General features: G+C 68.8%; 225 protein-coding genes and 1 pseudogene. 138 read left to right on the top strand and 88 right to left on the bottom strand.

Going from position 1 to position 214023, the window contains the following annotated elements:
• Nucleotides 1-36: 36 nt before the first annotated feature.
• Genes aztD through aztB form a run of 4 tightly spaced genes read right to left on the bottom strand, consistent with a single transcriptional unit; the run spans nt 37 to nt 4311 of the window.
• Nucleotides 37-1233 carry a zinc metallochaperone AztD gene (gene aztD / locus ACLF6J_RS14805; protein WP_134352206.1) on the bottom strand — a complete coding sequence of 399 codons (1197 nt, stop codon included), beginning with the start codon at nt 1231-1233 and terminating at the stop codon, nt 37-39.
• Between the two features lie 50 nt (nt 1234-1283).
• Nucleotides 1284-2204 (bottom strand): zinc ABC transporter substrate-binding protein AztC, encoded by a 921-nt coding sequence (aztC, locus tag ACLF6J_RS14800; RefSeq protein WP_134352205.1) that lies wholly within the window; start codon nt 2202-2204, stop codon nt 1284-1286.
• On the bottom strand, nt 2201-3400 hold the full coding sequence (locus ACLF6J_RS14795; RefSeq protein ID WP_134352204.1) for an ABC transporter: 1200 nt from the start codon (nt 3398-3400) through the stop codon (nt 2201-2203). Before ACLF6J_RS14795 ends, aztC begins: the two co-directional genes overlap by 4 nt.
• On the bottom strand, nt 3397-4311 hold the full coding sequence (aztB, locus tag ACLF6J_RS14790) for a zinc ABC transporter permease AztB (RefSeq protein ID WP_134352203.1): 915 nt from the start codon (nt 4309-4311) through the stop codon (nt 3397-3399). Before aztB ends, ACLF6J_RS14795 begins: the two co-directional genes overlap by 4 nt.
• Before the next feature lie 54 nt (nt 4312-4365).
• On the opposite strand from aztB, the gene ACLF6J_RS14785 reads away from it, so the two are divergent.
• Nucleotides 4366-4989, top strand: a complete 624-nt coding sequence (locus ACLF6J_RS14785) for a metal ABC transporter ATP-binding protein (protein WP_134352202.1) — start codon at nt 4366-4368, stop codon at nt 4987-4989.
• 5 nt (nt 4990-4994) lie between these two features.
• Here ACLF6J_RS14785 and ACLF6J_RS14780 read toward each other — a convergent pair whose 3' ends face one another.
• Nucleotides 4995-5702 (bottom strand): HAD-IA family hydrolase, encoded by a 708-nt coding sequence (locus tag ACLF6J_RS14780; RefSeq protein ID WP_134352201.1) that lies wholly within the window; start codon nt 5700-5702, stop codon nt 4995-4997.
• 97 nt (nt 5703-5799) lie between these two features.
• Here ACLF6J_RS14780 and ACLF6J_RS14775 point away from each other — a divergent pair, with 97 nt between their 5' ends.
• On the top strand, nt 5800-6036 hold the full coding sequence (locus ACLF6J_RS14775) for a type II toxin-antitoxin system VapB family antitoxin (RefSeq protein ID WP_052193466.1): 237 nt from the start codon (nt 5800-5802) through the stop codon (nt 6034-6036).
• Nucleotides 6033-6437 (top strand): PIN domain-containing protein, encoded by a 405-nt coding sequence (locus ACLF6J_RS14770; protein ID WP_134352200.1) that lies wholly within the window; start codon nt 6033-6035, stop codon nt 6435-6437. Before ACLF6J_RS14775 ends, ACLF6J_RS14770 begins: the two co-directional genes overlap by 4 nt.
• Nucleotides 6438-6520: 83 nt before the next feature.
• Here the strand turns inward: ACLF6J_RS14770 and ACLF6J_RS14765 are convergent, their stop codons facing one another.
• From ACLF6J_RS14765 to ACLF6J_RS14755, 3 genes are all read right to left on the bottom strand, one after another.
• On the bottom strand, nt 6521-8626 hold the full coding sequence (locus ACLF6J_RS14765) for a heavy metal translocating P-type ATPase (RefSeq protein WP_134352199.1): 2106 nt from the start codon (nt 8624-8626) through the stop codon (nt 6521-6523).
• Complete coding sequence (locus tag ACLF6J_RS14760) at nt 8623-10941, bottom strand: heavy metal translocating P-type ATPase (protein WP_421076910.1); 2319 nt, start codon at nt 10939-10941, stop codon at nt 8623-8625. The genes ACLF6J_RS14765 and ACLF6J_RS14760 overlap by 4 nt, the downstream gene beginning before the upstream one ends.
• A gap of 66 nt (nt 10942-11007) precedes the next feature.
• On the bottom strand, nt 11008-11220 hold the full coding sequence (locus ACLF6J_RS14755) for a heavy-metal-associated domain-containing protein (RefSeq protein ID WP_134352197.1): 213 nt from the start codon (nt 11218-11220) through the stop codon (nt 11008-11010).
• A gap of 221 nt (nt 11221-11441) precedes the next feature.
• Here ACLF6J_RS14755 and ACLF6J_RS14750 point away from each other — a divergent pair, with 221 nt between their 5' ends.
• From ACLF6J_RS14750 to ACLF6J_RS14740, 3 genes are read left to right on the top strand one after another with little or no spacing between them, the layout of a single operon-like run.
• Nucleotides 11442-12269, top strand: coding sequence for a pyruvate, water dikinase regulatory protein (locus tag ACLF6J_RS14750; RefSeq protein WP_134353890.1), 828 nt, complete (start codon nt 11442-11444; stop codon nt 12267-12269).
• Nucleotides 12270-12317: 48 nt separating this feature from the next.
• The gene (gene ppsA / locus ACLF6J_RS14745; RefSeq protein ID WP_134352196.1) at nt 12318-14702 is read left to right on the top strand and encodes a phosphoenolpyruvate synthase; all 2385 of its coding nucleotides are present in this window, start codon (nt 12318-12320) and stop codon (nt 14700-14702) included.
• 45 nt (nt 14703-14747) lie between these two features.
• Complete coding sequence (locus ACLF6J_RS14740; RefSeq protein WP_134352195.1) at nt 14748-15044, top strand: hypothetical protein; 297 nt, start codon at nt 14748-14750, stop codon at nt 15042-15044.
• Here the strand turns inward: ACLF6J_RS14740 and ACLF6J_RS14735 are convergent.
• Nucleotides 15041-15742 (bottom strand): ArsR/SmtB family transcription factor, encoded by a 702-nt coding sequence (locus ACLF6J_RS14735; RefSeq protein WP_134352194.1) that lies wholly within the window; start codon nt 15740-15742, stop codon nt 15041-15043. The genes ACLF6J_RS14740 and ACLF6J_RS14735 overlap by 4 nt on opposite strands.
• 66 nt (nt 15743-15808) lie before the next feature.
• Here ACLF6J_RS14735 and ACLF6J_RS14730 point away from each other — a divergent pair, with 66 nt between their 5' ends.
• The gene (locus ACLF6J_RS14730) at nt 15809-16414 is read left to right on the top strand and encodes a flavin reductase family protein (RefSeq protein WP_134352193.1); all 606 of its coding nucleotides are present in this window, start codon (nt 15809-15811) and stop codon (nt 16412-16414) included.
• 33 nt (nt 16415-16447) lie between these two features.
• Here the strand turns inward: ACLF6J_RS14730 and ACLF6J_RS14725 are convergent, their stop codons facing one another.
• The 5 genes from ACLF6J_RS14725 to ACLF6J_RS14705 all read right to left on the bottom strand — a co-directional run bounded on the left by ACLF6J_RS14725 (nt 16448) and on the right by ACLF6J_RS14705 (nt 23347).
• Nucleotides 16448-17848: a threonine/serine ThrE exporter family protein gene (locus tag ACLF6J_RS14725; RefSeq protein ID WP_047524275.1), complete on the bottom strand. Its 1401-nt coding sequence runs from the start codon at nt 17846-17848 to the stop codon at nt 16448-16450.
• A 64-nt stretch (nt 17849-17912) separates the two neighbouring features.
• Nucleotides 17913-20240 carry a beta-glucosidase family protein gene (locus tag ACLF6J_RS14720; RefSeq protein ID WP_134353889.1) on the bottom strand — a complete coding sequence of 776 codons (2328 nt, stop codon included), beginning with the start codon at nt 20238-20240 and terminating at the stop codon, nt 17913-17915.
• Between the two features lie 29 nt (nt 20241-20269).
• A complete protein-coding gene (locus tag ACLF6J_RS14715; protein WP_047524276.1) occupies nt 20270-21142 on the bottom strand; it encodes a carbohydrate ABC transporter permease in 873 nt (290 codons plus the stop codon).
• Complete coding sequence (locus ACLF6J_RS14710; RefSeq protein ID WP_052193815.1) at nt 21139-22077, bottom strand: carbohydrate ABC transporter permease; 939 nt, start codon at nt 22075-22077, stop codon at nt 21139-21141. The genes ACLF6J_RS14715 and ACLF6J_RS14710 overlap by 4 nt, the downstream gene beginning before the upstream one ends.
• Nucleotides 22058-23347 carry an extracellular solute-binding protein gene (locus ACLF6J_RS14705; protein WP_134352192.1) on the bottom strand — a complete coding sequence of 430 codons (1290 nt, stop codon included), beginning with the start codon at nt 23345-23347 and terminating at the stop codon, nt 22058-22060. The genes ACLF6J_RS14710 and ACLF6J_RS14705 overlap by 20 nt, the downstream gene beginning before the upstream one ends.
• Before the next feature lie 166 nt (nt 23348-23513).
• On the opposite strand from ACLF6J_RS14705, the gene ACLF6J_RS14700 reads away from it, so the two are divergent.
• Complete coding sequence (locus ACLF6J_RS14700; RefSeq protein ID WP_047524277.1) at nt 23514-24518, top strand: LacI family DNA-binding transcriptional regulator; 1005 nt, start codon at nt 23514-23516, stop codon at nt 24516-24518.
• A 7-nt stretch (nt 24519-24525) separates the two neighbouring features.
• On the opposite strand, the gene ACLF6J_RS14695 is transcribed toward ACLF6J_RS14700, so the two are convergent.
• From ACLF6J_RS14695 to ACLF6J_RS14675, 5 genes are all read right to left on the bottom strand, one after another.
• A complete protein-coding gene (locus ACLF6J_RS14695; RefSeq protein WP_131492286.1) occupies nt 24526-26061 on the bottom strand; it encodes an alpha-N-arabinofuranosidase in 1536 nt (511 codons plus the stop codon).
• Nucleotides 26062-26112: 51 nt separating this feature from the next.
• On the bottom strand, nt 26113-27039 hold the full coding sequence (locus ACLF6J_RS14690; protein ID WP_134352191.1) for a carbohydrate ABC transporter permease: 927 nt from the start codon (nt 27037-27039) through the stop codon (nt 26113-26115).
• Nucleotides 27039-27986, bottom strand: coding sequence for a carbohydrate ABC transporter permease (locus ACLF6J_RS14685; protein ID WP_047524280.1), 948 nt, complete (start codon nt 27984-27986; stop codon nt 27039-27041). Before ACLF6J_RS14685 ends, ACLF6J_RS14690 begins: the two co-directional genes overlap by 1 nt.
• Nucleotides 27983-29320: an extracellular solute-binding protein gene (locus tag ACLF6J_RS14680; RefSeq protein ID WP_134352190.1), complete on the bottom strand. Its 1338-nt coding sequence runs from the start codon at nt 29318-29320 to the stop codon at nt 27983-27985. Before ACLF6J_RS14680 ends, ACLF6J_RS14685 begins: the two co-directional genes overlap by 4 nt.
• Before the next feature lie 95 nt (nt 29321-29415).
• Nucleotides 29416-30462: a LacI family DNA-binding transcriptional regulator gene (locus tag ACLF6J_RS14675; RefSeq protein ID WP_047524282.1), complete on the bottom strand. Its 1047-nt coding sequence runs from the start codon at nt 30460-30462 to the stop codon at nt 29416-29418.
• Between the two features lie 77 nt (nt 30463-30539).
• Between ACLF6J_RS14675 and ACLF6J_RS14670 the strand changes: the two genes are divergently transcribed.
• Nucleotides 30540-31799, top strand: a complete 1260-nt coding sequence (locus tag ACLF6J_RS14670; RefSeq protein WP_134352189.1) for an FAD-binding protein — start codon at nt 30540-30542, stop codon at nt 31797-31799.
• 153 nt (nt 31800-31952) lie between these two features.
• On the opposite strand, the gene ACLF6J_RS14665 is transcribed toward ACLF6J_RS14670, so the two are convergent.
• Nucleotides 31953-32798: an NAD-dependent epimerase/dehydratase family protein gene (locus ACLF6J_RS14665; protein ID WP_134352188.1), complete on the bottom strand. Its 846-nt coding sequence runs from the start codon at nt 32796-32798 to the stop codon at nt 31953-31955.
• Nucleotides 32799-32855: 57 nt separating this feature from the next.
• Between ACLF6J_RS14665 and ACLF6J_RS14660 the strand changes: the two genes are divergently transcribed.
• From ACLF6J_RS14660 to ACLF6J_RS14640, 5 genes are all read left to right on the top strand, one after another.
• A complete protein-coding gene (locus ACLF6J_RS14660; protein WP_131492291.1) occupies nt 32856-33866 on the top strand; it encodes a LacI family DNA-binding transcriptional regulator in 1011 nt (336 codons plus the stop codon).
• A gap of 100 nt (nt 33867-33966) precedes the next feature.
• A complete protein-coding gene (locus ACLF6J_RS14655) occupies nt 33967-34686 on the top strand; it encodes an L-ribulose-5-phosphate 4-epimerase (protein WP_047524423.1) in 720 nt (239 codons plus the stop codon).
• Nucleotides 34683-36266 (top strand): xylulokinase, encoded by a 1584-nt coding sequence (locus ACLF6J_RS14650; RefSeq protein ID WP_134352187.1) that lies wholly within the window; start codon nt 34683-34685, stop codon nt 36264-36266. Before ACLF6J_RS14655 ends, ACLF6J_RS14650 begins: the two co-directional genes overlap by 4 nt.
• A 32-nt stretch (nt 36267-36298) precedes the next feature.
• Nucleotides 36299-37813, top strand: coding sequence for an L-arabinose isomerase (gene araA, locus ACLF6J_RS14645; protein ID WP_134352186.1), 1515 nt, complete (start codon nt 36299-36301; stop codon nt 37811-37813).
• Nucleotides 37813-38730, top strand: coding sequence for an aldose 1-epimerase family protein (locus ACLF6J_RS14640; RefSeq protein WP_134352185.1), 918 nt, complete (start codon nt 37813-37815; stop codon nt 38728-38730). The genes araA and ACLF6J_RS14640 overlap by 1 nt, the downstream gene beginning before the upstream one ends.
• Nucleotides 38731-38771: 41 nt before the next feature.
• On the opposite strand, the gene ACLF6J_RS14635 is transcribed toward ACLF6J_RS14640, so the two are convergent.
• The 3 genes from ACLF6J_RS14635 to xylA form a co-directional block, all read right to left on the bottom strand.
• Nucleotides 38772-39764 carry a hypothetical protein gene (locus tag ACLF6J_RS14635; protein WP_134352184.1) on the bottom strand — a complete coding sequence of 331 codons (993 nt, stop codon included), beginning with the start codon at nt 39762-39764 and terminating at the stop codon, nt 38772-38774.
• 231 nt (nt 39765-39995) lie between these two features.
• The gene (gene xylB / locus ACLF6J_RS14630) at nt 39996-41300 is read right to left on the bottom strand and encodes a xylulokinase (RefSeq protein WP_134352183.1); all 1305 of its coding nucleotides are present in this window, start codon (nt 41298-41300) and stop codon (nt 39996-39998) included.
• Nucleotides 41301-41307: 7 nt separating this feature from the next.
• Entirely contained in the window at nt 41308-42498 is a 1191-nt protein-coding gene (gene xylA / locus ACLF6J_RS14625; protein ID WP_134352182.1) for a xylose isomerase, read from the bottom strand.
• 123 nt (nt 42499-42621) lie between these two features.
• On the opposite strand from xylA, the gene ACLF6J_RS14620 reads away from it, so the two are divergent.
• From ACLF6J_RS14620 to ACLF6J_RS14610, 3 genes are all read left to right on the top strand, one after another.
• Nucleotides 42622-43776, top strand: a complete 1155-nt coding sequence (locus ACLF6J_RS14620; RefSeq protein ID WP_134352181.1) for an ROK family transcriptional regulator — start codon at nt 42622-42624, stop codon at nt 43774-43776.
• A gap of 74 nt (nt 43777-43850) precedes the next feature.
• Nucleotides 43851-44744, top strand: coding sequence for a formylglycine-generating enzyme family protein (locus ACLF6J_RS14615; RefSeq protein WP_134353888.1), 894 nt, complete (start codon nt 43851-43853; stop codon nt 44742-44744).
• An 86-nt stretch (nt 44745-44830) separates the two neighbouring features.
• Nucleotides 44831-46333: an arylsulfatase gene (locus ACLF6J_RS14610; protein ID WP_047524431.1), complete on the top strand. Its 1503-nt coding sequence runs from the start codon at nt 44831-44833 to the stop codon at nt 46331-46333.
• 99 nt (nt 46334-46432) lie between these two features.
• Here ACLF6J_RS14610 and ACLF6J_RS14605 read toward each other — a convergent pair whose 3' ends face one another.
• Nucleotides 46433-47446: a LacI family DNA-binding transcriptional regulator gene (locus tag ACLF6J_RS14605; protein ID WP_134352180.1), complete on the bottom strand. Its 1014-nt coding sequence runs from the start codon at nt 47444-47446 to the stop codon at nt 46433-46435.
• Nucleotides 47447-47573: 127 nt separating this feature from the next.
• Between ACLF6J_RS14605 and ACLF6J_RS14600 the strand changes: the two genes are divergently transcribed.
• From ACLF6J_RS14600 to ACLF6J_RS14570, 7 genes are all read left to right on the top strand, one after another.
• Entirely contained in the window at nt 47574-48809 is a 1236-nt protein-coding gene (locus ACLF6J_RS14600) for an amino acid ABC transporter substrate-binding protein (protein ID WP_197055682.1), read from the top strand.
• 10 nt (nt 48810-48819) lie between these two features.
• A complete protein-coding gene (locus ACLF6J_RS14595) occupies nt 48820-49704 on the top strand; it encodes a branched-chain amino acid ABC transporter permease (RefSeq protein WP_047524433.1) in 885 nt (294 codons plus the stop codon).
• The gene (locus tag ACLF6J_RS14590; protein ID WP_244093512.1) at nt 49688-50803 is read left to right on the top strand and encodes a branched-chain amino acid ABC transporter permease; all 1116 of its coding nucleotides are present in this window, start codon (nt 49688-49690) and stop codon (nt 50801-50803) included. Before ACLF6J_RS14595 ends, ACLF6J_RS14590 begins: the two co-directional genes overlap by 17 nt.
• Complete coding sequence (locus ACLF6J_RS14585; RefSeq protein WP_208526477.1) at nt 50800-51564, top strand: ABC transporter ATP-binding protein; 765 nt, start codon at nt 50800-50802, stop codon at nt 51562-51564. The genes ACLF6J_RS14590 and ACLF6J_RS14585 overlap by 4 nt, the downstream gene beginning before the upstream one ends.
• Entirely contained in the window at nt 51554-52306 is a 753-nt protein-coding gene (locus ACLF6J_RS14580) for an ABC transporter ATP-binding protein (RefSeq protein ID WP_131492300.1), read from the top strand. Before ACLF6J_RS14585 ends, ACLF6J_RS14580 begins: the two co-directional genes overlap by 11 nt.
• A gap of 100 nt (nt 52307-52406) precedes the next feature.
• Complete coding sequence (locus ACLF6J_RS14575; protein WP_244093510.1) at nt 52407-56588, top strand: PQQ-dependent sugar dehydrogenase; 4182 nt, start codon at nt 52407-52409, stop codon at nt 56586-56588.
• Nucleotides 56589-56787: 199 nt separating this feature from the next.
• Nucleotides 56788-57159: a hypothetical protein gene (locus tag ACLF6J_RS14570; RefSeq protein ID WP_134352179.1), complete on the top strand. Its 372-nt coding sequence runs from the start codon at nt 56788-56790 to the stop codon at nt 57157-57159.
• Here the strand turns inward: ACLF6J_RS14570 and ACLF6J_RS14565 are convergent.
• Nucleotides 57128-57862, bottom strand: coding sequence for a GDSL-type esterase/lipase family protein (locus ACLF6J_RS14565; RefSeq protein WP_134352178.1), 735 nt, complete (start codon nt 57860-57862; stop codon nt 57128-57130). The genes ACLF6J_RS14570 and ACLF6J_RS14565 overlap by 32 nt on opposite strands.
• A gap of 86 nt (nt 57863-57948) precedes the next feature.
• Between ACLF6J_RS14565 and ACLF6J_RS14560 the strand changes: the two genes are divergently transcribed.
• The gene (locus ACLF6J_RS14560) at nt 57949-58710 is read left to right on the top strand and encodes a glycosyltransferase family 2 protein (RefSeq protein ID WP_134352177.1); all 762 of its coding nucleotides are present in this window, start codon (nt 57949-57951) and stop codon (nt 58708-58710) included.
• A gap of 1 nt (nt 58711) precedes the next feature.
• Here ACLF6J_RS14560 and ACLF6J_RS14555 read toward each other — a convergent pair whose 3' ends face one another.
• Both ACLF6J_RS14555 and ACLF6J_RS14550 read right to left on the bottom strand, forming a co-directional pair.
• Nucleotides 58712-59602, bottom strand: coding sequence for an alpha/beta fold hydrolase (locus tag ACLF6J_RS14555; protein WP_244093506.1), 891 nt, complete (start codon nt 59600-59602; stop codon nt 58712-58714).
• A 65-nt stretch (nt 59603-59667) separates the two neighbouring features.
• Complete coding sequence (locus tag ACLF6J_RS14550) at nt 59668-60267, bottom strand: TetR/AcrR family transcriptional regulator (protein ID WP_134352175.1); 600 nt, start codon at nt 60265-60267, stop codon at nt 59668-59670.
• A 34-nt stretch (nt 60268-60301) separates the two neighbouring features.
• On the opposite strand from ACLF6J_RS14550, the gene ACLF6J_RS14545 reads away from it, so the two are divergent.
• Complete coding sequence (locus tag ACLF6J_RS14545; RefSeq protein WP_134352174.1) at nt 60302-61270, top strand: DMT family transporter; 969 nt, start codon at nt 60302-60304, stop codon at nt 61268-61270.
• Between the two features lie 140 nt (nt 61271-61410).
• A complete protein-coding gene (gene trpS / locus ACLF6J_RS14540; protein ID WP_134352173.1) occupies nt 61411-62454 on the top strand; it encodes a tryptophan--tRNA ligase in 1044 nt (347 codons plus the stop codon).
• Between the two features lie 29 nt (nt 62455-62483).
• Here trpS and ACLF6J_RS14535 read toward each other — a convergent pair whose 3' ends face one another.
• Nucleotides 62484-63239, bottom strand: a complete 756-nt coding sequence (locus ACLF6J_RS14535) for a methyltransferase domain-containing protein (RefSeq protein ID WP_047524441.1) — start codon at nt 63237-63239, stop codon at nt 62484-62486.
• Between the two features lie 106 nt (nt 63240-63345).
• On the opposite strand from ACLF6J_RS14535, the gene ACLF6J_RS14530 reads away from it, so the two are divergent.
• The 5 genes from ACLF6J_RS14530 (at nt 63346) to ACLF6J_RS14510 (ending at nt 67544) form a co-directional block, all read left to right on the top strand.
• A complete protein-coding gene (locus ACLF6J_RS14530; RefSeq protein WP_134352172.1) occupies nt 63346-65058 on the top strand; it encodes an MDR family MFS transporter in 1713 nt (570 codons plus the stop codon).
• A 1-nt stretch (nt 65059) separates the two neighbouring features.
• Nucleotides 65060-65515 (top strand): MarR family winged helix-turn-helix transcriptional regulator, encoded by a 456-nt coding sequence (locus ACLF6J_RS14525; RefSeq protein WP_047524442.1) that lies wholly within the window; start codon nt 65060-65062, stop codon nt 65513-65515.
• 54 nt (nt 65516-65569) lie between these two features.
• Nucleotides 65570-66067 carry a MarR family winged helix-turn-helix transcriptional regulator gene (locus ACLF6J_RS14520; RefSeq protein WP_131492306.1) on the top strand — a complete coding sequence of 166 codons (498 nt, stop codon included), beginning with the start codon at nt 65570-65572 and terminating at the stop codon, nt 66065-66067.
• A gap of 37 nt (nt 66068-66104) precedes the next feature.
• Nucleotides 66105-67193, top strand: a complete 1089-nt coding sequence (locus ACLF6J_RS14515) for an alkene reductase (RefSeq protein WP_134352171.1) — start codon at nt 66105-66107, stop codon at nt 67191-67193.
• 90 nt (nt 67194-67283) lie between these two features.
• Nucleotides 67284-67544 carry a type II toxin-antitoxin system prevent-host-death family antitoxin gene (locus tag ACLF6J_RS14510; RefSeq protein WP_134352170.1) on the top strand — a complete coding sequence of 87 codons (261 nt, stop codon included), beginning with the start codon at nt 67284-67286 and terminating at the stop codon, nt 67542-67544.
• A gap of 128 nt (nt 67545-67672) precedes the next feature.
• Here ACLF6J_RS14510 and ACLF6J_RS14505 read toward each other — a convergent pair whose 3' ends face one another.
• From ACLF6J_RS14505 to ACLF6J_RS14495, 3 genes are read right to left on the bottom strand one after another with little or no spacing between them, the layout of a single operon-like run.
• Nucleotides 67673-68458 (bottom strand): DNA/RNA non-specific endonuclease, encoded by a 786-nt coding sequence (locus ACLF6J_RS14505; RefSeq protein ID WP_134352169.1) that lies wholly within the window; start codon nt 68456-68458, stop codon nt 67673-67675.
• A 32-nt stretch (nt 68459-68490) separates the two neighbouring features.
• Nucleotides 68491-69231: a cache domain-containing protein gene (locus tag ACLF6J_RS14500; RefSeq protein WP_244093504.1), complete on the bottom strand. Its 741-nt coding sequence runs from the start codon at nt 69229-69231 to the stop codon at nt 68491-68493.
• Between the two features lie 35 nt (nt 69232-69266).
• Nucleotides 69267-70070 (bottom strand): FadR/GntR family transcriptional regulator, encoded by an 804-nt coding sequence (locus ACLF6J_RS14495; RefSeq protein WP_134352168.1) that lies wholly within the window; start codon nt 70068-70070, stop codon nt 69267-69269.
• A gap of 117 nt (nt 70071-70187) precedes the next feature.
• On the opposite strand from ACLF6J_RS14495, the gene ACLF6J_RS14490 reads away from it, so the two are divergent.
• From ACLF6J_RS14490 to ACLF6J_RS14475, 4 genes are all read left to right on the top strand, one after another.
• On the top strand, nt 70188-71255 hold the full coding sequence (locus ACLF6J_RS14490; protein WP_134352167.1) for an ABC transporter ATP-binding protein: 1068 nt from the start codon (nt 70188-70190) through the stop codon (nt 71253-71255).
• Between the two features lie 60 nt (nt 71256-71315).
• Entirely contained in the window at nt 71316-72497 is a 1182-nt protein-coding gene (locus ACLF6J_RS14485; RefSeq protein WP_421076909.1) for an extracellular solute-binding protein, read from the top strand.
• A gap of 76 nt (nt 72498-72573) precedes the next feature.
• Nucleotides 72574-73401, top strand: coding sequence for an ABC transporter permease (locus tag ACLF6J_RS14480; protein ID WP_131492313.1), 828 nt, complete (start codon nt 72574-72576; stop codon nt 73399-73401).
• 5 nt (nt 73402-73406) lie between these two features.
• Nucleotides 73407-74219 (top strand): ABC transporter permease, encoded by an 813-nt coding sequence (locus ACLF6J_RS14475; protein WP_047523422.1) that lies wholly within the window; start codon nt 73407-73409, stop codon nt 74217-74219.
• 4 nt (nt 74220-74223) lie between these two features.
• Here the strand turns inward: ACLF6J_RS14475 and ACLF6J_RS14470 are convergent, their stop codons facing one another.
• The 6 genes from ACLF6J_RS14470 to ACLF6J_RS14445 form a co-directional block, all read right to left on the bottom strand.
• Complete coding sequence (locus ACLF6J_RS14470; RefSeq protein WP_047523425.1) at nt 74224-74430, bottom strand: CDGSH iron-sulfur domain-containing protein; 207 nt, start codon at nt 74428-74430, stop codon at nt 74224-74226.
• Nucleotides 74427-75467: an iron-containing redox enzyme family protein gene (locus tag ACLF6J_RS14465; RefSeq protein ID WP_134352165.1), complete on the bottom strand. Its 1041-nt coding sequence runs from the start codon at nt 75465-75467 to the stop codon at nt 74427-74429. The genes ACLF6J_RS14470 and ACLF6J_RS14465 overlap by 4 nt, the downstream gene beginning before the upstream one ends.
• Before the next feature lie 90 nt (nt 75468-75557).
• Nucleotides 75558-76415, bottom strand: a complete 858-nt coding sequence (locus ACLF6J_RS14460; protein WP_166804658.1) for an endo alpha-1,4 polygalactosaminidase — start codon at nt 76413-76415, stop codon at nt 75558-75560.
• On the bottom strand, nt 76412-77809 hold the full coding sequence (locus tag ACLF6J_RS14455) for an MFS transporter (RefSeq protein WP_134352164.1): 1398 nt from the start codon (nt 77807-77809) through the stop codon (nt 76412-76414). Before ACLF6J_RS14455 ends, ACLF6J_RS14460 begins: the two co-directional genes overlap by 4 nt.
• A gap of 43 nt (nt 77810-77852) precedes the next feature.
• The gene (locus tag ACLF6J_RS14450) at nt 77853-78929 is read right to left on the bottom strand and encodes a carboxylate-amine ligase (protein ID WP_134352163.1); all 1077 of its coding nucleotides are present in this window, start codon (nt 78927-78929) and stop codon (nt 77853-77855) included.
• A gap of 8 nt (nt 78930-78937) precedes the next feature.
• Nucleotides 78938-79204 carry a DUF7218 family protein gene (locus ACLF6J_RS14445; protein ID WP_134352162.1) on the bottom strand — a complete coding sequence of 89 codons (267 nt, stop codon included), beginning with the start codon at nt 79202-79204 and terminating at the stop codon, nt 78938-78940.
• Nucleotides 79205-79327: 123 nt separating this feature from the next.
• On the opposite strand from ACLF6J_RS14445, the gene ACLF6J_RS14440 reads away from it, so the two are divergent.
• Nucleotides 79328-79492: a hypothetical protein gene (locus ACLF6J_RS14440; RefSeq protein WP_017201713.1), complete on the top strand. Its 165-nt coding sequence runs from the start codon at nt 79328-79330 to the stop codon at nt 79490-79492.
• 81 nt (nt 79493-79573) lie between these two features.
• Here the strand turns inward: ACLF6J_RS14440 and ACLF6J_RS14435 are convergent, their stop codons facing one another.
• Entirely contained in the window at nt 79574-79783 is a 210-nt protein-coding gene (locus ACLF6J_RS14435) for a CsbD family protein (protein WP_134352161.1), read from the bottom strand.
• Nucleotides 79784-79999: 216 nt separating this feature from the next.
• Here ACLF6J_RS14435 and ACLF6J_RS14430 point away from each other — a divergent pair, with 216 nt between their 5' ends.
• Nucleotides 80000-80377 carry a hypothetical protein gene (locus ACLF6J_RS14430; protein ID WP_244093503.1) on the top strand — a complete coding sequence of 126 codons (378 nt, stop codon included), beginning with the start codon at nt 80000-80002 and terminating at the stop codon, nt 80375-80377.
• A 12-nt stretch (nt 80378-80389) separates the two neighbouring features.
• Here the strand turns inward: ACLF6J_RS14430 and ACLF6J_RS14425 are convergent, their stop codons facing one another.
• Nucleotides 80390-80737 carry a DUF1380 family protein gene (locus ACLF6J_RS14425; protein WP_134352159.1) on the bottom strand — a complete coding sequence of 116 codons (348 nt, stop codon included), beginning with the start codon at nt 80735-80737 and terminating at the stop codon, nt 80390-80392.
• Nucleotides 80738-81032: 295 nt separating this feature from the next.
• Here ACLF6J_RS14425 and ACLF6J_RS14420 point away from each other — a divergent pair, with 295 nt between their 5' ends.
• Nucleotides 81033-81527 carry an FBP domain-containing protein gene (locus ACLF6J_RS14420; protein WP_131492322.1) on the top strand — a complete coding sequence of 165 codons (495 nt, stop codon included), beginning with the start codon at nt 81033-81035 and terminating at the stop codon, nt 81525-81527.
• On the opposite strand, the gene ACLF6J_RS14415 is transcribed toward ACLF6J_RS14420, so the two are convergent.
• The 6 genes from ACLF6J_RS14415 to ACLF6J_RS14390 are packed head-to-tail and all read right to left on the bottom strand — an operon-like array spanning nt 81524 to nt 88308.
• On the bottom strand, nt 81524-82363 hold the full coding sequence (locus ACLF6J_RS14415; RefSeq protein WP_134352158.1) for a PaaX family transcriptional regulator: 840 nt from the start codon (nt 82361-82363) through the stop codon (nt 81524-81526). The two genes, ACLF6J_RS14420 and ACLF6J_RS14415, sit on opposite strands and share 4 nt — an antisense overlap.
• On the bottom strand, nt 82353-83591 hold the full coding sequence (locus ACLF6J_RS14410; RefSeq protein WP_134352157.1) for a kynureninase: 1239 nt from the start codon (nt 83589-83591) through the stop codon (nt 82353-82355). The genes ACLF6J_RS14415 and ACLF6J_RS14410 overlap by 11 nt, the downstream gene beginning before the upstream one ends.
• A 1-nt stretch (nt 83592) precedes the next feature.
• Entirely contained in the window at nt 83593-84630 is a 1038-nt protein-coding gene (locus ACLF6J_RS14405; protein WP_134352156.1) for a hydrolase, read from the bottom strand.
• Nucleotides 84630-85481 (bottom strand): tryptophan 2,3-dioxygenase, encoded by an 852-nt coding sequence (locus ACLF6J_RS14400; RefSeq protein WP_047524638.1) that lies wholly within the window; start codon nt 85479-85481, stop codon nt 84630-84632. The genes ACLF6J_RS14405 and ACLF6J_RS14400 overlap by 1 nt, the downstream gene beginning before the upstream one ends.
• A gap of 59 nt (nt 85482-85540) precedes the next feature.
• Entirely contained in the window at nt 85541-87268 is a 1728-nt protein-coding gene (locus ACLF6J_RS14395) for an amidase (protein WP_134352155.1), read from the bottom strand.
• Entirely contained in the window at nt 87268-88308 is a 1041-nt protein-coding gene (locus tag ACLF6J_RS14390; protein WP_134352154.1) for an agmatine deiminase family protein, read from the bottom strand. The genes ACLF6J_RS14395 and ACLF6J_RS14390 overlap by 1 nt, the downstream gene beginning before the upstream one ends.
• Before the next feature lie 80 nt (nt 88309-88388).
• Between ACLF6J_RS14390 and ACLF6J_RS14385 the strand changes: the two genes are divergently transcribed.
• Nucleotides 88389-89048, top strand: a complete 660-nt coding sequence (locus tag ACLF6J_RS14385; protein ID WP_131494231.1) for a TetR/AcrR family transcriptional regulator — start codon at nt 88389-88391, stop codon at nt 89046-89048.
• 10 nt (nt 89049-89058) lie between these two features.
• Complete coding sequence (locus ACLF6J_RS14380; RefSeq protein WP_134352153.1) at nt 89059-90432, top strand: pyridoxal phosphate-dependent decarboxylase family protein; 1374 nt, start codon at nt 89059-89061, stop codon at nt 90430-90432.
• Between the two features lie 126 nt (nt 90433-90558).
• Here the strand turns inward: ACLF6J_RS14380 and ACLF6J_RS14375 are convergent, their stop codons facing one another.
• Complete coding sequence (locus tag ACLF6J_RS14375) at nt 90559-91083, bottom strand: TetR/AcrR family transcriptional regulator (RefSeq protein ID WP_134352152.1); 525 nt, start codon at nt 91081-91083, stop codon at nt 90559-90561.
• Nucleotides 91084-91163: 80 nt separating this feature from the next.
• On the opposite strand from ACLF6J_RS14375, the gene ACLF6J_RS14370 reads away from it, so the two are divergent.
• Nucleotides 91164-91871, top strand: a complete 708-nt coding sequence (locus ACLF6J_RS14370; RefSeq protein WP_134352151.1) for an MBL fold metallo-hydrolase — start codon at nt 91164-91166, stop codon at nt 91869-91871.
• Nucleotides 91872-91888: 17 nt separating this feature from the next.
• Here ACLF6J_RS14370 and ACLF6J_RS14365 read toward each other — a convergent pair whose 3' ends face one another.
• From ACLF6J_RS14365 to ACLF6J_RS14355, 3 genes are all read right to left on the bottom strand, one after another.
• Complete coding sequence (locus tag ACLF6J_RS14365) at nt 91889-92446, bottom strand: cysteine hydrolase family protein (RefSeq protein WP_244093501.1); 558 nt, start codon at nt 92444-92446, stop codon at nt 91889-91891.
• Nucleotides 92443-93885, bottom strand: coding sequence for a purine-cytosine permease family protein (locus ACLF6J_RS14360; RefSeq protein ID WP_134352150.1), 1443 nt, complete (start codon nt 93883-93885; stop codon nt 92443-92445). Before ACLF6J_RS14360 ends, ACLF6J_RS14365 begins: the two co-directional genes overlap by 4 nt.
• 66 nt (nt 93886-93951) lie before the next feature.
• On the bottom strand, nt 93952-95235 hold the full coding sequence (locus tag ACLF6J_RS14355; RefSeq protein ID WP_131494243.1) for a M18 family aminopeptidase: 1284 nt from the start codon (nt 95233-95235) through the stop codon (nt 93952-93954).
• Nucleotides 95236-95501: 266 nt separating this feature from the next.
• On the opposite strand from ACLF6J_RS14355, the gene ACLF6J_RS14350 reads away from it, so the two are divergent.
• From ACLF6J_RS14350 to ACLF6J_RS14340, 3 genes are all read left to right on the top strand, one after another.
• Entirely contained in the window at nt 95502-96365 is an 864-nt protein-coding gene (locus ACLF6J_RS14350) for an EamA family transporter (RefSeq protein ID WP_134352149.1), read from the top strand.
• A 108-nt stretch (nt 96366-96473) separates the two neighbouring features.
• Complete coding sequence (locus ACLF6J_RS14345; RefSeq protein WP_134352148.1) at nt 96474-97901, top strand: HNH endonuclease signature motif containing protein; 1428 nt, start codon at nt 96474-96476, stop codon at nt 97899-97901.
• A 96-nt stretch (nt 97902-97997) separates the two neighbouring features.
• Nucleotides 97998-98747, top strand: a complete 750-nt coding sequence (locus ACLF6J_RS14340; protein WP_134352147.1) for a TIGR00266 family protein — start codon at nt 97998-98000, stop codon at nt 98745-98747.
• 68 nt (nt 98748-98815) lie between these two features.
• Here the strand turns inward: ACLF6J_RS14340 and ACLF6J_RS14335 are convergent, their stop codons facing one another.
• Nucleotides 98816-99472 carry a response regulator gene (locus ACLF6J_RS14335; protein ID WP_227991794.1) on the bottom strand — a complete coding sequence of 219 codons (657 nt, stop codon included), beginning with the start codon at nt 99470-99472 and terminating at the stop codon, nt 98816-98818.
• 227 nt (nt 99473-99699) lie between these two features.
• Between ACLF6J_RS14335 and ACLF6J_RS14330 the strand changes: the two genes are divergently transcribed.
• Nucleotides 99700-100842, top strand: coding sequence for a sensor histidine kinase (locus ACLF6J_RS14330; RefSeq protein WP_134352146.1), 1143 nt, complete (start codon nt 99700-99702; stop codon nt 100840-100842).
• A gap of 243 nt (nt 100843-101085) precedes the next feature.
• On the opposite strand, the gene ACLF6J_RS14325 is transcribed toward ACLF6J_RS14330, so the two are convergent.
• The gene (locus tag ACLF6J_RS14325) at nt 101086-101829 is read right to left on the bottom strand and encodes a GntR family transcriptional regulator (protein ID WP_227991793.1); all 744 of its coding nucleotides are present in this window, start codon (nt 101827-101829) and stop codon (nt 101086-101088) included.
• A 169-nt stretch (nt 101830-101998) separates the two neighbouring features.
• Here ACLF6J_RS14325 and ACLF6J_RS14320 point away from each other — a divergent pair, with 169 nt between their 5' ends.
• From ACLF6J_RS14320 to ACLF6J_RS14295, 6 genes are all read left to right on the top strand, one after another.
• A complete protein-coding gene (locus tag ACLF6J_RS14320) occupies nt 101999-102928 on the top strand; it encodes a phosphate/phosphite/phosphonate ABC transporter substrate-binding protein (protein WP_047524604.1) in 930 nt (309 codons plus the stop codon).
• Between the two features lie 107 nt (nt 102929-103035).
• The gene (gene phnC, locus ACLF6J_RS14315; RefSeq protein WP_134352145.1) at nt 103036-103866 is read left to right on the top strand and encodes a phosphonate ABC transporter ATP-binding protein; all 831 of its coding nucleotides are present in this window, start codon (nt 103036-103038) and stop codon (nt 103864-103866) included.
• Nucleotides 103863-105617: a phosphonate ABC transporter, permease protein PhnE gene (gene phnE, locus ACLF6J_RS14310; protein ID WP_134352144.1), complete on the top strand. Its 1755-nt coding sequence runs from the start codon at nt 103863-103865 to the stop codon at nt 105615-105617. Before phnC ends, phnE begins: the two co-directional genes overlap by 4 nt.
• A gap of 14 nt (nt 105618-105631) precedes the next feature.
• The gene (locus ACLF6J_RS14305) at nt 105632-106759 is read left to right on the top strand and encodes a TIGR03364 family FAD-dependent oxidoreductase (protein WP_244093499.1); all 1128 of its coding nucleotides are present in this window, start codon (nt 105632-105634) and stop codon (nt 106757-106759) included.
• Entirely contained in the window at nt 106756-107463 is a 708-nt protein-coding gene (locus tag ACLF6J_RS14300; RefSeq protein WP_134352142.1) for a phosphonatase-like hydrolase, read from the top strand. Before ACLF6J_RS14305 ends, ACLF6J_RS14300 begins: the two co-directional genes overlap by 4 nt.
• An 11-nt stretch (nt 107464-107474) precedes the next feature.
• Nucleotides 107475-108563, top strand: coding sequence for an alcohol dehydrogenase catalytic domain-containing protein (locus ACLF6J_RS14295; RefSeq protein WP_134352141.1), 1089 nt, complete (start codon nt 107475-107477; stop codon nt 108561-108563).
• A gap of 45 nt (nt 108564-108608) precedes the next feature.
• Here ACLF6J_RS14295 and ACLF6J_RS14290 read toward each other — a convergent pair whose 3' ends face one another.
• Entirely contained in the window at nt 108609-109022 is a 414-nt protein-coding gene (locus ACLF6J_RS14290) for a CBS domain-containing protein (RefSeq protein ID WP_131494260.1), read from the bottom strand.
• A complete protein-coding gene (locus ACLF6J_RS14285; RefSeq protein WP_134352140.1) occupies nt 109019-109498 on the bottom strand; it encodes an FHA domain-containing protein in 480 nt (159 codons plus the stop codon). Before ACLF6J_RS14285 ends, ACLF6J_RS14290 begins: the two co-directional genes overlap by 4 nt.
• 189 nt (nt 109499-109687) lie before the next feature.
• On the opposite strand from ACLF6J_RS14285, the gene ACLF6J_RS14280 reads away from it, so the two are divergent.
• From ACLF6J_RS14280 to ACLF6J_RS14270, 3 genes are all read left to right on the top strand, one after another.
• The gene (locus tag ACLF6J_RS14280) at nt 109688-110035 is read left to right on the top strand and encodes a hypothetical protein (protein ID WP_021201203.1); all 348 of its coding nucleotides are present in this window, start codon (nt 109688-109690) and stop codon (nt 110033-110035) included.
• A 100-nt stretch (nt 110036-110135) separates the two neighbouring features.
• Entirely contained in the window at nt 110136-111020 is an 885-nt protein-coding gene (locus ACLF6J_RS14275; protein ID WP_134352139.1) for an SDR family oxidoreductase, read from the top strand.
• A gap of 51 nt (nt 111021-111071) precedes the next feature.
• Nucleotides 111072-111989 (top strand): EamA family transporter, encoded by a 918-nt coding sequence (locus ACLF6J_RS14270; protein ID WP_134352138.1) that lies wholly within the window; start codon nt 111072-111074, stop codon nt 111987-111989.
• Here the strand turns inward: ACLF6J_RS14270 and ACLF6J_RS14265 are convergent.
• Together ACLF6J_RS14265 and ACLF6J_RS14260 are read right to left on the bottom strand one after the other, a co-directional pair.
• Entirely contained in the window at nt 111961-112740 is a 780-nt protein-coding gene (locus ACLF6J_RS14265) for a YidC/Oxa1 family membrane protein insertase (protein WP_134352137.1), read from the bottom strand. The two genes, ACLF6J_RS14270 and ACLF6J_RS14265, sit on opposite strands and share 29 nt — an antisense overlap.
• Nucleotides 112741-112806: 66 nt before the next feature.
• The gene (locus ACLF6J_RS14260) at nt 112807-113079 is read right to left on the bottom strand and encodes a DUF6412 domain-containing protein (RefSeq protein ID WP_047524590.1); all 273 of its coding nucleotides are present in this window, start codon (nt 113077-113079) and stop codon (nt 112807-112809) included.
• Between the two features lie 133 nt (nt 113080-113212).
• On the opposite strand from ACLF6J_RS14260, the gene ACLF6J_RS14255 reads away from it, so the two are divergent.
• The gene (locus ACLF6J_RS14255) at nt 113213-114259 is read left to right on the top strand and encodes an NAD(P)H-dependent flavin oxidoreductase (RefSeq protein WP_134352136.1); all 1047 of its coding nucleotides are present in this window, start codon (nt 113213-113215) and stop codon (nt 114257-114259) included.
• A 53-nt stretch (nt 114260-114312) separates the two neighbouring features.
• Here ACLF6J_RS14255 and purU read toward each other — a convergent pair whose 3' ends face one another.
• On the bottom strand, nt 114313-115164 hold the full coding sequence (purU, locus tag ACLF6J_RS14250) for a formyltetrahydrofolate deformylase (protein ID WP_047524587.1): 852 nt from the start codon (nt 115162-115164) through the stop codon (nt 114313-114315).
• Between the two features lie 86 nt (nt 115165-115250).
• Between purU and ACLF6J_RS14245 the strand changes: the two genes are divergently transcribed.
• Nucleotides 115251-116465: a cation:proton antiporter gene (locus ACLF6J_RS14245; RefSeq protein WP_134352135.1), complete on the top strand. Its 1215-nt coding sequence runs from the start codon at nt 115251-115253 to the stop codon at nt 116463-116465.
• Nucleotides 116462-116932, top strand: coding sequence for a glutaminase (locus ACLF6J_RS14240; RefSeq protein WP_131494269.1), 471 nt, complete (start codon nt 116462-116464; stop codon nt 116930-116932). Before ACLF6J_RS14245 ends, ACLF6J_RS14240 begins: the two co-directional genes overlap by 4 nt.
• Nucleotide 116933: 1 nt before the next feature.
• Here the strand turns inward: ACLF6J_RS14240 and ACLF6J_RS14235 are convergent, their stop codons facing one another.
• From ACLF6J_RS14235 to ACLF6J_RS14220, 4 genes are all read right to left on the bottom strand, one after another.
• Nucleotides 116934-117650, bottom strand: a complete 717-nt coding sequence (locus tag ACLF6J_RS14235) for a glutamine amidotransferase-related protein (RefSeq protein ID WP_134352134.1) — start codon at nt 117648-117650, stop codon at nt 116934-116936.
• Between the two features lie 40 nt (nt 117651-117690).
• Nucleotides 117691-118380, bottom strand: coding sequence for a substrate-binding domain-containing protein (locus ACLF6J_RS14230; RefSeq protein ID WP_134352133.1), 690 nt, complete (start codon nt 118378-118380; stop codon nt 117691-117693).
• A gap of 61 nt (nt 118381-118441) precedes the next feature.
• Nucleotides 118442-118756 (bottom strand): hypothetical protein, encoded by a 315-nt coding sequence (locus ACLF6J_RS14225; protein WP_134352132.1) that lies wholly within the window; start codon nt 118754-118756, stop codon nt 118442-118444.
• Complete coding sequence (locus tag ACLF6J_RS14220; protein ID WP_134352131.1) at nt 118756-120294, bottom strand: PspC domain-containing protein; 1539 nt, start codon at nt 120292-120294, stop codon at nt 118756-118758. The genes ACLF6J_RS14225 and ACLF6J_RS14220 overlap by 1 nt, the downstream gene beginning before the upstream one ends.
• A 106-nt stretch (nt 120295-120400) precedes the next feature.
• Here ACLF6J_RS14220 and ACLF6J_RS14215 point away from each other — a divergent pair, with 106 nt between their 5' ends.
• Nucleotides 120401-121654, top strand: coding sequence for an ATP-binding protein (locus tag ACLF6J_RS14215; RefSeq protein ID WP_244093498.1), 1254 nt, complete (start codon nt 120401-120403; stop codon nt 121652-121654).
• Nucleotides 121647-122303 (top strand): LuxR C-terminal-related transcriptional regulator, encoded by a 657-nt coding sequence (locus tag ACLF6J_RS14210; protein WP_047524580.1) that lies wholly within the window; start codon nt 121647-121649, stop codon nt 122301-122303. Before ACLF6J_RS14215 ends, ACLF6J_RS14210 begins: the two co-directional genes overlap by 8 nt.
• A gap of 25 nt (nt 122304-122328) precedes the next feature.
• Here the strand turns inward: ACLF6J_RS14210 and ACLF6J_RS14205 are convergent, their stop codons facing one another.
• The gene (locus ACLF6J_RS14205) at nt 122329-122736 is read right to left on the bottom strand and encodes a DapH/DapD/GlmU-related protein (protein WP_047524579.1); all 408 of its coding nucleotides are present in this window, start codon (nt 122734-122736) and stop codon (nt 122329-122331) included.
• Between the two features lie 98 nt (nt 122737-122834).
• Nucleotides 122835-123575 (bottom strand): alpha/beta fold hydrolase, encoded by a 741-nt coding sequence (locus ACLF6J_RS14200; protein ID WP_134352130.1) that lies wholly within the window; start codon nt 123573-123575, stop codon nt 122835-122837.
• A 73-nt stretch (nt 123576-123648) separates the two neighbouring features.
• Here ACLF6J_RS14200 and ACLF6J_RS14195 point away from each other — a divergent pair, with 73 nt between their 5' ends.
• Complete coding sequence (locus ACLF6J_RS14195; protein WP_134352129.1) at nt 123649-124350, top strand: helix-turn-helix transcriptional regulator; 702 nt, start codon at nt 123649-123651, stop codon at nt 124348-124350.
• Here the strand turns inward: ACLF6J_RS14195 and ACLF6J_RS14190 are convergent, their stop codons facing one another.
• From ACLF6J_RS14190 to ACLF6J_RS14175, 4 genes are read right to left on the bottom strand one after another with little or no spacing between them, the layout of a single operon-like run.
• A complete protein-coding gene (locus ACLF6J_RS14190) occupies nt 124351-125124 on the bottom strand; it encodes a DNA-formamidopyrimidine glycosylase family protein (protein ID WP_131492427.1) in 774 nt (257 codons plus the stop codon). It abuts the gene before it with no gap.
• The gene (locus tag ACLF6J_RS14185) at nt 125124-125918 is read right to left on the bottom strand and encodes an EI24 domain-containing protein (RefSeq protein ID WP_131492426.1); all 795 of its coding nucleotides are present in this window, start codon (nt 125916-125918) and stop codon (nt 125124-125126) included. Before ACLF6J_RS14185 ends, ACLF6J_RS14190 begins: the two co-directional genes overlap by 1 nt.
• 23 nt (nt 125919-125941) lie before the next feature.
• The gene (locus tag ACLF6J_RS14180) at nt 125942-130546 is read right to left on the bottom strand and encodes an ATP-dependent helicase (RefSeq protein WP_134352128.1); all 4605 of its coding nucleotides are present in this window, start codon (nt 130544-130546) and stop codon (nt 125942-125944) included.
• A 49-nt stretch (nt 130547-130595) separates the two neighbouring features.
• Nucleotides 130596-132287: an ABC-F family ATP-binding cassette domain-containing protein gene (locus tag ACLF6J_RS14175; RefSeq protein WP_134352127.1), complete on the bottom strand. Its 1692-nt coding sequence runs from the start codon at nt 132285-132287 to the stop codon at nt 130596-130598.
• Nucleotides 132288-132570: 283 nt separating this feature from the next.
• On the opposite strand from ACLF6J_RS14175, the gene ACLF6J_RS14170 reads away from it, so the two are divergent.
• Entirely contained in the window at nt 132571-132855 is a 285-nt protein-coding gene (locus tag ACLF6J_RS14170; RefSeq protein WP_208526476.1) for a hypothetical protein, read from the top strand.
• On the opposite strand, the gene ACLF6J_RS14165 is transcribed toward ACLF6J_RS14170, so the two are convergent.
• Nucleotides 132856-133512 (bottom strand): alpha/beta hydrolase, encoded by a 657-nt coding sequence (locus ACLF6J_RS14165; RefSeq protein WP_244093496.1) that lies wholly within the window; start codon nt 133510-133512, stop codon nt 132856-132858. It lies immediately after the preceding gene.
• A 218-nt stretch (nt 133513-133730) separates the two neighbouring features.
• Here ACLF6J_RS14165 and ACLF6J_RS14160 point away from each other — a divergent pair, with 218 nt between their 5' ends.
• Entirely contained in the window at nt 133731-134336 is a 606-nt protein-coding gene (locus ACLF6J_RS14160; RefSeq protein ID WP_047524563.1) for an NUDIX hydrolase family protein, read from the top strand.
• 189 nt (nt 134337-134525) lie between these two features.
• Here ACLF6J_RS14160 and ACLF6J_RS14155 read toward each other — a convergent pair whose 3' ends face one another.
• Entirely contained in the window at nt 134526-135593 is a 1068-nt protein-coding gene (locus ACLF6J_RS14155) for a threonine aldolase family protein (protein ID WP_134352125.1), read from the bottom strand.
• Nucleotides 135594-135648: 55 nt separating this feature from the next.
• On the opposite strand from ACLF6J_RS14155, the gene ACLF6J_RS14150 reads away from it, so the two are divergent.
• On the top strand, nt 135649-137112 hold the full coding sequence (locus tag ACLF6J_RS14150; protein ID WP_134352124.1) for an MFS transporter: 1464 nt from the start codon (nt 135649-135651) through the stop codon (nt 137110-137112).
• Between the two features lie 24 nt (nt 137113-137136).
• On the opposite strand, the gene ACLF6J_RS14145 is transcribed toward ACLF6J_RS14150, so the two are convergent.
• Together ACLF6J_RS14145 and ACLF6J_RS14140 are read right to left on the bottom strand one after the other, a co-directional pair.
• Nucleotides 137137-137796 carry an SDR family NAD(P)-dependent oxidoreductase gene (locus ACLF6J_RS14145; RefSeq protein ID WP_134352123.1) on the bottom strand — a complete coding sequence of 220 codons (660 nt, stop codon included), beginning with the start codon at nt 137794-137796 and terminating at the stop codon, nt 137137-137139.
• Nucleotides 137797-137927: 131 nt separating this feature from the next.
• Nucleotides 137928-139367 carry a DUF6421 family protein gene (locus ACLF6J_RS14140; RefSeq protein WP_047520922.1) on the bottom strand — a complete coding sequence of 480 codons (1440 nt, stop codon included), beginning with the start codon at nt 139365-139367 and terminating at the stop codon, nt 137928-137930.
• A gap of 72 nt (nt 139368-139439) precedes the next feature.
• Here ACLF6J_RS14140 and ACLF6J_RS14135 point away from each other — a divergent pair, with 72 nt between their 5' ends.
• On the top strand, nt 139440-139898 hold the full coding sequence (locus ACLF6J_RS14135) for an Lrp/AsnC family transcriptional regulator (protein ID WP_047520924.1): 459 nt from the start codon (nt 139440-139442) through the stop codon (nt 139896-139898).
• Nucleotides 139899-139907: 9 nt separating this feature from the next.
• Here ACLF6J_RS14135 and ACLF6J_RS14130 read toward each other — a convergent pair whose 3' ends face one another.
• On the bottom strand, nt 139908-140933 hold the full coding sequence (locus tag ACLF6J_RS14130) for an ArsR/SmtB family transcription factor (protein WP_134352122.1): 1026 nt from the start codon (nt 140931-140933) through the stop codon (nt 139908-139910).
• Between the two features lie 45 nt (nt 140934-140978).
• On the opposite strand from ACLF6J_RS14130, the gene ACLF6J_RS14125 reads away from it, so the two are divergent.
• The 3 genes from ACLF6J_RS14125 to ACLF6J_RS14115 are packed head-to-tail and all read left to right on the top strand — an operon-like array spanning nt 140979 to nt 142676.
• Nucleotides 140979-141341 (top strand): cupin domain-containing protein, encoded by a 363-nt coding sequence (locus tag ACLF6J_RS14125; protein WP_134352121.1) that lies wholly within the window; start codon nt 140979-140981, stop codon nt 141339-141341.
• Between the two features lie 18 nt (nt 141342-141359).
• Nucleotides 141360-141650, top strand: a complete 291-nt coding sequence (locus ACLF6J_RS14120) for a DUF4287 domain-containing protein (RefSeq protein ID WP_047520928.1) — start codon at nt 141360-141362, stop codon at nt 141648-141650.
• A 51-nt stretch (nt 141651-141701) separates the two neighbouring features.
• The gene (locus ACLF6J_RS14115) at nt 141702-142676 is read left to right on the top strand and encodes a 1,4-dihydroxy-2-naphthoate polyprenyltransferase (protein ID WP_134352120.1); all 975 of its coding nucleotides are present in this window, start codon (nt 141702-141704) and stop codon (nt 142674-142676) included.
• Between the two features lie 15 nt (nt 142677-142691).
• Here ACLF6J_RS14115 and ACLF6J_RS14110 read toward each other — a convergent pair whose 3' ends face one another.
• Both ACLF6J_RS14110 and ACLF6J_RS14105 read right to left on the bottom strand, forming a co-directional pair.
• Nucleotides 142692-142997 carry a DUF4229 domain-containing protein gene (locus tag ACLF6J_RS14110; RefSeq protein WP_047520932.1) on the bottom strand — a complete coding sequence of 102 codons (306 nt, stop codon included), beginning with the start codon at nt 142995-142997 and terminating at the stop codon, nt 142692-142694.
• 9 nt (nt 142998-143006) lie between these two features.
• Complete coding sequence (locus tag ACLF6J_RS14105; RefSeq protein ID WP_134352119.1) at nt 143007-143924, bottom strand: hypothetical protein; 918 nt, start codon at nt 143922-143924, stop codon at nt 143007-143009.
• Between the two features lie 222 nt (nt 143925-144146).
• Here ACLF6J_RS14105 and ACLF6J_RS14100 point away from each other — a divergent pair.
• Nucleotides 144147-144222, top strand: a pseudogene (locus ACLF6J_RS14100).
• Nucleotides 144223-144344: 122 nt separating this feature from the next.
• Nucleotides 144345-145346 carry a TIGR00341 family protein gene (locus tag ACLF6J_RS14095; protein WP_134352118.1) on the top strand — a complete coding sequence of 334 codons (1002 nt, stop codon included), beginning with the start codon at nt 144345-144347 and terminating at the stop codon, nt 145344-145346.
• Nucleotides 145347-145379: 33 nt separating this feature from the next.
• Here the strand turns inward: ACLF6J_RS14095 and dacB are convergent, their stop codons facing one another.
• From dacB to ACLF6J_RS14075, 4 genes are all read right to left on the bottom strand, one after another.
• Nucleotides 145380-146960: a D-alanyl-D-alanine carboxypeptidase/D-alanyl-D-alanine endopeptidase gene (gene dacB, locus ACLF6J_RS14090; RefSeq protein ID WP_134352117.1), complete on the bottom strand. Its 1581-nt coding sequence runs from the start codon at nt 146958-146960 to the stop codon at nt 145380-145382.
• A complete protein-coding gene (locus ACLF6J_RS14085; RefSeq protein ID WP_134352116.1) occupies nt 146957-148222 on the bottom strand; it encodes a serine hydrolase domain-containing protein in 1266 nt (421 codons plus the stop codon). Before ACLF6J_RS14085 ends, dacB begins: the two co-directional genes overlap by 4 nt.
• Before the next feature lie 190 nt (nt 148223-148412).
• Complete coding sequence (locus tag ACLF6J_RS14080; protein WP_131492402.1) at nt 148413-149075, bottom strand: response regulator transcription factor; 663 nt, start codon at nt 149073-149075, stop codon at nt 148413-148415.
• Nucleotides 149063-150811 carry a sensor histidine kinase gene (locus tag ACLF6J_RS14075; RefSeq protein ID WP_134352115.1) on the bottom strand — a complete coding sequence of 583 codons (1749 nt, stop codon included), beginning with the start codon at nt 150809-150811 and terminating at the stop codon, nt 149063-149065. Before ACLF6J_RS14075 ends, ACLF6J_RS14080 begins: the two co-directional genes overlap by 13 nt.
• A 122-nt stretch (nt 150812-150933) precedes the next feature.
• Between ACLF6J_RS14075 and arfB the strand changes: the two genes are divergently transcribed.
• Nucleotides 150934-151374, top strand: a complete 441-nt coding sequence (arfB, locus tag ACLF6J_RS14070) for an alternative ribosome rescue aminoacyl-tRNA hydrolase ArfB (RefSeq protein ID WP_134352114.1) — start codon at nt 150934-150936, stop codon at nt 151372-151374.
• 98 nt (nt 151375-151472) lie between these two features.
• Here the strand turns inward: arfB and ACLF6J_RS14065 are convergent, their stop codons facing one another.
• Nucleotides 151473-151949, bottom strand: coding sequence for a hypothetical protein (locus ACLF6J_RS14065; protein WP_166804657.1), 477 nt, complete (start codon nt 151947-151949; stop codon nt 151473-151475).
• A 178-nt stretch (nt 151950-152127) separates the two neighbouring features.
• On the opposite strand from ACLF6J_RS14065, the gene ACLF6J_RS14060 reads away from it, so the two are divergent.
• From ACLF6J_RS14060 to ACLF6J_RS14050, 3 genes are all read left to right on the top strand, one after another.
• A complete protein-coding gene (locus ACLF6J_RS14060) occupies nt 152128-152781 on the top strand; it encodes a DUF998 domain-containing protein (protein ID WP_131492399.1) in 654 nt (217 codons plus the stop codon).
• Nucleotides 152782-152843: 62 nt separating this feature from the next.
• The gene (locus tag ACLF6J_RS14055) at nt 152844-153212 is read left to right on the top strand and encodes a YciI family protein (protein ID WP_131492398.1); all 369 of its coding nucleotides are present in this window, start codon (nt 152844-152846) and stop codon (nt 153210-153212) included.
• Nucleotides 153209-154456, top strand: a complete 1248-nt coding sequence (locus ACLF6J_RS14050) for an RNA polymerase sigma factor (RefSeq protein ID WP_421076908.1) — start codon at nt 153209-153211, stop codon at nt 154454-154456. The genes ACLF6J_RS14055 and ACLF6J_RS14050 overlap by 4 nt, the downstream gene beginning before the upstream one ends.
• A 15-nt stretch (nt 154457-154471) precedes the next feature.
• Here ACLF6J_RS14050 and ACLF6J_RS14045 read toward each other — a convergent pair whose 3' ends face one another.
• From ACLF6J_RS14045 to ACLF6J_RS14025, 5 genes are all read right to left on the bottom strand, one after another.
• On the bottom strand, nt 154472-155290 hold the full coding sequence (locus ACLF6J_RS14045; RefSeq protein WP_244093495.1) for a nucleotidyltransferase domain-containing protein: 819 nt from the start codon (nt 155288-155290) through the stop codon (nt 154472-154474).
• Nucleotides 155291-155294: 4 nt separating this feature from the next.
• Nucleotides 155295-157373 carry a bifunctional lysylphosphatidylglycerol flippase/synthetase MprF gene (locus ACLF6J_RS14040; RefSeq protein WP_134352111.1) on the bottom strand — a complete coding sequence of 693 codons (2079 nt, stop codon included), beginning with the start codon at nt 157371-157373 and terminating at the stop codon, nt 155295-155297.
• A 51-nt stretch (nt 157374-157424) separates the two neighbouring features.
• Nucleotides 157425-158231, bottom strand: coding sequence for a tyrosine-protein phosphatase (locus tag ACLF6J_RS14035; protein ID WP_134352110.1), 807 nt, complete (start codon nt 158229-158231; stop codon nt 157425-157427).
• A 96-nt stretch (nt 158232-158327) separates the two neighbouring features.
• Nucleotides 158328-158978, bottom strand: a complete 651-nt coding sequence (locus ACLF6J_RS14030) for a DsbA family protein (protein ID WP_134352109.1) — start codon at nt 158976-158978, stop codon at nt 158328-158330.
• A 73-nt stretch (nt 158979-159051) separates the two neighbouring features.
• Nucleotides 159052-159480, bottom strand: a complete 429-nt coding sequence (locus ACLF6J_RS14025; protein WP_244093494.1) for a hypothetical protein — start codon at nt 159478-159480, stop codon at nt 159052-159054.
• Between the two features lie 75 nt (nt 159481-159555).
• On the opposite strand from ACLF6J_RS14025, the gene ACLF6J_RS14020 reads away from it, so the two are divergent.
• The 3 genes from ACLF6J_RS14020 to ACLF6J_RS14010 are packed head-to-tail and all read left to right on the top strand — an operon-like array spanning nt 159556 to nt 162426.
• Nucleotides 159556-159906: a PLD nuclease N-terminal domain-containing protein gene (locus ACLF6J_RS14020; protein WP_047524129.1), complete on the top strand. Its 351-nt coding sequence runs from the start codon at nt 159556-159558 to the stop codon at nt 159904-159906.
• A gap of 14 nt (nt 159907-159920) precedes the next feature.
• On the top strand, nt 159921-161567 hold the full coding sequence (gene menD / locus ACLF6J_RS14015) for a 2-succinyl-5-enolpyruvyl-6-hydroxy-3-cyclohexene-1-carboxylic-acid synthase (protein ID WP_134353877.1): 1647 nt from the start codon (nt 159921-159923) through the stop codon (nt 161565-161567).
• Between the two features lie 16 nt (nt 161568-161583).
• Nucleotides 161584-162426: a polyphosphate kinase 2 family protein gene (locus tag ACLF6J_RS14010; RefSeq protein ID WP_134352108.1), complete on the top strand. Its 843-nt coding sequence runs from the start codon at nt 161584-161586 to the stop codon at nt 162424-162426.
• 116 nt (nt 162427-162542) lie between these two features.
• Here ACLF6J_RS14010 and ACLF6J_RS14005 read toward each other — a convergent pair whose 3' ends face one another.
• Nucleotides 162543-163796, bottom strand: coding sequence for an isochorismate synthase (locus ACLF6J_RS14005; RefSeq protein WP_134352107.1), 1254 nt, complete (start codon nt 163794-163796; stop codon nt 162543-162545).
• Nucleotides 163797-163852: 56 nt separating this feature from the next.
• Here ACLF6J_RS14005 and ACLF6J_RS14000 point away from each other — a divergent pair, with 56 nt between their 5' ends.
• Genes ACLF6J_RS14000 through ACLF6J_RS13980 form a run of 5 tightly spaced genes read left to right on the top strand, consistent with a single transcriptional unit; the run spans nt 163853 to nt 168741 of the window.
• Nucleotides 163853-164416 carry a DUF402 domain-containing protein gene (locus ACLF6J_RS14000; protein WP_134352106.1) on the top strand — a complete coding sequence of 188 codons (564 nt, stop codon included), beginning with the start codon at nt 163853-163855 and terminating at the stop codon, nt 164414-164416.
• Nucleotides 164413-165132 (top strand): class I SAM-dependent methyltransferase, encoded by a 720-nt coding sequence (locus ACLF6J_RS13995; protein WP_047524124.1) that lies wholly within the window; start codon nt 164413-164415, stop codon nt 165130-165132. Before ACLF6J_RS14000 ends, ACLF6J_RS13995 begins: the two co-directional genes overlap by 4 nt.
• A 46-nt stretch (nt 165133-165178) precedes the next feature.
• Nucleotides 165179-166240 (top strand): polyprenyl synthetase family protein, encoded by a 1062-nt coding sequence (locus tag ACLF6J_RS13990; protein ID WP_047524123.1) that lies wholly within the window; start codon nt 165179-165181, stop codon nt 166238-166240.
• 59 nt (nt 166241-166299) lie between these two features.
• Complete coding sequence (locus tag ACLF6J_RS13985) at nt 166300-167673, top strand: FAD-dependent oxidoreductase (RefSeq protein WP_047524122.1); 1374 nt, start codon at nt 166300-166302, stop codon at nt 167671-167673.
• A gap of 60 nt (nt 167674-167733) precedes the next feature.
• Nucleotides 167734-168741 (top strand): alpha/beta hydrolase, encoded by a 1008-nt coding sequence (locus ACLF6J_RS13980; protein ID WP_134352105.1) that lies wholly within the window; start codon nt 167734-167736, stop codon nt 168739-168741.
• 25 nt (nt 168742-168766) lie between these two features.
• On the opposite strand, the gene ACLF6J_RS13975 is transcribed toward ACLF6J_RS13980, so the two are convergent.
• From ACLF6J_RS13975 to ACLF6J_RS13965, 3 genes are all read right to left on the bottom strand, one after another.
• Complete coding sequence (locus ACLF6J_RS13975) at nt 168767-169405, bottom strand: GntR family transcriptional regulator (protein WP_047524138.1); 639 nt, start codon at nt 169403-169405, stop codon at nt 168767-168769.
• 202 nt (nt 169406-169607) lie between these two features.
• Nucleotides 169608-170099: a YajQ family cyclic di-GMP-binding protein gene (locus ACLF6J_RS13970; protein WP_047524120.1), complete on the bottom strand. Its 492-nt coding sequence runs from the start codon at nt 170097-170099 to the stop codon at nt 169608-169610.
• 9 nt (nt 170100-170108) lie between these two features.
• The gene (locus ACLF6J_RS13965) at nt 170109-170753 is read right to left on the bottom strand and encodes a hypothetical protein (protein ID WP_134352104.1); all 645 of its coding nucleotides are present in this window, start codon (nt 170751-170753) and stop codon (nt 170109-170111) included.
• Nucleotides 170754-170953: 200 nt separating this feature from the next.
• Here ACLF6J_RS13965 and ACLF6J_RS13960 point away from each other — a divergent pair, with 200 nt between their 5' ends.
• From ACLF6J_RS13960 to rplQ, 44 genes are all read left to right on the top strand, one after another.
• On the top strand, nt 170954-172162 hold the full coding sequence (locus ACLF6J_RS13960; protein ID WP_134352103.1) for a sugar ABC transporter substrate-binding protein: 1209 nt from the start codon (nt 170954-170956) through the stop codon (nt 172160-172162).
• Between the two features lie 73 nt (nt 172163-172235).
• Entirely contained in the window at nt 172236-173840 is a 1605-nt protein-coding gene (locus ACLF6J_RS13955) for an ABC transporter permease subunit (RefSeq protein ID WP_134352102.1), read from the top strand.
• A gap of 1 nt (nt 173841) precedes the next feature.
• Entirely contained in the window at nt 173842-174750 is a 909-nt protein-coding gene (locus ACLF6J_RS13950; RefSeq protein WP_131492372.1) for a sugar ABC transporter permease, read from the top strand.
• A 67-nt stretch (nt 174751-174817) separates the two neighbouring features.
• Nucleotides 174818-175150, top strand: a complete 333-nt coding sequence (locus ACLF6J_RS13945; RefSeq protein WP_134352101.1) for a PadR family transcriptional regulator — start codon at nt 174818-174820, stop codon at nt 175148-175150.
• Nucleotides 175147-175800, top strand: a complete 654-nt coding sequence (locus tag ACLF6J_RS13940; RefSeq protein WP_134352100.1) for an HAAS signaling domain-containing protein — start codon at nt 175147-175149, stop codon at nt 175798-175800. The genes ACLF6J_RS13945 and ACLF6J_RS13940 overlap by 4 nt, the downstream gene beginning before the upstream one ends.
• A 73-nt stretch (nt 175801-175873) precedes the next feature.
• Nucleotides 175874-176026: a hypothetical protein gene (locus ACLF6J_RS13935; protein ID WP_153242816.1), complete on the top strand. Its 153-nt coding sequence runs from the start codon at nt 175874-175876 to the stop codon at nt 176024-176026.
• A 115-nt stretch (nt 176027-176141) separates the two neighbouring features.
• The gene (locus ACLF6J_RS13930) at nt 176142-177182 is read left to right on the top strand and encodes an ABC transporter (protein WP_134352099.1); all 1041 of its coding nucleotides are present in this window, start codon (nt 176142-176144) and stop codon (nt 177180-177182) included.
• A gap of 65 nt (nt 177183-177247) precedes the next feature.
• On the top strand, nt 177248-177682 hold the full coding sequence (locus tag ACLF6J_RS13925) for a hypothetical protein (protein ID WP_244093492.1): 435 nt from the start codon (nt 177248-177250) through the stop codon (nt 177680-177682).
• A 67-nt stretch (nt 177683-177749) separates the two neighbouring features.
• Nucleotides 177750-178397 carry a spermidine/putrescine ABC transporter substrate-binding protein gene (locus ACLF6J_RS13920; protein ID WP_194239285.1) on the top strand — a complete coding sequence of 216 codons (648 nt, stop codon included), beginning with the start codon at nt 177750-177752 and terminating at the stop codon, nt 178395-178397.
• A 226-nt stretch (nt 178398-178623) separates the two neighbouring features.
• On the top strand, nt 178624-178992 hold the full coding sequence (gene rpsL, locus ACLF6J_RS13915) for a 30S ribosomal protein S12 (RefSeq protein ID WP_017201609.1): 369 nt from the start codon (nt 178624-178626) through the stop codon (nt 178990-178992).
• A gap of 5 nt (nt 178993-178997) precedes the next feature.
• Nucleotides 178998-179468 (top strand): 30S ribosomal protein S7, encoded by a 471-nt coding sequence (gene rpsG / locus ACLF6J_RS13910; RefSeq protein WP_017201608.1) that lies wholly within the window; start codon nt 178998-179000, stop codon nt 179466-179468.
• A gap of 87 nt (nt 179469-179555) precedes the next feature.
• Nucleotides 179556-181670 carry an elongation factor G gene (gene fusA / locus ACLF6J_RS13905; protein ID WP_047524111.1) on the top strand — a complete coding sequence of 705 codons (2115 nt, stop codon included), beginning with the start codon at nt 179556-179558 and terminating at the stop codon, nt 181668-181670.
• A 169-nt stretch (nt 181671-181839) separates the two neighbouring features.
• The gene (gene tuf / locus ACLF6J_RS13900) at nt 181840-183030 is read left to right on the top strand and encodes an elongation factor Tu (protein WP_047524110.1); all 1191 of its coding nucleotides are present in this window, start codon (nt 181840-181842) and stop codon (nt 183028-183030) included.
• Nucleotides 183031-183180: 150 nt separating this feature from the next.
• Nucleotides 183181-183393, top strand: a complete 213-nt coding sequence (locus tag ACLF6J_RS13895; protein ID WP_045264638.1) for a hypothetical protein — start codon at nt 183181-183183, stop codon at nt 183391-183393.
• Between the two features lie 948 nt (nt 183394-184341).
• A complete protein-coding gene (rpsJ, locus tag ACLF6J_RS13890) occupies nt 184342-184650 on the top strand; it encodes a 30S ribosomal protein S10 (RefSeq protein ID WP_017201594.1) in 309 nt (102 codons plus the stop codon).
• An 8-nt stretch (nt 184651-184658) separates the two neighbouring features.
• On the top strand, nt 184659-185318 hold the full coding sequence (gene rplC, locus ACLF6J_RS13885; RefSeq protein WP_047524109.1) for a 50S ribosomal protein L3: 660 nt from the start codon (nt 184659-184661) through the stop codon (nt 185316-185318).
• Between the two features lie 2 nt (nt 185319-185320).
• Nucleotides 185321-185983 carry a 50S ribosomal protein L4 gene (rplD, locus tag ACLF6J_RS13880; protein ID WP_047524108.1) on the top strand — a complete coding sequence of 221 codons (663 nt, stop codon included), beginning with the start codon at nt 185321-185323 and terminating at the stop codon, nt 185981-185983.
• Entirely contained in the window at nt 185980-186303 is a 324-nt protein-coding gene (rplW, locus tag ACLF6J_RS13875; protein WP_017829206.1) for a 50S ribosomal protein L23, read from the top strand. The genes rplD and rplW overlap by 4 nt, the downstream gene beginning before the upstream one ends.
• 20 nt (nt 186304-186323) lie before the next feature.
• Nucleotides 186324-187163, top strand: a complete 840-nt coding sequence (rplB, locus tag ACLF6J_RS13870; protein ID WP_017201590.1) for a 50S ribosomal protein L2 — start codon at nt 186324-186326, stop codon at nt 187161-187163.
• A 12-nt stretch (nt 187164-187175) separates the two neighbouring features.
• Nucleotides 187176-187457, top strand: a complete 282-nt coding sequence (rpsS, locus tag ACLF6J_RS13865; protein ID WP_017829205.1) for a 30S ribosomal protein S19 — start codon at nt 187176-187178, stop codon at nt 187455-187457.
• Nucleotides 187457-187855, top strand: a complete 399-nt coding sequence (rplV, locus tag ACLF6J_RS13860) for a 50S ribosomal protein L22 (protein ID WP_021201121.1) — start codon at nt 187457-187459, stop codon at nt 187853-187855. Before rpsS ends, rplV begins: the two co-directional genes overlap by 1 nt.
• Nucleotides 187855-188610: a 30S ribosomal protein S3 gene (rpsC, locus tag ACLF6J_RS13855; RefSeq protein WP_017201587.1), complete on the top strand. Its 756-nt coding sequence runs from the start codon at nt 187855-187857 to the stop codon at nt 188608-188610. The genes rplV and rpsC overlap by 1 nt, the downstream gene beginning before the upstream one ends.
• Nucleotides 188610-189029, top strand: coding sequence for a 50S ribosomal protein L16 (gene rplP, locus ACLF6J_RS13850; RefSeq protein WP_047524107.1), 420 nt, complete (start codon nt 188610-188612; stop codon nt 189027-189029). The genes rpsC and rplP overlap by 1 nt, the downstream gene beginning before the upstream one ends.
• The gene (gene rpmC, locus ACLF6J_RS13845; RefSeq protein ID WP_017829202.1) at nt 189029-189346 is read left to right on the top strand and encodes a 50S ribosomal protein L29; all 318 of its coding nucleotides are present in this window, start codon (nt 189029-189031) and stop codon (nt 189344-189346) included. The genes rplP and rpmC overlap by 1 nt, the downstream gene beginning before the upstream one ends.
• Nucleotides 189346-189678: a 30S ribosomal protein S17 gene (gene rpsQ, locus ACLF6J_RS13840; RefSeq protein ID WP_047524106.1), complete on the top strand. Its 333-nt coding sequence runs from the start codon at nt 189346-189348 to the stop codon at nt 189676-189678. The genes rpmC and rpsQ overlap by 1 nt, the downstream gene beginning before the upstream one ends.
• The gene (rplN, locus tag ACLF6J_RS13835; protein WP_017201583.1) at nt 189675-190043 is read left to right on the top strand and encodes a 50S ribosomal protein L14; all 369 of its coding nucleotides are present in this window, start codon (nt 189675-189677) and stop codon (nt 190041-190043) included. The genes rpsQ and rplN overlap by 4 nt, the downstream gene beginning before the upstream one ends.
• A 2-nt stretch (nt 190044-190045) precedes the next feature.
• Nucleotides 190046-190405, top strand: coding sequence for a 50S ribosomal protein L24 (gene rplX / locus ACLF6J_RS13830; protein ID WP_047524105.1), 360 nt, complete (start codon nt 190046-190048; stop codon nt 190403-190405).
• Nucleotides 190405-190995: a 50S ribosomal protein L5 gene (gene rplE / locus ACLF6J_RS13825; protein WP_047524104.1), complete on the top strand. Its 591-nt coding sequence runs from the start codon at nt 190405-190407 to the stop codon at nt 190993-190995. The genes rplX and rplE overlap by 1 nt, the downstream gene beginning before the upstream one ends.
• Before the next feature lie 132 nt (nt 190996-191127).
• A complete protein-coding gene (gene rpsH / locus ACLF6J_RS13820) occupies nt 191128-191526 on the top strand; it encodes a 30S ribosomal protein S8 (RefSeq protein WP_047524103.1) in 399 nt (132 codons plus the stop codon).
• 6 nt (nt 191527-191532) lie between these two features.
• On the top strand, nt 191533-192069 hold the full coding sequence (rplF, locus tag ACLF6J_RS13815) for a 50S ribosomal protein L6 (RefSeq protein ID WP_047524102.1): 537 nt from the start codon (nt 191533-191535) through the stop codon (nt 192067-192069).
• Nucleotides 192070-192071: 2 nt separating this feature from the next.
• Nucleotides 192072-192431, top strand: a complete 360-nt coding sequence (rplR, locus tag ACLF6J_RS13810) for a 50S ribosomal protein L18 (protein ID WP_017201578.1) — start codon at nt 192072-192074, stop codon at nt 192429-192431.
• Between the two features lie 20 nt (nt 192432-192451).
• On the top strand, nt 192452-193129 hold the full coding sequence (gene rpsE / locus ACLF6J_RS13805) for a 30S ribosomal protein S5 (protein WP_269406194.1): 678 nt from the start codon (nt 192452-192454) through the stop codon (nt 193127-193129).
• Nucleotides 193129-193314 (top strand): 50S ribosomal protein L30, encoded by a 186-nt coding sequence (gene rpmD, locus ACLF6J_RS13800; RefSeq protein ID WP_017201575.1) that lies wholly within the window; start codon nt 193129-193131, stop codon nt 193312-193314. The genes rpsE and rpmD overlap by 1 nt, the downstream gene beginning before the upstream one ends.
• Nucleotides 193314-193949 carry a 50S ribosomal protein L15 gene (gene rplO / locus ACLF6J_RS13795; protein WP_052193795.1) on the top strand — a complete coding sequence of 212 codons (636 nt, stop codon included), beginning with the start codon at nt 193314-193316 and terminating at the stop codon, nt 193947-193949. The genes rpmD and rplO overlap by 1 nt, the downstream gene beginning before the upstream one ends.
• Nucleotides 193950-194132: 183 nt before the next feature.
• Nucleotides 194133-195455 (top strand): preprotein translocase subunit SecY, encoded by a 1323-nt coding sequence (gene secY, locus ACLF6J_RS13790; RefSeq protein WP_047524101.1) that lies wholly within the window; start codon nt 194133-194135, stop codon nt 195453-195455.
• Nucleotides 195452-196057, top strand: coding sequence for an adenylate kinase (locus ACLF6J_RS13785; protein WP_047524100.1), 606 nt, complete (start codon nt 195452-195454; stop codon nt 196055-196057). Before secY ends, ACLF6J_RS13785 begins: the two co-directional genes overlap by 4 nt.
• Nucleotide 196058: 1 nt before the next feature.
• The gene (map, locus tag ACLF6J_RS13780) at nt 196059-196910 is read left to right on the top strand and encodes a type I methionyl aminopeptidase (RefSeq protein ID WP_134352097.1); all 852 of its coding nucleotides are present in this window, start codon (nt 196059-196061) and stop codon (nt 196908-196910) included.
• Complete coding sequence (locus ACLF6J_RS13775) at nt 196910-197575, top strand: DsbA family protein (protein ID WP_131492366.1); 666 nt, start codon at nt 196910-196912, stop codon at nt 197573-197575. The genes map and ACLF6J_RS13775 overlap by 1 nt, the downstream gene beginning before the upstream one ends.
• A gap of 164 nt (nt 197576-197739) precedes the next feature.
• The gene (gene infA / locus ACLF6J_RS13770; protein WP_017201569.1) at nt 197740-197961 is read left to right on the top strand and encodes a translation initiation factor IF-1; all 222 of its coding nucleotides are present in this window, start codon (nt 197740-197742) and stop codon (nt 197959-197961) included.
• Between the two features lie 64 nt (nt 197962-198025).
• On the top strand, nt 198026-198142 hold the full coding sequence (gene rpmJ, locus ACLF6J_RS13765; RefSeq protein ID WP_005050492.1) for a 50S ribosomal protein L36: 117 nt from the start codon (nt 198026-198028) through the stop codon (nt 198140-198142).
• 148 nt (nt 198143-198290) lie between these two features.
• Complete coding sequence (gene rpsM, locus ACLF6J_RS13760) at nt 198291-198665, top strand: 30S ribosomal protein S13 (RefSeq protein WP_047524098.1); 375 nt, start codon at nt 198291-198293, stop codon at nt 198663-198665.
• A gap of 31 nt (nt 198666-198696) precedes the next feature.
• On the top strand, nt 198697-199095 hold the full coding sequence (gene rpsK / locus ACLF6J_RS13755) for a 30S ribosomal protein S11 (RefSeq protein WP_017829189.1): 399 nt from the start codon (nt 198697-198699) through the stop codon (nt 199093-199095).
• A gap of 133 nt (nt 199096-199228) precedes the next feature.
• Complete coding sequence (locus ACLF6J_RS13750; protein WP_134352096.1) at nt 199229-200218, top strand: DNA-directed RNA polymerase subunit alpha; 990 nt, start codon at nt 199229-199231, stop codon at nt 200216-200218.
• A gap of 33 nt (nt 200219-200251) precedes the next feature.
• Nucleotides 200252-200794, top strand: a complete 543-nt coding sequence (gene rplQ, locus ACLF6J_RS13745; RefSeq protein WP_134352095.1) for a 50S ribosomal protein L17 — start codon at nt 200252-200254, stop codon at nt 200792-200794.
• Between the two features lie 85 nt (nt 200795-200879).
• Here rplQ and ACLF6J_RS13740 read toward each other — a convergent pair whose 3' ends face one another.
• Nucleotides 200880-201425 (bottom strand): helix-turn-helix domain-containing protein, encoded by a 546-nt coding sequence (locus tag ACLF6J_RS13740; protein ID WP_036302868.1) that lies wholly within the window; start codon nt 201423-201425, stop codon nt 200880-200882.
• Between the two features lie 176 nt (nt 201426-201601).
• Between ACLF6J_RS13740 and ACLF6J_RS13735 the strand changes: the two genes are divergently transcribed.
• From ACLF6J_RS13735 to ACLF6J_RS13680, 12 genes are all read left to right on the top strand, one after another.
• Nucleotides 201602-203200: an ABC transporter substrate-binding protein gene (locus ACLF6J_RS13735; RefSeq protein ID WP_131492364.1), complete on the top strand. Its 1599-nt coding sequence runs from the start codon at nt 201602-201604 to the stop codon at nt 203198-203200.
• Between the two features lie 80 nt (nt 203201-203280).
• Complete coding sequence (locus tag ACLF6J_RS13730) at nt 203281-204303, top strand: ABC transporter permease (RefSeq protein ID WP_134352094.1); 1023 nt, start codon at nt 203281-203283, stop codon at nt 204301-204303.
• A complete protein-coding gene (locus tag ACLF6J_RS13725; RefSeq protein WP_134352093.1) occupies nt 204300-205205 on the top strand; it encodes an ABC transporter permease in 906 nt (301 codons plus the stop codon). Before ACLF6J_RS13730 ends, ACLF6J_RS13725 begins: the two co-directional genes overlap by 4 nt.
• Nucleotides 205202-206026, top strand: coding sequence for an ABC transporter ATP-binding protein (locus ACLF6J_RS13720; RefSeq protein ID WP_134352092.1), 825 nt, complete (start codon nt 205202-205204; stop codon nt 206024-206026). The genes ACLF6J_RS13725 and ACLF6J_RS13720 overlap by 4 nt, the downstream gene beginning before the upstream one ends.
• A complete protein-coding gene (locus ACLF6J_RS13715) occupies nt 206023-206859 on the top strand; it encodes an ABC transporter ATP-binding protein (protein WP_134352091.1) in 837 nt (278 codons plus the stop codon). The genes ACLF6J_RS13720 and ACLF6J_RS13715 overlap by 4 nt, the downstream gene beginning before the upstream one ends.
• A complete protein-coding gene (locus ACLF6J_RS13710; protein WP_134352090.1) occupies nt 206856-208082 on the top strand; it encodes an amidohydrolase family protein in 1227 nt (408 codons plus the stop codon). Before ACLF6J_RS13715 ends, ACLF6J_RS13710 begins: the two co-directional genes overlap by 4 nt.
• Nucleotides 208079-209773 (top strand): DUF885 domain-containing protein, encoded by a 1695-nt coding sequence (locus tag ACLF6J_RS13705; RefSeq protein ID WP_134352089.1) that lies wholly within the window; start codon nt 208079-208081, stop codon nt 209771-209773. Before ACLF6J_RS13710 ends, ACLF6J_RS13705 begins: the two co-directional genes overlap by 4 nt.
• On the top strand, nt 209770-210159 hold the full coding sequence (locus tag ACLF6J_RS13700; RefSeq protein WP_131492357.1) for a nuclear transport factor 2 family protein: 390 nt from the start codon (nt 209770-209772) through the stop codon (nt 210157-210159). The genes ACLF6J_RS13705 and ACLF6J_RS13700 overlap by 4 nt, the downstream gene beginning before the upstream one ends.
• Before the next feature lie 29 nt (nt 210160-210188).
• Entirely contained in the window at nt 210189-211118 is a 930-nt protein-coding gene (locus ACLF6J_RS13695; protein ID WP_421076907.1) for a dihydrodipicolinate synthase family protein, read from the top strand.
• Nucleotides 211119-211120: 2 nt separating this feature from the next.
• Nucleotides 211121-212293, top strand: coding sequence for an NAD(P)/FAD-dependent oxidoreductase (locus tag ACLF6J_RS13690; protein WP_244093667.1), 1173 nt, complete (start codon nt 211121-211123; stop codon nt 212291-212293).
• Nucleotides 212290-212571, top strand: a complete 282-nt coding sequence (locus ACLF6J_RS13685) for a 2Fe-2S iron-sulfur cluster-binding protein (RefSeq protein ID WP_134352086.1) — start codon at nt 212290-212292, stop codon at nt 212569-212571. Before ACLF6J_RS13690 ends, ACLF6J_RS13685 begins: the two co-directional genes overlap by 4 nt.
• On the top strand, nt 212568-214001 hold the full coding sequence (locus ACLF6J_RS13680) for an FAD-dependent oxidoreductase (protein ID WP_134352085.1): 1434 nt from the start codon (nt 212568-212570) through the stop codon (nt 213999-214001). Before ACLF6J_RS13685 ends, ACLF6J_RS13680 begins: the two co-directional genes overlap by 4 nt.
• Nucleotides 214002-214023 lie beyond the last annotated feature (22 nt).

Raw genomic sequence — 214023 nt, 5'->3', positions numbered from 1 at the left:
GCCCCCCCCCCCCGCCGGTGCGCGCGAACGCGGGGGTCAGCCGATGGCCACCGCGATCTCGTTCGGGGTGTGGTCGAGCTCGACCGAGGCGACGATCTCCCCGGTGGTGAGGTCCACGGCGTGCACACTGTTCGCGGCGGGCTCGGTGATGTACGCGATGTCGCCGTCGACCTTGATCGCCGGGTGCGCGTCCTGCCACTGGGCCGGACCCTCCCACGCCTCGATCACGGGGTAGGACTCGGTGAGCTCGCCCGTCTCGGGGTCGAGGACGTGGATCTGCCCGTCGGTCGACAGGATGTAAGCGAGGTCGCCGGGGCCGCGTGCGATGTCGCGGAAGGTGTACTGCACCTCGGCAGGCAGCTCGACGACATCGAGGGTCTCGGCGGCGGTGTCGATCAGCGTGACGGCATTCAGCAGGTAGCCCTCCGCGTCCGGGTCGTTCTTGTAGTCGCCGACGACGATCGGGCTGGTCTCCGAGACGAAGGCGTTGCCCATGCGGCCGTACGCGTCCGGTGCCGCGAGCTTCGTGAAGGCCTCGTCCTTGAACAGCAGCGCACCGTTCTCGCAACCGAAGATCACGGCTTCCTCGGCCGCGGTGCCTTCCCCGTGGATGCCGGGGCACTCGGCGTTGACGGCGGCCTCGTCCCAGTGGTCGTCGTGTGCGTGCAAGGCCTTGGCCCCGGTGCGCGACGTCTCGTCGCCGACCGTGGTGAGCAGCGCACCGTCCTCGAGCACGATCGAGACACCGTGGTGCGGGGCATCGGCGGTGTACGTCGTGGTCTCGGGAAGAGCGTCGTAGCCGTCGGCGAAGCCGTCGGTCGGCACGATCGTGGTCGTTCCGGTGCCGTCGTCGAAGAGCACGGTGTCCTCGCCGTGGATGACGACGTGCCCGGCCGCGGTCGCCTCGAACAGTGCGTCGGTCAGGGCGGGCTCGGCGGTGTCGAGCATCTGGAACCCTGCGGAGGTGGTGACGGCGATGGTGCGGCCGTCGCCGAACGGGTTCAGGCGCGTGAACTCCTCGGTCTCGAACTCGTCGACGACCTCGAGCGTCTCGGGGTCGAGCACCGCGATCCCTCCGGGGTACGAGATCGCGACGCGTCCCATCTCGCTCGCGGTGGTGCCTGACTTCTCGTCCGTGGGCGCGGTGTCGCCTGCTCCGCCCGCACCGCCGGCGCAGGCGGTGGCGAGCAGCGAGACGCCTGCCAGCGCCGCGACAGCGGCACTCATCCTCATGTGTCGCTTCATTGTGTTTCCTCTCGTATCGGGCCCCGGTCGGGGTCCATTCATGGGGTCAGCCCGTCGGCGATGCGGTCCGTGTTGGCGCGCATCATCGTCAGGTAGGTGTCGGCGCCCTCGCCGGGCTCGGTGAGGGACTCGGTGAACAGCTCGATGACCTCGACCTGGACGTCGGCCTCGGCGGCCAGCACCTGGATGAGTCGGTCCGGCTGCGAGGATTCGGCGAAGATCGTGCGCACTCCTGCCTCGTCGATCGCATCGGTGAGATCGCGCAGGTCGGCAGCGCTCGGCGCGGCGAGGGTCGTGCCCCCGGGGATCACGGCGCCGATGAGGCGGAAGTCGAAGCGGTCCGCGAGGTAGCCGAAGACGTGGTGGTTCGTCACGAGTGCTCTTCGTTCCACGGGGATCGCGGCGAAGGCGGCCGACATCTCCTCGTCGAGCTCGGCGAGTTCGCCGCGATACGTCTCGGCATTGCTGCGGACCTGCGCGACGTCGATCCCGTCCACTTCGGCCAGCGCTTCCTCCACCGCGTCCACGACATCGACCATGCGCGCCGGATCGGTCCAGAAATGCGGATCGTCCGCCCCGTTCGCGTCTTCGGAGCTGTAGGGCAGGACGTCGATCACGTCGCCGGCCACGACCGTCGGGACTCCCGCGGCAGCGGTGCGATCGATGTGCTGCTGGAGCCCCTCCTCGAGGCCCAGTCCGTTCGTCACGAGCAGGTCGGCGCCATCCATCCGTGCGGCCTCCTGGGCGGAGATCTCGAACGAGTGCGGGTCCGCGTTCGGTTTCATCAGGATGGTGACCTGGGCTGCATCGCCGGTGAGGTTCTCGACGACGTCGCCGAGGATGTTCGTGGTGACCACGATCTGCGGTCGATCCGATGCCGCCGTGCCGGTGCACCCCGCGAGGCCGGCAAGGACCACGGTCGTCGCGATCAGCAGGGAGGACGCACGCAGCGGCCTCATCGCCCGACCTCCGCGACGAATGCGGGAGCCGTGGGCGTCTCGAGGGAACGAGCGACGCGGGCGGCATCGGCGTAGTCGACCTCGTATACGACGCCGGCGGCCGGGTCGCTGACGTAGGCCCGCTGCTCGTCGACGGTGAGCGAGGAAGCGGCGCCGCCGTCGGCGAGCAGAGGATCAGTGGCGCCGACGAGTGCGCCGTCGTCGGCGAGATGCACGACGATCCGCCCGTCGATGTCGATGGCGACCACATGCCCCTCGGCGTCGTCCACGGCGACCACGTGCGTCAGCGGACGTTCGGTGGGCACCAGGGCCCAGGTGCGCGCCCGGGAGTCGAGCAGCCAGAGGCCGGTCGTCCCCGCGACGGCGGCGACCGTCGGACGACCCTTCCGGCCGTCGAACGACAGGGCGCGCTCGACGGCGCCTGACGGGTAGGGGATGCGCTCGACGGTGAGGCCCGCGTCCTGCCAGGCCGTCAGGACCGCACCGTCTGCGCAGCCGACGACGAGTCCGACGCGGGTGGTGATCGCTCCCGAGGGGTCGGCGCAGTCGACCGGGGACTCCGCGGGCTCGCCGTCGCTGTCGTGATAGATGAGCGTGTCGTCGACGGCCACGAGTGCGCCCTCTCCGATCGGGGCGACCAGGCCGGTGTCCGCGTTCACCTCGATGCGGAACAGCTCATCGAGCCGTCCTTCGGAGAGTGCCTTGTTGTCGAGCAGCACCGCCTCGCGGCTGCCGCCGAAGAACACGCCGGTGGCCCCGGCCGTCGACAGCGGGCCCGTCACGACGGTGGCGACGCCCTCGCCGGCGACCGTGCCCAGAAGTGCGGGCTCGGCGAGGTAGTAGTGGAAGTGGTCGCCGTGATCCCAGCTCCATCGGCCCGAGTCGATCACCTCCACGCCCTCTTCCGTGGTCACGAACCCGTAGCGTCCATCGCTCGCGAGCGCCGACGGGGCTGCCGTGCGGTCGAGGGTGGTCGCTTCCTCGGTCCGCAGGTCGAGCACGGCCGCGTTCCCCGCGGCATCGATGGACAGCAGACCCAGAGGCGGCTCGGCGACCTCCTCGGCGCCGGCGATCGCGCCGTGGCCGTCTCCGGACGCCGGGGTCGCGGGCGGTGAGCTCTCCGGAGCAGAGGCGCACGCACTGAGCGCGACGATCGTCAGGGCGGCGGGGAGGAGCCGGAGGGGGCGGGGAATCATCGGGTCCTTTCGGGGAGCGCGACGGCAGGAGCATCGGGCGATGCGGGTCGCGAGGATGCGGATTCGGGGTGCTCGACGGGATGGTGCCGACGAACGGCGCGGGTCAGAAGCGAACGTGCGGCTGCGGAGAGAGCGGCCAGCAGCACGGCCGCGGCGGCGATCGAGGCCCCCGCGGCCACCGCGAAGTGCCAGGAGGCGAAGAGCCCGATCAGGACGGCTGCGGCGCCCACGAGGGAGGCCCCGAGCATGGTCGTGGGGATCCGCGTCGTCCACGCCCGGGCGGCGACGGCGGGGGCGAGGAGCAGACCGACGACGAGGAGCGTGCCCACGGCCTGGAAAGACGCGACGACGGCGAGCGTCACGAGGGCGACGAGCACCACGTGCGCGAGCTGGGGGCGCAACCCGAGCGTGCGGGCGATGCGCGGATCGAAGGCCGTCGCCACGAAGGAGCGATGGAATGCGGACGCGACACCGACCGTGACGACGGCGGCGACGAGGAGCATCGCGATGTCGTCGGGGCGGATGGCGAGGATGTCGCCGAACAGCAGAGCGGTCGCGTCCGTGGCGAAGCTGCGGGAGTGGGAGACGATGATCACGCCGAGCGAGAGCATGGCGACGAACAGCAGACCGATGCTCGTGTCGTACGAGAGCCGCCCCCGTCGCTGAAGGAGGCCGATCGCGGCGCTCATGGCGGCAGCGCTCAGAGCCGCGCCGAGCAGGACCGGGGCGCCGACCACGGTGGCGAGCGCGACGCCGGGCAGCATTCCGTGGCCGATCGCCTCGCCGAGGAAAGCCATGCCGCGGATCACGACCCACGTGCCCACGACCCCGCAGATCACGGCCACGAGCATTCCGCCGCACAGGGCACGGACGAAGAACTCCACGGCGAACGGTTCGAGCAGGAAGGGCACGAGAGGAGACTCTATATGAGAATGAGAATGATTATCAATTGCTAGGCTGAGGCTGTGAATGAGAGCTCTGCGCTGTCCGCGCGTGACGTGTGCTTCGGGTACTTCGACGATGACGTGCTGCACTCCGTCACGGTCGATGTCCATTCCGGGGAGGTCGTCGCGCTGGCCGGGCACAACGGGTCGGGCAAGTCGACACTGATCGAGATCCTCGCCGGTGTGAAGGTCCCCCGGCGGGGTGCGGTGCGCCGCCGGGGGACCCTCGCCCTCGTCGTGCAGCGTCCTGCCGTGCCGGATGCATTGCCCGTGTCGGCGGCGGATGTGGTGCGCATCGGGACGTGGAAGCGCGGGCGACGCCCGTCCCGTGTCGCCGCGCGTCGAGCGGTGGAGCGGGCTCTCGATCGTGTCGGCATGTCGGAGCTCGCGGGCCGCCCGTTGGCGGAGTTGTCCGGCGGGCAGCGGCAGCGGGTGTTCCTCGCGCAGGGGATCGTGTGTCAGCCCGACGTCCTGCTGCTGGACGAAGCGGCTGCCGGTCTCGATCGCGAGAGTGCTGCCCGGATGCAGGAGATCCTTCGGGAGGAAGCCGCTCGCGGCGTCGCGGTGTGCACCATCACCCACGACGACGCTGCCGTGCTCGCCGCCGACCGTGTCATCCGGCTGGAGCGCGGGCGAGTGGTCTGAGCGGACTACTCCGTCTTCGCGCGCAGGCGCCTCTCGAGGTCCGCGAGGCTGGTGGCGTGGATGTCGAACCGCTCGCCCGGGGAAGGGGGTTCGGCGTCGGGCCGAGGCACGTAGGCCGTGCGCATGCCTGCATCCCGCGCCGCTCTGAGGTCCCACGCGTGGGCCGCGACCATGAACGGGGGACGACCGCTCGCCGGGACGCTCGCCATCGCCAGCTCGTACATCTCCGCGGCCGGCTTGTAGGTGCCGGCGTCCTCCGCCGAGAGCAGCTGATGCCAGCGGAAACCTGCATGGACGCTCAAGCCGGTCAGTACCCGACGACTCGCGTTCGACAATCCCACGACGGTGGCGACCTCGGCGAGGGAGCGCAGACCCGCGGCGGAGTCCTCCCAGGGCGGGCTGAAAGCGGAGGCGCCGACGAGCGCGGGGACGGCTGTGACGGGAAGGACGCTTCGGGAGGCGAGCCGCTCCAGCACTTCGGCGTCGAGCTGGTCGCTGGTCGCGAACACGCGTTCACCGCGGACGATGGCCCGTTCCTGTTCGGCCACCCCGCTCAGCCATTCGTCGACGATCGCGGTCGTCTCCTCGCGGTCGAGGCCGGTCGTCGCCTCCACTCGGCCTCGGAGACCTTCCGCCTGATTCACCAGAGTGCCCAATACGTCGAACACGGCCACGACGCGCTCCGGCGCCACTTCACGGGATCCGTCGGTCATGCAGAAGTGAACACGTCCGGAGCGCGGACTGTTCCGCCGCGCTCCAGCGAGACACTATATAGTGATCTATATAAGAGTCGAGAACAGAGGAGGCACCATGGCCGTCACATCCATCGACATCGACCCCGACGAGCTGATGCAGGCCAAGCAGCTCGCCGGCACGACCTCCAACCGGGAGACCGTGGATCTCGCGTTGCGCACGCTGATCGCCGTGCGCCGTCAGCCCGCCGCCGTGGAGCGCATCATCGGGCGCCACTTCGATGACGATCAGATCGATGCACCCACCATCACGCCGACCGCTGCCGTGTCGCGAGACAAGCGCTCGGCGCGGTGACCACCTATCTCGTCGACAACAGCATTTGGCAGAAGGCGGGCAAGAGCACGACGATCGCGGACCGACTACGGTCTCTCTCACCGAACAACCTCATCATCACCTGCCCGCCACAGGTTCTCGAGTACTGCCACTCAGCGCGCAGCGCCGAAGAGTATGCGGAGCTGCGCCGCGACATGGAGGGGTTGCTTCCCGCATGGGAGCATCCCCCCGAGCAGGATGTCCTCGATATCCAGCAGGCACTGTGGAAGAGGGGGCTCGTGCGCGCCGCAGCAGTGTTCGACTGTCTCATCGCCGCGTACGCCGTCGCCAACGACGCCGTCATCCTCAACTCCGACCATGACTTCGGATACATCGAGCTGGCGACCGAAGGCAAAGTCCGCCAGGTGTACGTGGAGGGCTGACCCCGCGGCGGACGCCGGGGCGGGGTGCATGATCCGCCCGCGGGTTGCCTTCGTCAGACGCTTCGTGGCGTCCCCCGGACGGATCAGCGGTCGCCGACGGACCGGGTGTGCGCGTCGGGGGCGAGGTCGATCCGACGCAGCAGCTGGGCGTTCAGCGCGACGACGACCGTCGACAACGACATCAGGATCGCTCCGACCGACATCGGCAGGACGAATCCGATCGGCGCCAGGACTCCGGCGGCGAGGGGCACCGACACGAGGTTGTAGCCCGCCGCCCACCACAGGTTCTGCTTCATCTTGCGGTACGTGGCGCGCGACAGTTCGATCACGGAGATCACCGAGCGGGGGTCGGAGCTCGCGAGGATCACGCCGGCCGAGGCGATGGCGACGTCGGTCCCCGCCCCGATCGCGATGCCCACGTCGGCCTGCGAAAGTGCGGGCGCATCGTTCACGCCGTCGCCGACCATCGCCACCTTCTTGCCCTCGCGTTGCAGCTCCGCGACTTTGGCGGACTTGTCCTCGGGGCGCACCCCGGCGAAGACCCGGTCGATGCCGAGCTCGGCAGCCACCGATTCGGCCACAGCCTGCGCATCCCCGGTGATCATGACGACCTCGACGCCCCGACGGTGGAGGGCGTCCACGGCCTCGCGGGATTCGGGGCGGATCTCGTCGGCGAGTCGCAGTCCGCCGACCACGCGGCCGTCGAGCACGACATGGAGGATGATGGCTCCCTCTTCGCGCCACACGTCCGCGGCGGCGATCTCCTGCGCGCCGATCTCATCGAGGAGCTTCGGGCCGCCGACACGCACCTCTGCACCGTCGACGGACGCCGTGACACCCACCGCCGGGGACGAGGTGAATCCGGATGCAGGAGCGAGCGTGAGGCTCTTCTCCTCGGCTGCCCGTACGATCGCCCGGGCCAGGGGGTGCTCGCTGTCCGCTTCGGCGGAGGCGGCGAGGACGAGCAGCCGATCGGCGTCCACCTCACCGGTCGGCTCGATCGCCGTGACCGTCGGAGCGCCCTTGGTCAGAGTGCCCGTCTTGTCGAACAGGACGGCGTCGACCGTGCGCATGCTCTCCAACGCGAGTCGGTCCTTGATCAGCACGCCGCCACGTGCGGCCCGCTCGGTGGCGATCGACACCACCAGCGGGATCGCGAGCCCGAGGGCGTGGGGGCAGGCGATGACCAGCACGGTGATGCTGCGGACCACGGCGGCGTCTGGATTCCCCACCACCGTCCACACCACGGCGGTGAGCGCGGCGGACAGCAGCGCGAACCAGAACAGCAGCGCGGCGGCGCGGTCGGCGATGCGCTGCGCACGGGACGAGGAGTTCTGTGCCTCCGTCACCAGCCGTTGGATGCCGGCGAGGGCGGTGTCGTCGCCCGTGGCGGTGATCTCCACCCGAAGGCCCGAGTCGGTGGCGACGGTGCCCGCGGTGACGGTGTCGCCGGTGGACCGCGTGACGGGACGTGATTCGCCGGTCACCATCGACTCGTCCATCGCGGCGGTCCCGTCGATGATGCGGCCGTCGGCCGGGACGCTCCCACCGGGACGGACGACGACGACATCGCCGACGGCGAGCTCCGCGGGGGAGACCGTGACGGTCGTGTCCCCTTCGACCCGCTCGGCCTCGTCGGGCAGCAGGGCGGCGAGCGAGTCGAGGGCCGACGTCGTCTGCGCGAGCGACCGCATCTCGATCCAGTGTCCGAGGAGCATGATGACGATCAGGAGCGCCAGCTCCCACCAGAACTCGAGCTCGTGGTGGAGCAGTCCAAGCGTCGCGCCCCAGGATGCGAAGAAGGCCACGGTGATGGCGAGTCCGATGAGCAGCATCATGCCCGGCGTGCGGGTCCGGAGCTCGCTGACGGCGCCGGTCAGGAACGGCCAGCCGCCCCAGACGTACATGACGGTGCCCAGCACCGGAGCGACGAACTGCGCCCAGCCCGGGACGTCGTACCCGAAGAGCATCGCGAACATCGGAGAGAACGCCACCACGGGCACCGCGATGACGAGGTTGATCCAGAACAGGCGCCGGAACTGCCCGACGTGATCACCGTGCCCCGCGTGACCGCCGTGCCCTCCGTGTCCGCCGTGCCCTCCGTGTCCCTCGGGGGCCTCGTGCCCCGTGTGCCCGGAGTCGACGGCGGTGGGGGCCTGTGCATGCTGGTGCGCGTGCGGCTCGTTCATGCGTGATCCTTCCTCAGAGCGGGGCGGGTGGCTCGACGGGAGCGTCCTCGTCGCGTGACGTTCGTGAACCCGCGCAGGCGCAGGCTGTTGCCGACCACGAACACGCTCGACAGTGCCATCGCTGCACCGGCGAGCATGGGGTTGAGCATGCCGAGCGCCGCGACCGGGATGGCGGCGACGTTGTAGGCGAAGGCCCAGAACAGGTTGGTCTTGATCGTTCCGAGCGTCTTGCGCGACAGGCGGATCGCGTCGACCGCGCTGCGGAGGTCACCGCGGACGAGCGTGATGTCCGATGCCTCGATCGCCACGTCCGCGCCGGTGCCCATCGCGAGTCCGAGGTCGGCCTGGGCGAGGGCGGGGGCGTCGTTGACACCGTCGCCGATCATCGCCACCGTCTTGCCCTCGCGCTGGAGCCGGACGACCACGTCGACCTTGTCCTTCGGGAGGACTTCCGCGATCACCTCCGTGATCCCCACTTCCGCCGCGATCTGCCGTGCCACGGTCTCGTTGTCCCCGGTGAGCAGGATGGGGGTCAGCCCCATCGCCTGGAAGTGGTCGATCGCCTCGGCGCTGCTCGGCTTGATCGTGTCCGCAACGACGAGGATGCCGCGTGCGTGTCCGTCCCAGCCGACCGCGACGACGGTCTTGCCCTCGCCCTCGGCCTTGACCTTCGCCGAGGAGAGGCCCGGACTCAGTGTCTGCGACCACTCGGCGAGGAGCGACTCGCGTCCCACGAGCACGGCATGGCCTTCGACGACGCCCTGCACGCCCCTTCCCTCGAGGTTCGTGAACTCCTCCGGTGTGGGCAGTGCGCCGACCTCCCTGGTGGCACTCGCGGCGATCGCCTGCGCGATCGGATGCTCCGAGGCATCCTCCACCGCCCCGGCCAGCCGCAGCAGCGTCGCGTGGTCGGTGCCGGGCTCCACGATGACATCGACCAGGGTCATCCTGCCGGTGGTGACCGTTCCGGTCTTGTCGAGCAGCACGGTGTCGACCCGGCGGGTGGATTCCAGGACTTCCGGGCCCTTGATGAGCACGCCCATCTGCGCCCCTCGACCGGTCCCGACCAGCAGGGCCGTGGGCGTGGCAAGCCCCAGCGCGCACGGGCACGCGATCACGAGGACGGCCACCGCCGCCGTGAATGCCGCGGCGACGGGGAAACCCGCGACGAGCCAGCCGCCGAGCGTCACGAGGGCGATCACGATCACGATCGGGACGAACACCCCGGAGATCCTGTCGGCGAGACGCTGCACCTCCGCCTTCCCGGTCTGCGCGTCCTCGACGAGTCTGGCCATCTGTGCCAACTGGGTGTCCGCGCCGATCCGGGTCGCGCGGATCACGAGCCGCCCCCCGACGTTCGTGGTCGCGCCGGTGACGCTGTCGCCCGGGGCCACCTCTACCGGCACGGATTCACCGGTCAGCATCGAGGCGTCGACGGCCGACGTCCCGGAGATCACGAGGCCGTCGGTCGCGATCTTCTCGCCCGGTCGCACGACGAACTCGTCGCCCACCTGGAGGTCTTCGACCGGGATCCTCGTCTCTGCACCGCCGCGCAGCACGGCGACCTCTTTCGCGCCGAGTTCGAGGAGCGCGCGCAGAGCCGCGCCGGCATGCTTCTTCGACCGCTTCTCGAAGTAGCGCCCCGCGAGGACGAACATCGTCACGCCGGCACCCACCTCGAGGTAGATGTTCGCCGCCCCATCGGAGGGAGCCAGAGCGAACTCGAACGGATGCGTCATCCCCGGCATGCCTGCGGTGCCGAAGAAGAGCGCGTACAGCGACCAGAGGAAGGCGGCCGAGGTTCCCATCGAGATGAGCGTGTCCATCGTGGCCGTTCCGTGGCGCAGGTTCGTCCACGCGGCCTTGTGGAACGGCCAGCCCGCCCACGTGATCACCGGGGCGGCCAGCGCGAGCGAGGCCCACTGCCAGTACGTGAACTGCAGCGCGGGGATCATGGCCATCGCGATCACGGGCACCGTCAGCACGATCGCGCCGATCAGTCGGTTGCGCAGCGAGAGCAGCTCAGGATCGGTGTCGTCGGTGTCGCCGCCTGTGGCCGCGTCCTTCCTCGTCCCCCGTGGGGCAGCGACGACCGCGGAATACCCGGTCTTCTCCACCTCGGCGATCAGGAGCGCTGCGTCGTAGTCTTCCGGGACCGAGACGCTCGCCTTCTCCGTCGCGTAGTTGACGGTCGCCACGACGCCGTCGAGCTTGTTCAGCTTCTTCTCGATGCGCATGGCGCAAGAGGCGCAGGTCATCCCGCCGATCTCGAGCTCGACGCCCGATCCCATGCTCGGAAGTGCTGATGTGCTCATGGTCCTATCCTTCTCCTGATCGTCGTCGGTGGGCTCAGCGAGAGGCTGTGCCCGTGGTGTCGGCCTTCACGCCGTGCGCACGGCCGCGTACCCCGCCTCCGTCACAGCGGCGAGGATCTGAGCGTCGTCCACGCCGTCGGTGCTCGTGACGACGAGCTTGCCCGTCTGTGCGCTGACCTGGATCGCGTCGACCCCGGGAACCTCGGCGACTTCTTCGCGGACCGACATCTCGCAGTGCCCACACGTCATCCCGGTGACCTGGTACTCGTTGGTCGTCATTGCCTCTCCCATTCTCTGGCGTACCCCTATGGGGTACTGGATCACCATAACCATATACCCATCCGGGGTATTCCGCATCCCTGGATCCGGCTTGCCCTCCGAGTAAATTCGCTCATTCTTTCTCGGGAAGACCTCATGATGAAGGTGGTTACTTTCCTAGGCTCAGGAACGTGTCCGACCCTTCGACCAGCCAGCCCTCATCGCCCGTGCTTCCGGCCGGCGTGCTCGGAGATGACTCCGGTGCCGAGGTCCGGGACGCGTACTTCGTCTCGGACAGCACCGGTATCACCGCCGAGACCCTGGGGAACGCCCTTCTGGCGAACTTCCCCGGCGCGCGCTTCCGCCGCCACACCGTGCCCTTCGTCGACTCGGTGGACGGCGCCCGCGCCGTGATCGGCGATCTCCGGGTCAGCCCGGCGGGCGCTGCTCCGATCGTCTTCACGACCGTCAAGTCCGCGCAGATCCTCGCGGAGTTCCATGCGTCGGGCGCGGTCGTGATCGACCTCCTCGGCGGGCATCTGCGGGAGCTCGAAGTCTCGCTCGGCAGTGCGGCCTCCGAGCAACTGGGCCAGTATCACGGCGTCGGCGACATGGAGCGCTACTTCGCCCGGATGCGGGCGGTCGAGTACGCGATCGAGCACGACGACGGCCAGAGCATGCGGGCGCTCGACATCGCCGACGTGATCATCATCGCGCCCTCTCGGTGCGGGAAGACCCCGACGACCATGTACCTGGCCCTGCAGTACGGACTGCTGGTGGCGAACTACCCGCTCACCGACGACGACTTCCCGTCCGACGGGCTGCCCGCGACGGTCGAACGGTTCGCGAGCAAGTGCTTCGGGCTGACGACGACCCCGCTCCGGCTGAGTCAGGTGCGTCATGAGCGGCGGCCGGACACGGTGTACTCCAGCCTCGCTCAATGCACGCTCGAGATCCGCCGCGCGGAAGACCTCTATCGGCGCAACCGCGTCCCCTTCCTCAACTCCTCCACGAAATCCGTGGAGGAGATGTCCGCCGTGATCATGCAGTCCATGCGCCTGCGCAGCTGATCGCGGTCTCCACCCCTCGCACACGACGCCCCACTCTCTGGAGATCACATGACGAACATCCTCTGGTTCACGCAGATCGGCATGGCCGACGTCGCCCAGGTCGGAGGCAAGAACGCCTCCCTCGGCGAGATGGTCTCGAACCTCTCCGGAGCCGGGGTGAGCGTGCCCGGCGGCTTCGCGACCACGGCCGACGCCTACCGGGACTTCCTCGCCGAGGGAGGACTCTACGAGCGCATCCGATCCACCGTGGAAGCGCTCGACGTCACGGATGTCGCCGAACTCGCGCGGGTCGGCGCCACCGTCCGCGAGTGGATCGAGCAGCAGCCGCTCCCGGCCGCCTTCGAGCAGGACATCCGTGCGGCCTACACCACGCTCGTCGACTCCGATCCCGAGCCCGCGTCGGTCTCCTGGGCCGTGCGATCCAGTGCCACGGCGGAGGACCTGCCGGATGCCTCCTTCGCCGGCCAGCAGGAGACGTTCCTCAACATCAGCGGCATCGACAACATCCTCGCCGCGATCCGCAGCGTGTTCGCGTCGCTCTACAACGACCGGGCGATCGCCTACCGCGTGCATCACGGATTCGACCACCACGACGTGGCGCTGTCGGCGGGGATCCAGCGCATGGTCCGCTCCGATGTCGGGGCCTCCGGCGTGCTCTTCACGGTCGACACCGAATCCGGATTCGATCGTGCGGTGTTCATCACCAGCTCCTACGGTCTGGGCGAGGCGGTCGTGCAGGGCGCGGTGAACCCCGATGAGTTCTACGCCTACAAGCCCGCCCTGCGTGAGGGACGGCCGGCGATCCTCAAGCGTTCGGTCGGCGAGAAGGCCGTGAAGATGGTCTACGCTGACGGCACGCACGCGGGCGCCAGCACCGTCTTCACCGATGTCCCCGCCGCCGAGCGCGTCCGCTTCAGCATCACCGATGCCGAGGTGGAAGAACTCGGACGGCAGGCCCTGGTCATCGAGGAGCACTACGGGCGCCCGATGGACATCGAGTGGGGCAAGGACGGCATCGACGGACGGCTGTACATCCTCCAGGCCCGCCCGGAGACGGTGGTCTCCCGCGCCGACGGCAAGGAGATGCGGCGGTTCGTGCTCGAGGAATCGGGCACGGTGATCACCGTCGGGCGCGCGATCGGGCAGAAGATCGGAGCCGGACCGGTGCGGGTCATGACGTCGCTCGCGCAGATGGACGCCTTCCAGCCCGGGGACGTGCTGGTCGCCGATATGACGGATCCCGACTGGGAGCCGATCATGAAGCTCGCCTCCGCCATCGTCACGAATCGCGGTGGTCGTACCTGTCACGCCGCGATCATCGCGCGCGAGCTGGGCATCCCCGCCGTCGTGGGCACGGGCGACGCGACCACCGTTCTGAGCGACGGGCAGCGGGTCACGGTGTCCTGTGCCGAGGGGGACAACGGCTTCGTCTACGAGGGCATGCTCGGGTTCGAGGAGATCATCACGCGTCTCGATGCGATGCCCGCGAGCCCGACGAAGATCATGCTCAACGTCGGCACTCCCGATCAGGCGTTCGCCTTCGCGAAACTGCCCAACCGCGGCGTCGGGCTCGCGCGACTCGAGTTCGTCATCAACCGGCAGATCGGCATCCACCCGCGCGCGCTCCTGGACCATGAGTCGCTGCCGACGTCCCTGCGTGCCGACATCACCGAGCGCATCGCGGCCTACTCGTCTCCTCGGGAGTACTTCGTCCGCCGCGTCGCGGAAGGGGTGTCGATGATCGCCGCGGCCTTCGCGCCGGAACCCGTCATCGTGCGGCTGAGCGACTTCAAGTCCAACGAGTACGCCAACCTCATCGGCGGGGAGCTCTACGAGCCGCAGGAGGAGAATCCGATGCTCGGCTACCGCGGCGCCTCCCGCTACATCTCTCCGGACTTCCGTGCGTGCTTCGACATGGAGTGCGAGGCGCTGCGGTTCGTGCGGGACGAGATGGGTCTCACCAACGTCGAGATCATGGTCCCGTTCGTGCGAACCCTCGGTGAAGCGGCGGCCGTGACGGAACTGCTGAGCGAGAACGGCCTGCGGCGGGGCGAGAACGGACTGCGCGTGATCATGATGTGCGAGCTCCCCTCCAACGCCGTGCTCGCCGAGGAGTTCCTCGAGTACTTCGACGGCTTCTCGATCGGCTCGAACGACATGACCCAGCTCACGCTCGGACTCGACCGCGACTCCGGACTGGTGGCCTCGACCTTCGACGAACGCGACCCGGCCGTGCTCCGGATGCTCTCGATGGCCATCGAGGCGTGCCGCCGTGCGGAGAAGTACGTCGGGATCTGCGGTCAGGGCCCGAGTGACCATCCCGATCTCGCCGAGTGGCTGGTCTCGCAGGGGATCGAGTCGATGTCACTCAACCCCGACACCGTCGTGGAGACCTGGCTGCGGCTCGCCGCGCAGACCGTGCCGGTTCCCTGACCGCGCCGGGGCGTCCGTGTCGGTCGACACGAGTAGTCTCAGGTCATGGGAACCCTCGAGTACAACAGCTCTCGTCCTCCGATCGTGGTCGACGACGAGACGCTGGCGCATCTGAAGATCGTCATCGGGACGAAGCTTCGCCGTCATGAGAGCTTCATGATGACCTGGTTGCCGGAGGAGAAGAACCCGGCTGGCCGGCTCACGATCTGGATGCACCCCAGCATCCCGCTGAGCCTCGCGTTCGACCACGCGGAGATGCCGGCGATCGACTCGAAGCGGATCGAACGCATGATGGAGAACCTGAACGCCCGGGGCGAGCTCGTCCTCGATCAGCTCGGCTAGGGAACGCGGCGGAAGGGGGCTCCCGGAAGCAGGTCTGCGAGACCTTCGCTCCCCGCTGCGGTGAGACGCACGGCGCGGGGGTTGGAGGGAACGCGCTCGATCCAGGCGTTCTCCGTGAACGTCGCGAGCAGCATGTCCGCGGCCAGCCCCGCGAGGTGCTCGCGTCGTTCCGTCCAATCGAGGCACGGGCGGGTGAGAGCGCGCCTCGGATGCGTCGGCAGTTCGACCCCGAGGGACGCCACCCAGGTTCGTCCGGCCGGGGTGAGTGAGAAATCGGACTCGATGTAGCCTGTCGCGCGCATGCCGTCAGCGAGGGCGACACCGAGCGTGCCCGCGAGATGGCGGTAGCAGGTACGAGCCTCCTTGATGGCGCGGTCACGGTGCTGGGCGTCGAGCGACGGCGTGGCGGGCCGGACACGACCGGAGAATGCGGCGAGTGCCTCGACCAGGTCAGCGGCGCGGGTGCCGGCGAGTCTGAGGTAGCGGTGTCGTCCCTGGCGCACTTCTTCGACGAGACCGGCATCGAGCAGTCTGTCGGCGTGCTCGCTCGCGGATGACCGAGCGATGTCGGCGGCCCTGGACAGTTCCGTGAGCGTCCATGCCCTTCCATCGAGCAGGAGCAACAGCATCGACGCGCGAGCCTCGTTGGCGAAGACGGCGGCCGTCGCCGCCAACTCCGGGCTGCTCGTCCCCTCCATGTCGAGGATTTTATCGCCCGCACCGTTCGGTCCAGCCCGAACGGTTCGCGCCACAGACTTGCCCTCATGAACTCGACTCTGGCGATCGAACCCTCCGTGTTCTACTTCGGCACCCCTGTGGCCCTGCTCACCACGGCGAAGGCCGGCGACGAAACCGCGAACATCACGCCCATCTCGTCCGCATGGGCATTGGACGACACCTACGTCCTGGGACTGAGCAACGGGGGCCAGGCGATGCGCAATCTCCGCGACAACGGCGAACTCGTGATCAACCTTCCCGACGCTCGGCTGTGGGAGTCGATCGAGAGGATCGCCGACACGACGGGGGTTGCGGACGTCCCGGCACCCAAGCGGGACAAATACCGATTCGAGCCGGACAAGTGGACGCTCGGCGGGTTCACTCCACGGCCGAGTGGGATCGTCGGGCCCCCGCGGATCGCCGAGTGCCCCGTGCAGATGGAGGCTCGTGTCACGAACCTGACGCCGCTGGATGAGGAAGGCGATGCCACCATCGTCCATGCGAAAGTCCTGCGCACACACGTGCATCAGGCGCTGGCGGTGCCGGGGACCTCCTACGTCGACGTCGATGCCTGGAAGCCGATGTACTACACGTTCCGGCACTACTTCGCGCAGGGCGAGCGGGTCGGGGTCAACTTCCGCGCGGAGCGGTGAGCCGTTCGGCTCGGGTTGCCAGACGAGTGGGGATCAGCGGCGGACGCGGGCGCGCGTCTTCGCGACGCTGGCGAGGGTCGCGCGCAACGGAGTGCCCAGGTACAACCCGAGGGAGGCTCCGGAGGCGAGACCGATGCCGATCACCGCAGCATCGATGAGCGAACCTCCGGCGTACAGCATCCCGGTCGAGGTGCCGGCCGCGTGGACCATCTCGAGCAGACCCTGGAACACGGCCACACCGGGGACGAGGGGGACGATCGCCGCGGTCGTCACCGCGACGGACGGCACGTGCAGGTTGCGGGCGATCAGCATGCCGAGGAAACTCGCCAGCAGTGCGCCGACCGCGCTCGCCGCTGCGGGATGCAGGTTCAGGGCGATGGATGCCGAATACCCCGCGAGCGTGACGGCACTGAGCAGTGCGCTCACCAGGATGATCCGGATCCCGGCGCCGTTGAACACGGCGACCGCGATGGCGACGATGATCGCACCGGCGAACTGGTTCAGCAGCGGGCCGAACGGCGCGGGGTCGTCGGGGAGATCCATCGTGAAGCCCAGGACACTGCCCAGCTCGAGGCCCACGAGGATCCCGATCACGACCCCGAGCGTCTGCATCGTGAGGTCGAGGATGCGTCCGCCGGCGGTGAGCGCGAACCCGTCGATCGCGTCCTGCGCCGCCCCGACCACGGTGAGTCCGGCGAGCATCAGCACGATACCCGAGGCCACGATGATGGACGGGCGGATGCCGACGAAGGGTTCGACCCCCGCGGCGCCGAGAGCCGACACGGCGACCGCCACCCCGGTCGTCACGAAGCCACCGGCGATCTGGCTGAAGAACAACGGGACCCGGATCCTGGCGAGAGCCGCCTGGGTCAGCGCCGCGCAGAGCGCCGCGACGAAGGTGAGGGCGACGATGATCGGGGAGGCGCCGAGCATGATGCTCACCCCGACGGCGAGCAGAGCCCGCGCGACGATGACCACCGGCTGCTGATAGCGGAAGGGCACCCGTCGGATCGCCCGGAACGTCGCGCGCGCGGATTCGAGGTCGAGTCCGTCGTCGATGTCCGCCACCAGGGCCTGCACCCGCTGGAGCTTCGCGTGGTCCGGAGCCGTCACCCGCACCACGCGGACCAGCGTCTCCGGCCAGACCTCGCCGCTCAGGTGGAACGACACCGTGATCGAGTTGTAGGTGACGTCGACCTGGACGCCCTTCATCCCATACGCGTCGCATACGCGGATGATCGCGAGCGTCACCTCGTGCGCGGAGGCCCCGACCGCGAACATCGACTCGCCGATACGGGTCGCAAGGTCCAGCACCCGCGGTACCGTGCGTTCGTCGATGACGGGCATCGCCTCGGTGGCCGCGACGGCCGAGGGATCGGTGTGCAGCAGGCGGCGCACCGACGTGAGCAGCGGCCGGCGGGATCTCGCGGACATGTCTCCATTCTCCCGGCCGGGAGGCGATCCGTCACGGGCGCGCCGCGATCGGACCGCCCGCCCGTCAGGGAGCAGGGGTGATGTCGATCGTGGCGGAGGTCTCGACGTCGTCGCAGGCCGACCCGACCCAGAGTCGGATGCGCCCCGGCTCCACGCGTCGCACGCCGTCCAGGCCGGTGAAGGCGAGGCGCTCGGTGGGGACCGCGAACTCGACGACCTGTTCCGCACCCGGTGCCAGGGACACCCGGCGGAAGTCGACCAGCTGCGCGACGGGGCGGGCCACGCTCGCGACCTCGTCGTGCGCGTAGAGCTGCACGACGTCGGTGCCCTCGCGGGAGCCGACGTTCCGCACGCGCACGGTGACCTGGAACGTCTGCCCCGCGGTCACGGCCTCGTCAGCCGTCAGGTCCCAGTGCTCGAACGTCGTATAGGCGAGCCCGAATCCGAAGGGACGCACGGGCGTCGGATCGACACTCGTCACATCGGTGCGTCCTCCGAGGGCAGCGTGCAGGTAAGAGTACGGCTGCGCGCCGGCGGATCTCGGGAGGGACACCGGCAGGCGACCGGACGGGGACACGCGTCCGCTCAGCACGGCGGCGATCGCCGCGCCTCCTTCCTCCCCGGGGAAGAACCCGTGCAGGACGGCGGCCGGCAGGGGAGCCTGCTCCGTCGGCGATGTCCGGCCGGCCGGCGCGGGGGAATTGACCGACCCGAGACCCGCGTTCGTCCCGGCGGCGGTCGCCCGCGGCGGGAGTGCCCAGCCCAGGGCATAGGGGCGGCCGGTGAGAGCGACGACCACCACCGGGGTGCCGGTGGCGACGATCGACTCGACGAGTGCGCGCTGCACGCCGGGGAGGTCGAGGGAGTCGACGTCGTTGCCCTCGCCGACCGTGCCGCGTCCGAACAGCCCGGCACGGTCACCGATCACGACGATCGCGACATCGGCCTCGGTGGCCTGTGCGATCGCCGAGGGGAAACCGCTGCGGTCCTCGCCGTCGACCTCACAGCCGACGGTGTGGGTGATCGTCGCCGAGGGGAGCTCCGCCCGGAGCGCGTCGAGCACGCTCGGCAGCGCGATGCCGGCGGGTACTTCGGGGTGGTGGGCGAGCACGTGGTTGACGAAGGAGTAGCACCCCATCAACGCCTCGGCGCTGTCGGCATTCGGTCCGATGACCGCGATACGCGGCGACGCGGACGGGTCGAGCGGGAGGATGTCGTCATTGCTCAGGAGGACGAGCGACTCCTCGGCCAGACGGCGGGCGAGTCCACGATGCTCGGGCGAATCCAGGTCGACCTCGCGCGGCGGATCGGTGAAGTCCGCGTCCAGCAAGCCCAGCTCCTCCTTCTGCGTGAGCACGCGCCCGACGGCCCGATCCAGGATGCTCTCCGGCAGAGACCCGTCGCGCACCTGTGCGGCGAGCGTCGTGTACGCGTCGGGGGAGGGCAGCTCCACATCGATTCCGGCGGTGAGCGCGAGCGCGGCCGCCTGGGCGGAGTCGGCGGCGACATGATGCATGGTGCGCAGGAAGTCGACGGCGAAGTAGTCGGACACCACGACTCCGTCGAACCCCCAGCGTCCGCGCAGCACCTCATCGAGGTAGTACGGATCCGCGGCGACCGGCACGCCGTCGATATCGCTGTAGGAGTTCATGATGCTGCGCACGCCGCCTTCCCGCACCGCCATCTCGAACGGCGGAAGGAGCACGTCCTCCACCTCGCGACGACCGGCGGACACCGGAGCGTGGTTGCGGCCGGCGCGAGAGGCGGAGTAGCCCACGAAGTGCTTGAGCGTGGCGTGCACGCCTTCCGCCTGCATGCCGCGCACATAGGCGGTTCCGACGGTTCCGACCAGCAGCGGGTCCTCGGCGATGCACTCGTCGACGCGTCCCCACCGCGGGTCGCGGATCACATCCAGCACCGGCGCGAGACCCTGATGGATCCCGAGGGTACGCATCGACGATCCGATCGCTCGCCCGACCTGTTCGACCAGATCCGGGTCGAAGGACGCTCCCCACGCGAGCGGCGTCGGGAAGGTCGCGGCCTTCCACGCGGCGAGCCCGGTCAGGCACTCCTCGTGCACGAGAGCGGGGATCCCCAGCCGGGTCTCCCGCTGCAGCCGCGCCTGCTCACCCCACAACCAGCTCGCCCGCTCGATGGGCTCGACGGGGCGCGTGCCGTAGACGCGGGTCAGGTGACCGATCCCGTGAGCGGTCGCCTCCTCGTAGCGGGTGGACGTCCGCTTCTCGCCGGCCATCGGGGCGACGAGTTCGTTGCCCTGGTCGACCCAGAAGCCGACGAGTTGTGCCTGCTTCTCCTCCAGCGTCATCTGGTCCAGGAGGCTCGCCACGCGTGCGGAGAGCTGAGGGCGGGGGGTGGGGGAGAGCACATCCATCTCTTTCTGTGGAACTTCGGTCGACATCGTCAACCCTTGACGGCGCCGGTCAGTCCGCCCACGATCCGACGCTCGAACAAGCTGAAGAAGATCAGGGCGGGGATCATCGACAGCGAGGTGAACGCCAGCACCTTCGCGGTGTCGACGGAGTACTGGGAGGCGAACGACTGCACGCCGAGGGGGAGCGTGAACGAGGCCGCATCGTTGAGGATGAACAACGGGAGGAGGTACCCGTTCCAGCTGCCGATGAACGCGAGGATGCCGGTGGTGATCACGCCGGGGATCGACAGCGGCAGCACCATGCGCCAGAAGAAGCCGATCCTGCTGCATCCGTCGATGAACGCGGCTTCCTGGATCTCGTCGGGGATCGCCCGGAGGAACGGCACCAGGATGATGATCGTCGTCGGCAGGGCGAAGGCGATCTGCGGCAGGATGACCCCACCGAGGGAGTTCATCAGGCCGAGGTTCCGCACCACGATGTACAGCGGCGTGATGGCCACGGTCAGCGGGAACATGAGGCCGGCGGCGAAGAACGCGTAGAGCACTCCGCGTCCGGCGAACCGGTAGCGGGCGAGCACGTAGGCCGCCATCAGTCCCAGGGCGACCACACCGATGGTGGTGGCGAGGGCGACGATGGTCGAGTTGAGCACCTGGCGCCAGAAGATGCCGCCCGTGATCACGTCGAGGTAGTTCTGGATGAGCCACGGACTCGGCAGCCCTGACGGGTCCGTCGTGATCTGGGCGTTCGTGCGGAAACCGCCGATGATGATGTACGCGATCGGAGCGAGCATCAATCCGACGACGATCAGTGCGACGAAGTAGACGGTCGGGTTGGCCCACGGCAGTCGCGCGCGCGGGGCGCGCCCCGGCCGCTGGGTGACGAGTAGCGAGGTGGCGGTCATCGCGTCGTCCTCTTCTTCCGTGCAGGGGCGCCGGTCAGGGCGCCGTCGGTGTCGCGTCGTAGCACCGCGCGCTGGTAGACCAGCGCCACGACGAGCGAGATCAGGAACAGCACGACCGCGACGGCGTTGCCGTACCCGAAGTTGCCGGCGTTGCGTCCTTCGGAGACCATGTAGGTCGCCATCGTCGAGGTCCCGGCGGTGGAGGCGATGTACTGCCCCCAGATGATGTAGACCAGGTCGAACAGCTGCAGCGAGCCGATGATCGACAGGAATGCCCAGATGCGCAGCGTCGGAGCCAGCAGGGGCAGCGTGATGCGCCACTGGATCTGCCAGTACGAGGCGCCGTCGATCGCGGCGGCTTCGTGCAGCTCCTCGGGAATGCCCTGGAGCCCGGCGAGGAACAGGATCACCGCGAATCCGACGTACTTCCAGGTGATGATCACCATCAGCGTCCAGATCGCGATGTCCGGATTCGAGAGCCAGTCGTTCGCGAGGAATCCGAGGCCCATCTTCTCCAGCAGGTCGTTGAACGCACCGCTGGTCTGCAGCATCAGGCTCCATCCCGTTCCCACGACGACCTCGGAGATCACGTAGGGGATGAAGATGAGGACGCGGATCAGCGACTGACCGCGCATCCGCCGGTTGAGCAGGAGGGCGAGCAGGATCGCCGCCGGCCCCTGGAAGACGAGCGAGAAGACCAGGATGAACCCGTTGTGCGCGAGCGCGTCGTGGAACAGCGGATCCTGCAGGATCGTGAGGTAGTTCTTGAGGCCGACGAAGTCGGTCGGAGGGCCGTAGCCCTGCCAGCTGAAGAACCCGTAGTAGCCCGCCATCAGCACCGGGAAGATGACGAAGGCGAGGAAGACGAGGAGGGCCGGCCCGGCCAGAAGGATCACTTCCAGCCGGGCGGAGACCCTATGCCTTTGCTGCGGCATCCTGGACGGCCTTGACGATGTCCTCCGGGGTTCCCTGACCGGCGAGCATGTTGACGACGGCGACGTTGAGGGCGTTGCCGACGTTCTGTCCGTAGACGGTGTCCAGCCACTGCGTGGCGTACGGTGCGGCGTTGTAGGCCTCGAGGATGGCCTGCAGGTACGGCTCGGTCACGGCCTCCTGCGCGACGGTGTTCACCGGCGGAGCGTTGAACGCCTTGTAGTAGGCGGTCTGCACCTCGGAGGTGCCCAGGTAGTTGAGGAAGTCGACGCAGGCATCCGGCGCATCGACCGAGCACGAGTACCCGTCGACGCCACCCATCATCGAGCCCAGCTCGCCTTCGCCGCCCTCCACCTCGGGGAAGGGGAACCACGAGAGGTCGGGAAGCGGCTTCTGGTCGGGCGTCAGGGAGCCGATCACGCCCGGGTTCCAGGCGCCCATGAGCTCCATGGCCGCCTTGTGGTTGGCGATCAGTCCGGCCGAGCTGGCGGCGCCCTGCTGCGCGGTCGTGGTCAGGAAGCCGGAGTTGAACGGTTCGGTGGCTGCGAAGGCCTGCAGGTCTTCACCGGCGCGCACCCAGCAGTCGTCGTCGAAGTTCATCTCATCGGCAGCCTGGGCGAGCGTGTCCGAGCTGCATTCGCGCAGGGCCAGCCAGTAGTACCAGTGCGCTGCGGGCCAGGCATCCTTCGCGCCGAGGGCGACGGGATCGATCCCCGCACTCTTGAGCTTCTCGGTCGCGGCCTCGAGCTCGTCGAGCGTGGTCGGGTTCTCGGCGATGCCCGCCTCGTCGAACAGGTCCTGGCTGTAGAAGAGCCCTCCGGGGAGGACGGCCACGGGAAGCGCGTAGATCTTGCCGTCGAGGCTGCTCGCCGAGTAGGCGGCATCGGAGATCTCCTCCGCGGCGGCACCCGTGATCGAGTCGGTCAGGTCCTTGAGCTGTCCTGCTTTGACCATCGCGGCCATCTTGCCGCCGCCGCGCTGCAGGAAGATGTCGGGGGCATCGCCGGAGTTCAGAGCGGTCTGGAGCTTGCCGTCGAGATCCTCGTTCTGGATCGACTGGATGTCGATGGTGACGCCGGGATTCGCCTCTTCGAAGTCGGCGACGGTCTGCTCCCAGAATTCCACCCCCGGTCCCGTCGTGGAGTTGTGCCAGAGGGTCATCGCCGAGTCTCCGCCGTCATCGGTCGAGCCGGCCGTGCACCCGCTGAGCGCGAGAGCTCCGACCGTGGCGATCGTGGCGAGGGACACGAGGGAGCGCCGTGTGCTGTTCATGTGATCGTTCTCCTCATCGAGAGTTGCGCCGCGCGTCTCTGCGGGCGCCGCGGTGGCAGGAGGTGCGACCGCGTCGCGTTGCAGTCTGCTGTCGTCGAGAACTTTCGTCAAACGTTTTCGAAAACAGTTTCCATGGCGGGCGCGCAGCCGGATACGCTGGGCGATCATGAGCGGGAGAACGACGATCCACGATGTCGCGAAGGCGGCGGGCGTCTCGGTGTCGACGGTGTCGAAAGCCGTCAACGGACGCTACGGGATCGCGGATGAGACGGTCCGACGTGTGCTCGACGTCGTGCAGGAGCTCGGCTACGAATCGAGCCTGGTGGCCAGCAGCATGCGCGCCAGACGCACCGGCGTGATCGGGGTGCTCCTCGCCGACTTCGAGCCGTTCAGTGCCGAGATACTCAAGGGCGTCGGCGCAGCGGTGCACGGCACCGGTTTCGATCTGCTCGCGTACAGCGGGTCGCGGCACGGACAGGGGGAGGGGTGGGAGCGCCGATCGCTCAGCCGCCTCTCCGGAACGCTCATCGATGCCGCGATCATGGTCACGCCCACCGTCGTGGGGGCCTCGGCCGAGATTCCCGTGGTCGCGATCGACCCGCACACGGGCCGGGCCGACCTGCCGACGGTCGAGTCGGACAGCTTCGGCGGGGCTCTCACCGCGACCCGCCACCTCCTCGAGCTCGGCCATCGCCGGATCAGCTTCCTGGGCGGTCGTCCCGACCTCCGCTCCGCGGGACTGCGTGACGCCGGCTATCGGCGTGCGCTCGCCGACGCCGGCATCCCGGTGGATCCCGACCTGATCCGCGCGGGGCGCTACGAGCTGGAGACGACGCGGGATTCTGCGAGGATCCTCTTGGCGGGTCCGGAGAGGCCGACGGCCGTGTTCGCCGCGAACGACCTCTCCGCCATCGCCGTGATCGAGGTCGCGCACGAGCTCGGGCTCCGGGTGCCGCAGGACCTCTCGGTGGTCGGGTTCGACGATGTGCCGGAGGCCACCCGACGAGCCCTGCCGCTCACCACCATCCAGCAGCCGATGCGTCGCCTCGGGGCGGTGGCCGCGGAAATGGTCTTCGCGCTGCTCGCCGGCGAGCCCATCGAGGAGATGAACGTGACCCTGCCGACGAGGCTGGTCGTGCGGGCGACCACGGCGGCGATCGCCCGCACGTAGGCCGGGGTCAGGCGCGAGCGACCTCGAGCTGGATGACCGACCAGGACAGCGGGGGCAGGGTCGCGCGCACCGCACCGTCCACGACTTCGACCGCACCCAGCGGCACCATGTGGACGCTGTCGGGAGCGGTCTCGAGGTTCGACGTGTGGCGGTCGCCGCCCTCGGGGATCGTGAGGGTCTCGGCCTCCACCACGCGCAGGTCGCCGAGCCCGTGCAGGTCGATCGTCAGGTCGCTCGATTCGTCCAGCGAGCGGTTCGCGACGAACACGGCCACCCGACCGGTCGCCTCGTCCCACGTGGCGGCGGCGTCCACCGCGTCGACGCCGCCGTAGCGCTTCGTCTCGATCTGCGCCGCCGAGACGGCGAGTCGGAGGATGCGGCCCTTCGCGAGACGCGCCATGCGCTCGAAAGGCCAGAAGCTCGTCTGGCGCCAGGCCGCTCCGCCCTCTTCGGATCGGATCGGTGCGATCACGTTCACGAGCTGCGCCTGGTTGGCGATCTTCACACGGTCGCCGTGCCGCAGCAGGCTGTTGAGCAGCGTCCCGACGACGACGGCATCCGTCACGTTGTAGGTGTCCTCGATCAGTCGAGGGTGCTGCCTCCACCCCGCCTTCTCGATCTCCTTCGCCTCGACGTCGTTGTACTTCACCTGATCCCACACGTTCCACTCGTCGAACGAGATGTCGATCTGCTTCGTGTGCTTGCCCGCGGCCTTCACCGCGTCCACCGTCGCGATGACGCCCTCGATGAAGGCGTCCATGTCGGTGGATTCGGCGAGGAACGACTCGGCGTCTCCGTCGTGCTCCTGGTAGTACGCGTGCATCGAGACGAAGTCGACCTCGTCGTAGGCGTGCGAGAGCACCGTGTGCTCCCAGGTGCCGAACGTCGGCATCGAGCGGCCGGACGACCCGACCGCGACGAGCTCGATGGAAGGATCGACCAGTCGCATCGCCTTGGCGGACTCCTGCGCGAGCCGCCCGTATTCGGCCGCGGTCTTGCCCCCGATCTGCCAGGGACCGTCGAGCTCGTTGCCGAGGCACCACAGCCTGATGTCGAACGGCTGCTCCGCCCCGTTCCTGCGACGCAGGTCCGACCAGTACGTGCCGCCGGGGTGGTTCGCGTACTCGACGAGGGCGCGAGCCTCCTCGACGCCGCGGGTGCCGAGGTTCACGGCCTCCATGACCTCGACGTCGGCCTCTTTCGCCCAGGCCATGAACTCGTGCAGGCCGAACGCGTTCGTCTCGACGGTGTGCCAGGCACCGTCGAGACGCACCGGCCGGTCCTCTGCGGGGCCGACACCGTCTTCCCAGCGGTATCCGGACACGAAGTTGCCGCCGGGGTAGCGGACCACGGTCGGTCCCATCTCCTTCACCAGAGCGAGGACGTCGCGGCGGAAGCCGCGCTCATCGGCCTGAGGATGACCGGGCTCGTAGATGCCGGTGTAGACGCAGCGACCCATGTGCTCGACGAACGAACCGAAGAGTCTCCGGGGGACGTCGGCGATCGTGAAGTCGCGGTCGATGGTGATGCGGGCCTGAGACATTGTTCTCCTCGGGTCTGGCTCTGCGGGTGGGGTGGTGCGGGAGGGCAGGGATCACTGACCGCCGAAGCCGCTGGTCGCGACTCCCTTGACGATCTGCTTCTGGAAGATGATGAAGACCACGATCAGGGGCAGCGCCGCGAGCACGGCTTGCGCCATGACCTGTGCGTACTGCACGCCGTAGGCGCTGATCACGGTCTGCAGGCCGACCGGCAGCGTCATGAGCGTCGTGTCGTTGATGACCAGGAACGGCCAGAGGAAGTTGTTCCAGGCGCTGATGAACACGAAGATCGCCACCGACGCCATGATCGGACGGGACAGGGGGAGCACGATCGACCAGAAGATCCGGAACCGTCCGGCGCCGTCGACCCGTGCCGCATCTTCCAGCTCGATCGGGATGGCATCGAAGAACCGCTTCAGGATGAACACCATCGCGGGTGCCACGACCTGCGGCAGGATCAGCCCCGCGTAGGTGTCGACCAGGTTGAACGCGAGCATCTCGTAGAACAGCGGGATGATCAGCACCTGGGGCGGGACGACGATAGAGGCGATGATCGCCACGAACAACCACTTGCGACCGGTGAAGTCCAGGCGGGAGAAGGCATAGGCCGCGAGGGCGGAGATGGCCAGCGTGATCACCGTGATCGCGACGGACGTGAGCAGGCTGTTGAGAGCCCACACGTAGACGTTGCCCTGCGAGAGGATCGCCGTGAACGCCTCGATCGTGGGTCCGCTGGCGCCGATCCAGCCCGGATCGCCGGAGGCGGCATCCGTCTCGGTCTTGAACGCGGTCGCGACCGCCCAGAGGAAGGGCAGCAGCCAGCCGACCGCGAGGAGCAGCAGCACGACGAAAGCGGCGATGCGGAGTGGGCCGAAGGGATTCTGGCCGGGAAGACGCGGCCGCCGAGGACGACGGGACGATGCCGTCGTGATCGTCTCGGTGGCAGTGGGGACGACGGGGGATGCGGTGGCGGTGGACATCAGAGCTGCTCCTTCCGGCGGCGCGTGATCAGGGCCTGCGCGACGCCGAGGATGACGATGAGGGCGAAGAACACGTAGGAGATGGCGGCCGAGTAGCCGAACCGGTAGCTGACGAAACCGGCCTCGTAGATGTACTGCACGATGGAGCGGGTGGTGTCGCTCGCGACCCCGCCGAGCATCTGATACGCCTGGTCGAACAGCTTGAGCGAGGCGAGGATCTGCAGGATCAGGATGAGGACGGTCGCCGGGCCGAGCTGGGGGAGGGTGATCGACCAGAACTGTCGCCAGGCGCCGGCGCCGTCGAGGGAAGCGGCCTCGTACTGCTGCGGCGGGATGTTCTGCATCGCGGCGAGGTACAGCAGGAAGTTGAAGCCCACCGTCCACCACACGGTGGCGATCACGATCGACAGCATGTTCGTGTCGGGATTCTGCAGCCAGGCGAGCGGTTCGAGACCGAAGAACTCGAGGATGTTGTTGGCCGCGCCCACCTGGGGGTTGAAGATCCAGACCCAGATCTGCGAGATCACGGTCGAGGCGAGCAGGAACGGCATGAAGAACGAGAGGCGCCACAGCCATTGTCCCGGGATGCCGCGGTCGACGAGAGCCGCCATCGCGAGGGCGACCACGACGAGAGGCACCGTGGAGAGCAGCGTGAACCAGACGGTGTTGCCCATCGACTGCCACATCTTCGGGTCGCCGAACGCCTCGGCGTAGTTGGCGAAGCCGATGAACGCGCCGCCGGCCCCGGTGAGGGACTGGTCGGTGAAGCTGAGGATGATGCCGTGGATGATGGGCCAGACGAGGAACAGGACGAAGGCCACGAGGAACGGCGCGAGGAAGGCCCAGCTGATGAGCTGTTCGCGGTTGCGCGAGCCGGCGCGGCGACCCCGCGGGGTGGTGCGGGACCCGGTGACGATGGTGCGCGTGGAATCGGTGAGCGCGGTCATGATCCGAACGTCCCTTCGGGGTCTGCCGGGTTCGGCTGTCGGAGCAGGGTGTTGACCCGCGCCTCGAAGCGGTCGATCGCGGTCGCCGGGTCGTCGCCCGAGAGCAGCACACCCTGGACGGCCGCGCCGAACTCGGACTGGAAGTTCGAACCGGACCCGGTGAACCATGCGGTCGGGTCGTACACGACGTGCTGGGCCGCGTCGGCGTAGTTCGCCTGGGGGATCAGGTCCGCGTACTCCGGGGATTCGGTCACGGGGAGGAATGCGGGGATGTGCCCGGCCTCGGCCCACCCGAAGGAGTTCTTGAGCATGTCGGCCACGAACTCGTAGGTGAGATCGCGTCGGACCGGGTCGGCGTGGGACTGATGCGGGAGCACGAACGAGTGGGAGTCGGCGTAGACCGCCGGTGTGCCGAACAACGTGGGGATCATCGTCGCGTCGAACGGGATCCCGGCGGCCTGCATGGTGCGGAGCTCCCAGACCCCGGTGAACAGCATGCCGCTCTTGCCGGTGGCGAACTCGGCGATGGCGCTGCCGTAGTCGGCCTGTGCCAGGGCGATCTCCCCGTCAAGCAGGGTGCGCATCAGAGACAGTGATTCGACGGCGACGTCTTTGTCGATCGTCGCGGGCCCGCCCGGAGGGAGTTCCATGGCCGCGCCGTGCTGCGAGTAGAAGGTGTAGAACAGGCGCCACATCTGGGCGCCGTCGCCGAGGTAGCCGTAGGACAGCGCATGCCCCTCGGCAGAGCCCCCGATTGCGCGCAACTGGTCGAGGAACTCCTCGGGAGAAGACGTCTGTACCAATGCCCCGTCGCTGTCCAGGACGCCTGCGGCATCACAGATGTCGGTGTTGAACATCATCACGAAGGGGTGGGCGTCGAGGGCGACGCTGTACATGTCCCTGCCCACGAAGCCCTTCTCCCAGATCGGAGCGGGGAAGGTCGAGCTGTCGACGCCGAGCTCGGAGAGGCGGTCGAGGTCCCAGGGGTCGAGGAGTCCGCCCGGGGCCCAGCCGACGGTGCGGGTCGCATGCATGATGGCGACATCGGGGGCGCGACCACCGGCACCCGCCATCGCGAGTTTCGTGTAGTACGGAGTGCCCCACGCGAGCACGGTCGGGCGGATGCGGAAGGCGCTCTGTGCACCGTTCACCTCATCCAACAGCTGCGACATGGTGACACCGTCGCCTCCGCTGAGCAGGTGCCAGAACTGCAGGGTCTGCGGGCCGGTGGCGGATGCCGCACCGGGCGCGCACCCGCTGAGCAGGGCCGCGCCGGCGGCGAGGGAGGTGGCAGCGAGGAACTGCCTTCTGGACAGATCGAGCGGGGGCGTCATCGTCACTCCTTCGTGACAGGGCGGGTGGACGACTCATCATTACATCGATGTAATCGGATGTGCAAGCATCGATCGCGCTCCGATGCCGGCGGAGGTCAGGGGCGGTAGCCGGCCGGGCGGCCCTCCGTGCTCGCGCGTTCCAGGAGGTGGTGCGAGAGGGTGAGTGCCCGCGGCGGAGCCGTGCGGTCGTCCATGCGGGACTCCAACAGGCCGAGTGCCGCGATCGCGAACGCCTGTCGATCGAACGCGATCGAGGTCAGTGCCGGGGAGGTGAACCGCGAGAACTCGACATCGTCGAAGCCGGTCACGATGACGTCGTGCGGCACTCGGATGCCGTTGTCGTGCAGGGTGTGCAGAGCCCCGAGCGCGAGCGAATCCGTGAATGCCACGATCGCATCGAAGGGCACACGGCGATCGAGCAGGACACGCACCGCCTCCGCGCCACCGGCCATCGACCAGGGCAGACGATTGATCTCGAGGGCAGTATCCCGGGCGATGCCCGCTTCGCGGAGCGCATCGTGCACGCCCTCGAGGCGCAGCCGGCTCGTGGCCGTCGCGATCGACGGATCGTCGTCGGCGCCGACCACCGCGACCCGCGTCGCGCCGCGGGCCAGCACATGCCGCGTCGCGTCGGCGGCAGCCTGTCGGCTGTCGATGCGCACATGGTCGGCACGGTTCTGCTCCACCTCGCCGATCACCACCAGCGGCGGAAGGCGGTCGGCGTACTTCAGCACGCTGTCCTCAAGGCGGATCGGGTTGAGGATGAGGCCGTCGACCAGGTGCGCGCGGGCGCGGGAGACCAACTCCTTCTCACGCTCGGGCTCGGATGCCGTCTCCTCGATCTGCACGGCGAGGCCTTTGCCGTGCGCAGCCTCGACGATGCGATGCACGAGCTCTGCCGAGAATGCGGTCGCGAGATCGGGGAGGGCGACGGCGATGATCCCGGAGCGCCCCTTGCGCAGTCCCCGCGCGCTGAGGTTGGGAACGAAGTCGAGCTGCGCCATCGCGGACTCGACCTTGGCCCGAGTGCTCTCATTGACGGGAACCGTGCCGGTCACGACGTTCGACACCGTCTTGGGGGAGACCCCGGCGAGGGCCGCGACGTCCTTCATGGTGGCGCGGGGCGGCGGCAGCGCTGTCATCCGGTCAGCCTAGCGCCGAGACTGGCATGCGCGGAGTACATCGATGTAGTCGATCGATGGGTGGCTATCATGGCGCAATGAGCAGCGAGCGCAACTGGGCAGGCAACCTGACGTACCGGGCCTCGGCGGTCGCGCACCCCGAGTCCGTCGACGAACTCGGCGCCGTGCTCGGGCAGGGCGGGCCGGTGCGCGTGCTCGGCTCACGGCACTGCTTCAACGACATCGCCGACACCGAAGGCGTGCTCCTCGCGCTCGACCGTCTGCCCTCGGTGTTCGAGGTGAACGCCGACCGGACGGCCGTGCGGGTCTCCGGTGCCGCGCGCTACGGCGACATCGCGCCCCTGCTCGACGCGGAGGGACTCGCGCTCGCCAATCTGGCCTCACTCCCGCACATCTCCGTCGCCGGAGCGGTGGCCACCGGCACGCACGGTTCCGGCGACGCCATCGGTTCGCTCGCGAGCGCGGTCCGAGGCCTCACGATCCTCACGCCCTCCGGCGAGACCCGCAGGCTGGAGCGGGGGGACGCCGACTTCGACGGCGCGGTCGTGAGCCTCGGGGCTCTCGGTGCAGTCCTCGATGTGACCCTCGACGTCGAGCCGACCTACGAGATCGCTCAGCACGTCTTCGAGCATCCGGACTGGGACGCGGTGCTCGCCGACTTCGACGAGGTCACCTCGATCGGCACCAGTGTGAGCCTGTTCTCGACGTGGGAGCGCACCGATGTGATCGACCAGATCTGGGTCAAGCAGCGTCTGCCCGAGGCGCGCGAGGCCGCCCGGGTGTCCCTCTTCGAACGGCTCGGAGCCGTCGCTGCCGTGAGCAAGCGGCATCCCATCCTGGGCGTCGACCCCATCGCCTGCACCGAACAGCTCGGGGTCGCCGGGCCGTGGTTCGAGCGGCTGCCGCATTTCCGCCTCGACTTCACCCCCTCGGCCGGCGCCGAGATCCAGAGCGAGTACCTCGTGCCGCGTGAGGATGCGGTGGCCGCGATCCAAGCCGTGCGAACCCTCGCGGGGCAGATCGCGCCCCTGCTGCTGGTGAACGAGATCCGCACCGTGCGCGCGGACAGTCTGTGGCTCAGCCCGTCGTACGGGACGGATGCGGTCGGTCTCCACTTCACCTGGAAGCCGGATGAGGAGGCCGTGCGCGCTCTGCTGCCGACGATCGAGGCAGCGCTTCCCGCCACGGCGCGTCCGCACTGGGGCAAGGTGTTCACCCTCGACGGCGCCGAGACGCGCTCGCGATACACGCGCGGAGACGACTTCGCCGCGCTCGCCGCCCGCTACGACCCGGACCGCCGCCTGGTGAACCCCTACCTGGAGCGGCTCGGCCTCTAGTCCGCTCGCGTCCCGCCCCCGCGCTCCGATCCGTCCGGTCCCCGTGGCTTCCGGTCGCGATATGGCACCCGAAACGGCGTTTCTCGCTGCCATATCGCGACCGCAGCACCGGGCGTCGACCGGAGCACAGGCGTCGGCCGGACGGCCGTCCGCTCACACGTGGTCGCGCCAGGAGTGCTGCGGGGCGTAGCCCAGGACGCGGCGGGCCTTGTCGATCGACAGCAGGGTCTCGTTCGGAGCCACCGCGCGGGTGACGGGCACGTCGGGGAAGACCTCGGCGAGCAGCTCGGCGTTGGGCCGCGACATCACGGTGTCGGCCGCCGCGATGATGAACCGATCGAAGCCCACCGGCGCGTTCTCGAGCGCCCGCTCGATCGCCTGGGCGCCATCGCGGGCATCGATGTAGCCCCACAGGTTCCGCTTGCGGCGCCGCGCGTCGGTGTCGAAGTCGGGGAACTCCGCGTAGTCCTCCGGCACCATCACGTTGGAGAACCGCAGGGCCGTGATCGACAGTTCCGGCTGCCACCGCACCAGTTCGGTCGCCAGCTGCTCCTCGAGCGTCTTCACGAGCGAGTACACGGATTCCGGACGCGGCGGATACTCCTCGTCGACCGGCACGTAGGGAGGCGGCGCATCGAACGGCAGCCCCAGGACCGTCTCGCTCGAGGCGTAGACGATGCGACGGATCCCGAGCCGCACGGCGGCCCAGAACACGTTGAACGTCGCCGGCATGTTGTTGTGGAACGTGGCGACGTCGGTGCGGATGCCGGGGGCCGGGATCGCTCCGAGGTGCACCACCGCGTCGATGCCGTCGTGCGTGTCGTTCACCCCCGCGAACGCGTCGACGACCTGGCCGTAGTCCGTCAGATCGACCTGTACGAAGTCCGGCTCTCGGGCCCCCACCACGTCCATGCCGATGACCTCGTGGCCGCTCGCACGGAGTTCCCGTGCCACGACGCGTCCGAGCTTGCCCGTTGAACCGGTGAGAGCGATGCGCATGTCACCAGGGTGCCATGCCGACGGAGTGGCGGACGCCCACGCCGTACACTCGTCGGCGTGAGTGACACGAGCAACGGCCGCGGCCGATCCATCGGCGTCCGTGACGTCGCCGCCCGGGCCGGGGTGTCCCGTCAGACCGTGTCGCGCGTCTTGAACGACCACCCGGACGTCGCTCCCGAGACGCAGGAGCGCGTGCGAGCGGCCATGACGGAGCTCGGGTACCGCATGAACAACGCCGCCCGGGCGCTGGGCACCCGACGGTCCCGGACTCTCGGGGTGCTGGCGTCGGACGCCCTGCAGTACGGTCCATCGCGGAGTCTTGCCGCGCTGGAGGCGTCGGCGCGGGAGGCCGGCTACTGGGTGAGTGCCGCGTTCGCCGACGCGGCGGATGCGGAGGCCGTGGTCGCTGCGGTCGATCACCTCGTCGTGCAGGGTGTGGAGGGGATCGTCGTCGTCGCCCCGCACGCGCAGACGCTCGAGGCGCTCGCCGCGCTCCGGATCGGGGTGCCCGTCGTGACCCTGCACTCGGCCGGGCTCGGTGAGACCGGGCTGTCGGTGGATCAGGTCGCGGGTGCGCGACTGGCGGTGGCCGCGCTCGCGGACGCCGGGCACACGCGGATCGCGCACCTCGCCGGGCCGACCGACTGGCTGGAGGCGGAGTCGCGCGCCGACGGATTCGCCGCGGAGCTCGCCGCCCGTGGCCTGACGCCCGGCCCCGTGATCGCGGGGGACTGGTCGGCCGGGTCGGGGCATGCCGCGGTCGAAGCGGTGCGACGGTCCGGCGTGACCGCGGTGTTCGCCGCCAACGACCAGATGGCGCTGGGGCTGCTGAGCGCCTTGCACGAGGCGGGGCTCGACGTCCCGGATGACGTGAGTGTCGTCGGGTTCGACGACACTCCCGACGCCGCCTACTACTGGCCCGCGCTCACGACCGTGCGGCAGGACTTCGACGAGTTGGCCCGGAGGGCTGTCGCTGCGGTGATCGGGGACGGAGCCGCGGCCCCCTCCGATCTCGCCGCCGTGGCGCCGGTGCTGGTCTCGCGCGCCTCCATCGCTCCTCCGCGTTGAGTGCTGTGCTCGCCGGGGGCGGCGGGTTGACGGGTGCCGAGCAGCCGTGACAGAATTCCGTGACCGGTCACAGTGACCGGTCACGACGATCGAGGTAGCCGTGAGCGACGACGCCCCCACCTTCGCCCCCGACATCGAGAGGGCGATCGCCACCGTCCGTGCGGATGTGTCCCGCCTGCACGGCGAACTGGTCCGCTACGGGCTGGTCGTCTGGACCGGAGGCAACGTCTCCGGGCGCGTCCCCGGTGCCGATCTCTTCGTGATCAAGCCGTCCGGGGTGAGCTACGACGACCTCGCGCCCGAGAACATGATCCTGTGCGATCTCGACGGGAACGTGATCCCCGGTACCGAGGGCAGTGAACGCTCGCCCTCGAGCGACACCGCCGCGCACGCCTACGTCTATCGGCACATGCCGGAGGTCGGCGGAGTCGTGCACACGCACTCGCCCTATGCGGTCGCCTGGGCGGCGCGCGGCGAGGAGATCCCCTGCGTCATCACCGCCATGGCCGACGAGTTCGGCGGCCCCGTGCCGCTCGGGCCGTTCGCGATCATCGGCGACGACTCGATCGGTCGTGGCATCGTCGAGACCCTCAGCGGCCATCGGTCGCGGGCGGTGCTCATGCAGAACCATGGGCCGTTCACCATCGGCGCCGACGCGAAGGATGCGGTGAAGGCGGCGGTCATGGTGGAAGACGTCGCTCGCACCGTGCATCTCGCCCGGGAGGCGGGGCCCCTGATCCCGATTCCGCAGGCAGCGATCGACAGCCTCTACGAACGCTACCAGCACGTCTACGGCCAGAGCACGGACTCCCGGCGATGAGCGCGCGCGACGACATCGCCGCCGGCCGCACGAGTCTCGGCATCGAACTGGGGTCGACGCGGATCAAAGCCTGCCTGGTCGGCTCCGACCCGGCCGAGGTGCTCGCCACCGGAACCTTCTCCTGGGAGAACCGCCTCGAAGACGGCCTGTGGACCTACGCGCTCGACGACGTCTGGACCGGGCTGCGAGCCGCATATGCCGGGCTCGTGGACGACGTCGAGCGGCGGCACGGCCTCCGCCCCGAGACGTTCGGGGCGATCGGCATCTCGGCGATGATGCACGGCTACCTCGCCCTCGACGCCGACGGTGGGCTGCTCGTCCCGTTCCGCACCTGGCGCAACACGAACACGGGGCCCGCCGCCGCCGAGCTCCGCGCGGCTCTCGGGGTGAACATCCCGCTGCGCTGGTCGATCGCGCACCTGCATCAGGCCGTGATCGATGCGGAACCGCACCTGCCCCGCCTCGACTTCGTCACGACGCTCGCGGGGTACGTGCACCACGCACTGACCGGCGAGCGCGTCCTGGGGGTGGGTGATGCCTCGGGCATGTTCCCGATCGACGCGGCCACGGCCGACTACGACGCGGGGATGCTGCGGTCCTACACCGAGCTCGCGGGCGATCGGCTTCCCGCCTCGCTGACCGCGCTGCTCCCGGCGGTGCGGGTGGCGGGGGCCGCGGCAGGGACGCTCACCGATGACGGTGCTGCCCTCCTCGACCCCACCGGAGCGCTGCGGTCGGGCATCCCCCTCTGCCCTCCCGAGGGGGACGCCGGAACCGGGATGGTGGCGACGAACGCCGTGGCTCCGCGCACCGGAAACGTGAGTGCCGGCACGAGCATCTTCGCAATGGTCGTGCTGGAGCGGCCACTGGCGGAGCAGCACGACGAACTCGACCTCGTCACCACCCCGGCGGGAGACGCCGTGGCGATGGTGCACTGCAACAACGGGGCCAGTGAGCTCGCCGCGTGGGCGGGGCTGTTCGGACGCTTCGCCGCAGCGGCGGGGCAGCCTCTCGACGAGGACGCCGTGTTCGACGTGCTGTTCCGCGAGGCACTGGCAGGAGAAGCCGACGCCGGCGGGCTGCTCGCCTACAACCACCTGGCCGGAGAGCCGATCGCCGGGCTCGCCGCCGGGCGACCGCTGTTCGTCCGCACGCCCGACAGCGACTTCCACCTCGCCAACTTCGTGCGTGCGCAGGTGTACGGCGTGTTCGGCACCCTCGCCCTCGGTATGCAGGTGCTGACCGCGGAGGGCGTGGAGCTGGACAGGATGCTCGCCCACGGAGGCATGTTCCGCACAGCCGGGGTCGCCCAGCGGTTCCTCGCCGGGGCCCTCGCGGCTCCGGTCGCGGTCGGCGACCTCGCCTCGGAAGGCGGGGCATGGGGCATCGCGGTGCTCGCTTCCTACCTCGCCGCGGCCGACGAGTTCACGCTGGGGGACTACCTCGACCAGCGGGTCTTCGCCTCGGCATCCGTCGCTGTCGTCGACCCCGATCCGGCGGACGTCGCCGGCTTCTCGTCCTACCTCGATCGCTACCGCGCGGGTCTGGCCGTCGAGGCGGCGGCCGTCGCATCCCTCTGACGCATCTGCGCTTCACTCGAAAGGCACGCCCCATGGCTCTCACCACCTCGCTCGACGGCTACGAAGTCTGGTTCCTCACCGGCAGCCAGCATCTCTACGGTCCCGAGACGCTCGCGCAGGTCGCGGCGCAGTCCCAGGAGATCGCCCGGCTGCTGGATGAGTCCGCCGAGATCCCGGTGAGCATCGTCTGGAAGCCGGTGCTCACGGATGCGGCGGCTATCAAGCGGACCGCGCTCGAAGCCAACGCCGATGATCGGGTGATCGGTCTCGTCGCCTGGATGCACACCTTCAGCCCCGCGAAGATGTGGATCGCCGGCCTCGACGCCCTGCGCAAGCCCCTCGCCCATCTGCACACGCAGGCGAACGTCGAGCTGCCCTGGGCCGACATCGACTTCGACTTCATGAACCTGAACCAGGCCGCGCACGGCGACCGTGAGTTCGGATACATCCAGACGCGCCTGGGCGTGCCGCGCAAGACTATCGTGGGGCATGCCTCCGACCCGCGCGTGCGCCGGGAGCTCGGCACCTGGCAGCGTGCGGCCGCCGGGCTGGCGGCATCCCGCGATCTGAAGCTCGCACGCTTCGGGGACAACATGCGATTCGTCGCCGTGACCGAGGGCGACAAGACCGAGGCGGAACTGCGCTTCGGCGTGCAGGTCAACACCTGGGGTGTGAACGAGCTGGCGGATGCCGTCGCGGCAGCATCCGACGGTGAGATCGACGCGCTGGTCGCCGAGTACGAGGAACTGTACGAGGTCGCCCCCGAGCTCCGGCGCGGCGGCGACCGGCACTCCTCGCTGCGCGACGGTGCCGCGATCGAGCTCGGGCTGCGATCGTTCTTGGAGGAGGGCGGCTTCAGCGCCTTCACGACCTCGTTCGAAGATCTGGGCGCCCTGACGCAGCTGCCGGGTCTCGCCGTGCAGAGACTGATGGCGGAGGGCTACGGCTTCGGCGCCGAGGGAGACTGGAAGACCGCGGTGCTCGTGCGCATTGCCAACGTCATGGGCTCCGGCCTCCCCGGTGGCGCGAGCCTGATGGAGGACTACACCTACGACATGACGCCCGGCGACGAGCTGATCCTCGGCGCCCACATGCTCGAGGTCTCGCCGTCGCTGACCACCGCGAAGCCCACGCTCGAGATCCATCCGCTCGGCATCGGCGGCAAGGACGACCCGGTGCGACTCGTCTTCACGGCGGACCCGGGGCCCGCGGTCGTCGTCGCCCTCAGCGACATGCGCGACCGTTTCCGTCTCACCGCGAACGTGGTCGAGAACGTGCCGCCGCGCGCCGCGCTGCCCAAGCTCCCGGTCGGGCGTGCTGTCTGGAAGCCGCAACCGGACTTCACCACCAGCGCCGCCGCGTGGCTGACGGCGGGAGCCGCACACCACACCGTCATGTCGACCGCGGTCGGCATCGAGGCGTTCCGCGACTTCGCCGAGATGGCAGAGGTCGAGCTGCTGGTGATCGACGACAGCACGACGCTGCCGGAGTTCCAGAAGCAGGTGCGCTGGAATCAGGCGTACTACCGCCTGGCGCAGGGGCTCTGATGGTGGCGCCTCGCTCCGGTCGACAACGGCGTCTCACCGGCCACGGTTATGCGGCGGAGATCGCGAGCGTCGGCGCTACTCTCCGGACGCTGACCTTCGACGGGCGCGACCTGGTTGTCCCCTTCGATGCGGATGAGGTGCGCCCGGCCTATCGTGGGGCGACACTCGCTCCCTGGCCCAACCGCATCGTCGACGGACGCTACCGGTTCGCCGGTGCCGAGCACCAGCTGGCACTGACCGAACCGGAGCGCGGCCAAGCCCTCCATGGACTCCTCGTCTGGGTGGAGTTCGAAGATCGCCTCGTAAGCGAGGATCGCGTCTCACTGGCCGCTGTGATCGAGCCTCAGGCCGGCTACCCGTTCCGCATCGAGGTCGAGGTCGACTATCGCCTCGATGCCGATGGGCTGCACCAGACCGTCACGGCGCGCAACCTCGGTGCGGATACGGCGCCGTGGGGTACCGGACCGCATCCTTACCTCGTGGCCGGGCCCGGACGCGTGGATGACTGGACGCTCACCCTTCCGGCATCCGAGGTGCTGACGGTGACCCCGGAGCGGCTGAGCCCGGTCACCGTGGAGTCCGTGACGGAGCACCCGGAATGGGACTTCCGCGAGGCGAGGCGGATCGGCGACGTGTTCATCGACCACGCGTTCACCTCGCTCGCGCGTGCCGACGAGATCGCGGAGGTCCGCGTCGTCGCGGCTACGGGGGAGGGCGTCGGGATCGCGTGGGACCGGCGGTGCCCGTGGGTGCAGGTGCATACCGCCGACACCCCCGCCGTTCCGTCGACCCATCGCATCGGACTCGCGGTCGAACCGATGACGTGTCCTCCCGATGCCTTCAACTCCGGTGTCGACCTGGTGACCCTGGCGCCGGGCGAGGCGCACGCTGCCTCGTGGCGGATCTTCGGGATCTAGAACCGGGCGGCCTCCGGTCGCGAAAACGCATGGCTCCCGGCTCAATTCGGTGCCATTCCGCGACCGGAGCGAAGGGCGGCACGTACGCGACGCACGAGCACCTCGGGCTGAGCGAGAAGAGGCGCCGTCACCTCGATCACCGTCCACCCCGCCGCACGCAGCGCCGCGGCACGCTCGACGTCCGCCGCCCACTGCGCGCCGTGCATCATGCCGTGGTACTCGATGAGCACCCGGTGTAGGCGGTAGACGAGGTCACCGCAGGCCAGGAAGACACCATCCTCGAAGATGTCGACGTTGAGCTCGGGCTCCGGCAGTCCGGCCTGGACCAGGAGGCAGCGCACCCGACTCTCACGCGGCGACCAGGAGTCCTCGCGGATCAGCGGGAGCGCTTCCCTCAGGTTGCGGATTCCGACGCGGCGGCCTGTGCTCAGGGCAGCTTCGAGCTCAGCGATCGTCGTTAGCGGTGCCCGTCCCGGAGTAGGGCGACCATGACCGGAGCGCCAGGCGCGGCAGAAGTAGTCGCCGAGTGCGACGAGATCGAAGATGGGCAGTCGGCCGAGAGCGGCCCAGGTGGTCGCGGGACCCGAGAGACGGATGCCCTCGAGGTGCGTCGTGGCCGTGCGATCCTCCTTCCCGCGATGCCTGACCACGCCGCGGACCCGGGATAGTGGGCCCGTGCCGATCGTGGTGACATGCACGCCGAGCGCGTCCGCCTCCGCGATAGCCCCCTCCAGGGTGCGGGTCAGGGGCAAGGGAGCACCCCAGAGCGCAGCCGCCGATTCATGGCTGATGTGCTGCCGCTCGTGCATGCGGTGGGCGTAGGCCCGGGCGGCGGTGACACGCGCATCCCGTTGGCGTCGGTACGGGTCCGGCTGTTCTGAGCGGTCTGGAGGGAGTCGCCGCCGTACGGCCGGGAACGGGCGCTCCAGATCGTCGGCGCTGAGTCGGCCTCGTCCGACCCCCGCGCGATATGCGGCTCGCAGACTGAAACTGTCGCCGAGGTTCGGAGGAAGGGGGTCTCGTGTGCGTCCCATCCCTCGACGCTGGCACCGGACGCGTGCCGCGTGGACGGCTCTCCCCAGGTTTGCTCCTCCTCCGGTCGCGATATGTCAGCTCTGGGAGGCGAATTGGCTGCCAGATCGCGACCGGAGCGTGGGGTGCGTGCGCCGACAAAACCGGCTGTGGAGGACGGGATGCGGAATCGGCTGTGGAGGACAGGATGCGGATCGGCCGTGGAGGACGGGGAGCGAACGTGACAGGGCGGGTCAGAGCAGCGCGGCGGCTTGACGGGCAGCGCCCAGGGCGACGTACTCACCCGCGGCCGGCACCTCGACGGGGATGCCGAACACCTGCGGCGCGATCTCCCGCACGGCCTCCGACTGCGCCCCGCCGCCGATCAGCAGCCCTCGCCGCAGCGGCACTCCCGCCTCCCGCAGGGCGTCGAGTCCTGCGCGGAGCCCCGAGAGCATGCCCTCCACCGCGGCGCGCGCCAGGTTCTCGCGCGTGGTCGAGGCGAGGGTCATACCGCTGAGGGTCGCCGTGGCATCGGGCAGGTTCGGGGTGCGCTCACCCTCGAAGTAGGGGACGAGCGAGAGCCCTGCTGCTCCGGCCGACGCCGACAGAGCCAACCTGCTGAGCTCGTCATGGTCGACTCCGAGCAGGGCCGCCGTGACGTCGAGCACCCGCGCCGCATTGAGCGTGCAGACCAGGGGGAGGAAGTGGCCGTCGGCCGAGGCGAACCCCGAGATGATGCCGGACGGGTCGGCGGAGGGCTCCGCGCTCACCGCGAAGACCGTGCCGCTGGTGCCGATCGAGACCACGACGTCACCGGGGCCCGCGCCGAGTCCGAGTGCAGCCGCCGCGTTGTCGCCTGCCCCCGGCCCGACCCGGCGACCGCTCGCATCCTCCACGGATTCGTCCGCACCGAGCACGCGCGGCAGCAGGACGTCGTGTCCGAGGGCTGCGATCAGCAGCTCGCGATCGTAGCCTCCGGTCGTGGGGCTCCAGTATCCGGTGCCGGATGCATCGGAGCGGTCGGTCACGAGCTGATCCAGCGCGGGTCCGAGAGGCGCGCTTTCGGCGCCTGCCGGTCCGTAGCCGCGGAGTCGCCACGTCAGCCAGTCGTGGGGGAGGGCGACCGCCGCCACGCGAGCCGCGTTCTCGGGTTCGTGGTCGCGCAGCCAGCGCAGCTTCGAGATCGTGAACGAGGCCACCGGCACCACGTTCGTGCGCTCGGCCAGCTCCTGCGCACCGAACTCGGCGACGAGGTCGGCCGCTGCCTCCGCGGAGCGCGTGTCGTTCCAGAGCAGCGCATCGCGGATGACGGCGCCCGAGGCGTCGAGCGCCACCATCCCATGCTGTTGTCCGCCGATGGCCCACGCCGTGACGTCGTCGAGACCCCCGGCAGCCTCGATCGCGGCGGTCACTGCGGACCACCACGCTTCAGGATCGACCGCGGTGCCGTCGGGATGAGGGGCGCGACCGCTGCGCACCACCGCTCCCGTCTCGGCGTCGACGACGACGACCTTGCATGCCTGCGTCGACGAATCGACGCCGAGGACGAGCGCCATCAGCCGATCACCGGGCGCCCAGCAGGTGCTCGGTCGCGAGCTGCTGGAGGCGGACGAACCCGAAGCCCTTGCCGCCGAGGTAGGCGTCGGCATCGAACTCCTCGTAGGCGCTGCGGTCGGCCAGGAAGGCGTCGTAGGACTCGCCCTCGTCGAGCGTCGGCGTCGAGAGTTCGGCGACCTTCGCGGAGGCCAGCGCCTCCTGCACCTCGGGGTCGGCGCGGAAGGCCGCAGCACGCTCCTTCAGCAGCAGGTAGGTCCGCATGTTGGCGGCAGCCGAGTCCCAGACCCCCGTCTCGTCCTCCGTGCGCGAGGGCTTGTAGTCGAAGTGACGGGGTCCCTCGTAGGCGGGCACGCCGTTCGGGCCGCCGTTCTCGAGCAGGTCCACCAGGGAGAAGGCGTTGTGCAGGTCGCCGTGGCCGAACACGAGGTCCTGGTCGTACTTGATGCCGCGCTGGCCGTTGAGGTCGATGTGGAAGAGCTTGCCGTGGTACAGAGCCTGGGCGATGCCGGCCGTGAAGTTGAGACCCGCCATCTGCTCGTGTCCGACCTCGGGGTTGACGCCGACGAGCTCGGGGCGCTCCAGGGAGTCGATGAACGCGATCGCGTGGCCGAGGGTGGGGAGCAGGATGTCGCCACGCGGCTCGTTCGGCTTCGGCTCGATCGCGAACCGGATGTCGTAGCCCTTGTCGGTCACGTAGTCGCCGAGCAGGTTGACGGCTTCCCGGTAGCGCTCCAGCGCGGCACGCACGTCTTTCGCCGAGTCGTACTCCGCGCCCTCGCGGCCACCCCACATGACGAACGTGCGCGCACCGAGCTCTGCGCCCAGGTCGAGCTGACGGAACACCTTGCGCAGCGCGAAGCGGCGCACCTGGCGGTCGTTCGAGGTGAAGCCGCCGTCTTTGAAGACCGGGGCGCTGAACAGGTTCGTGGTGACCATCGGCACGACGAGACCCGTGTCGGCGAGCGCGCCCTTGAGGCGGTCGATCTGCGTCTGGCGCTCGGCATCCGTCGACCCGAAGGCGAAGAGGTCGTCATCGTGGAAGGTGAGACCGTAGGCGCCGAGTTCCGCCAGCTTCTCGACGGCGTGCACGACGTCGAGGGCCGGACGCGTCGGACCGCCGAAGGGGTCGGAGCCGTTGTATCCGACGGTCCAGAGACCGAACGAGAACTTGTCGGCGCGGGTCGGGGTGAGGCTCATGATGCTCCTTCGCACGGGCGCACGGCGGCGTGCGCGTATATGTTGTTGACAGCAACTTATACGGAGAAGAGCAGGATGTCCAGCCTCCTAGACTGAGACACCGAGCGGGAATGCGAGGACCACGTGACCGAACCCGGGGAGGGCGCCGCCGCCAAGGACGCGAACGGCGGGGTGCGTGCCGGCAACCTCGCCCGTGTGCTCCGTCTCGTCCATCTGGGCGGCGAGCAGTCGCGCGCCCAGCTGACCGCCGCGACCGGACTGAACCGCTCGACCATCGCGGACCTCGTCGCAGAACTCGCCGGTGACGGCTGGGTCGTCGAGCGCGAGCCGGGACCGGTGGGCCGGGTGGGGCGCCCGTCGCCCGTGGTCGCCGCAGCTCCGACGACGGTCGTGATCGCCGTGAACCCCGAGGTCGACGCGGTCGAGATCGCAGCGATCGACCTCGCGCGCACGATCGCGGTGCGGGAACGGATCGAGTCGACCTCAGTGCTCGGTGCGGATGAGGTGGCGCCCCTCATCGCCGGAGTGATCGACCGCTGGACGCGGGGTGCGCTCGCAGGGATGCGCGTGATCGCGGTGGGGGTGGCGGTGCCCGGTCTGGTGCGTGCCGCGGACGGACTCGTGCGCAATGCGCCGCACCTGGGATGGACCGATCTGCCGCTGCGTGCATCCATCGCCGCGGCGACCGGGCTCCCGGTGGCGGTGGGCAACGATGCGAGTCTCGGTGCGCTCGCCGAGCACCTGTTCGGTGCCGCCCAGGGCGTGGACGATCTCGTCTACCTCAACGGCGGCCCTTCCGGCATCGGCGGGGGGATCATCGTGCACGGGGCGCCGGTGGGCGGTGTGGGCGGATTCGCCGGTGAGTTCGGCCAGAACCGCGTCGACGTCTCCTCCGATGCGGTCCTGGAAGACGTCGTCAGCAGGGCGCGGTTGCTGGCGGCGCTCGGTCTCGCGGTCGCAGACGAGGCGACGCTCGCCAGCGCGCTCGCCGCGGCTGCCGATGAGGATGCCGTCCGCGCCGAGTGCTCCCGCCAGCGGGCCTTCCTCGCGCAGGCGATCGCCGACGCCGTCAACATCCTGAACCCCTCCGTCGTCGTCCTCGGCGGATTCCTCGCCCTCCTCGAGAGCGTCGACGCGGAGGGCTTCGCCGCGGACGTGGCAGCTCGAGCGATGACCGAGAACGCAGAAGGTCTGCGCATCCTCCCCGCCTCCCTCGCGGCAGACCGCCTGCTGTTGGGTGCCGCCGAACTCGCGTGGACGACCGCCCGCGTCATCTGACACCCCCTCCGAGAACACCCTGCAGCCGCGGAGAGTCGGACATTACGCTGAGTCACGTGACGAACTCGCGCGACATGGTCCACATCCCGGGCGGCACGTTCCTGATGGGGTCCGAGGATTTCTACCCCGATGAACGCCCGGTGCACGAGCGTGAGGTCGCCTCGTTCTTCATCGACCGCTATCAGGTGACCAACGCGCAGTACGCCGAGTTCGTGGACGCGACGGGGTACGTGACCGTCGCCGAACGGGAGCTCGATCCGGCCGCGTTTCCGGGCGCCGACCCTGCCGACCTCGTCCCCGGAGCGATGGTCTTCACGCCGACGTCGGGACCGACGAATCTCGGGGACTGGCGCAACTGGTGGCGTTGGCAGCCGGGAGCCTTCTGGCGTCGACCCTTCGGACCGGACTCCTCGATCGAGGACCGGATGCAGCATCCGGTCGTGCACGTCGCTTTCGAGGACGCGGTGGCGTACGCGGACTGGGTCGGGATGCGGCTGCCCACGGAAGCCGAGCACGAGTACGCGGCGCGCGGCGGCCTGGAAGGCGCGCCGTTCGCGTGGGGGGACGAGCCGTACCCGGGCGGCGTCGCCCAAGCGAACTCCTGGCTCGGTCGTTTCCCCTACGACAACCAGGGTGTCGGCGGCACAGCGCCCGTCGGTTCCTATCCGCCGAACGGCTACGGCCTGTACGACATGATCGCGAATGTGTGGGAGTGGACGACCGACTTCTACACCCCGCGGCACCTGCGGCTCTCCGACACCCCGGTCGATGCGGGGAAGCGGACGAACCTCCTGGCCGCAGCGAGCGCGCAGGAGGGTTTCCCCGGCATCCCCCGTCGCGTGCTCAAAGGTGGATCCCATCTGTGCTCGCCGGACTACTGCCTGCGGTTCCGGCCTGCCGCGCGCTCGCCGCAGGCGGAGGACACGGGGATGTCGCACATCGGCTTCCGCCTCACCCGCTCCGAGTGAGGCGTCCTGGGTTTCGGCCCGTGGACCTGTTTGGCTTCGACCGAGGGCATCCGCCCCCTCTCACCGGTTGAAGCAAGGAGTCACCCATGGCCGAGAAGCCCAACATCCTCATCATCTGGGGCGATGACATCGGCATCAGCAACCTGAGCACGTATTCCGACGGTCTGATGGGCTATCGGACGCCGAACATCGATCGGATCGCCGATGAGGGCGTGAAGTTCACCGACTACTACGGCGAGCAGAGCTGCACGGCGGGACGTGCGGCGTTCATCACCGGCCAGAACCCCTATCGGACCGGACTCACCAAGGTGGGGATGCCCGGCGCGAAGCTGGGCCTCCAGCCTGAGGACCCCACGATCGCGGACGCGCTCAAGCATCACGGCTACGCCACGGGGCAGTTCGGCAAGAACCACCTCGGAGATCGAGACGAGCACCTGCCCACCGCGCACGGCTTCGACGAGTTCTTCGGCAACCTCTACCACCTGAACGCGGAGGAGGAGCCCGAGCACCCGGACTACCCGACCGACGAGGAGTTCCCCGGCTTCAGCGAGAAGTTCCGCCCGCGTGGTGTGCTCCACAGCTGGGCGAACGCCGACGGAACGCAGCGGATCGAAGACACCGGACCGCTGACCAAGAAGCGCATGGAGACGGTCGACGAGGAGTTCCGCGATGCGGCGGCGGACTTCATCCGCACGCAGGCGGACGACGACACCCCCTTCTTCGTCTGGTTCAACTCCACCCACATGCACTTCCGCACCCACACCAAGGAAGAGAGCAAGGGGCAGGCCGGACGCTGGCAGTCGGAGTACCACGACACGATGATCGATCACGACGGCGTCGTGGGCAGTCTGCTCGACCTCCTCGATGAGCTGGGACTGGCCGAGAACACGATCGTCATGTATTCCACCGACAACGGTCCGCACATGAACAGCTGGCCGGATGCCGGCATGACGCCGTTCCGCAACGAGAAGAACTCGAACTGGGAGGGCGCCTACCGCGTGCCCGCGATGGTCCGCTGGCCGGGGCACATCCCCGCCGGGACGACGCTCAACGGGATCGTGAGCCACAACGACTGGTTCGTGACCCTGCTCGCGGCTGTCGGCGATACGGACATCGCGGAGCGGCTGAAGTCGGGCACGGACCTGCACGGGACCGAGTTCACGGTGCACCTCGACGGCAACAACCAGCTCGACTACATCACCGGTGCCGTCGATCAGAGTCCGCGCCGACACTTCTTCTACGTCTCGGATGACGGCGACCTCACCGCACTGCGCTTCGACAACTGGAAGCTCGTGTTCCTCGAGCAGCGCGCCTCCGGGACCCTGCAGATCTGGCAGGAACCGTACATCGAGCTGCGATTCCCGAAGCTGTTCAACCTCCGCACGGATCCCTACGAGCGGGCGGACATCACGTCGAACACCTACTGGGACTGGGTGCTCGACCGGATCTTCCTGTTCGTGCCGGCGCAGGCATATGTGGCGCGCATGCTGCAGACCCTCGCGGAATTCCCGGCCCGGCAGGAATCGGCGTCGTTCACGATCAACCAGGTCATGGAGAAGCTGGAGGCGTCGACCGCCGGCAGCTCCTGAGCCCCCTCCCGCGAGGCTCCGGTCGCGATATGGCAGCCAGAAATGGCCCGGAGGCTGTCATATCGCGACCGGAGCGACCGGAGTGGGGCGGAGCGGGGGTCAGCTCCGGGGCGGGCCGGAGGACTGACGGATGATGAGCTCGTGCGCGGTCGTGATCGTACGGGCCTCATCGCTCGCCGGGCGAAGGATGAGCGAGACCGCATGCTGCCCCATCTCGAACATCGGGATCCGCGCGGTGGTGAGCGCGGGGGCGACATCCGGTGCGACGGCGATGTCGTCGAAGCCGACCACCGACATCTCTTCCGGCACGCGGATGCCGTGCTGGCGCAGTTCGCTGAGAATGCCGATGGCCATGGCGTCGTTGAGGCCCACGATGGCCGTCACGTCCCGATCGAGCAGGTCTCTGGCCCCCGCGATGCCGCCCTCCCGGGTGAACTCCTGCGAGACCACGGTGAGTTCGACGTCGGTGTCGGCGGTGCCTTCGCGCAGACCCGCGATGCGGTCGGCGACCGTGTTGAGGTCCAGGGGCCCGGCGACGACGCCGATGCGGCGGTGTCCCAGCTCGGCGAGGTGACGGCCGACGGAGATACCGGCGCGGTGGTTGTCGGGGAGCACGGCGTCGACCGGAAGGTGGTGTCGACCGATGACGGCGGCGCGGCCACCGGCGAGCGTGAAGTCCAACAGGGCTTCGGACATGCCCAGCTCGCGGCGGTGGTCGGCGTAGCCGGAGCCGGCGATGATGATGGATCCCACGCGCTGGCGCAGCAGGGATTTGACCTGAGCGAGCTCGCTGTCGGGCGTGCGGTCGGCTTGTGCGATCTGCACGGAGCGGTTCTCGAGCGTCGCGCTGCGGATCACACCGCTCGCGATGTCCGAGAAGTAGGGGTCGCCGATCTCGTGCACGACGAGGCCGATCGTCGGGACGAGGCCGCCGGCGAGTCCTCGCGCGTGCATGTTCGGTTCGTAGCCGAGCCGATTGGCGATCGTTCTCACGTGTTCGGCGACCTCGGGCGATATCCCCGGTCCGCCCGTCATCGCCCGCGACGCACTCGCGAGGGAGACCCCTGCGGCTTCGGCCACATCAATGAGTCGTGGCGCGCCTTCACGCTTCACGAAACCTCCCCCTGTGGAGCAAGATCAACGCTGATTGCGAGGTAGGTTGCTCTTCGTTCTTCGATCCCACTATAGTGGCGGAAGCGCTTACGAAAGCGCTTTCGCTACGATGACGTAGGAGACTCGGATGACTGCACCCAGACACGGTCGACGGATCGCTGCGGCGATCGGGACGCTGTCGATCGCCGCGCTCACGGTTTCGGCCTGCTCGGCCCCCGGCGATGAGGCGGAGGGAGGTGGCTCGGACGATCCCATCGTCATCGGCATCTCGCTGCCGCTCACCGGCGACTTCTCCGAACCGGGCAAGGGTGTCGAGCGAGGCTACGAGGCCTGGCGCGACATCGTGAACGAGAGCGGGGGTCTCCTGGGCCGTCAGGTCGAGTTGAAGATCCTCGACGATCAGTCCAATGCCGACCGGGTGGTCTCGGACTACGAGTCGCTGATCGCCCAGGACGGCGTCGACCTGGTGTTCGGTCCGTTCTCGACGCGACTGGTCGTGCCCTCGGCGCGCGTCGCGCAGGAGTACGGGATGTTGTTCGTCGAGCCGGCCGGCGCTGCCGAGGAGGTCTTCGAGCAGGGTTTCGACAATCTCTTCTACGCGGCACCGGCCATCGCGAACGACCACTACAACAACCTCGCGGACTATCTGCTGGCCCTTCCTGAGGACCAGAGGCCGGAGACGGCCGCGGTCGCGGCGATGGACGACCCCTTCGCCCAGGGCACCGCCTACGGACTCCGGGACAAGCTCGAAGAGGCCGGCGTCGAGATCCTCGTGAACGAGGTCTACCCGCCGAACACCACGGACTTCTCCACGATCGCCGCGAAGATCGCGCAGTCGGATGCCGACATCGTGATCGGCGGCACGCAGTATCAGGATGCCGTCAACCTCATCATCGCGCTGCAGCAGCTGAACTATCAGCCGGAGCTCGCGGCGTTCTCGACCGCTCCGACGAATCCGGAGTTCGCCGCCGCGATCGGTGGTGCGACCGAAGGCATCCTCGCCCCCACGGGGTACTCGCCGAAGTCCCAGTTCCCCAGCAACATCGAGTTCGTCGAGAAGTACACCGAGATGCACGGCAACCCGCCGTCCGAGGACGAAGCCAATGCCTACACGACCGGTCAGGTCGTCGCGGCTGCGGTCGAGGCCGTCGGCTGCGCCGAGCAGGGGGACTGCCAGCAGGAGCTCATCGATTGGCTGCGGGACAACTCCGTCGACACGGTCGTCGGAGAACTCAGCTGGGATGAGACCGGCAAGCCCACGGGTGCGCACCTGATCCAGCAGTGGATCGACGGCGAGATCCTGATCGTCCTCCCCGAGGACGTCAAGGAAGCCGAGTTCCTCTACCCGAAGCCGACGTGGTGATCCGCACATCGTGAGTGGAGCACTGCTGCTGCAAAGCCTGATCCTCGGTGTCCTGCTGGGAGGGCTCTACGCCCTCCTGGCGGCCGGGCTCACGCTGTACTTCGGGATCATGCGCGTGGTCATGATCGCGCACTCGGCCTTCCTCATCCTGGCCGCCTACCTCGCGTGGTGGTTCAACAGGGAGACCGGGATCGATCCGCTCGTGTCGCTCGTCGTCACGGTGCCCCTGTTCTTCGTGACCGGTGTCGTGATGCAGCGGCTGCTGGTGTCGAGGCTCAAGCCCTTGACGCTGACCATGATGTCGGTGCTGCTCACGTTCGCGGTGGCGCTGATCATCGAGGGAGCGCTCGGGTTCTTCTTCACCGGTACCCAGCGGCGCATCCCGCTGCCGTACGCCAGCGCCAGCCTCGAGGTGTTCGGCGCGCAGGTGCCGGTGGTCAAGCTCATCGCCTTCGGTCTGGCGGCCGTGGCCCTCGCTCTCCTCTTCGTGCTGCTCAAGTACACGAAGTTCGGTCAGGCGCTGCGGGCGACCATCCAGCATCCGGAAGCCGCACGGCTGGTCGGCATCAACACCGATCGTGTCGCCGGCTACGGGTTCGGTCTCGGACTGGCGACGGCGGCGATCGGCGGAACCGCGCTCTCACTCGACGCCACGATCTACCCCTCGCTCCACTGGCACTGGATCGGACCGCTCATGGCGATCATCGTCGTCGGAGGGCTCGGCAGCATCCCCGGTGCCGCGATCGCGGCGCTCATCCTCGGCGTCGCGCAGAGCCTGCTCCAGCTTCCGCTGGGGCCGACCTGGGCGCAGACGGTCTTCTACGTCGCGCTCTTCGCCACGCTCATGTTCCGCCCGCAAGGTTTCTTCGGAGGTCGTCTTGCCCAGCGTTTCTAGCAGAGAGCCGATCGCCACCGAGACGGTCGTGATCGCGCCACCCGCTCCCGTGCGGAGAAGGTCGACGACGTGGGTGAAACTCGTCCTCCTCGTCGTCGGAGCCGCGCTCGTCCTCTCTTTCCCCACGATCGCCCCGAACCCGTACATCCTCTCGGCGGGCGTGGTGATCCTCAACTACGCCGTGCTGTCGACGGGGTGGAACTTCATGGGCGGGTTCACGGGATACATCTCCCTCGGACACGCCGCGTACTTCGGGCTCGGCGCCTACGGCACCGGTCTGCTGATCAAGTTCCTCGACCTTCCCGGATTCCTCGCCTGGATCGTGGCAGCCGTGATCGTGGCGATCATCGCGATCCCGATCGGCATCGCCGCCCTTCGCGTCCGCGGCGCCTCCTTCGTGATCGTCTCGATCGCCTTCGTGCTGATCATGCTGCTGGTGTTCCAGAGCTGGCGCGACGTGACCGGTGGATCCGAGGGCCTGAACGTCCCGCGTCCGTTCGACGTTCTGCGGCCGGAGCACCACCGCATCTTCTACTACCTGTTCGCGGGACTCCTGGCGTTCGCGCTGGTGGTGTGGTGGATCATCGATCGGTCCAAGTTCGGCACGGCGCTCAAGTCGGTCCGCGAGGACGAGGACAAGGCGCAGTCGCTCGGTGTTCCGACCACGCGGTACAAGCTGATCGCCTACGTCCTGTCCGCGCTCTTCGTGGCGCTCGGAGGTGGTCTGTACGCGCTGTGGTTCGGCGACCTGGATCCGATCTTCCAGTTCTCGATCCTCATCGGCTCCTACATGGTGCTCATGGCGCTGCTCGGCGGGGTGCGGAACCTCTTCGGCCCGCTGCTCGGCGCCGTCGTGGTCGGGGTCGCCCTCGAGTACTTCAAGCTCGAGTTCGGAGACACGCAGTTCCACCTCATCGCCACCGGCATCCTGCTCGGCATCGTCGTGCTCTTCATGCCGGACGGCATCATCCCGGCCGTGAAGGGGCTCTTCACCCGCTCGTCGAACGCGGCCTCGATCCGTGAGGTCACCGCCGGCGAGCTGCTCGAGCAGAACAAGACGCGAACAGCGGACGCTTCGACGAAGGAGACGTCGTCATGAACGCCCCCACGGCACAGCCCATGACCACACTCGAAAGCCTGAGCACGGTCTCGATGACGAAGTCGTTCGGCGGCGTCACCGCGGTCGACGGCGCCACGGTCACTTTCCAGGAAGGCAAGGTCAATGGTCTGATCGGGCCGAACGGCTCGGGCAAGACCACCTTCTTCAACTGCGTGACCGGGATGATCAAACCCGACTCCGGAGAGGTGCGCTACCGAGGGCAGGCGATCACGCGCAAGTCGCCCGACCGCATCGCGCGCGCCGGCATCGGGCGCAGCTTCCAGCTGTGCCGGGTGTTCCCGCGCATGACGGTGATGGAGAACCTGCTCGTCGCGGTGCGCAGCACGAACATCCGTCAGCAGCTCCGTTCGGCGCACGATCCGGAGGAGCTCGAGCGGGCGCGCAACTGGCTTCGACGCGTCGGAATCGACCACCTCGAGCACGCCGAGGCGCGAAACCTCAGCTACGGACAGCAGAAGCTCCTGGAGCTGGCAGGTGTGCTCATGGGCGAGCCCGACACGATCATGCTCGACGAACCCGCCGGAGGGGTGAACCCCGCGCACATCGGCCGCATCGCCACGCTCGTGCGCGAGCTCAACGAAGAAGGCAAGACGTTCATCATCGTCGAGCACAACATGGAGATGGTCATGAGCCTGTGCGACCACGTCGTGGTCTTCGACCGCGGCCGCCAGATCGCCGAGGGAACCCCGGAGATCATCCAGCAAGACCCCCGAGTCCTGGAGGCCTACCTTGGAGTCTGAAGCGAAGAATCTGCTCGAGCTGCGCGACATCGAGGCCGGATACGGTCGTGCGGCCCTCGTGCTCCGCGGTCTCACGGTCGAGGTGCCGCCCGGGTCGGTGGTCTGTCTGGTCGGTCCGAACGGAGCAGGCAAGTCGACGGTGCTCAAGGTGGCCAGCGGCATGCTCAAGCCGCGGTCCGGAAGCATCCGCGTCGATGACCGCGACATCACCGGTGAAGGACCGCAGTCGATGCTGCGTCACGGGCTTGCACACGTCCTCCAGGGGCACAGTGTGTTCCGTGAGATGACGGTCGGCGAGAACGTGATGCTCGGTGCGTTCACGCTGAAGGACCAGACGGTCATCCAGGAGCGCATCGAGTTCGTCCAGAACCTGTTCCCGATTGTCGGGGAACGGTGGAAGCAGCTCGCGGGTCTCCTCTCCGGCGGTCAGCAGAAGCAGGTCGAGTTCGCACGCTCGCTCATGGTCAGCCCCAAGGTGGTGCTGCTCGACGAGCCGTCGATGGGACTCGATCCCAAGACCACGGAGAAGGTGTTCGAGCAGATCGTGCGGATGCGCGATGCCGGCACCGCCGTTCTGCTCGTCGAGCAGAACGCGCGGAGGGCGCTTGAGACCGCGGACATCGGTTGTGTCCTCGATCTCGGTCGCGTGCACATCTCCGGTCCGGCTTCCGAGCTTCTCGCAGATCCGACACTCGCCGCTCTGTACCTGGGCGGCAAGCCCTCGGTCACCGACGCGGGCTGAGGCCCTTCGTTCCTGCTCCTCCGCTGCAGTGCCGCCCCGGAGGAGACGCACGGCACTTATCGGCACGACACCGCACGACGATGACGTTGAGAGGTCTGTGATGCACGAACGAACCCTGCGACCGGCGAACCGCGAGACCCGAGCGGATGCGCCTCCGCGCTCCCTAAGACTTCGAAGGTCTGCAGCCGTGGTGGCCGCGGCGACCGTGGCCGGAGCCCTGTTGACGGCGGTTCCTGCGGCCGCCGCGGAACCCTTCACCGAGCTGATCGACTTCGAGGCATATGAACGGGTCGCGTTGAACGGGCAGGACGGGTGGGTGGCCTCGACGGCCCCGCGTGTGGTCGCCGACCCGTTGAACGGCAACAACCAGGTCGTCGAATCCGTCGGCGGAGGGCAGCAGTCGTACCGGGAGATCCCCGCGATCGCACAGGGAGAGACCGGCACGTTGTTCTTCCGGTTCCTGCGCACCGGGAGCGTGGACACCTCGTTCGGCCTCACCGATGTGGACGCGCCGAACGACTACGTGCACAGCCGGGCCTACGTGAACAATCAGAACGACGACATCCTTCGCGTGCGTGACGGCGGAGCGTTCAAGCCCGCCGGTGTCTGGTCTCGTGACGCCTGGCAGTGCGTCTGGATCGTCGCCGACAATGCGGCCGACAAGGTCACCGTCTACAGCCAGGGCGGTGCGTACGAAGAGAGGACCCGCCTGCCCGAGGGCACCGAGCAGCAGTTCGGCTTCCGTCAGGCGGTGAACGGCGCACTCGATCGATTCTTCTGGAAGAACGGCGCATCGAGCACAGGACGACTGCTGCTCGACGACGTGGCTGTCGACACCACGGGGGAGAACCTCGCGATCGCCACCGGGAACCCGGGTGACTGCGCACCCGGAGGCACCGCGACCGAACCCCTGCTCAACCCGCTCCCCGATCCCGCGCTCGCCGACCTCGGAATCGAGGTGACCGAGCTGGCGCAGCTGCCGGAGTCGCACACGACCCCGGCCACGCAGGACCAGCGCCTCGTGCGCCACAACCGGATCACGCACCTCGACGAGGTGCCCGACGGCTCCGGTCGGCTGATGGTGCCGGACAACAACGACATCCTGTACCTGGTCGACAAGGAGTCGGGCGAGTACGTTCCCTACCTCAACGTCCGCGACGAGTTCATCGACAATTTCCACAACAGCGCAGGCCTCGGCACCGGTCTGGGGTCGGCGGAGTTCCACCCCGACTTCGCCGAGAACGGGCTCTTCTACACGGTGCACACCGAGGGCGGATCGGCTCTCACGGAGGACACTCCCGACTTCCCCGCCTTCGGGAACACCGCCTTCCACAGCGTGATCACCGAGTGGAAGGCCGACGACCCGTCTGCGGAGACCTTCGCGGGCACACACCGCGAGGTGATGAGGATCCCGTTCGCCGGTCGTGTCCACACCGTGCAGCAGATCGCCTTCAACCCGACCGTCTCGGCCGGTGACGCCGACTACGGCAACCTGTACGTGCTCGTGGGCGACGGCGGCAACGGGGTCGGCAACGGCAATCCGCAAGACCTCGCCACACCGCAGGGCAAGATCCTCCGGGTGGACCCGACCGGCGACGACAGCGCGAACGGCGAATACGGTGTGCCGACGGACAACCCGTTCGTCGACGAGTCAGATGCCCTTCCGGAGATCTTCGCCGTCGGCATGCGGGACCCCCACCGCATCAGCTGGGACCCCGAGGGCGACCACACGATGTACCTCGCCCACATCGGCGAATGGCAGGTCGAGTCGATCTACGCGGTCGAACCCGGGGACAACTTCGGTTGGTCTGTTCGCGAGGGATCCTTCGTGGCCGACAACCGGCAGATCTTCCCGCTTCCGGAGGACGATGCGGAGAACGGCTTCACCTATCCCGTCGCGGCCTACGATCACAATCGCGATCCCGGTCAGACCGGCGACGCGGGAGTGGCCGTGAACGGCGGATTCGTCTACCGCGGCGAGATCGCGGAGCTGCAGGGGCGCTACCTCTTCACCGATCTGGTGCGCGGGTGGGTGCTCTCCACCGATGCGGAGGAGATGATCCGCAACGACGGCGACATCGGTGACCTCGCCACGATCGAGGAGCTGCGGGTGTTCGCAGACGGCGAGGAGACGACGTTCCAGGACCTGGTCGGCGACAAGCGCGTCGATCTGCGATTCGGCTCCGACGCCGACGGCGAGCTCTACCTCGTGTCGAAGGCGAACGGGAAGATCTGGAAGGTCACCGGTGCGCGGACCGTCGACGAGCCCTCGTCACCGTTCGTGCTCCCGGCGCTCGCTCCGAACCTCGTCACGCACTACGACTTCGATCACCCCGATGCGGCGAAGCCGACCATCGAGACCGATCAGGGTCGCTCCGGTACCGACATCTCCCTGATCAACGGCGGAATCGAGATGCGGGTCGCCGATCGTGCCTATCCGGGCGCGGGCGAGGCGCTGCAGACGCAGCAGATGAGTCCGCGGACGGCGTCGAACGACGACTGGAAGGCGGGCATCTACGACGCCGACGGTGTCGAGTCGCTGGACAGGTTCGCCGGCACGGACAAGGCGTCCGTCATGGGCTGGTTCAAGCCCACCGGCGATCACCCGGCGCTGAACTCGGGCACGACGAATCCGGACGACGTGTACAACGCGATCGGTCTCGCGGGGGTGTTGACCGGAACGTCGGACGGACACGCGGTGCGCGCGTTGCTCGAGGTCATCACGGTCGGGGGCGAGCTCAAGCTCGTCGCGCTCGGGCGACGCGTCGACGGTGCCGGCTCGTGGACGTTCGCGGCCGATCTGCCCTGGAACGAGATCCTCAAGAAGGGGCACTGGGTGCACCTGGCGGCGACCTTCGACTTCGGGAAGGGCGAGATGAAGCTCTTCATGAACGGCGAGGAGCTCGCGGGGAAGTACACCGCAGCCAATCCGTGGGGTGAGGGCTCGACGTCCGACACCGCGCCTGCGGGCATCAAGATCGGCGGGAGCTTCCCGCAGAACACCAGAGAGGCCAATCCGTTCAACGGACGGATGGACGACATCATGCTGCTCGACACGGTGCCCACGGCCGAGCAGGTGGCCGCGCAGTATGCGCTGTACGACGTGCCGGAGGTCGAGCCTCCGACGCCGCCGACCTGCACGCCGGACGGCACCGTCATCACCGATGTGATGTCGCAGGATGACTGGGAGCCGAAGACCCCTGCCAAGTGGGACTTCCCCGGTGACCAGGTCATCCTCACGGAAGCGGGGACGAACCCGAACGACGGGATCCGCCGTCCGTTCGAGTACGCCGTGCTCACCGAGGGCCCGGAGCTCGGTTCGTTCGATCTCACCGGCCAGGTGCGCCTCGACGAGAAGGCGTCGGTCAACAACCGCGATGTGATCATCGTCTTCGGGTGGAAGTCCGACACGGAGTACTACTACGCGCACCTCTCGCAGGACAACTCCATCTATGCCCACAACGGCATCTTCAAGGTCAATGGTGCCGACCGCGAGCGGATCGACGACCAGTGGGATGGAACGGTCGGAGCGCCACCGGCTGTCACCGACGAGGAGTGGCACGAGGTGCGGCTGCTCCGATGCGCGGACAGCGGTGACATCGCCGTCTTCGTGGACGGGATCGACACACCGCTGATGACGGCGAACGACAAGACGTTCACCGAGGGGCGTGTGGGCTTCGGCTCATTCGACAACTTCGGACGCCTCCGTGATCTGTCGGTCACCATGGCGGCGACGGACACCACCGCGCCCACGGCGACCGTGAAGAGCGGCGCGACGTTCACCGTGGGGAGGGACGGCGTCTACAGCAAGGTGTCGTTCACGCTCCACGATGACGGAAAGGTCGACCGGTTGACGCTCAACGGCGTCGAGAAGGATCTGACGAACAACGCCTGGTCCGATCTGAACGCGGTGGTGCCCGGCGCCTTCGGCGCGGTGGAAGGCGCGAACACGCTGGTCGTGTACGATGTCGCGGGCAACGCGACGACCGTCCGCTTCACCCTCGATGCGACGGCTCCCACGGTTACGGTCAAAACGGGCGGCTCCTTCACGGTCGGTGCGAACGGCACGTACAGTCTGGTGTCGTTCAAGCTCCACGATGCCGGGAAGGTGGATCGCCTGACCCTCAACGGGGTGGCGAAGGATCTGACGGACAACGCGTGGTCCGATCTCAACGCCGTGAAGCCCGGTGCCTTCGGAGCCGTCGCCGGCGCGAACACGCTGGTCGTGTACGACGTCGCGGGCAACGCGACGACGGTCCGCTTCACCGTGACGGCCGGGTAGTCGCGTCGGCGGATGCGGGGTGCCCATCGCCCCGCATCCGCCGACTGCCGGAACCCTGCTCCCATGCCCACCCCAGCATCCCCGGCTACCCTCGGTGACATGCGCCGTCTCCTCGNCCCCCCCCCCCCCCCCCCCCCCCCCCGACTGCCGGAACCCTGCTCCCATGCCCACCCCAGCATCCCCGGCTACCCTCGGTGACATGCGCCGTCTCCTCGTTCTGCCCCTCGTGCTCGCTGCCGGATTCCTCGTCGCCGGATGCTCGCAGGTCACGCAGCTGGCCGGTGATGCTCTCGGCGTCGACGTGCAGGCGACGTGCGCGACGATCGACGATGCCTACGGTCAGTACCAGGCGCTGCTCGAGCAGGGCGAGGTGTCGGCGGAGCAGGCGGATGCGGCGCGGGATCAACTGGTCGCGTCGCTCGACGGGCTCGCGGACGGTGTCGACGGGGCGCTGGGCGATGCCATCCGCTCCGGTGCCGAGAAGATCAGCGGGATGACCGATCTGCGGGCACCCGAGGCCATCGAAGCGGTCGAGCAGCTCAAGGAGTCGGCGTCGGCGTTCTGCGGCTGAGCCGGATCGCGCCGGCGACCGTGGCAGCGACGAGCGCGCTGGAGCGGGCGCCGAGGTGGATGCCGTCGCGGTGGCTCGTCACGGTCCGGGCGGTGACCTCGAAGACGTCGATCAGGTCGATGCGGAGGTCGCTCGCCACGCGTCGCACCAGCGGGGCGACCTCGCTCGTGATGATCCGCTCATCGACGCCGCGGCGGTTCTCGAAGGCGACGGGCGGCGTCAGGAGGAACACGGTCGCTCCCCGTGCGCGGTAGCGTTCGGCGAAGTCGGCCAGCTCCGACGCGTATCGGTCCGGATTCCAGTTGTCGCCACGCGCGTCGTTCGAGCCGAGCATGATGAGCACGATGTCGGGCTGGGACTCGAGCGATGCTGCGGCGTGCGGACTCTCGTCGTATGGCCAGTCGCCGTCGCGTTGCAGGGTGCGCCGGTTCACGCCGTAGTTGAGCACCTGATATCGGTCGCCGAGGATCTGCTGGAGGCGGCCGGGGTACGCGCGCCGCGCCCGGCCTCGGAACAGCACGCCCGCGCCGTACGTGTTGCTGTCGCCGACGGCGGCGACTCGGATCCGGTCTTCTCTGAGGCGGGGGACCGGCGGATACATGATCCTTCGATACATCACAGCGATGGTGCCCGCCAGGAGGGCGACGCTCGCAGCGGCCGCGAGGATCCTCCGGCGCGCGTCGGACAGCACGGGACGGATCATCCGTCCATCCTCTCTCAATCCCCGTACCTGCGGGGGAAGGAGGGGAGACTGTCACTGAGTGCTGAGACGTGCAGAACAGGAGAGCGATGACGACCGTGTTCCCTCGTTCCGTCTCCGTCGTCATCCCGGTGCGCAACGACGCCCTCCTCCTGGAAGAGTGTCTCCGCGCCCTGGAGCGGCAGACGCGCAGAGCCGATGAAGTCATCGTCGTCGACAACGGCAGTACGGATGACACCGTTGCGGTCGCCGAACGGCACGGAGCGCGCGTCGTGTCGGAACCCGTGCAGGGGATCCCTCGCGCCTCGTCGGCCGGCTATGACGCGGCGTCGTGCGACATCATCGCGCGCCTGGACGCTGATTCCCGCCCCGGACCGGACTGGATCGAGCGGATCGAGCGGACGTTCCGCGAACGCGACGACCTCGACTTCGTCACAGGCGACCCGCGCTTCTACGGCTCGACGCCGCTCGTGCACTGGGTGGGAGAACGCCTCTACATCGGTGGCATGTACGCCGCCCTCACTCCGCTGCTCGGACACGCGCCCCTCTTCGGCTCAAACATGGCCATGCGGGCCGAGACCTGGCGGATCCTGAGCGGTGAGGTGCACCGCGAGCCGCAGAACATCCACGACGACTTCGACCTGTCGTTCCACATCCGACCCGGGATGACCGTGCTGCGTGACCGTCGTCTCGTCGTCGAGGTCTCGGCACGGCCGTTCCAGGACTGGGCTTCGCTTCGACGTCGGCTGAGCTACGTGCTTCCGACCGTGCGGCTGCATCTGCCGCAGGAGGCGCTGTATCGGCGACGGCAGGCCCGGCGGCGGGCGGAGGCGTCGGCGCGCGGCCGGTGAGTCAGCCGCGGGCGCGAGCGTACAGGTCGAGCAGATCCGCCGTCAGCTGGTGTGGCGTGGTCTCGCTCGGGCTGTGCCCTGTCGCATAAGCACGGAAATCGGCATCGATTTCGCGGGCGAACCTCTGGTGGGCGGCCAGCGGCCACAGGTCGTGCGCGCCGGCGACCACGAGTTTGGGCACCGGGAGTGCGCGCACGCTGCTGCGCAGGTCGGGCGTCGCCATCATCAGCCCGATGATCTCGTCGACGCTGCGCCTCCGTGTGAGGGCGAACCGGGATCGCACGAACTCGAGCCGCATGGGCGGCACCCGGTTCTTGTTCGTCACGATGCCCCAGATCATCAGGCCGGCACCGCGCCGCGGGCTCGCGATCGGGGCGATCGGACCCAACCACTTCATGGTGGCGAAGACGTTGCCGGCGCCCGGGGGAGTCGTGAGAAGGGCGAGCGAGAGGACGAGCTCAGGACGGCGGATCGCCACGGACTGCGCGATCGTGCCCGCGAACGAATAGCCCAGCAGATGGGCCGGGGCACCTGCCTCGAGGAACGCGACGAGGTCGTCGATGAACAGGTCGTACGTGTAGGCCCGGTCCGCGCCGGCGGCATGCGATTCGTACTGGCCGGCGAGGTCGAAGGACTGCACGAAGTATCCGGCCTGTGCCAGAAGCGGCAGCATCAGCGCGAAATCCTCTTTGGATCCCGTCGCACCCGGCACCAGGACCGCACGAGGATGCGTCGGATCACCGAGCGACACGACGGCCAGCTCACCACTCGGCGCCGAGAACCACGACCTCACCGAGCCGGCGGGCGGAATCGTCCAATCGATGTCACCGATCGCGGCATCGAGCGCGGCGGCGGATCCGGCTGCCCGCTCACTTCGCGAATCCGTCGACACGCTGACACGGTACTCCCGCGCTCCGGTGCGCGGGCGGAGCGCGCGCCGGGAGATGCGCGGGCCGGTCAGTGCGCCCGGTCCTGCTCCAGCATCATCCGGGCGAGGCTGCGGGCCGAGTCCCATGGTCGGTCGAAGGTCTCCATGCCGACCGTGACGATCGCCCCCTCGTAGAGCAGCATCATGGCCTGCGACATCTTCTCCGGGTTCGAGACGCCCGCTTCCTGGCACAGTTCGGCGAAGAGTTCGAGCAACCAGCTCTTCTGCCGAGCGACCTCGGGGAAGACGGGGTGGCCGTCGTGGCCGTCGCCGATCTCTGCGCGCGCGTTGATCGCGCTGCACCCCTTCGGGCTGTTGGCATCCGACCAGGAGATCGCGGCGTCGAAGATGGCCAGGATGCGCTCCGCGCCCGGATCCGGGACGCGAGCGAGGTGCTCGGCGACGTGGGCGCGCCAGCGCGCATCGCGGTGTTGCAGGTAGGAGACGACCAGGACTTCTTTCGAACCGAACCGGTCGTAGAGCGTCTTCTTCGTGACGCCGGCGGCTTCCGCGATCGTGTCGACTCCGACGGCGTGGATGCCGCGTTCGTAGAAGAGCGCTGATGCGGCGTCGAGCACGCGGGTGGCACCCGGTGTGAGGGGAGCGAGCTCAGGGATGGGGACGGCCATGACACCGAGTATACCAACCTGTATAGTCGAGCAGATGAGTAAACAGATCGGTATACTTCACATCGGTGTCACAGTCGCGGCCTCCGTGGCGTTCGTCGTGACCTGGAGCTCCGGCTTCCTCGTGCCCGCGCTCGCCGCGGTGGAAATCTCGCCGTTGAGGTTGCTGGTGTGGAGGTTCGTGCCTCTCGCTGTGATCCTGCTGGCCGTGGTCGGGTTCACCGGTGCGGCACGGGGTCTCTCCGCGGCCGACGTGCGGCGTCAGGCGCTCATCGGCCTGTTCGCCCAGTTCGGCTATTGTGTCGCCGTCTACGGAGCGATCGCCTCCGGTGTCGCTACCGGTACCACCGCCCTGATCGATGCCGTGCAGCCGCTCATCGTCGCGGTGCTCGTCGGCCCACTGCTCGGGTTGAGGGTGCGCGCGGCGCAGTGGGCCGGACTCCTGGTCGGCGCGGTCGGGGTCCTCCTGATCGTGCGCACGCAGCTTGACGGCTCCGCCGCGCATCCGGCCGCGCTTCTGTGGCCTGCGACGGCGATGGCCTGCCTCATCATCGGCACGTTCCTCCAGCGTCGGTCCCGACCACGGACGGGCACCCTCGTCACCTTGACCATCCACGTGACGGTCACTGCCGCGGTGCTCGTGCCGGTCGCTGCGGCCTTCGAGGCGCTCGCACCGCCGTCATCCGCCTCTTTCTGGCTCGCCGCCGGATTCGCGGCCGTGTTCCCGACACTTGCGGCGTACGGCCTGTACTGGTGGCTGCTGCGTCGGGTCGGCATCACGGCGCTGAACGCCCTGCTCTTCCTGATCGCGCCGACGACGGCACTCGCGGGTGCCGTGCTTCTCGGCGAGCCGCTGACGATCGTGACACTCCTCGGCTTCCTCCTCTGCGCGGTGGGCGTGGCGGCGGTGCTCGTCGGCGAGGCTCGGCCCGCAGGTGCGGTCGATCGCGGGCCCGTCCGGGTGAGAATGCGGCCGAGGCGTGGAGCTGGCGAGGCTGCGCGCTAGCATCGACTCCATGAACTTCAACCTCTCCGCATGGTGGTGGCTGCACTAGCGGCCGGTTGAAGTGTGTTCACGGGCTGCACGGCAGCTCGTGGCAGCACGCGAGGACTCCGTGTGGCTCCCTATCGATGGGAGAAAGACCGATGGAGTCCTTCATTGCGACGGCGCAGCGCTCGGCGGAGGTCGCGGCCGCCGTGGACCGACACCCGGAGCGGTTCCGAGTGCTCACGGGGGAGCGGCCGACCGGACCGCTGCACCTGGGCCACTACTTCGGGACGATACGGGAGCGCGTCCGGCTGCAACAAGCCGGAGTCGAGACATTTCTCGTGCTCGCCGACTACCAGGTCATCACCGACCGCGATACGACGGACAACGTCCGTGAGAACGTCCACGGTGCCGTGCTCGACTACCTCGCCGCCGGAATCGACCCGGAGCGCACCACGATCTTCACGCACTCCTCGATCCCTGCTCTGAATCAGCTGCTGCTGCCGTTCCTCAGTCTCGTCACAGAGGCGGAACTGCACAGGAACCCGACGGTCAAGTCGGAGTACGCGGCGTCCGGCCGCGCGCTGAGCGGTCTGCTGCTGACGTATCCGGTGCACCAGGCGGCCGACATCCTCTTCTGCAAGGGCAACCTCGTTCCGGTCGGGAAGGACAACCTGCCGCACGTCGAGATGACCCGGGTGATCGCCCGACGGTTCAACGAGCGCTACGGCGAGCTCTTCCCTGTGCCGGATGCGCTCGTCACGGCGACACCGGAGGTGCCGGGGTTGGACGGACGGAAGATGTCGAAGAGCTACGGCAACGCGATCTCCCTCTCGATGACACCGGAGGAGACCGTCGCGGCGATCCGCCGAACACGGACGGACCAGGAACGGCGGATCACGTTCGATCCCGAAGCGCGTCCGGGTGTCTCCGCACTGCTGACGACGGCTGCCTTATGCCTGGATGTCACGCCCGCCGAGCTCGCGGACGACGTCGGTGACGCGGGAAGCAACGCGCTGAAGACCGTGACCGCCGCTGCGGTGAACGACTTCCTGGCGCCGATGCGTGAGCGCCGGCGGAGTCTTGCCGCAGACGGCGAGCTGGCGCGCTCGGTTCTCCGCCGGGGGAACGAGCGTGCGAATGCGGAGGCGGAAACGACGTTGGACGAGGTGCGTGAGGCGATGGGGACCGTGTACTGCTGAGACGCCGAGCCCCGAGCCCCGAGGCGCCGCTACGGGCGTCGGGCCTCGATCAGGTGACGGGTCGAATGCGCGACGAACGGTCCGTCGGCCTGGATCCTGTCGTGCAGGTCACGGAGCCGGTCGAGACTGTTCTCGACCGTGAACCCGGGCACCCACCAGATCACCTTGCGGAGCAGGTAGACCGCCGCGGCGACGTCGTGGATCTCGATGCGAAGCCTCGCGGTTCGCAGATCGATGACCTCGAGCCCCGCAGCCCGTGCGGCGTCGGCCTCGTCGTCGGGGTGGCGTCCGCGGCGCGCTTCCGGCTGGGGGCCCAGGAAGAACTCGATCAGCTCGAACGCGCTCGCTGGCCCGACGTGTTGCGCGAAGTAGGTTCCGCCCGGCGTCAGCACCCGTGCGATCTCCGACCACCAGATCGTCGCCGGATGCCTGCTGGTGACGAGGTCGAAGGCTTCATCGCCGAACGGTAGTGGCGGCTCGTCGGGGTCCGCGACGACCACCACGCCGCGAGGATGCAGGAGCCGCGTCGCGCGACGCACGTTCGGTGGCCAGGACTCGGTCGCCACGGCGGCGGGCGGGAAGGCCGCGGCCTCGGCGAGAACCTCCCCGCCGCCGGTCTGGATGTCGAGCGACGCGGACGCACCGCCGAGGCGCTCGGACAGGAGGCGGGCGTAGCCCCACGGAGGTCTCTCCTCGGTGGCTCTTCCGTCCAGCCAGCCGAAGTCCCATCCGGTCACGTCGGCTGTCCTTCCGGCTTCGATCAGTGCCTCGAAGGAATCGGTCATGGATCGATTCTCTCAGCGACCACCCCACCGGAGCCTTTAGTTGCACTTTGGCAACTAAAGGCGTATGGTTGACCTCGATCAACTTTCTACGCAGGAGCATTTCCCCTTGGCACACACCCCATCCGCAGTATCCGAGACACGCTCGGCACGCGAAGTCTTCACCGCGATCTCCGGGCTCGTCGTCGGCATGTTCGTCGCCGTGCTCTCCGGCACGGTCGTGTCGACCTCGATGCCGGTCATCATCGCCGACCTCGGCGGCACGCAGTCGCAGTACACCTGGGTGATCACGGCGAGCCTGCTGGCGACCGCGGTCTCGACCCCGATCTGGGGCAAGCTGGCCGACCTGGTCGACCGCAAGGTGCTCGTCCAGATCTCCCTCATCCTCTTCACCGTCGGCACCGTGATCGCCGGCTTCTCCACCGACACGAACATGCTCATCGCCGTCCGCGTCGTCCAGGGAATCGGCGTCGGCGGCTTGATGTCGCTGGTCATGATCGCGGTGGCTCTCATCATCTCCCCGCGTGAGCGCGGCAAGTACATGGGCGTCGTCGGCGGCATCATGGCCCTCGGCACCATCGGCGGCCCGCTGCTCGGCGGACTCCTCACCGACGTGTGGGGCTGGCGCTCCAACTTCTTCGTCGGCGTGCCCTTCGCGATCCTGGCCCTCGTGCTGCTGCAGTTCACCCTGCACCTGCCCAAGCCGCAGCGCGACTCGAAGGTGTCGATCGACTACTTCGGCATCGTGCTGCTCGCGGTCGGTGTCTCGACCCTGCTCATCTGGGTGTCGATGGGCGGCAACCAGTTCGACTGGGAATCCTCGACCAGCATCATGCTCGCCGTCACGGCCGGCGTCGCCATCGCCGCATTCATCACGGTCGAGTTCTTCGTCAAGGAACCGATCGTGCCGATGTCGCTGTTCCGCAACCGAACCTTCACGCTGTCGGTCGTCGCGTCGATCGCGATCGGCGTCTCGATGTTCGCCACCTCGGTGTTCCTCGCGCAGTACTTCCAGCTCGCGCGCGGCGCCACGCCCACCGAGTCGGGTCTCATGACCATCCCGATGATCATCGGTCAGATGGGTGCGTCGATCATCATCGGCCAGCTCGTGAGCCGGTTCGGCAAGTGGAAGGGCTGGATGCTGACCGGGTCGGTCCTTGCGACCGTGGGCGTCAGCCTGATGTCCACGCTGCGCTACGACACCCCGTTCCCGCTGGTCGCCGTGTACATGTTCGTCCTCGGTGCCGGACTCGGCATGGTCATGCAGAACCTCACGCTCATCGTGCAGAACGACACCGCCCCGCAGCAGCTGGGGGCCGCCTCGTCGAACGTGAACTTCTTCCGCACGATCGCGGGCACCATCGGCGTGACCGTGATGGGGTCGCTCCTGTCCACCAGCGTCGGCACGTACGTCACGGACGGGCTCTCCGGCTTCACGCCGACCTCGCAGGAAGAGGTCGACGCCCTGAAGCACCTCGCCTCGGGTGACGTCCCGAAGGTCGGACAGCTGCCGGACACGATCCGCTCGATCGTCGAGAGCGCCTACGGTCACGGCATCGCCGACGCCTTCATCGTCGCGATTCCGCTCGCCGTGATCGCCATCATCGCCATCGCGTTCATCAAGAACAAGCCGCTGTCGACGAAGAACGCCGCGGAGCAGATGCTCGAGCAGGCGGAGGAGTCGGTGATCGAGGTCTCCGAGGCTGAGGTCGGCGCCTCGCTCTCGACCGGAGCCATCCGGATCGACGGCGGGGAGTCCGCGACTCCGAAGACCGGTTCGGTGGGAGTGCTCGAACGCGAAGATCGGGACCAGGAGCGCTGACATGTCGTCCCCGGGAGCGGTCGCCTCGACGGATGTCGACAGTGCGCTCGGCGACCTGCAAGCGCATCTGAACCTCATCTTCGCGCGGACCAGGTCGCTGTGGAAGGAATCTGCAGCTCGGGTCCACCCCGAGCTGCAGGTCGCCGGCTACAAGCTGCTGACGTTCATCGATCGAGCGGGTACGGCCAACGCGCACGAGCTCGCAGACCGGTTCGAGATGGACAAGTCGGTCATCAGTCGCCAGGTGCGGATGCTGGAGGAGCTGGCGCTTCTGGAGTCACGACCGGATGAGCGCGACGGACGACTCCGGGTGCTGACGGTCACGGCCGGTGCGGGTGCGGCGCTCGCGGAGGTCCGCCGCGAGTACGGCTCCCGCCTCCAAGCCGTGATCGATGAGCTCACCCCCGAGGAGATCCGCGCCGCGTCCAAGGTCTTCCGGCTGCTCGCAGAAGTGTGAGACGAAGCCCCGCTGTCATGATCGACAGCGGGGCTTCGCCGTACACTGGCGAGCATGAGCGCCTCCTCCGACGCCCCCGCCGAGACCCCCGAATCCGACGCCGACGCGGAACTGCTGGGGGATGCGGAGATCGACCACGCCATCACCAGGGTCGAACAGGAACTCGGGCGCCTCTTCGCACGGATCCGGGTGAGCTGGCGTGAGGCCGCGGCCACCGTGCACCCCGACCTGCAGCCGCTCGGCTACCAAGTGCTCACCTCCATCGCGACGGGCAAGGCGACCTCGGCCGGGGCGATCATCGAACGCCTGCAGACCGACAAGTCGGCCGTGAGTCGCCAGGTACGCCAGCTCGAACAACTGGGACTCGTCGAGAGCATCCCGGATCCGGAGGACGGCCGGGCGCGCGTCCTCGTGGCCACCGACCTCGCCCAGGAGCGGGTCGCGCTCGCGCGGTCGCAGTACGAGGGGCGCATGGGGGAGCGGCTGCGCAGGTGGACGGCAGCCGACCTCGACCATTTCGCCGACCTGCTCGCGGCGCTCGGCGGGAACTGAGGGAATACGGGGAGCGCTCCGGGCCTTACCTCCCACTGTGAATCTCTACGAACCCGCCCGCTTCGGCGCCCTCCCGCTGACCAATCGCGTCGTCATGGCGCCGCTCACCCGCACGCGTGCCGATGACGACGGTGTGCCGACCGCGACGATGGCGGAGTACTACCGGCAGCGCGCAGGGCAGGGACTGATCATCTCCGAAGGTGTCTGGCCGGCTCTTGAAGGCAAGTCCTACCCCGGGCAGCCGGGCATCGTCACGCCCGCACAGATCGAGGCGTGGAAGTCGATCACCGCGGCGGTCCACGCTGAGGGAGGAACGATCGTGATGCAGCTCATGCACGGCGGTCGTGTGGGTCACCCCGCGATCTCGGGGGAGCCCCGGGTCGTCGCTCCCAGCGCGCTCGCCGCACCGGGACAGACCCACACACCCGAGGGCAAGGCCGATCTGCCCATCGCCCACGCCCTCACGCTGGAGGAGATCCCCGAGGTCGTCGAGCAGTTCGCTCAGGCCGCACGCAACGCGATCGCCGCCGGCTTCGACGGCGTCGAGGTGCATGGTGCCAACGGCTACCTGGTGCACGAGTTCCTCTCACCCGTGTCGAACGTCCGCGACGACGCGTACGGCGGGTCTCCCGAGAACCGGGCACGCTTCGCGATCGAGGTCGTGTCGGCCGTCGCTGCCGCCGTCGGAGCCGATCGCACCGGCATCCGTCTCTCGCCGCAGCACAACATCCAGGGTGTGCTGGAAGAGGACGCCGCCGACGTGCACGCGACCTACACGGCCGTCGCCGACGGGCTCGCGCCGCTCGGCCTCGCTTTCATCGACGTGCTCAACGCCGATCCTGCCGGCGAGCTCGTGCAGCACATCCGCCGCACGGCGGGCGCCCCGCTGATCGTCAACACCGGCTTCGCGATCGAGACGACGCGGGACGCCGCAGAGGCACTCGTCGCCGACGGCATCGCCGATGCGGTCGCTGCCGGGCGTCCGGTGATCGCCAACCCCGACCTGATCGAGCGCTGGCGTCAGGACTCCGAGCTCAACGAACCCCGCCCCGCGCTGTTCTACGGCCGGACCGCGGAGGGATACACCGACTACCCGTCGCTGGAGTCGGTGCGCGTCGGAGCCTGACCCGCGGTTCCCGGCGGACGTCGACGAACGAAAGCACGCGGAATCAATGCACTTTACGTAACTTATGTACATAAGTTGTATAATTTCCCTATGAACACGATCAGCCGCAGTGTCCCATCGAAGGATCTCCGCGACAGCCTCGCTGACGTCCTCGGGGGCGTCGCTTACGGTTCGGAGCGCGTGGGCGTCACGCGTCACGGAAAGCTCACTGCCGTGGTGATCAGTGTGGACGACCTCGAGCTACTTGAGGAGCTCGAGGCCGCCCGCGATGCGGCAGAGTTCGCCGCGGCGCGCACGGCCGATGATGGGCAGCGCGTCACGCTGGATGAACTGCGCTCGGAAGTTGCGTGACTGCGTATCGGGTCGAGTTCACGACGGCGGCCGCGAAAGAGGTCCGCAAGCTGGATCAACAGAATCGTCGCCGCATTCTGGGTGGCTCACCGGCGTGAGGTCTACGAGATGTGAGCAGACGACGGTCGTCAGAGCGCGATGTCACCGGCCGTGTCGAGAGGTCGCCATCCGGTCTCCCGTGCTCCCGGCTGCATGAGCACGTCGGAGGCGAGCAGTGGCCCGAGGTCGAGCCCGGTCAGGGTGGCGATGTCGGAGATGGGCACTTGGAACGTGCGGAACGCCGCCAATGGTGGGACGACGAGTGTCGTCTCACGGGTGTCGATCAGCGCGGACTGATCGAGCACGAAGCCGGCCGCAGTGAGCTCGTCTCCGCTGCGCCACGCGGCGATCTTCCAGAAGCGGCGCGGGATCCGGACACCCCGGTAGGGCGGGTCATCGTCGGCGAGGATCGGCGCGGTGAAGACCGACACGCGCTGGTCTGTGGTCTCGGCGTAGGCGAGCACGTGATCCTCGAGGCCGAGCCAGAGCTCCTTGGACTGGTTGAACGCCGCCGCCTGTGGTGCGGCGTTGGGATAGAAGAAGGTCGCCTCCGCCGCCGACCTCGCCTCGGAGAGTTCGCCCCAGCCCGGGTCGCGTCGCCGCACCAAGTGGCCCCGATCGAGATCGTTGCGCGCATAGACCGCCGGTCCCGTCTGCTCATCGGCGGGGATGCGGGGATCGAGCCGCCACTCGCCCGTGCGGGGCAGTTCCCGGAGCCGGGCACCGTCGATGTTGACCGCCGTCACCGCCGCCAGTCTGCGTGCGGGGTCGAGCAGCACGGTGAAGCGCGGGTAGGGGAGTTCACGGCTCGGTTGCGCGGGACGTGGAAGTGGCAGTGGCGTGCCGAGGAAGTCCGGGTCGTAGCCGTCGGTCATGCTCCTATCGTGCACGGGGGCTCCGACGAGGGCTATCCGGATCGAAGGGCGCTACCTCGTTCGTCGCCGGGCTCGACGATCACGTCGAGCGCGACTCCCTCGCAGCCGACGCGCGGAAGAGCGGCGAGACCGCTGCCGCGCACGGAGTCTCCCGTGGCCCATCGAGGATCGGTCGATACCACGACCCGACCGACGCCGTTCGTCAAGGTCACCTCGCATCCGAGTGCGGCGAAACGCGGAGTGAGGTCCTGTTCGACGGCCGACACCAGCAGGTCGAGTCCGGCGACTCCGATGCGCGCTCCGTCCACCTCGGCGGGGACCGCGATCGTGATCGTGTATTCGTCGCTGCACAGGTAGTCGACGTAGGGGCCCGCGACGTGCGGCTCTCCGGTGGCCATCGGCACCCGGAACCACTCCAGCGCGCTGTAGTCGATGTTCTCCTTGTTCAGCGACTGGGAGGCGAGAACGAGCTGTCTCCGATCCTCGCCCTGCCACCAGGCGAGGTGACTGTGCGCGTCGGTGAGGAGGTCGATCGCCGCGATGAATCCTGCTCCATAGACGGGTCTCTCCTGCAGGGCAAGAGTCATCAGGGCGTGGGGTTCCACGAGCGTGTCGATCTTCGAACGGGTGAGCGGGCCGGTCGCTCTCGCCTCGGAGACCTGGGCGGCGAACGGGTCCACCCAGTCGAGGAGCGTGCGCACGGGCGCCGTGAAGTAGTCCTCCACGATCGCCGCTGCGGCCTGGATGGCGGTGTCGGTTGCTGTGTTCATCATCGCGTCCTCCTGTGCACGTCGATGGGGGCTGTGTTCTAGCCGGTGGTGGCCTGGAGCCGGATCAGGGCATCGATGGTCTCCGCCGCCATGAGCTCGGTTCTCGCCCCGGCGGCATCGGGGTCTCCGGCCTCCACGGCGTCGATCACGGCGGCGAGGTGAGCGGCCTGCCGTCGGAGGTTCTCGGTCTCGTAGGCGACGAGGCGCAGAAAGGGGGAGAGCTCCGCCTGCAGCTTCATCTGCTCGCGGGTGAGTCGCGCCGACTGGCTCAACGCGACGATCTCGATCTGCACGTCGTCGAGGAGGCGGCGCTGTGCTTCGGGGTCGAGGTCTTCGATCCGCTCCAGCCGGCGACGCACCCGCTGTGTTTCGCTGGGATCGGCGCGCCTCGCCGCGAGTCGGACGCATGCTCCGGTGATGGCGGCGTAGTGGGCACCGAGGTCTCGCAGTGCTAGGCGCGACGTGCGGCGCACGGCCTCTCTGGCGAAGGTGAGCGGATCGGCGTGCGCGGCGACGAAGCTGCCTCCGTTCCGCCCGCGGCGGGTGACGACGAGGCCGCGGCCCCGGAGGGCGAGGAGTGCTTCACGTACCGTCACCGGGGCGACCCCGAGGCTCTTGCTCAGGTCTGCTTCCGATGGGAGTCTCTCGCCGGCGCGGAGGTGCCCCCGCGTGATCGCATCGACCAGGCGACGCTCGACGAGTTCCGCCCTGCCTTCGTCGCCGATCGGCTGGAACAACGCCCCCTGGAGTCGATGCGGCTGCGCATGCTCCGTCTCTGTTTCGAGTCCGGGGGAGAGCTCCGCAGAGGCGTGCGTCGGGTGCGTCGTCGAGCTCGATCCCATCCTGCGATTCTCCCTTCCGTGATCACGATACCCAAGAAGTTCCTGTTGACATATTACCTATGGGTTTATATGTTTTGGTGAATCTTCCGAGTTCGACGACGATCTGAGGAGCGCGAGATGATCGCCACGGCACCCGCAGCACCCACAACACCCGAGGGCACACGCCCAGACGGGACGGTGACTCTGAGCGGCGTCACCAAGTCCTTCGGCGAGTTCACCGCCGTCCGCGACCTCGACCTCGAGGTCGCGTCGGGTGAGTTCCTGTCGATGCTGGGCCCCTCCGGCTCCGGCAAGACCACGGTGCTGCGCATGATCGCCGGCTTCGAAGACGTCACCGCGGGCAGCATCCTCCTTTCCGGGGTGGACGTCACGCGTACGCCACCGCATTCGCGCCCGGTGAACACGGTCTTCCAGGACTACGCGCTCTTCCCGCACCTGACCATCGCCGACAACGTCGGCTACGGGCTCCGCGTGCGCGGCGAAGGCAAGGCCGCCCGGGCCGCCCGGGTGCACACCTCCCTCGAGCAGGTGCGCCTCGACCATGTCGCCGACCGACTGCCCCACCAGCTCTCGGGCGGCCAGCGTCAACGCATCGCCCTGGCCCGAGCGCTGATCCTGCGCCCGCAGGTGCTGCTGCTCGACGAGCCGCTCGGCGCACTCGACAAGCAGCTCCGCGAGCAGATGCAGATCGAGCTCAAGCAGATCCAGCGCGAAGTCGGAATCACCTTCATCTTCGTCACCCACGATCAGGAGGAGGCGCTCACGTTGAGCGACCGGGTCGCGGTGTTCAACGGCGGCCGGGTCGAACAGGTGGGTGCCCCTCGAGATGTCTATGAGCGACCGGAGACGGAGTTCGTCGCGCGCTTCCTCGGCCTCTCGAACCTCATCGGCGGGGAACTCGCCGAGGCCCTCACCGGCGACCGGCAGACGATGAGCGTGCGACCGGAGCGCATGCGGTTGACGGGCCGCGATGCGGCGCTCTCCCCGGGGGAGGTCTTCCTCGACGGCACGATCACCGAGATCGTCTACACCGGCCCGGCCACCCGCTACCTGATCGCGACTGACGCGGGGATGGACGTCACCGCCGAACGTCCCAATGCCCGGCACTCCGCCGCCGACGACCTCGCCCGCGGTCACCACGTCCGTGTCGTCTGGTCTCCCGACCAGGCGGCTCGGCTTCCCTGAAGAACGCAACAACCGAACACCCGATGCACACCTGCAGCACTGATCACGAAGGAGCGATCCATGCGTAAGAAGATCCTGGCCACCACGGCGATGGCAGCCGCCGCCGTCCTCGCCCTGTCCGGCTGTACCACCGGAGGTGAGGCCGCCGAAGGCTCCGGCGAACTCCAGATCGACGTTCCCGACATCGCCATGCAGGATGCCCTCGGCGACTACGAGGGAGAGGTGAACATCGTCGCCTGGAGTGGATTCGTCGAGCCGGCGTGGAGCGACGCCTTCACGAGCGAGACCGGTTGTGTGGTGAACCGTCGTGTCGCCGGTACCAGCGACGAGATGGTCCAGCTCATGCGCACCGGCGACTACGACCTGGTCTCCGCTTCGGGGGATGCGAGCCTGCGTCTGATCGCCGGCGGCGACGTGCAGCCGCTCAACCTGGAGCTCATCCCGAACTTCGGCGACGACATCGTCGAGGGCATGAAGGGCCAGATCTACGACACGATCAACGGCAAGTCGTACGGCATCCCGATCGGTCGAGGCGCGAACATCCTGCAGTACAACAGCGAGATCGTCACCGAGGAGCCCACCAGCTGGGACGTCGCCTGGGAGAAGGACAGCCCGTATGCGGGCAAGGTCATCGCCTACGATGCTCCGATCTACATCGCCGACGCCGCGGTGTACCTGATGGCGCACGAGCCCGACCTCGGCATCACGAACCCGTACGCGCTCGACGAGGAACAACTGGAGGCGGCGATCGACCTGCTCAGGCAGCAGAACGAGATCGTCTCCGAGTACTGGTCCGACCCCGCGGCGCAGATCACGTCCTTCGCGGGCGGGACCACCGTGCTCGGCACATCGTGGGAGGTGCTGCGCAAGCTCACGGAGGATGACAGGTTCCAGAGCGTGCTGCCCGAAGAGGGCTCGACCGGCTGGTCGGACGCCTGGATGCTGGCCACAGAATCGAAGAACCCGAACTGCGCGTACGCATGGATGGACTACTCGTCTTCCCCGGAGGTGAACGGCGCGATCGCGATGAACTTCGGCATGGCGCCGGCCAACGCCGCCTTCTGCGACACCAGCGAGGAGGCGAAGGCGCACTGCGAGTACTTCAACGCGACGGACGAGGAGTACTTCAAGAACGTCTGGTTCTGGACGACGCCGATCGAACAGTGCATCGACGGCCGCACCGACGTCACCTGCACCAACTTCCAGCAGTGGACGGACGCCTGGCTCTCGGTCAAGGGCTGAGCCGCCTCGAGGGGGTGGGTCGGCAGGCCCATCCCCTCATCCGCCCGCATCTTCCGCAACCACGAACGGGATCGACATGAAGCGCCGCCTCCGGATCGCCGGGCTCCTGGCCCTTCCGATGACCTGGCTCATCGGGATCTACATCTTCTCGCTGGTCATGCTCCTGGTGACCGCGTTCTGGATCACCGACCCCTTCACCTCGAAGGTGAAGCCGGGGTTCACGCTGCGCAACTTCGAGCAGCTCCTCGTCAATCCCGCCTACCTGTCGACATCGATGCGGACGCTGGGCATCGCGCTCGCGGTGACGGTGCTCGCCATCCTCATCTCGGTGCCTCTCGGCATCTTCATGGCCAAGATCGCGTCGCCGTGGCTCCGGGCGCTCCTGGCCGTGTCGATCACCCTGCCGCTGTGGGCCGGGTACCTGGTGAAGGTGCTCGCGATGCGCATCACCTTCACCGAGCAGGGATTCGCGAATTGGTTGCTGGCACCGTTCGGGATCTCCGGTCCGGGGTTCAGCGTGCTCACCGTCGTGCTCACCCTGACCTACCTGTGGCTGCCGTACATGGCGGTCCCGGTGTACACCGCGATCCGCCAGGTGCCGCCCAACCTCTTCGATGCGTCCGCCGACCTCGGTGCCGGATCATGGCGAACGATCGCATCGGTGGTCCTGCCGATCATCAAGCCGGCCCTCATCGCCGGCTCCGTCTTCACGTTCTCCCTGAGCCTCGGCGACTATCTGGTCGCCCGCTTCGTCGGCGGGGACACGCAGATGATCGGCAGCGTGATCGCGTCGAACATCAATCTGAACCCGCCGCTGGCGGCCGCGTACTCGCTGGTCCCCATCGCGTTCGTCGTCATCTATCTGGTGAGCGTGCAGCGCACCGGTGCTCTCGAAAGGATGTGAGTCGCATGCTGAGACTGTCCCGCACCTCGAAGGTCGTGCTCGGCGTCATCGTCGCGGTCGTCCTCGCCTTCATGTACATCCCGCTCGCGCTGGTGGTGCTCAACTCGTTCAACGCCGCGCGCATCGTGAGTTGGCCCGTGAGCGGGTTCTCGCTCGAGTGGTGGGGCAAGGCGTTCACCAGCGAGCCGGTGCGCGCGGCGCTCCTGAACTCCGTGCTGGTCGCTTCCGGCGCAACCGTGATCGCCGTGATCCTCGGCACGCTCGTGGCCTTCGCCCTCCAGAGGTATTCGTTCTTCGGACAGCGCGCCGTGAACCTCCTGGTGGTGCTGCCGATCGCGCTGCCGGGCATCGTCACCGGCGTCGCCCTCAACAACACGTACAACCAGATCCTCGAGCCGATCGGCATCCAGGTCGGCTTCTACGGCATGATCATCGCGCACGGCACCTTCTGTATCGTCATGGTGTTCAACAACGTGCTCGCCCGGCTGCGACGAATGAACCCCGGCATCGAAGAGGCCTCGAAGGACCTCGGTGCGAGCCCGTGGCAGACCTTCCTGCTGGTGACCCTCCCGCAGTTCCGCAGTGCGCTGATCGCCGGAGCGATCCTCGCCTTCGCGCTCAGCTTCGACGAGGTGTACGTCACGATCTTCACGGCTCCGCCGGGCGTCGACACCCTGCCGCTGTGGATCATGAACCAGATGGCGAGACCCAACGAGGCCAACGTCGTCAACGTCGTCGCGACGGTCGTCATCGTCGCGTCCTTCATCCCGGTGTGGATCTCACAGCGGCTCGGGAAGGAGGTCGACGAGCGCGACTGACCGGTCAGTCGTCGGTGCGGAAGCCGGCCGCCTTGTGCGTGCCGTCGCAGAAGGGCTTGAGGGCGGAGAGGCCGCAGCGGCAAAGGGCGACCGTCCGGCGGTGCGGCGCGATCGGATCCCCCTCGACGGTCAGCACCTCGATGTCGCCCCGCACCAGCAGCGGGCCGTCGGGGTACGGCGTGATCGTCACAGGCTCCCGTGCGGCGCTCATACGCCCGCCCGCTGCCGGAGCGCGGAGGCCCCCGCCGTCCACGCCTCCAGAGTGGCGGTGCCACCCCAGCCGTCCACCGTCAGGCAGGCGGCGGCCCCGAACATGATGTCGGGGAGCAACTCCGGATGATCTTCGGCGAGGCTTCCCGCCAGATCACGGGCGGCGATCTGCTCGTGCACCGCATCCGCTTCCACATGCTCGTCGAAGTACGCGGTGACCGCGGCGTCGAAGCCCAGACGACGCAAGCCGTCGGCGTACAGGCGGCAGGGGATGGAGGAGGTCATCTCGTAGGCCGCCAGGTGTCCGACGATCGCTCCCACCAGGCGGCGGTTGAGACCGAACAGCGACATCATGTTCAGCGAGGCGAGGGTGAGCGCGGGCAGATCGTCGATGTACGCGCCATAGGTCGCGTCGAGACCCGCGGCCGTCATCGCACGAGCGAAGAGCGCGGCGTGCACACGCTGTGGACGCCCGCCTCCGTACTCGTCGGACTGGATCTCGACCAGCGCTGCCTTGGCGCGACCGTCCAGCCGCGGGATCGCCCACGAGTGCGGGTCGGCCTCGCGCAGCGTGTAGGCCGAACGTTGGATGAGCATCTCCCGCGCCTGCTCCTCGGTCGCCTTCTTCACGAAGTAGCGCGAGAGGCTCGGCCCGGTGTCGGCCTCGGCGAGGGCGAAGAGGGCGCGGCCGACGGCATCCACGGTCGGGTCCGGCAAGTCGGGCGTCGGAATGCGCGCGCGCAGTGACCTCTCGAACGCCGCCTCGAGGACCTGTCTGGTCCGCAGGAGCGCGGGGTCCCACTCGAGGTCGGCGTCCAGCTGCGGCAGCGATCCGTAGGCGGAGGCGTAGAGGACGAACAGCGCGAGCTGGATGTCGTCGTCGCGCACGACGTCGGTGCTCGCTGCCACGGCGTCGGCGGCGAGTGCGGTGTGGTCGGACGCGGTGCCCTCCGTGAGATGTGCGATGACTGCGCGGCTCAGCGGGCCTCGATCGCGGAAGGCGAGGGCAGTGGGGGCGACGAGGGTGGATGCGGTCATAGGTCGGGCTCCTGACGATGGGGACAGGAGCATCCTGTGCGCAAACCCGTGACAGGTACAGGGACTTGACGCGGAGGCTCCGACGCCTCTCTAAGGGCAGGTCTCGAACGCGTACCCGTCGTCACCGGGCGTGACGAGATCACGGTCGCGGAGGACCATCGAGGAGGGCGCGTCGCCGTCTGCGCACATCTCGATGAACGGGCGGGGGAGTTCATCCGTGTACTCGATGTCGATGACGTGCTCTCCGTAGACCGCTGTGTACACGCCGCACTCCCGGTACACCGCGCATTCCTCGGTGACCGCGAAGTCGAAGCCCGCTCGCTCGTGCAGCGTGGAAGCGTCTTCCGCGGCGTTCTTCTGTCCGGCAGCGAGCCCCGCCGCGTGGGCGGCCTCGACGTAGAGAGTCGCCAGCGCGAGGTTGTCCTCGAGCGAGAGTGCGCCGTCCGACCGCGAGTACGAGTCGAGGTTGTCGAACTCCACGGCATCGAAACCGGACTCGGCGCAGCCCGCGATCCACGCGGTCACGGTGTCGGCGATCCGCGCGCGGCGCTCGGCGCTCGCCGTGTCGAGCAGGGCCTCATCCGGCCAATCCGGATCGAACACGACCTCGCCGTCGTGCCGCAGCAAGAGGTCGTCGGGCCAGGAACCGAGCTCAGCCGGTTGGGTCTGGAAACCGTTGACGTAGCAGATCGAGTAGACGCCCGGTGCGGGATCGGCACCACGGTCACGCCCCACGACGCCGACTTCCGGCGCGGGATCATAGGCACCACCGAGCTGATAGTCCGGAACAGCGCCGGCCGGTGGGAGCGCAGGGGCGCGCTCGGACTCGGGCGTCGCCGGAGGAGCTGCACACCCTCCGAGCGTGAGCACCAGTGCCACGACGGCGGAGAGCAGCGCGCCCCGGCGCGTCCGGCCGTCAGGTCTGCGCGGGCCGCTCGACAGCGTCAATGCGGATCCGTGCCGGAGGCCGCGATGTCCGCCGGGACGGGCTCGGCCGGATTGCGACGGATGCCGATCCACGACACCACCCCGCCGATCACGAGCAGCATCGCGGTGACCCACGCCGCACTGTGGAACCCGTCGAGGTCGAGCTGTCCGCCGACGATGGTGGAGAGCATCGCGACCACGAGCAGTCCGGCGACGCGGGAGACGGCGTTGTTGACGGCCGAGGCGATGCCGGAGTGGTTCTCATCGATCGCACCGAGGATCGCGGCGGTCAGCGGGGCCACGGTGAGAGACAGACCGAGACCCATCACGATCATCGCGGGCAGCACCTGCCACCAGTAGTCGAAATCGTCGGCGACCGACAAGAGCATCAGTGCTCCGACGGCCATGATCAGCGGTCCGACCGTCATGAAGATGCGCGGACCCCACCTGCCCGCCCAGCGACCGGCGCGCGAGCTCACCAGGATCATCAGGATGGTCATCGGCAGGCTCGCGAGACCGGCGGCCGTCGCGCTCAGCCCGGCACCCTGCTGCAGATAGACACCCACGACGAAGCCGTTGAGCGACAGGGCGGCGTACACGAAGAGGGTGGCGAGGTTTCCCCAGCCGAAGTCGCGCACGCGGAACAGCCACAGCGGCATGAGCGGGGAGGCGGAGTGCTGCTGGCGCCACAGGAACAGCCCGAACAGGGCGGCACCTGCGACGGCGGGGATCCAGATGGCGGGCGACTGCCATCCCATGTTGGGCTGCTCGATCAGGGCGAACACCACGGCGCCGAGCCCGATCGCGCACAGGGCACCGCTCCACCAGTCGACCTTGATGCCGCGCGGATGCTCGGGCAGATGCAGACGGGCCAGCAGGAACAGGGTGATCGCGATGGGGACGACGTTGATGAGGAAGACGAACCGCCAGGAGATGAAGTCGACGAACAAGCCGCCCAGCAGCGGCCCGACCAGTTGCGCCCCCGTGGTGAACGCGGTCCACACCCCGATGGCCCGGGCCTGGACGTCGGCGCGCATGGTCGCGGTGATCAGCGCGAGCGAGCTCGGGACCAGCAGTGCTCCGGCGGCACCCTGTGCAGCCCGGGCGACGATCAGCATCAGCGGGTCGACGGCGGCGGCGACCGCGATGGAGGCGATGCCGAAGGAGATCAGGCCGATGCGCATCACGAGGACGCGTCCGTACGCGTCGGAGACGGAGCCTGCGAGCAGGATCAGGGCGCTGAGAGTGATCAGATACGCGTCGACCACCCACTGCTGTGTGGTGATGCCGCCGCCGAGTTCACGACTGATCGCCGGCAGTGCGACGTTCACGACCGTGCCATCGAGGAACGTCACGAACGAGGCGAGCACGGCGATCGAGATCACGAGGCGCTGGAGAGGGGCGAAGGATGCCACAGGCCGACCTTACTCCCGGTGACGGACCCCGGGGCGGTGGGGGTCAGGCCACCGGCGCCGGGGTGCCCGCGGCGAGCAGCCGGGCGAGCATCGGCGTCCCGCCCTGGTCGAGGGCCCGACGTTGCCGGTCGGCGCCGGTGCCGACGGCCCGCAATCGGGCGATCCCTTCGCGGACCCGCTCGTCGTCACCGAGGTCACGGAGAGTGGGGGCGATGACGGCGAGCATCCGATCGGCGACCGCCCAGGCGGCGGCGACCGCTCCGGTCGTGGGATCGATGATGCGGGCGTCCATCCCGTGGCGGGCGGCCGTCCACAATGAAGCGTCGAGGCCGTCGATCCCGGCATCCCCGTGCGGCTGCTCGTCGGTGAGGACGATGGCGCGGGAGAGGACGGCGGCGAACACGGCATCCTCCGCGGTCAGCTGCGCGTCGAAGACCCGAAGCTCGACCGTGGGGAAGCGATCCGAGATCCGCGCCGCCCAGGAGAGGGCCGCCGGGTCGGTGATCGCCCGCAGGTCGACCAGCCGCTCCACCTGCGTGCGGTAGTCGTCGAAGTCGCGGAACCGCGGTGGGCTCCACGATCCCGGTAACCGGCGGATCAGGATGCTCCGCCAGCTCGAGAAGCTCGAGTCGCGTCCGCCCGCGAAGGGGCTGTTGCCGGTGAGGGCGAGCAGCACCGGGAGCCAGCCCCGCACCCGGTTGAGTGCGCGCACCCGTTCCTCGTCGTCGAGCACCTCCACATGCACATGCAGGCCGTTCACCTCGTGGTCGCGGGTGAGGTGGCCGAGCCACGACGCGACGTCGTCGTAGTGCGCGGAGGGCGACACCGCCGAGGAGCGGGTCGTCGCGAAGGGGGTACCGGTACCCGCGGCGATCGCGCTCTGCTCGCGGGCGTGCCAGCCGATCAGGCCGCGGAGATGGGTCGACTGCGCCTCCGCATCCGCGGCGGTCGACACCGGCTCCGTGAGGCATTCGATCTGCGAGGTCAGGTACTCCTTCGTGACCTCACCGCCCGTCCGCAGCCGGGTGATGCGCTCGCGGGTCCCTGCGGCGAGGGTGACCGGCGTGAGCGAGTGCGCATCGACGAAGAGGAACTCCTCCTCGATGCCGAAGCGCGTCATCCGCAGCCTCAGTGATCCCTGAGCGCGGAGATCAGCTCCGACTTCCGTTTGCCGCTGTAGCCGGTCAGACCCAGCTCCTTGGCGCGGTTGCGCAGCTCGGGGACCGTCCAGTCCTCGTAGTCGCCGTGCTCCCCACCGCGGCGCCCGACCGCACTGCGGCCCTCTTTCGCGGCGGCGTTCGAGATGCGCGCGGCTTTCTCCTTGGATGCCCCGTCGTTCCGAAGCTCTTCGTACAGCTCGGGATCCTTCAGCGAGTTCTCGCGTCTTCCTGGCATGTGCTCGTCTCCTTCGCGCACTCGGAGGGTGGAAGTCAACCCCCTCGGACAGATGGTCTTCTCGGGCTAGCGTGAGGGCACCGCAGTCGGGCGTCCGCGCCTGCCGAAAGAAGGGAAAGACCGATGAACATCCTCCTGATCATCGTCATCGTCGTCGCCGTGATCCTTGCGATCACCGGAGGACTGGTGCAGTCGCTCCAGTTCCTCCTGTGGGTCGGGCTCGTCCTCCTCGCGATCGCTGTGATCGCCTGGTTGATCCGAGCGATCAGCGGCAGCCGCAAGGTCTGACGACTCACAACGTCTGACCCATCGAGGTGAGGCCCGCCCTTCGGCGGACCTCACCTCTTCGGTGTCCGGGGGACCGGTGCCTTACTTGTTGTCGAACGCGTCGCGGACGCTGTCTCCGGCCTTGCCGGCTGCGTCCTTCACGTCCTCGCCGGCCTGCTTGGCCGAAGCCTTCACCTGGTCCGCCTGGCCCTCGGCCTCGAGTCGCTCGTTGTCGGTGAGCTTTCCGACGCCTTCCTTGACCTTTCCGGCGGCCTTCTCGGCAGCGTGCTTCATGTCGTCTGCAGCACTCATGTTCTGCTCCTCTCGTGGGCGGATTCGATTGGCTCCGACCTTTCCACGCGGGCGCGGAAGCAGCTACGGGATTGACAATCGAGGCGGGTCGTGTCAACGTCCTGCCACCCATCGACGCAGCGGGCGCGGAGGACTAGCCTGGCGCCAGGCGGGTGGTCCTGCCCGTCGACCCGACCGAGGAAGCGGTGTGCGATGGACTCGATGATGATGGGCGCCATGTCGAAGAACATGGAGTCGATGCCGGACATGCAGATGATGGACATGTCGGTGGTGCAGGCGTGCATGGACGCGTGTGCGGCGTGCGAACAGGCCTGCACGGTGTGTTCGACGCAGATGATGGACTGTTCTCCGGCCTGCATGAACTGCGCGGACATGGCGAGCACGATGATGCGATCGATGCTGCGGATGCAGGGGATGACGCCGGCCTCGATGATGGCCATGCTCGATGCGTGCATCGCCATGTGTCAGACCTGCATGGATGAGTGCATGGAGCACGCCGACATGAGCGAGGTCTGCCGCCTGTGCGCTCAGGCCTGCCAGGCGTGCATGGACGCGTGCGCGGCGATGAAGGACATGATGATGGCGGGTGCCTGAGCCGCGGTCGGCTCAGACGGCGGCGACGTTGAACTGCGTGCGTCCCACCGCGAGGACCGCGTAGCGGGCGTGCAGCGCCACCGGTGTTCCGGGCCCCGCCTCGAGTGCCGCGCCCGAGGCGTTCCACAGCGCGTGCACGGCGCCGTCGAGCGTGCGCACGATGAGGTCGCCCGCCACCGGGTCGGACGCCTCCACGATGCCGTCGACCCATTCCGCGGAGGTCGCCGAAGCGATGCGCGCCTGGATCAGGTGCAGAGCGTGCCCCGGAGCGAAGGACGAGCAGCGGCCGCCGCTGCTGCACATGCACGCCGCACGCTCACGCACCGGGACGGGCGAAAAGCGGTTGAGCGGCGTGGACACGGTGGTCTCCTTCGGATCGATGTTCCGAAAAGAGTAGGTCGCCCGCCGATCCCGGGCCAGACGGCCCGACATGCGGCGAAACATACGGGTGTAGAATCGCCGGGTGCTGTCGTCGATGAGCGCCCCTCGGGCGCAGAGCGGAGCTGCAGGCGCCCCTCGCGCCGCAGGCAGAGGCTGAGGACCGGCCGGAGACGGAACCCCGTCGCCGGTGTCGCGTCGTACCCGGCTTCCCTGTCCGGGCTCCTCACTCCGATCGACTCGCCCGTCGCGGCGAAAACCTGAAAGCACTGCTCCCATGCGTCCCATCGACGAGCGCGCCATCCGCGCCTCCTTCCTCAACGCCTCCCGCAAGGAGGTCTCCGACCTGTCCCTCCCGCCCGGCTTCGCCGAGATCGACTTCGAGCGACTCGACTTCCTCGGCTGGGTCGACCCGAAGATCCCCCGCCGGGCCTACGTCGTCACCTGGGTCGACGACGCCGTGGTGGGCGTCTTCCTGCAGCGCGCCGAGCAGCGGGTGCTCGCCCGCGCCCAGTGCTCGTGGTGCGAAGACGTCACGCTCCGCAACGACGTGCAGCTGTACGTCGCGCGCAAAGCCGGACCTGCGGGGCGCAAGGGCGACTCCGTGGGCGTCCTCACGTGCGCCGAGTTCGGCTGCAACCGCAACGTGCGCATCCTGCCGCCGCTGGCCTATCAGGGCTTCGACCGGGAGTTCGCGCGCGACCTGCGCATCCTGCGCCTGCAGGAACACGTGGCGGGATTCCTCGCCGAAGTCGGCGGGCGCGCGGACTAGACGGAACGTGCGCGCTCGGTGATCCGGGCGCGCACGTGCTCCCACGCGGGCTCGGACAGAGCCGCCGACCGGCGGGCGAACTCGTCGAAGCTGCGCCGACCGGGCCAATCCGTCGGCAGCATCGACGGCGGCAGGCCCGGGTCGGTGTACGGCAGCACCCGCCAGCGGTCGATCAGCTGCACGGATGCCGCGAAGGGCTCCGTCGGCAACGTCGCGAGAGACGCCTGGAAGGTGAGGTGCTCGGCGCGGAGCGCGTCGAGGTCCCACCACTGGGCGGCCGCCTCGACGAGCGTGCCGGCCGGGGCAGGGGCGGAGGCCAGGAACAGCGTCGCCCAGCGCCGCGCGTCGAGCTCGTGGAGGATCTGCAGGGCCTCGTCCTCGAGGTGCCCGGGACAGATCCACAGTGCGGGCGACACGACTCCGGCACCGATCCACTGCAGTCGGCGGCGCAGCTGGTGACGGGTGCTGCGCGCGCTCTCCGGGATCGAGAAGGAGACCAGGCACCACGGGTCGGTATCCGTCATCTCGCGCATCTCGAAGATGCGACGGTCGCCGCGCTCCAGCATCGGGATCGCGGCCGGGTTCAACCGGTAGCCGATCGTGTCGTCGCGCTCGGCGAGCAGCAGCCCTTTCTGCTTGAGGCGGGTGATGCCGGTGCGGGCTTGCGTGGGCGGGATGCCGAGGTCTCCCGCGAGCGCCACCAGGTCCGCCGCCGAGATCCATCCGCCGAGAGGACGCAGGAAGACGCCGATGAACGTCCGCAGCAGCGAGGCCGTGCTGCCGGGACGCGCATCGATGTCGTCGAGGACGGGCGCGTCCGGGAAGTCAGAAGTCACCGGACTCCAGCGCGTCGCGGACGGCGAGCACACCCGTGATCGTCTCGACGTGCGAGGTGCTCAGCGGGGAGAGGCCGAGGCGGATGCCGTCGGGGAAGCGGAAGTCCGGGATGATTCCCTCCGCCCACAGCTTCCGCGTCACGTCCCGGAAGTCGGCATGGCCGATCGTCACGTGTCCGCCCCGGAGTTCGGCGTCGCGCGGGCTGAGCAAGCGCACCCCGAGGGGCGCGAGGACGGCATCGTAGGCGCGCACCGCCAGATCGGTCAGAGACCGGGACTTGTCACGTACGCTCTCGATCGTCGACTCCTCGATCAGGTCGAGCATCCCCTGCATCGCGAGCATCGATGTGACCGGCGGCGTGCCGCTGAGCAGCTGGCGGATATCGCCGGACGGCACGTACTCGGGGCCCATCGCGAAGATGTCGGCGGCACTCCACCACCCCTGGATCGGCTGCCGCAGCACTCCGTGGAGCCCGCGGCGGAGGTATGCGAAGGCGGGGGATCCCGGGCCACCGTTCAGGTACTTGTACGTGCAGCCGACCGCGACGTCCACGCCCCAGTCGTCGAGCTGCATCGGCACGACGCCGGCGGAGTGGCACAGATCCCACATCATCAGCGCGCCGGCCTCGTGCGTGACGGCCGTGATGCCGGGCATATCCGCCAGGGCTCCGGATCGGTAGTCGACGTGGCTGAGCGACACCAGGGCCGTGCGCTCCGAGACCACCGCGGCCACGTCGGCGACGGTCGCGCCGGCCACGGGGTCGGGTTCCAGCCAGCGCAGGGTCAGGCCGGTCTCGGCGGCGACGCCTTCGGCCAGGAAGCGGTCGGTGGGGAAGTTCCCCGCCTCGATCACGAGTTCCGTCCGGGTGGGATCGGCTGCCGCGGCGGCACGCATGAGCTTGTAGATCAGCACGCTGGTCGAATCGGCCACGACGGTCTGGCCCGCGCCGGCTCCGAGTGCTACGCGTCCGATGCGGTCGCCCAACTCCATCGGCAGCGCCATCCACTGTTCGTCCCAGGAGCGGATGAGCCGGGTGCCCCAGTCCTCGCGCACGAACGCGGCGAGCTTCTCGGGGATGTCGCGCAGCGGACGGCCGAGGGAGTTGCCGTCGAGGTAGGCCGTGACGCCCGGGGCGTCGGCGAACGCGTCGAGGTGCGCACGCAGCGGGTCGGCGGCGTCGAGGGTGCGGGCGAGGTCGAGCAGTGCACGGTCGAGGGGGTCGGTCATGTCACACCTTCAGGTCTGCGGGGATGAGGGGGCGGGCGGCGAGCGGGTCGGCGGTCGCGGGAGAGGCACCGGGAAGGAACAGGAGCGTCGCTGACGGGGCGAGCGGATCCATCGGGGCGAGCGCGTGCAGGAGCGCATCGGCGTGGAGGCCGGCCTCGCGGAGGGCGGCGATCTCCCGGGCGTTCAGGTCGTTCGGCATCGGCCCGTTGCCCAGGTCTGTGCCATAGAGCACGGTCCCTCCTGCCGCGTGGAAACGGCGGACGTTGTCGATCGCGATCACGCGCGCGGGGCCGTCATGGATGGCGAGGGTCGAGATCCACGACGCCGAGGCCGCCTGCCGTGCGATCTCCTCATCGTCGAGGCGTTCCGTGAACGGGGCATGGGCGAGGCGGGCGGCGCCGAGGGCGACGACGCGATGCGCCTCACCCGGTCCTTCGGCGTGGGCGACGACCGGGAGGGAGCGGCTCGCGGCGATGCCGACGACAATGCGGAACAGGTCGTCCGAGAAGACCGGTCCGGCCGTGCTGTTGCTCGTGACCTTGAGACAGGAGGCCCCGGCATCCGCCATCTCGGCCACCGCGTTCGCGGCTGCTCGCGCATCCGCGACCTCGCGCACCGAGCCTTCCGGTGCCCACTCGCGGTCGGAGGGGTATCCACCCGGGGCGGCGACGAACGCCCCCGCGAACTCGACCACGAGCGCGTGCGCGCGCGGGTGCGGGTGTGGGTGCAGGTGCGGGATCGAAAACGTGCCGGAATCGCGGGTCGCGGGCGCGTTTTTGATCCCGCCACCCGCGAGTCGGCGCAGCACGCCCGGGTTGCCGCCGAGGTCGACCACACGTCCCAGGCGCGAACCCGACAACTGCGCGCGGTCGACGAGTTGCAGGTGCACGTGGTGGTCCGTGAACCCGCCCAGCACGACGCCGTCGAGGCGGGGGAGGCCGGCGTCGGAGTGCCCATCGCTCAGCCGCACCCGCCCGTCGACGAGCTCGACGACGCCCTCGCGCCAGCCGACCCCGTCGAAGAACGTCGCGGCGTGCATCAGCTGCCGATCTCGGTGCGCACCGTGTAGAGCTCGGGGAAGAACGTCAGATCCAGGGCGCGCTGCAGGAAGCCGACGCCGCTGGATCCGCCGGTGCCGACCTTCATGCCGATCGTGCGGGAGACGGTCTTGAGGTGCCGGAAGCGCCAGAACTGGAAGTTGTCCTCGAGGTCGACCAGGTCTTCGCACGCTTCGTACAGGTCCCAGTACCGGTTCGGGTCCTGGTAGATCTCGCGGATCGCGGGCACCAGCTCCGGGGTCTCGCGGTACGGCTCGCGCACGTCGCGGTCGAGGATCGAGGACGGGACCGGCAGTCCGCGCCGGGCGGCGAACCGCAGGAACTCGTCGTACAGGGTCGGCTTCTCCCACTCGGCCGTGAGCAGCGCGAGGTTCGCGGGGTGGTCGGCGAAGACGTTCAGCATCTTCTCGTTCTTGTTGCCGAGGGCGAACTCCACCGCCCGGTACTGCACGGACTGGAACCCGGACGAGTTGCCGAGCGCTCCGCGGAACTGTGCGTACTCGGTGGGCGTGAGGGTGGCGAGCACCGACCACTGCTGCGTCATCACGTCCTGGATGCGCTTGACCCGGGCGATGCGCTTGAGTGCTTCGCGCAGGTCGTCACGGGCGAGCAGCTCCCGAGCGGACGAGAGCTCGTGCAGCAGCTGCTTGAGCCACAGCTCGGTGGTCTGGTGCTGGATGATGAACAGCATCTCGTCGTGGTGCTGCGGCTCGCTCACCGGGTGCTGTGCCGTGAGCAGCTGGTCCAGCGCCAGGTACGACCCGTAGGTCATCCGGCCGGACAGATCGGTGACGATCCCGGATTCGAGGGCGCGTTCGTTCTCGGTGCTCATGCGCCGAACATATCACTTCTGTGGCGAGCGTCACAGAGGTGAAATGTTCTCGATCCGGATCAGCCGTCCGACGGCAGGGCCGGTGTGCGCGGCGGGGGAGTGCGTCGCGTGCCCGGAGCGCCGGTGGCTTCGAACGCCGCGGCCAGGCGCAGCAGCGTCGTGTCGTCGTACGCGCGTCCGGCGAAGGTCAGGCCGATCGGCATGCCGATGTCGCTCATCAGCCCCATCGGAACCGTGACCGTCGGGATGCCGAGGTGTCGGATGGCGAGGTTGCCGTTCGCGATCCAGGTGCCGTTACGCCACCCCAGGTCGGCGGAGGCCGGGTTCACGTCCATGTCGGCCGGACCCACATCCGCGACCGCGGGGAAGACCACGGCGTCGAGGTGGAGCGCATCCATCCACTCCTCGAGGTCGCGGCGACGCGTCTCCTCCAGCCCCCGCAACCCGTGTTCGAGCTCGGGCATGTCCGTGAAGGGGGTATCGGGGTGGCTCCGCACCCAGTCCGGATACTCGGCGATGTCGTCGTCGAAGCCGGTGTAGCGGTCGGGGAGGGTGCCTTCCGGGTGCGGGAAGATCGTGGCCCCGTCGACCTCCGTGAGCGTGCGGAGAGCCGGATCGCCGTTCGCCTGCAGGAAGTCCTCCCACGCCCACGCCGAGAGGTCGACGATCTCGCGGCGCAGGTACTCGGGCGACACCAGTCCGCGCGTCGGGAGGGTGGGGGCGCCCGGGCGGTCTCCCTCGTAGTTGGACACCACCGGGAAGTCGACCTCGACCACGGTCGCGCCGGCGGCGCTGAGGTCGCGGCGGGCCGCCTCCCACCGTTCGATCACACTCGCCCGCGTCTCGATGCGCCGACCTGTCGGGCCGCCGATGCCCGGGGCCTGCGCGCTTCCGGCATCCGGATCCGCATTGATGTACATCTTCGGGATGCCGATCCGCATGCCGTCGAGCGCTGCCGGGGTGCCGGTGGCGAGGGCCGCATACGAGTCCGGTCGGACCGAGGCGGCCGAAGGGATCGGGATCCACGGCTGTGCTCGCCAGAAGTCGCCGCGGGAGTCGGGGTCGTCGGCGACGATCACCTCGAGCACTTCGAGCAGGTCGGCCATGGTGCGGGTGTGCGGCACCACCACGTCCATCGTGGGAACGAGCGGCCAGTTGCCCCGGGTCGAGATCACGCCGCGGGAGGGGGTGTAGGCGCACAGGGCATTGTTGGTCGCAGGCCCGCGGCCGGAGGACCAGGTCTCCTCTCCGAGCCCGAAGGCGGCGAAGCTCGCGGCGGTCGCGGTGCCGGAGCCGTTGGAGGAGCCCGACGCGAAGGGTGCGGTGAGGAACGCGGCGTTGTACGGGCTCTCCGCTCGGCCGTAGACCCCACGCTGCATGCCGCCGTTGGCCATCGGCGGCATGTTCGTCAGCCCGAGGCAGATCGCTCCGCCCGCGCGCAGGCGCTCGATCGTGAAGGCGTCGCGCTGGGCGATCAGATCCGCGAAGGCCGGGCTTCCGGCTGCGGCGGTGAGCCCCCGCACGAGGTAGCTGTCCTTGGCCGTGTACGGGATGCCGTCGAGGGGGCCGAGCACCTCGCCTCGGGCACGGCGTGCGTCGGAGGCCGCAGCCTCGGCGCGTGCGTCGGGGTTCGCGACCACCACCGCGTTCAGGGCGGTCGGCGTGCCCGGCGCATCGAAGGCGGCGATGCGAGCCCGGTAGGCGTCGACGAGGTCGACCGCGGTCGTGGTGCCGCTCTCGAGCGCGCGCCGCAGGTCGGCGATGGAGGCTTCGACGACGTCGAACATCAGCGCGACCCGTCCACGGAAGGCTGCTGCTGCGTGATGCAGTGGATGCCGCCGCCGCGGTCGAACAGCGGGCGCGCGTCGACCGTGACCACGCGGCGTCCGGGGTACGCGTCCGCGAGGATCTCGCGGGCCGCGGCATCCGCCTTCTCGTCGCCGAACCCGCACGCGACCACGCCGTCGTTCGTCACGAGATGGTTGACGTAGCTCCAGTCGACGGGCCCTTCGTCGTCGCTCAGCGTCGAGGGCGCGGGCAGGTCGATCACTTCCACGCGGCGACCGGCGGCATCCGTCTGCTCGGAGAGGAGGGCGCGAAGGTCGCGGGAGACGGCGTGGTCCGGGTGCTGCGGGTTCTGCTGGTCGTGCAGCAGGAGCCGGCCGGGGGAGACGATCGTGGCGACGATGTCGACGTGGCCGTTCGTCCCGAAGTCGTCGTAGTCGCGAGTGAGCCCGCGCGGCAGCCAGATCGCCTTCGTCGCGCCGATCGTCCTGGCCATCTCGGCCTCGATCCGCTGTTTGTCGGCGTAGGGGTTGCGTCGCGGGTCGAGCTGCACGGTCTCGGTGAGCAGCACCGTGCCTTCGCCGTCGACGTGGATGCCGCCGCCCTCGTTCACGAGCGTCGAGCTCACGAGCTCCGCCCCGACGGCGCCGGCCACGATGCGGGCGTGCTGAGCGGCCTTGCGCCACTCGGCCCAGTCGGGAGCGCCCCAGCCGTTGAAGATCCAGTCGACGGCGCCGAGCACGCCCGGGCGCTCGTCGTCGACGACGAAGGTCGGGCCGGAGTCGCGCATCCAGAACTCGTCGACCGGTGCCTCCAGGATCTCGATGCCGGCACCGAGCATGCGTCGGGCCCGCGGGATCTCGCTCGGGTCGACCAGCATCGTCACGGGTTCGAAGTCGGCGACGGCGTGGGCGACGGCCGTCCAGGTCGCGTACCCCTCTTCGCGCTCGGCATCCGTGGCACCGAGCGTCTCGCCCTCCGCGGGGAATGCCATCCAGGTGCGCTCGTGAGGTGCCGTCTCGGCGGGCATGCGCCAACTCATCGTGATCTCCTCGTCGACGATCTCGGGCGGACGGAATCCGCTGTTGAACACGTGATCAACGAGTGATACCGTAGCCCGCGATGAAGATCACGTCAAGAAGCACCGCGCCGCGGCGGATGCCCCCGGAGGAGCGCGAGCGATCGATCGTCGACGGCGCGATCGCCCTGGCACGCGAGGGCGGACTCGAGGTGCTCACCGTGCGTGCGGTGGCGGCGCGCGTCGGTGTCACCCCGGCCCTGGTCGCTCACTATCGGCCCGTCATGGACGCCTTCGTCGCCGAGATCTTCGGGCACATCGTCGCGGCCGAGCGCGATGAGGTGATCGCGGCCTTCGATGGCGTGGGCGACATCCGCGCGGGTCTGCACGACCTGATCGAGACCCTCCTCGACGGCGAGCGCGACGACGTGACACTGATCTGGGTGCAGGCCTGGGCGCTCGGTGCCCGCAACGACATCCTCGCTGCCCGCGTGCGGTCCGAGATGGACGGGTGGCAGAGCGCTCTCGAGCAGATCTTCGTCCGAGCGGCGGCGGCGGGAGTGATCGCCGACGGCCGTTCCGACACCGCCGCGTGGCTCCTGCTCGCCATGGTCGACGGCATGAATGCGCACTCGCTCGTGAAGTGGGCGCCGAGCGATCGCGCCGACCTCGCCCGCCGCGCGCTGTCCGCCGTCCTCGACAGCGCCGCACCCCACGCGATCTCCCTCGCTTCCCCGACCGAACCCCGCACCGAAGACCAGTAAAGGAACGCTCATGGATGCTGTGCGCATGCACGCGGCCTCGCCCGAATCGACGGCGATCGTGGATGCCGTGCTCGACTACTCGCGCCGTCGCATGCTCGCCGCCGACGTGCCACTCGACAAGCCCCAGACCGAGGCGGAGCTGAACCGCCTCGTGGGGGCGACGATCACCGACGCCGGGCTCGGAGCCCAGCGCGCGCTCAGCGTGTTCGAGCACATCCTCGCGCCGGCCTGTCTCACCACGAGCCACCCGCTCTACCTGTCCTTCATCCCGACCGCTCCGACCATGGCGGCCATCGCGTTCGACCTCGTCGTCTCGGCGTCCGGGCTCTACGGCGGGAGCTGGCTCGAAGGGGCAGGCGCCGTGCATGCCGAGAACGAGGTGCTCTCGTTCCTCGCCGGGGAGTTCGGGCTGCCGGACACCGCGGGCGGTGTGTTCGTGCAGGGTGGCACGATCGGCAACCTGTCGGCGCTCGTCGCGGCGCGGGAGGCCGCCAAGGCTCGGCTGGTCGCCCAGGGCAAGGAATTTCCGGCGCGCTGGAAGATCGTGTGCAGTGCGGAAGCCCACTCCTCGAACAAGTCCGCCGCGCGGGTGATGGATGCCGACGTGGTGCTCGTGCCCGCGGGCGACGACGGCATGCTGCGTGCCGACGCGGTGCGCGAGGCGCTCGACACCCACGGCGACGAGATCTGCGCCGTCGTCGTGACCGCGGGTTCGACGAACTTCGGCATCGTCGACGACATCGAGGCGATCGCCGCGCTCAAGGACGAGTACGACTTCTGGCTGCACGTGGACGGTGCGTACGGGCTCACCGCGATGCTCGCGCCTGCCGCGCGTTCCCGCTTCCGCGGTGTGGAGCGTGCCGACTCGGTGATCGTCGACCCGCACAAGTGGCTGTTCGCGCCGTTCGACTGCTGCGCGCTGATCTACCGTGAGCCGGACCAGGGCCGCCGCGCGCACACCCAGCACGCCGAGTACCTCGACACGCTGACCGACGCCGAGGAGTTCAGCCCCTCGGACTACTCGATCCAGCTGACCCGTCGCCCGCGCGGGCTTCCGATGTGGTTCTCGCTCGCGACCTACGGGGTGGATGCCTACCGTGAAGCGATCGGCGCGACCATCGCCCTCACGGAGCGCATCGCCGCAGAGATCTCCCGCCGCCCGGAGCTGCGCCTCGTGCGGGATCCGCAGCTGTCGGTCGTGGTGTTCGAGCGCGACGGCTGGGAGCGCGCCGACTATGACCGCTGGTCGGCGGAGCTGCTCGACTCCCAGCGCGCCTTCGTCGTGCCCAGCTCGCACGCCGGGCGGCCGAACACGCGCTTCGCCATCCTGAACCCGCTCACGACCTTCGAAGACCTCACCGGCATCCTCGACACCATGAAGTAGATGGCCGTGCCGGATGTCGGGAGGATTCCCGGATGTCGGGGGAGTCGGCCCGATCTTCCCGACATCCGTCCTTCCTCCCGACATCCGTACCGGATACGGCGGCGGGACGGCGCCGGGGGCGGGAGATCAGCCGCCCATGCCGGCGATGAGTCGCGTCAGCCCGTACTCGAAGGCGCGGTCGACGTCGCCGCCGAGGCGGAAGGCGCCGGCGAGCTCCATCTGCAGGAAGCCGGTCGCCCAGGCCGTGAAGAGACGGGCGGCGTCGAGGGCGTCGTCGTCGCCGACAAGAGCGGAGGACGCGCGGATCACCGGCGCGGCGGAGCGCGCGAGGGCATCCTGCGGGGCCGCGATCGTGAACATCAGCCGGAATCCCTCGGGGTTCTCCTTCGCGAAGCCGCGATAGACGTGCGCGAGGCCGGCGAGGTCGTCGCCCTCCTCCTCGAGCCGTGCGGTGAGGGCGTCGATCGTGGACACGGCGACCGCGGTGTGCAGGGCGTCCCGATCGCGGATCCGCTTGTAGAGCGAGGGGGCACGGACGCCGACGCGAGCCGCGACCGCCTGCATGGTGAGTCCCGCGGGTCCGGCGATTTCGAGGATCTCCCGTCCGGCGGCGACGATCTCCGCGATGGACGTGCGTTCGGGGGTCGGCATCGGTCCTCCTGGATGGCTATTGACATTAGCCATGATAGCTACGTATCGTAGCTATCGCAACAGCCCCGAGAGGATCCGCCATGAAGCTCGCACCCCACCTGCACCGACTGGGCAACGACATCGTCGCCTCCTACCTCATCGACCTGCCCGAGGGGATCACCCTGATCGATGCGGGTCTTCCCGGGCACTGGCACGACCTCCAGCGCGAGCTCGAGCTGATCCGCCGTCCGCTGTCCGATATCCGCGGCCTCGTCCTCACCCACGGCGACAGCGACCACATCGGTTTCGCCGAGCGGCTGCGCACCGAGGCGGGGGTGCCGGTCTTCATCCACGCGGCCGACAGCCACCGCGTGCGCACGGGCGAGAAGCCCAAGACGGCGATGGGGCCTGCGAGGCTCGGGCCGACGCTCGGATTCCTCGCCTACGCCCTCCGGAAGAACGCCCTGCGCACACCGCACGTCTCCGTGGTGACGGAGGTCGCGGATGGCGACGTGCTCGACCTGCCGGGCGCTCCCGTCGTGATCGGGATGCCCGGTCACTCGCCGGGGAGCATCACGGTGCACGTCCCGGTCGTCGACGCCGTGTTCGTGGGGGATGCGCTCACGACGAGGCACGTCCTCACCGGCCGCACCGGCGCACAACCCGCGCCCTTCACGGATGAGCCGGAGACCGCTCTGTCCTCGCTCGATCGCCTGGCCGCGGTGTCGGCCTCCTGGGTGCTGCCGGGGCACGGCGCCCCGTGGCAGGGAACGCCGTCCGAGATCGCAGCGGCCGTGCGGGCGGCCTGAGCGGGCGACGCCCCGGTTCAGCCGAGGATCGTGTCCGTGTCGCTGACGGTGATCTGCGGGGGATAGAGCCTCATCACCTGCAATGCGGCCTCATGGTTCTCCGCCGTCGATCCGGCGCAGGCGTCTGCGGCGATCGTGACGTGGGCACCCGCATCCGCGGCGGCCAGCGCCGTCGAGATCACGCAGCAATCGGTCGAGACGCCGGCCAGCACCACGCGGCCTCCGCGTCCGACCACGGTTTCGAGCTCGGGCCCCCACTTGCCGAAGGTCGGCAGGTCGATCGTCGGGTGGGTGCTCACGGTGGCCGCCTCGGGCACGAGCGCGAACAGCGGATCGCTCGGCGGCTGATCCGCGAACGGCCAGGCGTCGAAGTACGCACCCCACGACGTCGTCCGGTCGGCGGTCGGCATCCAGCGGGTCACGAGGACGCGGTCACCGAAGGCGTCGGCCAAGGTGCGGATGCGGGGCATCGCCTCGGTGAAGAAGGGGGACCCCCAGGCGGACTCCGGCGCGGCGAAGATGGCCTGCGGATCGATCACCACCAGCCAGGCGTCGTCGAGCGGGCCCGCACTCACGCGTCCTCCTGGCGCCGGATCTTCCCGGCCCGGGCGAAGTACGTCACGAGGAACGACAGCACCAGCGCGAAGAACACCCCGAGGTTCGCGTAGGCCCAGTCCCCGTCCCTGCCGCCGATCAGGAACAGCAGATAGCCCTGCCAGTTGTTCCACGCGGCATCCTCGGCGAAGTTGTTCACGACCAGCCCCCATCCGATCACGCTGGTCACGACCATGGTGCCGATCGAGGTCCAGTCCCAGGCGCCGTAGCGGCCGCGGCTGTCGAACAGGGCATCCTCGTCGTAGTCCTTCCGGCGGCGCAGGATGTCGGCGATCAGGATGCCCGCCCAGGATGCGAGCGGGACACCCAGTGTGATCAGGAAGCTCTGGAAGGGCCCGAGGAAGTCGGTGGCGAAGAACACGACGAAGACCGTGCCGAGGGTGAGGATCACTCCGTCGATCGCCGCCGCGGACGGACGGGGGATGCGAATGCCGAGGCTGAGGAGCGTCAGCCCCGAGGAGTAGATGCCCAGCACCGCCCCCGAGACGAGGGCGAGCACCGCTGTCAGCAGGAAGGGCACGAGCACCCAGGTCGGCAGGATCGACGCGAGGGCGCCGATCGGGTCTGCGGCGATCGCATTCATCAGCTCTTCGTTCGAGCCGCCGAGCAGCAGGCCGAAGACGACCAGGATGACCGGCGCGACCGAACCGCCGATGGTGTTCCACGCCACGATCGCCCCGTCGGACGCTGTGCGCTTCTGGTAGCGGGACCAGTCGGCGGCGATGTTGATCCAGCCCAGTCCGAATCCGGTCATCACCATGACGAGTGCGCCGATGATCTGGCCGATGCCGCCGTCCGGGCGGGCCAGCACCGCGGCGAGGTCGATCTGCGGCGCCGCCAGGACGATGTAGAGCACGGTGACGACGCCGGTGATCCAGGTGAGCACCGACTGCATCCGCATGATCGTGTGATAGCCCAGCACGGATGCCGTGACGATCAGCGCCGCGACGATCACCGTCGCGACGATCTTGAGTCCGATGCTGTCTCCGTCGCCGCCGAGCTGGGTGATCACGGTCGCGGTCGCGAGCACGGCCATGATCGCGAGGAAGGTCTCCCAGCCGATCGAGGTCAGCCACGAGACGATGCCCGGGACCTTCTGGCCCTGCACGCCGAAGGCCGCGCGCGAGAGCACCATGGTCGGCGCCGAACCGCGCTTGCCGGCGATCGCGATCAGCCCGCAGAGCAGGAACGACACCACGATGCCGAGGACCGATACGAGGGTCGCCTGCCAGAACGAGATGCCGAAGCCGAGCACGAACGACCCGTACGACATCCCGAAGACCGACACGTTCGCCGCGAACCAGGGCCAGAAGAGGTCGCGGGGTCGCGCGGTGCGCTCCGACTCGGGGATGATCTCGATGCCCGCGCGCTCGATGAGAGCCGGCTTGATGTCCGTCATGCTGACATCCTGGCACTGCCGCCCCGTCGCCGGGCGGACTTCTGCGGTCGAACCGCGCCAGAAGGCTCAGCCGGCGAAGAACGCCTGGGCGGTGCGCGTGAGGTCGTGGAGGTCGGAGACCCCGGCGAGTTCGCGGGCGGAGTGCATCGAGAGGATCGGGATGCCGACGTCCACCGTGCGGATGCCGAGGCGCGTCGCGGTGATGGGGCCGATCGTCGAGCCGCAGGGCACGCTGTTGTTCGACACGAACTCCTGGGCCGTCACCCCGGCCCGCTCGCACCAGGACAGCCAGGACGCGGTGCCGACGGCATCCGTCGCGTACCGCTGGTTGGCGTTGATCTTCAGGATCGGCCCCGACCCGAGCACCGGCTGCACGACGGGGTCATGCTTGGCAGCGTAGTTGGGGTGCACGGAGTGTCCGACATCGCTCGACAGGCACCACGACGACGCGTACCCTCGGCGCCGCTCGGAGGCATCGGCGCCGAGCCCGGCGTACAGGCGCTCGAGCACGTCCTCCAGGAACGGGCCGGCCGCTCCGGAGCGCGACTCGGAACCGAGCTCCTCATGGTCGAAGGCGGCGAGCACGGCGATGGGGCCGCCCGCCCTCGGCTCGTGCGTCGCGAGCGCGACCACCCCGGCGTGCACCGAGGCGAGGTCGTCGAGACGGCCAGAGGCGAAGAAGGCGTCGTCCTTGCCGAACACGGCGCCGCGTGCGCTGTCGGCGATCACCACGTCGTATCCGCGGATGTCGGCGGCCGCCACGTCGGCGGAGGCGGCGAGCTCGGCGAGGATGTCGGCTTCACTCGCGTCGCCCAGGCCCCACACCGGCTGCGTCTCGACCTGCTTGTCGAGGGCGAGGCCGTTGTTGACGCCGCGGTCGAGGTGGATCGCGAGCTGCGGCAGGCGCAGGAGAGGGCCGGTGTCGGCGAGCACCACACGTCCGTCCGCGAGGGCCAGGCGTCCGGCGAGACGCAGCTCGCGGTCGAGCCAGGAGTTCAGCAGCGGGCCGCCGTAGACCTCGACGGCGGCCTGCAACCAGCCGCGTGACCCCGTGGTCGGCTGCGGCTTGAGCTTGAAGCCGGGGGAGTCAGTGTGGGCGCCGAAGATCTGCACGGGTGTCGTCGCGGTGGCATCCGCGGGCACCGTCCAGGCGATCGCCGCGCCGTCGCGGACCACCACATACCGCCCGCCCGCGGGTGCGGTCCAGGCGTCCTCCTCACGCAGCCGGGTGAACCCTGCACTCTCCAGGCGTCGAGCGACCTCCGCCGCCGCGTGATAGCTCGACGGAGAAGCGGCGACGAAGTCGGCGAGATCCTCGGCGTGGGCGAGCGCGGCGGGGGTGACAGGCATGTCGTGACCTTCCTTCGGGTGTGCGGTCCTTCGAGCGTAGTCCGGGGTCTGCATTCGGAATCGCCGTCGAGCGGGGCGCTTCGCGTTCCCGGGTGTTCACCACGGCGCGGTAGGGTCTTCTCGATAGCGCCTAGGGTTCCGGGGTTCGCGCCCGTCTGGTCCGAGCGGCGCCACGGCACTCCTCCGCAGGAGAGCCGTCATCTGACAGGACAAAAGCCCGGAGGACCCTGTTCGTCGCGCCGTGCGTCGGACGGAAGGGTCTCGCCGTGTCGCCTCTCGCCTTCGTCCTGGTCTTCGGAGCCGCCATCGCCCACGCGGCGTGGAACATCATCGCGCACGGCATCAGCAGGGCCGGAGCGCCGTTCTTGTGGTGGGGTGCCGTCGGGAGCACCGTCGTGTGGGCCGGAGCCGTGCCGTTCACGGGCGGCCTCGGTACCGACGATGTGGGGTCCTTCGTCCTCGGGGTCGTCGTCTCGTCGATCCTTCACGTCGGCTACATGGCGGTCCTCCAGCGCGGATATCAGAGAGGCAACCTCTCCACCGTCTACGCGACCGCCCGCGGCACCGGCCCCTTCCTCTCCGTGATCGTCGCCGTGCTGCTGCTGGGGGAGCGCCCGTCTGCGGTCGCGCTCGTGGGCGTGGCGGCGGTGATCGTCGGGGTCGTCGCCGTCGGTCTCGTCGATCGGGGCAGAAGGGCGGGGACGGGGCGGATCGATCCCGGCATCGTGTTCGGCCTGCTCACCGGCGTCGCGATCGCGATCTACACGATCTGGGACGCTCACGCGGTGCGGACGTGGGGCCTCTCACCCGTCGCGTTCATGGTTGGGACCACGGTGCTGCAAGTGCCGTTCTACTCGATCGCGGTTCGTCGCCGCTGGGATGCGGTGTGGGCGCTCGGCCGCACGCAGTGGCGCCGCATCCTCGCTTTCGGGATCCTCTCCCCGCTGTCGTACATCCTGGTGCTGACGGCGATCCAGATCGCCCCGGTCGCGCTGGTCGCACCGTTGCGCGAGGTGAGCGTCGTGCTGGTGAGCCTCTTCGGGGTCTTCGTCCTGCGGGAATCGCGTCCGGGATGGCGGATCGCCGCATCGCTCGTGGTCGTCGCAGGCATCGTGCTGCTCGCGCTCTGAGCGTCGTGGTCCGCTCCCCGCCGAACGCATTCCGGGATATCGCGAAATACCTCCTGAACAGCCCTGTTTCGGGCTCGAAATGTCAGTGGTCGGGCGTTGAATGAGGGCATGCACCCGCTCCTGGACTCTCTCGATCAGCTGGTCACCGACCTCGATCGCGTGCTGTCCGGCGGAGGGTTGGCGGGGCAGACCGATGCCGGGCGGATGGAGGTGCTCCGCACCGCAGGAGAAGCGCTGCGGCGAGTGGAGGCGGTGATCGTGGAGGCGGTTGCATCGACCGACCAGCGGTTCTCCGACGACTTCGGGTGCCGCTCACTGAACGAACTGCTGCAGAGGGTGCTGCGGCTCGACGCGCCGGGGGCCTCGCGAGTCGTGGAGGCAGCCTCCGCCGTGCGTCGCGAGGTGTCGTTGTCGTCGGGGGAGCGACTGCCCGCTCGGTACCCCGCGCTGCGTGAGGCACTCCTCGATGGTGCGATCGGCGTGACCGGCGTCCTCGCGGCCACGACCCCGATCGATCAGGCGGGCGATCGCATCGGCGCCGCGGAGCGGCTGGTGGCCGACGCGGCGCTGGCAGACATCGCCCGCGGCTGCCTCGCTGCGGACGACATCGCGGATGCCGACTCCGCGCCGCCCGCGACACCCGACGACCTTCGTCAGTTCGCGCAGGTGCTGGCCATGACGCTCGATCCGGATGGCGCTGAGTCGTCCGACCTCCGGGCACAGCAGCAGCGGTTCGTGACGGTCGGGCGCCTCCGCGACGGGGTGCATCCGCTGCGAGGCAATCTGCTGCCGGATGCCGCGGCGCAGCTGCAGCTGATCCTCGACGCGCAGTGCAATCCGAAGACCGGCGGTCCGGTTCCGCCCGGGGTCGTCTTCCGCGACTCCGAGGGAGAAGCGCCGAACGCTGAGCCGTGGAACACGGATCCGAGGCACGTGGTCGACGGGCGCTCCGCGGCGCAGAAGCGACATGATGCGCTGACCGCCGCGTTGGGGGTCGCAGCGCGCCATGACGAGATGCCGAGCCTGGGCGGCGCCGCCCCGACTCTGGTCGTGCAGGTGGGGGCCGAAACCGTGGCGACCGGCACGGGATGGGCCACGATCGCGAACACGCAGGCGCCGGTCCCTCTCGGAATGGCTTCGCAGGTCGCGTGCGCGGGAGCGATCCAGCGTGTCCTCACCGACGAGGGGCGGATCATCGGCGTGACGGTCAGCGATCGGGTGTTCACCGTGCACCAGCGGCGCGCGATCGTCGCGCGCGACGGGGAGTGCCTGATTCCGGGGTGCCACGTTCCCGCGTCCTGGTGCGAGATCCACCACGTGGTCGAACATGCCCGGGGTGGTCCCACCCAGACCGACAACGGCGTGCCGTTGTGCTGGTGGCATCATCGTTCGCTGGAGACCTCCGGATGGGAGATCAGGATGAGCGGGGGGCTTCCGCAGATCCGCGGTCCCGCGTGGTGGGATCCGGGGCGCCGCTGGCGCGCTCCCCATCGTCCGGTTCTGTCGAGCGTTGCGGGGACATGCCTCGCTCAGTGACCCCGGTCTCTCAGCGATCGGCGTCGCGGAAGAACGCATTCCGGTATATCGCCAAATCCCTCATTTTGCACGCTCCATAGCAGTTATCCTTGCTGCATGTCAAGCTTTGAACTTCTTCCGAACGAGGGTGCCGCGACCGGCTTCGGCTACCGCGTCGACTACCGCCCCGCCTTCCCCATGGCCACCGTGGGTCTTGCCGCCGGCGCGTCGATGGCAGCCCAGGCCGGGGCGATGGTGTCGATGAGCGCTTCCGTCGAACTCACCTCCAAGATGGAGGGCGGGATCATGGGGGCGATCAAGCGCTCCGCCGCGGGCCGCTCGGCGTTCGTCTCCACCTTCACCGCGGGATCGCAAGGCGGCGAGGTCGTCCTCGCACCGGCCACCCTCGGCGATGTCGTCCCCGTACGGCTCGACGGGGAGTACCTCATCGCGGCTTCCGGCTATCTGGCCAGCGAACCGGCGATCGACATCGACACCCGGTGGGGTGGCTCGGCGGGCTTCTTCGGTAGCAACAGCCTGTTCATCCTGCGTGCGAGCGGCTCCGGAGTGATGTTCCTCACGGCGTTCGGAGCGCTCCACCAGAAGCAGCTTGCCGCGGGCGAGGAGTACATCGTCGACACGGGGCACGTGGTCGCCTGGGACTCGACCCTGAAGTACAAGACCAAGAAGGCTGCGAGCAGCCTGTTCCGCTCGGTCACCTCGGCCGAAGGACTCGTCGCGCATTTCACGGGGCCGGGCGTCGTCCTGATGCAGACCCGGAACGTCGAGGCCTTCGCGGGTTCGCTGAGCCCCTTCATCGGTGCGTCCAGCGGCTCCGGCGGCGACACCGTCAGCATCTTCGGCTGACGCCACTCGCCGCTGAGCCCCGCGTCCCTCCTGTCGACCGAGTGTCGAGGGGAGGGACGCGCTGATTCTCAGCGGAAGTTGACGAGGCCGGCGTGCGCGGCCGTGACCAGGATCTGCACCCGGTCGCGCAGGTGCCACTTCGACATCATGCGTCCGAGGTGGGCCTTCACCGTCCCCTCGGAGACGATCAGTGCTTTGGCGATCTCGGCGTTCGACATGCCCTTCGCGAGGCATTGGAGCACCTCCGCCTCCCTCTCGGTGAGAGGTTCGAGGGCATCCACATCGGCGGTCGCGGGGGTGGAGTCGCGGACGTGCTTGATGAGCATCGACGCGATCCGCGGGGAGAGCGAGCTCGCTCCGCTGTGCACCTCGCGCACACCGATGACGATCTCTTCGGCGCTGGAGTCTTTGAGGAGGTAGCCGGAGGCGCCTGCGCTCAGCATGGGGAGGACCGTGTCGCTCCCGTCCAGCGTCGTCACGGCGAGCACTCGGACGTGCGGCCAGCGTTCGGCGATCACACCCGTGGCCTCGATGCCGTCCATCTCGGGCATCTGCACGTCCATCATCACGACGTCGGGCTGCTCGCGCTCGACGGTGGCGATCGCCTCGAGCCCGTCCTCCGCCTGGGCGATGACGGTGATCTCGGGGTCACGGGAGACGAAGTGAGACAGCGCCGAGCGGACCAGCGGATCGTCGTCGACGATCAGGACACGGATTTCCTGCATAGGGGGAAGCCTAACGGCGTGAGCGGCTCGACGACCGCATGTAGACCTTTGGCTAAAAAGGTCTGGACTTGAGGCAGATGTGCCCCGGGAAGATCACCGAGAAGATGAATACAGACATCGACGAACGACTACATAATGGAGGTGAACGCAATGACTTTCTGGCAGCAGGTTGGCAAGTTTTTTGGTCTCGTCCGCTAGCGTACCTGGCGAATAGGAGATAGTGAAGTATGGCCTTCGACCAGTCCCCCCGACGATCTGCGGATTCGTTCCGGTTGGGTCGAGGCGAGAAGCTCAGCACGATCGAGCGGATCGTCGTCCTGGTCATACTCGGCATCACCATCGCCACCGACGTCATAGGCTTCTTCACCACGCCGGGTGTGAACCCGGCCGCCCTGGTGGTGAGCGTCGCATCCACTGCAGCGTTCGCCCTCTATCTCTGGAAGCCGCTCCTCGCGACATGCGCCCTCGGCGTCGTGTTCGCGTCATCATTTCTCGTGGGAACCGAATCCCAGGTTCTGACCGCCGCCGCAGTCGCGTCGGGTCTGGTCATGAGGCTGGGGTGGACTTCCCTGATCCTCGCCTACACCGGTGCGTTCCTCATCGCGACAGCAGTCGTCGCCTACGGCGACGCTGACGCCGGTGTGAATGTCGGTCTCTTCCTCGTCTTCGCCACGGTGGCCGGAGCTGTCGGGTTCGCCCTTCGGCTCGCGTTCGCCCGTGGCAGCCGCCTCGAGCGCGAACTCCAGGCGGCGGCCGAACAGGAGCGCCAAGCAGTACTCGCCGAGCGGCGCTGGATCGCCGGTGAGTTGCATGACAGCATCGCTCACCACCTCACGGTGGTGTCGTTGCACGTGCAGATGCTCGAAGACCCCCAGACAAGTACAGATTCGCAAGAGGCGATTCGCGTCGCCGCACGCAAGGCGATGACCGATCTCCGGTTCGTGATCGAACTCGCCGACGACGGACCACAATCCTCGAGCGTGCAGACCGGTGACCTCGCTGCGGCGATCGACGAGGCCCAAGAAGAATTCGAGGCTGCAGGTCACTCCGTGGACCGCGTGGGAGATCCTCGTGACGAGCGCATCCCTCGTGCGGTCGAAATCGTCCTCGCGCGCATCACGCGCGAGTCCGCCACGAACATCCTCAAGTACGCCGGCCCCGGCGAAGTGCAGATGCACCTCGCGGTCGACGACGAGGTCGCGCATCTCATCCTCCGGAGTCCTCTCCCGACCACCCCGCGCCGGGAGCTCTCCTCGAGCCGTACGGGTCTCACCCGCATGGCGGAGCGTGTGATGGGAGCGAGCGGACAGTTCAGTGCCGGCGAAGAGGAAGGATCCTGGGTCGTGTCGGCCCGCCTTCCGGTCGTCTGATGCTCTAGAGTGTGTGAGCACGCTTCGTCGATGACCGCAAAATCTGGACAAAGGTCTAGATAAACCTCGACGTTCGGCCCTACGTTTCGGGTTGAGCCTCTCCGTATTCTGGAGGCTCCCCAGATAAAGCGTCCCCAGCGCTGCGATCGCGAGCGCGGTCTTTCTGGCTTCTGAAACACTTTGCGCGCTCGCGATCGCCATCTGCGTTAACGGGCGATTTTCCGGCCCCGTTCTGGCGCCGGGCTACGCGCCCACCGCTCGCATGTAGTGCCCATCGGTGGAGATTCCCGACGCGGCGACGGTGAAACGCACGACCTCGCTCAGGTAGCGGTCCTCCGACGCCTCGAAGATCCGTCCCTCCGCGTCCCGCGAGGTGCGGGTGAGGCGCAGGATCGGCGTGCCGCGTGGTACGCGCAGGAGTGCGGCATCCTGGTCATCCGCTGCGACCGCGTCGATCACGTGCTCCAGGGTGACGATGGGGTGTCCCACCGACGACAGATACTCGGTGATCGAGACCTCATCCAGGTTCACCTCGAACAGGTGACGCCCCGCGACCTCGGTGTAGTTGAGGCGCTCGAGCATGGTCGGGCGTCCGTCAAGGAAGCGCAGCCGTACGACGCTCACGATGGTGTCGCTCTCATCGACGCCGAGTGCAGCCCCCAGGGTACCGGCGCGCCGCAGGCTCAGCTCCTGGGTCTGGGCGCCGGGCGAGACCCCGAGTTCGCGCGCCCAACGTGTGAACGGCACCGACACGTCCACCGCTTGATTGGCCTTGCGCGCCACCACGCGCGCGGGGCGGCCGCGCGTCGTCTCGATCAGGCCCTCTGCGCGCAGAGCCGCCAACGCATTGCGGATCGGGCCGCGCGAGGTCTGCCACCTCTGTGCGAGCTCCGCCTCGGTCGGGACGTCGTCTCCCGGGCGCAACCCGCCGTCGGCGATCCGAGCGCGGAGGTCGTCAGCGATCTGGGTGTACACAGCTTCAGCCACATAGGTACATTACTTCGTCATGCCCACCCACGCGATCGCGTTCCAGGAGCGTTCATCCAGGCGAATGGCCGGTAAACGAGTTCTGAACTCTTCCGAGTTAGGTACATATCTCAGTGCGGCACCTGTCAGAGTCTTCCGTGGATCACCCCTCCCACTCTGAAAGGTCCTCATGAAGCTTCGCGCTCTCCCCGCCCTCGCCGGTGTCGCGATCCTCGCGCTCGGTCTCGCCGCCTGTTCGGGCTCGGCTGAGGCGACTGGTGCCTCGGGCGCCGACGGGTCGTCCTCTGCGAGCGGATTCGCGGTCGACGAGAACACGCTCGTCTTCGGCGTCGTGCCCGACTCGGTCGACACCGAGACCAACTACCAGCCGCTGATGGACTACATCGCCGACCTCACGGGCAAGTCCGTCGAGTACCACGAATCGACCGACTACGCCGCGCTCATCGAGGCGGCCGTGGCCGGCAAGGTCGACGTGGCGTCGTTCTCGGGCTTCACCTATGTCACCGCCACCAACAACGGCGCCAAGCTCACTCCCATCTCCTCGATCGTGACCGAAGAGGGCCAGGAGCCGGGCTACTACTCGCAGGCGATCGTCCCCGCAGACAGTGACATCACGAGCATCGACGGCTTCAAGGGCAAGAAGGTCTGCTTCGTCGACCCGTCCTCGACCTCGGGCTACCTGTTCCCGTCGTACAACCTGCTCGAGGCCGGCATCGACCCGAAGACCGACATCACCCCGGTCTTCGCCGGCAAGCACGACGTCAGCGTCACCAAGGTCGGCGAGGGCGTCGAATGCGAGGCGGGCTTCGCCGAGGACTCCGAAGTCGAGAAGTCGGACAAGGTGAAGGTCATCGACGAGACCATGGTGCCCGGTGCACCGCTCGTCTACTCGTCCACGCTCCCCGACGACGTCTCGAAGAAGCTCATCGACGGACTCTCCGAGATCACGATCGACGACATCATCGCCGCAGGCATCGACAGCGCCGACACCGACTCCTTCCGCAGTGTGTTCTACGCCACGAAGCCGGTCGACGACGCGTACTACGACCTGATCCGCGACATCTGCAAGGAGACCGAAGCGGAGCAGTGCAAGGCCTGAGCCCGGCCTGACCACCTCGCCTCATCGGCGCCCTCCGTCCCGTCCGCCTCGCACGGACGAGACGGAGGGCACCACCGCACGACTCACCACACCACAGGAGCCACGACATGACCGCCTCGGCATCCGACGCCCTCATCCGCCTCGACGGCGTGACGAAGACCTTCGGGACGACCACTGCATTGAAGGACGCCTCCCTGGAGGTGTCCCGCGGCGAGATCGTCGTGCTTCTCGGGCTCTCCGGCTCGGGCAAGTCGACCCTGCTGCGCCACCTCGACGGCCTCGAGATCCCCACCTCGGGCTCGGTCGAGGTGTTGGGAGCCGACGTTCCCTCGCTCAAGGGACGCGCGCTGCGCGACCTCCGCAGCCGGGTGGGCTTCATCTTCCAGCAGTTCGAGCTCGTGCCCTCGCTCACGGTGCTCGAGAACGTCCTCACCGGTTCGCTCTCCGACCTGCGCGGACCGCGCCTCGGGCTCTGGGGGTACTCGCGAGCCGCGAAGGTCACCGCACTCGAACACCTCGACCGGGTCGGACTGCTCGACCGCGCGTACCAGCGCAGCGACACCCTCTCGGGGGGACAGCAGCAGCGGGTGGCCATCGCCCGCGCCCTCATGCAGAAGCCCGACATCCTGCTCGCCGACGAACCGGTCGCCTCGCTCGACCCGGAGTCGAGTGAACAGGTGATGGCACTGATCCGCGAGATCGCCGCCGACGAGGGACTCACCGTCGTGTGCAGCCTGCACCAGGTCGACCTCGCGATCAGCTGGGCCGACCGCATCGTCGGACTCCGCCACGGCGAGGTCGTGCTCGACACCCCGACCGGCGACCTCACCAAGGCCCAGGTCATGGAGATCTATGGCCGCGTCGCCACCACGACCGCCGAGATCCGTGCCGTCCAGGAAGAACTCGTCGAAGCGGCGGCGCAGGTGGCGGCATCATGACGGCTCTCGACGCGTCGACGGGCTCCTCGACGCGGGGCGGCGGCGCGGCTCCTCGGCAGGCGGGACAGGTGAGGGAGCGCGCCCCGAAGCGGGTGGTCTCCCCGGAACGCATCGCCGCATCCCTCACCCTTGTCGCGCTCCTGGTCCTCGGTATCCTCGCCGTCCGTGACGTCGACATCTCGATCCCCGCCATGGTGCAGAGCTGGGGCAACGCCGAGAACTTCATGGCCCGCATCGGCGGACTCACGTTCCCCGCGCCCGGGGATCTCGTCTGGCTGATCGCACTCACCGTCGGTCTCGTGCTCGTCGGAACCCTGCTCGCCGCGGTTCTCTCGGTGCCGATCGCCTACCTCGCCGCGTCCAACACGACTCCGGGCAACGGCTGGCGTGCCGCCGCTCGATTCATCGGCGTGCTCACCCGTGCGCTCCCCGATGTTGTCCTCGCGATGGCGTTCGTGCTGATGTTCTCGCTCGGCACCCTTCCCGGCATCCTCGCCATCGGCATCCACTCGATCGGCATGATCTCGAAGATGTTCGCCGATGCGATCGAGCAGATCGACGAGGGTCCCCGCCTCGCGATCCGTGCCGCGGGCGGTTCGAAGATGCAGGAGTTCTCTGCGGGGATCCTCCCGCAGGTGCTGCCCAGCTGGGTGGCCACTGTGCTGCATCGCAACGACATCAACCTGCGAGGCAGCGTCGTGCTCGGATACGTCGGGGTGGCCGGTCTGGGCCTGGAGATGTCGTACGCCTTCAAGTCGCTGAACTACGGCAAGGGCCTCGGCATCGCGCTCGTCATCTTCCTCCTGTGCATCGCGATGGAGGTCATCTCCAGCATGGTTCGCGGCGCGATGCTGGGCGAGCAGAAGCACACCCGCTCGTGGATCGACCGGATCCTCCACCCGCGCCTCGGAGCGAACACCGTAGCCGCGCCGGTCGGTCGCCCCGCCTGGGCCACGAGCCCCGAGACCGCCGTGCGTCGCCCCTGGACCGCCCGACGCGTGCGCCACACCGTCGCCGGCGTCGTGGCGGTGCTCGTCGTCATCGGCAGCATCGTGGTCAGCCAGATCAACTGGATGGACCTGATCACCTTCTGGGCCAAGCTGCCCGAGGTCGCCGCGCTGTTCTGGCCGCCCTCCTTCGGGAACTACGACGCGAGCGCCATGTTCGAGGCGATGCGGGAGACCGTCGCGATCGCGCTGGCCGCCACGGTGCTCACCCTCGTCCCTTCGCTCGTGCTCGGCTCGCTCGCCGCCCGCAACGTCGCGCCGAACTCCGGAGCACGGGGGACGGCACGACTCCTGCTCGTCGGCATCCGCGGCATCCCGGAGCTGATCCTGGCGATCGTGCTCGTCGTGATCACGGGACTCGGCGCGCAGGCCGGCGTCATCGCCCTCGCGATCGGCGGGATCGGACTCCTCGGCAAGCTCATCGCCGACTCGTTCGAAGAGGTGGATCGCGGCCCCGAGCGCGCGCTCCGGGCCGTCGGGGCGACGCGTCTGCAGACCTACGCCTCGGCCACGGTGCCGCAGGGGACCCAGGCGCTGATCGGTCACAGCTTCTACATGCTCGACACGAACATCCGTGCGGCGACCATCCTCGGGATCGTCGGTGGCGGTGGGGTCGGCTACTACCTGCTCAACGCGAGCCAGGGTTCGCGCTACGAGACCGTGACGGCGATCGTGCTGATGATCCTCGCCACCGTGCTCGTCGTCGAAGGCCTCGCCATGTGGATGCGGAAGGTGTTCCGATGAACCCGGATCGCTCTGTGAACTCTGCGGACGTCGTGGTGGTCGGGGCCGGGATCGTCGGTCTCGGCGCGGCCTACGCGGCGGTCCGTCGCGGGCTGCGGGTGATGGTGGTCGACCGCACCGATGCACCGGTCGGTGCCACGATCCGCAACTTCGGACACCTCTGCATCGGAGCGCAGGGCGGCGAGGCCCGGCGGTATGCCGACGCCTCGCGCGAGCTGTGGCTGCGTCTCTCCCAGGACGCGGGCTTCTGGCTGCGCGAGTCGGGAACGCTGGTCGCCGCCCGCCACGACGACGAGATCGCGGTGCTCGAGGCGGCCGCTCGCGACGGCGGGATCCGGATGCTCGAGGCCGACGAGCTCCTGCAACTCGCACCGCTGCGCGCCCAGGGCCTGGTCGGCGGCGCACACATCGAGAGCGACCTGCAGACCGATCCGCGCACGGCGGCGTCTGCGATCGCCCGCCACCTCGCAGCCCTCGGCGTGGACTTCCGCTTCCGCACCGGCGTGACCGGAGTCGGGCGCGGCCGGGTCGACACCACCCGCGGGCCCCTCACCTGCGGCAGCGTGGTCGTCGCCGCGAACCACGACATCGACCAGCTGCTGCCCGAAGTGGCCGAACGGCACGGGATCGTCCGCTGCGCCCTCGACATGATGCGGGCGGCCGTGTCGTTCCGGCATCCGCTCGCGGCGCCCCTGCTCACCGGATGGTCGCTCGTGCGGTACGGGCGCTTCTCCGACGGACCGGAGGCCGCCGTGCTGCGCGAACGTCTCCACGCCGAACGGCCTGATCTCGCCGCGCTCGACCTGAACCAGATGTACACACAGCTCCCCGACGGCACGCTCATCATCGGGGACTCGCACGCGACCGCCGCGGCTCCCTCGCCGTTCCAGCCCGAGGCTGCCTTCACCGCGTTCCTCACCGAGGCGGAAGCGCTGTTCGATGCGCCGGCGCCGCGGGTGATCGAACGCTGGCAGGGCGTGTACGCCAAGGGTCGGCAGGAGTTCCTGATCGATCGGGGCGACGACGGTGTGCTCGTGCTCGCCGCCACGACCGGGATCGGGATGACCACGGGCCTGGGTCTCGCGGAACACAATCTCACCGCCGCCTGCGGATGGGCGGCAACAAGGGAAGGAACAACATGACCACTCCCCTCGAACTCGTCGTCCTCGACATGGCGGGAACCACGGTGCTCGACGACGGCGTCGTGGAGCAGGCGTTCCAACGCGCGGCCGAGCGCACGGGCGTCGCGGATCGGATGCCGTGGGCGGAGGCACTCGACCACGTGCGTGCCACGATGGGGCAGTCGAAGATCGACGTCTTCACGCACCTCTCCGGCGGCGATGCCGACGCCGCGGCACGGGCGACCGCGGCCTTCGAGGGCGCCTACGCCGAGATCATCACCGAGCAGGGCGTCTCCGAGATCCCCGGTGCGGCGGACGCCATCCAGGGCCTCAAAGACGCCGGACTGCGGGTCGCGCTGACCACGGGCTTCGCTCCGATCACCCGAGAAGCCCTGCTCGACGGTCTCGGTTGGCGCGGCCTCGTCGACCTCGCGCTGTCGCCGATCGATGCCGGACGCGGTCGCCCCGCTCCCGACCTCGTGCTCACGGCGCTGCTGCGCACGCAGACCTCGTCGGTCTCCGCAGTCGCCGTCGCGGGCGACACCGTCAGCGATGTCGAGTCCGGACGCCGGGCCGGCGCCGGCTTCGTCGCCGGTGTGCTGACCGGTGCCCATGATCGGCCGGCCTTGAGCGCAGCGGGCGCCGATGCCGTGCTCGCCGACGTCACCGCGTTGCGCGGAGTGCTCGCCCAGCGCGAGCTGCTTCCGCTCATCACGACCTCCTGAGAGACCGTGACATGGGAACGCTGCTGATCCGTCCCGCAGGGCACCGCAGAGACGTCGCGCTGCGCCCGGCGGCGACCGCGATGGTCTGGATCGGCGCCGGACACCCGCACGAGACGATCGCGGTGCCGGGAGTGGCGCTCGCCGATGGCGACGTGCTGGTCGCGGTCGAGATGTCGACCATCTGCGGCTCCGATGTCCACACCGTGCAGGGGCGCCGCTCCGCTCCGGTGCCGCTGGTGCTCGGGCACGAGAGCGTCGGGCGTGTGATCGCGACCGGTGACGCCGGGGCGAGCGGGGTCGACGGCACCCCGCTGCGCATCGGCGATCGCGTGGTGTGGTCGGTGACCGTCTCCTGTGGGAGCTGCGACCGCTGCCTGCGCGGGATACCGCAGAAGTGCCGCGACCTCGGCAAGTACGGTCACGACCGGGTCGGTGTCCACGGCGACCTCACCGGCGCCTTCGCGAGTCACGTGCAGCTGCGCACCGGCACCGCGATCGTCCGCGTGCCGGAGGCACTCCCCGCAGCAGTGCTCGCTCCCGCCTCGTGCGCCACGGCGACCGCCTGGGCAGCGGTGGCCAGGGCTGCCCAGGGACGGGACCTCGACGGCGCCGCCGTGCGGATCCACGGCGCGGGATTGGTCGGGCTGTCCGCCGCGGCCATCGCCGTCGAGCAGGGCGCGACGGTGGAGGTGCTCGACCCGAACCCGGAGCGCAGGGCGCTCGCGACACGATTCGGCGCGACCGTCGTGGACCGCGAACCCGATGTCGTGATCGAGGCGTCCGGTCACGCGGTCCGCGACGCGCTCGAAGGCGTGGCGGTCGGCGGCACGGTCGTGCTCGTCGGCAGCGTCTTCCCCGCGGATCCGGTACCTTTCGACGCCGAGAGCATCGTGCGGCGCCTCGTGACGGTCGCCGGTGTCCACAACTACACGGGTGCCGAGCTGGCGGAGGCGGTCGGCTTCCTGGCCGGACGCGGTCGCGCCTATCCCTTCGGTGACGCCGTCGGCGCGGTCCGCGGGCTCCTCGAGATCGACAAGGCGTTGGAGGAGGCCGCCGAGCCAGGGGCACCGCTGCGGATCGGGCTGGTCCCGGGGCGCTGACCTCCGGCGCACCGGCCTCCGGGGTCAGGGATCCGGGGTCTGGGTTCAGCGGGAGATGCTCTCCACGGTCTTGCCCGTCGTGGCGGCCGAGAGTGATCGGGCGATGTCCGCCTGGCTCACGATGCCGACCAGGCGGCGGTCCGCGATCACGGGCAGACGGCGCACCTGGTTCTCCTGCATGCGCTCCAGGGCCACGCGGATGTCGTCGTCCGCGCCCACCGTGACGGGTTTCCCCTTCGCGAGCGCCTCGACCGGTGTCGTCTCGGGATCCATCCCCAGAGCGACCGCACCGACCACGATGTCGCGATCGGTGAGCATGCCCTTGAGGCGGCTGTCCTCTCCGCAGATCGGCAGCGCGCCGACGTCGAGCTCGGCCATGACGGATGCGGCGATGCGGAGCGAATCGTTCACGCCGATGCAGCGCGGGCTCGGCGTCATGAGGTCGCGCGTGGTGGTCATCGCTCTTCGCTCTCGTCGTAGTCCGGACGCGGCGGCTGCAGCGGCTGATCGGAGTACTCCCCACCCGCGCGCCCCCCGTACGGACGTCCGTGGTCGGCGAACTCGTCGCGTGCGAACACGAACGTCCAGGGCCCCGCCGTGAAGTGCGCGCCCGTGCGCAGCGTCTCGGAGGACTCGTCGGCGTGAGTCGCGTCCACACCCAGGCTCGCGTTGGTCTCGCCCTCGCCGTTCAAGGTCAGCACGTACTCGTCGCGGTCGTCGTGCGTGATGGTCGCGTGCACGGGGTCGGTCTCGGGGAGGCGCAGTTCGTTGCCCTCGGCCGACCCGATCCGCACCACGTCGGCCTCGAGCGCGAATTCGGTGCGTTCGTCGTCTCGGCTGATGCGCAATCGAGGGTTCCCCGCGCCCCATTCGGCATGCGTGGTCGTGGGGGTGTATCCGTCATCCGGGCGGTCGTCGATGTGTCGGTCGTTCATGGCAGTCCTCCTCGAATCGCGTGTCCCGAGGCTAGGGTCCTGCCGTCGCTCCGCCGAAGGGGGTTGACTTCGGTGCAGCGAGTCGCCAGCGCGCGGTCGACCGCACCCGGAGGCGATAACCTTCTCCCGAGTACGGGAGAATGAGGTGAGCCGTCGTCTCGGCCCGGCAGCGACCAAGGAGCACCACCCATGGGTAAATTCGTCTACGAAGGCGGCGTGAAGACCGAGATCGAGGATCGCGCCCTCACCCACCTTCAGCTCGTCATCACCGCGAAGCTGCGCCGCGGGGAGCCCTTCCCCTTCAGCTGGCGTGAGGATGCGAGCGTCGGCGGCGGGCGCACCACGGTGTGGATCCAGCCGGGGAGCTCGCTCGTCTTCAAGTACTTCGGCAGCCGTCAGCCGTCCATCAACCGGGCGTGGATCGAGGCACTCGCCTTCACCGCGAACGCGCCGAGCGGGCTGTACCTCGTGCCCGAACCCGCCGAGGCCGGCGACGAGCCCGGTGCCGGTGAGGTTCCGGTCACCCCTCCGCTCTGAGCCGGGACCGCGGCTCCGAGCCCGGGATGTCAAGCCCCTGACCACGGGCGGGCAAGGATGGAAGTGTGGGCCTCGTTCGACGAGACGAGGAGGATCGGCCATGACCGACGACACCACCGACCCCCGGCACGCGCACCGCGAAGAGGGCTTTCCCGACCAGCACCAGGACCAGCCGGGGCTGACCGAGCGGACGCGCCCCGAACCGGATCACGGCGAAGGAACCTACGTCGGCCACGGGCGCCTGGAAGGTCGCCGTGCTCTCATCACGGGCGGTGACTCCGGGATCGGTCGGGCCGTCGCGATCGCCTTCGCACGGGAGGGCGCCGACATCGCGATCGCGCACCTGCCCGAGGAGCAGGACGACGCGGAGGACACGCTCGCCCTCGTCCGCGAGACGGGGCGCACGGGTGTGGGCTTCGCAGGCGACCTGCGAGAAGAGGCGTTCGCGACCGACATCGTCGCCCAGACGCGGAGTGAGTTGGGTGGGCTCGACGTGCTCGTGCTCAACGCGGGCTATCAGCACGACATCGACGACTTCGGGAGTCTGGAGACGGACCGCATGCGTCGGGTGTTCGACACGAACCTGGCGGGCATGCTGTTCTCGGCGCGGGCGGCCTATCCCGACCTCCAGCCCGGAGCGAGCATCATCGTGACGGCTTCCATCCAGGCCTACAACCCCTCACCGGGATTGATCGACTACGCCATGACCAAGGCGGCGCAGATCGCGTTCGTCAAAGCGCTCGCCGAGGAGGCGGGACCCCGCGGGATCCGGGTCAACGCCGTCGCGCCGGGACCGGTCTGGACACCCCTGATCCCCGCGACCGGATGGGATGCCGAGAGGCTGGCGACCTTCGGTGCCGACACTCCGCTGGGGCGGGCGGGTCAGCCGGCGGAACTGGCCGGCGCCTACGTGTACCTGGCATCGGCGGAATCCTCGTACACCTCCGGCTCGGTCATCGCGGTCACCGGCGGCAAGGGCCTCTGACACGTGCTCAGGCGGCGGCACCGAGGGGGAGCCGCCGCCTAAGCTTGGGGAGTGCAGAAGCCGGCCGCGTCCCGTCCCCTCGTCGGAGTCGCGCTCGTCATCGGCTCCTGCCTCTCGCTTCCCTTCGGCGCCGCCGTCGCGGCCCAGCTCTTCCCGGTGCTCGGTCCGTGGGGGGTGACCTCACTGCGCGTCGCGATCGCCGCGATCCTCCTGGTCGTCATCGTGCGCCCGCGGCCCGGGAAGTGGACCCGCCCGCAGTGGTCCGCCGCGGTGCTCTTCGGCGTCTCGCTGGCCGCGATGAACGGCTTCTTCTACGCGGCGATCGACCGCATCCCCCTGGGCCCCGCCGTCGCGATCGAATTCCTCGGACCACTCGTGCTCGCGGCCGTGCTCACCCGGAAGGTCACGGACTTCGTCTGGGTCGGAGTGGCTCTCCTCGGAATGATCGTGCTGGGCATCGACGGCCTGATCGGTGCCGAGCCGCTCGATCCGCTCGGTGTGCTGTTCATCCTGATCGCAGCGGGCTTCTGGGCCATGTACATCCGGATGAGCGCCCGCGTCGGCTCCCTCATCCCGGGCAGCAGCGGCCTGGCGATGGGACTCGTGGTCGCTGCCGTCCTGCTCATCCCGGTCGGCATCCCGGCCGCGTCGACGGTGGCGATGGATCCGCAGCTGCTCCTGCTCGCCGCGATCACCGCGGTGCTGTCGTCCGTGATCCCCTACAGCTTCGAGCTCGCGGCGCTGCGCCGTCTGCCGCAGCGCGTGTTCGGTGTGCTGCTGAGCCTCGAACCGGCGTTCGCGACGCTCGCCGGCTGGCTCATCCTCGGCCAGGACGCCACGCCGCTGCGGATGCTCGCCGTCGCCCTCGTGATCGCCGCGAGCGTCGGGACCACGCTCGGGGTGCGGAGGGAACGCCGCGACGACGGTCCCTCCGGCCCGTTCACTGCACCGATACCGCTGCCCGACTGACCGCGGGGACCGGCAGCGGGTACCGGCGGCGCAGGATCACGCGCTGCACGAGCGTCCACACCACCGTGACCGTCAGGTAGAGCGCAGCGGCGAGAGGCACGAACACGGCGAAGACCGCGGTCGCGTAGTGCATCACCGAGACGACGCGCAGCAGGGTGGGGGAGTTCAGGGGTGAGTCGTCCCCATCGACCGGCGTCGGGCGGAACACGCGGCGGGTGATCTCGGCGACGGCGAGCATGACCGCGAGCAGCACCCCGAACACGAGGAAGGTGGCGGGTGTCGCGGTGCCCCCGAACAGCGCCGACACCAGGCTCGTGCCCAGCGGTGCGCCGAACAGGTCGTGCGCGAGCAGCTCGTTCGGGTGTCCCGCGATCTCGGGCCGGAGGAACAGCGTGTAGAGGATGCCGACCACGGGGGCCTGTGCGAGCACCGGGAGCATCCCCGCGAACGGCGACGTGTTCTCCGCGCGGTACAGCGCCAGCGTCTCCTTCTGCAGGCGCTCGGGGTTCTTCTTGTGGCGGCGCTGCAGCTCGCGCAGCTTCGGCGCGAGACGCGCCCTGGTCTGCTCGGCCTTGGCCTGGGAGATGCCGACGGGGATGAGCAGTACCCGCACGAGCAGTGTGACGAGCACGACGGCGAGAGCGGCGGCGGAGGCACCGACGATGGGGGTGAGCAGGTCGGAGAGCCCGGTCAGCGCGCTGTAGGCGGCGTCGAGGAGGGCGGCGAGGGGTGGAAAGGCAAAGGGGTCCATGGAAGTGTCCGTTCGAGGTGTCGGGAAGGGTCGGCGAAGGCCGCGCGGTCCCGTCGAAAGAGCGGACTACGCGGCGGTCGCGACTCCCGGCGCCCGAGGGCGCGGATGCCCGGCGGCATCAGGATCACTCTGCGTGAGGAGGGTGCCGACGTCGATGGCGCGCAACGGATGCGGGGCACCGGTCGAGGCCTCGGGGCGCACACTCAGCACGATCGCGAGGGTGAGTGCGGTCACCGCGAGCAGGGCGACGGCGAGGCCGAGAGCCGTGGCATCCGGCATCGACACGAGGCCGAGCGCGGTCGCGACGATGCTCAGCATCTGCCCGAACCACTCGCTCATGCGCGCTCCCTTCCTGTTGTGAGGGTAGCACCGGGGGCGGCCACCGCTTTCGAATCGCGCGAATGGTGCGCTCCCGGCCACTTATGCCGCACAGTGCACGATTCGGAAGCCTGCGGGGCGTACGGTCGAAAGCATGAGTGACCTTCGCGCCCTGTTCGGGATCGAGCAACCGATCATCCTCGGCCCGTTCGGCGGGCTCTCCTCGACCGCCCTCACGGCTGCGGTCAGCGCTGCGGGCGGCCTCGGTTCGTTCGGACTCTACGGCTACGACGGCGACCGCATCCGTGCGACCGGCGCGGCGCTGCGGGCGGCGACCGATCGTCCGTTCGCGGTGAACATCTGGCTCCCCACCGGCGACGAGGTCGAGCCGAATCCGCAGCACACGGTGTTCGCGCAGGCGCTGCAACCCTTCTACGAGGCGGTCGGCATCGATGTCCCGGCGCGCCCGGAGCGGTACGTCCCGTCGCTCGAGGAGCAGCTCGACGCGATCTGGGAGATCCGGCCCGCGGTGCTCAGCACGGTGTTCGGGGTGCCGTCGGCCGAGGTCGTCCAGGCGGCACAGCGCCGGGGGATCCGCATCGTCGGTACCGCGACCACCGTCGCCGAGGCCGTCGCGCTCGCCGACGCCGGGGTGGATGCGGTGGTCGCCACGGGTGCCGAGGCGGCCGGGCATCGGGTGTCGTTCCTCCGTCCGGCTGAGGACTCGCTCGTCGGCACGTTCGCGCTCGTCCCGCAGGTGGTCGATGCGGTGGACGTGCCGGTGATCGCGGCAGGGGGCATCGCCGAGCGACGGGGAGTCGCCGCGGCGTTCGCGTTGGGGGCGACCGGCGTGCAGATCGGGACGGCCTTCCTCTCGACGGCGGAATCCGTGGCTACGCCCGCGCATCGCGCCGCGATCCGTGCGACCGCCGCCGAGGAGACGGTGCTCACCCGTGCCATGAGCGGTCGCCTGGCCCGGGGCGCCCGCAACCGTGCGGTGCGGGCGATCGAGGCGAGCGGCACGATCGCACCGTTCCCGATGCAGAACTGGCTCACCGGACGCTTCCGGGCCGCGGCGGGGGAGCAGAATCTCGGGGAGCTCCAGTCGCTGTGGATGGGGCAGGCGGCGCCGCTCGCACGCCATGACAGCGCCGCCGAGGTGTTCGCGGAGCTGGCCGCCGGCGTGCCGCGCCCCTCCTGACCGCTCACCGCCTGCGCCCCGCGACCGGAGGAGGGCCCAAGGGGCGTCGGGGCCTAGAGGATGACGGTGGACTTGCCGTGCACGATCACACGGTCCTCGGCGTGCCACTGCACGGCGCGGGCGAGGACGAGTCGCTCGACATCGGCCCCGCGGCTCTGCAGCTCGGCCGCTGACTCGGAGTGGGTCACGCGCGTGACGTCCTGCTCGATGATCGGCCCCTCGTCGAGGTCGGCGGTCGCATAGTGCGCGGTCGCGCCGATCAGCTTCACGCCGCGGTCCTTGGCGCGGGCGTAGGGGTTCGCCCCGATGAACGCGGGCAGGAAGGAGTGGTGGATGTTGATCACCGGCGCCTCGAGGCGGGTGATGAAGTCGTCGGTGAGGATCTGCATGTAGCGCGCCAGCACGACGAGGTCGACGTTCCCGCGCAGCAGTTCGAGCTGTCGCTCCTCCATGGCGGCCTTGTCGCCCGAGGGGATGTGCACGAAGGGCACGCCGAAGGAGCGGACCGACTCGGCAAGGTCGGGGTGGTTGGAGACGACCATCGTGATGTCGATGTCGAGCTGGCCGCGCTGTGTGCGCCAGAGCAGCTCCATCAGGCAGTGGTCGTACTTCGAGACGAAGATCGCCACGCGCTTGCGGCGGGCGACGTCGTGCAGCGACCACTCCATGCCGAAGCGTTCGGCGACGACGGCGATGTCGGCTTCGAGCGCGGGGCGTGCGGCGGCGAGTCCATCGAGGTGGATCACGGTGCGCTGGAAGAAGCGTCCGCCCTCGGAATCCGTCGAGTGCTGGTCGAGCGAGATGATGTTCGCACCGTGCTGGGCGAGCACGCCCGCCACGGCGGCGACGATCCCGGGCTGGTCGTCGCAGGCGATGAGCAGGCGGGCGGTATCGGGCTGGGACATGGAGGCTCCTCGAGGGTGTGCATCGATTCTGCCGTGGATGCACACCGGGGGCGAATCGCGGGAGGCGACTCGCTACTCTGAGAATCGTGGAAGCGAGCGATCTCGGCCTGGTGCTGATCCCCCTGCTGGCCGTCGCCGCGCCCCTGCTCGCCCGCGGGGTCCGCCCGGCGGTGCGGGTGCCGATCGTGGTGTTCGAACTCGTGCTCGGGATCCTCGTGGGGCCGGCGGTGCTCGGCTGGGTCGAACCGGGCCCCCTGCTGGAGAAGCTCAGCGACTTCGGTCTGGCGCTGCTGTTCTTCGTCGCCGGCACCGAGATCGACTTCAAGACCGTGGCGGGCAAACCGCTCGCCCGCGCCTCCCTCGGCTGGCTCCTCAGCGTCCTGCTGGGCATCGGCCTGGGCTTCTTCTTCGCCCCCGGCGAGGGGATGGTCGTGATCGGCATCGCGCTGAGCTCCACCGCGCTCGGCACGCTGATGCCGATCCTGCGCGACGCCCGCGAGCTGGACACGCCGTTCGGTCGTGCGATCAGTGCGATCGGCGCGGTCGGCGAGTTCTTGCCCCTGATCGCGATCTCGATCTTCCTCAGCACGCGCACCACACCGATCGCCACGGCCGTCCTGCTGACGTTCGTGGTGCTGGCCGGGCTCGCGGTGCTGCTCGCGCACCGTGTGCCGCACGGGCGGCTGCACCGCATCGTCCGTGCGACGCTGCACACGTCCGACCAGTTCGGGGTGCGCTTCGTGATCCTGCTCATCGCGGCGCTGGTCGGCCTGAGCGTGATGCTCGACCTCGACATGCTGCTCGGAGCCTTCGTCGCGGGAGCGGTGTGGCGCATCATCATGACGCGGGCACCGAAGGAATCCGCCGAGGAGGTCGAGAGCAAGATCGAGGCGATCGCATTCGGATTCCTCGTGCCGATCTTCTTCCTCTACACGGGCGTGACCTTCGACCTGCAGGCCCTGCTCACCTCGCCGACGGCCCTCGCCTTGGTGCCCATCTTCCTGATCGCGCTGCTGGCCATCCGCGGGGCGGCCGCGCAGCTCTCGGCCCCGGTGGGGATGAGCGTCCGCGACCGTGCGGCCCTCGGGCTCCTCGCCGCCACCGGACTGCCGATCATCGTCGCGGTCACCGCGATCGGCGTCGACGAGAAGATGCTCGACACCGGCACCGCGGCGGCACTGGTCGGAGCGGGCATGCTCTCGGTGCTGCTCTATCCGTTGATCGGGATGACCCTGCGCGGGGATCGCGCCGACGTCGTCGGGCCCGCGCGTGCGGGCGACGCCGTGCAGGGGGAGCTGTGACGAGTGCGTCGGTGCTCCTGACCCGTACGGTGCAGAGCCTCGACGGCATCGCGAAGGAAGGGCTCGGCGAGCAGCGCGTCTCCCGGTGGCGCGGGCGCCGCATCGTGCGGGTCGGCGAAGCATGGCATCTGGGTGTGCTGCTGCTGACCGACACGCACGCGCTGGCCACGGCCGAGGTGCTCCGCGCGGCCGATCCCGGACGCCGCGGCTACACCGCCGAGTCGGCCAGAGCACGCGCCGAACGTCGTGCCGAAGCCCTGCGGGGTGGCTTCGACGAGGGTGACGTCGTCCACGTGGGATGGAGCGTGATCGACGTCGACGCCGTGGATGCGGGCGGCTCCTCCGGTCCGCTGGCGCTCGTCGACGGCGTCCCCTCGGTGCGGTGGAGCGCGGCCGGCGGGTTCATGCCCTTGGAGGCATACCTGCGTGAGCGCGTGTCCCTGTTGCGGGATTCGGCGGAAGGCTGAGTCAGGCGAAGGTCTCGGCGAAGCGGCGCAGAAGCGCGGCGCCCTCGGTGACCGATGCGGCGAGCACCTGCTGCTGCACCGCGTCGAACTCTTCCGGGTCGAAGTAGCCGGTGGTGCGGTAGAACGTCATCCGGTCCGCGAAGTCGCGGGGGGTGGGCTCCGGATGGAACTGCGCTGCATACAGGTGCGTGCCCACGCGGTAGGCCTGCACCGGGCAGGCCCCATTGGTCGCCAGGAGCACCGCGCCGGGCGGGGTGCTCGCCGAGCTCTCCTTGTGTGCCGTGAACACGGTGAGAGCGGGGCCGCTCGGCCCGAACACGGGATCGGCGGCGCCGGCTTCGGTCACATCGATCACGGTGGCGCTCGCGGGCTCGGGAGTGTCCGTCACGACCTCGCCCCCGAGCATGCGGGTCACGACACCGATGCTGAAGCAGGTGAAGAACACCGCGATCTCGCCGGCCATCGCCGCGTCGGCCAGTGTGCGGAGGTCGGCTTCGACCCGCAGCTGCTCCGCGGACTTCACCGTGTCGGAGACGTTGAACGGCGAGCCCCCGACCACGACGCCGCGGTATCCGCGTAGACGCTCGATGTGCAGCGGTGTCTGCAGCAGGTCGAGTCGATCGACGACGTCGACGCCGAGAGCCCGTCGGAAGGACGCATGCTCGGCGTCCGCCGCCCCGATCTCGGGTCGCACGCACACGTAGAGAAGCGAGGCCATCAGGAGATTCTAACGAGCGCGCGGAGCCGGGCCGACGCGGTCACCGGGAGGAGTTCGCGGTCCGGCCGCGGACGATGCCGACGAAGGTCTCGACGTCGGGTGTGGTGCGATCGCGAGGCCAGACCAGCGCCACCGTGGACGACGGACCGCCGACGAGCACGCGGTGGTCGGCATCCTTGCGGTGGTGCAGGCGAGCCAGCGACATCGGGACGATCACGATGCCGACGCCGGAGGCCGCCGTGGCGATCGCCTCTCCGGTCGGCAGTGCGGCGAAGGCGGCCGGGAGTGTGCCGGGGAGGTCGAGCGGGCCCAGCACGTCATCGGACAGCCCGATCACGACCTCGCCCTCGAGATCCGCGGCGGAGAGCTCTTCGGCCGCCATCAGGTGCGAGTCGACCGCGGCGATCACGACCGGCACCTCGTCGTACAGAGGGATGATGTGCAGGGACTCGTCCGTGAGCGGCAGACGGACCAGCGCCGCATCGATCGCGTCGAGCGCCTCGCGCTGGGTGGCGACCTCGATCGGGACGAGCTCGAGCGGCACTCTCGGCATGCGCTGCTTCCACGCGTCGATCCACTTGCCCGGTGTCGCGCCCGGCACCGCGCCCAGACGGAAGGTACGCGGTGCCTCGGGCTCGGGCTGAGGGGCATCGAAGACGACCTTGGCCGTCTTCTTCTTCGGCTTCTGCGGCGGGAAGCGCTCGGCGGGGGCGGCCTTGTTGCGACGCACAGGGGTACCTCGACCTGCGCCCTTCCCGGGCCGCCTTCCCTGATTCGCCATGGGGTCCAGGCTACTCGGCGGGGGAGACGGGCACGTCCGCGACGGCGACGGGGTCCGTCGCCGTCGCGAGTTTCCGCTGCGCACGGCGGATGAGCCCTGCGGCTCCGCCGACCAGGATCAGCACGCCCACAGTCAGGAGGAGGATCGTGACGATCGTGGTCGGCGTCAGAGCGAGGAGCCCATCGGCGACGGTGTCCCTCCGGTCGGCGTCGGCCAGCATCCAGAGGGCGACCGCGGCGATCGCGGCGAACAGGAGGCCCCAGATGATGGCGGCCCAGCGCGTGCGGGGAGGGGAGGGGGCTTCGACGATCGTCGGCGTACTCATCACTGGTCTTCCTTCGCGGGCTCGTAGAGGGTGACGGAGATCACTCCGCTGGTCTGATCGATCGTGACGGGTTGCACGAGGGTGGGCTCGGTGTCCTCGGCGGCGACCTTCTGCAGGACGATCGACTCCCCGTTCCTGCGCACGGGAGTCCAGGTGCCGTGCGCAGTGATCTGGCCGGTCTCCTCATCCACTCGGGTCCACGAAACGGTCGCCGATCCGACGACGGCGCGCAGATCGAGCTCGACGCCCGACTGGACGTCGATGTAGGTGTTGCCGGATCCCTTGTCCACGACGATCGACCGCGCACCGTCCTCGAACGGATTCAGCGTGAGGAACGTATCGCCGAAGGGCTGCCGGACGTGCGCAGATTCGTCGTTGCCGAGCGCGACGTAGCCCAGCGTGACGCCCGGGAAGGCGGAGAAAGCGCCGGCGACGAGTCCGCCGATGAGCGTCACCACGGTCGCGAAGGCCAGGAACCCGCTGCGCCGACGGAACGCCCCGGCCACGATCATCCCGAGTGCCAGGATGAGCGCCGCCGCGAGCAGTCCCAGGGCGCCGCCGAGGGCCTCACCGCCCGTGACGAGACCGACGGCAGAGCCCGTGATGATCGCGAGGCCGATGATGGTCGCGGCGAACGCGAAGCCGGCCCGGGGGTTCGAGGCACGGCGGAGGCGTCGGCGCTCCGCGGCTTCGGTCGCGAACACCGCAGCCTCGGCCTGGCGTTCACGACGCAGCTGGTCGCGGGCGGCACGCTCGATGTCCTGCTGCTGGCGGCGCCACGCCTGATCCTGTTCCTTCCAGGCCGCGTGCTGGGCGCGCCAGGCCTCGAGAGCGGTGGGGTCCTGTGAACCGGGCGGGAGGGGGGCGGGCGGTTCCGGGGGAGTGAAGGCGAGCGCGGTGTCGGAGACCTCATCGGCGAGAGTGGCATCCGCCCCCTCAGCGGTACCCGAATCGCTGAGGGGGTCGGATGCGCCCGGGGCCGCCGAATCTGCGGAAGCCATCGGCAGATCCGGCGCGGAAGCACCCGGGGTGCGGCGCATGGCGCGCACGATCAGGAAGAGCAGACCGGCGACGAGCACGAGCCCGACGATCCAGCTGACGACGGAGAGGGCCGACCACCCGTCGTAGCCGAGTCCGAAGAGACGTCCGGCCAGTGGTGCGGTCGGGAAGAGACCGATGACGGCCATCGCGAGGATGCCCCACTGCGCCGGCTGATAGTCGCGGCGGAACAGATCGCGGAGGTGGACCCGTCCGTCGATGTCGGGCAGCAGCGCCCAGGCCGCGGCGTACAGGAAGATCACCGGCAGGCCGAAGAGCGCCGCGACCACGAGGATCCCGCGGACGATCAGCGGATCGATGCGCAGCCGTGCAGCGATCCCCGCGGCGACACCGCCCAGCCAGCCCTCGGACCGGGCGACGCCGAGGCCGGCGACCCAGAGGAGGAAGCGTTCGGCTCCGCGGGGGATGCCGGTGCCCGGTGCGCCGACGGCCGGAGCGGCCTGGTCGGCAGGAGGCGGGGGTGCAGTCGGAATCGTCATGCTTCGATCCTGGCGTCATCCGTCGGGCCCCTGCCATGGGGGGAACCCCTGAGTGGCCCCTGATTCTGGCCAGGGGAGGACCCGGAGCGCCCATGCGGATGATTGGATGGGCGACATGTCCTCTTCGGCGCACGCTCCCGCGCGATCAGCGCCCATCGCTGCGCCGCGCCCGCCGCTGACCCGTGATCGCGACTGCCTGGTGGCCGGGGTGAGTGCGGGCCTCGCGCGACACCTGGGCGTGCGGGTGGGGCTGGTGCGAGCGCTGTTCCTCGCGCTGACGCTGTGCGGCGGCGCCGGCATCCTCCTCTACGCCTGGTGCTGGGCCTTCACGCCGTGGAGCGAGGGGGAGGAGGCCCCGACCAGACGCGTACCGGTCGCCTGGCTGCTGCTCGCTCCCGCCGGTGTCGGGATCCTCATCGTGCTGGCCTGGCGCGGCGGCAGTGACTGGCTGAGCGGATCGATCCCGCCCGATCTCGCCGCGGTCGTCGTCGGTGGCACGGTGGGCTTCGCGACGGGCGCCGGGCTCTGGGCGACCCTGATCGATCGCACCGACACCGCGCGCGGACCGCGACACACGATGACCGTCCGGATCCTGGCTCTCGTGCTGCTCGCCCTGCTGTTCACCGTGCTGCTCTCCTGGCCCATCGCGCGCTCGGGGGTGGCGCTCGTGCTCCTCCCTCTCGCCGGGCTCGCTGCGGTGATCTCCTCGGCCCTCATCCCGCGATGGCGCGAACTGTCCGGCGAGCGGGTGCGCCGCATCCGTGAGGAGCAGCGCAGCCAGATGGCCGCGCACCTGCACGATTCCGTGCTGCAGACGCTGGCGCTGATCCAGAACAGGGCAGGAGCCTCCAGCGAGGCGGCCCGCCTCGCCAGGGCGCAGGAGCGCGAGCTGCGCGCATGGTTGTACGACGGCGACGCACCGGCCGACAGCGACCTCCCGACGGATCTGCGTGACTACGCAGGGGCCCTCGAGCTCGACTATCCGGTGCGCATCGACGTCGTGTCGGCGGGCCTCTCCACCGAGCGCGCCAGCGGGGAACTCGCGGCGGCGGCCCGAGAGGCGATCCTCAACGCCGCGCGGCATGCCGGCGGGGACATCTCGGTGTACATCGAGGGGAGCGCCGCGGGCGTCGACGTCTTCATCCGGGACCGCGGTGAGGGCTTCGACCTCGACGATGTGCCGAGCGATCGCCTCGGGGTACGGGAGTCGATCATCGGCCGGATGCGTCGTGCCGGAGGCACCGGAGCGGTCCGCAGCGACGCGAACGGGACCGAAGTGCATCTGAGCATTCTGGCGGTCCCGCCGTACGACCGAGCGGCGGGGCGAACGATCCCCACCCGGGAGGACGACCATGCCTGAGAGCATCCGCGTCGTGATCGTCGACGACCACTCGATCTTCCGCTCCGGCCTGCGTGCCGACCTCGATGCGAGTGTCGACGTGGTCGGCGAGGCGGCGGACGTGCCGTCCGCGATCGCCGTGATCGCGGAGACACAGCCGGACGTCGTCCTGCTCGACGTGCACCTGCCGGGTGGGAGTGGCGACGATGCCGCGGGCGGAGAAGCGGTGATCCGCGGGTCGGCCACGGCGGCGCGGTTCCTCGCGCTCAGCGTCTCGGATGCTGCCGCCGACGTCGTGCGCGTGATCCGGGCGGGCGCCCGCGGCTACATCACCAAAGGGTCATCGGGCATCGAGGTCAGCAGCGCCGTGCACGCCGTGGCGGACGGGGATGCGGTCTTCTCACCGCGGCTCGCTGGGTTCGTTCTTGACGCCTTCGGAGCGGTCGCCGGTGAGACCGCGACGGCGACCGACGAACTGGATCGCCTCTCCGCGCGTGAGCAGGAGGTCATGCGGCTGATCGCCCGCGGCTACGCCTACAAGGAGGTCGCTTCGGAGCTCTTCATCTCGATCAAGACGGTCGAGACGCACGTGTCATCCGTGCTGCGCAAGCTGCAGCTCTCCTCCCGCCACGAACTCACCGCGTGGGCGTCGGAGCGCCGCCTGCTGTAGTCGTGACGGCCCGGCTGTCACCCCGTCAGGCCGCGAGCCACAGCCCCTTCTGATCCGTCGCGATGGTGAGCCCGGCCGCGACGGTCTCGTCGTCGCCGATCCTGGCGCCGCGGATGATGCGCGCTCCGGCGCCGACATCGGTGCGGACCCCCACGTAGGCGTGGTCGCCGATCGCGGCACCCTGGCCGATGTGCGCGTGCGCGTCGACGAACGCGCCCTCCCCGACCACGGCGTCTTCGTCGATCCAGGCGCCGCGGGCGATGGTCGCCCCGGCGCCGACGCGCGCGCCCGGTTCGATGTAGGCACCCGCCTCGATGTGCGCCTTCGGATGCACCTTCGCGCCATGCGCGACGAGACCCCGACCGTTCGCGTGCTTGCGGTACCGCAGCGTCGCTCCCTGGTCGTTCTCGATGTCGACGTAGTTCTTACCCACGATTCCTCCCGTGCTCCGGAGTCTCTTCCGGATATATCAACAACCACGGCAGGGGTGGATTCATTCCCTCGGATGGATGTCCTCGGTGTCCGCGGTGCTCAGCCCACGCGCGAGGCCGCGTCGCGGATCGCCATTGCGAGATCCGCGGGACGGCTCCACAGGGGCCAGTGGCCGGTGGGCAGGTCCACGAGCTCCAGATTCTCGAGTGCGTCGACCTCGGCGAACATGGGGTGTCCGGCGTGGGCGAGTTCCTGCAGCTGCGCGCTCGGGATCGAGCAGCAGACGATGGTGGTGGGTGTCCGGCGGCGCGCATCGTCGGAGAGGGGCACCGGATCGCGGAGCACGGGTCCCGGCTCGGGGACCGCGCGTTCGCGGAAGCGGTCGAGCATCGCGGTGCTCAGGCCCTCGAGGCTGGCCTGCTGTCCGAGAACGTCGAACGGTGGCAGGGGCAGCGCCTCCACCGTCTCCGGGAGGTCCGGTGCGAACACGCTTCCCGGCGCGACCGGGCCGGAATCGACCCACACCACACGGCGGACGAGCGCGGGGTGCCGATCGAGGACGATGCTGACCGGGGCATTGGCTCCGCTGTGCCCGACGAGCACAACCGGCTGCTCCGCCGTGGCTCCGGAGCGCAGGACGGCCGCTTCGATCGCCGCCGCCTGCTCGTCGAGGGTCCGCGAGGAACGGTCGGGGTCATCCGGGTCCAGGCCGGGGAGCGTGAGCGCGATGGCGTCCGATCCGTCCGCCGCCAGGTGCGCGCGCACCTCGTCCCAGGCCCATGCGCCGAGCCAGTGGCCCGCGATCAGGATGATGGTCGGAGTATTCGATGCTGTCGTCATGACCCGATGCTCGCACTGCGTGCGGACAGCTGTATGGCACTATTTCTGTCATGAATTCATCGGAGTGTGCGGAGTGAGGCGGAGCGAACGACTTCATGCGCTGTCCGAGATGCTGCGTCGCGGCGGAACCAGGGGTTACCCGGCCGAGCGGCTCGCGGCGGAGTTCGAGGTGTCCGTCAGAACCGTAAAGCGAGACCTCGCCGCCTTGGCGAGCAGTGGCGCGCCCGTCTGGTCGAGACCCGGGCCCGGAGGAGGCTACGGTCTGGCTCCGAGCGCGAATCTGCCGCCGATCACCCTCTCGCCGGCCCAGGCGGTGGCGCTCCTGGCGGCTGTCTCCGCGGCGTCCGACGCCCCGTACGCCGATCTGGCTTCGGCCGGGGTCCGGAAGATCCTGGACGTCCTCGATCCCGCCACGCGCGGCCGCGCGGCCGACCTCGCACGTCGGATCTGGGTGGCGGGGGCGCCCTCGTCCTCACGCACCGTCCGATCGGTCCTGGAGGAGGCGATGTCCGCGCAGCGTACGGTCCGCATCCGCTATACGTCGCGCGTCGGGGCCACGACCACGAGGGAAGTGGAGCCCGTGATGTTCGCCTCCACGAACGGGCAGTGGTACCTCGTCGGGTGGTGCCTGCTGCGCGACGCGATGCGCTGGTTCGTCGTGTCGAACATCGAGAAGGCGACCCTGACGAGCGCGGCCTGCAGCGGCCATACCGTTGCGGAGGTCGGAACCCCTCCGCCGAACGCCAGGCCCGTGCTCGTCAGCGACGGCGAGTGACTAGCGCTGACACGACGGGCACCAGAAGGTCACGCGTTCGCGTGTCGGATCCGCGCCCTGTTCGCCGCGTCGGATGAGGGTGCCGCAGCGGCGGCAGGGGCGCCCGGCGCGGCCGTAGACCCAGGTGCCCTGACCCGGTCGATCGATGCCCGTGAAGGTCCTGCTGCGGCGGTCGCGGTTGGCGCGGATGGTGCGCACGCCGAGGTCGAGAAGCGCGGAGACATCGACCTCCGGCGTCGGCGTCGTCGGCAGGATCCCCCGGAGGAACAGGAGCTCTGCAGCGTACTCGTTGCCGAATCCCGCGACGTTGCGCTGGTCGAGGAGGGCGACGTGGATACTGCGGGCGTCGGCACCGAGCCGCCGGTTCGCCTCGTCTGCGTCCCAGTCATCGGCGAGCGGGTCCGGGCCGAGATAGCCCACCAGCTGTTCCTCGTCGCGGGTCGGGACGACTTCGATCTCGGCGAGATCGACACCGACGGCCTCACGGTCGGCCGTGCCGATGATCGCGCGGACCTTGAAGGCCGGATGCCGCCACTTCTCGCCGTGGCGGTAGACGAACCACGCCCCGTCCATGCGCAGATGGGAATGCAGGGTGCTGTCGCCGATGCGCGCGAGCAGGTGCTTGCCCCGGGGTACCACCGCGTGCACCCGCTGACCGGTCAGATCCAGGGTGGCGAAGCGGGGGACACGAAGGTCGAACCGGGTCACCTCGGACCCGGCCAGAGCCTCGTCGAGGCGTCGCGCCGTGCGGAAGACCGTGTCGCCCTCGGGCATCAGGGAGCCTCGGACGGCGCGGGTGGAGGCGGGAGCAGCGGGGGGTGAGGGGAGGCCGTGACGGCGGCCCGAGCGAGCATGTCGCGCGCCAGCACGGTGCTGCCGGCGACCGCAGCCGGCATGACCGCGACGGCACCACCGGGAATCAGGAAACAGAGCTGCGTGGCGACGCCGAAACCGAGCACCCGCGCCCGGCTGCCCGAGAACAGGGCGGCACGGTCGGCCGGACTGAGGTCACGAGCGTCGAAGGCACGCCCGGTGAGTTCGCGCGCCAGCAGTCGGCCGGTCAGCACCACACCCGCGATCGCGCCGAGGAATCCCCCCACGGCAGGGAGGAAGCCGATCAGGAGGACCAGGATCGCGATCAGGATGCCGAGCACCACGAGACGCAGCCCCTCGCCGATCGTGGTCCAGAAGCTGCCGCCGTCGGCAGGGGGAGCGTCACCGAGATCGACCTCGACGGCGTGCCAGATGCGCTGGTAGAACGGGTCGCCGATGGTCAGCGTCAGTGCGCTGAAGACCACGCTGGCGAGGGCGAGGGCGGCTGCGACGACCACGAAGCCCACGGCCGCGCGCAACAGGCCCTTCCACGGCTCGATCCATCCCTCCGCGAACGGCGTGAGCCACGCGGAGACCGAAGGCATGCCGATCACGAGCGGGATCAGTGCTGCGGCGAGGATCAGGACCGCGATGATCGCAGGGATCAGACCGAGCATCATGAGCCCGGGGCGCGTGCGCCACAGCCCGAACCCGTGCAACAGCGTACGGACGCCGGTGGCGAACTCTCGGATCATGGCTTCCAGCGTAGGTGCATCGTTCAGGTGACCTTGCGGAGGGTGTAGCCGCGGGGCGTGGCCACGAACCCCGCCTCCTGCAGGGCGAGAGCGAGCTCGGTGCCGTAGACGCCCTCGCCGTTGATCTTCTCGACCGTGAGGGTGTCGAGCCGGCGTGCGCGTGCGGTCGCCGCGAGATCGGTGGCCGCGGCCCGCAGCACGTCGCCGTCTTCGCTGAAGGCCAGCACCGTGCGTCCGCCGCGCTCGAGGGAGAGGACGAGTGTTCCGTCGACGAGGACCACGAGCCCGCCGGCCTTGCGCCCCGGGCGGTGCGAGACCCCGTCGAGCTTGGGCCAGCCGAGAGCGGCACCGTAGGGGTTGGCGGGGTCGGTGGCGGCGAGGGTCACGGCATCGCGTGGGGGCGGATCGGCGAGTCCCGCATAGGTGCGCAGACGATCGACCGTTCCGGACGCGGCGAACTGGGCGGCCCCGAGCTTCTCGATCACGTAGCCACGACGACAGTGCCCGGCCTCTTCGAAGCCCGCCAGCACGCGGTACGCCTGGGCGAAGCCGCCGGGGAGGCCCTCCGCCTGGACCGCACCGCGGGTGACGACACCGTAGCGATCGAGGAGGAGGCCCGCGGTCACGGTGGCCCTGCGGGAAGCGTCCTTCTCGACGGGAGGCAGCAACGACCATCGGCCTCCGATCGACGGCGGCCTCGGCGCGGCGGAACCGGTGAAGGACACACCGCGGTAGGTGCGGGCGCGGGGGGCGCGGCGCTTCACCTTGTGCGCCTGCGAGCCGCCGGCGAGCAGCGAGCGGATCGGCGCGAAGGTGTCGTTGGTCACGTAGCCCGACCAGGTCAGCGACCACAGCGCTTCGAGGACGGACTGCTCGTTCTCGGCGGCCGCCATGTCTTTCAGCTGCCCTGCGAAGTACGCGCCGCCGACGTCGAGGGCGATGAGGATCCGCGACTCCAAGGAATCGGAGGCGATCTCGGCATCGGGCTCCGGCAGCGTGAACGGCGCGAGATCGGCGGGGTGCATCGACACCCAGCCGTCGCGTCCCGGGAGCGTGCCGTGGCCGGACCAGATCACCTCGCCGGCCGCCGTGAGCTCGTCCAGAAGGGCGGGCGTGTAGTCGCGCACGCGAGAGGGCAGCACCAACGATTCCCACGCGCTCGCAGGGATCGGCACGCCCGCGAACTGCTCGATCACGGTGAGCACGCCGTCGACGCCTTCGAGAGGCCGACCGATGTGCTGCCAGTCGGGGAGGAAACGGGCGTAGGCCTCGGGGGAGACCGGTTCGACGGATCCGCGGATCGCGGCGAGCGAGCGCATGCGGAGTCGGCGGAGCACCTCGGCGTCGCACCACTCGATCGCGTCGCCGCTCCCGGCGGCCTCGGGGAGGAAATACCCGCTGGTGAGGCGCCCCGCGGTCTCCAGGCGCTGAAGCGTATGACGGGCGACCGCGGCGCCGAGTCCGAACCGGGTGGCGACGGCGTCCGTCGTGAACGGGCCGTGCGTGCGGGCATACCGGGCGATGAGATCGCCCAGCGGATCGGCGACGGGTTCGAGGAACGCGACCGGGATCCCCGTCGGGAGTGCGGCGCCCAGCGCATCGCGCAGTCGCCCGGCATCCTCGATGGCGGCGACACGGCTCATCCCGCCGACCGTCACGGGGATCGCGCGCCGGGCCGCGACCAGGTCGCCCAGCAGCGCGGCGGCGGCATCCGCCCCGACGGTGCCTCCCGCTGCGCCGGGCACGCTCTCCGGGTCGAGGCGCAGGGCCACTTCCTCTGCATCGAGCGGCCCGAGCATGCGCAGCAGATCGGCCACGCCCTCGATGCCACGCGCGCGACGGTCGGGGTCGAGCCGCTGGGCCTCGCGCTCGAACTGGACGAGCACTTCGGGGTCGAGGAGTTCACGCAGTTCCACCGTGCCCAGCAGCTCGCCGAGGAGCGCAGGGTCGACCGACAGCGCGGCTGCCCGGCGTTCGGCGAGGGGCGAGTCGCCCTCGTACATGAACGCGCCCACATAGCCGAACAGCAGATCGCGGGCATAGGGCGACGGCTGGCCGGGCTCGGTCTCCACCAGGCGGATCCGGCGGTCGGCGATCGACGTCGCGAGGGCGCGCAGGGAGGGGAGGTCGTAGACGTCTTGGAGCACCTCGCGCAGCGTCTCGAGGATCACGGGGAACGTGGGGTGGCGCCTGGCCACTTCGAGCAGCTGCGCCGACCGCTGCCTTTGCTGCCACAGCGGGGTGCGCTTGTTCGGGTTCATGCGGGGCATGAGCAGCGCGCGTGCCGCGCACTCGCGGAAGCGGGAGGCGAACAGGGCCGAGCCGCCCACCTCCTCCGTCACGATGTGCTCCAGCTCTTCGGGCTCGAACACGAACAGTTCGGCGCCCGGTGGCTCCGCCTCCGCGTCGGGGATCCGCACGATGATGCCGTCGTCGCTCGCGACCGCCGATCCCTCGACGCCCAGGCGTTCGCGCACGCGGGCGTTGATCGCCAGAGCCCAGGGCGCGTGCACCTTCATGCCGTACGGGGAATGCAGGATGACCCGCCAGTCGCCGACCTCGTCGCGACCCCGCTCCACCGTGAGCGTGCGGTCGGTGGGAAGCGTGCCGGTCGCCTCGCGCTGCTCCGTGAGGTGCGCCAGGAGGTTCGCTCGAGCCTGCTCGTCGAGGCCCGCATCGATCAGTCGCTGTGCCGCCTTCTCGGGAGGTGCCGTCGACACCTCGCGCGCGAAGGCGCCGAGCGCCTCGCCGAGCTCGAACGGCCGGCCGATGCCGTCGCCGTGCCAGAACGGCACCTTGCCGGGCTGTCCGTAGGCGGGGATCACGTTGACACGGTCGTGGGTGATCTCGGCGATCCGCCAACTGGTCGTGCCGAGCGTGAACACGTCGCCCACCCGCGATTCGTAGACCATCTCCTCATCGAGCTCGCCCACGCGGGCGCCGGTGGTCTCGCCGGCCACGAAGACCCCGAACAGTCCGCGGTCGGGGATCGTCCCGCCGCTGGTCACCGCGATGCGCTGCGCGCCGGGCCTCCCGGTCAGCGTCCCCGCGTCGCGGTCCCAGACGAGTCGCGGACGCAGCTCGGCGAACTCATCGGACGGGAAGCGTCCGGCCAGCAGATCGAGCGTGGCCTCGTACGCAGAACGCGGGAGGGATTGGAACGGTGCCGAACGACGGACGGTCTCGAACCACTCCTCCACGCTGATCGCACCGAGGGCGCTCGCCGCGACGGTCTGCTGGGCGAGGATGTCGAGCGGATTGCGCGGCACCTGGATCGCCTCGATTTTCCCCGCCAGCATCCGCTCGGTGACGATCGCGGTGTGCAGCACATCGCCGCGGTGCTTGGGGAAGAGCGCGGCACGGCTGATCTCGCCCACCTGGTGTCCTGCGCGTCCGACGCGTTGCAGGCCGGAAGCCGCCGACGGCGGGGCCTCGACCTGGATCACGAGGTCGACCGCACCCATGTCGATGCCGAGTTCGAGGCTGCTCGTCGCGACGACGCAGCGCAGGACGCCCGACTTGAGCTCTTCCTCGACCTGGGCGCGCTGCTCCTTCGACACCGATCCGTGGTGTGCCTTGGCGAGCACGGGGTCGGCGCCGGCCGTGGCTCCGGCCTGCGCCATCATTGCCGCAGGGACGGTCGCTGCGGGCAGCTCGACGCCGATCCGCTCGGAGTGGATCTCGTTGAGACGACCTGTGAGCCGCTCGGCCAGGCGCCGCGAGTTGGCGAACACGATCGTCGAGTTGTTCTGCAGGATGCGGTCGACGATCGCCTCCTCCACATGCGGCCAGACCGAGCCGGTGACTTCGGTGTACTCCGCATCCCCGGTCTCGCCCGCGACACCGGGCGGGGGCGGCGGATTGGTCATGTCGTCCATCGGTACGACGACCCCGAGTTCGAAGGTCTTGGACGCCGGCGGTGCCACGATCTCCACCGGAGCCGACCCGCCGAGGAACCGCGCGACCTCGTCGATCGGACGCACGGTGGCCGAGAGGCCGATCCGTTGTGCCGGTGTCTCGATGCCGTTCGTGCGGCGAAGTGCGTCGAGGCGTTCGAGACTCACGGCCAGGTGCGCGCCGCGCTTGGTGGCGGCGACGGCGTGCACTTCGTCGATGATCACGGTGTGCACGCCCCGCAGCGTCTCGCCCGCGCGGCTTGTGAGCATGAGGTACAGCGACTCGGGGGTGGTGATCAGGATGTCGGGCGGATCCGACACCAGCTTGCGGCGGTCGCTCGACGTGGTGTCGCCCGAACGCACTCCCACCGTGACTGCGGGCGCGGGCACACCGAGGCGGCGCGCGGACTGGCCGATGCCGATCAGCGGGGAGCGCAGATTGCGTTCGACGTCGACGCCCAGTGCCTTCAAGGGGGAGATGTAGAGGATGCGGGTTCGAGGCTCGCCCTTCGCCGGGAGCGCGGCCTCGGACGTGCGTTCTCGGAAGACGCTGTCGATCGACCACAGGAACGCCGACAGCGTCTTTCCCGAGCCCGTGGGCGCCACGACCAGAGCGTGCTTCCCGGCGGAGATCGCCTCCCACGCACCCGCCTGGGCCGGGGTGGGCGCGGGGAACGCACCCCGGAACCAGTCCTGTGTGGCCGGGGTGAAGCGGTCGAGCACATCGCTCATGTCTCCATCTTCGTCGAGGCCGGGGACATCCGGGCCGTCCTCCCGCGCGTCACGGCTCCAGCGAGACCTCCCGCAGCGCGCCGTCCCCGTCGATCTCGAGGGTGAGGTCGAGGTCGAGCCGACGCAGGAACGCGTCGTCATGACTCACCACGAGCACCGCACCGCGGTAGGCGCGGAGGGCGTCGACCAGCTGGTCGACCGTGTCGAGGTCGAGGTTGTTCGTCGGCTCGTCCAGCACCACGAGGTGGGGTGCCGGGTCGGCCAGCAGCAGCGTCGCCAGCGCGACGCGGAAGCGCTCGCCGCCGGACAGCGCCGACACCGGACGGTCCGCGGTGGCCCCTCGGATGAGGAACCGGGCGAGGCGGTTGCGCAGTTCCTTCTCCGGTACGTGCGGCGCCGCGGCGGCGATGTTCTCGAACACCGAGCGCTTCTCGTCGAGACCGTCGACCCGCTGCGGCAGGTAGCCGACCAGGTCGGTGTGGGCCTCGGCATGCAGGCTCGGGCGTTCAGAACTCAGGACTTCCGTCTCGGATCCGTCTTCCTCCGCCCTCGGCGCCTCGAGGGGAGCCGTTTCTCCTGAGTTGTGAACCCCGCCGGCCACCAACCGCTCCAGCAGGGTCGTCTTCCCGGCACCGTTGCGCCCGATCAACGCCACCCGCTCGGGGCCCTGGATCACCCAGGCCCGCTCGTGATCGCCGATCGTCGCGATCCGGCGGCTGCGCGACATCCCGGGGTCGGGCAACTCGATCTTCATCGACGCCTCGGAGCGCACGCGTCTCCCGGCGTCGTCGAGCACCGACCGTGCGGCATCCTCTTTCGCCCCGACCTCGGTGCGGAGCCTGCCGGCCGACACCTCGGCAGCCATCTTGCGGCCGTGGGCGATGATCTTCGGGACCCGCTTCTCGATCTCGGCCTTCTTCGCCGTGCGTGCGCGGTGGGCGAGCTTCACCTCGGCCTCGATCCGCTGGCGCTTCTCCTTGCGGAACGCCTGGGCGGCGGTGACCTCGGCCTGTTTCGCCGCATCCTGCTCGGCATCCAGCCAGGCGCGCCACTGCGAGTATGGTCCGCCGAACACACTGAGTGTCTGGGCGTACAGCTCCGCGGTGTCGTCCATCAACTCGAGCAGGGACAGGTCGTGGCTGACGACGATGAGCGTGCCCTTCCAGGCGCGCACCATCGTGCCGAGCTTCGCCCTGGCGTCACGGTCGAGGTTGTTGGTCGGCTCGTCGAGCAGCGTGATCGGCGCGCGGCGCAGGCGGATGCCGGCGATCGCGACCAGGATCGCTTCGCCGCCGGACAGCTCGCCGACCCTGCGATCGAGGAACTCCGGCGCGAGGCCGGCTTCCGCCAACGAGGCCTCGGCGCGCGCCTCGATGTCCCAGTCGTCGCCGACGGCGTCGAAGTGCGCGGGATCGATGTCGCCCGCGCCGATCGCCCGGACGGCGTCGAGCGCCGCGGAGACGCCGAGAAGCTCCGCGACCCGACGGTCGACATCGAGCGTCAGCTGTTGCGGGAGATACGCGACATCGCCGGACGCCGTGACGATGCCCGAGGTGGGGTCGAGCTCGCCGGCGATCAGCCGCAACAGTGTGGACTTGCCGGCGCCGTTGCGACCGACCAGGCCCGTGCGACCGGAACCGAAGCTGCCGGAGACGCCGTCGAGCGCGATCGTGCCGTCCGGCCAGGCGAAGGCGAGCCGGTCGAGGGTGACCGACGCGTGAAGGGAAGTGGGTGTTGACATGGGTGTCTCCTGTCGAGTGCGAGGGTGCACTGACACCGAGCACCGGCCGGACGTGTGGAGTCACAGGTCGCGGAGGAGCGGGTCTGCCGTGGAGTCGGCGATCGTCGGGTCAGCGCGCGGGAAGAGAGGCGCGGAGGCGACGGATCAGATCAAAGGACTTCCAGACACGGCGGACAGGACTCCCCGACGATACCCGGGCGTGTCGGTGCCGCGCAACCCGGGCGTGTCGCGCATCCGTCGCGCGGGGGATGCCGTCGTGCGCAGGGATGCGTAGCGTGGAGGCATGGCAGATCGAGGTCCGAGTCCCCAGGAGTCCCGTTCGCGGATGGGGCTGGGCGTCGGCCTCGCACTCGGAATGGCGATCGGCGTGTCCCTCGGCTCCGCGCTGCAGAACTGGGCGCTCGGCATCGGGATCGGGATGGCAATTGGCATCGCGCTCTCGGTCGCCATCACGTCCGGCGGCACGTCACGCCGCCCTGCCGAGGGTGAGTCCGCGGACGAGGAATCCGAGGACGGGGACTCTCTCCCGGGCGAGCCGGATGCCGACGGGGATCGGCCCCCGCGCTGATCAGGGCGACGGGATCCGCTCGAGCCACTTCTCCAGGAACCGATGCACGTCGACCAGCTCCTCTTCGGAGATGCTGTGGGTCAGACCCGTGTACACCCGTCCGGAAAGCTCGGAGTGCGCGGGGAGCCACTGTGCCGTGTGGTCGATCAGTGCGGTCGGGATGACGTCGTCGTTCGTGCCGCGGCCCCAGAACACGGAGGGGCGCAGTTCGGTCAGCGCCTCGTCGTTCGGCAGCTCGCCCGGTGCGGCGTATCCGCTCAGCGCCACCACGGCGTCGATGCGCTCGGGCGCGAGTCGCAGCGCTTGCAGCGCCACCGCGGCGCCCTGCGAGAAGCCCAGCAGAGCGACCGACGGGGCATCTCCGACGGCCGTGGCGAGCCACTGCAGGAAGGCCTCCCCGGCAGCGGTCACGGCCTCGGGGGCGCGCCCTTCGAGTCCCTCGATCGGATACCACGAGCGGCCCGGCATCGGCCACGGAGGGGTGAGGGGTGCAGCGACGGAAGCCACGGCGATGCCCTCCGGCAGATAAGGGGTGAGCCCGAAGAGGTCGTGCTCGTCCGCCCCGTAGCCGTGCAGAAGGACCAGCAGCGGCATCCGTCCGCGGTCGAGGGACGACCATCGGGTCGCGGTGTCGTCGATCGTCAGGTTCTCGCTCACACCGTCATCCTGCCAGCAGCCGCCGACACACGATCCCCGCCGACACGCCAGATGTGGGACCGAGGAGTGGGCAACGTCCGACATCTGGCGTGTCGGCCGGCGAAACGGTGCACGTCGGGCCGCACGCACGGGGTAGGCGCGCGGGGGAGCGCACGCGGGAAGCGTGCGGTGGAGAGGGGCCGGTGTCGGTCCGAGGAGGCGGCTGGTAGAAAGGACACATGGCGGTCCGTACACCTGATCCCGACCCGGAGCCCGAAGACGAAGGTCTCGGCGCTTTCCGAGACGCGAACCCGCCGGCTCCGGATGCGAATCCCGGCTGGCTGAGCGAGTTCGAACTGGAGGAGGCGCGGCGGCGACTGCCGATGCTCTACGTCGAGGCGATCCCCGTGCGCACCGACGGCTCCGGCCAGGTGACCGAGATCGGCATCCTGCTGCGGTCCACCCCGATGGGGGAGATGACGCGCACGATCGTTTCCGGACGTGTGCGCTTCGGGGAGACGATCCGCGAGGCGCTCTTCCGACACGTGGAGAACGACCTGGGCCCGATGGCCTTCCCGCTGCTCCCGCCGCAGCCGCTGCCGTTCACGGTGGCCGAGTACTTCCCGATCCCCGGCGTCAGCGCCTTCCATGACGATCGGCAACACGCCGTGTCGCTGGCCTTCGTCGTGCCCGTCACCGGAACGTGCGAGCCGCGCCAGGATGCGCTCGAGGTCACCTGGTTCTCGCCGGAGGCCGCGGGATCCGACGCGGTCGCGGCCGAGATGGAGAACGGTCGAGGCACGCTGATCCGTCAGGCTCTCGCGAGCCTGGGTCTTCTGCGCTAGCACCCCCGCGCCGAGACCTGCGCGCGCGGCACCCCGCCTGCGCGCCGAGACCCCGCCTGCGCGCCGAGACCCCGCCTGCGCGCCGAGACCCCGCCCTGTCCGCGTCAGTAGCAGGGGGTTTCGGCGCGCAACGGGGGTCTGGGGCGTACCCGCTGCTCCGAGCCCTGCACCGCGCCGAGATCGCCCGGGTCAGCGCCGGGTGAGACGGGAGAGCTCGGCGACGAACGCGTCGACGTCGGCCTCCTCGGTGTCGAAGCCGCACATCCAGCGGACTTCCTTGCGGGCGGCATCCCAGTCGTAGAAACGGAACGAGTCGCGGAGCTGGTCCGCGACGCCGTCGGGCAGCGTCGCGAACACACCGTTCGACTGAGTCGGCTGCGTGAAGCCGACGCCGTGGATGGATCCTTCGGCGATGCCGGCCTCGATCTCGGAGCGCAGCCGGGCCGCCATGGCGTTGGCGTGCTGGGCGTTGCGCAGCCAGAGGTCGCCTTCGAGCAGCGCGATCAGCTGGGCCGAGACGAAGCGCATCTTCGACGACAGCTGCATGTTGAACTTGCGCGAGAATCTGAGGCCTTCGGCGGCGTCGGGGTTCAGCACCACGATCGCCTCGCCGAGCATCGCACCGTTCTTGGTGCCGCCGAACGTGAGCACGTCGACGCCGACGTCCCGGGTGAAAGCACGCAGGGGCAGGTCGAGGGCGGCGGCGGCGTTGGAGATGCGGGCGCCGTCGAGGTGCAGCTTCATACCGCGCTCGTGCACGTGATCGGCGATCGTGCGGATCTCTTCTGCGGTGTACAGGGTGCCCAGCTCAGTGCTCTGCGTGATCGAGACCACCAGAGGCTGCGCCCGGTGCTCGTCGCCCCAGCCCCAGGCCTCGCGGTCGATCAGCTCGGTGGTGAGCTTGCCGTCGTCGGTGGGAACCGTCAGCAGCTTGAAGCCGCCGATCTTCTCCGGGGCGGCAGCCTCGTCGACGTTGATGTGCGCGGTCGACGCCGCGATCACGGCGCCCCAGCGCGGGAGCATGGACTGCAGGCCGGTCACGTTCGCACCCGTGCCATTGAACACGGGGAACGCCTCCACGCCGTCGCCGAAGTGCGCCTGGAAGACCTCCTGCAGGCGGGCGGTGTACGCATCCTCCCCGTAGGCGCTCTGGTGACCGCCGTTCGCCGCGGCGATCGCCGCGAGGACGTCGGGGTGGATGCCGGAGTAGTTGTCACTGGCGAAGCCGCGGATCGCGGGATCATGCTGGATGCTCACCGCTCAAGCCTAATCGCCCTACCGAATGTCCCCGCCCCGCCCTACCCTCTAACCCATGGAGCGCACCGCAGCCAAGAGGGCTTTCGGCAACGTCCTCGTCAACACGCTCATTGCGAACGTGACGACGAGCTTCCTCTGGTTCGCGCTCACGTTCTGGGTCTACATCGAGACGCAGTCCGTGCTGGCCACGGGCATCATCGGTGGTGCGTACATGCTCTTCATCGCGTTCTTCGCGATGGCGTTCGGCACCATCGTCGACCGCAACCGCAAGCACACGGTCATGGTCATCTCGAGCGTCATCTCGGCGGCCGCCTTCCTGGTCGCCGGCGCTCTGTACCTGTGGCAGCCCGAAGCAGCGCTCCTCGATCTGGGCGGCCCGTGGTTCTGGCTGTTCTCCGGCGTGATCCTGTTCGGCGGGGTGATCGAGCAGCTGCGCAACATCGCCCTCTCGACCACCGTCACCCTGCTCATCCCTGAAGACCGCCGCGCCAACGCCAACGGCCTCGTGGGAACCGTGCAGGGCATCGCCTTCCTGGTCACCAGCGTGTTCTCGGGGCTCTCGATCGGGTTCCTCGGCATGGGCTGGACCCTCGCGATCGCGATCGCTGCGATGGCGCTCACCTTCGCGCACCTGATCTTCATCCGCATCCCCGAGGGGACGCCGAAGCCCGACCCCGAGGCGTCGAGCGCTCTCGACTTCCGCGGCAGTGTGAAGGCGATCCGCCTCGCCCCCGGGCTGTTCGCGCTCATCATCTTCTCCACGTTCAACAACCTCATCGGCGGCGTCTACATGGCGCTGATGGATCCGTACGGGCTGACCCTGTTCGACGCGCAGACCTGGGGCTTCGCCTTGGCGTTCGCGTCGACCGGCTTCTTGATCGGTGGTGCGCTCGTGGCGAAGTTCGGCCTCGGCCCCAAGCCGATGCGCACGATGCTGCTCGTGGTCATCGCGATGGGATTGCTGGGCTCGGTGTTCATGCTGCGCGAGTGGTGGCCGCTGTACGTGGTCGGCATGTGGGTGTACATGGCACTGGTGCCGCCGGTCGAGGCCGCGGAGCAGACCGTGATCCAGAAGGTCGTCCCGTTCGAGCGACAGGGGCGGGTGTTCGGGGTCGCGGCGGCGATGGAAGCGGCGGCAGCGCCGATCACCGCGTTCCTGATCGCCCCGATCGCGGAGTTCCTGATCATCCCGTACATGAACACCGCCGAGGGGCAGCAGCAGTGGGGGTGGCTGCTCGGCGAGGGCGAGGCCCGGGGCATCGCCCTCATCTGCCTCTTCGCGGGACTGATCATGGTGGTGGCCGCGACGCTCGCCTTCTTCACCCGCTCATACCGCAAGCTCACCGAGCTCTATGCGCAGGCGCCGGAGCAGGACATCCCGACGCCCGAGGGAGACGCCGAGGGGTCGGCGCCGCACACCCCGGACGCGAGCGAGGGAGAAGAGCCGGAAGAGCACGCCGAGGTCCGGCACGTGGAGGCTCCGCCCGTCGTGCCGGGCATACCGCCGGAACCCCGCTGAGCGCGGCGGGGATCCCGTCCGGACTCACTCCAGGTCGAACACCCGGTCGTTGAGGTCGGTGGCGTCCGCGTCCCACAGGGAAAGGATCCGGGTCGCGAGAGCCTCGGGGTCGAGCGCCTTGGCACGGAACACGACGGAGGCGGTGCGCAACGGTTCCCCGGCTTCCCGCGCGGCCTTGGCGTACCCCTGAGCAACCGCCCGCGCCCAGGCCTCACTGGCGGCCTTGACGGCGGCGTAGTTCGCTCCGCCGGCGAGGGGTCGTGCGACGGCGGTCGACGACACGATCGCGAATCGTCCGGCCTCGGAGGCGCGTAGCGCGGCGTCGAAGGCCCGGCTCGTGGCGCGCACGGATTCGAGGGCGGGCAGCAATGCGGCGAAGTCCTCGTCCGACTGGCCGGCGAGGCCGCCGCCGCCGCGCCAGCCGCCCACCAGCGGGATCACCGCGTCGACGGCTCCCGACCGGGAGGCGAGTGCGGCCATCTCCGCGAGGGAGGTCGCATCGGCGACCACGACCTCGGCGCCGGCATCGGCGAGCTCCTGCAGTCTGTCGGCGGAGCGACCGGTGGCGATGACGTGCGCACCGGCTCCGTGCAGGGCACGCGCGACCGCGAGACCCGCAGTGCTGGTCGCTCCCGCCAGCACGACCCTGCGGCCGGAGAGTCTCGATTCGGTCTGTTCAGCCATGTCTTCCACTCTTCCGCGTCGGAGGGGCTTCTGCGGCCGGAACCCGCGGAAGAATCCGCAGAACAGGTTCCGGCCGCAGCGCGGTGCGCCCCAGCGTCACACTCGGAACGCGCGCGGTGCGCGCGTGGTCATCAGTCGTCCGTGCCGCGGATGCCGACGGTCGATTCGATGATCGGCTTCATCTTCTTGTGGAGGGTCTCGAAGAACATCGACAGCGGGAACTCGTCGTCCATCACCGCGTCCGTGTAGCCCTTCGGTGCGCCGGCGAGGATCTCGTCCGACAGACCGCGCGCCCACTGCGAGGCGGGGTGCGGGGTGAGCGTGCCGCGGACGAGCTCGTATGCGGCGAGCCAGTGCGCGACCTTCGGGCGGTCGATCGAGTGCCAGTACAGGTCGTCGATCGCATCTCCCAGAGCGACCACGGCATCGGGCACGTTGTCCCAGTCGAACGCGAGGGCGGTGTCGGTCCAGTGCAGCACACCGCGCTGGTGCAGCCAGGCGAACAGCAGCTGGCCGCCGACCGCGTCGTAGTTGCGGGTGCGGGTGCCCGTGATGGCGAACCGGAAGATGCGGTCGAAGATCACCGCGTACTGCACGAGGTGCGCGTAGTCGTGCATCTCCTGCTCGGTCTCGGTGAGTTCCTCGCCGGCGGCAATGCGGGCTGCGAGCGCGCGCTCGATCTTCACGGACTCGCGGAACGCCGTCATGTCGCAGCGCATCTCCTCCAGCGAATAGAGGAAGAACGGCATCCGCTGCTTGATCATGAACGGGTCGAACGGCAGATCCCCGCGCATGTGCGTGCGGTCGTGGATGATGTCCCACATGACGAAGGTCTTCTCCGCCACCTGCTGGTCGTCGAGCATCGCGGCCGCGCGCTCCGGCAGCTCGAGGTTGGTGATCTCGGCCGCGGCACGGGTGACGCGACGGTAGCGGGCGGCCTCACGGTCCTGGAAGATCGCGCCCCACGTGAAGGTCGGGATCTCGCGCATCGCGACGGTCTCGGGGAACAGCACGGCCGAGTTGGTGTCGTAGCCGGGCGTGAAATCGACCAGACGCAGCGAGACGAACAGCTTGTTGCCGTAGTCGCCGGCCTCGAGAGCGGCGATGAACTCGGGCCAGATGGTCTCGACGATCAGAGCCTCGACCAGACGGTCGCTCGAACCGTTCTGCGTGTACATCGGGAACACGACGAGGTGGCGGATGCCGTCGACTCGGTGCTGCTGCGGCTGGAAGGCCACGAGCGAGTCGAGGAAGTCCGGCACACCGAAGTCCTCCGATGCCCAACGGTCGAAGTCGACCACCGATGCGGCGAGGTACTCGGCGTCATGCGGGAAGGCGGGGGCGAGTGCGCGGATCGCGCCGGTGATCGCACCGACGAGCTCGCGGGCTGCGGCGTGGTGCGCGGCGTCGGGGATCGAGCCGTCCTTGATCTGCATCTCGCGGATCGCGATCGCGGCGTCCTTGAGCTGCGCCCAGGCGGCGGACTGCTCGGCGATCGCTGCGTCCTCGACGACCTCGGGTTCGCCGACGATGGCCTGAACAGCGGAACTGTTGGCGGAAAGAAGGGACATCGGGACCTCCGATCAGAGATTTAGACGGAAAGATTCCTGCATAAATGGAATCCTGACGATAATCTTACAGCTATGGATGACTCTGTCGACCGCGCGATCCTGACCGCGATCTCCCGCGACGGGCGTGCCACGCTCTCCCAGCTGTCGGATGCCGTCGGGCTCTCGGTCTCGGCGGTGCAGTCCCGCCTGCGCAGGCTGGAGACGCGCGGCGTGATCTCCGGATATCGGGCGATCCTCGACCCCGAGCAGGTGGGCACGCCGCTCTCCGCCTTCATCGAGATCACGCCGCTCGATCCGGCTCAGCCCGACAACGCGCCCGAGATGCTCGAGCACCTCGGCGCGATCGAGGCCTGCCACTCCATCGCCGGCGACGCGAGCTACATGCTGTTCGTCCGCGTCCCGACTCCGCGGGCGCTCGAGGAGCTCGTGCGGGACGTGCGCCTCGCGGCGAACGTCAGCACGCGCACCACCGTGGTGCTGCAGACCTACTACGAGCACCGGCCGATCATCCCGGTGGGCTCGACCGAGTAGCCGCGCGACTCAGAGCACGGCACCCACCATCGCCTCGCCGAGCGGGGTGCGCAGGTGCTGCATCCTGGCGCCATCGCGTTCGCTGGCGATCAGGCCGGCGCCTCGGAGCACGGCGAGGTGATGCGAGGCGGTGGAGATCGCGACGTCGGCCTCCTGGGCGACCTGAGAGGTGGTGCGGGCGGTGCCGGCCCGAAGCAGGATGCCGGCGCGGGCCGGCCCCAGCAGCGCGCCGAGGGCATCGGCGATGTCGGTCGCGTCCCGCGCCCAGCCGGCCGTGACGCCTCGGGCGGGGTAGAACAGGGTGGGTTGCGCGGGGGGCTCGGTGAGCACCATGCACCCCCACGACGACATGACCGAGGGGACCAGGACGAGACCGCTTCCCCGGCAGTCGACCTGCTCGCTGTGACGGCGGAGGGAGACACGGACGGCACCTGCACCCCAGGTCACCTGAGGGTGCAGGTCGCCGGCCATCCCCGCGATGCCCGTGCTCGCGATCGCGCGCGTGCGGACGGCGATGTCGGCGCGCAGCAGGCGCTCCAGCTGAGGCCACACCGGGGCGAGCGCCGCGTCCCAGACAGCGGCGCAGGCGTCCGCGATGAGGCCGCGGGCGCGCTCGGGGTGATCCTGCATCTCGCGCAGCGCCTGTCGTCGAGCGCCGGTCGAACGCACCACCATCTTCCCGAAGTCGACGCGCATCGGCTCGAGAGGTGCGCCGCGCAGCTCCTCGAGCTCGACCTCGGGCGTCAGATCCCACCGTGGAGCGGTGGTCAGGAAGTCGGGCAGGTAGCCGTCATCTCCGATCACGGTGGTGAGCAGGGCGAAGTCGTCGCGCGGAAGACGATCGCGAACCGCCCGCAGCCATCCCCACTGCAGCGGATGCGCGGCCGGACGCCGCAGCACACGTACCGCGTGAGCCAGTTCGTGACCGGGTGAGATGCCGAACCGCACCGCCTCGACGTCGCCGGGGGTGAGGTGGAACTCGACCCGATGATCGGGATGCTCAATGCCCTCGATCGGACCGGAGTTTCGATGCACATCGAAACTCTAGGGGGTGCGTCCTTCGCTGTCGAGACTGGGATCATGAACAGCACATCTCTTCCCGTGGCGGTCGTCGCCGGCGCCGATATCCGCATCGGCTCGGGTCGCAGCCGCCGATTCGTCGGGGTCGAACACGGCGCCGAAGTGTCGTACTTCTTCGTCGAGAATCAGCCGGGCGAGGGGCCGGGGCTGCACTGGCATCCCTATCCTGAGACCTGGGTCGTGATCGAGGGCGTCGCCTCGATCACGGTGGGCGAGGAGACGTTCGTCGCCGGGGCCGGAGACACGGTCACCGGCCCCGCTTTCATCCCGCACCGCTTCATCAATGCGGGTGACGGGGTCCTCAAGATCATCGGCATCCACGCCTCCGCCACCATCATCCAGACGTTCCTCGACGAGGACTGACACACCGTAGGAGACCCCATGTCCTTCCAGGCATACCTCGACAACATCGAGACCAAGACCGGCCTCACCCCGCGACAGTTCATCGAACGCGCCACGGAGAAGGGCTTCGACCAGACGACCAAGGCCGCGCCCATCGTCGCGTGGCTCAAAGAGGACTATCAGCTGGGACAGGGCCACGCGATGGCGCTCGTGCACGTGATCACGAAGGGTCCACAGATCAGCGACAAGCACGTGGGCAAGGGCGGCGCCCACGGGGACGCCTCCGACACCCTGTGGCTCGACGGCAAGGACAGCAATCCGAACGCCTGATCCCTCCGCACGCGCAGGCCGCGCATCGTCCCGGCCAGTAGGATTCCCTGCGTGGCAGCATCCTCCCAGCGCAAGAAGAAGGCCCCGAGTGCCCCGCGCACGCCGACCCGCAGAAGCGGCAACCCGGCGAAGCGTCCGGTCGTCGAAGCGGGGCCGGTGACGGTATCCGACTGGATCGGGGCTGCACGGCTGCGCACGCTGCCGCTCGCGATCGCGCCGGTGGTCATCGGCACGGGGGCGGCGCGCAGCACCGGTCCCGAGTTCCACTGGGTCATCGCGCTCGCCTGTCTCGCCGTCGCGGTGCTGCTGCAGATCGGTGTGAACTTCACGAACGACTACAGCGACGGCATCCGCGGGACGGACACCCACCGCGTCGGCCCGGCGCGGCTCACCGCCTCTGGACGGGTGAAGCCCCGTACCGTGCTGATCATCGGTCTCGGCTTCTTCGCGCTCGCCGCAGCCGTCGGGCTGGCGATCGTGATCCGCACGGGGCAGTGGTGGATGCTCGCCGTCGGTGCCGCGTGCATCATCGCGGCGTGGTTCTACACCGGGGGCAAGCGTCCCTACGGCTATTACGGCCTGGGCGAGGTCTTCGTGTTCGTGTTCTTCGGGCTCGTGGCGACGCTCGGCACCACGTGGGTGCAGGTGTTCGACCTGCCGCAACAAGCCTGGCTCGGGGCGATCGCCGCCGGCCTGTTCGCATGCGCCGTCCTGCTGGCCAACAACCTGAGAGACATCGATCAGGACCGCGAGGTCGGCAAGCGCACGCTCACCGTGCTGATCGGGCGCCGGGCCACCCAGGTGCTGTTCACGCTGTTCGTCCTGGTGCCGTTCGGCATCGCGGCCGTCCTGGCTCTGTTGTTCCCGATCGCGTGGATCTCGCTGCTGGCGTTGCTCGCAGGTCTCCCCGCCATCGCGATCATCTGGTCGTACCGGCAGCCGAAGGAGCTGGTGACCGCGCTGGCGCTCACCTCTCTCACCGCGCTGCTCTACGCGGGCGCTCTCTTCTGGGCGTTCGTCGGCTGACCCGGCGCGCGAGAGTCAGACCCGCGGGTCGTCGTCGACGGATTCGTTCGCATCGTCGATGGCCCGGTCCTCGGCCTCCGCGTCGGCTTGACCGCCGGAGGAGCGGCTCTCCCGACGCTCCTGCAAGCGGGCGGAGACGTCGGTGAGGGGCGTGCGCAGGAACAGCATCGAGATGCTCATGCCGATGAGGGCGGCGAAGATCGCCGCGAGCCACCAGAACTCGCGGAAGATCGGGAGGAAGAACCACAGGATGGCGAGCGGCACCAGGAATGCCAGCAGCCGCAGCACGGTGTAGACGAGGAAAGGGGCGGGCTTCTTCACCCCTTCAGTCTACGTTCGCTGTGCTTTGCCTCCGTCGCCGATGCCCAGGTGAGCGAAGGGGATGCCACGCACCACGCGCCGCCAGGGGTGTTCGCCCAGCGTCCACAGCAGCTCGGCGTCGAGGTCGAGTGCGAGGTCCTCGCAGCCGACCGGCAGTGCCGCGCGATCTCGGGTGAGCGCGGACTGCGGACCGCTCCACAGCACGCCGGGGTGCAACTGGTCGGACTGTGACACGAAGTAGCGGTCGCCCCACCGCACAGCCCCCTGCATGCGGGCGATGTCGGGGGAGAAGCGGTCCGTTTCGAGGAAGGCGTCCTCAGGGTCCTCGGGGATGGAGAACTCGCCGATCCGGCCGCTGCCGTCGGTGCGGTGTTCGCCGATGAGCACGCGTCGGAGGGGAGAGCCGTCGTCGTCGAACACCCGGCCGAGGAAGGAGCAGCGCAGAGCGACCGGATGCACGGCGGTGCGCACGGCCACGAGCGCGGTGGCACGGCTCCTACGGGCACGCGCTCCGGCGAGCCGTCGGGCGTCGGCGCCGCGGACCTGGCGGATGTCGGAGAGGTCGAACTCCCAGATGCCGCGTCCCGTCGCCGCGACGAACAATCGATCCCCGAACCAGGCGAGGCCACCGGCGTGGATCGGCGCCGGCTCGAGCTCGCCGTCGTCCCCGGTGACCACGAGGATGATGTCCAGGTGTCGCGCGCGTTCCCGGTCGACGAGGGTGACGCGGGAGGCGAGATGGACGCCGTCGAGGCGCTGCCGGAACCAGCTCACGGCGATCGTGGGGCGACCGCGCCAGCTGCCGAGGTCGATGCCCTGCGGGTACCAGCGGCGGGTCCACGTGCGGGCCGAGAGCCAGCGCAGCTCGAGGGCGTCGCGCCGTCTCCACCGCACCGGGCGCCAGGTCGATCCGAAGGGCCAGAGCATGCTCCTCATCGTCCCTGATCCGAGGGCGTTGCCGAAACCCAGACGCGTTGTGCGGTTGTCGGTGTGTCGCGGGACGACATGCTGACGGGCCGACACCGCGTCTGGGCTTTCGCATCCCACGGGAAGCCGCCTGGGAAGCCGCCGGTCATCCGCAGACTCGGAGCGTCATCCCAGGAAACGGTTCTAGCGAGGAAGATCACGGCCGGGTAACGTCGTTCGCATCGCGGCGATCCGGGTGGTCCCGGGCCTCAGCTCATACCTGACGGCGTTGCGGGTTCGACTCCCGCCGTCGCGTCCACTTCTTCCCGACGGTCCGCCACACCTCCTCCCGTGCGGGCGAGGGGATCTTGCGCGCAGGGGTCCGCGTGCCTAGCTTTCGGTCATGACGAGAACACGAGGCGCGGAGACGGGGTCCGCGGCATGTCGAGACTGACGCAGACTCTGATCCCGCCGTCGCAGCGGCTGTCGGCCGAGGCCCTGGACGATGCGCTGAACCTGGGCGCCGGAGACGCCCTCAGCAAGCGGACGGGATTCCTCATCATGCTCACGCTCTCCGGCGTGATCGCGATCGCGGGAGTGCTGACCGACTCGACGGCGACCGTGATCGGGGCGATGATCATCGCCCCGCTGGGCACACCGATCCTCGGCATCGCCTGGGGGATCGTCACCGGCCATCCGCGGAGGGTCCTCTCGTCAATCCTGTGGGTCCTCAGCGGGGTCGTCATCGTCGTCGCGCTCGGATTGGCGTTCGCGGTCTTCGTCGCGACCCCGGAGAGCCTGTCCACCAACTCGCAGGTGATCGGACGCACCTCGCCGAGCCTGATGGATCTGATGGCCGCGCTGGCGACCGGGTTCGCCGGCGGATTCGCGATGTGCCGCAAGGACCTGAGCGCGGTGATGCCGGGCGTCGCGATCGCGATCTCCCTCGTGCCGCCGCTCGGCGTGGTCGGCGTGTGCGCGGGGCAGGGGCAGTGGCCCGAGGCGCTCGGTGCTCTCGTCCTCTTCCTCTCGAACGTGTTCGCGCTGGTGATCGCGGGCAGCATCGTGTTCACGGTGGCAGGGTACGCGCGGGACCCCGGGTCATCGCCCACCGCCGATCGGCGCCGGGCCTATGCGATCGTCGTGACGCTGGCCCTGATCATCGCTCTCCCGCTGGCGGCGAACTCGATCGCCTCGATCGCGGTCGCCCGCTGGTCGGTCAGCATCCGGAATGTGACGGCCGACTGGCTCGGAGACGAGAGCGGCGGGCACATCCACGGGCCGGTGCAGTGGAGCGGGCTGACGGCCACGGTCTCCCTCACCACCCCGGACGGCTCGACTCCGCCGCTGGACGACCTCAAGGAGGAGATCGCCGAGACCGTGCCCTCGTACATCGGGGTCGTCGTCGACGCGGGTCAGGGGACCGAGCTCGTCGTGCAGTGAGCACCCCCATCCGTCGGGAACGACCGCGCGACGTCAGAAGGCCTGCTGGATGATCGCGGTCACAGCGCCGACGTCGTCGTTCGCGTCGAGGATGCCGTCCGGATCGTCGAAGAACCCCTGGGTGACGATGATCGTGAAAGCGAGGTCGCGTCCGGACGCCGTCTCCATGACGCCGCCGAGTGTCTTGGTGGCGAGTCGGAAGCGCTGGTTGAAGGCGTCCCAGTTGAGGAGGGTGCCGGTCTTCGCGAACACCTTGCCGGCGGCCGGACCGTCGGCCTCGACCATCGCGAGCGAGCCGTCGACGCCGAGCACCGGCAGCGTGGCCTTCCAACGTTCGGCGTCAGGGCGCTGGGCCATCAACGTCTGGATCTGCAGGGCATTCGCCGGTGTCACGTAGTTCCCCTCGAGACCCGAGCCGTCGATGAGCGCTGCTCCGGTGACGTCGAGCCCGGCGTCCTTCCAGATCTCGCCGGCGATCGGCATGCCCGCGTCGCATTCCGAGTCGCCGCGCTCCACCGCGAGACGGCAGATGAGCGTCTGCGCACCGCGGTTGTAGCTGATCTTCATGACATACGTGACCTCCTCCGCGAGGGGGAGCGACCCCAGCTCCGCGACCGTCGGCATGGTGTCGACCTCCGCGCGCTCGGCGAGTTCCGTCCCGGGGTTCGTGGCGAGCGGATCGGCCGCCACCGCGACGTCGGCGCGCCCGAGGGCTTCGATGAACGCCGTGCGTGCGAAGGTGGCGGGGTCGTCGAACGCATAGACCTTGAGCTGCGGCTCGCTGTCGGCCGCGATGGTGCCCGACAGGACGACTTCGCCGTCGTGCGAGGACTCGTCGATGGTGATGTCGGTCGTGCCCCCGGCCTCCACGGTCTCGACGGTCGAGGTGACGGTCCACGGTGAGACGGCGGGGGTCAACGTCGTGCCGGCCGGCTCTCCGGGCTCCGTCGGCTGCACCATCACGTCGACCAGATTCTGGTTGATGACGGTCGGGGTCACCGCTTGCCCGCCGAGCGTGCCCGTGAAGAGACGGTCGTCCACCACCACGTCACCGACGACCGAATCGATGCCCGACGCCTTCACCTGCGCGGCGAGATCGTTCAGCCCGGCGAGGGGGTCCTGGGGCGTGAGCGTCGAGCCGGGGAGGAAGTTCGCGTCGTTGTGGTCGAGGTTCGTGAAGTCCACGCCTCCGTCGTCCTTCGTGCGTCCACCCATCGTGAGGTCGCCCATCCCCACGAGCACGAGATCGCCGGCGAGGACACCAGCCGTGACCTCGCCGGTGCGCTTGACCGGTGTCGTGATGGTGTGGTCAGGACCCCACTCGAGCCATGCGGCTCCGGCGCTGTAGGTCTTGGCGAAGGAGCCGGGCTCCACCATCCGGTCCGCGCCGAGATCGATGAGCACCTCTCCGGTCTCGAGGTCGTGCACGGCGATCGACCAGGTGGCGTGCTCGTACCGGTCCTGGTTCATCACGTCCAGCGCGGCGTCCGGAAGGCCGTCGACGGCCCAGGGGTCGGTGGGGGCCTCCGTGGTGCACGCGGTCGTGCCGGCGAGGACGAGTGCCGACACCGCCGCGACCGTGGCGCCGCGCCGGAGGAAGACCGCGGCGTTCATTCGGCGTTCCGATCGGCGAGGAGATCGGCGATCCGGCGGAACGTCTGATCCGCAGGATGCGCCTTCGGAACCACGTTCGATTCGTTCATGAACACGGCGACGTTCGTGCCCGTCTCGGGGTCGTGGAACACCGCAGCGGTGAAGCCCAAACCCTCGCCGTTGTGCCCCCACCAGCCCTTCGTCTCACCGATGCCCAGGGCGTATCGATCGTAGGGAGGTCCCTGGTCGAGGGGTGCCCCGTCCTGGCGTTCGGCTTGTGTGGAGGGCTCGAGGAGGAGGCCGGAGCCCAGCGCTTCCGCCCAGACACGGGCGTCGTCGAGCGTGGACACCATCGACCCGGCCGGTCCGTAGATCGACAGGTTGTCGTTCTGCACGACCTGCTCGCCGTCCAGCATCACGTAGCCGAGCGGATGCTCGGTCCACGTCGTGGCATCCAGGGTGTACCGCGTGCCGTTCTGTCCGAGCGGCTCCAGGATCCGCTCGTCGAGTGCCGCCTCGAACGGTTGTCCTGCGACCTGCTCGACGACCGCACCGAGGAGGTTGGTGTTCGCATTCGTGTAGATCCGCTGCGTGCCCGGTGCGAACTGCGCAGGCTGGTCGACGAGGAATCCGTTGAGCTGGTCGAGGGTGAAGATCGTCGACTCGTCGGCGCTGTAGGCCGCGCCGAAGCCCTCGGTCGTGGTGTAATCCGCGTTGCCGCTCGACATGTCGGCGAGCTGGCGGATCGTGATGCTGTCACCGTTCGTGATGCCGTCGACGTACTGGTCGATCGTGTCGTCGAGGCTGATCTCGCCCGCGTCGACGAGCTGGAGGATCAGGGTCACGGTGTACGACTTGGTGACGCTTCGCAGGGGCCAGGTCATGTCGAGCGATACCGGCACCTCGCCCTCGATGTCGGCGAGGCCGAAGGCCGAGGTCCACGAGCCCTCGCCCGGAATCCATACGCCGACGGCGGCGCCGGGCACCGCGTACTCGGCCATCGCTTGGTCGACGATCTGCTGCAGCGCGGTCTGCGTCTCGTCGGGCAGCGTACCCTCGGGCGCCGCGGGGCGGAGCGTGCCGGAGGTCTCGGAACCGCCGCTGGTGCTCGCTGCCGGTGTCGGTGCCCCGCTGCACCCCGCCAGCAGCACGGCGAAGATCGCGACTGTGGCGAGACCGGTGACGGCCCGCGCGCGGGCACCGTCAGCGTCGGTCCGGGGAGCCCGCGTGCGTGCGCGCGTGCGCGCAGACGTGAGCAGCGGGCGTCGGGTGCGGTGCGTCATGGGTCTCCCAGCGTGAGATTCGGAGGGCGATGGCCCACCCCAGCCACTGTGGTGCACAGCGGCGCCCGCAGCAATGGACCCCGGTCGCCTCTTCGGAATGGCGACTCAGGTCTATGGCCGCCGGGGAACGCGCCGGTGAGGCTGGGGCCTGGCAGGGAGGGGACCGTTCGGTCCGCCCGCGCTCAGTGTCTCAGGTCGCGGGCGGGGGCGCCGCCTGGAGATGGCGGAGGACGGCGAGCACGCGACGATGATCGTCCGCGTCGACGGGGAGGCCGAGCGCGTCGTAGATTCTGGAGGTGTGCTGCACGACGGCCTTCTCGCTCAACACGAGTTGTGCGGCGATGGCCGCGTTGCTGCGTCCCTGCGCCATCAGCTCGAGCACTTCGACCTGACGCGGCGTGAGACGCGCGACGGCCGATGCGCCGCGGCTCGCGCGTGCCACCAGCACCGAGACGACCTCGGGATCGAGGGCGGTGCCACCGGCGGCGACACGACGGAGATCGGCCGTGAACGTGTGGACATCGGCGATCCGTTGTTTGAGCAGGTACCCGAAACCGCCGCCGCCCTCGAGGAGCTCGGTGGCGTACCGGCGTTGCACGTGCTGGGAGACCACGACCACGCCGAGGTTCGGACGGGCGCGACGTATCCGTACGGCGGCGAGCAGTCCCTCGTCGGTGTGCGTCGGCGGCATCCGGATGTCGGTGAGGACGAGGTCGGGGCGGTGTCGTTCCACCTCCTGTTCGAGGTGGAACGCGTCGCCGACGGTGGCGAGCACATCGAACCCGTCGTTCGAGAGGATGTGGGCGATGCCGGTGCGCAGCAGCACCTCGTCCTCGCCGATCACGACGCGCATGGCAGCTCCACGCGGACGCGGGTGCCGCGCAACGGCTCCGAGCGGATCGAGATCGTGCCGCTGAGCGCGTCCACCCGGTCGGCGAGGCCGCGCAGGCCCGCTCCTGCGCCGATCCGCGCGCCGCCGACCCCGTCATCCTCCACGTCGAGCGAGATCCGCCCGTCGCGCTGTGTCAGGGCGATGCGGACCCGGGAGGCTCCGGCGTGCTTGACGGTGTTGGCCAAGGCCTCCGCGATGATGAAGTACGCGGTGTGGGCGGTGGACGTCGAGATCATCGTCTCGTCGACGTCCGCCTCGAGCGTCGTCGGCACCGACAACCGGTCCATCAGGTCTTCGGTGGCGGCGAGGAGACCCCGCTCGAGCAGGGCGGCCGGAAGCACGTCGTGGACGAGGCGACGCAGGTCGGCGGCGGCGAGGTCGATCCCCCGACGTAGCTTCTCGATGTCACCGGTCACGGCGGATCCGCCGGCTGCGTTCGCGATGGTCTGTGCTTCGATGGCGAGGAGGACGAGCTGCATCTGCAACCCGTCGTGCAGATCGCGCGCGATGCGCGAGCGTTCACGGTCGGCTGCTTCGACGAGGCGGACCCGCGACCGGCTGAGAGCTTCGTTGCTGACGAGGAGCTGCGCGGTCAGGCGTTCGCGATCGAGGGCGATGGCGAGGACCTCGGCGGCGCGACGCACGGGTCCTGGCTCGGCGATCATCCGGGCGTCGTAGTCGACCGCCCCGACGACGTCGTCATCCACTCTCACCTGAAGCCATGCGCGGTCGCGGTCGGAGAGCAGCTGGTCACGGAGCACCTGCTCACCGCGTTCGTCGACATACTGTCCTTTCGCGGCATCCCAGTAGGAGACCCGCAGGGTGTCATCCCCGACCGTCGTCGCCAGCGCCTGCGCGACGGCCGGACGGCTCGCTCCTCGGATCGCAAGCCATTCGCTCAGTGCTTCGAGGGGAGCCGTGCGGGAGAAACCGCCGCGGAGGACCCCGAAGAGGAACGCGATCGGCAGCCCCGCGAGAAGCACGCACTGCAAGGAGATGACGATGTCGAAGTCGAGTCCCATCGGCAACAGGACGTTCGGGATGAGCGGCAGGCAGATCACCGCGAGAAGTCCGTACGTGTAGAGAGGGAGCAGGCGTCGCCGATGCGCCGCATCCGCGGACCGCAAGCGCTGGGCGAGCACCACCGCGGTCATGGCCATGGCCGTGACGCCGAGCACGCTCTGCACGAATGACAGCGGTTCGAACGCCGGGGTGCCGGTCGTGAGCGCACGTGCCGTGTCGAAGACGATGCAGGTCACGTAGCCGAGCACGACTGCGGTCGCCGAGAGTCGGCCACGGACGCGCCCGGAAGGGAACGCGAGCAGCAGATGGATCGCGACGCCGAGCGGCGTCGTCGCGAAGATCGCGTTGAGCCAGTTCATCGAGGGAGGGCCGAGAACGCCGGTGCTCATGAGGAAGATCGAAAGGGAACCGACCAGGAGCAGACCACCGATGCCGTTGGTCGGCCGCCGCCACCACGCGCAGATCCCCGCGCCCGCCCAGATCCACGCGAGTGCGACGAAAGCCAGCACGGCGAACGGCTCGCCACTCTGCTCGGAGCCGACGGCGATCACGATGATTCCGAGCAGGGCCGTGAAGACGGCGACGACCATCAGGGCGAGTTCGAGCGACCCCGTGCGGCCGCCCTGCAGGCGTCGCGGTGTGGGGCTGGTGAGGGGCGAGACGGGGGCGGACACGAAGGGTCTCTCGGTGAGCAGGACGGGTCGGTGTGCTTCCACACTGGCGGACGGGGGTGCCGCAGAGCAACCGGACAGCGGTCGTCGTCGAGTGCGGCCTCGCAAGGGCCGATGATGGAGGTATGCCTTCTGCCCATCGCCCCGGTCTGCGGGTCTCGTCGGGCCTCACCATCCCCGAGTCCGAGCTGTCGTGGCGCTTCTCGCGGTCGTCGGGACCCGGCGGGCAGGGTGTCAACACCGCGGATTCGCGGGCGGAGCTCGTCTGGGATGCGGCGAACTCGGCGGTGCTCTCTCCGCATCAGCGGAATCGGCTGCTCGACCGGCTCAGCGGGCGTCTGGTCGACGGGGTGCTCACGATCGCGGCATCCGAGCACCGTGCACAGCTGCGCAATCGAGACGCCGCGCGGGATCGGCTCGTCGCGCTGGTGGCCGAGGCGCTGCGCCCGCCGGCTCCTCCGCGTCGCCCGACCGCACCCACTCGCGGTTCGAAGGAGCGTCGGCTGAAGGCGAAGCAGCGCCGCACCGAGACCAAGAACCTGCGTCGACCGCCTCGCGACTCCTGAGCGCGGAGCGACCTGCGCGGTTCCTTTCCGCGCTCCCGTCGCACTTTCGCCCGCAAACGGCCCGATAGCCATCGAAAGTGCGACGGGAACGCCTGCGCTCACTTCCTGGTCATCGTCGAGGGGTAGCCGCCACCACCGGGATAGACCCACTCGCCGGCCATGACCCGGTCGTCCGCCGTGAACGTCCCGCGGAAGTACGCCGGGCTCCCCTTGACCCCGCCCCAGATCGTGAGCGTGTCGCCCTCGAGCTCGTACACATAGTCGAGGGTGTTGCCGAGCGAGTCGTAGAAGCGGGAGACGACGTCCTCGCCGACGGGTTCGCCGAACGGGTGCAGGTTGCCGATCACCTCGAATCCGGTGATCCGCTGGCCGAACTGCACGAGGTCGACGTGCTGGAGGAGGAAGTACCCGCCGGGCATCCACTCGTAGCGCACGGTGCCGGGGGCCCCGCCGTCGACCACCCACTCGCCGACGAGCCGGTCGAGGGCGCGCAGCCGGGGATCGGGCTGGGGTTGCTCGCCCATGGCCTCATCGTCGCCGAGCTGTGTGCTGTCGGTCTGCGTCTGGTCCGTCATGATTCTCTCCTGTTCGAAATCGGCCCGGCGGATGCCGCGCTCACAGACACGACGGAGCCGACTTCGGAATCTCGACACGGCGATGGGCGAGAAGTCCTCGGCGAGGATGTCGAGATCTGCGGGTCGGCACCGTGGTGTCTTCAGATGCGCCGCCCGGGGCATCGGAGAGGAAACCACCATGACCACCCATTCCGCGCCCGCTCCGGAGCAGGTCCGCCCGCCGCGAAAGGCGTCGACGCGACGGCTGCTGCTGTTCGCTGCTGTCGCCGGTCCTGTGTTCTATGCGTCGTCGATCATCCAGGGGATCGCCAGGGAGGGCTTCGACATCCGCATCCATCCCCTGAGCCAACTCGCGACGGGCTCCGTCGGCTGGGTGCAGATGCTCACCTTCGCCGTCGCCGGCCTCGGCGGGATCGCGCTCGCCATCGCCTACCGGCGGGTGCGGACCGAGGGCATCGGACGACGCCTGGTACCGATCTTCGTCGGGATCTTCGGCGCGGCGTTCCTCCTCGCCGGGCTCTTCCCGATGGATCCGCAGAACGGATTCCCGGTCGGCGCCCCGGAGGGCGTCGTCGCGATGTCGTGGCATTCGATCGTGCACACCTCCGCCGCAGCGCTGTCGTTCCTCGCGCTCGCGGGTGCCGCCATCACACTCCTGATCCGCGAGATCCGCGCGCGTCATGGGGCGGCGGCGGTCGGTCACGGGGTGGTCGCCGTCGTGCTCCTGCTGCCGATGTCGCCCACCGAGTCCAGTATCCAGATCGCGATCACCGGTGCTGTGGCCTTCGGATGGGTGAGTGTGATGGCGCTTCGGGTGCGGCGGTCGGCATGACCCGTACGGTGGGAGAGACGTATCGGACACCATCGGATGACATGAGACCCCGGAGGAGAACAGTGAAGTTCCTGCTGCTGAGCTATACACCCGCCGACGCCTGGGACGCCGAGACGGCGGATACCCCGAGCCAGGAGGCGCTGGATGCCTTCGCGGCCTATCAGCGTTTCGAGGAGTCGCTGCGCGCTTCGGGCGAGTTCGTCCTCAGCGAGGGGCTGGGGCATCCCGCCGTGACCACCACCGTGCGTCCGACCGGATCGGGTGCGGTCGCGACCGACGGTCCGTTCGCCGAGCTGAAGGAGGTGCTCGCGAGCTTCGCCGTGATCGAGTGCACGGGCATCGAGCGGGCGCGGGAGATCGTCGCGGAGATGGTGTCGGTCCTCGGGGAGCCGATGGAGATCCGCCCGATCATGGGTGACGACTTCGCGTGACGTCACCGACCGTCCGTCGGCGCATCGAGGAGATCCTTCGGCAGGAGGCGCCGCAGGTCCTCGGTGCCCTGGTCCGTCGGTTCGGACGTTTCGATCTGGCGGAGGATGCGACGCAGGAGGCGCTGCTGGCGGCGCACGGGACGTGGCAGGCCGAGGCCATCCCCGCGGAACCGCGGGGATGGCTGATCCGGGTGGGCTACCGCAAGCTGATCGATCTCCTGCGCGCGGAGGACGCGGATCGGCGTCGCGAGTACGAGTGGCTGGCCTCCGATCCCCGTCGCCGTGACGTCGCCGGAGCGGTCGTCACGCCCGTCGCGCGAGACGACAGCCTCGAGCTGCTGGTGCTGTGCTGCCATCCCGCGTTGACCGAGCCGTCGCAGATCGCGCTCACCCTGCGCGCGGTCGGCGGCTTGACGACCACAGAGATCGCACACGCCTACGGAGTACCGGAAGCGACCATGGCCACCCGGATCAGCCGGGCGAAGCAGACACTGCGCAGGGCGGGTGCGCGCTTCGAGCTCGCCGGTGTCGATGACCTCGATGCCCGTCTCACCGCGGTCGAGCGCGTCCTCTATCTCATCTTCAACGAGGGGTACACGGCGACGGCGGGCCCCTCGCTCGTCCGCGTCGATCTGACGAGCGAGGCCATCCGTCTCGCTCGCATGCTCGTGGCCGCAGGCGACGACGATCCGGAGGCGCAGGGGCTCCTCGCCTTCATGTTCCTGACCGAGGCGCGAAGGGAGGCCCGCCAGATCGACGACGTCCTGGTCGTGCTCGACGATCAGGATCGGGCGTCCTGGGATCGCACGCTCATCGAGGAGGGGTCGCGGCTGATCGAGGCCGTGTGGGAGCGGGGCCAGGTCGGTCCGTTCCAGCTCCAAGCGGCGATCAGTGCGGTGCACGTGAACGCCGCGACCGCGGCCGACACGGACTGGCCGCAGATCGCCGCGCTCTACCTCTGGCTCGAACGGCTCGAACCGACCGGCGTCGTCCGGCTCAGTCGTGTGGTCGCCGTCTCCCGTGCCTTCGGCGCGCGGCGGGGGCTGGCCCTGCTCGACGAGCTCGACCGGAAGCACGCGCTGTCCTCCGATCCGCTGACGGCCAGCAGGGCGCGGATCGTGCGTGCGCACCTGCTCGATGAGGTCGGCGAGCATGCAGCGGCGCGGGCCGGCTTCGCGGAGGCCGCCGCGAGTTCCGCCAATGAGGTCGAGAAGCGCTACCTCGAGGAGCGCGCCCGGGGGTGACCGCCCCTCTGCCGGTCAGCCGGCTGCAGAGCCGCCGGGGCGCGGGAGCTCCCGCAACCGGCCGACTGCCGCGAGCAACTCCTCGGCGGAGGTGCCCAGATTCCCGAGAGCGGCAGCTGCGGCTGCGCTGAACCCGCCGGTGTCGATCGGAAGGCGGGCCACGTTCGGGACGAGACCCTTCTCGTTCGTGACCCAGGTGCCGGCGGCAGCATGCCACCCGTGCGCGGTGAGCATGGTCGTCGTGGTGCCGCACAGCGACACGTAGGCGACATCGCCGGCCTTCGCGCCCTTCACCGCGGCATTCAGCAGGAAATCGACCTGCCAGAGGTTCGCGAGGAACGCCTCCCGCAGCGCGTCGGGGTACGGGGTCACCCCGCGCGCGAGAGTGACCAGCAGCCCGTCCGGATCACGCAGCGGCACGCTCGTCGCGACCTCGCCCGCGTAGGCGACGTCGAGGAAGCCGAGCGGGTGCCCGGGCTGGGGGTGGAAGGCGAACCGGCCTCGGGCGGCGCGGGCGCACTGCTCCGTCACCCGCTCCACGTCTCGGAGGATGAGGTCCACGGGCACGCCGTCCACGATCAGCCAGGCGCCGCCGTCGACCCAGGGGCCCCATCCGCCTCGCTCGGCGACCTCGACGTGTTCGCCCGTCCAGCCGCTCGCGACGCGGGCGATACCGGCGCGGTCGACGTCCGCATCCACGTACAGTCCCAGGTCGATGTCGGAGTCCGGGCGATGGGTCCCGCGGGCGCGGCTCCCGCCCAGCGCGACCGCGCGCACGCCGGGGACGCGGCCCAGGTCGTCGGCCATGGAGCGGAGGCGGCCTTCATCGAGCACGGGCTCAGTCCTTCCCGCCGCCGCGGACGAGTTCGAGCCCCGCGCCCGCGAACTGCCGCAGAGTCGCATCCGGCAGGAACGCCCTGGTGAGGGCACCGCCGATGCGGGTGAGGTCGCTCTCGTCGCGGAAGAGCAGGTACATGGTCTCGTAGCGGGGATGGAACTTCTGTTTGAACCGGTGCAGCGAACCGAAGCCGTACACCGGTTCCAGGGCCTCAGCGAGGCGGTCGCTCAGCGCTGCGATCACACCGGCATCCGGGGGATAGTCGTGGGCGAGGGGCGCTCCGGAGAGTGACATGATCTGTGCGCCCTCGTCGGAGAACTGCCGGGCGGAGGAGCCGATCAGGAACTCCATCACCGGGCCGAACCCGCCCTCGCGGCGGCGCATGAGGTCGAGGGTCCAGCCCCGCACTTCGCCGTCGTCGCCGTACACGGGCAGCCAGGAGAGGAAGCCGTCGACGTCGCCGTTCGGGGCGAGCGCGAGGGCGAGCCGCACTTCGGGATCCTCGGCCTCGTCGAGCGTGCCGAGGGTGAAGCGCATCTCGGGCAGATCCTTGTCGCCGACCCATGCCTCCGAGATCGCCCGCAGCTGCTGCTGCACCCCCCACGGTTCCGCCTTGAAGTGGGTCATCCGGAAGGTCATGTCCTCGCGCCCGGCCTTGTTGAGCGAGGTGCGCACCGAGTTCCACCGTTTTCCCGTGAACTCGAGTCCCGGCAGGTCGACGATCGTGTCGTCCGCCACGACGATGCTCCGCCAGGTCGAGGGGACCGCGGCGCGGGTGGCCTCGTCCGCGCTGAAGAAGCACGGGACGAGACCGGCGAGCTCCGCCGTGCGGATGAACTCCTGCACCGCCTCGGCACGGGCATGCGCCGGGCCGATCGGGTCGGCGAGCGCGAGCGCGACGCCGTTGCGCCTTTGGTACGCCACGATGCCGCCGGGCACACGCGCGTAGCTGTTGCCGTCCCAGGTCGTCATCCACGAGAGGGTGCCGCCGCCGTGCGTGCGCAGTTCGTGCTTCATGTCGTCCGCGGTGGGGGAGGGCTGCACGCCGAGCTTCGACTTCCGACGGGCATGGAACGCGCGGCGTACCCAGATCAGGTACACGAGCATGATCAGCCAGAGGAAGCCGTTCGCGAGGGCGAGTTCGGTCTCGCCGTCCCAGCGGACGTCGACCTGGGCCTGGCTGAAGACGGTGATCAGGGTCAGCACGAGCGCGGCCGTGACGATGTTGAGGATCCCGAGCAGGAGGGCGAGCACCCAGGTCCAGCGTCGTCCGCGACGCAGCCCGTTCACGAGCACCAGGATCACGACCAGGTCGATGGCGAGGTCGATGAAGCCGCCCGAGGCGGGCTCGGTCGGACCGAACGGACCGTCGGTCGGCAGGAGGGTGGTGATGATCTCGACCGCACCGAGCACGAGGATCGCCATCACCGCGATCAGCCTCTGCTCGCGGACGGTCGTGTGACGCACGCGCAGGGTGCGATCCACCACGAGGATCAGCAGCACGGCGAGCAGATGCTCGAGGTCGGCGAGCTTGCCCCAGAACAGCATCGCGATGAAGACGAAGCCGAGCAGGATGAGCCACCCGCGCACCCGCCACGGTGGGCGGAACAGGCCCACCGCCGCAGCGATGCAGGCCATGGTGCCTCCGGAGGCACCGACATCGAGCGCCTGCGCCTGCGTGGTCGCCCACGCCCACGGGAACGAGGAGAGCACGAGGAGCACCAGGGCGGTGGCGAAGATCGCGAACAGCTGGCCGACCGCGTAGTACGCGATGGCGACGCGCGTTCCGCGCCGGAACTCCAGGTAGGCCATGCCCCAGAACCCGGCGATCGTGAACACGTAGACCCACGGCTGGTTCACGAAGAACGTGCCCGTCAGTGGCGTCCACCACTTCCCCTCGGCGAGATTGGGCAGTCCGTAGGCGACGGTCGGGAACAGGTCGCTGTCTTCGAACGGCGTCCACAGGCCGCGCCAGATGACGCCGACGGCGAGGATCAGCACCACCATCGTCAGCGTCGCGGGGATCCGCCGCGCGAACGCCGGCAGCGGGTGCAGCGAGGGGGAGCGCTCCTCAGTCATGCGATCAGCGTAGCGACGGCTCCGGTGATGCGGGGAGATATGGGGGCGGGACTACTCGCCGCGTAGCACCCGCCGCAGGTCGGCGACCTCGTCGTCCGTCAGACCGCCGCTGCGGAGGTAGCCCGCGGCGTCACCGTGAGTCGCGTCGATCCAGTCCAGGGCCGTCTCGATGGCTGAGGCGGGCGATTCGGTCGCCAGGGTCTTGAGTCCGGGGGTCAGGGGAACGCCGAGCGAGGTGATGAGGCCGGTGAGTGCTTCCGCGAATCCGAGCGCGAGGTTCTTCTCGGTCTCCGTGTAGTCGTCGACGATCGCCTCACGCGGCACGCCTGCGACGGAGAGCAGGATCGCCGCAGCGAGACCCGTCCGATCCTTGCCCGCGGTGCAGTGGAACAGGACGCCGGGGCGCGGTGTGCGCGCGGCGTCGAGCACCGTGCGCGCCACGGTCGCGAACTGCGCGGCGCTGTCCGTGAGGATCGCGATGTACAGCTCCTCCAGGGTCGGCACCTGCTTCAGGAGCTGGGCGACCTGGGTCACCGACAGGCTCTTGCTTCCGGCCGCGGGGAGCAGATGCTTCACCATCTCGTCCATCGCTCCGCCCTGCATGGGCAACGGCAGAAGCGTCACGCTGCCGTCCGCGGGGAGATGGTCGGCTGCACGGGAGCGCTCGGCATCCGTGCGCAGATCGATCACGGTGCCGATGCCGAGATCCGTCAGAGCCTGCAGTCCATCGTCGGTCAGTCCGGCGAGAGCATCGGCACGGAACAAGAGCCCGGACGCGATGGTCCCGCCTCCCGAGACCGGCAACCCGGTGAGTTCCCGGGCGTTGTGCGTCCCCTGCAGAAGCGAAGTCAGTTCCATCGTCGTCCGGGCCCTCTCCCTGAATCTGATCTCAGAGTATCGGGGTTCGTGTCCGGCCTTCACCCTCGGCGGGGCTGCCGTGACGGGCGCCAGGACTCAGCCGTTCAGGGCCTTCTCGATCGCCTGCTCCGGGTCGTCCCAGGTCTCGAGCACGACCTTCTCGCCGTCCACGAAGAAGGTCGGGGTGCTGGTCACGCCGAGCTTCTCCCCGTCGGTCTTGTCCGCCTGCACGCGCTCGGCCGTCGCCGGGTCCGCGATCGCCGCGTCGTACGCGGCCATGTCGAGTCCGAGCTCCTCGGCGAAGGCGCGGAACACCTCGGGCGTCTCCTCACCCTGCTCGCCCCACTGCGCCTGCGTCTCGAACAGTCGGTGGTACATGTCCTCGAATCGGTCCTGCTGCGCCGCCGCCTCGGCGGCGAGGGCGGCCTCGGTGGAGTTGACGTGGCCCGGGAGCGGGAAGTAGCGGACGACGTAGGTGATCTCGCCGTCGTACTTCTCCCGGAGCTCTTCGACGACGGGATAGAACGCCCCGCAGGCCTCGCACTCGAAGTCGAGGAACTCGACGACGGTCACGGCGCCCTCGCCCCCGTCGTCGAGTACGTGCGAGTCGGTGCGGACGGTCTGTTGCTCCGCGCCTTCGGGCGGCGTGGGGGCTGCGCGCTGGTTGAGCGCGAACACGAGGGCGACGATCAGCAGGACGATGGCGACGGCGATGGCGATCAGGGTCGCTTTGACAGAGTTCTTCATGGGGTCTCCAGACACACGGGTACGACGGGAAAGGGGATGCCGCGCGAAGGCGGCCCGAGGGACGCGTCGGTGTTCAGGTGCGGGAGATCGAGAGCTGTGTGAGCGAGAGTGCGGAGAGGAGAGGACGCGGTCCGGCGCGCGCCGGCGGTGCTGTGCGCGGGGCGCGCGAGACGAGCAGCCGTGTGCCGCGATCACGGAGACGCCGGAACAGCAGCACCAGTGCGGCGCAGCAGAGCGCGACGACCAGGCAGACCCCGGCGTCGGCGGTGAGGACGTCGACCGCGGTCGCGCCGTCAGCCACCGCGGTGCCGGATTCCGTGCCCGCCGACGCCGTGATGCCGGAGGCGAGGCAGAGCGTGGCGTGCACCTCGGCGGAGCCGCGCGACGTCGACCACGCGCCGACGACGAGCAGGAGCGCGAGACCGACGGCGAGGACCACACGCGCGATCATCGTCCGCTCGGCCCGTGCTCGCGGCATCCGATCCGGCGATGAGGGCAGCATTTCCCGCGCAGTCTAGCAACGGCGCCTCTGCCTCCTCCGAACCCCGGACGCTGAGGACATGCCTACACTGGAGGGGTGGCGAGACTACTGATCATCGGCGGCTTCCTCGCCGCCGTGTTCTGGGTGTTCAGCATCGTCGACTGCGCTGTGCAGCCGGCGACGCGGCACCGGGGCGTGCCCAAGGCCGCCTGGATCGCCATCGTGGTGCTCCTTCCCGTGATCGGGGGGATCCTCTGGTTCGTGATCGGTCGTCGGCGGGCCAACGGCTCCGGCGCTCGCCCGGTGATCGCCCCGGATGACGATCCCGCCTTCCTGCGCAGCATCGACAAGACCGAGCAGGATGCGCGTATCCGCCGTCTCGAAGAGGAGCTCGCGCGCCTGGACGAGGAGACCGACGAGCCTCCCGCCTCGGACCCGCGCCCGTGAGCTCGTCGCCGGCGATGGATGCGGCGGCGTCCCTGCTCGCCGATCTCGTCGCCCATGGAGTCCGCGACGTCGTCGTCTCCCCGGGTTCGCGTTCGCAGGCCCTCGCGCTCGCCGCGGTGCGTCTGGCGGATGAGGGTCACCTCCGTGTGCATGTGCGCATCGATGAGCGGGTCGCCGGTTTCACCGCGCTCGGCATCGCCAGGGAGACGCAGGTCCCCGCGGCGGTGATCTGCACCTCGGGGACGGCCGTCGCGAATCTGCTGCCCGCGGTGATGGAGGCGTTCCACTCGGGCGTGCCGCTGCTGCTGCTCACCGCTGATCGCCCACCCGAGTTGCGGGGCGTCGGTGCCAACCAGGCGACGCTGCAGAACGGTCTGTTCCACCCCTGGGTGCGCGATCAGGTCGACGCGCCGGTTCCGGGAGACGGCGAGTGGGCAGGGCTCGCCGAGCGTTCGGTGGCCGCGGCGATGGGCGTGCGCGACGTCGACGCGCTTCCCGGCGTCGCAGGACCCGTCCACGTGAACCTGCCGTCGCGTGAGCCGCTCTCCGGCGCATTCCCCGAAGTCAGGGTTACTCCCGGCGATACGCCCGTCCGGCGTGCGGCCAACTCGTTCGAGCTCGCCCGGGGTCCGCGCACCGTCGTGCTGGCCGGTGCCGATGCCGGGCCGGACGCCGAGGAGATCGCCTACGCCGGTGGGTGGCCGCTGATCGCCGAGATCGTGAGCGGGGCCCGGTTCGGTCGGCAGATCGTGCACGGGTATCGCCGCCTCCTCGCGCAGGAAGAGCTCGGTGGACGTATCGAGCGCGTGGTCGTGCTGGGTCACCCGACCCTCAGCCGGGAAGCGACGGCCCTGCTCTCGCGCCAGGATGTCGACGTGGTGGCCGTCCGTCGCGGGGGGGAGGAGCTCAACCTGAACCACCGCACGCGCGCCGTCGGGGCCGTCACGGTCGCCTCCGGTGCCGCCGATCGTGCGTGGCTCGGTGCGTGGCTCCAGGCCTCCGCCGCCGAGACCGTCGACCTGAGCGAGAACGCCCCGGATCCGGAAGGCCTCGCCTCCACGGACTTCGCCGCCCGTCGGGAAGCTGTGAAGGCCGAACTCGACGCGGTCCGGCGCCCGCTCGATCGCGAGCTGCTCGTCGATGCCGTGTGGCGGGCCACCTGGCCGCACGATCGGCTCGTCTTCGGCTCGTCGCGGCTGGTGCGCGTGGCCGACCAGGTGCTCGGGGGCAAGAAGGTGCCCGTCCACGCGAACCGCGGTCTCGCGGGGATCGACGGCACGATCGCGACCGCGACCGGTATCGCCCTCGCCAGCCAGGCCGCGGGCGCTCCCGGCGTGACCAGGGTGCTGCTGGGCGACCTCGCCTTCCTGCATGACGTCGGTGCCCTGCTGCTGCCGCCGGATGAGGCGGAACCGCGTCTCCAGGTCATCGTCGGCAACGACGGCGGCGGGACGATCTTCGACGCGCTGGAAGTCGCCGCCTCCGCACCCCCGGCCGACCTCGATCGCGCCTTCTACACCCCGCACACCGTGCGACTGGAACACCTGGCGTCGGCGTACGGCTGGGAGTACCAGCGGGTCACGACCCGCACCGCGCTGGATCAGGCGCTCACCACGCCGCGAGGCGGACGTCAGATCATCGAGGTGCCGCTGCCGCGTTGACTGGCAGGATGTGCGTATGAACGCGCACACCTGGACGCAGCGGCTCCGCGTCGACGAGGGTTTCCGTCTCGCTGACCTCGACCCCGACACCAAGCCCGGCTATGTCGGCGGCAAGTCGCACGGGGTGCGCGATCTCGCGGCCGGGCTCGACGCGCTCAACGATCTGCAGGAGCGGTTGTTCGCCGAAAGCCGGGTGGGCGTGACGAAGGACGCGGTGCTGCTGGTGCTGCAGGCGATGGACTCGGCAGGCAAGGGCGGGATCGTGCGGCATGTCGTCGGGGGTGTCGATCCGCAGGGGGTCGCGCTCGCCGCGTTCAAGGCCCCGACTCCGGAAGAGCTCGCCCACGACTTCCTGTGGCGCGTCGAGAAGCGCCTGCCCGAGCCGGGGTTCATCGGCGTCTTCGACCGCTCCCACTACGAGGACGTCCTGATCGGGCGGGTGCGCGGGCTCGCGGACGCCGCGGAGATCGAGCGCCGCTACGACGCGATCAATGAGTTCGAGGCGCGGGTGGCGGCGTCGGGCACACGCATCATCAAGGTCATGCTGCACATCTCGCCGGAGGAGCAGAAGGCGCGGCTCATGGAGCGACTCGACCGGCCGGACAAGCACTGGAAGTACAACCCCGGCGATGTGGATGAACGGCTCCTGTGGTCGCAGTACATGGAGGCGTACCAGAGGGTCTTCGACCGCACCTCGACGGAGGTCGCCCCGTGGCACGTGATCCCGGCGAACGCCAAGTGGTATGCGCGCCTCGCGGTGCAGGAGCTGCTGCTCGCGGCCCTCGAGGACATCGATCCGCAGTGGCCGGTCGCCGACTTCGACGTCGAGGCCGAGAAGGAGCGCCTCGCTGCGAGCTGATGACGGTGTCGGGGCCGTTCACAACTCAGGAAGATCGGCTCGACACGCGTTCGACGAGCGAGCTTCGGGCGAGAATTCTGCGTTCGTCCTGAATTGTGAGCAGGGCGGACCGGAGGCTAGGCCAGGGCGTCGACGAGCGGGCGGAACTTGACCCGGGTCTCGAGCAACTCGCTCTCCGGGTCGGAGCCGGCCACGATCCCGGCACCCGCGTAGGCGGTCACCCCGATCGCGTCGGTGCCTGCCGTGAACTGCGCGCACCGGAGGGCGATCGCCCATTCTCCGTTGCCTGCCGCGTCCACCCAGCCCACCGGTCCGGCGTAGCGTCCGCGATCGAAGGGCTCCAGGTCGCGGATCGCGGCGATCGCCGCCGGGGTCGGGGTACCGGCGACCGCTGCGGTCGGGTGCAGGACGCGCACCAGGTCCAGGGCCGACTCGCCGTCGGCCAGCTCGCCCTCGACATCGGTCGCCAGGTGGAAGAGGTTGGGCAGTTTCAGCAGGAAGGGCTGTTCGCTCGCGGCCAGTGCTCTGGTGTGGGAGCGCAGCGACGCGAGCACGCTCTGCACCGCGTACTGGTGCTCGTCGAGGTCTTTCACGCTCGAAGCGAGGCGTGCGGATGCCGCGGTGTCGGCGTCGGCGTCGGCCCCGCGCCCGATCGTGCCGGCGAGCACACGCGCCGTGACGGTGCCGTCGTGCACGGTGACCAGAGTCTCCGGGCTCGCCCCGATCAGGCCGTCGACCGCGAAGGCCCAGGTGTCGGGGTAGCCGGTCGAGAGGGCGCGCACGAGGCGACGCAGGTCGGACCCCGCAGGGATGCTGCCGGTGAGGTCGCGCGCAAGCACGACCTTGCTCAGCTCGCCGTCGGCGATGCGGGTCAGGGCCCGGCGCACCGCGTCCTGGTAGCGCTGAGGGGTCTGCGCGCCCGGTCCGACCGTGCCGGCCCAATGGGGTCCGTACGGCTCGGTGGCGAGTGCATCCTCGTGGACGGCTGCGTCGGCGAGGCGGATGCGGGTCTCCCAGAACCGGTCGCCGTGTCGGCCGAGCACGCGCGTCGGCACCAGGAGCACGCTGTCAGCCGTCGACGCCTCATCGAAGGTGAAGGCACCGAAGGCGACCAGCCCGGTGCCCGGGAGCCCGATCGGATCGGTGATCTCGGCCTCGGCGGCCAGTCCCCGCCAGGCCGTCGCGAGGGCTTCGACGCGTGATCCGCCGGGACGCGCCGGAGGGCGGATCTCCGCGAGCGTCTCGCCGACCGCGACGATCCCGTCCCCGCGCCGCAGCCAGGCGAGCGGGCGGGCGGGATCCGTGTAGGCGAGCAGATCTTCGACCGGGTCGATCTCTCGGGTCTCCACGACCAGGGGGGTGGTGTGCACGGTTCCAGCCTATGCCGCTCAGGGGGCAGGGATCCGCGCCGTCGTAGGGTGAGCGGATGAGTGATGCACGCCCCGCACCCGGCACCGAGATGGTCTTCCAGTGGCGAAAGTGGGACGGCTCGCCGCACTGGCGCCACGAATGCGTCTACCTCGGGGCCGACGAGTGGGGGGACTGGCTCGGGCAACCCGTGGGGTGGCACAGCGAGCGCCCCGGGGCCGCGTTCCATGCGGGCGGCCCCAACGTGACGCTCATCCCCGCCAGCGGAGACCATGCGGTGACCGTGAACCGCCGTCACCGCCGCGGGATGCGCATCTACATCGACCTGGGGTGGGACATCCGCTGGTCCGACGACCCGCTGCTCGCGACCGGCATCGACATGGACCTCGACGTCGTGCGGGTGGCGGGTGCGCGGGGGACCTGGGTCGACGACCGCGACGAGTGGGCCGAGCACAGCGCCCGGTACGGCTATCCCGCCGACGTGATGACGCATCTCGAGGCGCTCGCCCTCGACCTCGAGGAGCGGGTGCGTGCGCAGACCGCCCCGTTCGACGATGCCACCGCCGATCCCTGGCTCGACCGCCTCGAAGCCCTGGGTCTCGCGCCTAGACTGAAGCCGTGACCCCGAACGAAGCCAACCGCGCCGATCTCGGCAAGGACCCCGCCCGCGTCAGCGGCATGTTCGACCAGGTCGCCGCAGGGTACGACCGCACCAACACGGCCATGACCTTCGGCAACGACATCCTGTGGCGGGCGGCGACGACCCGCGCGGTCGCGCCGAAGCCGGGGGAGCGGATCCTCGACCTCGGAGCGGGCACCGCGTCTTCGTCGGCCTCTCTCGCCCGCAGTGGCGCCGACGTGGTCGCGGCCGACTTCTCGCCGGGGATGCTCGCCGAGGGCCAGCGCCGCCACGGGGCGATGCGCAACCTCTCGTTCGTGCAGGCGGACGCCACGGCCCTGCCGTTCGCGGATGCCGAGTTCGACGCCGTCACCATGTCGTATGCGCTGCGCAACGTGAACGACCCGAAGAAGGCCCTCCAGGAGCTGTTCCGGGTGACCAAGCCGGGAGGAAGGCTCGTGATCAACGAGTTCTCCACCCCTCCGGGCAAGCTGTTCCGTGGCGCCTACCGGCTCTACAACGATCAGGTCCTGCCGCGCGTCGCACGCGTGGCCGGCACGAACGGCGACGCGTACGACTACCTCAACGAGTCGATCCGGGAGTGGCCCGACCAGAAGAAGCTGTCGGCCTGGATCCGTGAGGCGGGGTGGACGGACGTCGCGTACCGCAATCTCACGTTCGGCATCGTCGCCCTGCACAGAGCACGCAAGCCGGAGTGATTCCTCCGCGCGAAACCGCGGCACCCGACGAAGGTAGGCTGGGAACGTGACTTCGAGCCCCATCGCCCCGGGTTCGCGACTGGCGAGCCGTCTCGGCTTCAGCGATCGCGTCTTCATCGGCCCCGCCGCCCGCCGCGTCGCGCGCGCCATCGAAGACGGGTTGGAGCTGGTCGAGACCGGACTCGCCGAGGACGTCCGCGTCGCCGATCCGCTGGCCGACGCGGCCAGCCGCTACCTGTACGAGGCCGGGGGCAAGCGCATCCGACCGGTGCTCACGCTGCTCGCCGCGCAGCTGGGCGACGGCAACACCCGCGAGGTCATCGACGTCGCCAAGGCGCTCGAGATCACACATCTCGGCTCGCTGTACCACGACGACGTCATGGACGGGGCGGACCGCCGACGCGGCGTCCCGGCCGCGCACGCCGTGTGGGGGAACAACATCGCGATCCTCACGGGGGACATCCTGTTCTCCCGCGCGAGCCAGTTGATGTCCCGACTGGGCGAACGCGCGATCCGGCTTCAGGCCGATACGTTCGAGCGGCTCGTGCTCGGGCAGATGCACGAGACTCTCGGCCCGCAGGAGAACGACGACCCGATCGCGTTCTACATCCAGGTGCTCGCCGACAAGACCGGTTCGCTGATCGCCGCGGCCACGCAGGGCGGTGTGATCTTCTCCAACGCCCCGAGCGAGTACGAGGAGCCGCTGCGGATGTACGGCGAGAAGATCGGCGTCGCCTTCCAGCTGCTCGACGACGTGATCGACCTCTCCGCCAAGCCGGAGGAGACGGGGAAGGTGCCCGGAACCGACCTGCGCGCCGGCGTCCCGACCATGCCGTATCTGCTGCTCAAAGCCGAAGCCGACGAGGCGTCCGCCGACCTCGCTGCGCGCATCGATGACGGGGTCGCCCGGATCGCGGATGGTGCGGACCCGGCGATCCTCGACGAGCCCCTGGACGAGCTGCGCGACCACCCGGTGACGCAGAAGACCCTCGAGCTCGCGCACGCCTGGACGCAGGACGCCATCGACGCCCTCGGTCCGTTGCCGCGCGGCACGGTGCGCGAGGCCTTGACCCGATTCGCAGAGACCCTCGCCGAACGATCCAGCTGATCTGCGCGGGCGGCCCGTCGGGCCGCGCGCCCGCTGCGACGGCATACGAAAGGACCTCCATGACCAAGCTCAGACTGGCCATCGTCGGTGCGGGCCCCGCCGGCATCTACGCCGCGGACATCCTTCTGAAGGCCGAGCGCAAGTTCGATGTGTCGATCGACCTCTTCGAGCAGCTTCCGGCGCCGTACGGTCTCGTGCGCTACGGCGTGGCTCCCGATCACCCTCGCATCAAGGGCATCATCACGGCTCTGCGTGACGTGCTCGACCGCGGCGACATCCGCCTCTTCGGCAACGTGCGCTTCGGCGAGGACATCACACTCGACGACCTCAAGAAGCACTACAACGCCGTGATCTTCGCGACCGGCGCGATCCGCGACACCTCGCTGGACATCCCCGGCATCGATGCGGTCGCCTCCTACGGAGCGGCGGACTACGTCAGCTGGTTCGACGGTCACCCCGATGTTCCGCGCGAGTGGCCGCTGGATGCCGCGTCCGTCGGCGTCCTCGGCAACGGAAACGTCGCGCTCGACGTCGCGCGCATGCTCGCGAAGCACGCGGAGGACCTGCTCGTGACCGAGGTTCCGCAGAACGTGTACGAGGGGCTCCAGGCCAGCGAGGTCACGGATGTGCACGTCTTCGGCCGGCGCGGCCCCGCTCAGGTCAAGTTCACGCCGCTCGAGCTCCGCGAACTCGGAGAGCTGCGCGACGTCGACATGGTCGTGTACGACGAGGACTTCGACTACGACGAGGCCTCGAAAGACGCGGTCGCCAGCAACAAGCAGGTCATGGTCATCGACCGCATCCTGCAGTCCTGGCGCAAGCGCGACTCGGTCAACAACGCGGGAGGCACCGCCTCACGGCGCCTCCACCTGCACTTCTGGGCGCGCCCCGTCGAAGTGCGCAAGGACGAGAACGGTCGCGTGGCGGCGCTGGTGTACGAGCGCACGCGGCCCGACGGACAGGGCGGCGCCGTGGGCACGGGCGAGATGCGCGAGGTCCCGCTCCAGGCGCTGTACCGTGCCATCGGCTACTTCGGTTCGCCGCTGCCGGGTGTGCCCTTCGACAAGAAGCACGGTGTGATCCCGAACCGCGAGGGCCAGGTGCTCGCGAAGGATTCGAACGAGCGCGTGTCCGGCATCTATGCGACCGGGTGGATCAAGCGCGGCCCGGTAGGGCTGATCGGCCACACGAAGTCCGACGCCATGGAGACCGTGCGGCACATCATCAACGATCAGGGCTCCTGGTGGCACCCGGAGGACCCGTCGGAGGAGGCGATCGTCGCTCTGCTGCAGGAGCGCGGCGTGCAGTGGACCGACCTGGACGGCTGGCACCGCCTCGACGAGCACGAGATCGCCCTCGGTGCGCCGCAGGAGCGCGCTCGCGTCAAGGTCGTCCCGCGCGACGAGATGGTCCGCGTCTCCCGGGGCGAGTAGCGCCGGACCCGCTCTCGGCGTCGCGCCTGGGCTAGCCTGGCGATGACGGGGGAGGACCGCATGGCCGACTGGACGCCCGACGTGCTCGGCGACGAGTTCGAGCAGCTCACGCTCGATCTCGGCGCGGACGACCAAGGGCCCGTCGTCGCGACGCTGGTGCGCGCCCTTCCCGCGGAGCCGGGGTGGTGGGACCGGGTGCGCCGCCGTGCGCCGCAGCTCGACGGCGTCGACGTGCTCTACGTGCACGGGTGGTCGGACTACTTCTTCCAGAAGCGACTCGCGCGCTTCTGGACCTCGCGGGGTGCGCGCTTCTTCGCCCTCGATCTCCGCAAGTACGGGCGCAGCCTCCGCGAGGGGCAGACGCCCGGCTACGTCGCCGACCTGGCCACCTACGACGAAGACATCGCCGCGGCTCTGACGGAGATGGGACGCGGGGAAGGCGGGGGTGAATCCGACCGGCGCCTCGTCCTGCTCGGGCACTCCACCGGCGGTCTCACACTCAGCCTGTGGGCGTCGCGGCATCCGGGCGTGGCCGATGCGGTGATCCTGAACAGCCCGTGGTTGGAGTTCCAGTTCGCCCCCGCCAGGGCGGCGATCGCGCCGATGGTCGAGTTGCAGGCACGGATCCGTCCGCTGGAGGCCGCACCGCAGGTCGATCTCGGGTTCTACACCCGCGCACAGCAGGAGGTCGCCGATCCCGACGACCCGATGGAGGTGAACCCCCTCTGGCGCCCGGTGCAGACCATGGCGGTCTACGCCGGATGGCTGCATGCGATCCTCTCGGGTCACAAGACCGTCGCCGGGGGACTCTCGATCACCGCTCCGGTGTGCGTGCTGCTGTCCGCGAGGTTCGTGCCTCCGACCCGTTGGTCCGAGGAGCTGACGTCGGCGGACTCCGTGCTGGTGGTCGACGACATCGCCCGTGCGGCTCTCCGCCTGGGCTCGACGGTCACCGTGGAGCGCATCGACGGAGCTCTGCACGATGTCTTCCTCTCACGTCACGAGGCACGAGAAGACGCGTACCGGCGGCTGGACCGATGGGTCACCGGCTGGCGAGCGGCCGACTGAGTTTCCTCAGAGGTACGGAGTTTCCTCAGAGGTAGTGCATCGACCGGACGAGCTGCTCGGCGCGTCCCCCGTCACCGTCGAGGACGGCGTCGCGGAAGTCGAGGTAGATCTGCCGCATGCGGTCGCGGTCCGTCGGCGTGATCTTCCAGTTCCGGAGGTTGCGGAGGAGAGCCATGCTCGCGTCCTCCATCAGCGCCCGGTGCTGGGTGTTGCCGCAATGCTCACCCAGGTAGGAGAAGACCGCCCAGCGGGCGTCGGACGTCTTCGCGCCGTCGTCGAGTGTGGCGTACATCGCCGCCACGAGGCGGACGACGTGTGCGCGCTGCGTCGCGGTGAGCCGGGGGACCGCCAGACGCGCGGCGATGCCGGCCTGGCAGCCGGCGAACACGAGGGACTGCGCCTCGGTCTCCGCCGTCACGGAGGTGACCTCGGTGTACCGGCTCGGATACATCATCACCATCCCGAGCCGTTCGAGACGTTGCAGAGCCTCTCTCACCGGTGTCCGCGAGACGTGCAGTTCCTCGGCGACGTCGACGTCGCGGATGCGTTCGCCCTCCGTCAGTGTGCCCGTGACGATCTGCGTGCCGATGTGCCGGAAGACCTCCTCCGCCAGAAGCTGCTTGCTCTCACCGATGCCCGTCGATGTCGATCCGATGTTCCGCATGGATGCGCTCCCCGTACGCTTGTGTCCCGAGCACCCGACGTTCAGGCTCGGAGGGCCACTGCACCAGGAGGTCGCGTGGATCCCGAAGATCTCCACCCTCGCGCCAACACGAGCAGTACATCTGCATCCATTCGGAGACATACGCAGAGAGGGGGCCGGATACCGTGGCATCCAGCCCCCTCTTGCGTACCCGCCGCCGGGGTCAGCGGTAGTTGATGAACTGCAGATCGAGGTCGAGATCGGCACCCTTGAGGAGCGCGATGACCTCCTGGAGGTCGTCGCGGCTCTTCGACTGGACGCGCAGCTCGTCGCCCTGGATCTGGCTCTTGACGCCCTTGGGTCCCTCGTCGCGGATGATCTTGCCGATCTTCTTCGCGTTCTCCGAGGAGATGCCGTCCTTGAGCGTCGATACGATGCGGAACTCCTTGCCGCTGGCGAAGGGGTCGCCCGACTCGAGGCTCTTCAGGGAGATGCCGCGCTTGATGAGCTTGGACTGGAACACGTCGAGCACGGCCTTCGCCCGCTCCTCGGTGTTCGCGGTGATCAGGATCTGCTCGCCGCTCCAGGCGATCGACGCCCCGGTGCCCTTGAAGTCGTAGCGCTGCTCGACCTCCTTGCGGGCCTGGTTCACGGCGTTCTCAGCCTCCTGGTGATCCACTTTCGAGACGATGTCAAAGCTAGAGTCGTTTGCCATTCTGCAATTCTAGGCAACGGGTGTGTCGGGACCCGCTGATTCGAACACAGGCACCGTGTTGACCCGACGGTGGCCGGCGAGCGTCACCGCCACGATGCCGAGCCCGAGAGTGCTTGCCAAGAAGCCGAGGAGCCCGAGCGCGGGGAGAACGGCGGCCATCTCGATGAGCGCGCGCGGGGAGCTGGCGCCGATGGCCTGCGGAACCACCCACACGATCGTCTGAACACCGAGCGCCCAGAGCGGAGCCCCGTTCCAGGGCGCTGGGACCGTACGCGCGCGGGCCACCTGCATCGCGGCGATCACCCCGGAGATGAGCGGGATCAGCACCGACAGATACGCCCAGGTCTGCCATGCTCCCGTCGCCGTCGGCTCCTGGGGGAGGACGAGCGGGCCGAGGACAGTGGCCGTCACGGGCCAGAGGGCGACGACCGCGGAGGCGGTCAGTCCCAAGGGTCTTCGTGCGACGACGCTCGCCTCACGACTCAGGCCGATGGACAGGAGGAGGATCGCGCCGGCCCAGAGCAGGTCGCTGAGGAGCGCGAGGATGACGTCCGCTCCGGGAGCACCCAAGACGGAGCTCCGCGCGATGCCGACGATGCCGCACGAGATCAGTCCGATACCGCCGAGCAGCCATGAGCGTCGGATTTTCCGCATCTCTCGACGGTATCGCGTCGTGCCGCTACCTCCCAGTTTCCTGCCGTCGTGGAAGCGTTTTCACTCCGATGTTGCGAGTTCACCCCGGTCACAGGTTGATATCACCCGCTCTCTTCGTTGCAAATCGCCTTTGCTTCGATGCATACTGTAAGCGCTTGCAGTCTGTGCAGGCCACCCAGCACTGAGAGAGGCACACACCAATGAAGGTGAACAAGAGGGGCATCGCCGCCGCGGGCGCGATCGCCATCGTTTCGACTCTGACGCTCGCCGGCTGCTCCACGGGGACCAGCGGCGATGACACCTCCGGCTCCGAGGACAGCGGCACGCTCGTCGTCTGGGTCGACGCCGAGCGCGTCGACGCCCTGCAGGGGGCGGCGGACGCGTACGAGGACAAGACCGGGGTCACGGTGGAGCTGTCGGGCAAGTCCGTCGACGACATGAAGGACGACTTCATCCAGCAGGTGCCGACCGGCAAGGGACCCGATGTGGTCATGGGCGCGCACGACTGGCTCGGGGAGCTGTCGACGAACGGCGTCGTCGCTCCGATCGAGCTCGGCGACAGCGCGGGGGACTACCTCCCGGTCGCGCTGCAGGCCGCGACGTATGACGGCACCGTCTACATGCTTCCCTACGCCGTCGAGAACATCGCCGTGCTGCGCAACGCCGACCTGGTCCCGACCGCCCCGACCAGCTTCGACGACATGATCGCCCAGGGCACGTTCGTCGTGGAGCAGGGCGCCGAGGGCAACCCCTACCACCTGTACCCCTTCCAGACGGCTTTCGGCGCTCCGGTCTTCGGCACGGATGACACGGGCAGCTACGACGCCACCGACCTGCAGCTCGGCAGCGAGGGCGGTTTCGCCTTCGCCGACTGGCTCGGCGTGCAGGGTGCGGCCGGCGTGCTGAACACCGACATCGACGGTGAGATCGCCAAGCAGCAGTTCCTCGACGGCACCGCGGCCTTCTGGCTGACCGGTCCCTGGAACGTGGGGGCGGCCACCGACGCCGGCATCAACGTCGCGATCGACCCGATCCCGAGCCCGACCGGTGAGACCGCATCGCCGTTCGCCGGCGTCAAGGGCTTCTTCGTGAGCTCCGAGTCCAAGAACAAGGTCGCGGCGAACGACTTCCTGGTCAACTACCTCGGCACGGAAGACGTCCAGCTCGAGCTGTTCAAGGCCGGCAACGTTCTGCCCGCGCTCACTGCGGCCGCCGACACGGCGGCATCCGACCCGATCATCGCCGGCTTCCAGGCCGTCGGTGCCGACGCCGTCCCGATGCCGGCCATCCCGGCCATGGGCTCGGTCTGGCAGTTCTGGGGTGTCGCCGAGGCGGCGATCATCAACGGTGCGGACCCGACGACGACGTGGCAGAAGCTCGTCGACGACGTCACTGCAGCGATCAAGTAACAGCCATCACACGGGCCCTGCCGGGGCGGACGGCGACCACCGCCCGCCCCGGCAGGATCATGACGAGGACGACATGACAGACACCGACGAGCGCACGGCTCCTCCGACCCGACGTCAGCGCCAGGCCGCGAAGATCGCGGAGGCAGCATCCGGACCGATCGGCTGGATGCTGCTGAAGATCCTCCTGCTGGCGGTGGTCGATGCGATCGCGCTCTACGCCGCGGTCGTGCTCTTCGCGAACCAGGAGTGGCTGATCCTCGGCATCGTCGTCGCGGTCGCCGTCCTCGTCAACTACATCTACTTCTCGCGCAAGCGCATCGCAGCGAAGTACCTCACCCCCGGCATCATCTTCCTGGTCGTGTTCCAGGTGTTCACGCTCCTCTACACCGGGTACATCGGCTTCACCAACTACGGCACCGGCCACAACGGCACCAAGGAGCAGGCGATCTCCTCGCTCCTCGCCTCGGCACAGGAGCGGGTCGAGGACTCGCCCACCTACCCCGTCACCGTCGTCGAGCAGTTCGGGACGTACGGGTTCCTCGTGACGGACCCGGAGTCCGGCGACGCCCTCCTCGGCACATCCGAGCAGCCGCTCGAAGAGGTCGACGCCGAGTTCGCGGGCGGTCAGGCCATCGCGGTCGACGGCTGGACGACGCTCCCGCTCGCGACCGTCTTCACGCTTTCGGAAGAGCTCGAGCAGCTCTCGGTCCCGTTCAGCGATGACCCCAACGACGGCAGCCTGCGGGCTCCGGACGGCCAGAAGGGGTATCTGTACGTCTCGACGCTCGAGTACGACGCGGCTGCCGACACGATCACGGACACCACCACCGGCACCGTCTACTCCGACGAGGGTGACGGAGCCTTCACCGCGGCGGACGGGGAGCAGCTGCTGCCCGGGTGGCAGACGACCGTCGGCTTCGACAACTTCGTCCGTGCCGTCACCGACTCCTCGATCCGTGGGCCGCTGATCTCGGTCACCTTGTGGACGTTCGCGTTCGCGGTGATCTCGGTCGCGTCGACGTTCTTCCTCGGGCTCCTGCTCGCGCTGGTGTTCAACAACACCCGGATGCGCTTCCGCAACGGATACCGGATCATCCTGATCCTGCCGTACGCGTTCCCCGCGTTCCTCTCCGCACTCGTCTGGGCCGGGATGATGAACGAGAGCTTCGGCTTCATCAACCAGGTCCTGTTCGGAGGTGCGGCGATCCCGTGGCTCACGGATCCGACGCTCGCGAAGGTGTCGGTCCTGCTGGTCAACCTGTGGCTCGGCTTCCCGTACATGTTCCTGGTGTGCATGGGTGCCCTCCAAGGCATCCCGGAGGACGTGAACGAGGCGGCCGTCATGGACGGCGCGAACCCCTGGCAGGTGTTCCGGCGCATCAAGCTCCCGCTGCTGCTCGTCACGGTCGCGCCGTTGCTGATCTCGTCCTTCGCGTTCAACTTCAACAACTTCAACCTGATCTACATGCTCACCAAGGGCGGGCCGCGATTCAGCGACGTGTCGATCCCCGTGGGACACACCGACATCCTGATCTCGATGGTGTACAAGGTGGCCTTCACCGGGCAGACGCGCGACTACGGCCTCGCCTCCGCCTTCACCATCCTGATCTTCATCGTGGTCGCGACCATCTCGATCATCAGCTTCCGCAAGACCAAGGCCCTCGAGGAGCTGAACTGACATGAGCACCGCCAGCCCCGCCACCGACGCACACGCCCCCGCCGCGCGCCGACGCACTCTCGGCGCCTGGTTCGCCGACACCGGGTGGCGTCACCTCGTCGCGATCGTCGTCAGCGTGTTCGCCCTGTTCCCCCTCCTGTACGTCGTGTCGGCCTCGCTGAACCCGAAGGGGACGCTCACCGGATCGAATCAGCTGTTCTCGGCGATCGGGATCGACAGCTACGTGCGCATCCTGAGTGATCCGCAGAACCCCTACGGCACCTGGTTCCTGAACACCTTGCTCATCGCGGTCGTCACGGGCGCCGTCACGGTCTTCATCGGCGCGTGCGCCGCATATGCGTTCTCCCGCATGCGATTCGCCGGGCGCCGCGTCGGACTCGTCACGATCGTCGTGGTGCAGATGTTCCCGCAGCTGCTCGCCGTCGTCGCGATCTTCCTGCTCATGTCGACGCTGGGGGACTGGTTCCCGGCGATCGGGCTCAACACCCATACGGGACTCATCCTGGTGTACCTCGGGGGCGCACTCGGCGTGAACACGTATCTGATGTACGGCTTCTTCAACACGATCCCCAAGGAGATCGACGAGGCCGCCCGCATCGACGGCGCCGGACATGCCCGGATCTTCTTCACGATCATCCTGCGCCTGGTCGCGCCGATCCTCGCCGTCGTCGGGCTGCTGTCCTTCATCGGCACCGTCAACGAATATGTGATCGCGAGTGTGATGCTCGTCGACGTCGACCAGCAGACCCTGGTCGTCGGGCTCACGAAGCTCGTGGCCAACCCGCGCTACGCGGATTGGTCGGCGTTCTCTGCCGGTGCCGTGATGGCGGCGATCCCGGTGATGATCCTGTTCCTGTTCCTGCAGAAGTACATCGTCGGCGGACTGACGGCGGGCGCGACCAAGGGCTGACCTCCTTCGGGCCGCCTCGCATATCCGCCGGTCGCGGTAGCTTGTGTCGCATGCTATCTTGTGATGCATGACAGCTGATGTCGGCGCCCAGATGCGCAAGGGGGTCGTCGAGTACTGCGTGCTCGGCCTGCTCGCGCGCGAGCCGATGTACGGCTGGCAGCTGGCGGACGCACTCACGCGCGCCGGACTGATCGCCAGCATCGGCACGCTGTATCCGCTTCTGGGGCGGCTGCGCGACGCCGACTGGGTCAGCACGTTCGACCAGCCGTCCGAGAGCGGTCCGGTGCGCAAGTACTACCGGCTCACGGAGGCGGGTGTGCAGCAGCTCGCGCGCTTCCGCGCCCAATGGACACCGTTCGCCCGTGTCGTCACGGGCATCGTCGGAGAGGGACGACCATGACACAGACAGACGCACACGCACTGCGCGACGACTACCTCACGCGGCTCGATGAGGCCATGCGAGACCTCCCGCACGGCGTCGCCTCCGACATCCGCGGCGGCATCGTCGAAGAGCTCGAGGGGCTCGACGCCGAAGCGATGGCCGCACGGATCGCGCGGCTGGGGGATCCGGCCGCGATCGCGCGCGAGGCCCAGGACGAAGTCCCGGACAACCCGAGGATCGTGGTCGCCGCCCCGGTCTCCGCCCCGCCGGCGCCGCGCCGCCCATCGACGTCGACGAGAGGGTTCGCGATCACGGCGGCACTGACGTTGAGTTTCGGCGGATTCATCGTCCCGGTACTCGGGTGGTTCGTCGGAGCGGTGCTCGTCTCGCTGAGCGCCCTGTGGAAGACGTGGGAGAAGGTCGTCTCCATCGTCGTGCCGTTCGTGTTCGGCGCCCTGTCGCTGCTGCTCCTGCAGTTCATGAGCTTCGTGGAGTTCGCCTCCTCGGGAAGCTCCTCCGGGTCCGGTCCCGGGCCGGACGACGTCACGAACAATCCGCTGGTGCCGAGTCTCAGCATCTGGCACCTCCTGCTCCTCTTCGGCTTCCTCCTCATCCCCGCATCGGGCCTCTGGCTGCTCTGGAGGCTGCGGGGGCGCACCGCCGCGTGAGACCGTGCAGCGACCGCGTATTCGCTCGGCGTTGCGGCCCCCGAGTTCGCCCTGCCCGTCGTAGCGTGGGGCTATGGCACGAGTGGCTGGGCGCAGCATCGCGATGAGCTGGTTCGCCGGTGTCGTCTGTGCCGCGATCATCGGGGCGCTCGTCTGGCTGTCCCTCCCGATCCTTCCCGTGCTGGCTGCGTTCGCGGGCGACGCCCTGCGCACCGCCCTCCCCTGAGCGGTGGCGACCGGCCCGTCCTCACCCGCATGGCGACACGTCGGCACGCCTGCGTGAGCGGCCGTTCACGCGGCGGTACCCTCGCAATGCACATATCCGATGAGAGGCGCACCCCATGAGTGATCCCGACGGCCCCCAGCCCGAGAAGCCGGCTGACGTCGACGACGTCGTCGGCAGCGCGAACGCCGGTCTCGCAGACGCCGCCGCCGCGGGCGCGGATGTTCCCGGCGCGAACGACAGCGTGGACGACGGCCCCGTCGACCCCGTCGCCGCGCCCGTCGACCCCGACCTCGCCGCCTTCGAAGAGGCCGAGCGGGAACACCCCGGCACGTTCGCTCCTCCGCCCCCCGCCGCGACAGCGACTCCGGCCGCCGCGTCGAACCCCGACGTGCGCGATGTCCGCGCTGAGGCCGACGCCGACAGTGCTTCCTTCTTCCCTGAACCGGTCGTGGCCGAGCCCGCACCTTTCGGCCACGAACAGTCCGGCATGGCCGGGGGTGCCTACGCGCAGTATGGCGATGAGGCCGACACCCGTGTCGTCCCGTCGGAGCCGCTGGTCGCCGCGAGCGCGGGTGCGGCCGCGGCCCAGCCGCAGCCGATCTTCGTGCAGGCTCCGGAGCCGCCGCGTGATCGCGGCAACCGCGGAACCGCCGGGCTCATCGGTCTGCTCGCGACCCTCGTCTTCGCCGTGCTCTACCTGGGCGCGGCGCTGGGATTCGGCGCGGTCGCCGGTGATGTCACGGGCGAGAACATCGGTGAAGCGGCGCTCGCGCCTCTGCTCACGTGGGGATACTGGACGCCTGTCGTCGTGTTCTTCCTCGGGTTCTGGCTGCTCGGCGCGATCATCAACCGCGGACGCTGGGGCCTCTGGGTCGTGTTCGGTCTCCTCGTCGGCGTCATCGCGTACGCCGGCCATATCCTCGGGCAGCTGTTCGAGGCGCCGTTCTGGAAGCTCACCGCCTCGCAGGGACTCGACCTCGTCGGGGAACAGCTGCTGGCGCCGTTGGCCATCGCCGCGTTCGTGTTCGCCCGTGAGCTGACCATCTGGTTCGGCGCATGGGTGTCCCGCAGCGGTGCGCGCAAGACCGAGCTGAACGCCGAGGCGCAGCGCGAGTACGAGCGTACCCTCGAAGCCGGTCCGACGCTGTCGAGGTAATCACGAACTCCACCACGCCGAACCCCCGCGGGCCCGAGTCCGCGGGGGTTTCGGCTGTCTTGGCGGTGGTGCTCGCCACCATCAGCTTCTTCGCGCTCGCGGTGTTCGGGCTCGGTGCCCTGAGCGTGGCGACCGACACCGACATCATCTCGACCCCCGACCTCGGTCAGGCTCCGGGGGTGGTGGGGATGCTCGCCGCGGTCGTCGCCTTCGCGGTGCTCCTGCGGGTGACCCTCCGGACCCGGCGTCCGTCCTTCGTCTCCACGATCACGATCGCGCTCGTCACTGTCCTCGCGCATCTCGCGGTCGTGTGGTTCGCCGTTCTCCTCGGAACGTCGGACATCGTGATCGCCACGGCGGTCGCCGGGGACCTCGTCCGGGGTGGAGTGAGCGCGGTGCTGCTCGTGGCGGCGCTGATCGCCGCGTGGGGTGGCATCGCTCTCCGCCGCACTCGTGCTGAGCATCCGCGTTGGCCTTGGGAGCGCGACGAGGACGAGTGACCTTCCACGCCCCGCCGCGGAAGGGGAAATCGACGCGGTGAAGGGCGACGCGCCGTACGCTGGTGGGGTGGAGCGCTCACTGGAGACGCAAGTGGACCAAGCCGTCGAGGCCTGGTTGCGCTGGGTGCCGCGCTGGGAGCCGGCGACCCATCGAGGCCGCGTCGCGCCCTGCCGCCGTTGTCTGGGGTCTCCGATCCTCGCCGCCGCCGGGATCGGAGCGAACGCGCCCCACGGCGTGCAGCATGGGCTCTCGACCCGGATCAAGACCATCGTCGACCACGCGGTCGCCGAGTACACGGCGCAGAACCTCCCGATGCTGCAGCGAGAGCTCGACCAGCAGGCCGCACGCAATCGCGCCCGCAGCTACCGACCGGCCGAAGACCTCGATCCCGAGTTCGACGGGCTCCCGCTCGATCCGGAGCCGGTACCCGGAGCACCGTTCCTGTTCACGATCGCCGGCCTCGCCGACGACTCCGCCGCAGAGCTCCCGGCGCTGCCGCCGCTCACGGAGGAGGCGAAGATCGCCCTCCGCCAAGAAGTCGCCCTCGCCGACGAGTACGCCAACATGGTCGGCCGGGAGATCTGCAACATGCTGCTCGGGCATCGGATCGTCATCCAGGCGGCGATCTCCCAGCATGTCGAACCTCAGATCGAGGCGCTGCTGGCGGAGTTGACCGAGTCGCTGGACTCGCCCTTCGATCCCGACATCCCCTGATCCTCGCGACGGTTCGCAGTCGCACACTCATTTGACCGCCACGTTACGCGGCATTACACTTGACCAGGTGTGTGCACGTCTCGACGTGCGCGCTGGGCGTCGGCACCATGCCGGTCCGCCCCCACGGCATACCCACCACACCAAAAGCTCGTCGATTCCGGCGTGCCGGTGGGTCATGATGTGAAACCCATCACGCTGTCACCGTGCAGCACTATGAGGAGAGAACGTGCCAACCATTCAGCAGTTGGTTCGCAAGGGTCGCTCGCCCAAGGTCACCAAGACCAAGGCGCCGGCGCTCAAGTCGAACCCGCAGCAGGCCGGGGTCTGCACCCGCGTCTACACCACCACCCCGAAGAAGCCGAACTCGGCGATGCGCAAGGTCGCTCGTGTGAAGCTCCGCAACGGCACCGAGGTCACCGCGTACATCCCCGGTGAGGGCCACAACCTGCAGGAGCACTCGCTCGTGCTCGTGCGCGGCGGTCGTGTCAAGGACCTTCCCGGTGTGCGTTACAAGATCGTCCGTGGCGCCCTGGACACCCAGGCAGTCAAGAACCGTAAGCAGGCTCGTTCCCGCTACGGCGCGAAGAAGGGTTGAGTTAGATGCCTCGTAAGGGACCCGCCCCGAAGCGCCCCGTCGTCAACGACCCGGTATACGGCGCACCGATCGTCACCTCGCTGGTGAACAAGATCCTCGTCGACGGCAAGAAGTCGCTGGCCGAGTCGATCGTCTACGGCGCCCTCCGCGGTGTCGAGGCGAAGAACGGCCAGGACGCCGTCGCCACGCTCAAGAAGGCGCTCGACAACGTGCGCCCGACCCTCGAGGTCCGCAGCCGCCGCGTCGGTGGTTCGACCTACCAGGTGCCGGTCGAGGTCAAGCCTCACCGTGCCAACACGCTCGCTCTGCGCTGGCTCGTGAGCTACGCGAAGGGTCGTCGTGAGAAGACGATGACCGAGCGTCTCCAGAACGAGATCCTCGACGCGTCCAACGGCCTGGGTGCCGCGGTCAAGCGCCGTGAGGACACGCACAAGATGGCCGAGTCGAACCGCGCGTTCGCTCACTACCGCTGGTAAACAGCTTCGCCCGTCCTCCGGCCTCCCGTCGGGGGACGGGCACCCCCTCTTCGCAGTAAGACTGCTCCAAAAGATAAGGACACTCCTGTGGCACAAGACGTGCTCACGGACCTGAGCAAGGTCCGCAACATCGGCATCATGGCGCACATCGATGCCGGCAAGACCACGACGACCGAGCGCATCCTGTTCTACACGGGCGTCAACCACAAGCTCGGCGAGACGCACGATGGCGCCTCGACCACCGACTGGATGGAGCAGGAGAAGGAGCGCGGCATCACGATCACGTCTGCCGCCGTGACCTGCTTCTGGAACAAGAACCAGATCAACATCATCGACACCCCCGGTCACGTGGACTTCACGGTCGAGGTGGAGCGCTCGCTCCGCGTCCTCGACGGTGCGGTCGCCGTGTTCGACGGCAAGGAGGGCGTCGAGCCCCAGTCCGAGACCGTGTGGCGTCAGGCCGACAAGTACAACGTGCCGCGCATCTGCTTCGTCAACAAGATGGACAAGCTCGGTGCCGACTTCTACTTCACGGTCGACACGATCGTCAGCCGCCTCGGCGCCAAGCCGCTGGTCATCCAGCTGCCCATCGGTGCGGAGAACGACTTCATCGGCGTCATCGACCTGATCGAGATGCGTGCACTGGTCTGGCCCGGCGACTCCAAGGGTGATGTCACCATGGGCGCCAAGTACGAAGTCCAGGAGATCCCCGCCGACCTCAAGGAGAAGGCGGACGAGTACCGTCAGCAGCTCCTCGAGGTCGTCGCCGAGACCGACGACGCGCTGCTCGAGAAGTTCTTCGGTGGCGAGGAGCTCACGGTCGCCGAGATCAAGGGCGCGATCCGCAAGCTGACCGTCGCGAGCGAGATCTACCCGGTGCTCTGCGGCTCCGCGTTCAAGAACCGCGGTGTCCAGCCGATGCTCGACGCGGTCGTCGACTTCCTGCCGAACCCCCTCGACGTCGGTGCCATCGAGGCGCACGACCCGAAGGACTACGACACGATCATCGAGCGTCACCCCGACGCCAACGACCCGTTCTCGGCGCTGGCCTTCAAGGTCGCCGTGCACCCGTTCTTCGGTCGCCTCACCTACGTGCGCGTCTACTCGGGTCACCTCGACTCGGGCTCCGCCGTGGTCAACTCGACCAAGGGCAAGAAGGAGCGCATCGGGAAGATCTTCCAGATGCACGCCAACAAGGAGAACCCGGTCGACTCGCTGACCGCCGGCAACATCTACGCGGTCATCGGCCTGAAGGACACCACCACCGGTGACACCCTCGCCGACCCGGCAGCTCCGGTCGTCCTCGAGTCGATGACGTTCCCGGAGCCCGTGATCGAGGTCGCGATCGAGCCGAAGACCAAGGCCGACCAGGAGAAGCTGGGTCTCGCGATCCAGAAGCTCGCTGAGGAGGACCCGACCTTCCGCACAGAGCTCAACCCCGAGACCGGTCAGACGACCATCAAGGGCATGGGCGAGCTGCACCTCGACATCCTCGTCGACCGCATGAAGCGCGAGTTCCGCGTCGAGGCGAACGTCGGCAAGCCGCAGGTCGCGTACCGTGAGACGATCCGCAAGACCGTCGAGAAGCACGACTACACGCACAAGAAGCAGACCGGTGGTTCTGGACAGTTCGCGAAGATCCAGTTCAACATCGAGCCGCTCGAGCTCGACTCCGAGACGACTTACGAGTTCGTGAACGCCGTCACCGGTGGTCGCATCCCTCGTGAGTACATCGGCTCGATCGATGCTGGTTTCCAGGACGCGATGAACGTCGGTGTGCTCGCGGGCTACCCGATGGTCGGCGTCAAGGCAACCATCGTCGATGGTGCAGCGCACGACGTCGACTCCTCGGAGATGGCGTTCAAGATCGCGGGCTCCATGGGCTTCAAGGAGGCCGCTCGCCGTGCCAACCCCGTGCTGCTCGAGCCGCTGATGGCCGTTGAGGTCCGTACTCCGGAGGAGTACATGGGCGACGTCATCGGTGACCTGAACTCGCGCCGTGGCCAGATCCAGTCGATGGAAGACGCCGCCGGCGTCAAGGTCGTCCGCGCTCAGGTGCCGCTGTCCGAGATGTTCGGCTACATCGGCGACCTGCGCTCGAAGACCTCGGGCCGCGCCGTCTACTCGATGGAGTTCCACAGCTACGCTGAGGTTCCCCGCGCGGTGGCGGACGAGATCGTCCAGAAGACCAAGGGCGAGTAATCACCCTTCTGGGTTCCCCGCGGCGCCGAGCACGGCGATGCGCCGCGGGGTTCCCAGGTCACCTACAACTTCACATTCCCTCTCTACTAAACTGAGAACCTAACCCGTAGAGAACCGGTCGCAAACCAGTGCCCGGTCACCTCTACAACGACGTCCTGAGGAGGACCCAGTGGCTAAGGCCAAGTTCGAGCGGACCAAGCCGCACGTCAACATCGGAACGATCGGTCACGTCGACCACGGCAAGACCACGCTCTCCGCAGCGATCTCGAAGGTGCTTGCTGACAAGTACCCGTCCGACACCAACGTGCAGCGTGACTTCGCTTCCATCGACTCGGCGCCGGAAGAGCGCCAGCGTGGTATCACCATCAACATCTCGCACATCGAGTACGAGACCCCGAAGCGCCACTACGCGCACGTCGACGCTCCCGGCCACGCCGACTACGTCAAGAACATGATCACCGGTGCGGCTCAGATGGACGGCGCGATCCTCGTGGTCGCCGCCACCGACGGCCCGATGGCTCAGACGCGTGAGCACGTGCTGCTCGCCAAGCAGGTCGGCGTTCCCTACCTGCTCGTCGCGCTGAACAAGTCCGACATGGTCGACGACGAGGAGATCCTGGAGCTTGTCGAGCTCGAGGTCCGCGAGCTGCTCGCCGGCCAGGGCTTCGACGAGGACGCTCCTGTCGTCCGCGTCTCCGCTCTCAAGGCCCTCGAGGGCGACGAGAAGTGGGTCCAGGCGATCCTGGACCTGATGCAGGCCGTCGACGACAGCGTTCCGGACCCGGAGCGTGACCGCGACAAGCCGTTCCTGATGCCCGTCGAGGACGTCTTCACGATCACCGGTCGTGGAACCGTCGTCACGGGTCGCGCCGAGCGTGGCACGCTGGCCATCAACTCCGAGGTCGAGATCGTCGGACTCCGTCCGACCGTCAAGACCACGGTCACGGGTATCGAGATGTTCCACAAGCAGCTCGACGAGGCCTGGGCCGGCGAGAACTGTGGTCTGCTGCTCCGCGGTACCAAGCGTGAAGACGTCGAGCGCGGTCAGGTCATCGTCAAGCCGGGTTCGGTCACGCCGCACACCGACTTCGAGGGCACCGCGTACATCCTGTCGAAGGACGAGGGTGGCCGTCACAACCCGTTCTACACGAACTACCGCCCGCAGTTCTACTTCCGCACCACCGACGTCACCGGCGTCATCTCGCTGCCCGAGGGCACCGAGATGGTCATGCCCGGCGACACCACCGACATGACGGTCGAGCTGATCCAGCCGATCGCCATGGAGGAGGGCCTCGGCTTCGCCATCCGTGAGGGTGGACGCACCGTCGGCGCCGGTACGGTCACGAAGATCATCAAGTAAGCATCTGCTTCCTCGCAAAGGGGTCGGGCCTTCGGGTCCGGCCCCTTTGTCGTGGACGGGCGGCGAGGGTTCCCTTCGGCGGGGTGGACATGCACAATGAGTGTGGTCGCCCCGATCGGACGACCGCACACGTCTCAGAAGGGGAGTCACATGGGTATCGAGGACGCCGTGAACAAGGGCAAGGACCTCTACGAGCAGAACAAGGACAAGATCGCCGAAGCCGTGAAGAGCGAGCAGGCGGAGGACATCAGCGACAAGGTGCTCGACGGTGTCGCCGACTTCGCGAAGAAGATCGCACCCGGCGCGGCGGACAAGATCGACGAGATCCGGGACAGCGCGGACAAGGCCGTCGGCAACGAGTAGCCGCGCCCGTCGTCGCTGAGCGGCGCCCCACCGGTGGTGGGGCGCCGCTTTTCGGTGCCGGGCGGTGAGACCCGGTGTCAAATGTGGCGGATTCGCTGCTGCATCGAGTAGGATCGTCTCGACCGCCTGGGGATCTTGCGGTCATGGAAGNGGGCCCCCGCTTTTCGGTGCCGGGCGGTGAGACCCGGTGTCAAATGTGGCGGATTCGCTGCTGCATCGAGTAGGATCGTCTCGACCGCCTGGGGATCTTGCGGTCATGGAAGCCGAAGGGGTTCGGTTTCCGGGAACACGCGGTCATCCGCGTCCAAACTGGGGATATGCGATCTTGGGGATCATCGTGCGACGCGCGCAGTCACTGCGCCTGAGCGTCTCCCTGCCTGCGCGGCGGGTCTTCCGCCGCGCCCTCGGTCGAGGAGCCTGGCGTCCCTTCACGCCGGGCTACTCGCGTTCGGTGTGCCCCCTCGCACTGAACGCCCTCCCCAAGCGGGGCGAGGCATGGGGATGCCTCGCCCCGCTATCTCCTGCGATCTGACGTCTCCGCTGCGCGTCTGAGGCGCTGCGAGACGACTGCGACACGCCCGGGTTTGCAGAAGTGAAATCGGCCGTGGCAGAATAGACAGGTTCGATATTCCGTTGCCGCTGTGCGTGCGACGGATCACTGCCAGGGCAGTGCATAGACGGCGCCTCCTCCGGGACGGCGCAGGGTTCTAGGCCGCGGGTAGCAGAACACACCCCGACACCCCCTCATCATGAAGGGTTCCGCCGTGCGCGGTGGAAGGTCGGCATCCGGTCGCCTCACGGCTTCCGGCTGACAGAAGAACAGTGGTGCAGCAGATCGACTCGTGAGAGCCGTTCTCGTGCCGAGGCGCGAACAGCGCCGACGTGCGTCCAATGCCCCAGGGCCACCCGGTCCCGGACGGTAAGACGCCTAAAGAGAGAGAGCAGACAATGGCGGGACAGAAGATCCGCATTCGCCTGAAGTCGTATGACCACGAGGTCATCGACACGTCCGCACGCAAGATCGTCGACACCGTGACCCGTGCGGGCGCAACCGTCGTCGGCCCCGTGCCCCTTCCGACCGAGAAGAACGTCGTGTGCGTCATCCGGTCGCCCCACAAGTACAAGGACAGCCGCGAGCACTTCGAGATGCGCACCCACAAGCGTCTGATCGACATCGTCGACCCGACGCCCAAGGCTGTCGACTCGCTGATGCGTCTCGACCTGCCGGCCGATGTCAACATCGAGATCAAGCTCTGAGGTTCGACATGGCTGACATCAATTCCAAGGTTTCCAAGGGCATGCTCGGCACGAAGCTCGGCATGACCCAGGTCTGGAACGAGAGCGGCAAGCTCGTTCCCGTCACCGTCATCGAGCTGGCACCGAACGTGGTCACCCAGGTCCGTACCCCCGAGAAGGACGGCTACAACGCCGTTCAGATCGCCTACGGCCAGATCGACCCCCGCAAGGTGAACAAGCCGCTCTCCGCTCACTTCGAGGCAGCCGGCGTCACGCCGCGTCGTCACGTCACCGAGATCCGCACCGCGGACGCCGGCGACTACACCCTGGGCCAGGAGCTCACGGTCGATGGCACCTTCGAGGCAGGCCAGCTCGTCGACGTCGTCGGCACGAGCAAGGGCAAGGGCTTCGCCGGTGTCATGAAGCGCCACAACTTCAAGGGCGTCTCGGCTTCGCACGGTGCACACCGCAACCACCGCAAGCCCGGCTCCATCGGCGCATCGTCGACCCCGAGCCGCGTCTTCAAGGGCATGCGCATGGCCGGCCGTATGGGTGGCGAGCGCGTGACCGTCCTCAACCTCACGGTGCACGCCATCGACATCGAGAAGGGACTCATGCTCGTCAAGGGCGCCGTCCCCGGTGCTCGTGGTCGCATCGTCTATGTCCGCAACGCAGTGAAGGGTGCCTGATCATGGCTGACTCCACTCTCGCGCTCGACGTCCTCAAGGCAGACGGCAAGAAGGCAGGCTCCATCGAGCTTCCCGCCGCACTGTTCGACGCCAAGACGAACATCCCGCTCATCCACCAGGTCGTCGTCGCGCAGCTCGCGGCGGCACGCCAGGGCACTCACTCGACCAAGCGTCGTGGCGAGGTCTCCGGTGCCGGCCGCAAGCCCTTCAAGCAGAAGGGCACGGGTAACGCCCGTCAGGGTTCCATCCGCGCGCCGCACATGACCGGTGGTGGCATCGTCCACGGCCCGAAGCCGCGTGACTACTCGCAGCGCACCCCCAAGAAGATGATCGCCGCCGCCCTGCTGGGCGCGCTCAGCGACCGCTTCCGCGGAGACCGCATCCACGCCATCGACTCCTTCGGGATCGACGGCACGCCCTCGACCAAGACCGCGGTGAGCTTCCTCACCAACGTGGTCTCGTCGAAGAACGTGCTCGTCGTCATCGAGCGGGGCGACGACGTGACGCTGAAGAGCATCCGCAACCTGTCGAACCTGCACGTGCTGACGTTCGACCAGCTCAACGCATACGACGTGCTCGTCTCCGACGACATCGTCTTCACCCAGGCCGCGCTCGAGGGCTTCATCGCCTCCAAGTCCGGCGCCAACCAGGAGGTCTCCGCATGAGCGAGCAGGCATCTGTTCTCCAGACGGCCCTGAACAAGGACCCGCGCGACATCATCCTGAAGCCGGTCGTGTCCGAGAAGAGCTACGGGCTCATCGATGAAGGAAAGTACACCTTCCTCGTCGACCCGCGCGCTTCGAAGACCGAGATCAAGCTCGCCATCGAGAAGATCTTCGGCGTCAAGGTCGCAGGGGTCAACACCCTCAACCGCGTCGGCAAGGCTCGCCGCACCCGCTTCGGAACCGGCAAGCGCAAGGACACCAAGCGCGCCATCGTCACCCTGAAGTCGGGCACCATCGACATCTTCACGGCAATCGGCTGATCCGGGGGATAAGGACAATCATGGCTATTCGCAAGTACAAGCCCACGACCCCGGGCCGTCGCGGCTCGTCGGTGGCTGACTTCGCCGAGATCACTCGATCGACGCCGGAGAAGTCGCTGCTGCGCCCGCTCTCGAAGACCGGTGGTCGCAACAACCAGGGCCGCATCACGACCCGTCACATCGGTGGTGGCCACAAGCGCCAGTACCGCGTCATCGACTTCCGTCGCAATGACAAGGACGGCGTCAACGCCAAGGTCGCTCACATCGAGTACGACCCCAACCGCACCGCGCGCATCGCGCTGCTGCACTACTTCGACGGTGAGAAGCGCTACATCCTCGCTCCGGCGAAGCTGAAGCAGGGCGACATCGTCGAGTCGGGTGCCGGGGCTGACATCAAGCCGGGTAACAACCTCCCGCTGAAGAACATCCCCACCGGTACCGTCATCCACGCGATCGAGCTCCGCCCCGGCGGCGGCGCGAAGATGGCACGTTCGGCCGGTGCATCCGTCCGTCTCGTCGCCAAGGACGGCCCCTACGCCCAGCTGCGTCTCCCCTCGGGTGAGATCCGCAACGTCGATGCGCGCTGCCGCGCGACCATCGGCGAGGTCGGCAACGCCGAGCAGTCGAACATCAACTGGGGCAAGGCCGGCCGTATGCGCTGGAAGGGCGTCCGCCCGACGGTCCGTGGTGTCGCGATGAACCCGGTCGACCACCCGCACGGTGGTGGTGAGGGTAAGACCTCCGGTGGTCGTCACCCCGTCTCCCCGTGGGGCCAGGCGGAGGGTCGTACCCGTCACGCCAACAAGGAAAGCGACAAGTACATCGTGCGTCGTCGTAACGCCGGCAAGAAGCGCAAGTAGGAGTAAGAGAAGATGCCTCGCAGTCTTAAGAAGGGCCCCTTCGTCGACGATCACCTGCTTCGCAAGGTGGTCGTGCAGAACGAAGCCGGCACCAAGAACGTCATCAAGACCTGGTCCCGTCGGTCCATGATCATCCCGGCCATGCTGGGTCACACGATCGCGGTCCACGACGGACGCAAGCACATCCCTGTGTTCGTGTCCGAGACCATGGTCGGTCATAAGCTGGGCGAGTTCGCGCCCACCCGCACCTTCCGCGGTCACGAGAAGGACGACAAGAAGGGGCGGCGCCGCTAATGGTCGAATCGATCGCACGCGTGCGACACATCCGCGTGACCCCTCAGAAGGCTCGCCGTGTCGTCGCGCTCATCAAGGGCAAGCAGGCTCAGGAGGCTCTCGCCATCCTGAAGTTCGCGCAGCAGAGCGCCAGCGAGCCGATCTACAAGCTTGTCGCGTCGGCCATGGCCAACGCGCAGGTGAAGGCGGATCGCGACGGCGAATTCCTCGACGAGCAGGACCTGTACGTGGCGAACGCGTACGTCGACGAGGGCACGACGCTCAAGCGTTTCCAGCCCCGTGCACAGGGTCGCGCTTTCCAGATCAAGAAGCGCACGAGCCACATCACGGTCGTGCTCTCGACGCCTGAGGCAGCTCCGGCCGCCACGGGCGACAGCAACAAGAAGGCGAGCAAGTAATGGGACAGAAGGTAAACCCGTACGGCTTCCGTCTCGGCATCACGACGGACCACGTCTCGCGTTGGTTCTCTGACTCGACGAAGCCGGGGCAGCGTTACGCCGACTACGTCGCCGAGGACATCAAGATCCGCAACCTGCTCAAGACGCAGCTCGACCGCGCCGGTGTCTCGAACATCGAGATCGAGCGCACCCGTGACCGCGTCCGCGTCGACATCCACACCGCCCGTCCGGGCATCGTGATCGGTCGTCGTGGAGCCGAGGCCGAGCGCATCCGCGGCGACCTCGAGAAGCTCTCGGGCAAGCAGATCCAGCTGAACATCCTCGAGGTCAAGAACCCCGAGGCCGACGCTCAGCTCGTCGCGCAGGGCATCGCCGAGCAGCTCTCTGCTCGTGTGGCGTTCCGTCGTGCGATGCGCAAGGGTCTGCAGGGCGCTCAGCGCGCCGGCGCCAAGGGCATCCGTATTCAGGTCTCCGGCCGCCTCGGCGGCGCCGAGATGAGCCGTTCGGAGTTCTACCGCGAAGGTCGTGTGCCGCTGCACACGCTGCGCGCGAACATCGACTACGGCTTCTACGAGGCGAAGACCACCTTCGGCCGCATCGGCGTGAAGGTCTGGATCTACAAGGGCGACCTGACCGCGAAGGAGCTCGCTCGCGAGCAGGCCAACGCACCCAAGGCTCGTCGTGACGACCGTGGTGGCGACCGCCGCCGTGCCCCGCGCAACGAGGCACCTGTCGCAGAAGGAGCGTCGGCATAATGCTCATCCCCCGTAAGGTCAAGTTCCGCAAGCAGCACCACCCCGGGCGCTCGGGTCAGGCCACCGGCGGCACGAAGGTCTCCTTCGGCGAGTACGGTATCCAGGCGCTTTCGCCCGCTTACGTGACGAACCGTCAGATCGAGTCCGCTCGTATCGCGATGACCCGTCACATCAAGCGTGGTGGAAAGGTGTGGATCAACATCTACCCCGACCGTCCGCTCACGAAGAAGCCTGCCGAGACCCGCATGGGTTCCGGTAAGGGTTCCCCCGAGTGGTGGGTCGCCAACGTCAAGCCGGGCCGTGTCCTCTTCGAGGTCGCGGGTGTCGACGAGCAGCTCGCTCGCGAAGCTCTGACCCGAGCAATTCACAAGCTGCCGCTCAAGGCACGCATCATCAAGCGCGAGGAGGGCGACGCGTAATGGCGATCGGCACCAAGGAGCTCGCCCCGGCAGAGCTCGACACATTCGAAGACCAGCGCCTCGTCGAGGAGCTGCGCAAGGCCAAGGAGGAGCTGTTCAACCTCCGTTTCCAGTCGGCCACCGGCCAGCTGGAGAGCCACGGCCGCATCCGCGCCGTCAAGCGCGACATCGCGCGTCTCTACACCGTGATCCGCGAACGCGAGCTGGGCATCCGTGCGACGCCCGCTCCGGTCGAGGCTCCGGCCAAGAAGGCGACCAAGTCGAAGGCGAAGAAGGCGGACTCCGCCGACGACGCCGTGAAGGAAGAGGCTGAGTGATGGCCACCAAGAAGGAAGCGACTGCGGAGACGCAGGCCGCAGGACACGAGTCGTCCGAGCACGACGTCCGCGACACCGCTGCACGCGGCTACCGCAAGGCGCGTCGCGGCTACGTCGTCAGCGACAAGATGGACAAGACCATCGTGGTCGAGGTCGAGGACCGCGTGAAGCACCCGCTTTACGGCAAGGTCATCCGCCGCACCTCGAAGGTCAAGGCGCACGATGAGGCGAACACCGCCGGCATCGGCGACCTGGTCCTGATCAACGAGACCCGCCCGCTCAGCGCCACGAAGCGCTGGCGCCTGGTGGAGATTCTGGAGAAGGCCAAGTGATCCAGCAGGAATCCCGACTCAAGGTCGCCGACAACACCGGCGCCAAGGAGCTGCTCACGATCCGCGTTCTCGGTGGCTCGAAGCGCCGCTACGCGGGCCTCGGCGACACCATCGTCGCGACCGTCAAGGACGCGATCCCCGGTGGCAACGTCAAGAAGGGCGACGTCGTCAAGGCGGTCATCGTCCGCACCAAGAAGGAGGTCCGTCGTCCGGACGGCTCCTACATCAAGTTCGACGAGAACGCCGCCGTGATCCTGAAGAACGACGGGGAGCCCCGCGGCACCCGTATCTTCGGACCGGTCGGTCGTGAGCTTCGTGACAAGAAGTTCATGAAGATCGTCTCGCTGGCGCCGGAGGTCATCTAATCATGGCGAAGATCAAGAAGGGTGACCTGGTTCAGGTCATCACGGGTGCCACGCAGGAGCGTGGCGGCGACCGCGGTAAGCAGGGCAAGGTCCTCGACGTCCTTTCCGACAAGAACCGCGTCATCGTCGAAGGCGTGAACTACGTCACCAAGCACACCCGCGTCGGACAGACGCAGCGTGGCACCAAGACCGGAGGCCTCGAGACCGTCGAAGCCTCCATCCACATCTCGAACGTCGCACTCGTCGACCCCTCGACCAAGAAGCCGACCAAGGTCGGCCACCGGGTCGAGGAGCAGACGAAGGACGGCGTGAAGCGCACCGTCCGCGTGCGCTACGCGAAGAAGAGCGGTAAGGACCTCTGATGAGCACCGACACTGCCGCGCCGGCTGGCAAGATCCAGCCGCGCCTGAAGCAGAAGTACAACACCGAGATCAAGAAGGCGATGCAGGAAGAGTTCGGTTACTCGAACGTCATGCAGATCCCCGGACTGGTCAAGGTCGTCGTGAACACCGGTGTCGGCGAGGCAGCTCGCGACAGCAAGGTGATCGATGGCGCGGTCGACGACCTCACCAAGATCACCGGCCAGAAGCCGATCGTCACGAAGGCCCGCAAGTCCATCGCGCAGTTCAAGCTGCGTGAGGGTCAGGCCATCGGCGCGCACGTCACCCTCCGTGGTGACCGCGCGTGGGAGTTCGTGGACCGCCTCGTCTCGCTCGCTCTGCCCCGTATCCGCGACTTCCGCGGTCTCTCGGCCAAGCAGTTCGACGGCAACGGCAACTACACCTTCGGTCTTCAGGAGCAGAGCGTGTTCCACGAGATCGATCAGGACAAGATCGACCGGGTTCGCGGTTTCGACATCACCGTCGTCACCACCGCGAAGACGGATGACGAGGGTCGGGCACTGCTCCGCCACCTCGGCTTCCCGTTCCGCTCGGAAGACGCACAGGCGTAACACCCTTGACGGGCTCAGTGGTCTCGTGTCACTGAGCCCGTCGATGTGCACGTACAATTGAAAATTGCGTGTCATCGCAGGCCGTCTGTCGTGTAACGGCAGCCGGAACCTCATGAACAAAGGAAAACAACAATGACAATGACAGACCCGGTCGCAGATCTGCTGACCCGTCTGCGCAACGCGAACTCGGCGCACCACGATTCCGTGACCCTGCCGTCGAGCAAGCTCAAGACGCACATCGCTGAGATCCTCCAGCAGGAGGGCTACATCGCCGGTTGGGAGACCTCTGACGCTCGCGTCGGGAAGAACCTCACGCTGACGCTGAAGTACGGTCCCAACCGTGAGCGCTCCATCGCCGGCATCAAGCGCGTCTCGAAGCCCGGTCTCCGCGTCTACGCGAAGTCGACCGAGCTGCCCACGGTCCTCGGCGGCCTCGGCGTGGCCATCCTGTCCACTTCCTCCGGTCTTCTCACCGACCGTCAGGCTGAGCAGAAGGGCGTGGGCGGAGAAGTTCTCGCCTACGTGTGGTAATTCGAAATGTCGCGTATTGGACGACTTCCCATCGACGTTCCTGCGGGCGTGACCGTTTCGGTCGACGGCCGTGAGGTCGCGGTGAAGGGCCCCAAGGGTGAGCTCACCCTCACGGTGGCCAGCCCCATCGAGGTCGCGGTCGAGGAGAACCAGGTTCTGGTCTCCCGTCCCGACGACGAGCGCGAGTCGCGGTCGCTTCACGGCCTGACCCGCACGCTCATCAACAACAACATCATCGGCGTGACCCAGGGATACACCAAGGGTCTCGAGGTCGTCGGCACCGGTTACCGCGTGCAGCAGAAGGGGAGCTCGGTCGAGTTCGCCCTCGGCTTCTCGCACCCGGTCCTGGTCGACCCGCCCGCCGGCATCACGCTCACGGTCGAGGGCACCACCAAGCTCACCGTCAGCGGGATCGACAAGCAGGCTGTCGGTGAGGCAGCTGCGAACATCCGCAAGATCCGCAAGCCTGAGCCGTACAAGGGCAAGGGTGTGCGCTACGCCGGCGAGAACGTGCGTCGCAAGGCCGGAAAGAGTGGTAAGTAACCATGGCTCTCAAGTCAAAGTCTGACGCCCGCGCGCGTCGTCACGCCCGCCTTCGCAAGAAGGTCGTCGGCACCGAGGCGCGTCCGCGTCTCGTCGTCAACCGTTCGGCCCGCCACGTCTTCGTGCAGCTGGTCGACGACAGCAAGGGTCACACCGTCGCGTCGGCTTCGACGCTCGAGACCGACCTGCGCTCGCTCGAGGGTGACAAGACCGCCAAGGCCCGCAAGGTCGGCGAGCTCCTCGCCGAGCGCGCGAAGGCCGCAGGCGTTTCCGAGGCAGTGTTCGACCGTGGCGGCAACCGCTACGCCGGTCGTGTCGCCGCCATCGCCGACGGCGCCCGTGAGGGGGGTCTGGCACTGTGAGTGACAACAAGGAGAACGAAGTGACCGAAGCGGCTGCTGCCACTTCCGAGACGGCTGCAGGCACCACGCAGGCAGAGCCGACTCGCGATCAGCGCGACGGCCGCCGTGGTGGCCGTGGTGACCGCAACCAGGGTGGCCGCGACCGCAACTCGCGCGACCGTGGTGACAACCAGTTCCTGGAGCGCGTCGTCACCATCAACCGTGTCTCGAAGGTCGTGAAGGGTGGTCGTCGCTTCAGCTTCACCGCTCTCGTGGTCGTCGGTGACGGCAACGGTCTGGTCGGCGTCGGCTACGGCAAGGCCCGTGAGGTCCCCCTGGCCATCTCGAAGGGTGTCGAAGAGGCCAAGCGCAACTTCTTCCGCGTTCCGCGCGTCGGCAGCACCATCCCGCACCCCGTGCAGGGTGAGGCCGCCGCTGGTGTGGTCCTGCTCCGCCCGGCCGCTGCCGGTACCGGTGTCATCGCCGGTGGTCCGGTCCGCGCCGTGCTCGAGTGCGCCGGTATCCACGACGTGCTGTCGAAGTCGCTCGGCTCGTCGAACACGATCAACATCGTGCACGCGACGGTCACCGCCCTGAAGCAGCTCGAGGAGCCTCGTGCGGTCGCCGCACGTCGTGGCCTCGAGTTCGACCAGGTCGCCCCTGCGCGTCTCGTCCGCGCCGAGGCCGAGGCCATCGCCGCACAGAAGGTAGGTGCCTGATGGCCGCGCGACTGAAGGTCACGCAGATCAAGTCCAAGGTGAGCGAGAAGCAGAACCAGCGCGACACGCTGCGCAGCCTCGGTCTCAAGCGGATCGGTGACACCACCGTCCGCCCCGACGACGCGCAGACGCGCGGTTACGTCAAGACCGTCGCCCACCTCGTCAAGGTTGAGGAGATCGACTAATGGCTGAGAAGAACGAGGCCGTCGAGGCTGAGAAGGCCCCGAAGAAGGCTGCAGCTCCCAAGGCTGCCGCCGAGAAGAAGCCTGCTGCGAAGAAGGCTCCGGCCAAGAGCGCAGCAGCCGACGCCAAGGCTGAGGCTCCCGCCAAGAAGCCGGCTGCCAAGAAGGCTGCGCCCGCGAAGGACGCTCCGGCGTCCCGCCCCGGCGTGCTGAAGGTGCACCACCTGCGTCCCGTCCCCGGATCCAACACCGCCAAGACTCGCGTCGGCCGTGGTGAGGGCTCCAAGGGAAAGACCGCTGGTCGTGGTACCAAGGGCACCAAGGCGCGCAACACCGTTCGCGTCGGCTTCGAGGGTGGGCAGATGCCGCTGCACATGCGCACCCCGAAGCTGCGCGGGTTCAAGAACCCGTTCCGCGTGGAGTACCAGGTCGTGAACCTGGAGAAGCTCGCGGAGCTGTACCCCAAGGGTGGCGACGTCACCGTGGGCGACCTGGTCGCCAAGGGTGCCGTTCGCAAGAACGAGAAGGTCAAGGTTCTCGGTAACGGCGACATCGCCGTGAAGCTCACCGTTTCGGTCGACAAGGTCTCGGGTTCCGCCGAGCAGAAGATCGTCGCGGCGGGCGGATCCGTCAAGTAACCGCAGTGCAAGAGGGGCCGGAGATTCTCCGGCCCCTCTTGTGGTTTCACACTCCGAGACCTCGCTCTGGGGCCGCATCCGGCGGGCCTGGTATCGGTGGCGAATTCCGGGAAGCCCGGTTTGCGTTACCCTGGTCTTTCAGCCGTCCTTCGGGAATCGGCAACCTTTTCAGGAGGAACGTCCTTGTTTAGCGCCATCGCGCGGATCTTCCGCACCCCCGACCTGCGTCGGAAGATCGGTTTCACCCTCGCCATCATCGCGATCTACCGGCTCGGCTCCAACGTCCCGGCACCGTTCGTGAACTTCCCGAACGTCGAAGAGTGTCTCGCCGCCAACGCGGGCACCGATGGTCTGCTCGGACTGGTCAACCTCTTCTCCGGTGGCGCGCTGCTGCAGCTGTCGATCTTCGCGCTCGGTGTCATGCCGTACATCACCGCGACGATCATCACGCAGCTCCTGCGCGTGGTCATCCCGCACTTCGAGGCGCTGCACAAGGAAGGCCAGGCCGGTCAGGCCCGCCTGACCCAGTACACGCGCTACCTCACGATCGCTCTCGCGCTGCTCCAGTCGACGACTCTCGTCACGGTCGCGCGCAGCGGTCAGCTCTTCGGGACGACAGATCTCGCCGCCTGCCAGCAGCTCCTGACCAACGACGTGTGGTGGGCGCAGCTGCTCATCATCATGGCGATGACGGCCGGTACCGGTCTGATCATGTGGTTCGCCGAGCTCGTCACCGAGCGCGGCATCGGCAACGGCATGTCCCTGCTCATCTTCACCTCGATCGCCGCGACGTTCCCCGGCGCCATGGGGCTCATCTGGCAGACCAAGGGCTTCGAGGTCTTCCTCCTGGTGCTGCTCGTCGGAATCGTCGTGATGGGGCTCGTCGTCTTCGTCGAGCAATCCCAGCGAAGGATCCCCGTCCAGTACGCCAAGCGCATGGTCGGTCGCCGCACCTACGGCGGGACGAACACCTACATCCCGATCAAGGTCAACATGGCGGGTGTGATCCCCGTGATCTTCGCGTCGTCGCTGCTGTACATCCCTGCGCTCATCGCTCAGTTCAACACCCCACAGGACGGCTCGACGCCGCCCGCCTGGGTCTCGTGGATCAGCGCGAACTTCACGACGGGCAACAGCCCGGTCTACATGGCCGCGTACTTCCTGCTGATCATCGGCTTCACCTACTTCTACGTGGCGATCACGTTCAACCCGGTCGAGGTCGCGGACAACATGAAGAAGTACGGCGGCTTCATCCCGGGCATCCGTGCAGGGCGTCCCACGGCCGAGTACCTCGACTACGTGCTCACTCGCATCACGCTTCCCGGCTCGCTGTACCTCGGTCTGATCGCGCTCATCCCGCTGATCGCGCTGGCCACGGTCGGCGCCAACCAGAACTTCCCGTTCGGTGGCGCGTCGATCCTGATCATCGTCGGTGTCGGTCTCGAGACGGTCAAGCAGATCGATGCGCAGCTCCAGCAGCGTCACTATGAAGGGCTTCTCCGATGACAGCATCCGCACGTCTTCTCATCGTCGGCCCGCAGGGCTCGGGAAAGGGCACGCAGGGCGTGCGCATCGCCGAGTCCTACGGCATCCCGGTCGTGTCGACCGGTGACATCTTCCGCGCGAACATCAAGGAGGGCACGCCCCTCGGCCAGCAGGTCACAGCGATCCTCGACAAGGGCGACCTCGTTCCGGACGAGCTGACGAGCGAGATCGTGCGCGACCGGCTTTCGCAGCCCGACGCCGCGCAGGGCTTCCTGCTCGACGGGTACCCGCGCAACACCGCGCAGGTCGCTCACCTGGAGTCGTTCCTCGCGGAGCGGGGGGAGGCCCTCGACGCCGTCATCCTCCTCGACGTGCCGCGCGAGGAGAGCCTGTCGCGTCTGTCCCTGCGCGCGACCGAGCAGGGACGTTCGGATGACACCCCGGAGGCCATCGGCCACCGCCTCGACATCTACGAGCGCGAGACCGCGCCGATCCTCGAGGTCTACGGCGCCAAGGGCATCGTCGACCGCATCGACGGTGTCGGCTCCCTCGACGAGATCACCGAGCGCATCGCGGATGCTCTGGCCGCGCGCGGTCTGCGTCTCGCGGCCTCCGCCTCCTGAGATGTTCCGCCGGTCGATCTACAAGACCCCGGCTCAACTGCGAGCCATGGTCGAGCCCGGGCTCATCACCGCCGCAGCACTCGACGCCGTCCGCCCGATGATCAAGGCCGGCGTCACCACGCTGGAGCTCGACACCGTCGCGAACCGAGCGATCCTGTCACGCGGTGCGGAGTCCAACTTCCAGCTCGTGCGCGGCTACCACCACACCACCTGCATCTCGGTGAATGAGCAGGTCGTCCACGGCATCCCGGGGGAGCGGGTGCTGCAGCCGGGGGATATCGTGTCCGTCGACTGCGGTGCGCAGTTCCAGGGATGGAACGGCGACAGTGCCATCACCGTCGTGGTGCCCGATCCGGAGCGGCCCGAACTGGTCGCACAGCGCGAGGAGCTCTCCCGCGTCACGGAGGGCTCGATGTGGGCCGGAATCGCCGCCATGGCATCCGCGTCGTCGATCGATGAGATCGGTGCGGCCATCCAGGGGTACATCGAGGCGCAGGGCTCTTCCGCGGTCTCCGGTGAGCCGTACGGCATCCTTCGCGAGTATGTCGGTCACGGCATCGGCCGCAAGATGCACGAGGCCCCCAGCGTCTTCAACTACCGCACACCCGATCGCGGGGAAGACGTCAAACCGGGACTCGTGCTCGCGATCGAGCCGATGGTCACCGCCGGCGGAGAAGCGACCTTCATCGAAGAGGATGACTGGACCGTCACGACCGTCGACGGAACCGATGGCTCCCATTGGGAACATAGCGTCGCCCTGCATGATGGAGGTATCTGGGTGCTGACCGCGCCCGATGGTGGAAGAGCCGGACTCGCCCCGTTCGGGGTCGAGCCTCGAGAGATCGGAAAGTAATGGCAGCGGCGAAGAGCAACACCAACTGGTTCGCGATCGGCGTCTCCATCGCCGTGGTCGTGGTGCTGGTGGCGATCGGTGGACTCGTGGTGTTCCTCAACAACCAGGCGACCTCGCCCGGCGCCGCACCCAGCGCGAACGACACTTTCGACCCGGAGACCGGGGCGATCTCCTTCGGGGACGGTGAAGACACCGTCGCGGTGTTCCTGGACTTCCAGTGCCCCATCTGCAAGAGCTTCGAGGATCAGTACGGAGAGCAGCTGGAGGCGGCTGCGGCAGACGGGCGCATCACGCTCGAGTACCACCCGATCGCGATCCTCGACCGTTTCTCGCAGGGCACGGACTTCTCGTCGCGCTCTGCCGGTGCGGCCTTCTGCGTCGCGGAGTCGAACCCTGACCTGTACCTCGATTTCGCGAAGACGCTGTTCGAGAACCAGCCGGCGGAGAACTCCTCCGGTCTCACGAACGACCAGATCGCCGGCTTCGCGACACAGGTCGGTGCGGACGACGCGGTCTCGTGCATCACCGACGAGACGTACCGCAAGTTCGGTGCGGCGCAGGCGAAGGCCCACGAGATCGCCGGAACGCCGACCATCGAGGTCAACGGCGAGCGTCTCGACCTCCAGGCCGGGGACATCTCCAAGATGGAGCAGCTGATCGGCTGACCGGTCGGCTTCGCGCCCCGGACGCCCGAGTTGCCGGATGGTAATCGAGCGTCTAACATAGATCTTTGGTGCTTTGTGCCTTGATTCGGCGTGTCCGTCGGTGCAGCACCACAACCCATTCACCCACCGCAGATCGACCGATCTGCAGAAGCGTCAGCGAGGCTATGGCTAAGAAAGACGGTGTCATCGAGATCGAGGGCGTGATCTCCGAGGCTCTGCCCAACGCGATGTTCCGCGTTGAGCTCAGCAACGGACACAAGGTCCTTGCAACGATCTCCGGCAAGATGCGGCAGAACTACATCCGTATCATCCCCGAGGACCGTGTGGTCGTGGAGCTCAGCCCCTACGACCTGACCCGCGGCCGTATCGTCTACCGCTACCGCTGATCGGTCGAGAAGTAACGGCCTGCCCCTGTCCGGGGCGGTACGAAGACAGCGAACAGGAAACATCATGAAGGTCAACCCCAGCGTCAAGCCCATCTGCGATCACTGCAAGGTGATCCGCCGTCACGGCCGCGTCATGGTGATCTGCAAGAGCAACCCGCGTCACAAGCAGCGCCAGGGCTGAGTCCCTCGCTGTGCGGCATCGCTCACGCACATCTCACAACTGAACACACACGACGGCAGGATCAGAACCCGCGGAAGCGGGGGACACCTCGGGCGGAGGCCCGGGCACCGATCCTGTCCCACACCTCCACAACACCCAGGAGAACCGCATGGCACGTCTTGCCGGCGTTGACATCCCGCGCGACAAGCGCGTGGTGATCGCCCTTACCTACATCTACGGCGTCGGCCGTACCCGCTCGGTCGAGATCCTCAAGGCGACGGAGATCGACGAGAGCATCCGCGTGAAGGACCTCAGCGACGACCAGCTGATCGCCCTCCGTGACTACATCGAAGGCAACTACAAGGTGGAGGGTGACCTGCGCCGCGAGGTCGCCGCAGACATCCGCCGCAAGGTCGAGATCGGCTCCTACGAGGGCATCCGCCACCGTCGTGGTCTCCCGGTCCGTGGTCAGCGCACCAAGACCAACGCCCGTACCCGCAAGGGCCCGAAGCGCACCGTCGCAGGCAAGAAGAAGGCCCGCTAAGCGCGGCCCCAGGGACTAGGAGAACATTTTCATGGCTGCACCCAAGGCCGCCGCGCGCAAGCCGCGCCGCAAGGAAAAGAAGAACATCGCGCTGGGCCAGGCCCACATCAAGTCGACGTTCAACAACACCATCGTTTCGATCACCGACCCGTCCGGCGCCGTCATCGCCTGGGCATCGTCGGGTGGCGTGGGCTTCAAGGGCTCCCGCAAGTCGACCCCGTACGCCGCCGGCATGGCAGCCGAGTCCGCAGCCCGTCAGGCCGCGGAGCACGGTGTCAAGAAGGTCGACGTCCTCGTGAAGGGTCCGGGCTCCGGCCGCGAGACGGCGATCCGCTCGCTGCAGGCCGCCGGCCTCGAGGTGGGTTCGATCCAGGACGTCACTCCGCAGGCGCACAACGGTTGCCGCCCGCCGAAGCGTCGCCGCGTCTGATACGCGCTTCGAGCCGCTCGGCCCTCCACGGTCCGAGCGGCTCGACGCCCGCGTACGGGCATCGACTTCCACAACTCAAGACCTCACCCCACCACATGTCATATAGCGGGCATGTGATCGAAAGGAACACAGAGTGCTTATTGCACAGCGTCCCACACTGACCGAGGAAAAGATCGTCGAGAACCGTAGCCGGTTCATCATCGAGCCTCTGGAGCCCGGCTTCGGTTACACGATCGGCAACGCGCTGCGCCGCAGCCTGCTGTCGTCGATCCCCGGTGCTGCTGTCACCAGCGTTCGCATCGACGGCGTGCTGCACGAGTTCAGCACCATCCCCGGCGTGAAGGAGGATGTCACCGAGATCATCCTCAACATCAAGCAGCTCGTCGTCTCCTCGGAGCGCGATGAGCCCATCACCGCGTACCTGCGCAAGACCGGAGCGGGCGAAGTCACCGCCGCCGACATCTCGGCTCCGGCCGGTGTCGAGGTGCACAACCCCGAGCTGGTCATCGCGACGCTCAACGAGACCGCGAAGTTCGAGCTCGAGCTCACGATCGAGCGTGGCCGTGGCTACGTCTCCGCGACGCAGAACCGCAACGAGTACGCCGAGGCCGGTCAGATCCCGATCGACTCGATCTACTCGCCGGTCCTCAAGGTCAGCTACCGCGTCGACGCGACCCGTGCCGGGGAGCGCACCGACTTCGACAAGCTCGTCCTGGACGTCGAGACCAAGTCGGCGATCAGCCCCCGCGACGCTGTCGCTTCGGCTGCCAAGACGCTCACCGAGCTGTTCGGTCTCGCCCGCGAGCTGAACGTCGAGGCCGAGGGCATCGAGATCGGCCCGGCGCCGGTGGAGGCTGTGAACTCCAGCGAGCTGTCGATGCCGATCGAGGACCTCGACCTGTCGGTCCGCTCGTACAACTGCCTGAAGCGTGAGGGCATCAACACCGTTTCTGAGCTCGTCGCCCTGTCGGAGACGCAGCTCATGAACATCCGTAATTTCGGCCAGAAGTCGGTCGACGAGGTGCGCGACAAGCTCATCTCGCTCGGTCTGTCGCTCAAGGATTCGGTGCCCGGTTTCGACGGCTCCCACTTCTACGGCGGCAGCGAAGACGAGTCCTTCTGATACCCGACCTTTCTGACCAGGAGTTAGACGATTATGCCCAAGCCCACTAAGGGTCCCCGCCTCGGAGGCGGCCCCGCACACGAGCGCCTCATGCTTGCCAACCTCGCGGCGGCGCTCTACACCCACAAGTCGATCAAGACGACCGAGACCAAGGCGAAGCGCCTTCGTCCCCTCGCTGAGCGTCTGATCACCTTCGCCAAGCGTGGCGACCTGCACGCGCGTCGTCGCGTGCTGTCGGTCATCGGTGACAAGGAAGTCGTGCACATCCTTTTCTCCGAGATCGCGCCGCTCGTCGCCGAGCGTGAGGGTGGCTACACCCGCATCACGAAGGTCGGCAACCGTAAGGGCGACAACGCTCCGATGGCCGTGATCGAGCTCGTCCTCGAGCCCGTCACCCCGAAGGCGAAGTCGACCAAGAAGGCCGCTGCGCCGAAGGCCGAAAAGGTCGAGGAGCCGGCTGAGGTCGTCGAGGAGGCTCCCGCGGAGGACGCCGCCGACGCCGGTGCCGAGTCGCAGGCCGAGGGCGAAGCCGCTGAGGCTGCCGCCGAGGACGCTGTCGAGAAGAAGTCCGAGTAAGCACTTCGCTCACGAAGAAGCCCGCCGCCCCACTCGGGGTGGCGGGCTTCTTCGTTTCCGGACCGTGGGCCGCGTCGGGGTCATATCACGGCGATGGCGGAGTGACCGAGACGACGATCGAGGTCATCGCGTCACTGGCGTTGATGTAGCGATGCGGCTGGCGGGAGTCGAAGGTGATCGACTCGCTTCCTACGATGATGTACGTCTGCCCCGCGATCTCGACGGTGAGTTCCCCGCTGATGACGAAGACGCACTCGGTCGACGGGTGGCCCCAGGGGTGTGCGGAGCTCGCGGCCCCCGGGGGGATGTCGGCGGTGAGGACTTCGAGGTCGCCGCGTCCCGGGGTCAGGCGCTCGTAGACGAAGCCCGCGTCGGATCCGCTGAGTCGATGCCGGGCGCCCGGCCGGCTGACGGAAACGTTGGGGGCATCCGGATCGCTGAACAGCGTGGCGATCGAGGCTTCGAACACCTGGGCGAGCTTGCGCAGCGAACCGAGACTCGGGTCGGCCGAGCCGCTCTCGATCTGGCTGAGCATGCTGACCGAGAGGCCGGACAGGTCGGAGAGCTGCCGCAGGGTGAGACCCTTCGCGGCCCTGAGGGATTTGAGGCGTTCGCCGAGCACGTGATTCATCGATCCTTTCGATCGAACGGATGACTGTTGCATCTTCGATTTCAATGTGATTGTATCTTTTAATCGGATTGAAAATCTCGATCAGATTGAAATCCGTTCCCCCGAACGCGCGAGCAACCGGATCAACTTCCCAGAACTCTACTGCGTCCTGCCCCTTGATCACAGGAAGATCGACGATGACTTCATCCTTCGCGAAACCCCTCGCACTGGCCTCATCTCTCGCCGTCGCCGCACTCGTGCTCGCCGGTTGTTCAGCTTCATCGAACAACGCAGCCTCGGGCGGCGGTGGGACCCTCACGGTCGACACCTCGTTCGTGCTGAAGACCCTCGACCCGGGACTCGTCTACGAGCAGACCGGCAACATCATCGTGCACGCGCTGTACGACACGCTCGTGACGTACGAGGGCTCCGACGTCACCACTGTCGTGCCGGAGCTCGCCAGCGAGTGGGCGCAGTCCGACGACGGCACGACCTGGACCTTCACGTTGAACCCGGACGCCACGTTCGCCGACGGCTCCGCGGTGACCGCGGAGGATGTCGTGTTCAGCCTCACGCGCCTGCAGAACCTCAAGGGGTCCTCCTCCCAGACCGTCGAGGGGCTGACCTTCGCCGCGGACGGTGACGACACTGTCGTCGTGACCAGCCCGACCCCGAACCCGAACGTCCCGGTCGTCCTCGCGATGCCCGCGGCGAGCATCCTGAACGCCGAGGAGGCGGAGAAGCTCGGCGCGACCGACGCGGCCGATGCAGCCTCCGCGGACACGATCGGCACGCAGCTCGACGAGGTCAGCCTCGGTTCCGGCCCGTACAAGATCAAGAGCTACGACTCGAGTTCGAAGGTCGTGCTCGAGGTGAACGAGGACTACTGGGGCGACGCCCCGGCCTACTCGCGTGTGGTCGTGCAGAACGTCGACGTGCAGAACCAGAAGCTCACGATCTCGCGCGCCAAGGCAGACGAGATCGCCCTGGATCTCTCCGGTCCACAGGCGGCCGAGCTCTCCGACGACCTCCAGGTCTCCGGGGTCGCCGACACTTCCTACTTCCTCAGCGTGAACCAGGATCCCGCCGTCTCGGAGATCACCTCCAACCCGGCGTTCCTCGCGGCGCTGCGTGCCAGCGTCGACGGTGCGGGAATCGCCGAGATCTTCGGCGAGGGCGCGACGGCCGCGGCCGGGCTCGTCCCGCCCGCATTCGGCGGCGCGCTCGACGAGTCCGAGGTGCAGCCGCAGGACATCGAGAAGGCGAAGTCGCTGCTCGAGGAGGCGGGCATCCCCGCACCGAAGGTGAACCTCGTGTACCCGGCGATCACCTATCGTGGCGTCGACCTCGGCACCATCGTCACGAAGGTGCAGCAGGACGCGAAGAAGGCCGGCATCGAGATCGAACTCCAGCCCGAGCCGATCAACGTCTTCCTGCAGTCGCAGTCCGAGGGCAAGAACGAGATCAACTTCTCGCCGAACAGCCTGAACTACCCGGCCGCGGACTCGCTCGTGAACAACATGGCACCCGGCGCCTCGACCTCGACCCGTGCGGGATGGACCGTGGAGCGGGCAGATCCGCGCGCGGTCGAGGCCAGCGACGCCGTGAACGCCGAGGTGACGCCGGAAGGCCGTGCCGAGGCGATGATCGCCTGGCAGAAGGTCATGAACGAGACTTCGCCCTTCGTGGTCCTCGCGAACAACGCCGGCATCGTCGTCGCCACTTCGAACCTGGTCGGTGCGTCGTACACGCCGGCAGGCTGGACGGTCGACCTCGCGGCCATCTCCGCGAAGTAGTCCGCCGCGGTCGGCCGCCTGTCCCTCCTGTCGGGCGGCCGACCTCCGGTTCTCACCACCTCACCGAAGGCGAACGAGCAATGCCAGCCCTCCTGCAGATGATCGGCCGCCGGCTGATCAGCGCGATCATCCTCCTCTGGGGGGTCACCGTCGTGACCTTCGCGCTCATGACCATCGTCCCCGGGGACCCGGCCGCCGCGAACCTGTCGCAGCAGGCCTACGACGACCCCGACCTGCGTGCCGCGTTCGAGCAGAAATGGGGGCTGGACCAGCCCATCTGGGTGCAGTACGGCCGCTACATCGCGAACCTCTTCCAGGGGGATCTCGGTATCTCGCAGCAGACCCACCGCCCGATCACCCAGGACCTCGCGCAGTACATCCCCGCGACGCTCGAGGTGGCGTTGCCCGCCATGATCCTCGCGATCGTCATCGCCGTCGCGCTGGGCATGATCGCCGCCACCCGCAAGGGTTCGGCCATCGACGGAGGCATCCGCGGCGTGTCCCTCATCGGGCTCTCCACCCCGCCGTTCTGGCTCGCGCTCGTCGCGCTGTACGTCTTCTTCTACGCCCTCGGGCTCGTCCCCAACGGCGGGCGCCTCAGCAATGAGTACGACCCACCGCCCACCGTCACCGGTATGTACACGCTGGACGCCGTGTTCGCCGGGCAGTGGGACGTGTTCGCCGACGCCGTCTGGCACCTCGTCCTCCCCGTCGGCATCCTCACCGCGCTCACCGTCTCGGGCCTGCTGCGCTTCGTGCGCTCCGCCATGATCGAGGTGCTGGACGCCGAGTACATCCGCGCCGCCACCGCGAAGGGACTCCCGGCGCGGACGATCACCTGGCGCCACGTCTTCAAAGCGGGACTGCTTCCAGTGCTCACGGTGACCGGGCTGATGTTCGCCTCCCTGCTCGGTGGCGCCGTGCTCGTCGAGCAGGTGCTCTCGTGGCCGGGGCTCGGGCAGTACGCCTACAAGAGCGCCCTCTCGCTCGATCTGCAGGCGATCCTCGGTGTGACGCTGTTCATCGCCGTCGTCTACACCCTGATCAACCTCCTCGTCGACGTGCTGTACACGATCGTGGACCCCCGGATCGGAGCGAAATGACCATCCTGTCCTCGGACACGCTCGCCGTCGCGAAGGAGCCGCGGCGTCGCGGATTCCGTCGCAGCCGCCGGTTCACACCGCGCACCTCGTTCTGGACGCCGGTGACGGTGATCTCCTTCGGCGTGATCGCCGCGTGGATCCTCGCGGCGCTCCTCGCCCCGATCATCGCGCCGTTCGACCCGCTCGAGACGAGCGGACCGTTCCTGGACGCACCGTCGGCCGCGCACTGGATGGGGACGGACGACCTCGGTCGCGACGTGCTGAGTCGAGTGATCTACGGTGCCCAGCTCTCGCTGCCGCTAGCCCTCGCGATCGTCGTGTTCTCGCTGCTCGTCGGCGGGGCCGTCGGCCTCGCGGCCGGGTACTTCGGCAAGGCGGCGGACAACGTGCTGATGCGCGTGGCCGACCTCGTGCTCGCGTTCCCGCAGATCATCCTCGCCATGGCGGTCGCCGCGGCCTTCGGGCCGAGCGTCGGAAACGCCGTGCTCGCCATCGTGATCGTCTCCTGGCCGCTGTACGCGCGGATCATCCGCAGCTCGGTGCTCAGCGTGCGCGAACAGGAATACGTCTTCTCCGGACGACTGCTCGGGTCGACGACCCTGAAGTCCATCGTCAAGGACGTCATCCCCAACAGCGCCGGCCCCGCGCTCGTGATGGCGACGATCGAGCTCGGCAATGCCATCCTCATGCTCGCCGCGCTCTCGTTCCTCGGCCTCGGCCCCCGGCCCCCGGCTGCGGAATGGGGCGCGATGATCGCCCTCGGCTCGCAGAACCTCGGGAACTGGTGGATCAGCCTGTTCCCCGGTCTCGCGATCCTCACGATCGTGATGGCCTTCAACCTGCTGGGAGACGCGGTCCAGGACTACCTGGATCCCCGCTCACGGAATGCGAGGAAGCGATGAGCGCCGCGACGCTGCTCTCGATCGAGGACCTCTCCGTCGTCATGCCGACGCCGGACGGCGAGATCGAGCTCGTGCACGATACGAGCATCCGGATCGGCCAGGGAGAGGTCGTCGGCCTCGCCGGCGAGAGCGGCTCGGGAAAGAGTATGACGGCCTCGGCGGTCATGGGCATCCTCCCCGAGGGCGCGACCGCCTCCGGCCGGGTGCTGTTCGAAGGGCGGGATCTGCTGACCCTCAGCACCCCGGAGCTCAACGAGGTGCGCGGCAACCGCATCTCGATCGTGTTCCAGGATCCGACCGCCGCACTGCACCCCCTGCTGCGGATCGGCACACAGATCACCGAGCACCTCATCCACCACACCTGCGTGAGCCAGAAGCAGGCACAGGCGCGAGCGATCGAGCTGCTCGATCTCGTGCGCATCCGTGACCCGCACCAGGCGATCACGGCGTACCCGCACCAGTTCTCCGGAGGCATGCGCCAGCGCGCGGCCATCGCGATCGCTCTCGCGTGCGAGCCCCGCCTGCTGATCGCCGACGAACCCACCACCGCTCTCGACGTCACGGTGCAGGCCGGCATCCTCCGCCTGTTCGACCGCCTGGCGCGCGAGACGGGAGTGTCGATGCTGTTCATCACGCACGACCTCGGGGTGATGAGCGCGATCGCCGACCGCACCTACATCTTCAAGGACGGCACCGTCGTTGAGCACGGTCCGACGAACGAGATCCTCAACACCCCGTCGCACGAGTACACCCGCGCGCTGATCGCATCCAGAGCGCAGTCGCTCGCCGCGCAGCGCACCCACCGAGGAGGCGCACGATGAGCGCGTTGGAGATCGACGACGTCGTCGTCACGCACCGCCGACGCGGCGCCCCGCCCGTACACGCGGTGAAGGGCGTCTCGCTGACCGTCGAACGCGGCCAGATCGTCGGGCTCGTGGGGGAGTCGGGATGCGGAAAGTCGTCGCTTGCCCGGGTCGCGGTGGGGATCGACCGTCCGACCTCCGGCACGGTGCGCTTCGACGGCGAGCCGTTGCATCCACTCACGATGCGCCGCCGCCCTAGCCGCGACCGCGGGTTGCAGATGGTGTTCCAGAACCCGTACGCCTCGCTGAGTCCACGTCGCTCGATCGGAGCGCAGCTGCTGGATGGCGCTCCCGATGCGCTCGAACGATCTGCCCGTGCTGCCGAGGTTTCGCGACTGCTGCGACTGGTCGGACTCGACGAGTCGGCCGCCTCTCGCTACCCCACCCAGTTCTCGGGTGGTCAGCGGCAACGGCTCGCGATCGCCCGTGCGCTCGCCGCCCAGCCCAGCGTGGTCGTCGCCGATGAGCCGGTCACGGCCCTCGATGCCTTCTCGTCGGCGCAGATCGTCGAGCTGCTGCAGGGACTCGTTCGCGAACTCGGCATGGCGATGCTGTTCATCTCGCACGACCTGTCGTTGGTGCGGGCCATCGCCGACGAGACCGCCGTGATGTACGCGGGTGAGATCATCGAGCGCGGGCCCAGCGAACAGCTGTGGCAGCACGCAGCGCACCCCTACACGCAGCGCCTCATCGATGCCATCCCGGAGATCGGCCCGACGAAGCGGCTGCCGGGCAGAGGAGAAGACCTCGCGGAGGCCGTCGCGGCCCCCGCCACGGGAGGAGAAGCATGATCACCATCGCCGAGGACCGCCGCGTCCTCCTCACCGGAGCCCGCATCTTCGACGGGCGCTCCGAGTACCTGCGGGACGGGCTCGACATCCTCGTCGACGCCGACGGAGTGATCGCGGGACTCGGCGCCACCGGCACCCTCGACGCCGGCGACGCACGGGTCATCGACCTGGCCGGCCGGATCCTCAGCCCGGGGCTGATCAACATGCACGTGCACCTGGGGCTCGCGCTGCCCGGGACCGCCGGGGCGGAGATCGCCTCCAAGGGCGACCCCGACCTGCTGCTGGTGATGGCCGACAGTGCCCGACGCACCCTGCATGCCGGCGTCACCACTGCGCGGCTGGTCGGCGAGAGTCGCTACCTCGACTTCGCCCTGCGCCGCGGTATCGAAGCCGGGATCATAGCGGGCCCACGGCTGTACACCGCCGGACACGCACTGTGCTGCACCGGTGGGCACGGGTGGGAGTCCGACGCGCTGGAGGGCGACGGCGCCGACGACTTGCGCAGACTGACGCGCCTGCAGATCCGTCACGGCGCCGACCTGATCAAGGTCTGCATCTCGGGTGGGATCGCGGGGGAGCACGAGCAGATCGACACTCCGCAGCTGACCGACGACGAGATGGCCGCCGTCATCCAGACCGCGCATGACTGGGGCCGCAAGGTCACCGCGCACGTCGGGCCGTCCGAGACGCTGCGGCGCGCCATCGAACTCGGCCTGGACTGCGTCGAGCACGGCTACGAGCTCACCCGCGAGGTCACCGACCTGATGAGTGAGCGCGGCGTCTGGTACGTGCCGACCATCACGGTCAGCCGGTGCGAGGAGTTCTTCGACGCGCAGGGCGTGCCCACCTGGATGAAGGAGCGGGCGCTCGGGGCGGGTCCGCGTCACTGGGAGAGCCTCGAGAACGCAATCGCGAGCGGGGTGCGCATCGCCATGGGCACCGACATGCCGCCCGCCGCGGACTTCGACGGCACGACCGCGACGGTGCGCGAGATGGAGTTCATGGTCGACGCGGGCATGACCTCGCTGGACGTCATGCGCTCGGCCACCTCGTACGCGGCGGAGCTGCTCGGAGCTGACGACCTCGGCGTCGTCGAGGTCGGTGCGCGAGCGGACTTGATCGCCACAGACACGGATCCGACAGCGGATGTGGCTGCGCTGCGCGGAATCGACTGGGTCATGCAGGGCGGCGCCGTGCTGCGGGACGACCGGGCCGGACGGTGAACACCCCGACCGCGAGCACCCCGACCGCCCGCATCGCCGACGAGTACGTCGCGACGCTCGCCGACCACGAGCCGTCCGCCGCGCAGGCGCTGGGTGCCACCGCGCAGGATCGGTTGCCCGACCTGAGCGCCGAGTGGGCGGTCGAACGCCGCGCGCTCGCCGCGCGCACGCGCGACGCCCTGGCGCACATCGAGCCGACGACCGCGGATGCGGCGTTGCACGCGGCGCTTCGGGAGCGCATGGACAGCGACATCGCCCTGTTCGACACCGGCTTCACGGCGCGGCTGCTCGCACCGCTGGCCACCCCGGTTCATCTGGTGCGCGAGGCGTTCGACGACGTCACCGTCACAGATGATGCCGCCGGCGACGAGATCATCACCCGTCTGTCGGCGGTGCCCCGGGCGCTGACCCAGCTCGACGATCGCCTGAAATGGGCGCGCGCGGCGGGGGAGCGGGGCGAGTTCATCGGCACCGGCATCGCCGCGGAACGGCAGGTGCGCGAGGTCGCGGATCAGATCGCGAGCTGGATCGATCCGGATGGGGTCGACTACTTCCGCTCCCTCCGCGCGACAGACATGTCCACCTCCCGCCGCAGCGCTCTGGATCGTGCGGCACTCGCTGCGACCGACGCGATGGCGGGGTTCGAGCGGATGCTGCGCGACGAACTGCTGCCCCATGCACCACTGCAGGATGCCGTCGGCGAGAGCGTCTATCGCGCGACCGCGCAGAGCTTCCTCGGCACCGAGCTCGACCTCGACGAGGTGTACGACTACGGCTGGCAAGAACTCGATCGGCTGTGGCGGCAGGCGCGCGGCGTCGCGGGGGAGATCCTCGGCACCGGTGCGCCGGCAGTCGTTTCCGTCGCCGCTCGCGCGCTCGCGCAGGACCCCGGGCACCGCGTCGATGCGGACGCTGTCATCGGCTGGTTGCGTGATCGCCTGGACTGGACCCTGGATCGGGTCGACGGCACGGCCTTCACGCTGCCCGCGGACGTGCGAGATGTCGACATCGTCGTTCCGCGGGCCGCGAAAGGCGTCGTCTACTACACGCCTGGTGCCCCCGACGGCTCGGTGCGCAGCAAGATCGTCTGGACGATCCCCGCCGGAGCGACATCGGTGCCGACCTGGCAGGAGCTCACGAGTCTCCACCATGAGGGCGTCCCCGGCCACCACCTCGAGCACGCGGTGAACCGGGCCAATGCGTCCCTGCATCCCTGGCAGCGCTACCTGTGTGAGATCCACGGCTACGCCGAGGGCTGGGCGCACTACTCGGAGGCCCTATCGGACGAGCTGGGTCTGCTGCGCGATGCCCCGGAACGGCTGGGGATGCTGCTCGGACAGCTGTGGCGCACGGTGCGCATCGTCGCCGACATCGGGCTGCACACCGGTCGGCCGCTGCGGCGCAACGAAGTCACCGACCAGACGGAGTGGACGCCGGCGATCGCCTGCGACTTCCTGGTGCACTACGGCCTCGTCGACCCCGTGACCGCGCGGTTCGAGGTGGACCGCTACCTCGGCTGGCCGGGCCAAGCCCTGGCGTTCAAGGTCGGCGCGAAGCTCTGGGCCGAGGCGCGTGCGGCGAGCACCGCATCCACTCTCGGCTTTCACTCCCGGGCACTCGCGCTCGGACCGATGGGGCTCGCGCCGCTGCGCGAGCGTCTGCTGCAGGATCTGACGAAGGAACACGCATGACCACCACCGCCGAGCTCGAGCACTTCATCGTCGACCTGTACCAGGACCTCGCCGACCGTGCCGCGTTCGATGCGCGCCTCGCCGACGACGTGACGGTGTGGGAGACGCCCTGGCCGACGCTCATGCACGGCATCACCGAACTCGACGAGCTGCGGGGGCCCGCCGCCGACCCCGAAGAGCGCCGGCGGACCCTGCCGAGCGTCGTGCCGACCGGCATCGTCACGAGCAACTTTGGCGACACCGGGGTGATCCGGTATGTGCTCGAGGTGCGCCCTGCGGCAGGCGAGCCGCTGGTCGAGGTCGTGCGCGTCACGGATGTGGTGCGTCGTGACGCCGACGGATGGCGGATCGTGCACCACCACGCCCAGGACATGCCGGTCGAGTGAGTCGCACGAGTCGGAGCAAGGAGAGACAGATGGACCGCAACACCGTCGACTGGCACGGGTACATCCCGGCGATCACCACCCCGTTCACGCGCGAGGGGGAGCTGGATCCCGTCGCGTTCGAAGGGCAGATGCAGTGGCTGGCCGCGCAGGGGATGCACGGCGTCATCCTCGCCGGCACCTCCGGGGAGTGGTTCAGCATGACCGAGGCCGAACGGGCAGAGCTGTTCGCACTCGGCGGCCGGTTCCGCGCGGACATGCGGGTGATCGGCGGCTGCAATGCGTTCACGGCCGCCGACGCGATCAGGCACGCGCACGCGGCGGAGGAGGCCGGGCTCGATGGCATCCTCGTGACGCCGCCGCCCTATATGGTGCCCACCCGCGAGGAGATCGTGGCCTTCTACCAGGAGGTCTCCGACGGCACATCGCTCCCCGTCACTGTGTACAACTGGCCGCGCGGCTGCATCGTCGACCTGAGCCCGGACCTCCTGAGCGAACTGGCCGACATCGAGAACGTCGTGGCGATCAAGAACTCCACCGGCGACTTCCGCGCGTTCCTCGACGCCATGTATCTCGTGGAGGATCGCGTGCGCTACTTCGGCGTTCCGACGAACGCGCTCGGAGCCGACCTCGCGACGCTCGGTCACGGAGACGGTCTCATGGGCTCCGGAGCCCCGCTCGGCAACGACCACCCCGGCTTCTGGGATGCGCTCGCCGCGGGGGATCGGGCGCGGGCGATCGAACTCGGCGCTCGTGATCGCGTGGTCATGACCAGCTGGTTCGGGCCGGACTACGGCGCGCAGTTCGGGAACCAGCAGGCGATCATGAAGACCGCCCTTCGGCTGCAGGGCGTTCCGGCCGGTTTCGTCCGCCGCCCCCTGCTCGAACTCTCGGCCGAACAGGTCGACCGTGTCCGCACCACGCTGGAGGGGCTCGGCATCGCGACCGTGCCCTTGTCGTGAGCATGCGGTACGACGCGGTCGTCATCGGCGGTGGCCTGCTCGGCGGGGCACTGGCCTGGATGCTGGCACGCGAGGGCGCCTCCGTACTGCTGCTGGAGAAAGACCAGTTGAACCAGCACGCTTCCGGCCAGAACGCCGGCAGCCTGCACTTCCAGCTCGAGTATCGGATGGTCGAGAACGGGTGGGAGTCGGCGCGCACCGCCGCCGCAGCCATGCCCCTGCATCTGGACGCCGCCGAGGCCTGGAAGCGGCTGGGAGATGAGCTGGGCGAATCGGTCGGCGTCGTGCAGCGCGGCGGCTTCATGCTCGCGGAGACAGCGGAGCAGGTCGCGGTGCTCGAACGCAAGGTCTGTCTCGAGCAGGAGTGGGGGCTGGATGTCACCCTCCTCGACGGTGATGAGGCGCTGCGCATCGCGCCCTACCTGTCGGAGTCGGTGCTCGCAGCCGCCTTCTGCCCGATCGAGGGTAAGGCCGAGACGCGCACCGCGGGGCCTGCTTTGGTGCGTGGTGCCGTGAAGCTCGGCGCAGAAGTCCGCACGCACACCCGTGTGACCGGGCTCGAGCGCGACGCGCGCGGCTGGAAGGTGACCGCCGCCGGTCCGGATTCGACGTTGAGCATCCACGCCGACACGGTGATGATCGCCGCGGGGGTGTGGACGACGGAGGTGGGTGCGCTCGCCGGGGCGGACCTGCCGACCATCCCGCTGGCTCTCATGATGAGCGTGAGCGCGCCGGTAGAGCCCTTCATTAGACATCTGATCCAGCACGCCGGCGCCAAGCTCTCGCTCAAGCAGACGAAGGATGGCACGGTGCTGATCGGCGGGGGGTGGCCGGCAGCACTCAGCCGCCGCGCGGGCTCCCTGGACCTGGAGACGCGTCCTCGCCTTCTCCCGGAGTCCATCGTGGGCAACGCCCGCGCGGCGATCGGCGTGGTGCCGGGCACAGCCCGGCTGCCCATCGTGCGGTCCTGGGCGGGGACCACGACGGTCACGCCGGATCAGCTGCCCCTCGTGGGAGAGGTGCCCGGATGCCCGGGGATGTTCGTGGCCACCGGCGGATCGGCCTTCACGCTCGGGCCGAGCTTCGCCCGTTCCCTCTGCGACCTGGCCGCCGGTCGCACACCCCACATCGACCTGCGACCCTACGCCCCGGACAGATTCGGAGTTATGGCATGAACGAGCAGCCCCTCGCCGATCGCGCGGTGTCGCGGCGGCTGGACGTGTCCTTCGTCGTGGACGGTCGGTCCGTGCGCGCCGCTGCGGGGGAGACCGTGGCGGCGGCCATGCTGGCCGAGGGCGAACGGTGCTTCGCTCGACGGGGCGACGAGCAGCGCGCCCCGCTGTGCAACATGGGCACCTGCTTCGAGTGCGCGATCACGGTCGACGGCGTGCCGATGACGCGCACCTGTCTGACCACCGTCCGCGACGGCATGAACGTGCGGACCGACGCATGAGCGCCGACCTCTACGACCTAGCGATCGTCGGGGCAGGACCGGCCGGTCTGGCCGCGGCCCTGCAGGCGCATGCGCAGGGTCTTCGGACGCTCGTGATCGACGAGCAGCGCGCCGCCGGGGGACAGATCTTCCGTCAGCCGCCGACCGAGTTCGATGAGCCGGTGCGGTCTCCGGTCGGGTATCCCTGGGCGGCGGATCTGCTCGCGGATGCCGCCGCGGCGACCGGCATCGACTGGTGGTTCGAGTCGACCGTGTTCGGCGTGCTCGATGCGCGCTCGACCGGGCGCGACGATTTCGAGGTGCTGGTCACGAGCCCTCAGTGTTCACAGCGCGCCCACGCGCGGAGGCTGCTCGTCGCCACCGGCGCCTACGACATGCCCGTGGCGATCCCCGGATGGACGATGCCTGGCGTGCTGATGGCCGGTGCGGCGCAGGGACTCCTGAAGGCACAGCATTTGCGGGCAGCGGGTCCGGTCGTGCTGGCGGGTTCGCATCCGCTGATGCTGATCGTGGCCGCCCAGCTGGTCCGTTCGGGGGCTGAGGTGACGGAGGTGGTCTTCGCCCGCGGAGTGCCCTCCGTGCGCGAGCTGTTCCTCGCCGCTCCGGCCGTGCCCGGGCACGTGCGCCTGCTGGCCGAGCTGGCAGGCAACGTGCTGACCCTCGTGCGGCACGGCGTCCGGATCACGACGTCGACGGTCCCCACGGCGATCGTCGGCGACGCTGGCGTGAGCGGCATCCGACTGGCGCGGGCCGACCGGGCGTGGCGCGTGCGCGGGCCCGAACGCGAGGTCCCGGCGCGGACCGTCGTCCTCGGGTACGGTTTCCAGGCCTCCACCGAGCTCGCGCGTCAGCTCGGATGCCCGGTGCGATGGGACTCTGCTGCCGGCGGGTGGCTGGTGGAAGTCGACGGGAACTTCGAGACGGGCCTGCCCGGGGTCTTCGTCGCGGGCGAGCCCACCGGTGTCTCCGGGGCCGAGCAGTCACGGGCGGAGGGGGCCGCGGCTGCGGCGGCGATCGCCGCTGGTCTCGGCAGGCCCGTCGACGCCTTCCGTGCTCGCGCGATCGAACGGGACCTGCGCCGCTCCCGACGGTTCGCCGCGGTCGTGCAGCGGATGTTCGCGCCCGAGCGACCCGGCCTCACGGCGCTCGCCTCCCCGGCGACGACGGTCTGTCGGTGCGAAGGGATCCCGCGATCGGACATCGACGGATTCCTGCAGGCGAACCGGCACGCCGACACCGTGGATGCGGTCAAGCTGAGCTGCCGGACGGGCATGGGGCCCTGCCAGGGGCGGTACTGCGAGACGACCGTGGCCGGTGCTGTCGCGGCGGCGCGCGGGGGAACGGCTGCCGAAGCCGGTCGCTTCGCCGCTCAGCTTCCCGTCAAGCCGGTGTCCCTGGGGACGTACGCCGACCTCTTCGATGCGGACTGACCGTGGTCGGCGCCCGGTGGGC

The sequence above is a fragment of the Microbacterium sp. IO18 genome (genome assembly GCF_049099505.1).
Taxonomy (GTDB): Bacteria; Actinomycetota; Actinomycetes; order Actinomycetales; family Microbacteriaceae; genus Microbacterium; species Microbacterium aurugineum.
This window is presented reverse-complemented; position numbering and strand designations above follow the sequence as displayed.

Excerpts from the sequence above, each read along its gene's own strand:
- aztD (WP_134352206.1), bottom strand. The coding sequence starts at position 1,233 with ATGAGGATGAGTGCCGCTGTCGCGGCGCTGGCAGGCGTCTCGCTGCTC.
- aztC (WP_134352205.1), bottom strand. The coding sequence starts at position 2,204 with ATGAGGCCGCTGCGTGCGTCCTCCCTGCTGATCGCGACGACCGTGGTC.
- ACLF6J_RS14795 (WP_134352204.1), bottom strand. The coding sequence starts at position 3,400 with ATGATTCCCCGCCCCCTCCGGCTCCTCCCCGCCGCCCTGACGATCGTC.
- ACLF6J_RS14780 (WP_134352201.1), bottom strand. The coding sequence starts at position 5,702 with ATGACCGACGGATCCCGTGAAGTGGCGCCGGAGCGCGTCGTGGCCGTG.
- ACLF6J_RS14775 (WP_052193466.1), top strand. The coding sequence starts at position 5,800 with ATGGCCGTCACATCCATCGACATCGACCCCGACGAGCTGATGCAGGCC.
- ACLF6J_RS14765 (WP_134352199.1), bottom strand. The coding sequence starts at position 8,626 with ATGAACGAGCCGCACGCGCACCAGCATGCACAGGCCCCCACCGCCGTC.
- ACLF6J_RS14760 (WP_421076910.1), bottom strand. The coding sequence starts at position 10,941 with ATGAGCACATCAGCACTTCCGAGCATGGGATCGGGCGTCGAGCTCGAG.
- ACLF6J_RS14755 (WP_134352197.1), bottom strand. The coding sequence starts at position 11,220 with ATGACGACCAACGAGTACCAGGTCACCGGGATGACGTGTGGGCACTGC.
- ppsA (WP_134352196.1), top strand. The coding sequence starts at position 12,318 with ATGACGAACATCCTCTGGTTCACGCAGATCGGCATGGCCGACGTCGCC.
- ACLF6J_RS14740 (WP_134352195.1), top strand. The coding sequence starts at position 14,748 with ATGGGAACCCTCGAGTACAACAGCTCTCGTCCTCCGATCGTGGTCGAC.
- ACLF6J_RS14735 (WP_134352194.1), bottom strand. The coding sequence starts at position 15,742 with ATGGAGGGGACGAGCAGCCCGGAGTTGGCGGCGACGGCCGCCGTCTTC.
- ACLF6J_RS14730 (WP_134352193.1), top strand. The coding sequence starts at position 15,809 with ATGAACTCGACTCTGGCGATCGAACCCTCCGTGTTCTACTTCGGCACC.
- ACLF6J_RS14725 (WP_047524275.1), bottom strand. The coding sequence starts at position 17,848 with ATGTCCGCGAGATCCCGCCGGCCGCTGCTCACGTCGGTGCGCCGCCTG.
- ACLF6J_RS14720 (WP_134353889.1), bottom strand. The coding sequence starts at position 20,240 with ATGGATGTGCTCTCCCCCACCCCCCGCCCTCAGCTCTCCGCACGCGTG.
- ACLF6J_RS14715 (WP_047524276.1), bottom strand. The coding sequence starts at position 21,142 with ATGACCGCCACCTCGCTACTCGTCACCCAGCGGCCGGGGCGCGCCCCG.
- ACLF6J_RS14710 (WP_052193815.1), bottom strand. The coding sequence starts at position 22,077 with ATGCCGCAGCAAAGGCATAGGGTCTCCGCCCGGCTGGAAGTGATCCTT.
- ACLF6J_RS14705 (WP_134352192.1), bottom strand. The coding sequence starts at position 23,347 with ATGAACAGCACACGGCGCTCCCTCGTGTCCCTCGCCACGATCGCCACG.
- ACLF6J_RS14700 (WP_047524277.1), top strand. The coding sequence starts at position 23,514 with ATGAGCGGGAGAACGACGATCCACGATGTCGCGAAGGCGGCGGGCGTC.
- ACLF6J_RS14695 (WP_131492286.1), bottom strand. The coding sequence starts at position 26,061 with ATGTCTCAGGCCCGCATCACCATCGACCGCGACTTCACGATCGCCGAC.
- ACLF6J_RS14690 (WP_134352191.1), bottom strand. The coding sequence starts at position 27,039 with ATGTCCACCGCCACCGCATCCCCCGTCGTCCCCACTGCCACCGAGACG.
- ACLF6J_RS14685 (WP_047524280.1), bottom strand. The coding sequence starts at position 27,986 with ATGACCGCGCTCACCGATTCCACGCGCACCATCGTCACCGGGTCCCGC.
- ACLF6J_RS14680 (WP_134352190.1), bottom strand. The coding sequence starts at position 29,320 with ATGACGCCCCCGCTCGATCTGTCCAGAAGGCAGTTCCTCGCTGCCACC.
- ACLF6J_RS14675 (WP_047524282.1), bottom strand. The coding sequence starts at position 30,462 with ATGACAGCGCTGCCGCCGCCCCGCGCCACCATGAAGGACGTCGCGGCC.
- ACLF6J_RS14670 (WP_134352189.1), top strand. The coding sequence starts at position 30,540 with ATGAGCAGCGAGCGCAACTGGGCAGGCAACCTGACGTACCGGGCCTCG.
- ACLF6J_RS14665 (WP_134352188.1), bottom strand. The coding sequence starts at position 32,798 with ATGCGCATCGCTCTCACCGGTTCAACGGGCAAGCTCGGACGCGTCGTG.
- ACLF6J_RS14650 (WP_134352187.1), top strand. The coding sequence starts at position 34,683 with ATGAGCGCGCGCGACGACATCGCCGCCGGCCGCACGAGTCTCGGCATC.
- araA (WP_134352186.1), top strand. The coding sequence starts at position 36,299 with ATGGCTCTCACCACCTCGCTCGACGGCTACGAAGTCTGGTTCCTCACC.
- ACLF6J_RS14640 (WP_134352185.1), top strand. The coding sequence starts at position 37,813 with ATGGTGGCGCCTCGCTCCGGTCGACAACGGCGTCTCACCGGCCACGGT.
- ACLF6J_RS14635 (WP_134352184.1), bottom strand. The coding sequence starts at position 39,764 with ATGGGACGCACACGAGACCCCCTTCCTCCGAACCTCGGCGACAGTTTC.
- xylB (WP_134352183.1), bottom strand. The coding sequence starts at position 41,300 with ATGGCGCTCGTCCTCGGCGTCGATTCGTCGACGCAGGCATGCAAGGTC.
- xylA (WP_134352182.1), bottom strand. The coding sequence starts at position 42,498 with ATGAGCCTCACCCCGACCCGCGCCGACAAGTTCTCGTTCGGTCTCTGG.
- ACLF6J_RS14615 (WP_134353888.1), top strand. The coding sequence starts at position 43,851 with ATGGTCCACATCCCGGGCGGCACGTTCCTGATGGGGTCCGAGGATTTC.
- ACLF6J_RS14610 (WP_047524431.1), top strand. The coding sequence starts at position 44,831 with ATGGCCGAGAAGCCCAACATCCTCATCATCTGGGGCGATGACATCGGC.
- ACLF6J_RS14600 (WP_197055682.1), top strand. The coding sequence starts at position 47,574 with ATGACTGCACCCAGACACGGTCGACGGATCGCTGCGGCGATCGGGACG.
- ACLF6J_RS14585 (WP_208526477.1), top strand. The coding sequence starts at position 50,800 with ATGAACGCCCCCACGGCACAGCCCATGACCACACTCGAAAGCCTGAGC.
- ACLF6J_RS14575 (WP_244093510.1), top strand. The coding sequence starts at position 52,407 with ATGCACGAACGAACCCTGCGACCGGCGAACCGCGAGACCCGAGCGGAT.
- ACLF6J_RS14570 (WP_134352179.1), top strand. The coding sequence starts at position 56,788 with ATGCGCCGTCTCCTCGTTCTGCCCCTCGTGCTCGCTGCCGGATTCCTC.
- ACLF6J_RS14565 (WP_134352178.1), bottom strand. The coding sequence starts at position 57,862 with ATGATCCGTCCCGTGCTGTCCGACGCGCGCCGGAGGATCCTCGCGGCC.
- ACLF6J_RS14560 (WP_134352177.1), top strand. The coding sequence starts at position 57,949 with ATGACGACCGTGTTCCCTCGTTCCGTCTCCGTCGTCATCCCGGTGCGC.
- ACLF6J_RS14550 (WP_134352175.1), bottom strand. The coding sequence starts at position 60,267 with ATGGCCGTCCCCATCCCTGAGCTCGCTCCCCTCACACCGGGTGCCACC.
- ACLF6J_RS14545 (WP_134352174.1), top strand. The coding sequence starts at position 60,302 with ATGAGTAAACAGATCGGTATACTTCACATCGGTGTCACAGTCGCGGCC.
- trpS (WP_134352173.1), top strand. The coding sequence starts at position 61,411 with ATGGAGTCCTTCATTGCGACGGCGCAGCGCTCGGCGGAGGTCGCGGCC.
- ACLF6J_RS14535 (WP_047524441.1), bottom strand. The coding sequence starts at position 63,239 with ATGACCGATTCCTTCGAGGCACTGATCGAAGCCGGAAGGACAGCCGAC.
- ACLF6J_RS14525 (WP_047524442.1), top strand. The coding sequence starts at position 65,060 with ATGTCGTCCCCGGGAGCGGTCGCCTCGACGGATGTCGACAGTGCGCTC.
- ACLF6J_RS14520 (WP_131492306.1), top strand. The coding sequence starts at position 65,570 with ATGAGCGCCTCCTCCGACGCCCCCGCCGAGACCCCCGAATCCGACGCC.
- ACLF6J_RS14510 (WP_134352170.1), top strand. The coding sequence starts at position 67,284 with ATGAACACGATCAGCCGCAGTGTCCCATCGAAGGATCTCCGCGACAGC.
- ACLF6J_RS14505 (WP_134352169.1), bottom strand. The coding sequence starts at position 68,458 with ATGACCGACGGCTACGACCCGGACTTCCTCGGCACGCCACTGCCACTT.
- ACLF6J_RS14500 (WP_244093504.1), bottom strand. The coding sequence starts at position 69,231 with ATGATGAACACAGCAACCGACACCGCCATCCAGGCCGCAGCGGCGATC.
- ACLF6J_RS14495 (WP_134352168.1), bottom strand. The coding sequence starts at position 70,070 with ATGGGATCGAGCTCGACGACGCACCCGACGCACGCCTCTGCGGAGCTC.
- ACLF6J_RS14490 (WP_134352167.1), top strand. The coding sequence starts at position 70,188 with ATGATCGCCACGGCACCCGCAGCACCCACAACACCCGAGGGCACACGC.
- ACLF6J_RS14485 (WP_421076909.1), top strand. The coding sequence starts at position 71,316 with ATGCGTAAGAAGATCCTGGCCACCACGGCGATGGCAGCCGCCGCCGTC.
- ACLF6J_RS14480 (WP_131492313.1), top strand. The coding sequence starts at position 72,574 with ATGAAGCGCCGCCTCCGGATCGCCGGGCTCCTGGCCCTTCCGATGACC.
- ACLF6J_RS14475 (WP_047523422.1), top strand. The coding sequence starts at position 73,407 with ATGCTGAGACTGTCCCGCACCTCGAAGGTCGTGCTCGGCGTCATCGTC.
- ACLF6J_RS14470 (WP_047523425.1), bottom strand. The coding sequence starts at position 74,430 with ATGAGCGCCGCACGGGAGCCTGTGACGATCACGCCGTACCCCGACGGC.
- ACLF6J_RS14465 (WP_134352165.1), bottom strand. The coding sequence starts at position 75,467 with ATGACCGCATCCACCCTCGTCGCCCCCACTGCCCTCGCCTTCCGCGAT.
- ACLF6J_RS14450 (WP_134352163.1), bottom strand. The coding sequence starts at position 78,929 with ATGACGCGCTTCGGCATCGAGGAGGAGTTCCTCTTCGTCGATGCGCAC.
- ACLF6J_RS14445 (WP_134352162.1), bottom strand. The coding sequence starts at position 79,204 with ATGCCAGGAAGACGCGAGAACTCGCTGAAGGATCCCGAGCTGTACGAA.
- ACLF6J_RS14440 (WP_017201713.1), top strand. The coding sequence starts at position 79,328 with ATGAACATCCTCCTGATCATCGTCATCGTCGTCGCCGTGATCCTTGCG.
- ACLF6J_RS14435 (WP_134352161.1), bottom strand. The coding sequence starts at position 79,783 with ATGAGTGCTGCAGACGACATGAAGCACGCTGCCGAGAAGGCCGCCGGA.
- ACLF6J_RS14430 (WP_244093503.1), top strand. The coding sequence starts at position 80,000 with ATGTCGAAGAACATGGAGTCGATGCCGGACATGCAGATGATGGACATG.
- ACLF6J_RS14420 (WP_131492322.1), top strand. The coding sequence starts at position 81,033 with ATGCGTCCCATCGACGAGCGCGCCATCCGCGCCTCCTTCCTCAACGCC.
- ACLF6J_RS14410 (WP_134352157.1), bottom strand. The coding sequence starts at position 83,591 with ATGACCGACCCCCTCGACCGTGCACTGCTCGACCTCGCCCGCACCCTC.
- ACLF6J_RS14405 (WP_134352156.1), bottom strand. The coding sequence starts at position 84,630 with ATGCACGCCGCGACGTTCTTCGACGGGGTCGGCTGGCGCGAGGGCGTC.
- ACLF6J_RS14400 (WP_047524638.1), bottom strand. The coding sequence starts at position 85,481 with ATGAGCACCGAGAACGAACGCGCCCTCGAATCCGGGATCGTCACCGAT.
- ACLF6J_RS14395 (WP_134352155.1), bottom strand. The coding sequence starts at position 87,268 with ATGTTCGACGTCGTCGAAGCCTCCATCGCCGACCTGCGGCGCGCGCTC.
- ACLF6J_RS14390 (WP_134352154.1), bottom strand. The coding sequence starts at position 88,308 with ATGAGTTGGCGCATGCCCGCCGAGACGGCACCTCACGAGCGCACCTGG.
- ACLF6J_RS14385 (WP_131494231.1), top strand. The coding sequence starts at position 88,389 with ATGAAGATCACGTCAAGAAGCACCGCGCCGCGGCGGATGCCCCCGGAG.
- ACLF6J_RS14380 (WP_134352153.1), top strand. The coding sequence starts at position 89,059 with ATGGATGCTGTGCGCATGCACGCGGCCTCGCCCGAATCGACGGCGATC.
- ACLF6J_RS14375 (WP_134352152.1), bottom strand. The coding sequence starts at position 91,083 with ATGCCGACCCCCGAACGCACGTCCATCGCGGAGATCGTCGCCGCCGGA.
- ACLF6J_RS14370 (WP_134352151.1), top strand. The coding sequence starts at position 91,164 with ATGAAGCTCGCACCCCACCTGCACCGACTGGGCAACGACATCGTCGCC.
- ACLF6J_RS14360 (WP_134352150.1), bottom strand. The coding sequence starts at position 93,885 with ATGACGGACATCAAGCCGGCTCTCATCGAGCGCGCGGGCATCGAGATC.
- ACLF6J_RS14355 (WP_131494243.1), bottom strand. The coding sequence starts at position 95,235 with ATGCCTGTCACCCCCGCCGCGCTCGCCCACGCCGAGGATCTCGCCGAC.
- ACLF6J_RS14345 (WP_134352148.1), top strand. The coding sequence starts at position 96,474 with ATGCACCCGCTCCTGGACTCTCTCGATCAGCTGGTCACCGACCTCGAT.
- ACLF6J_RS14340 (WP_134352147.1), top strand. The coding sequence starts at position 97,998 with ATGTCAAGCTTTGAACTTCTTCCGAACGAGGGTGCCGCGACCGGCTTC.
- ACLF6J_RS14335 (WP_227991794.1), bottom strand. The coding sequence starts at position 99,472 with ATGCAGGAAATCCGTGTCCTGATCGTCGACGACGATCCGCTGGTCCGC.
- ACLF6J_RS14330 (WP_134352146.1), top strand. The coding sequence starts at position 99,700 with ATGGCCTTCGACCAGTCCCCCCGACGATCTGCGGATTCGTTCCGGTTG.
- ACLF6J_RS14320 (WP_047524604.1), top strand. The coding sequence starts at position 101,999 with ATGAAGCTTCGCGCTCTCCCCGCCCTCGCCGGTGTCGCGATCCTCGCG.
- phnC (WP_134352145.1), top strand. The coding sequence starts at position 103,036 with ATGACCGCCTCGGCATCCGACGCCCTCATCCGCCTCGACGGCGTGACG.
- phnE (WP_134352144.1), top strand. The coding sequence starts at position 103,863 with ATGACGGCTCTCGACGCGTCGACGGGCTCCTCGACGCGGGGCGGCGGC.
- ACLF6J_RS14300 (WP_134352142.1), top strand. The coding sequence starts at position 106,756 with ATGACCACTCCCCTCGAACTCGTCGTCCTCGACATGGCGGGAACCACG.
- ACLF6J_RS14295 (WP_134352141.1), top strand. The coding sequence starts at position 107,475 with ATGGGAACGCTGCTGATCCGTCCCGCAGGGCACCGCAGAGACGTCGCG.
- ACLF6J_RS14290 (WP_131494260.1), bottom strand. The coding sequence starts at position 109,022 with ATGACCACCACGCGCGACCTCATGACGCCGAGCCCGCGCTGCATCGGC.
- ACLF6J_RS14285 (WP_134352140.1), bottom strand. The coding sequence starts at position 109,498 with ATGAACGACCGACACATCGACGACCGCCCGGATGACGGATACACCCCC.
- ACLF6J_RS14280 (WP_021201203.1), top strand. The coding sequence starts at position 109,688 with ATGGGTAAATTCGTCTACGAAGGCGGCGTGAAGACCGAGATCGAGGAT.
- ACLF6J_RS14275 (WP_134352139.1), top strand. The coding sequence starts at position 110,136 with ATGACCGACGACACCACCGACCCCCGGCACGCGCACCGCGAAGAGGGC.
- ACLF6J_RS14265 (WP_134352137.1), bottom strand. The coding sequence starts at position 112,740 with ATGGACCCCTTTGCCTTTCCACCCCTCGCCGCCCTCCTCGACGCCGCC.
- ACLF6J_RS14260 (WP_047524590.1), bottom strand. The coding sequence starts at position 113,079 with ATGAGCGAGTGGTTCGGGCAGATGCTGAGCATCGTCGCGACCGCGCTC.
- ACLF6J_RS14255 (WP_134352136.1), top strand. The coding sequence starts at position 113,213 with ATGAGTGACCTTCGCGCCCTGTTCGGGATCGAGCAACCGATCATCCTC.
- purU (WP_047524587.1), bottom strand. The coding sequence starts at position 115,164 with ATGTCCCAGCCCGATACCGCCCGCCTGCTCATCGCCTGCGACGACCAG.
- ACLF6J_RS14235 (WP_134352134.1), bottom strand. The coding sequence starts at position 117,650 with ATGGCCTCGCTTCTCTACGTGTGCGTGCGACCCGAGATCGGGGCGGCG.
- ACLF6J_RS14225 (WP_134352132.1), bottom strand. The coding sequence starts at position 118,756 with ATGAGTACGCCGACGATCGTCGAAGCCCCCTCCCCTCCCCGCACGCGC.
- ACLF6J_RS14220 (WP_134352131.1), bottom strand. The coding sequence starts at position 120,294 with ATGACGATTCCGACTGCACCCCCGCCTCCTGCCGACCAGGCCGCTCCG.
- ACLF6J_RS14215 (WP_244093498.1), top strand. The coding sequence starts at position 120,401 with ATGGGCGACATGTCCTCTTCGGCGCACGCTCCCGCGCGATCAGCGCCC.
- ACLF6J_RS14210 (WP_047524580.1), top strand. The coding sequence starts at position 121,647 with ATGCCTGAGAGCATCCGCGTCGTGATCGTCGACGACCACTCGATCTTC.
- ACLF6J_RS14200 (WP_134352130.1), bottom strand. The coding sequence starts at position 123,575 with ATGACGACAGCATCGAATACTCCGACCATCATCCTGATCGCGGGCCAC.
- ACLF6J_RS14190 (WP_131492427.1), bottom strand. The coding sequence starts at position 125,124 with ATGCCCGAGGGCGACACGGTCTTCCGCACGGCGCGACGCCTCGACGAG.
- ACLF6J_RS14185 (WP_131492426.1), bottom strand. The coding sequence starts at position 125,918 with ATGATCCGAGAGTTCGCCACCGGCGTCCGTACGCTGTTGCACGGGTTC.
- ACLF6J_RS14180 (WP_134352128.1), bottom strand. The coding sequence starts at position 130,546 with ATGAGCGATGTGCTCGACCGCTTCACCCCGGCCACACAGGACTGGTTC.
- ACLF6J_RS14175 (WP_134352127.1), bottom strand. The coding sequence starts at position 132,287 with ATGTCAACACCCACTTCCCTTCACGCGTCGGTCACCCTCGACCGGCTC.
- ACLF6J_RS14170 (WP_208526476.1), top strand. The coding sequence starts at position 132,571 with ATGGCAGATCGAGGTCCGAGTCCCCAGGAGTCCCGTTCGCGGATGGGG.
- ACLF6J_RS14160 (WP_047524563.1), top strand. The coding sequence starts at position 133,731 with ATGGCGGTCCGTACACCTGATCCCGACCCGGAGCCCGAAGACGAAGGT.
- ACLF6J_RS14150 (WP_134352124.1), top strand. The coding sequence starts at position 135,649 with ATGGAGCGCACCGCAGCCAAGAGGGCTTTCGGCAACGTCCTCGTCAAC.
- ACLF6J_RS14145 (WP_134352123.1), bottom strand. The coding sequence starts at position 137,796 with ATGGCTGAACAGACCGAATCGAGACTCTCCGGCCGCAGGGTCGTGCTG.
- ACLF6J_RS14140 (WP_047520922.1), bottom strand. The coding sequence starts at position 139,367 with ATGTCCCTTCTTTCCGCCAACAGTTCCGCTGTTCAGGCCATCGTCGGC.
- ACLF6J_RS14135 (WP_047520924.1), top strand. The coding sequence starts at position 139,440 with ATGGATGACTCTGTCGACCGCGCGATCCTGACCGCGATCTCCCGCGAC.
- ACLF6J_RS14125 (WP_134352121.1), top strand. The coding sequence starts at position 140,979 with ATGAACAGCACATCTCTTCCCGTGGCGGTCGTCGCCGGCGCCGATATC.
- ACLF6J_RS14120 (WP_047520928.1), top strand. The coding sequence starts at position 141,360 with ATGTCCTTCCAGGCATACCTCGACAACATCGAGACCAAGACCGGCCTC.
- ACLF6J_RS14105 (WP_134352119.1), bottom strand. The coding sequence starts at position 143,924 with ATGCTCTGGCCCTTCGGATCGACCTGGCGCCCGGTGCGGTGGAGACGG.
- ACLF6J_RS14095 (WP_134352118.1), top strand. The coding sequence starts at position 144,345 with ATGTCGAGACTGACGCAGACTCTGATCCCGCCGTCGCAGCGGCTGTCG.
- dacB (WP_134352117.1), bottom strand. The coding sequence starts at position 146,960 with ATGAACGCCGCGGTCTTCCTCCGGCGCGGCGCCACGGTCGCGGCGGTG.
- ACLF6J_RS14085 (WP_134352116.1), bottom strand. The coding sequence starts at position 148,222 with ATGACGCACCGCACCCGACGCCCGCTGCTCACGTCTGCGCGCACGCGC.
- ACLF6J_RS14080 (WP_131492402.1), bottom strand. The coding sequence starts at position 149,075 with ATGCGCGTCGTGATCGGCGAGGACGAGGTGCTGCTGCGCACCGGCATC.
- arfB (WP_134352114.1), top strand. The coding sequence starts at position 150,934 with ATGCCTTCTGCCCATCGCCCCGGTCTGCGGGTCTCGTCGGGCCTCACC.
- ACLF6J_RS14065 (WP_166804657.1), bottom strand. The coding sequence starts at position 151,949 with ATGACGGACCAGACGCAGACCGACAGCACACAGCTCGGCGACGATGAG.
- ACLF6J_RS14060 (WP_131492399.1), top strand. The coding sequence starts at position 152,128 with ATGACCACCCATTCCGCGCCCGCTCCGGAGCAGGTCCGCCCGCCGCGA.
- ACLF6J_RS14040 (WP_134352111.1), bottom strand. The coding sequence starts at position 157,373 with ATGACTGAGGAGCGCTCCCCCTCGCTGCACCCGCTGCCGGCGTTCGCG.
- ACLF6J_RS14035 (WP_134352110.1), bottom strand. The coding sequence starts at position 158,231 with ATGGAACTGACTTCGCTTCTGCAGGGGACGCACAACGCCCGGGAACTC.
- ACLF6J_RS14030 (WP_134352109.1), bottom strand. The coding sequence starts at position 158,978 with ATGAAGAACTCTGTCAAAGCGACCCTGATCGCCATCGCCGTCGCCATC.
- ACLF6J_RS14025 (WP_244093494.1), bottom strand. The coding sequence starts at position 159,480 with ATGCTGCCCTCATCGCCGGATCGGATGCCGCGAGCACGGGCCGAGCGG.
- menD (WP_134353877.1), top strand. The coding sequence starts at position 159,921 with ATGGATGCGGCGGCGTCCCTGCTCGCCGATCTCGTCGCCCATGGAGTC.
- ACLF6J_RS14010 (WP_134352108.1), top strand. The coding sequence starts at position 161,584 with ATGAACGCGCACACCTGGACGCAGCGGCTCCGCGTCGACGAGGGTTTC.
- ACLF6J_RS14000 (WP_134352106.1), top strand. The coding sequence starts at position 163,853 with ATGAGTGATGCACGCCCCGCACCCGGCACCGAGATGGTCTTCCAGTGG.
- ACLF6J_RS13985 (WP_047524122.1), top strand. The coding sequence starts at position 166,300 with ATGACCAAGCTCAGACTGGCCATCGTCGGTGCGGGCCCCGCCGGCATC.
- ACLF6J_RS13980 (WP_134352105.1), top strand. The coding sequence starts at position 167,734 with ATGGCCGACTGGACGCCCGACGTGCTCGGCGACGAGTTCGAGCAGCTC.
- ACLF6J_RS13975 (WP_047524138.1), bottom strand. The coding sequence starts at position 169,405 with ATGCGGAACATCGGATCGACATCGACGGGCATCGGTGAGAGCAAGCAG.
- ACLF6J_RS13970 (WP_047524120.1), bottom strand. The coding sequence starts at position 170,099 with ATGGCAAACGACTCTAGCTTTGACATCGTCTCGAAAGTGGATCACCAG.
- ACLF6J_RS13965 (WP_134352104.1), bottom strand. The coding sequence starts at position 170,753 with ATGCGGAAAATCCGACGCTCATGGCTGCTCGGCGGTATCGGACTGATC.
- ACLF6J_RS13960 (WP_134352103.1), top strand. The coding sequence starts at position 170,954 with ATGAAGGTGAACAAGAGGGGCATCGCCGCCGCGGGCGCGATCGCCATC.
- ACLF6J_RS13955 (WP_134352102.1), top strand. The coding sequence starts at position 172,236 with ATGACAGACACCGACGAGCGCACGGCTCCTCCGACCCGACGTCAGCGC.
- ACLF6J_RS13950 (WP_131492372.1), top strand. The coding sequence starts at position 173,842 with ATGAGCACCGCCAGCCCCGCCACCGACGCACACGCCCCCGCCGCGCGC.
- ACLF6J_RS13945 (WP_134352101.1), top strand. The coding sequence starts at position 174,818 with ATGACAGCTGATGTCGGCGCCCAGATGCGCAAGGGGGTCGTCGAGTAC.
- ACLF6J_RS13940 (WP_134352100.1), top strand. The coding sequence starts at position 175,147 with ATGACACAGACAGACGCACACGCACTGCGCGACGACTACCTCACGCGG.
- ACLF6J_RS13935 (WP_153242816.1), top strand. The coding sequence starts at position 175,874 with ATGGCACGAGTGGCTGGGCGCAGCATCGCGATGAGCTGGTTCGCCGGT.
- ACLF6J_RS13930 (WP_134352099.1), top strand. The coding sequence starts at position 176,142 with ATGAGTGATCCCGACGGCCCCCAGCCCGAGAAGCCGGCTGACGTCGAC.
- rpsG (WP_017201608.1), top strand. The coding sequence starts at position 178,998 with ATGCCTCGTAAGGGACCCGCCCCGAAGCGCCCCGTCGTCAACGACCCG.
- ACLF6J_RS13895 (WP_045264638.1), top strand. The coding sequence starts at position 183,181 with ATGGGTATCGAGGACGCCGTGAACAAGGGCAAGGACCTCTACGAGCAG.
- rpsJ (WP_017201594.1), top strand. The coding sequence starts at position 184,342 with ATGGCGGGACAGAAGATCCGCATTCGCCTGAAGTCGTATGACCACGAG.
- rplC (WP_047524109.1), top strand. The coding sequence starts at position 184,659 with ATGGCTGACATCAATTCCAAGGTTTCCAAGGGCATGCTCGGCACGAAG.
- rplD (WP_047524108.1), top strand. The coding sequence starts at position 185,321 with ATGGCTGACTCCACTCTCGCGCTCGACGTCCTCAAGGCAGACGGCAAG.
- rplW (WP_017829206.1), top strand. The coding sequence starts at position 185,980 with ATGAGCGAGCAGGCATCTGTTCTCCAGACGGCCCTGAACAAGGACCCG.
- rplB (WP_017201590.1), top strand. The coding sequence starts at position 186,324 with ATGGCTATTCGCAAGTACAAGCCCACGACCCCGGGCCGTCGCGGCTCG.
- rpsS (WP_017829205.1), top strand. The coding sequence starts at position 187,176 with ATGCCTCGCAGTCTTAAGAAGGGCCCCTTCGTCGACGATCACCTGCTT.
- rplV (WP_021201121.1), top strand. The coding sequence starts at position 187,457 with ATGGTCGAATCGATCGCACGCGTGCGACACATCCGCGTGACCCCTCAG.
- rpsC (WP_017201587.1), top strand. The coding sequence starts at position 187,855 with ATGGGACAGAAGGTAAACCCGTACGGCTTCCGTCTCGGCATCACGACG.
- rplP (WP_047524107.1), top strand. The coding sequence starts at position 188,610 with ATGCTCATCCCCCGTAAGGTCAAGTTCCGCAAGCAGCACCACCCCGGG.
- rpmC (WP_017829202.1), top strand. The coding sequence starts at position 189,029 with ATGGCGATCGGCACCAAGGAGCTCGCCCCGGCAGAGCTCGACACATTC.
- rpsQ (WP_047524106.1), top strand. The coding sequence starts at position 189,346 with ATGGCCACCAAGAAGGAAGCGACTGCGGAGACGCAGGCCGCAGGACAC.
- rplX (WP_047524105.1), top strand. The coding sequence starts at position 190,046 with ATGGCGAAGATCAAGAAGGGTGACCTGGTTCAGGTCATCACGGGTGCC.
- rplE (WP_047524104.1), top strand. The coding sequence starts at position 190,405 with ATGAGCACCGACACTGCCGCGCCGGCTGGCAAGATCCAGCCGCGCCTG.
- rpsH (WP_047524103.1), top strand. The coding sequence starts at position 191,128 with ATGACAATGACAGACCCGGTCGCAGATCTGCTGACCCGTCTGCGCAAC.
- rplF (WP_047524102.1), top strand. The coding sequence starts at position 191,533 with ATGTCGCGTATTGGACGACTTCCCATCGACGTTCCTGCGGGCGTGACC.
- rplR (WP_017201578.1), top strand. The coding sequence starts at position 192,072 with ATGGCTCTCAAGTCAAAGTCTGACGCCCGCGCGCGTCGTCACGCCCGC.
- rpmD (WP_017201575.1), top strand. The coding sequence starts at position 193,129 with ATGGCCGCGCGACTGAAGGTCACGCAGATCAAGTCCAAGGTGAGCGAG.
- rplO (WP_052193795.1), top strand. The coding sequence starts at position 193,314 with ATGGCTGAGAAGAACGAGGCCGTCGAGGCTGAGAAGGCCCCGAAGAAG.
- ACLF6J_RS13785 (WP_047524100.1), top strand. The coding sequence starts at position 195,452 with ATGACAGCATCCGCACGTCTTCTCATCGTCGGCCCGCAGGGCTCGGGA.
- map (WP_134352097.1), top strand. The coding sequence starts at position 196,059 with ATGTTCCGCCGGTCGATCTACAAGACCCCGGCTCAACTGCGAGCCATG.
- ACLF6J_RS13775 (WP_131492366.1), top strand. The coding sequence starts at position 196,910 with ATGGCAGCGGCGAAGAGCAACACCAACTGGTTCGCGATCGGCGTCTCC.
- infA (WP_017201569.1), top strand. The coding sequence starts at position 197,740 with ATGGCTAAGAAAGACGGTGTCATCGAGATCGAGGGCGTGATCTCCGAG.
- rpmJ (WP_005050492.1), top strand. The coding sequence starts at position 198,026 with ATGAAGGTCAACCCCAGCGTCAAGCCCATCTGCGATCACTGCAAGGTG.
- rpsM (WP_047524098.1), top strand. The coding sequence starts at position 198,291 with ATGGCACGTCTTGCCGGCGTTGACATCCCGCGCGACAAGCGCGTGGTG.
- rpsK (WP_017829189.1), top strand. The coding sequence starts at position 198,697 with ATGGCTGCACCCAAGGCCGCCGCGCGCAAGCCGCGCCGCAAGGAAAAG.
- rplQ (WP_134352095.1), top strand. The coding sequence starts at position 200,252 with ATGCCCAAGCCCACTAAGGGTCCCCGCCTCGGAGGCGGCCCCGCACAC.
- ACLF6J_RS13740 (WP_036302868.1), bottom strand. The coding sequence starts at position 201,425 with ATGAATCACGTGCTCGGCGAACGCCTCAAATCCCTCAGGGCCGCGAAG.
- ACLF6J_RS13735 (WP_131492364.1), top strand. The coding sequence starts at position 201,602 with ATGACTTCATCCTTCGCGAAACCCCTCGCACTGGCCTCATCTCTCGCC.
- ACLF6J_RS13730 (WP_134352094.1), top strand. The coding sequence starts at position 203,281 with ATGCCAGCCCTCCTGCAGATGATCGGCCGCCGGCTGATCAGCGCGATC.
- ACLF6J_RS13725 (WP_134352093.1), top strand. The coding sequence starts at position 204,300 with ATGACCATCCTGTCCTCGGACACGCTCGCCGTCGCGAAGGAGCCGCGG.
- ACLF6J_RS13720 (WP_134352092.1), top strand. The coding sequence starts at position 205,202 with ATGAGCGCCGCGACGCTGCTCTCGATCGAGGACCTCTCCGTCGTCATG.
- ACLF6J_RS13715 (WP_134352091.1), top strand. The coding sequence starts at position 206,023 with ATGAGCGCGTTGGAGATCGACGACGTCGTCGTCACGCACCGCCGACGC.
- ACLF6J_RS13710 (WP_134352090.1), top strand. The coding sequence starts at position 206,856 with ATGATCACCATCGCCGAGGACCGCCGCGTCCTCCTCACCGGAGCCCGC.
- ACLF6J_RS13700 (WP_131492357.1), top strand. The coding sequence starts at position 209,770 with ATGACCACCACCGCCGAGCTCGAGCACTTCATCGTCGACCTGTACCAG.
- ACLF6J_RS13695 (WP_421076907.1), top strand. The coding sequence starts at position 210,189 with ATGGACCGCAACACCGTCGACTGGCACGGGTACATCCCGGCGATCACC.
- ACLF6J_RS13690 (WP_244093667.1), top strand. The coding sequence starts at position 211,121 with ATGCGGTACGACGCGGTCGTCATCGGCGGTGGCCTGCTCGGCGGGGCA.
- ACLF6J_RS13685 (WP_134352086.1), top strand. The coding sequence starts at position 212,290 with ATGAACGAGCAGCCCCTCGCCGATCGCGCGGTGTCGCGGCGGCTGGAC.
- ACLF6J_RS13680 (WP_134352085.1), top strand. The coding sequence starts at position 212,568 with ATGAGCGCCGACCTCTACGACCTAGCGATCGTCGGGGCAGGACCGGCC.